The sequence below is a fragment of the Pedobacter sp. NJ-S-72 genome (assembly GCF_053890575.1).
In genome coordinates, this window is sequence record NZ_CM132681.1 from 5907309 (window position 1) to 6127681 (window position 220373).

267 protein-coding genes, 28 pseudogenes and 1 riboswitch (1 of these 296 only partly in view) are annotated in these 220373 nt (G+C 38.0%); of the genes and pseudogenes, 166 read left to right on the top strand and 129 right to left on the bottom strand.

Annotated features, from left to right (window positions below; genetic code table 11):
- The 9 genes from ACWYN3_RS38945 to ACWYN3_RS38985 all read right to left on the bottom strand — a co-directional run.
- Positions 1–869 carry the 5' portion of a sugar porter family MFS transporter gene (locus tag ACWYN3_RS38945; protein WP_456218985.1) on the bottom strand. It extends 241 nt beyond the left edge of the window, so only the first 869 of its 1110 coding nucleotides appear in the window; its start codon is at positions 867–869; its stop codon lies beyond the left edge, outside the window.
- 12 nt (positions 870–881) lie between these two features.
- Positions 882–2252: a glycoside hydrolase family 38 C-terminal domain-containing protein gene (locus tag ACWYN3_RS38950; protein ID WP_456218986.1), complete on the bottom strand. Its 1371-nt coding sequence runs from the start codon at positions 2250–2252 to the stop codon at positions 882–884.
- Positions 2245–2688, bottom strand: a complete 444-nt coding sequence (locus tag ACWYN3_RS38955; RefSeq protein ID WP_456218987.1) for a hypothetical protein — start codon at positions 2686–2688, stop codon at positions 2245–2247. Before ACWYN3_RS38955 ends, ACWYN3_RS38950 begins: the two co-directional genes overlap by 8 nt.
- 61 nt (positions 2689–2749) lie before the next feature.
- The gene (locus tag ACWYN3_RS38960; RefSeq protein ID WP_456218988.1) at positions 2750–3280 is read right to left on the bottom strand and encodes a glycoside hydrolase family 38 N-terminal domain-containing protein; all 531 of its coding nucleotides are present in this window, start codon (positions 3278–3280) and stop codon (positions 2750–2752) included.
- Positions 3193–3822, bottom strand: coding sequence for a hypothetical protein (locus tag ACWYN3_RS38965; RefSeq protein ID WP_456218989.1), 630 nt, complete (start codon positions 3820–3822; stop codon positions 3193–3195). The genes ACWYN3_RS38960 and ACWYN3_RS38965 overlap by 88 nt, the downstream gene beginning before the upstream one ends.
- 22 nt (positions 3823–3844) lie before the next feature.
- On the bottom strand, positions 3845–4300 hold the full coding sequence (locus ACWYN3_RS38970) for a hypothetical protein (protein WP_456218990.1): 456 nt from the start codon (positions 4298–4300) through the stop codon (positions 3845–3847).
- On the bottom strand, positions 4266–5651 hold the full coding sequence (locus ACWYN3_RS38975) for a class I mannose-6-phosphate isomerase (RefSeq protein WP_456218991.1): 1386 nt from the start codon (positions 5649–5651) through the stop codon (positions 4266–4268). Before ACWYN3_RS38975 ends, ACWYN3_RS38970 begins: the two co-directional genes overlap by 35 nt.
- 106 nt (positions 5652–5757) lie before the next feature.
- On the bottom strand, positions 5758–6189 hold the full coding sequence (locus ACWYN3_RS38980) for a GntR family transcriptional regulator (RefSeq protein ID WP_456218992.1): 432 nt from the start codon (positions 6187–6189) through the stop codon (positions 5758–5760).
- A gap of 53 nt (positions 6190–6242) precedes the next feature.
- Positions 6243–6470: a GntR family transcriptional regulator gene (locus ACWYN3_RS38985; RefSeq protein WP_456218993.1), complete on the bottom strand. Its 228-nt coding sequence runs from the start codon at positions 6468–6470 to the stop codon at positions 6243–6245.
- Positions 6471–6881: 411 nt separating this feature from the next.
- Here ACWYN3_RS38985 and ACWYN3_RS38990 point away from each other — a divergent pair, with 411 nt between their 5' ends.
- The 9 genes from ACWYN3_RS38990 to ACWYN3_RS39030 all read left to right on the top strand — a co-directional run bounded on the left by ACWYN3_RS38990 (position 6882) and on the right by ACWYN3_RS39030 (position 14584).
- Positions 6882–7289, top strand: a complete 408-nt coding sequence (locus ACWYN3_RS38990) for a hypothetical protein (RefSeq protein ID WP_456218994.1) — start codon at positions 6882–6884, stop codon at positions 7287–7289.
- Positions 7290–7302: 13 nt separating this feature from the next.
- Positions 7303–7827 (top strand): hypothetical protein, encoded by a 525-nt coding sequence (locus ACWYN3_RS38995; protein WP_456218995.1) that lies wholly within the window; start codon positions 7303–7305, stop codon positions 7825–7827.
- A complete protein-coding gene (locus ACWYN3_RS39000) occupies positions 7778–8182 on the top strand; it encodes a hypothetical protein (RefSeq protein ID WP_456218996.1) in 405 nt (134 codons plus the stop codon). The genes ACWYN3_RS38995 and ACWYN3_RS39000 overlap by 50 nt, the downstream gene beginning before the upstream one ends.
- 166 nt (positions 8183–8348) lie before the next feature.
- Positions 8349–8795 carry a carboxypeptidase-like regulatory domain-containing protein gene (locus tag ACWYN3_RS39005; RefSeq protein ID WP_456218997.1) on the top strand — a complete coding sequence of 149 codons (447 nt, stop codon included), beginning with the start codon at positions 8349–8351 and terminating at the stop codon, positions 8793–8795.
- Positions 8755–10809, top strand: coding sequence for a SusC/RagA family TonB-linked outer membrane protein (locus tag ACWYN3_RS39010; protein ID WP_456223310.1), 2055 nt, complete (start codon positions 8755–8757; stop codon positions 10807–10809). The genes ACWYN3_RS39005 and ACWYN3_RS39010 overlap by 41 nt, the downstream gene beginning before the upstream one ends.
- A 25-nt stretch (positions 10810–10834) precedes the next feature.
- A complete protein-coding gene (locus ACWYN3_RS39015; protein ID WP_456218998.1) occupies positions 10835–11425 on the top strand; it encodes a hypothetical protein in 591 nt (196 codons plus the stop codon).
- A gap of 10 nt (positions 11426–11435) precedes the next feature.
- Positions 11436–12950 (top strand): RagB/SusD family nutrient uptake outer membrane protein, encoded by a 1515-nt coding sequence (locus ACWYN3_RS39020; protein ID WP_456218999.1) that lies wholly within the window; start codon positions 11436–11438, stop codon positions 12948–12950.
- A 240-nt stretch (positions 12951–13190) separates the two neighbouring features.
- Entirely contained in the window at positions 13191–13793 is a 603-nt protein-coding gene (locus ACWYN3_RS39025) for a serine hydrolase (RefSeq protein WP_456219000.1), read from the top strand.
- Between the two features lie 8 nt (positions 13794–13801).
- Positions 13802–14584 carry a serine hydrolase domain-containing protein gene (locus ACWYN3_RS39030; RefSeq protein WP_456219001.1) on the top strand — a complete coding sequence of 261 codons (783 nt, stop codon included), beginning with the start codon at positions 13802–13804 and terminating at the stop codon, positions 14582–14584.
- Between the two features lie 138 nt (positions 14585–14722).
- On the opposite strand, the pseudogene ACWYN3_RS39035 reads toward ACWYN3_RS39030, so the two are convergent.
- Positions 14723–15445 (bottom strand): annotated as a pseudogene (locus ACWYN3_RS39035) (adenylosuccinate synthetase); the annotation flags it as partial.
- 150 nt (positions 15446–15595) lie between these two features.
- Complete coding sequence (locus tag ACWYN3_RS39040) at positions 15596–16159, bottom strand: Crp/Fnr family transcriptional regulator (protein ID WP_456219002.1); 564 nt, start codon at positions 16157–16159, stop codon at positions 15596–15598.
- Positions 16160–16355: 196 nt separating this feature from the next.
- On the opposite strand from ACWYN3_RS39040, the gene ACWYN3_RS39045 reads away from it, so the two are divergent.
- Positions 16356–16916 carry a hypothetical protein gene (locus tag ACWYN3_RS39045; protein ID WP_456219003.1) on the top strand — a complete coding sequence of 187 codons (561 nt, stop codon included), beginning with the start codon at positions 16356–16358 and terminating at the stop codon, positions 16914–16916.
- Positions 16917–17033: 117 nt separating this feature from the next.
- Here ACWYN3_RS39045 and ACWYN3_RS39050 read toward each other — a convergent pair whose 3' ends face one another.
- On the bottom strand, positions 17034–17417 hold the full coding sequence (locus tag ACWYN3_RS39050; RefSeq protein ID WP_456219004.1) for a GreA/GreB family elongation factor: 384 nt from the start codon (positions 17415–17417) through the stop codon (positions 17034–17036).
- 950 nt (positions 17418–18367) lie between these two features.
- Here ACWYN3_RS39050 and ACWYN3_RS39055 point away from each other — a divergent pair.
- From ACWYN3_RS39055 to ACWYN3_RS39120, 14 genes are all read left to right on the top strand, one after another.
- A complete protein-coding gene (locus ACWYN3_RS39055; RefSeq protein WP_456219005.1) occupies positions 18368–18754 on the top strand; it encodes a group III truncated hemoglobin in 387 nt (128 codons plus the stop codon).
- Positions 18755–19152: 398 nt separating this feature from the next.
- A complete protein-coding gene (locus ACWYN3_RS39060) occupies positions 19153–19767 on the top strand; it encodes an RNA polymerase sigma factor (protein ID WP_456219006.1) in 615 nt (204 codons plus the stop codon).
- A gap of 73 nt (positions 19768–19840) precedes the next feature.
- Positions 19841–21019, top strand: coding sequence for a FecR family protein (locus tag ACWYN3_RS39065; RefSeq protein ID WP_456219007.1), 1179 nt, complete (start codon positions 19841–19843; stop codon positions 21017–21019).
- A gap of 113 nt (positions 21020–21132) precedes the next feature.
- On the top strand, positions 21133–21819 hold the full coding sequence (locus ACWYN3_RS39070) for a carboxypeptidase-like regulatory domain-containing protein (RefSeq protein WP_456219008.1): 687 nt from the start codon (positions 21133–21135) through the stop codon (positions 21817–21819).
- A gap of 32 nt (positions 21820–21851) precedes the next feature.
- Complete coding sequence (locus ACWYN3_RS39075) at positions 21852–22853, top strand: TonB-dependent receptor plug domain-containing protein (protein ID WP_456223311.1); 1002 nt, start codon at positions 21852–21854, stop codon at positions 22851–22853.
- The gene (locus tag ACWYN3_RS39080; protein ID WP_456219009.1) at positions 22777–24597 is read left to right on the top strand and encodes a SusC/RagA family TonB-linked outer membrane protein; all 1821 of its coding nucleotides are present in this window, start codon (positions 22777–22779) and stop codon (positions 24595–24597) included. Before ACWYN3_RS39075 ends, ACWYN3_RS39080 begins: the two co-directional genes overlap by 77 nt.
- 17 nt (positions 24598–24614) lie before the next feature.
- Positions 24615–24923, top strand: coding sequence for a hypothetical protein (locus ACWYN3_RS39085; protein ID WP_456219010.1), 309 nt, complete (start codon positions 24615–24617; stop codon positions 24921–24923).
- A gap of 17 nt (positions 24924–24940) precedes the next feature.
- Complete coding sequence (locus ACWYN3_RS39090) at positions 24941–26287, top strand: RagB/SusD family nutrient uptake outer membrane protein (RefSeq protein WP_456223312.1); 1347 nt, start codon at positions 24941–24943, stop codon at positions 26285–26287.
- Positions 26288–26396: 109 nt separating this feature from the next.
- The gene (locus ACWYN3_RS39095; protein WP_456219011.1) at positions 26397–27803 is read left to right on the top strand and encodes an arylsulfatase; all 1407 of its coding nucleotides are present in this window, start codon (positions 26397–26399) and stop codon (positions 27801–27803) included.
- A 20-nt stretch (positions 27804–27823) separates the two neighbouring features.
- Positions 27824–28351, top strand: a complete 528-nt coding sequence (locus ACWYN3_RS39100) for a sugar-binding domain-containing protein (protein WP_456219012.1) — start codon at positions 27824–27826, stop codon at positions 28349–28351.
- Complete coding sequence (locus ACWYN3_RS39105; RefSeq protein ID WP_456219013.1) at positions 28311–29315, top strand: glycoside hydrolase family 2 protein; 1005 nt, start codon at positions 28311–28313, stop codon at positions 29313–29315. The genes ACWYN3_RS39100 and ACWYN3_RS39105 overlap by 41 nt, the downstream gene beginning before the upstream one ends.
- Positions 29306–29815, top strand: a complete 510-nt coding sequence (locus ACWYN3_RS39110) for a glycoside hydrolase family 2 TIM barrel-domain containing protein (RefSeq protein ID WP_456223313.1) — start codon at positions 29306–29308, stop codon at positions 29813–29815. Before ACWYN3_RS39105 ends, ACWYN3_RS39110 begins: the two co-directional genes overlap by 10 nt.
- Positions 29805–30356, top strand: coding sequence for a beta-galactosidase domain 4-containing protein (locus tag ACWYN3_RS39115; RefSeq protein WP_456219014.1), 552 nt, complete (start codon positions 29805–29807; stop codon positions 30354–30356). Before ACWYN3_RS39110 ends, ACWYN3_RS39115 begins: the two co-directional genes overlap by 11 nt.
- A complete protein-coding gene (locus ACWYN3_RS39120; protein WP_456219015.1) occupies positions 30353–31000 on the top strand; it encodes a beta-galactosidase small subunit in 648 nt (215 codons plus the stop codon). Before ACWYN3_RS39115 ends, ACWYN3_RS39120 begins: the two co-directional genes overlap by 4 nt.
- Before the next feature lie 82 nt (positions 31001–31082).
- Here ACWYN3_RS39120 and ACWYN3_RS39125 read toward each other — a convergent pair whose 3' ends face one another.
- The 13 genes from ACWYN3_RS39125 to ACWYN3_RS39185 all read right to left on the bottom strand — a co-directional run bounded on the left by ACWYN3_RS39125 (position 31083) and on the right by ACWYN3_RS39185 (position 41116).
- Complete coding sequence (locus ACWYN3_RS39125) at positions 31083–31724, bottom strand: GMC oxidoreductase (protein WP_456219016.1); 642 nt, start codon at positions 31722–31724, stop codon at positions 31083–31085.
- Between the two features lie 77 nt (positions 31725–31801).
- Positions 31802–32272 carry a hypothetical protein gene (locus tag ACWYN3_RS39130; RefSeq protein WP_456219017.1) on the bottom strand — a complete coding sequence of 157 codons (471 nt, stop codon included), beginning with the start codon at positions 32270–32272 and terminating at the stop codon, positions 31802–31804.
- 8 nt (positions 32273–32280) lie between these two features.
- Positions 32281–32646, bottom strand: coding sequence for a hypothetical protein (locus ACWYN3_RS39135; protein ID WP_456219018.1), 366 nt, complete (start codon positions 32644–32646; stop codon positions 32281–32283).
- 103 nt (positions 32647–32749) lie between these two features.
- Positions 32750–33277: a phosphotransferase enzyme family protein gene (locus ACWYN3_RS39140; protein WP_456219019.1), complete on the bottom strand. Its 528-nt coding sequence runs from the start codon at positions 33275–33277 to the stop codon at positions 32750–32752.
- An 11-nt stretch (positions 33278–33288) separates the two neighbouring features.
- Positions 33289–33807 carry a phosphotransferase gene (locus tag ACWYN3_RS39145; protein WP_456219020.1) on the bottom strand — a complete coding sequence of 173 codons (519 nt, stop codon included), beginning with the start codon at positions 33805–33807 and terminating at the stop codon, positions 33289–33291.
- Positions 33808–33891: 84 nt separating this feature from the next.
- The gene (locus tag ACWYN3_RS39150) at positions 33892–34263 is read right to left on the bottom strand and encodes a substrate-binding domain-containing protein (protein WP_456219021.1); all 372 of its coding nucleotides are present in this window, start codon (positions 34261–34263) and stop codon (positions 33892–33894) included.
- A gap of 32 nt (positions 34264–34295) precedes the next feature.
- Positions 34296–34922 (bottom strand): LacI family DNA-binding transcriptional regulator, encoded by a 627-nt coding sequence (locus tag ACWYN3_RS39155; protein WP_456223314.1) that lies wholly within the window; start codon positions 34920–34922, stop codon positions 34296–34298.
- Between the two features lie 140 nt (positions 34923–35062).
- Positions 35063–35251: a DUF3472 domain-containing protein gene (locus ACWYN3_RS39160; protein WP_456219022.1), complete on the bottom strand. Its 189-nt coding sequence runs from the start codon at positions 35249–35251 to the stop codon at positions 35063–35065.
- A 55-nt stretch (positions 35252–35306) separates the two neighbouring features.
- Positions 35307–36410 carry a DUF3472 domain-containing protein gene (locus ACWYN3_RS39165; RefSeq protein WP_456219023.1) on the bottom strand — a complete coding sequence of 368 codons (1104 nt, stop codon included), beginning with the start codon at positions 36408–36410 and terminating at the stop codon, positions 35307–35309.
- Positions 36411–36485: 75 nt separating this feature from the next.
- On the bottom strand, positions 36486–37550 hold the full coding sequence (locus tag ACWYN3_RS39170; RefSeq protein WP_456219024.1) for a RagB/SusD family nutrient uptake outer membrane protein: 1065 nt from the start codon (positions 37548–37550) through the stop codon (positions 36486–36488).
- 5 nt (positions 37551–37555) lie between these two features.
- Complete coding sequence (locus ACWYN3_RS39175) at positions 37556–37975, bottom strand: RagB/SusD family nutrient uptake outer membrane protein (protein WP_456219025.1); 420 nt, start codon at positions 37973–37975, stop codon at positions 37556–37558.
- A 25-nt stretch (positions 37976–38000) separates the two neighbouring features.
- Entirely contained in the window at positions 38001–40289 is a 2289-nt protein-coding gene (locus ACWYN3_RS39180; RefSeq protein ID WP_456219026.1) for a SusC/RagA family TonB-linked outer membrane protein, read from the bottom strand.
- A complete protein-coding gene (locus tag ACWYN3_RS39185) occupies positions 40289–41116 on the bottom strand; it encodes a carboxypeptidase-like regulatory domain-containing protein (protein WP_456219027.1) in 828 nt (275 codons plus the stop codon). The genes ACWYN3_RS39180 and ACWYN3_RS39185 overlap by 1 nt, the downstream gene beginning before the upstream one ends.
- A gap of 534 nt (positions 41117–41650) precedes the next feature.
- Between ACWYN3_RS39185 and ACWYN3_RS39190 the strand changes: the two genes are divergently transcribed.
- The 13 genes from ACWYN3_RS39190 (at position 41651) to ACWYN3_RS39250 (ending at position 49478) form a co-directional block, all read left to right on the top strand.
- Positions 41651–41857 carry a hypothetical protein gene (locus tag ACWYN3_RS39190; RefSeq protein WP_456219028.1) on the top strand — a complete coding sequence of 69 codons (207 nt, stop codon included), beginning with the start codon at positions 41651–41653 and terminating at the stop codon, positions 41855–41857.
- A gap of 41 nt (positions 41858–41898) precedes the next feature.
- The gene (locus ACWYN3_RS39195) at positions 41899–42261 is read left to right on the top strand and encodes a hypothetical protein (protein WP_456219029.1); all 363 of its coding nucleotides are present in this window, start codon (positions 41899–41901) and stop codon (positions 42259–42261) included.
- Between the two features lie 84 nt (positions 42262–42345).
- Complete coding sequence (locus ACWYN3_RS39200; RefSeq protein ID WP_456219030.1) at positions 42346–42822, top strand: Gfo/Idh/MocA family protein; 477 nt, start codon at positions 42346–42348, stop codon at positions 42820–42822.
- 2 nt (positions 42823–42824) lie between these two features.
- The gene (locus tag ACWYN3_RS39205) at positions 42825–43334 is read left to right on the top strand and encodes a hypothetical protein (RefSeq protein ID WP_456219031.1); all 510 of its coding nucleotides are present in this window, start codon (positions 42825–42827) and stop codon (positions 43332–43334) included.
- A gap of 108 nt (positions 43335–43442) precedes the next feature.
- Complete coding sequence (locus tag ACWYN3_RS39210) at positions 43443–43655, top strand: hypothetical protein (RefSeq protein WP_456219032.1); 213 nt, start codon at positions 43443–43445, stop codon at positions 43653–43655.
- A 192-nt stretch (positions 43656–43847) separates the two neighbouring features.
- A complete protein-coding gene (locus ACWYN3_RS39215) occupies positions 43848–44318 on the top strand; it encodes an alpha-L-fucosidase (protein ID WP_456219033.1) in 471 nt (156 codons plus the stop codon).
- Positions 44319–44326: 8 nt separating this feature from the next.
- Entirely contained in the window at positions 44327–45274 is a 948-nt protein-coding gene (locus tag ACWYN3_RS39220) for an alpha-L-fucosidase (RefSeq protein WP_456219034.1), read from the top strand.
- 82 nt (positions 45275–45356) lie between these two features.
- A riboswitch (Fluoride riboswitch) is annotated at positions 45357–45421 on the top strand.
- Positions 45422–45469: 48 nt separating this feature from the next.
- The gene (locus ACWYN3_RS39225) at positions 45470–46813 is read left to right on the top strand and encodes a voltage-gated chloride channel family protein (protein WP_456219035.1); all 1344 of its coding nucleotides are present in this window, start codon (positions 45470–45472) and stop codon (positions 46811–46813) included.
- Positions 46814–46957: 144 nt separating this feature from the next.
- On the top strand, positions 46958–47878 hold the full coding sequence (locus ACWYN3_RS39230) for a c-type cytochrome (RefSeq protein WP_456219036.1): 921 nt from the start codon (positions 46958–46960) through the stop codon (positions 47876–47878).
- Between the two features lie 59 nt (positions 47879–47937).
- Positions 47938–48060, top strand: a complete 123-nt coding sequence (locus ACWYN3_RS39235) for a hypothetical protein (RefSeq protein ID WP_456219037.1) — start codon at positions 47938–47940, stop codon at positions 48058–48060.
- A 22-nt stretch (positions 48061–48082) separates the two neighbouring features.
- Entirely contained in the window at positions 48083–48541 is a 459-nt protein-coding gene (locus tag ACWYN3_RS39240) for a DsrE family protein (protein ID WP_456219038.1), read from the top strand.
- Positions 48542–48550: 9 nt separating this feature from the next.
- Positions 48551–48940 carry a hypothetical protein gene (locus ACWYN3_RS39245; protein WP_456219039.1) on the top strand — a complete coding sequence of 130 codons (390 nt, stop codon included), beginning with the start codon at positions 48551–48553 and terminating at the stop codon, positions 48938–48940.
- Positions 48858–49478, top strand: coding sequence for a molybdate ABC transporter substrate-binding protein (locus ACWYN3_RS39250; RefSeq protein WP_456219040.1), 621 nt, complete (start codon positions 48858–48860; stop codon positions 49476–49478). The genes ACWYN3_RS39245 and ACWYN3_RS39250 overlap by 83 nt, the downstream gene beginning before the upstream one ends.
- Before the next feature lie 357 nt (positions 49479–49835).
- Here ACWYN3_RS39250 and ACWYN3_RS39255 read toward each other — a convergent pair.
- The 3 genes and pseudogenes from ACWYN3_RS39255 to ACWYN3_RS39265 form a co-directional block, all read right to left on the bottom strand.
- Positions 49836–49970: pseudogene (locus tag ACWYN3_RS39255) on the bottom strand (redoxin domain-containing protein); the annotation flags it as partial.
- Positions 49971–50179: 209 nt separating this feature from the next.
- Positions 50180–50569: a hypothetical protein gene (locus tag ACWYN3_RS39260; RefSeq protein ID WP_456219041.1), complete on the bottom strand. Its 390-nt coding sequence runs from the start codon at positions 50567–50569 to the stop codon at positions 50180–50182.
- 121 nt (positions 50570–50690) lie between these two features.
- Positions 50691–51515, bottom strand: coding sequence for a sigma-70 family RNA polymerase sigma factor (locus tag ACWYN3_RS39265; RefSeq protein ID WP_456219042.1), 825 nt, complete (start codon positions 51513–51515; stop codon positions 50691–50693).
- Between the two features lie 126 nt (positions 51516–51641).
- On the opposite strand from ACWYN3_RS39265, the gene ACWYN3_RS39270 reads away from it, so the two are divergent.
- The 4 genes from ACWYN3_RS39270 to ACWYN3_RS39285 are packed head-to-tail and all read left to right on the top strand — an operon-like array spanning position 51642 to position 53938.
- Complete coding sequence (locus ACWYN3_RS39270; RefSeq protein WP_456219043.1) at positions 51642–52385, top strand: DUF1223 domain-containing protein; 744 nt, start codon at positions 51642–51644, stop codon at positions 52383–52385.
- Positions 52382–53167 (top strand): cytochrome b/b6 domain-containing protein, encoded by a 786-nt coding sequence (locus ACWYN3_RS39275; RefSeq protein WP_456219044.1) that lies wholly within the window; start codon positions 52382–52384, stop codon positions 53165–53167. Before ACWYN3_RS39270 ends, ACWYN3_RS39275 begins: the two co-directional genes overlap by 4 nt.
- Positions 53148–53399 (top strand): hypothetical protein, encoded by a 252-nt coding sequence (locus ACWYN3_RS39280; RefSeq protein WP_456219045.1) that lies wholly within the window; start codon positions 53148–53150, stop codon positions 53397–53399. The genes ACWYN3_RS39275 and ACWYN3_RS39280 overlap by 20 nt, the downstream gene beginning before the upstream one ends.
- Positions 53396–53938 (top strand): molybdopterin-dependent oxidoreductase, encoded by a 543-nt coding sequence (locus tag ACWYN3_RS39285; protein ID WP_456219046.1) that lies wholly within the window; start codon positions 53396–53398, stop codon positions 53936–53938. The genes ACWYN3_RS39280 and ACWYN3_RS39285 overlap by 4 nt, the downstream gene beginning before the upstream one ends.
- On the opposite strand, the gene ACWYN3_RS39290 is transcribed toward ACWYN3_RS39285, so the two are convergent.
- A complete protein-coding gene (locus ACWYN3_RS39290) occupies positions 53939–54082 on the bottom strand; it encodes a hypothetical protein (RefSeq protein WP_456219047.1) in 144 nt (47 codons plus the stop codon). It lies immediately after the preceding gene.
- 103 nt (positions 54083–54185) lie between these two features.
- Between ACWYN3_RS39290 and ACWYN3_RS39295 the strand changes: the two genes are divergently transcribed.
- The 5 genes from ACWYN3_RS39295 to ACWYN3_RS39315 all read left to right on the top strand — a co-directional run bounded on the left by ACWYN3_RS39295 (position 54186) and on the right by ACWYN3_RS39315 (position 56301).
- Positions 54186–54785: an HPP family protein gene (locus ACWYN3_RS39295; protein WP_456219048.1), complete on the top strand. Its 600-nt coding sequence runs from the start codon at positions 54186–54188 to the stop codon at positions 54783–54785.
- 30 nt (positions 54786–54815) lie between these two features.
- The gene (locus ACWYN3_RS39300) at positions 54816–54944 is read left to right on the top strand and encodes a hypothetical protein (protein WP_456219049.1); all 129 of its coding nucleotides are present in this window, start codon (positions 54816–54818) and stop codon (positions 54942–54944) included.
- Between the two features lie 205 nt (positions 54945–55149).
- Positions 55150–55338 carry a hypothetical protein gene (locus ACWYN3_RS39305; RefSeq protein ID WP_456219050.1) on the top strand — a complete coding sequence of 63 codons (189 nt, stop codon included), beginning with the start codon at positions 55150–55152 and terminating at the stop codon, positions 55336–55338.
- A 201-nt stretch (positions 55339–55539) separates the two neighbouring features.
- The gene (locus ACWYN3_RS39310) at positions 55540–55731 is read left to right on the top strand and encodes a hypothetical protein (protein WP_456219051.1); all 192 of its coding nucleotides are present in this window, start codon (positions 55540–55542) and stop codon (positions 55729–55731) included.
- Between the two features lie 285 nt (positions 55732–56016).
- Positions 56017–56301, top strand: a complete 285-nt coding sequence (locus ACWYN3_RS39315; protein WP_456223315.1) for a carboxymuconolactone decarboxylase family protein — start codon at positions 56017–56019, stop codon at positions 56299–56301.
- 110 nt (positions 56302–56411) lie between these two features.
- On the opposite strand, the gene ACWYN3_RS39320 is transcribed toward ACWYN3_RS39315, so the two are convergent.
- Positions 56412–57287 carry an NAD(P)H-binding protein gene (locus tag ACWYN3_RS39320; protein ID WP_456219052.1) on the bottom strand — a complete coding sequence of 292 codons (876 nt, stop codon included), beginning with the start codon at positions 57285–57287 and terminating at the stop codon, positions 56412–56414.
- A 160-nt stretch (positions 57288–57447) separates the two neighbouring features.
- Between ACWYN3_RS39320 and ACWYN3_RS39325 the strand changes: the two genes are divergently transcribed.
- Both ACWYN3_RS39325 and ACWYN3_RS39330 read left to right on the top strand, forming a co-directional pair.
- A complete protein-coding gene (locus ACWYN3_RS39325) occupies positions 57448–57732 on the top strand; it encodes a winged helix-turn-helix transcriptional regulator (RefSeq protein ID WP_456219053.1) in 285 nt (94 codons plus the stop codon).
- A gap of 66 nt (positions 57733–57798) precedes the next feature.
- Complete coding sequence (locus ACWYN3_RS39330) at positions 57799–58419, top strand: DUF6624 domain-containing protein (protein WP_456219054.1); 621 nt, start codon at positions 57799–57801, stop codon at positions 58417–58419.
- 37 nt (positions 58420–58456) lie between these two features.
- Here ACWYN3_RS39330 and ACWYN3_RS39335 read toward each other — a convergent pair whose 3' ends face one another.
- The gene (locus tag ACWYN3_RS39335; RefSeq protein WP_456219055.1) at positions 58457–59209 is read right to left on the bottom strand and encodes an adenylate/guanylate cyclase domain-containing protein; all 753 of its coding nucleotides are present in this window, start codon (positions 59207–59209) and stop codon (positions 58457–58459) included.
- A 181-nt stretch (positions 59210–59390) separates the two neighbouring features.
- On the bottom strand, positions 59391–59924 hold the full coding sequence (locus ACWYN3_RS39340) for an NAD(P)H-dependent oxidoreductase (protein ID WP_456219056.1): 534 nt from the start codon (positions 59922–59924) through the stop codon (positions 59391–59393).
- 122 nt (positions 59925–60046) lie between these two features.
- Between ACWYN3_RS39340 and ACWYN3_RS39345 the strand changes: the two genes are divergently transcribed.
- The 3 genes from ACWYN3_RS39345 (at position 60047) to ACWYN3_RS39355 (ending at position 61994) form a co-directional block, all read left to right on the top strand.
- Positions 60047–60379 (top strand): hypothetical protein, encoded by a 333-nt coding sequence (locus ACWYN3_RS39345; protein WP_456219057.1) that lies wholly within the window; start codon positions 60047–60049, stop codon positions 60377–60379.
- Positions 60376–60903: a helix-turn-helix domain-containing protein gene (locus tag ACWYN3_RS39350; protein WP_456219058.1), complete on the top strand. Its 528-nt coding sequence runs from the start codon at positions 60376–60378 to the stop codon at positions 60901–60903. Before ACWYN3_RS39345 ends, ACWYN3_RS39350 begins: the two co-directional genes overlap by 4 nt.
- Before the next feature lie 80 nt (positions 60904–60983).
- Positions 60984–61994: a class I fructose-bisphosphate aldolase gene (locus ACWYN3_RS39355; RefSeq protein WP_456219059.1), complete on the top strand. Its 1011-nt coding sequence runs from the start codon at positions 60984–60986 to the stop codon at positions 61992–61994.
- A 148-nt stretch (positions 61995–62142) separates the two neighbouring features.
- On the opposite strand, the gene ACWYN3_RS39360 is transcribed toward ACWYN3_RS39355, so the two are convergent.
- The 11 genes from ACWYN3_RS39360 to ACWYN3_RS39410 all read right to left on the bottom strand — a co-directional run bounded on the left by ACWYN3_RS39360 (position 62143) and on the right by ACWYN3_RS39410 (position 67854).
- Positions 62143–62373: a hypothetical protein gene (locus ACWYN3_RS39360; RefSeq protein ID WP_456219060.1), complete on the bottom strand. Its 231-nt coding sequence runs from the start codon at positions 62371–62373 to the stop codon at positions 62143–62145.
- 209 nt (positions 62374–62582) lie between these two features.
- Positions 62583–62942, bottom strand: coding sequence for a response regulator (locus tag ACWYN3_RS39365; protein ID WP_456223316.1), 360 nt, complete (start codon positions 62940–62942; stop codon positions 62583–62585).
- A 57-nt stretch (positions 62943–62999) separates the two neighbouring features.
- Positions 63000–63338, bottom strand: a complete 339-nt coding sequence (locus ACWYN3_RS39370) for a sensor histidine kinase (protein ID WP_456219061.1) — start codon at positions 63336–63338, stop codon at positions 63000–63002.
- A 23-nt stretch (positions 63339–63361) separates the two neighbouring features.
- Positions 63362–63919: a histidine kinase dimerization/phospho-acceptor domain-containing protein gene (locus tag ACWYN3_RS39375; protein WP_456223317.1), complete on the bottom strand. Its 558-nt coding sequence runs from the start codon at positions 63917–63919 to the stop codon at positions 63362–63364.
- On the bottom strand, positions 63801–64079 hold the full coding sequence (locus tag ACWYN3_RS39380; protein ID WP_456219062.1) for a response regulator: 279 nt from the start codon (positions 64077–64079) through the stop codon (positions 63801–63803). The genes ACWYN3_RS39375 and ACWYN3_RS39380 overlap by 119 nt, the downstream gene beginning before the upstream one ends.
- Before the next feature lies 1 nt (position 64080).
- A complete protein-coding gene (locus tag ACWYN3_RS39385; RefSeq protein WP_456219063.1) occupies positions 64081–64365 on the bottom strand; it encodes a sensor histidine kinase in 285 nt (94 codons plus the stop codon).
- Complete coding sequence (locus tag ACWYN3_RS39390; protein ID WP_456219064.1) at positions 64343–65359, bottom strand: sensor histidine kinase; 1017 nt, start codon at positions 65357–65359, stop codon at positions 64343–64345. The genes ACWYN3_RS39385 and ACWYN3_RS39390 overlap by 23 nt, the downstream gene beginning before the upstream one ends.
- Positions 65360–65361: 2 nt before the next feature.
- On the bottom strand, positions 65362–66204 hold the full coding sequence (locus ACWYN3_RS39395; RefSeq protein ID WP_456219065.1) for a 7TMR-DISM family protein: 843 nt from the start codon (positions 66202–66204) through the stop codon (positions 65362–65364).
- Positions 66205–66368: 164 nt separating this feature from the next.
- On the bottom strand, positions 66369–66932 hold the full coding sequence (locus ACWYN3_RS39400) for a hypothetical protein (RefSeq protein WP_456219066.1): 564 nt from the start codon (positions 66930–66932) through the stop codon (positions 66369–66371).
- Positions 66919–67335 (bottom strand): hypothetical protein, encoded by a 417-nt coding sequence (locus ACWYN3_RS39405; protein ID WP_456219067.1) that lies wholly within the window; start codon positions 67333–67335, stop codon positions 66919–66921. The genes ACWYN3_RS39400 and ACWYN3_RS39405 overlap by 14 nt, the downstream gene beginning before the upstream one ends.
- Before the next feature lie 45 nt (positions 67336–67380).
- Positions 67381–67854, bottom strand: a complete 474-nt coding sequence (locus ACWYN3_RS39410; RefSeq protein ID WP_456219068.1) for a ThiF family adenylyltransferase — start codon at positions 67852–67854, stop codon at positions 67381–67383.
- Positions 67855–68222: 368 nt separating this feature from the next.
- On the opposite strand from ACWYN3_RS39410, the gene ACWYN3_RS39415 reads away from it, so the two are divergent.
- Positions 68223–68690 carry a response regulator gene (locus ACWYN3_RS39415; RefSeq protein ID WP_068401605.1) on the top strand — a complete coding sequence of 156 codons (468 nt, stop codon included), beginning with the start codon at positions 68223–68225 and terminating at the stop codon, positions 68688–68690.
- Positions 68691–68762: 72 nt separating this feature from the next.
- On the opposite strand, the pseudogene rpoN reads toward ACWYN3_RS39415, so the two are convergent.
- Positions 68763–70239 (bottom strand): annotated as a pseudogene (gene rpoN, locus ACWYN3_RS39420) (RNA polymerase factor sigma-54).
- Positions 70240–70415: 176 nt separating this feature from the next.
- On the opposite strand from rpoN, the gene mscL reads away from it, so the two are divergent.
- The gene (mscL, locus tag ACWYN3_RS39425; protein ID WP_456219069.1) at positions 70416–70562 is read left to right on the top strand and encodes a large conductance mechanosensitive channel protein MscL; all 147 of its coding nucleotides are present in this window, start codon (positions 70416–70418) and stop codon (positions 70560–70562) included.
- A gap of 101 nt (positions 70563–70663) precedes the next feature.
- The gene (locus ACWYN3_RS39430) at positions 70664–70867 is read left to right on the top strand and encodes an MscL family protein (protein WP_456219070.1); all 204 of its coding nucleotides are present in this window, start codon (positions 70664–70666) and stop codon (positions 70865–70867) included.
- A 127-nt stretch (positions 70868–70994) separates the two neighbouring features.
- On the opposite strand, the gene ACWYN3_RS39435 is transcribed toward ACWYN3_RS39430, so the two are convergent.
- Positions 70995–71858, bottom strand: a complete 864-nt coding sequence (locus ACWYN3_RS39435) for a ChaN family lipoprotein (RefSeq protein WP_456219071.1) — start codon at positions 71856–71858, stop codon at positions 70995–70997.
- 159 nt (positions 71859–72017) lie between these two features.
- On the opposite strand from ACWYN3_RS39435, the gene ACWYN3_RS39440 reads away from it, so the two are divergent.
- From ACWYN3_RS39440 to tsaB, 8 genes and pseudogenes are all read left to right on the top strand, one after another.
- Complete coding sequence (locus ACWYN3_RS39440) at positions 72018–72854, top strand: LiaF transmembrane domain-containing protein (protein ID WP_456219072.1); 837 nt, start codon at positions 72018–72020, stop codon at positions 72852–72854.
- A gap of 193 nt (positions 72855–73047) precedes the next feature.
- A complete protein-coding gene (locus tag ACWYN3_RS39445) occupies positions 73048–73410 on the top strand; it encodes a histidine kinase (RefSeq protein ID WP_456219073.1) in 363 nt (120 codons plus the stop codon).
- Positions 73411–73439: 29 nt separating this feature from the next.
- Positions 73440–73514 (top strand): annotated as a pseudogene (locus ACWYN3_RS39450) (hypothetical protein); the annotation flags it as partial.
- A 393-nt stretch (positions 73515–73907) separates the two neighbouring features.
- Positions 73908–74642 (top strand): LytR/AlgR family response regulator transcription factor, encoded by a 735-nt coding sequence (locus ACWYN3_RS39455; RefSeq protein ID WP_456223318.1) that lies wholly within the window; start codon positions 73908–73910, stop codon positions 74640–74642.
- A 113-nt stretch (positions 74643–74755) separates the two neighbouring features.
- Positions 74756–74914 carry a 50S ribosomal protein L34 gene (rpmH, locus tag ACWYN3_RS39460; protein WP_083251894.1) on the top strand — a complete coding sequence of 53 codons (159 nt, stop codon included), beginning with the start codon at positions 74756–74758 and terminating at the stop codon, positions 74912–74914.
- 59 nt (positions 74915–74973) lie between these two features.
- Positions 74974–75423: a ribonuclease P protein component gene (rnpA, locus tag ACWYN3_RS39465; protein ID WP_456219074.1), complete on the top strand. Its 450-nt coding sequence runs from the start codon at positions 74974–74976 to the stop codon at positions 75421–75423.
- Complete coding sequence (gene yidD, locus ACWYN3_RS39470) at positions 75410–75640, top strand: membrane protein insertion efficiency factor YidD (RefSeq protein WP_041884785.1); 231 nt, start codon at positions 75410–75412, stop codon at positions 75638–75640. The genes rnpA and yidD overlap by 14 nt, the downstream gene beginning before the upstream one ends.
- Positions 75641–75687: 47 nt before the next feature.
- A complete protein-coding gene (tsaB, locus tag ACWYN3_RS39475) occupies positions 75688–76374 on the top strand; it encodes a tRNA (adenosine(37)-N6)-threonylcarbamoyltransferase complex dimerization subunit type 1 TsaB (RefSeq protein ID WP_456219075.1) in 687 nt (228 codons plus the stop codon).
- Positions 76375–76405: 31 nt separating this feature from the next.
- Here the strand turns inward: tsaB and ACWYN3_RS39480 are convergent, their stop codons facing one another.
- The 6 genes from ACWYN3_RS39480 to ACWYN3_RS39505 all read right to left on the bottom strand — a co-directional run bounded on the left by ACWYN3_RS39480 (position 76406) and on the right by ACWYN3_RS39505 (position 79398).
- Positions 76406–76927 carry a hypothetical protein gene (locus ACWYN3_RS39480; RefSeq protein WP_456219076.1) on the bottom strand — a complete coding sequence of 174 codons (522 nt, stop codon included), beginning with the start codon at positions 76925–76927 and terminating at the stop codon, positions 76406–76408.
- Entirely contained in the window at positions 76893–77420 is a 528-nt protein-coding gene (locus ACWYN3_RS39485; protein ID WP_456219077.1) for a DUF5723 family protein, read from the bottom strand. The genes ACWYN3_RS39480 and ACWYN3_RS39485 overlap by 35 nt, the downstream gene beginning before the upstream one ends.
- Entirely contained in the window at positions 77374–77805 is a 432-nt protein-coding gene (locus ACWYN3_RS39490) for a hypothetical protein (protein WP_456219078.1), read from the bottom strand. Before ACWYN3_RS39490 ends, ACWYN3_RS39485 begins: the two co-directional genes overlap by 47 nt.
- 50 nt (positions 77806–77855) lie before the next feature.
- On the bottom strand, positions 77856–78371 hold the full coding sequence (locus tag ACWYN3_RS39495) for a DUF3352 domain-containing protein (RefSeq protein ID WP_456219079.1): 516 nt from the start codon (positions 78369–78371) through the stop codon (positions 77856–77858).
- The gene (locus ACWYN3_RS39500) at positions 78353–78565 is read right to left on the bottom strand and encodes a hypothetical protein (RefSeq protein ID WP_456219080.1); all 213 of its coding nucleotides are present in this window, start codon (positions 78563–78565) and stop codon (positions 78353–78355) included. Before ACWYN3_RS39500 ends, ACWYN3_RS39495 begins: the two co-directional genes overlap by 19 nt.
- Positions 78566–78639: 74 nt before the next feature.
- Positions 78640–79398 carry a hypothetical protein gene (locus ACWYN3_RS39505; protein ID WP_456219081.1) on the bottom strand — a complete coding sequence of 253 codons (759 nt, stop codon included), beginning with the start codon at positions 79396–79398 and terminating at the stop codon, positions 78640–78642.
- An 807-nt stretch (positions 79399–80205) separates the two neighbouring features.
- On the opposite strand from ACWYN3_RS39505, the gene ACWYN3_RS39510 reads away from it, so the two are divergent.
- The 4 genes and pseudogenes from ACWYN3_RS39510 to priA all read left to right on the top strand — a co-directional run bounded on the left by ACWYN3_RS39510 (position 80206) and on the right by priA (position 83085).
- A complete protein-coding gene (locus tag ACWYN3_RS39510) occupies positions 80206–80484 on the top strand; it encodes a DUF423 domain-containing protein (RefSeq protein ID WP_456219082.1) in 279 nt (92 codons plus the stop codon).
- Positions 80441–80560, top strand: a complete 120-nt coding sequence (locus ACWYN3_RS39515) for a hypothetical protein (protein WP_456223319.1) — start codon at positions 80441–80443, stop codon at positions 80558–80560. The genes ACWYN3_RS39510 and ACWYN3_RS39515 overlap by 44 nt, the downstream gene beginning before the upstream one ends.
- Before the next feature lie 149 nt (positions 80561–80709).
- Positions 80710–80889 (top strand): annotated as a pseudogene (locus ACWYN3_RS39520) (primosomal protein N' family DNA-binding protein); the annotation flags it as partial.
- Between the two features lie 3 nt (positions 80890–80892).
- Positions 80893–83085 (top strand): replication restart helicase PriA, encoded by a 2193-nt coding sequence (gene priA, locus ACWYN3_RS39525; RefSeq protein ID WP_456219083.1) that lies wholly within the window; start codon positions 80893–80895, stop codon positions 83083–83085.
- Here priA and ACWYN3_RS39530 read toward each other — a convergent pair.
- Positions 83082–83759 (bottom strand): hypothetical protein, encoded by a 678-nt coding sequence (locus ACWYN3_RS39530; protein WP_456219084.1) that lies wholly within the window; start codon positions 83757–83759, stop codon positions 83082–83084. The genes priA and ACWYN3_RS39530 overlap by 4 nt on opposite strands.
- A gap of 283 nt (positions 83760–84042) precedes the next feature.
- Between ACWYN3_RS39530 and ACWYN3_RS39535 the strand changes: the two genes are divergently transcribed.
- Entirely contained in the window at positions 84043–84699 is a 657-nt protein-coding gene (locus ACWYN3_RS39535) for a protein-L-isoaspartate(D-aspartate) O-methyltransferase (protein WP_456219085.1), read from the top strand.
- On the opposite strand, the gene smpB is transcribed toward ACWYN3_RS39535, so the two are convergent.
- From smpB to ACWYN3_RS39555, 4 genes and pseudogenes are all read right to left on the bottom strand, one after another.
- Entirely contained in the window at positions 84700–85149 is a 450-nt protein-coding gene (gene smpB / locus ACWYN3_RS39540; RefSeq protein WP_183878615.1) for an SsrA-binding protein SmpB, read from the bottom strand.
- A 92-nt stretch (positions 85150–85241) separates the two neighbouring features.
- Positions 85242–87109 (bottom strand): annotated as a pseudogene (locus ACWYN3_RS39545) (Nramp family divalent metal transporter).
- 49 nt (positions 87110–87158) lie between these two features.
- Positions 87159–87368, bottom strand: a complete 210-nt coding sequence (locus ACWYN3_RS39550) for a FeoA family protein (RefSeq protein WP_456219086.1) — start codon at positions 87366–87368, stop codon at positions 87159–87161.
- 58 nt (positions 87369–87426) lie between these two features.
- Positions 87427–87813 (bottom strand): metal-dependent transcriptional regulator, encoded by a 387-nt coding sequence (locus ACWYN3_RS39555; RefSeq protein WP_456219087.1) that lies wholly within the window; start codon positions 87811–87813, stop codon positions 87427–87429.
- A gap of 137 nt (positions 87814–87950) precedes the next feature.
- Between ACWYN3_RS39555 and ACWYN3_RS39560 the strand changes: the two genes are divergently transcribed.
- Positions 87951–88421, top strand: coding sequence for an Lrp/AsnC family transcriptional regulator (locus tag ACWYN3_RS39560; protein ID WP_041884810.1), 471 nt, complete (start codon positions 87951–87953; stop codon positions 88419–88421).
- Between the two features lie 134 nt (positions 88422–88555).
- Here ACWYN3_RS39560 and ung read toward each other — a convergent pair.
- Positions 88556–89231 (bottom strand): annotated as a pseudogene (gene ung / locus ACWYN3_RS39565) (uracil-DNA glycosylase).
- A 2-nt stretch (positions 89232–89233) separates the two neighbouring features.
- A complete protein-coding gene (locus ACWYN3_RS39570) occupies positions 89234–89647 on the bottom strand; it encodes a thioredoxin family protein (protein ID WP_456219088.1) in 414 nt (137 codons plus the stop codon).
- Positions 89648–89863: 216 nt separating this feature from the next.
- Between ACWYN3_RS39570 and ACWYN3_RS39575 the strand changes: the two are divergent.
- Positions 89864–90404 (top strand): annotated as a pseudogene (locus ACWYN3_RS39575) (DUF2892 domain-containing protein).
- Between the two features lie 57 nt (positions 90405–90461).
- Here ACWYN3_RS39575 and ACWYN3_RS39580 read toward each other — a convergent pair.
- From ACWYN3_RS39580 to ACWYN3_RS39590, 3 genes and pseudogenes are all read right to left on the bottom strand, one after another.
- On the bottom strand, positions 90462–90674 hold the full coding sequence (locus ACWYN3_RS39580) for a hypothetical protein (RefSeq protein WP_456219089.1): 213 nt from the start codon (positions 90672–90674) through the stop codon (positions 90462–90464).
- A gap of 86 nt (positions 90675–90760) precedes the next feature.
- Positions 90761–92480: pseudogene (gene lysS, locus ACWYN3_RS39585) on the bottom strand (lysine--tRNA ligase).
- 148 nt (positions 92481–92628) lie between these two features.
- A pseudogene (locus tag ACWYN3_RS39590) lies at positions 92629–94549 on the bottom strand (AMP-dependent synthetase/ligase).
- A gap of 157 nt (positions 94550–94706) precedes the next feature.
- Between ACWYN3_RS39590 and ACWYN3_RS39595 the strand changes: the two are divergent.
- Both ACWYN3_RS39595 and ACWYN3_RS39600 read left to right on the top strand, forming a co-directional pair.
- Positions 94707–94967, top strand: coding sequence for a hypothetical protein (locus ACWYN3_RS39595; protein ID WP_456219090.1), 261 nt, complete (start codon positions 94707–94709; stop codon positions 94965–94967).
- A gap of 11 nt (positions 94968–94978) precedes the next feature.
- Positions 94979–95248 carry a hypothetical protein gene (locus ACWYN3_RS39600; RefSeq protein ID WP_456219091.1) on the top strand — a complete coding sequence of 90 codons (270 nt, stop codon included), beginning with the start codon at positions 94979–94981 and terminating at the stop codon, positions 95246–95248.
- A 118-nt stretch (positions 95249–95366) separates the two neighbouring features.
- Here ACWYN3_RS39600 and ACWYN3_RS39605 read toward each other — a convergent pair whose 3' ends face one another.
- The 4 genes and pseudogenes from ACWYN3_RS39605 to ACWYN3_RS39620 all read right to left on the bottom strand — a co-directional run bounded on the left by ACWYN3_RS39605 (position 95367) and on the right by ACWYN3_RS39620 (position 97454).
- Complete coding sequence (locus ACWYN3_RS39605) at positions 95367–95693, bottom strand: HesB/IscA family protein (RefSeq protein WP_456219092.1); 327 nt, start codon at positions 95691–95693, stop codon at positions 95367–95369.
- Positions 95694–95729: 36 nt separating this feature from the next.
- Positions 95730–95960 (bottom strand): iron-sulfur cluster assembly scaffold protein, encoded by a 231-nt coding sequence (locus ACWYN3_RS39610; protein WP_456219093.1) that lies wholly within the window; start codon positions 95958–95960, stop codon positions 95730–95732.
- The gene (locus ACWYN3_RS39615; protein WP_456219094.1) at positions 95927–96145 is read right to left on the bottom strand and encodes an iron-sulfur cluster assembly scaffold protein; all 219 of its coding nucleotides are present in this window, start codon (positions 96143–96145) and stop codon (positions 95927–95929) included. The genes ACWYN3_RS39610 and ACWYN3_RS39615 overlap by 34 nt, the downstream gene beginning before the upstream one ends.
- Before the next feature lie 75 nt (positions 96146–96220).
- A pseudogene (locus ACWYN3_RS39620) lies at positions 96221–97454 on the bottom strand (IscS subfamily cysteine desulfurase).
- Between the two features lie 123 nt (positions 97455–97577).
- Between ACWYN3_RS39620 and mce the strand changes: the two are divergent.
- From mce to ACWYN3_RS39675, 11 genes and pseudogenes are all read left to right on the top strand, one after another.
- Complete coding sequence (gene mce, locus ACWYN3_RS39625) at positions 97578–97988, top strand: methylmalonyl-CoA epimerase (RefSeq protein ID WP_456219095.1); 411 nt, start codon at positions 97578–97580, stop codon at positions 97986–97988.
- Positions 97988–98275: a hypothetical protein gene (locus tag ACWYN3_RS39630; RefSeq protein WP_456219096.1), complete on the top strand. Its 288-nt coding sequence runs from the start codon at positions 97988–97990 to the stop codon at positions 98273–98275. The genes mce and ACWYN3_RS39630 overlap by 1 nt, the downstream gene beginning before the upstream one ends.
- Before the next feature lie 94 nt (positions 98276–98369).
- On the top strand, positions 98370–98618 hold the full coding sequence (locus tag ACWYN3_RS39635) for a type B 50S ribosomal protein L31 (RefSeq protein WP_041884831.1): 249 nt from the start codon (positions 98370–98372) through the stop codon (positions 98616–98618).
- A gap of 129 nt (positions 98619–98747) precedes the next feature.
- Positions 98748–99521 (top strand): putative sugar nucleotidyl transferase, encoded by a 774-nt coding sequence (locus ACWYN3_RS39640; protein WP_456219097.1) that lies wholly within the window; start codon positions 98748–98750, stop codon positions 99519–99521.
- Positions 99521–99925: a hypothetical protein gene (locus ACWYN3_RS39645; protein ID WP_456219098.1), complete on the top strand. Its 405-nt coding sequence runs from the start codon at positions 99521–99523 to the stop codon at positions 99923–99925. Before ACWYN3_RS39640 ends, ACWYN3_RS39645 begins: the two co-directional genes overlap by 1 nt.
- Before the next feature lie 128 nt (positions 99926–100053).
- Positions 100054–100822: pseudogene (gene tpiA, locus ACWYN3_RS39650) on the top strand (triose-phosphate isomerase).
- A complete protein-coding gene (gene prmA, locus ACWYN3_RS39655; RefSeq protein ID WP_456219099.1) occupies positions 100822–101535 on the top strand; it encodes a 50S ribosomal protein L11 methyltransferase in 714 nt (237 codons plus the stop codon). Before tpiA ends, prmA begins: the two are co-directional and overlap by 1 nt.
- Before the next feature lie 177 nt (positions 101536–101712).
- Positions 101713–102036 carry a Mur ligase domain-containing protein gene (locus tag ACWYN3_RS39660; protein ID WP_456219100.1) on the top strand — a complete coding sequence of 108 codons (324 nt, stop codon included), beginning with the start codon at positions 101713–101715 and terminating at the stop codon, positions 102034–102036.
- 38 nt (positions 102037–102074) lie between these two features.
- Positions 102075–102512, top strand: a complete 438-nt coding sequence (locus ACWYN3_RS39665) for a Mur ligase family protein (RefSeq protein ID WP_456219101.1) — start codon at positions 102075–102077, stop codon at positions 102510–102512.
- Between the two features lie 24 nt (positions 102513–102536).
- Positions 102537–103013 carry a hypothetical protein gene (locus ACWYN3_RS39670; RefSeq protein ID WP_456219102.1) on the top strand — a complete coding sequence of 159 codons (477 nt, stop codon included), beginning with the start codon at positions 102537–102539 and terminating at the stop codon, positions 103011–103013.
- 87 nt (positions 103014–103100) lie between these two features.
- Positions 103101–103432: pseudogene (locus ACWYN3_RS39675) on the top strand (helix-turn-helix domain-containing protein).
- Positions 103433–103476: 44 nt separating this feature from the next.
- Here ACWYN3_RS39675 and ACWYN3_RS39680 read toward each other — a convergent pair.
- From ACWYN3_RS39680 to ACWYN3_RS39705, 6 genes and pseudogenes are all read right to left on the bottom strand, one after another.
- Positions 103477–104599, bottom strand: a pseudogene (locus ACWYN3_RS39680) (GNAT family N-acetyltransferase).
- Between the two features lie 101 nt (positions 104600–104700).
- Positions 104701–104901, bottom strand: coding sequence for a hypothetical protein (locus ACWYN3_RS39685; RefSeq protein WP_456219103.1), 201 nt, complete (start codon positions 104899–104901; stop codon positions 104701–104703).
- 419 nt (positions 104902–105320) lie between these two features.
- Positions 105321–105521 (bottom strand): hypothetical protein, encoded by a 201-nt coding sequence (locus tag ACWYN3_RS39690; protein WP_456219104.1) that lies wholly within the window; start codon positions 105519–105521, stop codon positions 105321–105323.
- Positions 105522–105528: 7 nt separating this feature from the next.
- Positions 105529–105951, bottom strand: a complete 423-nt coding sequence (locus ACWYN3_RS39695; RefSeq protein ID WP_456219105.1) for a sensor histidine kinase — start codon at positions 105949–105951, stop codon at positions 105529–105531.
- Between the two features lie 19 nt (positions 105952–105970).
- Entirely contained in the window at positions 105971–108271 is a 2301-nt protein-coding gene (locus tag ACWYN3_RS39700) for a ligand-binding sensor domain-containing protein (RefSeq protein WP_456219106.1), read from the bottom strand.
- Positions 108261–109040 (bottom strand): LytR/AlgR family response regulator transcription factor, encoded by a 780-nt coding sequence (locus tag ACWYN3_RS39705; protein ID WP_456219107.1) that lies wholly within the window; start codon positions 109038–109040, stop codon positions 108261–108263. Before ACWYN3_RS39705 ends, ACWYN3_RS39700 begins: the two co-directional genes overlap by 11 nt.
- A 155-nt stretch (positions 109041–109195) precedes the next feature.
- Here ACWYN3_RS39705 and ACWYN3_RS39710 point away from each other — a divergent pair, with 155 nt between their 5' ends.
- Genes ACWYN3_RS39710 through ACWYN3_RS39720 form a run of 3 tightly spaced genes read left to right on the top strand, consistent with a single transcriptional unit; the run spans position 109196 to position 110757 of the window.
- Positions 109196–109543: a ferritin-like domain-containing protein gene (locus ACWYN3_RS39710; protein WP_456219108.1), complete on the top strand. Its 348-nt coding sequence runs from the start codon at positions 109196–109198 to the stop codon at positions 109541–109543.
- Between the two features lie 19 nt (positions 109544–109562).
- The gene (locus ACWYN3_RS39715) at positions 109563–109916 is read left to right on the top strand and encodes a ferritin-like domain-containing protein (RefSeq protein WP_456219109.1); all 354 of its coding nucleotides are present in this window, start codon (positions 109563–109565) and stop codon (positions 109914–109916) included.
- 10 nt (positions 109917–109926) lie between these two features.
- A complete protein-coding gene (locus ACWYN3_RS39720; protein ID WP_456219110.1) occupies positions 109927–110757 on the top strand; it encodes a ferritin-like domain-containing protein in 831 nt (276 codons plus the stop codon).
- Between the two features lie 84 nt (positions 110758–110841).
- On the opposite strand, the pseudogene mqnC reads toward ACWYN3_RS39720, so the two are convergent.
- A pseudogene (gene mqnC / locus ACWYN3_RS39725) lies at positions 110842–111967 on the bottom strand (cyclic dehypoxanthinyl futalosine synthase).
- A gap of 97 nt (positions 111968–112064) precedes the next feature.
- Here mqnC and ACWYN3_RS39730 point away from each other — a divergent pair.
- From ACWYN3_RS39730 to ACWYN3_RS39745, 4 genes and pseudogenes are all read left to right on the top strand, one after another.
- Positions 112065–113308, top strand: a pseudogene (locus ACWYN3_RS39730) (M16 family metallopeptidase).
- Positions 113301–113627, top strand: coding sequence for a hypothetical protein (locus tag ACWYN3_RS39735; protein WP_456219111.1), 327 nt, complete (start codon positions 113301–113303; stop codon positions 113625–113627). The pseudogene ACWYN3_RS39730 and the gene ACWYN3_RS39735 overlap by 8 nt, the downstream one beginning before the upstream one ends.
- A 41-nt stretch (positions 113628–113668) precedes the next feature.
- Positions 113669–114022 (top strand): insulinase family protein, encoded by a 354-nt coding sequence (locus ACWYN3_RS39740; RefSeq protein WP_456219112.1) that lies wholly within the window; start codon positions 113669–113671, stop codon positions 114020–114022.
- A 50-nt stretch (positions 114023–114072) separates the two neighbouring features.
- Positions 114073–114579, top strand: a complete 507-nt coding sequence (locus tag ACWYN3_RS39745) for a M16 family metallopeptidase (protein ID WP_456219113.1) — start codon at positions 114073–114075, stop codon at positions 114577–114579.
- A gap of 15 nt (positions 114580–114594) precedes the next feature.
- Here the strand turns inward: ACWYN3_RS39745 and ACWYN3_RS39750 are convergent, their stop codons facing one another.
- The 3 genes from ACWYN3_RS39750 to ACWYN3_RS39760 are packed head-to-tail and all read right to left on the bottom strand — an operon-like array spanning position 114595 to position 118517.
- Positions 114595–115011, bottom strand: a complete 417-nt coding sequence (locus ACWYN3_RS39750) for a hypothetical protein (protein ID WP_456219114.1) — start codon at positions 115009–115011, stop codon at positions 114595–114597.
- Positions 114996–116489, bottom strand: a complete 1494-nt coding sequence (locus ACWYN3_RS39755) for a DUF3857 domain-containing protein (protein WP_456219115.1) — start codon at positions 116487–116489, stop codon at positions 114996–114998. Before ACWYN3_RS39755 ends, ACWYN3_RS39750 begins: the two co-directional genes overlap by 16 nt.
- A 6-nt stretch (positions 116490–116495) precedes the next feature.
- A complete protein-coding gene (locus tag ACWYN3_RS39760; RefSeq protein ID WP_456219116.1) occupies positions 116496–118517 on the bottom strand; it encodes a transglutaminase domain-containing protein in 2022 nt (673 codons plus the stop codon).
- Positions 118518–118748: 231 nt separating this feature from the next.
- Here ACWYN3_RS39760 and ACWYN3_RS39765 point away from each other — a divergent pair, with 231 nt between their 5' ends.
- From ACWYN3_RS39765 to ACWYN3_RS39855, 19 genes and pseudogenes are all read left to right on the top strand, one after another.
- Positions 118749–119219 (top strand): GNAT family N-acetyltransferase, encoded by a 471-nt coding sequence (locus tag ACWYN3_RS39765; RefSeq protein WP_456219117.1) that lies wholly within the window; start codon positions 118749–118751, stop codon positions 119217–119219.
- A 108-nt stretch (positions 119220–119327) separates the two neighbouring features.
- Positions 119328–120798, top strand: a pseudogene (gene guaB, locus ACWYN3_RS39770) (IMP dehydrogenase).
- 218 nt (positions 120799–121016) lie between these two features.
- The gene (locus tag ACWYN3_RS39775; RefSeq protein WP_456219118.1) at positions 121017–121532 is read left to right on the top strand and encodes a hypothetical protein; all 516 of its coding nucleotides are present in this window, start codon (positions 121017–121019) and stop codon (positions 121530–121532) included.
- Positions 121533–121608: 76 nt separating this feature from the next.
- Entirely contained in the window at positions 121609–121965 is a 357-nt protein-coding gene (locus ACWYN3_RS39780) for an LOG family protein (protein WP_456219119.1), read from the top strand.
- Positions 121941–122195: an LOG family protein gene (locus ACWYN3_RS39785; RefSeq protein ID WP_456219120.1), complete on the top strand. Its 255-nt coding sequence runs from the start codon at positions 121941–121943 to the stop codon at positions 122193–122195. Before ACWYN3_RS39780 ends, ACWYN3_RS39785 begins: the two co-directional genes overlap by 25 nt.
- 103 nt (positions 122196–122298) lie before the next feature.
- Positions 122299–123930 (top strand): annotated as a pseudogene (locus ACWYN3_RS39790) (acyl-CoA carboxylase subunit beta).
- 19 nt (positions 123931–123949) lie between these two features.
- A complete protein-coding gene (locus ACWYN3_RS39795) occupies positions 123950–124576 on the top strand; it encodes a toxin-antitoxin system YwqK family antitoxin (protein WP_456219121.1) in 627 nt (208 codons plus the stop codon).
- A gap of 121 nt (positions 124577–124697) precedes the next feature.
- The gene (gene trxB / locus ACWYN3_RS39800) at positions 124698–125666 is read left to right on the top strand and encodes a thioredoxin-disulfide reductase (protein WP_456219122.1); all 969 of its coding nucleotides are present in this window, start codon (positions 124698–124700) and stop codon (positions 125664–125666) included.
- Positions 125667–126203: 537 nt separating this feature from the next.
- Entirely contained in the window at positions 126204–127049 is an 846-nt protein-coding gene (locus ACWYN3_RS39805) for a glycosyl hydrolase 2 galactose-binding domain-containing protein (protein ID WP_456219123.1), read from the top strand.
- A gap of 53 nt (positions 127050–127102) precedes the next feature.
- Positions 127103–127594: pseudogene (locus ACWYN3_RS39810) on the top strand (hypothetical protein); the annotation flags it as partial.
- Positions 127531–128544: a hypothetical protein gene (locus ACWYN3_RS39815; RefSeq protein WP_456219124.1), complete on the top strand. Its 1014-nt coding sequence runs from the start codon at positions 127531–127533 to the stop codon at positions 128542–128544. The pseudogene ACWYN3_RS39810 and the gene ACWYN3_RS39815, both read left to right, overlap by 64 nt.
- A 49-nt stretch (positions 128545–128593) precedes the next feature.
- Complete coding sequence (locus tag ACWYN3_RS39820; RefSeq protein ID WP_456219125.1) at positions 128594–128869, top strand: hypothetical protein; 276 nt, start codon at positions 128594–128596, stop codon at positions 128867–128869.
- 26 nt (positions 128870–128895) lie between these two features.
- Positions 128896–130813: pseudogene (nagB, locus tag ACWYN3_RS39825) on the top strand (glucosamine-6-phosphate deaminase).
- A 32-nt stretch (positions 130814–130845) separates the two neighbouring features.
- On the top strand, positions 130846–131043 hold the full coding sequence (locus ACWYN3_RS39830) for a hypothetical protein (RefSeq protein ID WP_456219126.1): 198 nt from the start codon (positions 130846–130848) through the stop codon (positions 131041–131043).
- A 1-nt stretch (position 131044) separates the two neighbouring features.
- A complete protein-coding gene (gluP, locus tag ACWYN3_RS39835; protein WP_456219127.1) occupies positions 131045–132106 on the top strand; it encodes a glucose/galactose MFS transporter in 1062 nt (353 codons plus the stop codon).
- A 47-nt stretch (positions 132107–132153) separates the two neighbouring features.
- On the top strand, positions 132154–133680 hold the full coding sequence (locus tag ACWYN3_RS39840) for a glycoside hydrolase family 125 protein (protein ID WP_456219128.1): 1527 nt from the start codon (positions 132154–132156) through the stop codon (positions 133678–133680).
- On the top strand, positions 133613–134059 hold the full coding sequence (locus ACWYN3_RS39845) for a glycoside hydrolase family 20 zincin-like fold domain-containing protein (RefSeq protein ID WP_456219129.1): 447 nt from the start codon (positions 133613–133615) through the stop codon (positions 134057–134059). Before ACWYN3_RS39840 ends, ACWYN3_RS39845 begins: the two co-directional genes overlap by 68 nt.
- Complete coding sequence (locus ACWYN3_RS39850) at positions 134056–135507, top strand: beta-N-acetylhexosaminidase (RefSeq protein ID WP_456219130.1); 1452 nt, start codon at positions 134056–134058, stop codon at positions 135505–135507. The genes ACWYN3_RS39845 and ACWYN3_RS39850 overlap by 4 nt, the downstream gene beginning before the upstream one ends.
- A 126-nt stretch (positions 135508–135633) precedes the next feature.
- Positions 135634–136257, top strand: coding sequence for a hypothetical protein (locus ACWYN3_RS39855; RefSeq protein WP_456219131.1), 624 nt, complete (start codon positions 135634–135636; stop codon positions 136255–136257).
- A gap of 54 nt (positions 136258–136311) precedes the next feature.
- Here the strand turns inward: ACWYN3_RS39855 and ACWYN3_RS39860 are convergent, their stop codons facing one another.
- Genes ACWYN3_RS39860 through ACWYN3_RS39870 form a run of 3 tightly spaced genes read right to left on the bottom strand, consistent with a single transcriptional unit; the run spans position 136312 to position 137399 of the window.
- Positions 136312–136485 (bottom strand): hypothetical protein, encoded by a 174-nt coding sequence (locus ACWYN3_RS39860; protein ID WP_456219132.1) that lies wholly within the window; start codon positions 136483–136485, stop codon positions 136312–136314.
- A 4-nt stretch (positions 136486–136489) separates the two neighbouring features.
- Positions 136490–136918, bottom strand: coding sequence for a hypothetical protein (locus ACWYN3_RS39865; protein WP_456219133.1), 429 nt, complete (start codon positions 136916–136918; stop codon positions 136490–136492).
- Positions 136905–137399 carry an RNA polymerase sigma factor gene (locus tag ACWYN3_RS39870; RefSeq protein WP_456223320.1) on the bottom strand — a complete coding sequence of 165 codons (495 nt, stop codon included), beginning with the start codon at positions 137397–137399 and terminating at the stop codon, positions 136905–136907. The genes ACWYN3_RS39865 and ACWYN3_RS39870 overlap by 14 nt, the downstream gene beginning before the upstream one ends.
- Before the next feature lie 194 nt (positions 137400–137593).
- Between ACWYN3_RS39870 and ACWYN3_RS39875 the strand changes: the two genes are divergently transcribed.
- The 4 genes from ACWYN3_RS39875 (at position 137594) to rpmA (ending at position 140355) form a co-directional block, all read left to right on the top strand.
- Positions 137594–138949 (top strand): dicarboxylate/amino acid:cation symporter, encoded by a 1356-nt coding sequence (locus ACWYN3_RS39875; protein WP_456223321.1) that lies wholly within the window; start codon positions 137594–137596, stop codon positions 138947–138949.
- Positions 138950–138993: 44 nt separating this feature from the next.
- The gene (locus ACWYN3_RS39880) at positions 138994–139509 is read left to right on the top strand and encodes a hypothetical protein (RefSeq protein WP_456219134.1); all 516 of its coding nucleotides are present in this window, start codon (positions 138994–138996) and stop codon (positions 139507–139509) included.
- A gap of 85 nt (positions 139510–139594) precedes the next feature.
- Positions 139595–139906 carry a 50S ribosomal protein L21 gene (gene rplU, locus ACWYN3_RS39885; RefSeq protein ID WP_111631821.1) on the top strand — a complete coding sequence of 104 codons (312 nt, stop codon included), beginning with the start codon at positions 139595–139597 and terminating at the stop codon, positions 139904–139906.
- A gap of 59 nt (positions 139907–139965) precedes the next feature.
- Positions 139966–140355, top strand: a complete 390-nt coding sequence (gene rpmA / locus ACWYN3_RS39890) for a 50S ribosomal protein L27 (RefSeq protein ID WP_456219135.1) — start codon at positions 139966–139968, stop codon at positions 140353–140355.
- A 74-nt stretch (positions 140356–140429) separates the two neighbouring features.
- On the opposite strand, the gene ACWYN3_RS39895 is transcribed toward rpmA, so the two are convergent.
- Positions 140430–140789: a helix-turn-helix domain-containing protein gene (locus tag ACWYN3_RS39895; protein WP_456219136.1), complete on the bottom strand. Its 360-nt coding sequence runs from the start codon at positions 140787–140789 to the stop codon at positions 140430–140432.
- Positions 140790–141125: 336 nt separating this feature from the next.
- Between ACWYN3_RS39895 and ACWYN3_RS39900 the strand changes: the two genes are divergently transcribed.
- Positions 141126–141944: a response regulator gene (locus ACWYN3_RS39900; protein ID WP_456219137.1), complete on the top strand. Its 819-nt coding sequence runs from the start codon at positions 141126–141128 to the stop codon at positions 141942–141944.
- Positions 141945–141959: 15 nt separating this feature from the next.
- Here the strand turns inward: ACWYN3_RS39900 and ACWYN3_RS39905 are convergent, their stop codons facing one another.
- The 4 genes and pseudogenes from ACWYN3_RS39905 to rnr all read right to left on the bottom strand — a co-directional run bounded on the left by ACWYN3_RS39905 (position 141960) and on the right by rnr (position 146246).
- Positions 141960–142568 (bottom strand): polyprenyl synthetase family protein, encoded by a 609-nt coding sequence (locus tag ACWYN3_RS39905; protein WP_456219138.1) that lies wholly within the window; start codon positions 142566–142568, stop codon positions 141960–141962.
- Positions 142549–142932, bottom strand: coding sequence for a polyprenyl synthetase family protein (locus ACWYN3_RS39910; protein WP_456219139.1), 384 nt, complete (start codon positions 142930–142932; stop codon positions 142549–142551). Before ACWYN3_RS39910 ends, ACWYN3_RS39905 begins: the two co-directional genes overlap by 20 nt.
- Positions 142933–143035: 103 nt before the next feature.
- Entirely contained in the window at positions 143036–144013 is a 978-nt protein-coding gene (locus tag ACWYN3_RS39915) for a carboxypeptidase-like regulatory domain-containing protein (protein WP_456219140.1), read from the bottom strand.
- Positions 144014–144105: 92 nt separating this feature from the next.
- Positions 144106–146246: pseudogene (gene rnr, locus ACWYN3_RS39920) on the bottom strand (ribonuclease R).
- A gap of 345 nt (positions 146247–146591) precedes the next feature.
- Here rnr and ACWYN3_RS39925 point away from each other — a divergent pair.
- Positions 146592–147335, top strand: coding sequence for a mechanosensitive ion channel family protein (locus ACWYN3_RS39925; protein ID WP_456219141.1), 744 nt, complete (start codon positions 146592–146594; stop codon positions 147333–147335).
- A 149-nt stretch (positions 147336–147484) separates the two neighbouring features.
- On the opposite strand, the gene ACWYN3_RS39930 is transcribed toward ACWYN3_RS39925, so the two are convergent.
- The gene (locus ACWYN3_RS39930) at positions 147485–148570 is read right to left on the bottom strand and encodes an ATP-binding cassette domain-containing protein (protein ID WP_456219142.1); all 1086 of its coding nucleotides are present in this window, start codon (positions 148568–148570) and stop codon (positions 147485–147487) included.
- Positions 148570–149058 carry an ATP-binding cassette domain-containing protein gene (locus tag ACWYN3_RS39935; RefSeq protein ID WP_456219143.1) on the bottom strand — a complete coding sequence of 163 codons (489 nt, stop codon included), beginning with the start codon at positions 149056–149058 and terminating at the stop codon, positions 148570–148572. The genes ACWYN3_RS39930 and ACWYN3_RS39935 overlap by 1 nt, the downstream gene beginning before the upstream one ends.
- Positions 149059–149119: 61 nt before the next feature.
- Between ACWYN3_RS39935 and ACWYN3_RS39940 the strand changes: the two are divergent.
- Positions 149120–150444: pseudogene (locus tag ACWYN3_RS39940) on the top strand (nicotinamide mononucleotide adenylyltransferase).
- Between the two features lie 69 nt (positions 150445–150513).
- On the opposite strand, the gene ACWYN3_RS39945 reads toward ACWYN3_RS39940, so the two are convergent.
- The 3 genes from ACWYN3_RS39945 to ACWYN3_RS39955 all read right to left on the bottom strand — a co-directional run bounded on the left by ACWYN3_RS39945 (position 150514) and on the right by ACWYN3_RS39955 (position 151894).
- Positions 150514–151032 carry an LLM class flavin-dependent oxidoreductase gene (locus tag ACWYN3_RS39945; protein WP_456223322.1) on the bottom strand — a complete coding sequence of 173 codons (519 nt, stop codon included), beginning with the start codon at positions 151030–151032 and terminating at the stop codon, positions 150514–150516.
- Positions 151033–151070: 38 nt separating this feature from the next.
- Positions 151071–151547 (bottom strand): LLM class flavin-dependent oxidoreductase, encoded by a 477-nt coding sequence (locus ACWYN3_RS39950; protein ID WP_456219144.1) that lies wholly within the window; start codon positions 151545–151547, stop codon positions 151071–151073.
- An 80-nt stretch (positions 151548–151627) separates the two neighbouring features.
- On the bottom strand, positions 151628–151894 hold the full coding sequence (locus ACWYN3_RS39955) for a hypothetical protein (RefSeq protein ID WP_456219145.1): 267 nt from the start codon (positions 151892–151894) through the stop codon (positions 151628–151630).
- A 335-nt stretch (positions 151895–152229) separates the two neighbouring features.
- On the opposite strand from ACWYN3_RS39955, the gene ACWYN3_RS39960 reads away from it, so the two are divergent.
- A complete protein-coding gene (locus tag ACWYN3_RS39960; RefSeq protein ID WP_456219146.1) occupies positions 152230–152493 on the top strand; it encodes a ferritin-like domain-containing protein in 264 nt (87 codons plus the stop codon).
- A 64-nt stretch (positions 152494–152557) separates the two neighbouring features.
- Here ACWYN3_RS39960 and ACWYN3_RS39965 read toward each other — a convergent pair whose 3' ends face one another.
- Complete coding sequence (locus ACWYN3_RS39965; protein ID WP_456219147.1) at positions 152558–152989, bottom strand: GNAT family N-acetyltransferase; 432 nt, start codon at positions 152987–152989, stop codon at positions 152558–152560.
- Positions 152990–153481: a YajQ family cyclic di-GMP-binding protein gene (locus ACWYN3_RS39970; RefSeq protein WP_183878731.1), complete on the bottom strand. Its 492-nt coding sequence runs from the start codon at positions 153479–153481 to the stop codon at positions 152990–152992.
- A gap of 74 nt (positions 153482–153555) precedes the next feature.
- Between ACWYN3_RS39970 and ACWYN3_RS39975 the strand changes: the two genes are divergently transcribed.
- The 3 genes and pseudogenes from ACWYN3_RS39975 to ACWYN3_RS39985 all read left to right on the top strand — a co-directional run bounded on the left by ACWYN3_RS39975 (position 153556) and on the right by ACWYN3_RS39985 (position 157350).
- The gene (locus tag ACWYN3_RS39975) at positions 153556–154281 is read left to right on the top strand and encodes a hypothetical protein (RefSeq protein ID WP_456219148.1); all 726 of its coding nucleotides are present in this window, start codon (positions 153556–153558) and stop codon (positions 154279–154281) included.
- 111 nt (positions 154282–154392) lie between these two features.
- Positions 154393–156485 (top strand): annotated as a pseudogene (gene ppk1 / locus ACWYN3_RS39980) (polyphosphate kinase 1).
- Complete coding sequence (locus ACWYN3_RS39985) at positions 156463–157350, top strand: Ppx/GppA phosphatase family protein (protein ID WP_456219149.1); 888 nt, start codon at positions 156463–156465, stop codon at positions 157348–157350. The pseudogene ppk1 and the gene ACWYN3_RS39985 overlap by 23 nt, the downstream one beginning before the upstream one ends.
- On the opposite strand, the gene ACWYN3_RS39990 is transcribed toward ACWYN3_RS39985, so the two are convergent.
- From ACWYN3_RS39990 to ACWYN3_RS40110, 25 genes are all read right to left on the bottom strand, one after another.
- Positions 157316–157882, bottom strand: a complete 567-nt coding sequence (locus tag ACWYN3_RS39990) for a 4'-phosphopantetheinyl transferase family protein (protein ID WP_456219150.1) — start codon at positions 157880–157882, stop codon at positions 157316–157318. The genes ACWYN3_RS39985 and ACWYN3_RS39990 overlap by 35 nt on opposite strands.
- The gene (locus ACWYN3_RS39995) at positions 157869–158114 is read right to left on the bottom strand and encodes an acyl carrier protein (RefSeq protein ID WP_456219151.1); all 246 of its coding nucleotides are present in this window, start codon (positions 158112–158114) and stop codon (positions 157869–157871) included. Before ACWYN3_RS39995 ends, ACWYN3_RS39990 begins: the two co-directional genes overlap by 14 nt.
- 11 nt (positions 158115–158125) lie before the next feature.
- Positions 158126–158572, bottom strand: coding sequence for a hypothetical protein (locus ACWYN3_RS40000; RefSeq protein ID WP_456219152.1), 447 nt, complete (start codon positions 158570–158572; stop codon positions 158126–158128).
- A complete protein-coding gene (locus ACWYN3_RS40005) occupies positions 158569–159405 on the bottom strand; it encodes a beta-ketoacyl-[acyl-carrier-protein] synthase family protein (RefSeq protein WP_456219153.1) in 837 nt (278 codons plus the stop codon). The genes ACWYN3_RS40000 and ACWYN3_RS40005 overlap by 4 nt, the downstream gene beginning before the upstream one ends.
- A complete protein-coding gene (locus tag ACWYN3_RS40010; RefSeq protein ID WP_456219154.1) occupies positions 159398–159847 on the bottom strand; it encodes a 3-hydroxyacyl-ACP dehydratase FabZ family protein in 450 nt (149 codons plus the stop codon). Before ACWYN3_RS40010 ends, ACWYN3_RS40005 begins: the two co-directional genes overlap by 8 nt.
- A 67-nt stretch (positions 159848–159914) precedes the next feature.
- Positions 159915–160082: a 3-oxoacyl-[acyl-carrier-protein] synthase III C-terminal domain-containing protein gene (locus tag ACWYN3_RS40015; protein ID WP_456223323.1), complete on the bottom strand. Its 168-nt coding sequence runs from the start codon at positions 160080–160082 to the stop codon at positions 159915–159917.
- Between the two features lie 30 nt (positions 160083–160112).
- Positions 160113–160967, bottom strand: coding sequence for a type III polyketide synthase (locus tag ACWYN3_RS40020; RefSeq protein WP_456219155.1), 855 nt, complete (start codon positions 160965–160967; stop codon positions 160113–160115).
- Positions 160968–160977: 10 nt separating this feature from the next.
- On the bottom strand, positions 160978–161610 hold the full coding sequence (locus ACWYN3_RS40025; RefSeq protein WP_456223324.1) for a methyltransferase domain-containing protein: 633 nt from the start codon (positions 161608–161610) through the stop codon (positions 160978–160980).
- A gap of 372 nt (positions 161611–161982) precedes the next feature.
- Positions 161983–162270, bottom strand: coding sequence for a hypothetical protein (locus tag ACWYN3_RS40030; RefSeq protein WP_456219156.1), 288 nt, complete (start codon positions 162268–162270; stop codon positions 161983–161985).
- Positions 162248–162823: an NAD(P)/FAD-dependent oxidoreductase gene (locus tag ACWYN3_RS40035; RefSeq protein ID WP_456219157.1), complete on the bottom strand. Its 576-nt coding sequence runs from the start codon at positions 162821–162823 to the stop codon at positions 162248–162250. The genes ACWYN3_RS40030 and ACWYN3_RS40035 overlap by 23 nt, the downstream gene beginning before the upstream one ends.
- Positions 162824–163046: 223 nt before the next feature.
- Complete coding sequence (locus ACWYN3_RS40040; RefSeq protein ID WP_456219158.1) at positions 163047–163490, bottom strand: 6-phosphogluconolactonase; 444 nt, start codon at positions 163488–163490, stop codon at positions 163047–163049.
- The gene (locus tag ACWYN3_RS40045; RefSeq protein WP_456219159.1) at positions 163441–163635 is read right to left on the bottom strand and encodes a 6-phosphogluconolactonase; all 195 of its coding nucleotides are present in this window, start codon (positions 163633–163635) and stop codon (positions 163441–163443) included. The genes ACWYN3_RS40040 and ACWYN3_RS40045 overlap by 50 nt, the downstream gene beginning before the upstream one ends.
- Positions 163604–163777 (bottom strand): 6-phosphogluconolactonase, encoded by a 174-nt coding sequence (locus tag ACWYN3_RS40050; RefSeq protein ID WP_456219160.1) that lies wholly within the window; start codon positions 163775–163777, stop codon positions 163604–163606. The genes ACWYN3_RS40045 and ACWYN3_RS40050 overlap by 32 nt, the downstream gene beginning before the upstream one ends.
- Position 163778: 1 nt before the next feature.
- Positions 163779–165293 carry a glucose-6-phosphate dehydrogenase gene (gene zwf / locus ACWYN3_RS40055; protein WP_456219161.1) on the bottom strand — a complete coding sequence of 505 codons (1515 nt, stop codon included), beginning with the start codon at positions 165291–165293 and terminating at the stop codon, positions 163779–163781.
- 89 nt (positions 165294–165382) lie between these two features.
- A complete protein-coding gene (gndA, locus tag ACWYN3_RS40060) occupies positions 165383–166798 on the bottom strand; it encodes an NADP-dependent phosphogluconate dehydrogenase (protein ID WP_456219162.1) in 1416 nt (471 codons plus the stop codon).
- Entirely contained in the window at positions 166788–166976 is a 189-nt protein-coding gene (locus tag ACWYN3_RS40065; RefSeq protein WP_456219163.1) for a hypothetical protein, read from the bottom strand. The genes gndA and ACWYN3_RS40065 overlap by 11 nt, the downstream gene beginning before the upstream one ends.
- 26 nt (positions 166977–167002) lie before the next feature.
- Positions 167003–167566, bottom strand: a complete 564-nt coding sequence (locus ACWYN3_RS40070; protein WP_456219164.1) for an ROK family protein — start codon at positions 167564–167566, stop codon at positions 167003–167005.
- A 209-nt stretch (positions 167567–167775) separates the two neighbouring features.
- Positions 167776–168411, bottom strand: a complete 636-nt coding sequence (locus tag ACWYN3_RS40075) for a YiiX/YebB-like N1pC/P60 family cysteine hydrolase (protein ID WP_456219165.1) — start codon at positions 168409–168411, stop codon at positions 167776–167778.
- A 9-nt stretch (positions 168412–168420) separates the two neighbouring features.
- Entirely contained in the window at positions 168421–169011 is a 591-nt protein-coding gene (locus ACWYN3_RS40080) for a hypothetical protein (RefSeq protein WP_456219166.1), read from the bottom strand.
- Positions 169012–169242: 231 nt separating this feature from the next.
- Positions 169243–169539 carry a hypothetical protein gene (locus tag ACWYN3_RS40085; protein ID WP_456219167.1) on the bottom strand — a complete coding sequence of 99 codons (297 nt, stop codon included), beginning with the start codon at positions 169537–169539 and terminating at the stop codon, positions 169243–169245.
- 2 nt (positions 169540–169541) lie between these two features.
- On the bottom strand, positions 169542–170111 hold the full coding sequence (locus ACWYN3_RS40090; protein WP_456223325.1) for a hypothetical protein: 570 nt from the start codon (positions 170109–170111) through the stop codon (positions 169542–169544).
- A 4-nt stretch (positions 170112–170115) separates the two neighbouring features.
- Positions 170116–170967: a hypothetical protein gene (locus ACWYN3_RS40095; protein ID WP_456219168.1), complete on the bottom strand. Its 852-nt coding sequence runs from the start codon at positions 170965–170967 to the stop codon at positions 170116–170118.
- Positions 170877–171116: a hypothetical protein gene (locus ACWYN3_RS40100; RefSeq protein WP_456219169.1), complete on the bottom strand. Its 240-nt coding sequence runs from the start codon at positions 171114–171116 to the stop codon at positions 170877–170879. Before ACWYN3_RS40100 ends, ACWYN3_RS40095 begins: the two co-directional genes overlap by 91 nt.
- Positions 171103–171393, bottom strand: coding sequence for a hypothetical protein (locus ACWYN3_RS40105; RefSeq protein ID WP_456219170.1), 291 nt, complete (start codon positions 171391–171393; stop codon positions 171103–171105). The genes ACWYN3_RS40100 and ACWYN3_RS40105 overlap by 14 nt, the downstream gene beginning before the upstream one ends.
- Positions 171341–171610 carry a hypothetical protein gene (locus ACWYN3_RS40110; RefSeq protein ID WP_456219171.1) on the bottom strand — a complete coding sequence of 90 codons (270 nt, stop codon included), beginning with the start codon at positions 171608–171610 and terminating at the stop codon, positions 171341–171343. Before ACWYN3_RS40110 ends, ACWYN3_RS40105 begins: the two co-directional genes overlap by 53 nt.
- 118 nt (positions 171611–171728) lie before the next feature.
- Between ACWYN3_RS40110 and ACWYN3_RS40115 the strand changes: the two genes are divergently transcribed.
- From ACWYN3_RS40115 to ACWYN3_RS40140, 6 genes and pseudogenes are all read left to right on the top strand, one after another.
- Positions 171729–172217 carry a DUF6702 family protein gene (locus tag ACWYN3_RS40115; protein WP_456219172.1) on the top strand — a complete coding sequence of 163 codons (489 nt, stop codon included), beginning with the start codon at positions 171729–171731 and terminating at the stop codon, positions 172215–172217.
- Positions 172218–172620: 403 nt separating this feature from the next.
- Positions 172621–173187: a TetR/AcrR family transcriptional regulator gene (locus ACWYN3_RS40120; protein ID WP_456219173.1), complete on the top strand. Its 567-nt coding sequence runs from the start codon at positions 172621–172623 to the stop codon at positions 173185–173187.
- Between the two features lie 195 nt (positions 173188–173382).
- On the top strand, positions 173383–174135 hold the full coding sequence (locus ACWYN3_RS40125) for an efflux RND transporter periplasmic adaptor subunit (RefSeq protein ID WP_456219174.1): 753 nt from the start codon (positions 173383–173385) through the stop codon (positions 174133–174135).
- A gap of 2 nt (positions 174136–174137) precedes the next feature.
- Complete coding sequence (locus ACWYN3_RS40130; protein WP_456219175.1) at positions 174138–174515, top strand: efflux RND transporter periplasmic adaptor subunit; 378 nt, start codon at positions 174138–174140, stop codon at positions 174513–174515.
- Positions 174516–174526: 11 nt separating this feature from the next.
- Positions 174527–177729, top strand: a pseudogene (locus ACWYN3_RS40135) (efflux RND transporter permease subunit).
- Positions 177716–179128 (top strand): TolC family protein, encoded by a 1413-nt coding sequence (locus ACWYN3_RS40140; protein ID WP_456219176.1) that lies wholly within the window; start codon positions 177716–177718, stop codon positions 179126–179128. The pseudogene ACWYN3_RS40135 and the gene ACWYN3_RS40140 overlap by 14 nt, the downstream one beginning before the upstream one ends.
- A gap of 208 nt (positions 179129–179336) precedes the next feature.
- Here the strand turns inward: ACWYN3_RS40140 and ACWYN3_RS40145 are convergent, their stop codons facing one another.
- The 3 genes from ACWYN3_RS40145 to ACWYN3_RS40155 all read right to left on the bottom strand — a co-directional run bounded on the left by ACWYN3_RS40145 (position 179337) and on the right by ACWYN3_RS40155 (position 181360).
- Entirely contained in the window at positions 179337–179660 is a 324-nt protein-coding gene (locus ACWYN3_RS40145; RefSeq protein ID WP_456219177.1) for a gliding motility-associated C-terminal domain-containing protein, read from the bottom strand.
- A gap of 56 nt (positions 179661–179716) precedes the next feature.
- Complete coding sequence (locus ACWYN3_RS40150) at positions 179717–180913, bottom strand: hypothetical protein (protein WP_456219178.1); 1197 nt, start codon at positions 180911–180913, stop codon at positions 179717–179719.
- A gap of 228 nt (positions 180914–181141) precedes the next feature.
- Positions 181142–181360, bottom strand: a complete 219-nt coding sequence (locus tag ACWYN3_RS40155; protein WP_456219179.1) for a hypothetical protein — start codon at positions 181358–181360, stop codon at positions 181142–181144.
- Positions 181361–181572: 212 nt separating this feature from the next.
- On the opposite strand from ACWYN3_RS40155, the gene ACWYN3_RS40160 reads away from it, so the two are divergent.
- The 8 genes from ACWYN3_RS40160 to ACWYN3_RS40195 all read left to right on the top strand — a co-directional run bounded on the left by ACWYN3_RS40160 (position 181573) and on the right by ACWYN3_RS40195 (position 188173).
- Positions 181573–182595 (top strand): PorP/SprF family type IX secretion system membrane protein, encoded by a 1023-nt coding sequence (locus ACWYN3_RS40160; protein ID WP_456219180.1) that lies wholly within the window; start codon positions 181573–181575, stop codon positions 182593–182595.
- 204 nt (positions 182596–182799) lie between these two features.
- On the top strand, positions 182800–183186 hold the full coding sequence (locus ACWYN3_RS40165; protein ID WP_456219181.1) for a hypothetical protein: 387 nt from the start codon (positions 182800–182802) through the stop codon (positions 183184–183186).
- Positions 183187–183301: 115 nt separating this feature from the next.
- Positions 183302–183658, top strand: coding sequence for an exonuclease subunit SbcD (sbcD, locus tag ACWYN3_RS40170; RefSeq protein ID WP_456219182.1), 357 nt, complete (start codon positions 183302–183304; stop codon positions 183656–183658).
- Positions 183606–184532, top strand: a complete 927-nt coding sequence (locus ACWYN3_RS40175) for an exonuclease SbcCD subunit D C-terminal domain-containing protein (protein ID WP_456219183.1) — start codon at positions 183606–183608, stop codon at positions 184530–184532. The genes sbcD and ACWYN3_RS40175 overlap by 53 nt, the downstream gene beginning before the upstream one ends.
- Complete coding sequence (locus ACWYN3_RS40180) at positions 184529–184651, top strand: hypothetical protein (protein ID WP_456219184.1); 123 nt, start codon at positions 184529–184531, stop codon at positions 184649–184651. Before ACWYN3_RS40175 ends, ACWYN3_RS40180 begins: the two co-directional genes overlap by 4 nt.
- Complete coding sequence (locus tag ACWYN3_RS40185; protein WP_456219185.1) at positions 184648–185607, top strand: AAA family ATPase; 960 nt, start codon at positions 184648–184650, stop codon at positions 185605–185607. The genes ACWYN3_RS40180 and ACWYN3_RS40185 overlap by 4 nt, the downstream gene beginning before the upstream one ends.
- Positions 185608–185622: 15 nt before the next feature.
- Positions 185623–187686, top strand: coding sequence for a hypothetical protein (locus tag ACWYN3_RS40190; protein WP_456219186.1), 2064 nt, complete (start codon positions 185623–185625; stop codon positions 187684–187686).
- Positions 187649–188173, top strand: coding sequence for an SbcC/MukB-like Walker B domain-containing protein (locus tag ACWYN3_RS40195; RefSeq protein WP_456219187.1), 525 nt, complete (start codon positions 187649–187651; stop codon positions 188171–188173). Before ACWYN3_RS40190 ends, ACWYN3_RS40195 begins: the two co-directional genes overlap by 38 nt.
- Before the next feature lie 30 nt (positions 188174–188203).
- Here the strand turns inward: ACWYN3_RS40195 and ACWYN3_RS40200 are convergent, their stop codons facing one another.
- Both ACWYN3_RS40200 and ACWYN3_RS40205 read right to left on the bottom strand, forming a co-directional pair.
- The gene (locus ACWYN3_RS40200) at positions 188204–188656 is read right to left on the bottom strand and encodes a phosphatase PAP2 family protein (RefSeq protein WP_456223326.1); all 453 of its coding nucleotides are present in this window, start codon (positions 188654–188656) and stop codon (positions 188204–188206) included.
- Between the two features lie 365 nt (positions 188657–189021).
- A pseudogene (locus ACWYN3_RS40205) lies at positions 189022–189504 on the bottom strand (murein L,D-transpeptidase catalytic domain family protein); the annotation flags it as partial.
- A 563-nt stretch (positions 189505–190067) separates the two neighbouring features.
- Here ACWYN3_RS40205 and ACWYN3_RS40210 point away from each other — a divergent pair.
- From ACWYN3_RS40210 to ACWYN3_RS40235, 6 genes are all read left to right on the top strand, one after another.
- A complete protein-coding gene (locus ACWYN3_RS40210) occupies positions 190068–190730 on the top strand; it encodes an START domain-containing protein (protein WP_456219188.1) in 663 nt (220 codons plus the stop codon).
- A 158-nt stretch (positions 190731–190888) separates the two neighbouring features.
- A complete protein-coding gene (locus ACWYN3_RS40215) occupies positions 190889–192076 on the top strand; it encodes an ankyrin repeat domain-containing protein (protein ID WP_456219189.1) in 1188 nt (395 codons plus the stop codon).
- A 7-nt stretch (positions 192077–192083) separates the two neighbouring features.
- Entirely contained in the window at positions 192084–193202 is a 1119-nt protein-coding gene (locus tag ACWYN3_RS40220; RefSeq protein ID WP_456219190.1) for an ankyrin repeat domain-containing protein, read from the top strand.
- Between the two features lie 88 nt (positions 193203–193290).
- Complete coding sequence (locus ACWYN3_RS40225) at positions 193291–193422, top strand: SHOCT domain-containing protein (RefSeq protein WP_456219191.1); 132 nt, start codon at positions 193291–193293, stop codon at positions 193420–193422.
- A 79-nt stretch (positions 193423–193501) separates the two neighbouring features.
- Positions 193502–193714, top strand: a complete 213-nt coding sequence (locus ACWYN3_RS40230) for a hypothetical protein (protein WP_456219192.1) — start codon at positions 193502–193504, stop codon at positions 193712–193714.
- A 144-nt stretch (positions 193715–193858) separates the two neighbouring features.
- Positions 193859–194089: a hypothetical protein gene (locus tag ACWYN3_RS40235; protein WP_456219193.1), complete on the top strand. Its 231-nt coding sequence runs from the start codon at positions 193859–193861 to the stop codon at positions 194087–194089.
- 43 nt (positions 194090–194132) lie between these two features.
- Here ACWYN3_RS40235 and ACWYN3_RS40240 read toward each other — a convergent pair whose 3' ends face one another.
- On the bottom strand, positions 194133–194501 hold the full coding sequence (locus ACWYN3_RS40240) for a winged helix-turn-helix transcriptional regulator (RefSeq protein WP_456219194.1): 369 nt from the start codon (positions 194499–194501) through the stop codon (positions 194133–194135).
- Between the two features lie 96 nt (positions 194502–194597).
- On the opposite strand from ACWYN3_RS40240, the gene ACWYN3_RS40245 reads away from it, so the two are divergent.
- From ACWYN3_RS40245 to ACWYN3_RS40275, 7 genes are all read left to right on the top strand, one after another.
- Positions 194598–194774, top strand: coding sequence for a hypothetical protein (locus ACWYN3_RS40245; protein ID WP_456219195.1), 177 nt, complete (start codon positions 194598–194600; stop codon positions 194772–194774).
- A complete protein-coding gene (locus ACWYN3_RS40250; protein ID WP_456219196.1) occupies positions 194734–195210 on the top strand; it encodes a serine hydrolase domain-containing protein in 477 nt (158 codons plus the stop codon). The genes ACWYN3_RS40245 and ACWYN3_RS40250 overlap by 41 nt, the downstream gene beginning before the upstream one ends.
- Positions 195131–195706, top strand: a complete 576-nt coding sequence (locus ACWYN3_RS40255; RefSeq protein ID WP_456219197.1) for a serine hydrolase domain-containing protein — start codon at positions 195131–195133, stop codon at positions 195704–195706. The genes ACWYN3_RS40250 and ACWYN3_RS40255 overlap by 80 nt, the downstream gene beginning before the upstream one ends.
- An 8-nt stretch (positions 195707–195714) precedes the next feature.
- Positions 195715–195969, top strand: coding sequence for a hypothetical protein (locus tag ACWYN3_RS40260; protein WP_456219198.1), 255 nt, complete (start codon positions 195715–195717; stop codon positions 195967–195969).
- A gap of 2 nt (positions 195970–195971) precedes the next feature.
- On the top strand, positions 195972–196346 hold the full coding sequence (locus ACWYN3_RS40265) for a hypothetical protein (RefSeq protein ID WP_456219199.1): 375 nt from the start codon (positions 195972–195974) through the stop codon (positions 196344–196346).
- Positions 196231–197148 carry an MFS transporter gene (locus tag ACWYN3_RS40270; protein ID WP_456223327.1) on the top strand — a complete coding sequence of 306 codons (918 nt, stop codon included), beginning with the start codon at positions 196231–196233 and terminating at the stop codon, positions 197146–197148. The genes ACWYN3_RS40265 and ACWYN3_RS40270 overlap by 116 nt, the downstream gene beginning before the upstream one ends.
- A 70-nt stretch (positions 197149–197218) precedes the next feature.
- Positions 197219–197821, top strand: coding sequence for a DUF1349 domain-containing protein (locus tag ACWYN3_RS40275; RefSeq protein WP_456219200.1), 603 nt, complete (start codon positions 197219–197221; stop codon positions 197819–197821).
- Between the two features lie 75 nt (positions 197822–197896).
- Here the strand turns inward: ACWYN3_RS40275 and ACWYN3_RS40280 are convergent, their stop codons facing one another.
- Positions 197897–198160, bottom strand: coding sequence for an NAD(P)H-binding protein (locus tag ACWYN3_RS40280; protein WP_456219201.1), 264 nt, complete (start codon positions 198158–198160; stop codon positions 197897–197899).
- Positions 198126–198548, bottom strand: coding sequence for an NAD(P)-dependent oxidoreductase (locus tag ACWYN3_RS40285; protein ID WP_456219202.1), 423 nt, complete (start codon positions 198546–198548; stop codon positions 198126–198128). Before ACWYN3_RS40285 ends, ACWYN3_RS40280 begins: the two co-directional genes overlap by 35 nt.
- Positions 198549–198705: 157 nt before the next feature.
- Here ACWYN3_RS40285 and ACWYN3_RS40290 point away from each other — a divergent pair, with 157 nt between their 5' ends.
- The 5 genes from ACWYN3_RS40290 to ACWYN3_RS40310 all read left to right on the top strand — a co-directional run bounded on the left by ACWYN3_RS40290 (position 198706) and on the right by ACWYN3_RS40310 (position 200956).
- Positions 198706–199263 (top strand): hypothetical protein, encoded by a 558-nt coding sequence (locus ACWYN3_RS40290; RefSeq protein ID WP_456219203.1) that lies wholly within the window; start codon positions 198706–198708, stop codon positions 199261–199263.
- Between the two features lie 29 nt (positions 199264–199292).
- On the top strand, positions 199293–199556 hold the full coding sequence (locus ACWYN3_RS40295) for a helix-turn-helix domain-containing protein (protein WP_456219204.1): 264 nt from the start codon (positions 199293–199295) through the stop codon (positions 199554–199556).
- A 102-nt stretch (positions 199557–199658) separates the two neighbouring features.
- Positions 199659–200195, top strand: a complete 537-nt coding sequence (locus ACWYN3_RS40300; RefSeq protein WP_456219205.1) for a carboxymuconolactone decarboxylase family protein — start codon at positions 199659–199661, stop codon at positions 200193–200195.
- Between the two features lie 85 nt (positions 200196–200280).
- Positions 200281–200679, top strand: a complete 399-nt coding sequence (locus ACWYN3_RS40305; RefSeq protein ID WP_456219206.1) for a hypothetical protein — start codon at positions 200281–200283, stop codon at positions 200677–200679.
- Between the two features lie 34 nt (positions 200680–200713).
- Positions 200714–200956 carry a hypothetical protein gene (locus tag ACWYN3_RS40310; protein ID WP_456219207.1) on the top strand — a complete coding sequence of 81 codons (243 nt, stop codon included), beginning with the start codon at positions 200714–200716 and terminating at the stop codon, positions 200954–200956.
- On the opposite strand, the gene ACWYN3_RS40315 is transcribed toward ACWYN3_RS40310, so the two are convergent.
- Positions 200928–202106, bottom strand: coding sequence for a MutS-related protein (locus tag ACWYN3_RS40315; protein ID WP_456219208.1), 1179 nt, complete (start codon positions 202104–202106; stop codon positions 200928–200930). The genes ACWYN3_RS40310 and ACWYN3_RS40315 overlap by 29 nt on opposite strands.
- A gap of 60 nt (positions 202107–202166) precedes the next feature.
- On the bottom strand, positions 202167–202610 hold the full coding sequence (locus ACWYN3_RS40320; protein ID WP_456219209.1) for a hypothetical protein: 444 nt from the start codon (positions 202608–202610) through the stop codon (positions 202167–202169).
- A 304-nt stretch (positions 202611–202914) separates the two neighbouring features.
- Here ACWYN3_RS40320 and ACWYN3_RS40325 point away from each other — a divergent pair, with 304 nt between their 5' ends.
- From ACWYN3_RS40325 to ACWYN3_RS40395, 15 genes and pseudogenes are all read left to right on the top strand, one after another.
- On the top strand, positions 202915–204081 hold the full coding sequence (locus ACWYN3_RS40325; protein WP_456219210.1) for an ABC transporter ATP-binding protein: 1167 nt from the start codon (positions 202915–202917) through the stop codon (positions 204079–204081).
- Between the two features lie 47 nt (positions 204082–204128).
- A complete protein-coding gene (locus ACWYN3_RS40330; protein WP_456219211.1) occupies positions 204129–204536 on the top strand; it encodes a hypothetical protein in 408 nt (135 codons plus the stop codon).
- Position 204537: 1 nt separating this feature from the next.
- Complete coding sequence (locus ACWYN3_RS40335) at positions 204538–204915, top strand: GntR family transcriptional regulator (RefSeq protein ID WP_456219212.1); 378 nt, start codon at positions 204538–204540, stop codon at positions 204913–204915.
- Complete coding sequence (locus ACWYN3_RS40340; protein ID WP_456219213.1) at positions 204912–205631, top strand: hypothetical protein; 720 nt, start codon at positions 204912–204914, stop codon at positions 205629–205631. Before ACWYN3_RS40335 ends, ACWYN3_RS40340 begins: the two co-directional genes overlap by 4 nt.
- 276 nt (positions 205632–205907) lie before the next feature.
- Positions 205908–208010 (top strand): nitrite reductase, encoded by a 2103-nt coding sequence (locus tag ACWYN3_RS40345; protein ID WP_456219214.1) that lies wholly within the window; start codon positions 205908–205910, stop codon positions 208008–208010.
- The gene (gene cobA, locus ACWYN3_RS40350) at positions 208000–208797 is read left to right on the top strand and encodes a uroporphyrinogen-III C-methyltransferase (protein ID WP_456219215.1); all 798 of its coding nucleotides are present in this window, start codon (positions 208000–208002) and stop codon (positions 208795–208797) included. The genes ACWYN3_RS40345 and cobA overlap by 11 nt, the downstream gene beginning before the upstream one ends.
- Positions 208798–208800: 3 nt before the next feature.
- Positions 208801–209307, top strand: coding sequence for a precorrin-2 dehydrogenase/sirohydrochlorin ferrochelatase family protein (locus ACWYN3_RS40355; protein ID WP_456219216.1), 507 nt, complete (start codon positions 208801–208803; stop codon positions 209305–209307).
- Positions 209256–210278: a sulfite exporter TauE/SafE family protein gene (locus tag ACWYN3_RS40360; protein WP_456219217.1), complete on the top strand. Its 1023-nt coding sequence runs from the start codon at positions 209256–209258 to the stop codon at positions 210276–210278. The genes ACWYN3_RS40355 and ACWYN3_RS40360 overlap by 52 nt, the downstream gene beginning before the upstream one ends.
- A 1-nt stretch (position 210279) precedes the next feature.
- Positions 210280–210984 carry a phosphoadenylyl-sulfate reductase gene (locus ACWYN3_RS40365; protein WP_456219218.1) on the top strand — a complete coding sequence of 235 codons (705 nt, stop codon included), beginning with the start codon at positions 210280–210282 and terminating at the stop codon, positions 210982–210984.
- Between the two features lie 10 nt (positions 210985–210994).
- Positions 210995–211897, top strand: a pseudogene (gene cysD, locus ACWYN3_RS40370) (sulfate adenylyltransferase subunit CysD).
- Positions 211897–213146 (top strand): annotated as a pseudogene (locus tag ACWYN3_RS40375) (sulfate adenylyltransferase subunit 1). The pseudogenes cysD and ACWYN3_RS40375 overlap by 1 nt, the downstream one beginning before the upstream one ends.
- 245 nt (positions 213147–213391) lie before the next feature.
- Positions 213392–215007, top strand: a pseudogene (locus tag ACWYN3_RS40380) (S41 family peptidase); the annotation flags it as partial.
- Positions 215008–215019: 12 nt separating this feature from the next.
- The gene (locus ACWYN3_RS40385) at positions 215020–215268 is read left to right on the top strand and encodes a carboxy terminal-processing peptidase (protein ID WP_456223328.1); all 249 of its coding nucleotides are present in this window, start codon (positions 215020–215022) and stop codon (positions 215266–215268) included.
- Complete coding sequence (locus tag ACWYN3_RS40390; RefSeq protein ID WP_456219219.1) at positions 215246–215434, top strand: hypothetical protein; 189 nt, start codon at positions 215246–215248, stop codon at positions 215432–215434. The genes ACWYN3_RS40385 and ACWYN3_RS40390 overlap by 23 nt, the downstream gene beginning before the upstream one ends.
- Positions 215435–215535: 101 nt before the next feature.
- Positions 215536–216834 (top strand): GntP family permease, encoded by a 1299-nt coding sequence (locus ACWYN3_RS40395; RefSeq protein ID WP_456219220.1) that lies wholly within the window; start codon positions 215536–215538, stop codon positions 216832–216834.
- Between the two features lie 50 nt (positions 216835–216884).
- Here the strand turns inward: ACWYN3_RS40395 and ACWYN3_RS40400 are convergent, their stop codons facing one another.
- The 4 genes from ACWYN3_RS40400 to ACWYN3_RS40415 form a co-directional block, all read right to left on the bottom strand.
- The gene (locus ACWYN3_RS40400; RefSeq protein WP_456219221.1) at positions 216885–217595 is read right to left on the bottom strand and encodes a DUF2490 domain-containing protein; all 711 of its coding nucleotides are present in this window, start codon (positions 217593–217595) and stop codon (positions 216885–216887) included.
- A 34-nt stretch (positions 217596–217629) separates the two neighbouring features.
- Positions 217630–218856, bottom strand: coding sequence for a M3 family metallopeptidase (locus ACWYN3_RS40405; protein WP_456219222.1), 1227 nt, complete (start codon positions 218854–218856; stop codon positions 217630–217632).
- The gene (locus ACWYN3_RS40410; protein WP_456219223.1) at positions 218856–219755 is read right to left on the bottom strand and encodes a hypothetical protein; all 900 of its coding nucleotides are present in this window, start codon (positions 219753–219755) and stop codon (positions 218856–218858) included. The genes ACWYN3_RS40405 and ACWYN3_RS40410 overlap by 1 nt, the downstream gene beginning before the upstream one ends.
- A gap of 70 nt (positions 219756–219825) precedes the next feature.
- Positions 219826–220170 (bottom strand): response regulator, encoded by a 345-nt coding sequence (locus ACWYN3_RS40415; protein WP_456219224.1) that lies wholly within the window; start codon positions 220168–220170, stop codon positions 219826–219828.
- Positions 220171–220373 lie beyond the last annotated feature (203 nt).

Here is a 220373-nt window from a genome sequence, read left to right on the forward strand (position 1 = left end):
ATTGCATTGATCCCGCTGAACTGAGAAAATAAGGGGAGTAACAAACCAATCAGCAACGGTCTTCTCATTTCCCTTGCAAACAGTTCTTTGTAAGAACCGGATTCTTGTTTGGGTGTCTTTTTGATCAGCTGTATGTCCTCATTTGCAATAGCAGAACCACTGATTCTGGTTAAAATGGTAAATCCTTCCTGCTCTTTGCCCTGTTGAATTAACCATCTTGGACTTTCTGGTACAAACCACAAACCGACTAAAAATAATAAGGATGGAACAACACCTAAACCAAGCATAGCCCTCCATACTTCTTTAATCACGATATAGTCTAAAAGACCACCCAATGATCTGTCGTGGTAAGTTAAAGACAGATTTAGCAAACCCGCATTCGTCAGGTAAGCAACCAGAATCCCTGCGGTAACAGCGAGCTGATAAAAGGTGACTAACCGCCCGCGAATATGAGCTGGTGCGATCTCAGAGATGTACAAGGGGGCGACTATGGATGCCACACCAACTCCCATGCCGCCCAGCATCCTTGCTAAAATTAATAAGGTATAATCTGAGGCAGCAGCGGTACCCATCGCAGAAAGCAAAAACAAAATAGCTGATAACATCAGCATCTTTTTTCTTCCAAACCGGTCGCTTAATTCGCCGGCAAAGGCAACTCCTATGATACAGCCTACCAGAGCCGAAGAAACAAACCAGCCTTCTGCTGCCGGTGATAAACTAAATTGTTGTTTGACAAAAGGTAATACACCTGAAATAACAGCCATATCAAAACCAAAAAGTAATCCACCCAGCGTGGCGACCATGGTAATGGCTATGAGAAAAATCTTTGATTTTTGAGGAGATACCGTGGATTCATTTTTTAGGTTCATTGTTGTTTATGGTTAGTTCTCAATACAAATTGTCATTATCCCTTTTGCAGAAAGGGTAAAGCGGTTCTCTAATGATTTTTTGCGTGTTTCGGAAATATCACTTTCCCAGATTTTTAGTGAGGAGTTGTTTTTCGGACTGATGTTTATTTGGCTATCCTGATCGCCACAGTTTACCAGCTGGACTATCAGACTTTTCCCATCGTCGGCCTTTTTCAAGGCTTCGATATAAACATTGTCCCCATGAATAGAAAATGGTAAGCCTTTTTCATCCGGTGCGGCCGGAGCGACAAGCAGCGGCTGATGGTTACTCAATCCAGACTGGTTTGCCTGGTAGCTATTGTACCCATTCTCGTGTGTCTGTAGTACATAATGAAAAGTAACAAGCCCTTGCTGATCGGCCTTGAAATTAGTATGCCATAAGTTATTCATTACCCACGAATAAATATTTGAAGATTGTGGTGTAAATGATAACCAAAGCGGGGCATGAGGTAATCCGCCAAGTAAATTGGCCGTAGTGATTTTTCCGATTTCAAACAATGGTGCATCCGGACTTGACCACGTGATCCCATAAGAACTATTTGAGATATCTACCCATCTCTGCATCGTATACCAGTTCCTGTTTGAATAAGGTAACTGATCCGTTTCTGCACTTATACTTCCCCATGGAATGCTGTAACGGACTTTAGCATCCGGAACATGAAATGGGAATGCGAAATGAACACTTTCCTTTTTTCTGATCGCTTTCTTATCAATTGTATTGATCAGCTCGATTTTATCAAGACCATTGACCAATCTTATTTCTCTGGTTAAACCGTTAGTACCAGGTGCAGAAGATGTAATTAACAAGCTGATTACCAACGGCCCTTTTTCTTTGATTGTAATGCTGGCATCTGTGCTGGTCTGTATTTTCTCAATTGAATCGCCTGGCATATATAAATATTGATTAAGGCCGGCAGAATCTGCTTTGACATAGTCCCTGTTTGCAGCTATTTTAATTAATTTCTTAATATTTCCTGTTTTTGGAGCAACCTCTATTTTATAAATCCCATTGCTCAGCGTGTTTCCTGAGATTTTAGCTGAACCTTTAACATAGGCTTTACCGGCATTTATACTGAAAGTACTTTTTCCCATTTGCGGGATTTGTTCCGCTACAAAAGCAAGTTCACCTGTGGTTAAACGCTGGGAAGGAACAGGTTTCCCTGAAATATCTTTAACCAGATCGCCTTTTTTGCTTAAAGACGCAGATACTAAAACTATATCTGTACGTGACCATGAAACCGTATTGTAAACATCTATTTGATTGTTTCCTGAAAAGCCGTTCTTTGACGGTTTGTCTTTTTGAAGATCACTTTGTAAAGCCTGTGAATGTAAAGTATCAATCATATCTTTTGCTTTCAATCAATACATAAGACTGCTTCACTGCCCATTCACTTTTTACTTTTTCATCATCAGGATGAGAAACACTGTTAAATGCACCCCAGGTATGTTCATTGAAAAGCAATAAATTTTTCCAGCTTTCATCAAAAGCTTTTGACGGATAAGCTGTTTGATTACGGATGGCCCAAACGGCATCAGTTTGTTTCAGCTGATCTGATAAATTGCGGCTTAAAGCTGTTTCTTTAGCTGCGGATGATACTCCATCTGTCCAGTACTCTGTATAATCTCCAGCGAAAGAAGGGATCTGATCTGCATATTTCTTCTCGAAATCTACAAAAAACTGTTTAGTCGAAGTGATGATCAGCTGAGGCGAAGCATACTTTTCATTCCATGTTTTAACTGCATCAGGCAGTTCCGGGTCAATGGGTGCATTGTCACTCATAGCCCAGGTTATTATAGACATATCATATGGAAAACATTTCTTTGCCAGTGCATCCAGATAGTCAAACAGATAAGGATTTAAGAGTTTTTTTAGAAGGGTGACCAGTATAAAATGGCTTTGGATCTTCCATCGTGAAGAAGTTAGGTATTTTGTCTCCTTTTAATTGATAACCGATCGAATAGGGCTGGCATTGCCAGAAAAGTAATTTTTGTTTGCCAGAAGGAGATAGCCAGTAAAATGGTTTGTCCTGCCATTTGGCCAGGTTTCCTATCCTGTCTGAAGCATTCGGGCCGGATAAGAAATATTTTATCCCTGTTTGTTCAACCTGTGCGGCTAAACCCCAGGAAGCGCCCGGTACATCACCCTGAAAAAGTGTATTGATTTCAATGCCCTGTGCTTTGGCCAGTTTTTGTGATTTAGAAAACATCTGCATTAACTGGCGCGAATCTGTCAAACTGGTATTTATGTTTCCATAAGCCCCATCCAGGTTGATCCACCCTTTTTTTACTGCATTCCAGAACCTGTTTTTTTTTTTTCTTTGCTGGCCAGTGTAAGATAATTGTCCACTACCCAGATAGCTTCTGTTGTCCATTTAAAACGGGCTGCTGCGGGATAATACTGTGTCTTCTCTGCAAGAGCGATCGATTCATCAATGTTATCCAGATGTAATTTGAGGACTTTAGCCTGTGTGTTCGTATAGCCAATATCAACATGAGAATGTGGCAGAACATAGATATTCCATGTTCTTGCTGGCTCAACGATACAGCGTGCAGTGTAAGTTTGTTTGTTGGCTGAAATAGAAATAGCCGCCTGTGTTGCCTTTTCCACCGGCATGCCAGGTAAAGGGATTTCGAAGGATTCAATACCATCCTTGTTTGCAGGGATGGTGATGTGTTCTTCCATACCATTGAAAGAAACCGAGATTTTTCCCTGCAGGTAATTCTTGCCATTTTTAAAAATCAGCCTGATCATCCTTCTGCTTTCTCCATGATACTTTAGATAAGCGATAGTAGGCTGAAGCTCCACGTCGCTGAAGACAGCTCTGGTCTTTTGAGCTAAAGAATTCAAACTGATCCCAATTAAGAAGATCATCAGAATACTCATTAATTTGTACTTGTCAGGCATTGGTTTCATCTGGGATGGAGGTTTATCTGAATTAACAACATTCTTCTTTCACAAAAGCGGCGATGACTTTTGCACGCCCTTTGCTTTTATTGATTAACTCATACCGGGTTGTATCTGCGGGCACGATAAAAGTTTCAGTGTAGTGAATTTCTTGCTCCAGGTTACCGGTTTTAACGATAATACTTTCACCTTCTACGAGGCTGAGGATATGGCATTGTCCATCTGTTAAGGCCTCAATGCCAGTGTCAAATTCGAAACGCCGGATCGCGTAAAAGTGATCTGAATGTGTAGCGAGGTTAATCACCTGCCAGTCATCGCCCTGCTCAATCACAGTCTGCTTAGCAATCAATGTCTCACTGACTGTTTCACCTTTCCTTTCAAAATCCAGGTTAGCAAAAGCACGGTCAATATTCAGTGGGCGGGGTTTGCCGTTTAAATCCGGGCGCAGCCAGTCACATTTTAAAAGTGAAGATATAAGGTGTTGCACTGATTTCCAGTACCAGGTTGTTTTTGCCGGAACTGTGAACCGTACCATTTGGAATCAGAAATAAATCATGTTTTTGAGATTCAAATGTTTGAACGTAATCTTCCACTGCAACAGGGGTATTGTGTTTAAAGCTATTTTCCAGCACCAGCTTAAACTCTTCTTTATTGATGTTTTCCTGAAAACCCAGGTACACTTTAGCATCCTTCTGATGATCAAGAATGTAGTAAGTTTCATCCTGAGTAAAGTCTTCACCAAAATGTTCTTTAGTATAAACTACAGATGGATGACATTGCAGCGATAGTTTATCACCTTCAATAGTATCAAGGAAATCGAAACGTATAGGGAAATGATAACCGAAGCGCTGAGCTGCTTTACCCAGAATGGCTTTGCTATTATGAAAAAGAAGCGTGTCAAAGGAAACCTCCAGCATTTTGCTGCTATTTTCTAATATAATCCCATTTCCCATTTTCAGGGCAATCAATTCAAACGACCAGGCATAGTTTACAACATCTTGATTTAAGCCATTGATGTTTTTCTTTATCCATTGCCCTCCCCATACACCAGGTTCAAACCATGGCCTGGCTCTAAAAGCGTGCATAGACATTTTGGTCAATGCAGCACGAAGATCCTGACCACTCATCCAGGATATTTCTGTAACCCTTTGTTCATCAGCAATGATGTCGATATGGGCTATCAACTGTTGTTTATGTTTGTTTAAAACAGGCCAGTCAATAAAATAGAAGCGTTTATATTGCGTTTTTGGATCAATAGCTTCTATCGCACCGAGATTATAGAGGTGCCCGGCTCTTGAGCGAAACTGAATCTCATTCTTTGGTACATCGATATAAATAAGCTTTGCATCCGGGTTAGCTAAAGCTGCCCCACAACCATAAATAATTGTGAATTCTTGCGTGTTCTGACTGATTAAATCAAGTTTTGTACTGTCAAAAAAGTCTTTCAGTTCTCCTTCGATTGTTTTACCAAACACGGGGTCATGTAATTGAAGATGATCTTCAATCAATTTGTCAATAACAGCGGGTGTCTTTAAAGCAGTATCAATACTAATCCAGTTTACCGTTTTGCCATGCTGGATTAACTGCTGATTGAGCTGTCCGATAAACTGATCCCAGTAAACACCAGAATAACCATCGATGACGATGTCTTTCTCCTGACTGATTATCCATCCGCAAAGACTATCGAAATCATTATGGATGAACCCTTCAATTTTAAAAGTAGGGTAGATGTCATATCCCTGATCAGTTGTTGCCTTTTTTTCTGGAATAACATACTGCGTCGTATTTCGCAGTGTATTGATATCGGTCTTTATCCCTTCTTTTTCGTAAGCAGTCATTATGTTTGGCTAGTTGTATGTTATAATGTCCAAACATATGACATTTCATTTAAATATTCAAAGACCTTTTTTTATTCTTTTAAAATCTAGCTGTTTCTTCGGCTCTCTACCGTGTAAATAAGCTCTCAGCCTTGTAATAGCCTAAATTATACTCCATTGCACGGTCTCCCTGGTCATACACAAATCTTTTTCTGAACAGGATAGGGCTTCCGGTTTCGACTTCTAACTTGCCAGCAGTAAATTTGCTGGCAGCTATGGCACTGATCTCTTCTTTAGACAAATTAGCTATAACAGAGTGTTCTGTTTCCAGCATTTCGTATAAGGGAAGTTTAAAATCTTCCTCTCCTGTCAGACCAATTCTGGGATGAAAATAAGAGATGAAATAAACGAAAGCACCGTCAGACCCACCACGCAAACGCTCTAGTTTTAAGATCTTTTTGTCAGTTTTGATGTCGAAAAAATTGGCAATCTGCTCATCCGGATAGACCCAGCTTAAGTGAAGCTCATAGTTTTTAACTGGTATTCCTCTAGTCTTCATTTCTTGAGAGAAACTTAGCCAATTCATTGATTTTGAGCTTATTTTGGAAGGAGCTACCTTTGTTCCATATCCTTTTTTTCTACCAGTAGTTCTTCATAAACCAGTTTGTTTAATGCCTGACGAAGTGTAGTTCTGGAAATGGCCAGTTTTTTTGCAAGGTCTACCTCATTAGGCAGTAATTTACCAGCCTGGTAAGCAGGATCTTTGATTAATTCTCTAAGCAGAAGTTCAGCCTGGATATGAAGTGGTACATGACTTTTATGGTCAATAGAAATATTCATAGTTGGATTTTATATGGTTCAATTTACCGGATACAAAACTAAGCTTTTATATGCATACATAAAAAATAGGAATGTAGGTATATAAGTTTTTGAGATTCGCGGCAATTAAAAAATTCACTGGCGGATTAAATTTAATATTAATGAACAAAAACGTTACACGAAAGAAAAAAAAGATGTTACCGGAATTGTTTTATTTGTTATTATTTGAATAATAGATAAATAGACGGAAATATAGAATAATCAATAAACGTTTTATCAGATAGAAAAAATATCATTTAAAATTTGGAAATAAGTATAATACTTCTATGTTTGTACATAACTATTGACCAGCCAAATATAAACAGCGACCATCTTCTGCCTTAAAAGCGGGAGTGTGGAAGCTTTTTATTTATCTTATTTAAATAAAACTAAATGAAAAGATCTTTACTCCTTTTTTCTGCTGTTTTTTGTTTTTTACATCTGGATTCTACCGCTCAGGTAGCAGATAAAGCAGCCCTAGCCCAATCAATCCGTTCTGATAGTCGTTTAGATACTATCCAGGCAAGAGCAATTAAATTACTTACTGGATTTTCTGCCGGAACATCTTATGATGAAGTATGGATCAGAGATTTTAATACTTTTATTAGGGGATCTTTGAAAATACAATCAAAAGAAAAAGTCAAGAGTATGCTCCTGATGTTTTTTAAAATTCAGGGTGATGACGGGAATATCGTAGATGGTGTAGTTGACAGTGCAAAAGCAAACGGTGGATATAAATATCGGTATTCGGCTTTATTGCCAGGATGGGCGGCACACAAAAACACTGTAGAAAGAAACTGATCAGGAATCTTCATTGGTACAGGCTGTTAAAAAATATATTGATGTTACTGGAGACGTATCTATCCTTTCTGAACGTGTAAATGCTAAAACCATTTTGCAAAGGATGGAAGATTCTTTTTCTTATATCCTAAAAGACAGGTGGTCTGAGAAATATGGGTTGGTAAAAGGGGCTACTACTGTCGACTGGGGGGATGTTCAACCAGAAAAAGGCTGGGGGGTAGCGATCAATGCACATACTAAATGGGCGATCGATATTTATGATAATGCCATGTTTGTAATTGCCATTAATGATTTTCTGGCGATGAAACCTAACACTTACAAAATGCAACAAGACTGGGGCAAATTGGCAGTTAACATAAAAGCTAATGTTCGTAAACATCTATGGATCACAGATAACCAAAAATACAGGCCGCATGTATATCTGAATGGCAGTCCTTTTTCAAAGACATTTGAGGAAGACAAAGTCTTGTATTCCGGTGGATCTGTGTGTGCAATACTCGCTGGTTTTAATACAAAAAAAAGAGATCGAAAATATTAATAATCAGATTGTAGCAGCAGCAGCGAAAGAGAAATATGCGACCATAGGTTATACTGTTGATCCGCCTTATCCCGGTACTGAATTTCCAAATATGCTGCCTTATACTTATCAAAATGGGGGGGACTGGACCTGGTTCGGTGGCCGGATGATTAATGGTCTGGTATCTCATGGTTTAATTAAACAGGCTTATGCAGAATTAATGCCTATGGTAGACCGTGCAATTGATCATAAAGGGTTTTATGAATGGTACAATGTACAAACTGGTGAGGCTAAAGGATCGGGCGATTTTAGAGGAGAGGCGGGTGTTTTATATGATGCAGTTGAATCATTGAGACAGTGGGCCGCTAAAAATTAGCGGGTAAAAAATTAACGCCTATTTCATGGATAATTAATAATGCTTTAAGGAGCAATTAGGAGAACCTTGTTTTTTTTGGACCATAATGTTTTTGTAATCCTTAATCATACAGACAGAATAGCTTGTAAACCAGAATATAACCACACCTAAATCTAAAAACCAAATTATGAAAAAATCATTTATTTACTCAATTCTGCTTTCGCTGCTCTCCCTGCATGCGATGGCACAAATTAAAATTACCGGGAAGGTCACCGGTTCTAAAGACAATCTGCCAATCCCTGGGGTTAGTATAAAAGTAAAGGGTACTACCGGAGGTGCAATGACAGATGCTGCTGGAAATTACCAGATACAATTACCAGATGATAAAGGTACACTAGTATTTTCTTCTACAGGATTTACAGCCACAGAGAGAACTGTAGCCGGTAGAAGTATTATCAATATCCAGTTAGATGAAAAAGCTGATAATTTAAACGAAGTAGTTGTAATTGGCTATGGTACAGTGAAGAAATCAGATCTGACAGGAGCTGTTACCACGATAAAAGGAGAACAGCTGATGGATAAACCTGTAGCGAATATATCTCAGGCACTGCAAGGTAAAATTTGCAGGTGTTGAGGTAAGTTTAAACAGTGCTGCTCCGGGTACTGCTGCGAAAGTACGCGTACGTGGAATTGGATCCATTAACTCCAATGTCGATCCTTTGTACGTGATAGATGGTGTTGCTGGTGTTGATCCTAACTCCATTAACCCAAATGATGTTGCTTCACTTGAGGTTTTGAAGGACGCTTCTTCAACAGCGATTTATGGTTCCCGTGGTGCAAATGGGGTAATTATGATTACAACCAAACGTGGCAGAAGAGATGGAACACAGATTAGTTATGAGGCTAATGCAAACGTAAGTGAATTATACAGACATGTACGTACGTTAAACTCAGAAGAATTTCTGAAAGTGTATAATGAATCTTATGCAAATGGTCAGAAATTTGATCCGGCAGGTGGAGTTTGGAGCCCGCCAAAAGAATTAAATTATGCAAACTTTCCATTATTATTTGATACCAATAATAAACCTCTTTATGATACAAACTGGGAAAAGGAAACCTATAAACCTGCATTTTCGCAAAACCACCAGTTAAATTTGCAAGGTGGCAGTGAAAAGACACTTTATAGTTTTTCACTAGGTTATCTGAACCAGAAAGGGCTTGCTCCAACATCAGGGTTTAAACGTTATTCAGTAAAGATGACTTTAGATAATGATGTAAAAAGCTGGTTGAAAATAGGTGGTAATGTGAACCTGATCCGCAGTATTCAGCGTTTGGTTACCGATGGTAACGGAAGTTTAAATGTGGCGAGAGCGGTAGCAGAGGAAGTACCAATTTTGCCGGTAAAATATCCAAATGGCCTTTATGCAGGTAATTTTGATATTGCCGGTTTAGAAGGTGCACCAAATCCAATTGATATTGCAAATAACAGGTATACTATTAATAATACATTGCAAATGCTGGGTAATGTGTATGGATTATTTCATATTACAGGAGACCTTGACTTTAAAACTGACTTTGGTTATAACCTGAGTTCTAATAAGAATAATTACTATTCTTCTCAAAATCTGCCCCATTTGTCACAGGATGAAGGTGGAGTAGCTAATATTATTGCTTATGATAATTATTACTGGCAAACAGAGAACTATTTAACCTGGAACAAAAAGATTAATGATCGTCAGAAACTGACTGCTTTATTGGGATTTTCTTTACAGCAAACAGGTTATGAAAAAGTTCGTGCTGAGACACAAGATTTTATAGATGATTTCTTTCAGTATCACAATTTGAAAGCAGGTGCTTTAAAAACGGCGAGTGAATCATATGATACCAAATCAGCTATGGCTTCCTTTTATGCGAGGATTAACTATAATATCGATGATAAATATTATTTTACTGCAACTGGCCGTTATGATGGTTCTTCCAAATTCGGAGCGAACAATAAGTACGCATTTTTTTTTCCGTCAGTAGGTGCAGCGTGGCGCGTCTCACAAGAAGATTTTCTGAAAGATAGCAAAACCGTTTCTAATTTAAAGATCCGTGCGAGTTATGGTACTTCAGGTAACCAGGAAATTGGTCAGGCTCGTTCACTGGCACAATATGAGGCAAGTTCTACGACAGTAGGCGGTTTGGCAAAATCTACATTATTACCGAGTTATATTGGTAACTCTGATTTGAAATGGGAAAGATCTATCCAGGCAGATGCAGGAATAGAGTTAGGTTTATTCAATGACAGGGTAAGTTTGAACCTGGATTATTACAATCGTGTAACCAAAGATCTGTTATTACAAGCGCCAATTCCCTGGTCAGCGGGTTTTACCAATGCGAACGTTTATAAAAATGTGGGTTCAGTTAGAAATTCAGGTGTAGAAATCAGTCTGAATACAGTCAATGTTAAAACAGACGATTTTACCTGGTCTACTAACTTTCTGTTCTCTGCAAATAAAAACAAGGTAATTAAGCTGAACGATGGAAATGCTGATATCTTTCCCGGCCCGAATTTTCTTGGACAGAACTATGTAATTCGTGTAGGAGAGCCTATAGGTTCTTTCTACGGAATGACGCGTTTAGGTAGGTACTTGGAGAGAATCTGAAGCCGCTGAAGCCGCGTCGCATGGTTTGAAACCCGGAGACAGGAAATATCTTTATAATGCAGATGGTACTGTAAATAATAGTATTATAGGTCAGGCTTATCCAAAATGGACAGGGACTTTTAGCAGTACCTTTAAGTACAAGAACTGGGATTTATCTTTTGATATCCGTTTTGTACAAGGTCTGAATACAGCGGCCAACTTTAAACACTCGGCAGAAGACAGACAAACAATTTCAAATAGTCTTGCAACAGTTTTAAATGCCTGGACCCCACAAAATCAAAATACCTCAGTTTCGCAGGTTCGTAATTATAAATTTGCGCAGGATTCACACTTTGACAGCTGGTGGGTTGAAGATGGTTCGTTCATTCGTGGTCAGAATTTTATTATTGGTTACAGTTTGCCAGCAGAAATACTTAAGAAGCTTAATGTTAATCGCTTACGTATTTATGCAAATGTTCAGAATCTGTTCATCATTACCAAGTACACAGGTTATGATCCAGAGGTAGACACATTTAATCAAACTTATGGTACAAATGCGGCATTTTCACAAAACATAGATTTCTTCTCTACGCCAAGACCTCGTATCTGGAATTTAGGCGTGCAACTTACCTTTTAAACTGAATCAAATGAAAACTACAAAAAATATAATATTTGCGGTACTGGTCTTATTGACATGTGCCTCCTGTAAAAAGTTCCTTGAAGAAAAACCAACTGATTTTATAACACCTGGATCAGATCTTTCCAGTGCCAAGGTAGCAAGAGCTTTTGCCAATTCAAGTTATCAGTATCTTCAGGGAATGCAGAAAGGACAACCTTCCTCTTATGGAGGGAATACCTGGAACCTAATGGAGTTTATGACAGGAAAAGCAAATAGTGACCTCGGGCAAACTGGGGCTACTAATTTTCAGAACCTTTCTTATGATCCTTCCTCATTTTATGTTGATACCTGGTGGCAGCAAATGTACCTGGGGATTGGTGCATGTAATCTGGCGATTGAAAAAATCCCCTTAATTAATGCACCCGGACTTAGTGAAGGAGATAAAACCAATATGCTGGCCGAAGCGCGTACCATGCGTGCATTATACTATTTTTACCTGGTAAGGATGTATGGTGCAGTTCCAAAGGTTACAGAAGTCCCAAAAAACCTTAATTTATTAGTTTCCAGGGCTCCGGCAAAGGAAATCTATGATGCTGTGATTATACCCGATTTACTATTAGCAGAGAACTCAACATTACCCTGGAAGGATAATACAGGAAAGGTATCTATGGGTGCTATAAAATCTATTCTGGCCGATGTATATTTAACTTATGCCGGAGCTGCAATAAATGGAGGGAAACAGTATTATGCTGAATCAGCTAAACGCGCTCTTGCAGTAGCTCAAACCGGTGGATATTCTTTGTTTTCCGAATATACAGATATGCTGAAGCCAGTAAATAAGAATACAGGTGAATTTATTTTTCAGGTTCAGTATGTATGCTGTGCTGTTCCAGCTCCAAATCCGCTTACTTCACTGACTATTCCAAATTACTCGGGGATCTCTAAATATTCAGATGAATATGGTGCGGTATATCCAACACCACAGTTCATAGCTTCTTTTGCTGCTGGAGATAAAAGGGTAGCTGAAAAACAATTCTTTTATACCAATTATAAAAATGCAAAAACTGGCGAGGTTGTTAATTTTAAAGGACCATATATCTATAAATGGTTTGATTCTGTGGCGGTAACAAATACAGTGAAATCGGATCTTAATTTTACTTTATATCGCTTAGCGGATGTAGAATTAATGTATGCTGAAGCTTCAAATCAAGCAGAAGGCGGACCAAATGGTACAGCGATTCAGTTTGTAAATGATATTAGAAGAAGGGCGAAACTGGCACCAATCGGAGCATTGTCATCTACTGCTTTTGAGCAGGAAGTATGGGCTCAGCGTAATTATGAACTATGTTTTGAGAATAAAATGTGGTTTGATATGATCCGTACCAGGAAAGTTCACAATGATGTTACAGGTAACTGGGACAATTTTGTAGGACATAGGACGGTTTTCGGAGCAACATTTTCGGAGAAACAATTGTTATTTCCATTACCTAAACAGGAAACTGATGTGAATCCAAGTTTATTGCCAAATAATACAGGATTTTAAGTGAAGATTCTTGTATAAAAGACAAATCGTACAATGCCCCCCAGATTAATACAAATCTGGGGGGCATTTTTATATGCAGATAATTCTGAAGAATATTGGACTCATTTCTGAATACTGATAATATTTAAAACGGAAATAGTAGGGGTATTGACTTTTTGTTCGTTTAAATTATATTGTTAACCGTAAACTATTAACTGTATAATTTAAATTATGAATCTTATAAATTTTAAGACTTTAGTTATGTTACTGATCCTTATGCCTTTAATGACACTGGCTCAAAGCGGTGGACATAGAAAAAGTGATTTAGTCGTTGTATTGATTAAAAAGTATATTGCTGAGAGGCCTGATATGATCTATTCTCTGGGAGGTAAAGAATATAAAGCAGGAATCAGTCAGGAGAAATTGGGCGATTTTGTTAAGAAGAACATTTATATTTTAGGGAAAATTAAAGAATCTTCTTTTATCAGTTCTACGAAAGGCCTGAGTAAATATAAACTGGTATTTGATGCTGAAAATATAGAGCTTTCTTTCTCTCTTGATCAAAAGAACAAATTAAAAAAGCTTTCTTTTTCATCATTTATTCCGATAGTTACCAAAAAAGCCGTAATGGTTCCCTCAAACAATCCTTTGAAATCGAAATTGGATAGAGAGGTTGATACCCTGGCAAGGCTTTATATTCAAAATTCGAATACTGTAGGTTTGAGTATTGGGGTCTTAAAAGACGGAAAGACATATACTTATGGATATGGTACTACTCAAAAGAAAAATGGAGAGCTCCCAGATGCCAATACTATTTTTGAAATAGGGTCTATTAGTAAAACATTTACTGCTCTCAGATCTTAGCGTACTATGTGAATGCAGGGAAAATCAGCTTAACAGATCCGATTACGAAATATCTGCCGGATTCAGTAGCTGCAAATCCTGAACTTCAAAAAATAAAAATTGTTAATTTAAGTAATCATACTTCCGGTCTTGATCGTTTGCCTGAAAATATCCTCAGTAAAAATATGGATGCCGTTAATCCTTATAAGAATTATACGGCACAATTACTTTTCAGCTATCTTAAAACCTCTAAACTGGCTTCTGTTCCAGGAAAGGTTTATAGCTATTCCAATATGGGGGCTGGACTTCTGGCTGTGATTCTAGAAAGAATCGGTGGTAAAAGTTATGAAGAGCTTATTAAAGAAATTATAGCTGATCCTTTAAAAATGAACAGTACGTTTCAGCATTTAACTCCTGAATTTGCAAAGCGTTTTACAAAAGTATATAATAATGAGGGTGTAGAAATCAAAGCATGGGATTTTGATGCACTTGCTGGTGCCGGAGGCCTTCGCTCTACTGTCAATGATGATTTGCTGATTTATGCAAAGAATAATATTGAAAGCAAAAATCCTGATTTATCAAAAGCATTTGAGCTTACACATCAGGTTACTTTTTCAAAAGAAGCTGTTGTTGGTTTAGGCTGGCATATTATTAAATCAGCAGAAGAGACTTATTATTGGCATAATGGTGCGACCGGGGGAAGCACAAGTTTTATGATGTTCGATATCAAGAAAAAGATTGCAGTGGTAGTTCTTTCCAATTCGGGGGTTGATACTGATAATATCGGGTCAGGGATCTTTGATAAACTATAGTTTTTTAAATACAGAAGCCGGTGTAGCAATACACCAGCTTTTTTTTTTTTTTTATTTTTTTATACTCAGGGTCTGTTTTCTATCCGGGCCAAAAGAGAGGAATTTTATGGGTACACCTAATTGTTTTTCTAAAAAATCTATATAAATCACTTCACCAATTTGGTTAGGAGCGATCCCCAATCCGGTACAGGCACCAGCAGTTGTGGTGTTTGAAGAGGTAACAAATGGATAGGAGCCAAAATCAAGATCCAGCATTGTACCCTGTGCCCCTTCTGCCAATACCTTTTTGCCTTGTTTTACATAGTCATTTACTATATGTTCCGAATCAACTAATTGAAATTGGCTGAGAAAATCAAGAGATTCAAAAAATGCTTGTTCCTGTTCACTGAAATCCATAATCTTACCGGATAAGGATTGCAATATAGATTTGTGTTTGCTAACCAGCTTTTGGTATCGTTCTTTAAAGTTGGGCAAAGTTAAATCTCCAATACGCAGACCATTACTGCCGGTTTTATCCATATAAGCAGGGCCAATACCTTTAAGTGTAGAACCAATTTTAGCATCGCCCATTCTTTTTAGCCAGCAGATCATAACCGGCATTTTTTAAATTATCCAGTTCCCTTTTTTAAGCAATCGGATCAATAACCACACCGTTTCCAATCAGGTTCATCGTGTTTTCGAAGAAGATGCCTGATGGAATTGTATTCAGTACAATTTTTTACCTTCAAACTCTAAGGTATGACCAGCATTGGGACCACCCTGAAAACGGGCAATCAAATCATAATCTGCGCTTAAAACATCAACAATTTTCCCTTTACCTTCGTCGCCCCATTGGAGGCCTAATAAAACATCAATAGCCATTATATCATTTATTTAATTGAATGCAGCTATTGGGTGCCGCTCCCTTTAAAAGCCAAAACATTTGACAGCTGCAAATGTGTCTTCTTGTTGAAGCGAAGTTGGAGATAACCTGAGAGCTATCAATTGTCAAATGGCAAAAAAACAAATAAGTTATTTTTTTCTGATACGGCTCAGTGAGGATGCTGTAATTCCAAGATAGGAAGCCAGCATCGAAAGTGGAACGCGGTTAGCTAAACCCGGATAGTGGTCGAGAAAGTGCAAATAACGGGTATGGGCATCCTGAACCAGCATATTACTGCTGGCTTTCATTTTATTTTCCATAACATATGAAGTGATCTTTGAAAAAATATCACTCCACCCGGTAATTGTATTTGCCAGATCTTCAAATCCTTCTTTAGAAAATATCAGCAGTATAAAATCAGTAACAGCTTCAATATATTCTGCGGATGGGACTCCGTCACGAAAGCTGTTGATATCAGCTACGAAACGATTTTCGTAAACAAAATAACGGGTGTAACCTTCACCAGTTTTATCATAATAACAGACCCTGAATACACCTTCTGTTATGTATCCTATTTTATCCGCTATTTTACCGGCTTGTGAAAAGTACTCTCCCTTTTTTATTGTTTTTGGCCTGGCTTTGGACTGAATCATTGCAATCTGCTCCTGACTGAGATGTCCAAACTGAAGGAGGTAATTAATCAATTCTTCCATAGCCAAAGTTAATCAGTATTGGCTAAACAAAATTTGCCATTTGGCAAGAATTAAGGGATATAGGGAAATGTGCTGAGAGGTGGGGAATTTCGGAGGTTTACGGCTTTCCGTAAGGAAAGCATTCCAGCACTGTATACTTTTGATTGTTGAACAATTAAATATTAAACAAACCAGATAATTTAACAACATAAAATTTATGCAAGGATTCTACAAAAGAAAAAACAAAACAATCCATTTAATACCTCAGCTCTTTTTCCTGTTAGCCATGCTTTGTTCTTCATGCAGCAAAAATAATCAGGAGCCAGAACCGGTTGTTAAACCGGAAACCGATACTTACACTTATGAAGTAACCTGTACTTCTTGTGAAATCCAATTTCTGGATGAAAACAAAAATACTAAGAAGATAACCAATAGTAGTGGAAAGTGGAGTTACCCTTTCAAAAAAGCTAGTGATGCTGAATTGAAAATCAATATCAAAACAACTAACAATGTTTATCAGGATATTAGTGCTTATATACTAAAGAATAGCGATGTAATCTATGGAGACTTAGGTTATAACAGTTTTGAGTTATTATATAATATTAAATCTGGACAAAAATCAATGAAATATGGTAGCTACGCTGCTGGTTCCGGTGGATCTGGCTCAAATGGAGGCAGCACAAAACCAAGCTCTTCAGTGTGCGGGGCAAGGACTAAGACCGGAGGATCTTGTAAGCGTATTGTTTCTGGTGGAGGCAGGTGCTGGCAACACAGCTAAAGATTACAGCGAAAAAGGCCATGTAATTATAATGCCCCCGGACCATACAGATCCGGGGGGCATTTTTTATAAATGTTAAAAATTTCAGCAAGACAAGATTTATAACCTTGGAACAGGCTATGCTCTTTTGTGGTTTACTTTTAAAATATCAAATGTTTTCATACCGTTTGGCATTTCCCATTGGACTTGTGACCCTACACGGTATCCTAATAAGGCTGTTCCTATAGGAGCAAAAACAGACATTTTATTTTCTTTCATATTGGCTTCTGCTGGCAGTACGATTTGAAAAGTATATTTCCTTTCACTTACTACTTCCTGAATTTCAACTTCAGACCCGATACACACAGCATCCTCTGGTAATTCATCTTCATTAACGATTTTTGCCGAGCCTAGTTCTGCAAGTAATTGATTTTTATTGTATTCTGAAAGATTAGAATCTTTAAGATGTTTTTTTAACAAATCCAGTTCTTTTTTAACGATCATTAATTGTTCCGTTTTCATATGCTTATTTTTTAAATGTTTTGTTTGAGTTATTAATTCGCAGAATGCGTTTTATAGAGATTCAGTAATTTACTGTGAGTTTTGAATTTCCGTTTTCTGGGCTTCAGTTTGTGATGCAGAAATAATTGTAATACAGATACCAGGACCGCCAGAATATTCAACCACAGGTGATCCAGTAATAATGCAGCGAGAACAAGTGTAACGTTTAAGCCAAAAATACATATCAAGCCTAAGCCAACCCGGGATATGGATTTAAATTTATTGATCATAAAAACTCATTAATTCAGTAAAAAAGAGATTGAAGCTATCAGATGAATTTCAAAAAGCCCTGTGATTTTCCTGAAGGCCCCAAACCAAAATGTGGTCGGGGCTTATTTATAAAGTCCTTGCTGGTAGTTTGGGAATAGAATCCGAAATGACAATGAATAGATACCATTTGGCAATACATAGCAAATGATGCACGCATCTCTGTTGTAAAAGAGATTTCAAGCATTGCATAAATAGAGCTGTGTGTATGGATTGTTTTCATTAACAAAATAAATTAAGATATAAAAAATAAAGCTTTATCATTGGCCCCAAACCTGATAGGGGCCGGGACTTACTGAATAAAGTCTTTGCTATTTTTTAGGAAGAAGTATCCGGAATTTGAATTGTAAGAAACGGGACGGCGCTGCACAACACGGACAGGCTGCAATTTTAATGCAACTATCATTTTTAGTGTGTGAAATATGTGCCTTAATAAACCCATTGAAACAAATCTCTACTTTTAAATCACAAAAACAAATATTTCTTTAGTTTATATTTACTTGTCCTGATTTTGTTACACAACTATGTTTTTTGTGCGAAATTTTTCATTGGAGAATAAAATTATAGAAATTTAGTAGCTAATACGAGCGTTATATTTATGATAATAAGTCCTCAATTCAATCTTCTTCCGTAAATTTGAGCTTATGAAGGCTGATATCAGAAATCTGGAAGATATTATTTTTTTTGTAGATAAATTTTACGAAAAAGTACAACAGGATGAATTGTTAGGCCCTATTTTCGCGGGAGCCATTCAAGACTGGGGCCCTCATCTTCAGCAAATGTATCAATTCTGGAATGCAGCATTATTTGGAGTTCCTGGTTTTCGTGGTAATCCGTTTGCCAAACATGCTCCTTTAGCTATTGATGACCTGCATTTCGAACAGTGGTTAATCTTATTCAATGAAACGATTGACGGCGATTTTGAAGGTGAAATGGCGTCAGATGCTAAAAACAGGGCTAAGTTGATGGCTAAAATGTTTCTGCAGCGTTTGAGTGGAATGACTGGTGGTTCTGCCAGGACAGTCGTATAATTTCCAGATTAATAGTATAATTTTCTGACTAGCTATACAGATATAGCCATAAAACGACAATCTAAGCTCAAAGCAAACGTTTGTGCTGAAATATAACAGCCAAATCTTCCATCTGCCTTTAAATCCTTAAAGGCACCTTAATTTACTTGATTTTGCATTTATTTTGTATCTCTTCAGGTAAAAACAATACTAATATTCTTCTCGATAAACCGGGTTGTGCAAGCGTTTGCGTAGTTCTCATCCTTTTTAATAGGTCTGCTTGCCAGTATATTAGTTCTTAACCTGATACCAGCAAAACCAGATTAAAATAAATCTATTAATCCTAACCAGATCCGCCTTCTCCAAACCTTTTGTTGGTTGATGATATGTGAACCTCTTGTGGTAGATGATATATGAAAATGAATAAAAGAGCTTTTTGTCTGCTGCCTTTACAGAAATCTTATGATGTCCTTTCAGATAATGAGCTTGCTACGCTGATTACCACAGATGACGAAGCTGCATTTAATGAAATCTATAAAAGATACTGGGAAAGACTATATGTTGCTGCACGTCACAGAATTTCTGATTCTTATGAAGCAGAAGAAATTGTGCAGGACATCTTTTGTAATCTTTGGAGAAAACGTAACAGTTTTGAACTAACAAAAGGGTTTCAATATTATTTCTCTGTAGCTGTAAAATTTGAAGCTATCAACCGGATGGCAAAAAAGAGCAGGGAGAACAGTGTGAAGAAAGAAGTCCTGGTATTGAGTTCAGTAATTGATGAATCTACTTCAGATCAGCTGGATTTCAACGAGCTGCAAAGTCAGCTGGCTTTAACAATAAAAGTATTGCCTGAAAAATGTCTGCTGGTTTTTAAACTTAAACATGAAGAAGGGTATTCTCAAAAACAGATTGCTGAAGAACTCAATATTGCAGAAAAGACAGTAGAAGCCCATCTTTCAAAAGCCAGGAAAACTATCCGGATCAGATTTGGCTATTTGGCAGAAATGGCTAAATCAGTACTTTTCTTTTAAAAAGCATTTAAAATTTATAATGGACTAAGGGATTTGCTGATTTGATTTGGCTATCTATTAAACAGCCATTATAATGAGTTCCAATCAGGACAAAGACAAACTATCTGACCTAGCTGAAAAGTGGCGTAAAGGTACGATTACAGAAGAAGAGAAAATTGCATTTAATACGTGGTATAACTCTTTTGATGATACTGAATTAACTGTTGAAGAAGACGGAATACCAGACGATCTTGGGGAATACTTGAATAAAGAAATCAACAGCAGGCTAGGGCTCAGCTTCCCAAAGCGAAGAAACGCTAAATTGAAATATTCCTTTTTAGCAGCAGCTGTATTGTTTTTGATATCAGGAACTGCCTTGTACCTGTCTTTTAGTAAATCACCAGCTAATAAGCTAAAAAAAGATAGTCAGATAGCTTCTGTAATTATACCAGGAGGGAATAAAGCGATCTTAACACTGGCAAATGGTAAAAAAATCAGCTTAACAGATACTACTAACGGTGAAATTGCTGAACAATCAGGGATTTGTGTCACCAAAACTACCGACGGGCAGTTAGTTTATACTGTTAAAAATTCGGCAGCTGCCAGCTCGGCAAAAAACAAAATGCAGTTTAATACGATTGAAACTCCGATTGGAGGGCAATATCAGATCAATCTGCCGGATGGAACGAAAGTCTGGCTCAATGCCGCTTCTTCCCTTAAATATCCAACCCAATTTGCTGTCAATCAGCGGAAGGTAGAACTTAAAGGAGAAGGATATTTTGAAGTGTCAAAAGATAAGAAAAGACCATTTATTGTAATTACTGATCAGCAGCAGGTACAGGTTTTGGGTACTCATTTTAATGTGAATGCTTATAAAGATGAAAATGCTATAAAGACCACGCTTTTAGAAGGAAGTGTTAAGGTCTCCAAAACTACTGAACCGCAAAATGAAAGCGATTCAAAGCTCTTAAGTCCCGGACAGCAGGCAACTTTAAAACAAGCCTCATTTAAAGTTGATCAGGTAGATATAAATAATGTTGTGGCCTGGAAGAATGGCTATTTCACCTTTGGTGATGAAGATCTTGAAGTATCTATGCGCAAATTAAGCAGATGGTACAATGTAGATATTACCTATGACGGGAAATTTGATAACATCTCTTTTGGCGGAACGATCTCCAGATCGAAAAGCCTGGCAGAGGTCATCAAAATTTTAGAATTAACCCGGAAAATGAAGTTTAAGATTGAAGGAAGGAGGATTATCGTTATGTCATAAACTCTACCTTCTTTAAATAGAATTCAAACCACCAAACAAACAAAATTATCAACTAAATCGGGGTAATGACGACACTCGTTGTCGGGATACCCGTTTAAAACACAACCAAATCAATGTATGAAAATCTAGCTTTTAATTCATACGGGAAGCCCTGTAGGAATAAGAAACTTCTTCGAGCTGCGAAGTTTACGCTTGTCATAATTCTAACAGCTGTTTTACAGCTGAATGCGATGGCTTTTGGACAAGCCCGCATTACTTTATCGCGCAAGAATGCACCACTCGAGAAAATTCTGAATGAAATAAAAACGCAAAGCGGGTATGATATATTTTTTATCAGAAAAGATTTAAAACTGGCAAAACCTGTAAGCATAGAAGTTAAAGAAGCAAGTCTGGAAGATGCACTTCAGCAGGTTTTCTCCAACCAATCCCTGGAATATACGATCGCAGCAAAAACGATAGTTGTACAGGAAAGGAAAGCATTAATCAATACACCTTCAGCTGTTAAAGCAAATATCAATATCACAGGTAAAGTTGTTGATGAAGCAGGATTGGGTATCCCTGGTGCTACTGTAAAAGTAAAAGGCACCGCGCAGGGAGGCATTACAGATAGTAACGGACAATTTAAGTTAGCCGGCGTTCAGGAAAATGCTATTTTGGTAGTTTCTTACTTAGGTTATATCACTCAGGAAGTAAGCGCTGGGGCAGGAGGTTCGTTAACCATTAAACTGGCTGTACAGGCAAGTAACCTTGAAGAAGTTGTGGTCGTTGCTTACGGTACGCAAAAAAGAAAAGCAGCTTAACAGGTGCTATCGCTACAGTTACTGCAAAACAGCTGAAAGACAGACCGGTTAGTTCATTGCAGAATGCTTTACAAGGTGTTTCACCTGGACTGACTATTCTACAGCGTCCTGGCGATGTGGGCCGTAAAACTGATGGTACGTCGAATGGAACAGGTACAATTACCATCAGAGGAAGAGGTAGTTTAAGTTCAGGAAGTGAGCCTATGTATGTCATTGATGGAATTCCGGCAACAGGAGCAGAGCTGAGTGCTATAAATTCTAATGATATCGCAAGTATCTCTGTTTTAAAGGATGCCTCATCAGCTTCATTATATGGTTCAAGAGCCGCAAACGGAGTAATTATGGTGACTACCAAACGTGGTGGAGGTGACAGAACTATAGTAGAGCTGAACGCTGATTATGGCAGACAGACTGCAACACGTTTGCCTAAATATGTTGGCTCACTGGATTATGCCAATTTATATAATGAGGCTTTAACAACCAATGCAGGAGCAAAACCGATTTTTACAGATGCACAGATTCAAGCTTACAAAGACGGCTCTCAGCCCGATTTATATCCTAATACAAACTGGTATAAAGAAGTTTTGCGTCAGAGTGCTCCGCAAAGTAATATCAGTCTGAATGTGAATTCACCGGGCAAAACAACCAGCAGTTATTTAGGAGTAAACTACCTCACTCAGGAGTCTTTAATCCCCGGAAAAAAACAAACCCGTGCTGGCGGTAAATTAAATACCGAAAGTATTATAGTTCCGAATATCCTTAAAATCGGAACGAATCTATCTTTTACCAGTCAGAATTTTGAGCGTCAGGGAGATATGAGCTGGACTGAGCTGAACCGTTCTTTGCCAACTTCAGTACTTCGTCAAAGTAACGGAGACTGGGGAACTATTGACAATGGAAGTATCAATGCGCAAACGGCAAAACGTAACCAGATGCGTTTGATCCAGGACGGTGGCAGTGCATGGGATAAAGATAATTACCCTGCAAACAGCAGCAAATGCAGTTTTGACCCCGTTGCCTGGTTTGACGATTAATGCAATGACCTCGTTCAAATTTACAGATGGTAATTCATGGGCTTTCACCAGTACAATGGATCCGATTAATAACTTTTTAACCGGAGTGCCAATTGCTTCTACAGCAGTTACAGTCAATGGTATGAAAGAATACTATCGTAAAAGAAGAGAAGTTCTGGTGCAGGGAACAGCAGACTACGAACGTACATTCGGTAAACATTTTGGTAAATTTACATTAGGTGCGAGTCAGGAAAGCAATACCTACAGAACGGCTTTTTTAGGCAGGAAAAACTTTCCTAATAATGACCTGACGACGGTAGGCAGCGGTTCATCTAAACCTGAAGATATCAATACAGATGATGACGGACAGGCCAATACCTCCGCTGAGGAACAATGGGCTATACGCTCGGTATTTGGTCGCTTTAACTATGTTTTTAACGATAAATATCTCCTGGAAGCAAATGCACGTATCGATTATTCTTCCCGTTTTGAAAGCAGTGTTCGCAGAGCAGTATTCCCATCATTCTCTGCCGGATGGATTATTTCGAAGGAAGATTTCATGAAAAATATTAGCTGGATTTCTAACCTGAAATTACGTGGTTCTTATGGTTCATTAGGTAATGAGAGGCCAGTGACAATCGGTAATTATAATAGTTTGTTACAGAATGGCTATGCTTATAGTTTTGAAGGAAGTGCACAGGATGGCGTTTGGAGAGCAAGGGCTCCTAATTTACTGACCTCATGGGAAAGTGTATACATGACTAATTTTGGTTTAGACATGACACTGTTTAAAGGGAAATTAGACATTACTGCAGATTATTATATTAAGGATACTAAAAATCTTTTATTAAGAGTTTCTACACTCGAGACTATAGGTTTAAATACAAGTGTTACAGACGCTAAAAACAGCGGATTACCACTGGTAAATTCAGCTTCGACACAAAACAGAGGGTTCGAATTCGGTGCGACGCATAACAATAAAATAGGAAATGATTTCACTTACAGCATAGGTGCTAATTTCTCTATTATTAAAAATAAGATCACTAATCTGGCAGACAGCAGAGATAATTATGACGGCAGATACATTCAAAGAGTAGGAGAGTCTATCGGATCATTTTTTGGTTATGAAGCTGATGGTCTTTTTACAGACGCGGCTGATGTAAAAAACCATGCTTTTCAATCTGCGGCAACTGGCCCTGGTGATATCAAATATAAAGACCTGAATGGTGACGGTAAGATTGATGCCGCTGACCGTAAAGTATTAGGTAATGATGTGCCATGGTTTAATTATGGTTTCAACATCAGCGCCAGTTATAAAGGCTTTGATTTTAGTGTACTTACTTATGGTGTTGCAAATGTGAAAACTTACCTTTCAGAGGAAGCAGCTTATCCGTTCTTCAACGGCGCCAGTGTAAAAGAACAGTGGAAGAACCGCTGGACTACGGAAAACCCTAATCCAAATGCAGACTTTCCACGCATTTTAACAACTGCTGCAGGTGGACAAAACTATACACCAACATCGTCTTTCTGGTTATTCAGCGGTGCCTATTTCAGAGTAAGAGGGATAACTCTGGGTTACACTATTCCTAAAGAAGTAAGTAAGAAATTTGGTATGTCAAGACTAAGATTCTATGCTACAAGCAGTAATCCATTTACGGTTATGGCTGATAAACGTCTGGCTGATTATGATCCTGAATCAGGTTCTGGTCGTGGTGGTTATCCTGGAACCAAAACATGGTCACTAGGTTTAAATGCAAGTTTCTAAAATTAAAATTAAAAGCAATGAAAAGATCATCAATATATATACTTACAGGTCTGTTAACTTTAGGTGTAATCACCTCCTGTAAAAAAGACTTTTTAGAAAGACCACCTCAGCAACTCGCAGAAAATACTTTCTGGAAAAATGAAAATGATGTTTATCAGGTAGTCATAGGTGTTTACAATAAACTACCAGGATCTGACGGTTCCTTTTTGGTCCGCTTTATAGCGATGGAGCATCCGACAATGCACACGCTCAATATCCGTGGGAAAGTTTTGCAACTGATGCTTCTTCGGGAGCAATCACATCGACTGTTGAAGTTGGGGCTGTAGGCTGGAATTTTGAAGGCATTCAAAGAGCAAATTATTTTTTAGATAATGCAGATAAGGTTACTGTGATCGATAAAGGATTATTAGACCGTTATAAAGCGGAAGTACGTTTCTTGAGGGCTTTCTCTTATTTCAATCTCTTAAGCAGATTTGGTGCTGTTCCTTTAATGACCCACGTGGTAGCTATAGGGGAAGAAAATATACCGCAAACTTCAAAAGCAGATGTATTGAAATTTGTTTTAGATGAACTGGATGCAGTATCAAAGATCCTTCCTCAATCTTATGGCGGTGGCAGACCAAATGAAAAAGGAAGAATTACTAAAGGTGCTGCTTTGGCTTTAAAAGCAAGGGCTTATTTATATGATGGTCAGTGGCAGCAGGCTGCCGATGCAGCGAGCCAGGTCATGGGACTTGGTTATAGCTTGTTTAAAGTGACCACTCAGGATCCGTATCAGGCTAAAGATCTTTACAGTAAATGGGTGAATTTTACAGATGCAGCAGATTCGAGTAGGTTCTGTTTAGGTTTAAGTAGCTATGAAGCACTTTTCTATCAGAAAAACAATGGTAATTCAGAAGTTATCCTTGATCGTCAGTACATCAAACAGATTGATGCGAATGCGTTAAATACACTATTGCCTCCGGGTTCTATTGGGGGCTGGAGTTCACTCGCGCCTACCCAGTCATTAGTAGACAGTTATGCAAGTTATAAAACGGGAGAAGCAGTAACCCCGACAGATCCTGCACAACGTGCAGCTTTGTATAACGCTAAAGATCCTGCTTTTGTGAATGAATACAAAAACCGTGACCCACGTTTCTATGCCAGTATCTTATTTGAAACTGCACCATGGAATGCCATAGAGGATAAATATAAATTTAAGTGGGTAGAAGGTGGTTCTAACATGTCTCAAACTGGTTATAATTTCCGTAAAATGGTAGATCCTGCGATCTTCCGTGAGCAGGTAGATAATTATGCAAACTTGATTTTGATCCGTTACGCTGAGGTTTTATTAACCTATGCTGAAGCTAAAAATGAAGTAAGCGGGCCTGATGGAACTGTTTATGATGCATTGGATGCCATTCGTACACGTTCAGGAATGCCGGTTGTAGACCGTTCAAAATATGCAGATCAGACTTCATTAAGAGCATTGATCCGCAATGAGCGCAGAGTAGAATTAGCACTGGAAGGTCAGCGTTATATGGATATTCGCCGCTGGAAAATTGCACCACAGGCCATGAAAACTATCAATAGTATTAAAAATAGCCAGGCGCAACAACGTGTGTGGACAGATAAATTATACCTGATGCCAATTCCTCAATCGCAGATTGACCTTGCAAAGGGCGTATTGAAACAAAATACGGGATACTAAAATCTGGTTATTTTTTTAAATTATTAGCTTCAAATACCATTAAAGAGGCTTTATCTTTAGACGAATCCTGCCTTTACGGGCGGGATTTGTCTATAAAACGGATTTAAATATGAAGAAACTGGCTGCGCTTATATTTTTAACGCTGACTGCCGCTAATACATTAATAGCACAGGATAAACCCAACGTGGTTTTTATTCTTGCAGATGATATGGGTTATGGTGATCCGGGCGCTTACGGACAAAAACTGATTCAGACACCAAACATTGATAAACTAGCTGAAAACGGTTTATTGTTTACCCAGTTTTATGCTGGTACTTCAGTCTGTGCACCTTCGCGCTCTTCTTTAATGACCGGGCAGCATACAGGACATACGCCAATCCGCGGCAATTATGAGATCAAACCAGAAGGCCAGCGGCCCTTACCAGATTCAACAATTACCATTGCTAAAATATTTAAAAAAGCAGGGTATGCCACTGGTGATTTCGGCAAATGGGGGTTAGGGTTCGTTGGTTCATCCGGCGATCCGCTAAACCAGGGCTTCGATCAGTTTTTTGGTTACAATTGTCAGCGTCAGTCTCATAATTATTTCCCAGAGCACTTATGGGACAATACCCAAAAGGTTGTCCTTGACAATGACTTGGTGAAACTGAAAGAATATGCCCCTGAGCTGATTCAAAAGCAAGCTTTAAATTTTATCGAAGCTAACAGGGCTAAACCATTTTTCCTGTATTTATCTTATACTTTACCACATGCGGGTTTACAATTACCTGCAGGAAATGAAGCATTTGAGCACTATAAAAAAGCATTTAATGAACAGCCACGGGCGATAAAAAAAGAGTGGGATGGGAACGGGTATCAGCCGCAGGCTTATCCGCACGCAGCTTACGCAGCTATGGTGACTATGCTGGATACTTATGTAGGGCAGGTAGTCGCGAAATTAAAGGCTCTTGGATTAGATAAAAATACGCTGATCATTTTTACAAGTGACAACGGGCCGCATCGTGAAGGAGGAAACGACCCGGAATTTTTTAACAGTGGCGGTGGTTTCAGAGGAATCAAAAGATCACTTTATGAAGGCGGCATCCGTGAACCCATGATTGCTTACTGGCCTGGGAAAGTTCAAAAAGGAAAACGCAGCGAACAAACCGGAGCATTCTGGGATTTCCTGCCTACTTTCGCTGAACTGGTGAAACAGCCAGTACCAGCTCATGTGGATGGTATCTCTATTTTACCAACGATGCTTGCTAAAGGCAAACAGAAACAACATGAATCTTTATACTGGGAATTCCATGAAGACGGGGGCCGGCAGGCCATTAGAAAAGGAAAATGGAAAGGTGTCAGGAATAAGGCTAATGATGAATCTTCCAAATGGGAACTTTATAACCTGGAAACAGATCCAAAAGAAAGTAATGATCTTGCCACTCAGCAGCCTGTTATTATTAAACAACTGGAAAAAATCGCAGGTCAGTCACATCGTCCATCAGATGTAACAGAATGGAACTTTAAAAGAAACTAACTAACGCTATAAACACACAAATGAAATCTTCACTCCAATCAAAGCTTCTGGGAATGATTGTCTTGCTTTCAGGTACTATAACTGTCAAAGCGCAACTAATTCCAACTGAACTGCAAACACCCGATATCGTATCCGTTAACAGGATGCCGATGCGGGCCGAGGCGTATGCTTATGAAAATAATGCGCTGGCTGCTAAACGACAAAAAGAAAACTCAGCTTATTTCATGTCTTTAAATGGGATGTGGAAATTTAACTGGGTGCAGGATCCTGCAAAAAGACCACTGGATTTTTATAAAACTGATTATAACGATGCAGGATGGAAAGACTTTAAAGTACCTGCTAACTGGGAAACCAATGGTTATGGTTTGCCAATCTATGTGAATCAGCCTTATGAATTTGCAGGTCAGACCAAAAGAGGCGGACGCTTAAATCCTCCTTTTGATATTCCTGTTGATAATAACCCTGTTGGTTCTTACCGTAAAACGGTTGAAGTTCCTGCAAACTGGGATGGCCGTCCGTCAAATATTTATCCATTTAGGAGCAGTTAAATCAGCTTTTTATATCTGGGTGAACGGGAAAAAAGTAGGTTACAGTGAAGATAGTAAACTGGCAGCCGAATTTGATGTTACTAAATATGTAAAACCAGGAAAAAATCTTATTGCCTTAGAAGTATACCGCTGGAGTGATGGTAGTTACCTGGAATGTCAGGATATGTGGCGTATTTCAGGTATAGAGCGTGATGTGTACTTGTATTCGACGCCAAAACTGGATATCCGTGATTTCAGGGTAAACGGTAACCTTAACAAGGAATATACAAACGGTATACTGGACGTACAGGTTAACGTAGACAATTACCGGATGGATCAGAGAACAAATCACAGCAGACCTGATACTTTCTCTGTCGCTCTGGAATTAAATGATGCGGCTGGAAAGTCGATCTGGAAAGAGGCTTCTGCTGCACAAACAGTACTGGGTAATTACCATAAACAACTGGATTTTAAGAAAGAGATTCCTTCAGTTAAACAATGGTCGGCAGAAATCCCTTATTTATATACCCTGAATATCATCCTTAAAAACAGCAAGGGAGCAGTTGTCGAAGTAATTCCACAACGTGTAGGTTTCCGCAGTGTCGAAATTAAAGGCAGCGATTTTCTGGTTAACGGTAAACGTGTTTTTATCAAAGGCGTAAACAGGCACGAACATAATGCTAAGCAAGGACATACGCTGACTCATGCCGATATGCGTAAAGATATGGAGATGATGAAAAAACTCAATATCAATGCTGTGCGTCACTCTCATTATCCTCCAGATCCTTATTGGATGGAACTTTGTGATGAGTATGGTTTATATGTGATCGATGAAGCAAATATTGAGTCACATGGCCGCGGTTATGATCTTGCAGTTACTTTTGCGAATGATAAAACCTGGCGTAATGCCCATTTTGAGCGTATCCGCAGGATGTATGAAAGAGATAAAAACTACCCTTCAGTTGTGACCTGGTCATTAGGGTAGAAGCCGGAAATGGAACGAATATGTACGAAGGTTATAACTGGCTTAAAAACACAGACACTACACGTCCGGTACAATACGAACGTGCGGAAGAAGATTTTAATACCGATATGATTGTACCGCAATATCCAGATCCGAACTGGCTGGTTGAGTATTCAAAAAGTAATGAAACACGTCCTTTAATTATGAGTGAATTTGCTCATATCATGGGAAATAGTTTAGGGAACTATGACGAATACTGGAATGCGATTGAAAACAACCCTAAGTTACAGGGAGGTTTTATCTGGGAGTGGATTGACCAGGGCTTAGATACGGTTAAAAAAGGTAAGCGTATTTTAGCTTATGGTGGTGATTTTCCTTTAGAAGGTCCTGTAAATGAAAATTTCAGCGATAATAACTTCTGCGTAAAAGGTGTGGTTACAGCTTACAGAGGATTGACCCCAATGGCTGTACAGGTTAAAAAAACGCATCAGTTTATCAAAACAACTTATCTTGGGAATTAACCAGATTAAGATTAATAACAGTTATTTCTTCAGAAATATTGACCATACCCAGTTAAACTGGGAGGTGATAGAGAATGGAAAAATCATAGATAAAGGAACGGTTGCAAATCTTGCTGTTGGACCGCGTGCAGAAATCACGGTTGCTTTGCCTGTTAAGTTTAAGCAGCAGGCTGGTAAAGAATATTTTCTGAATGTACATTATGTGCTTAAAGAAGCAGAACCGTTTTTAGAGAAAGGTTATGAAGTAGCTTATGAGCAGTTTGCATTGAATAAAATTGAACCAGCTGCTCAGTTAGCTACAGTTAAAGGAGCTTTACAAATCAATAAAACGGAAGATGTCTATACCGTTTCCGGTAAAGATTTTAAGGTAGAGTTCGATGTAAAAGCAGGTGTTTTGAAAAGCTATTTCCAGCATAATGAACAGTTGTTTGAAAAAGGGCCGGTACCAGCTTATTGGAGAGCACCGACCGATAATGATATCGGTGCTGGATTTAATAAAACCTGCGTAAATGGCGTAATGCGTATCAAAAGTCAAAATTGATTTCCTCAGATTTAAAGCAGAATGCTGATGGCAGTTATACAGCTAACTTTAAAAAGGAATTGTTAGATGGAGAGGCGGCACAGGAATCTTCAATCACTGTTTTTGCTGATGGTACTTTAAAAGTAGATAACCATTTAAAAGCTGTTAAAGGTAAATATCCATTGTTGTTAAGAGTAGGTACTGACCTGGAACTGAAAAAAGAATATGAAAATATTGAGTTTTATGGCAGAGGCCCATGGGAAAATTACTGGGACAGAAAGACGGCTTCTTTAGTTGGTTTATATAAGCAAAAAACGAAAGATCAGTATTTCGCTTATGCACGTCCACAGGAGAGTGGTAATAAAACAGATGTGCGCTGGGTGAATTTTACCAATCAGAAAGGAAAGGGCTTACAGTTTGTTTATGAAAATAACTTATTAAGTTTCTCCGCCTTGCCATATAGTCTGGATGATCTTGATCCTGAACAGGATAAAAAACAATATCATTCTGGTGAATTAACAGAGCGGAACAGCATTTATGTACATATGGATGCACAGCAATCTGGTGTGCAGGGAATTGATAGCTGGGGTTCAAGTCCATTGAAAGAATACCGTGTTCCTTTCGCGGATCAGAATTATAGTTACTGGATTAAGCCGATTAAATAGAAAGATCGGCTAATGTAGCGTATAAACCCCTCTGAATTATTTATTCAGAGGGGTTTTAATTTAAGTAGAAAATCTGCTGAATTTAAGTCTGGAAATCCTCCGAAATAATCTTCTCTATATTTCTTTCTGCAATCGCAGTAATTGTTACAAAAGGATTTACCCCGGTACTGCCCGGTAGTAAAGATCCATCACAGGTATACAATTTTTCATATCCTTTGAACCTGCCATATAAATCTGTCGCCCTGCCTATAACGCAGCCGCCTAAGGGATGATAACAAATCTCCCCGTTAATCCCGTTTTTAAATAATAAACGGGCGTATGTGCCTCCATTTTCTTTATTTAATTTATCCATCAGCTTTTTTACACCAGCCATTGCATCTGTACTGAAATTTTCAAGGACTTTTAAGTGCACTTGATTGGTCAGACTGTTATAACTGAATTTTCCGCGGTTAGGGTTTTTAGTAATCGCCAGATACAGAGAAGTCCAGGTCTCCATTTTCATAGGCATTGGTGAGATTTCTGCAAAAACCGGATGTTCTTTGTTGTCCCAGTCATCAATTGCCATGGTCGGAATACAGGATTGTTTACTGCCTGTACCTGGTTTGATGAAGTTTCGGCCAGCCATTACATTTCCATTGTTTCCCCATCCTTCTCCTACCTGGTGATTAAGACGGGGCAATGTACCTGTTGCTTTTGCTCTAACCATGAGCTGAGAAGTTCCCATGCTTCCGGCACAAACAAAAAGATAATCACAATTGAAATCCCGGGCAAACTCTGTATTCCCTTCAGTATTCAGTTTATCTACTTCCAGCTGTACCCTTTATCAGTTTGATGAATAGATCTTACACTGTGCAGAGGTCTGATTTCGACCTTATTTGTTTTTAATGCAGCAGCAAGATAAGTTTTGTCTAAACTCTGTTTGCCTGCATTATTTCCATAAACTACCTCACCATTTAAAGCAGACTGATAGACTTCTTTTCTGCTTTCTTTCTCCATATAGCCAAAATCATAGACGTTAGGTACAAAAACTGTTTTATAACCAGCTTTATGTGCCTGATCCCGTGCTGTACGAGCAAATTTATAATAGGGGGTAGACTCGAAAAACTCAGGTGAAATAGAATTGACTTTGAGCATTTGATTAGCCAGAGGGAAGTATTTATCATACATTTCACCAGCGTTGATTTCCGGAAGGATAGTTTCGAAATATGCCCTTTTTGGTACAACAGCCATTCCTCCGTTAACCAGCGATCCTCCGCCAACACCTCTGCCCACATAAACTTTCAGGTTATCATAGTCCAGTCTGTCCAGTACGCTGTATACTTTTTAAAGGTAAAGACATTGGCGAAAGGAAGGATACTATGAGATTTCAACCAGGTAGAACGTTTATCAGGGAAAATCAATTTGGAGAAGGTATTATGATCTTTACTGGCAGGCCAGTCCATGCCCATTTCAAGCATGAGCACCTGAATCCCTTTTTCGGCCATGCGTAAAGCCGCAACCGCAGCACCGTAACCGGTACCGATAACAATTACCCGATGGTGTTCAGTCTCTTTTTTTGAAGGCATAGGAAAGGCAGATCCTATTTTTGAGGTGGTCAGTCCGATGCCGAGTACGATATTGTTTTTGATAAACTGTTTACGATCCATCTGTTCTGTTAAATTGTTTGATGAAAAACTATTAAACAAAATTGATGCCTGTAAATCAGAATTGTGAAAACAGTTCTGACCTGAACTGTTTTCACACCTATAACTATTGAATAGCTATTTTTTCAATAATTTCTTCCAGTTGAGGTTCAAGCTCCAGATACCGTTCAAATAAAGTAACTTGATTTTTTGTTCTGGCCAGATTATGGCCTTCATATTTTTCGCCATAATAAATATCATTTTGAAGATAATCAGCCAGAAAGCGGATGGCTTGCATGTAAATCAGGAACTTACCTGCATAGATGAAATAGCTTTTCTCTGTAGGTGTTAACACATCACCCATTTCCTCCATATAGCCATCATATATGGCTTTAAAGAAATCCTTTCTGACATTTATTTTAGTCAGGTCTGTTTCTTCTTCATTAGCAGAAGATAAATAGGTTCTCATCATGTCACCGACATCACTGATAAAATAACCAGGCATTACAGTATCCAGATCTATTACACAGATCCCTTTATTCTGCTGGTCAAAAAGAACATTGTTGATTTTGGTGTCGTGGTGGATTACCCTTAGTGGAATCTCATTGCGTTCTACTATGTTTTTATAAGTAGTCACAATATCCACATGTGCCATGATGAAAATGATTAAATCTTTAGACTTCTCTTTCGCTCTGCGGATGCATTTTCTACAGCCGCAGCAAACTGATCGAACCTTAAAGTCAGGTTATGGAAATCAGGCAGAGTAATATGCAGTTGTTTAACATCAAAATCATTCAGCAATTTAGAAAATCTTCCAAACTGTTTAGCACCTTCATAAGCTTCTTCTTTTTTGTTTAATACATTCAAAGAATGTGAATTCTCCACAAAAGGAAATAACCTGAAATATCCTTCTGGCGTTTCAATCAATGAATCGCCTGATAGTCCAGGGAGTGGAGATACAAAAAGATATTCAGGATGTGCTTTACTCAGATAAGACTTGAGTTCTGCTAAATTCTGATCTATGTCAAGCGGCTTTTTAAAAACAGATTGGTTGACCTGTTGTAAAATATATCCGTTAGCTTTAGTGGTTACTTTCCAGGTACGATTGATGAGACCATCTCCAAATAATTGTACGTCACTTTCAACAGGTTGAATTCCGTACAATGGTAAAATCTTATCAAACATAGATTAGGCGCGAGTTTTTTTTTATCGTAAACTCAAACTTAATCAATTTCGCTATCAGATTGTTGTGCAAACGTTTGTGTAAATTTATTTCTCTTTGCCGATGATTAGTTCAGATTCTACAACTACGTTATAATAAGCTGTTTCTGCTTCAGAATCGCCTTTTGGTTTGTTAATCAGATCGAGTAAAATATCTGCTGCTTTCTTACCCTGCTTATATGGGAATTGTTCAACAGAAGCAATTGGCGTGAAGTCCATATAATTGATTAATGGAAGGTTCGCATAACTTACAAAATCAATATCCTTATTGATCTGTATGTTTAAAGAACGTGCATAACGGATCGCAAATAGTGCCACATAATCATTGAAAGTCACAATTGCTGTAGGCTTGCGTTTATGATTCAGGAAGTTGTCCATAGACTCAATGGTTCCTGCTTCTGTCAGATCGCAGTTCAGCATTAATGAAGGGTCAAATTTCAACCTGTGGGAGGTCATAGCCTTGATATAACCGTTTTTTTCCTTTCCGTACTGGCAACCAAGTTGGTTGGGCCATTGATCATGCCGATTGTCCGGTGACCTTTCTTTAATAAGAAGTTAACTGCTTCATAAGTACCCGATTCCAGGTTAGAAGCTACAAAATGTATGTTTTTAACAGGAGGGATGCGGTCGAAAAATACAATAGGAATATTTGACTTTTTAAAAGCTTCAAAATGCTCGTACGTATTCGTGGTTTTCGATACAGAAATTAACAACCCGTCTACGCGCTGCATCTTCATCTTTTCGATGAGTAATTTCTCTCTGTCAGCATCGTCATGTGATTGTGCAAGCAGTACTGTATAGTTTCTCTTATAAGCGATATCTTCAATTCCGCTGATAGCCGCTGAGAAAAAAGATTCAGCAAGTTCGGGCAAAATAACGCCTATAGTATGCGATTTACCCTGTAAAAATTGAATAGCTCTTTGATTAGGTTCATAGTTGAGTTCCTTGGCCATTTTTTTTACCCGCATTTTAGTGATTAAACCTATGCTGGAATGGTCATTCAAAGCTCTCGAAACGGTAGAAACTGATATATCGAGAAGTTTGGCTATTTCTTTTATAGTGGTTGGTTTATCTGACATTTGTTCCAAATGTTGCAATTATCTTTTAATATAAGTAATAAAAATGATTAAAAAAAAAGCCCCGGCTATTATTGCCAGGGCCAATTGTTATTATCAAATGATAAATACTTCCTAATCATGGAAGAAGAATCAAATTGGTTTTAAGGTAATTGACTGAAATCGATCACCGGATGTGCAGCTCCTGTTGACGGTCTGTTGAAATTTTGCTTTAAAGCGACAGCGTCACTAAAGAAACCACCGTTTCTTAAAAAGAACTGATTACCGTTTACACCCCCTCCAACATCTTTTCTATAACCTCTGTTAGCGATATCGTCACCGGTAAACTTCATACCTGTGATTTCTGTCCAGTTGCCATTGGTATCTATTGCCCATTGATTTCCATAATTAGCTTTTTCGCTCTATGTTGCCCATTTCTGAATTAAAGTTTTCCAGGAACGAATACATGCCTTTTAATCTTGTATTAGTGGCCGGACGTTCAAAACTTGCAATTAATGTCCAGCTTCCATCTGCAGGTTTAAAATAAGAAGTATAAACGGTTTTATTAGTCGTAGCGTCTGGTTGTGCACGCGTTAGAAAAGCATAGGTTTTACCCGCTACCCATGGATAGATCAGGTAACTTTGTCCTCCTGAACCTTCATTTCCAAATTCGCCACTGTGTACATCTGCGCCTTTTTTAATCAGCTTGATTTTTTTGTCATCAGGTATCGTTGCAGGATCATCAGTAGGGAATGGGCTCCATAGCGAAAACAATACTCTGCGTTCAGTAGCCGAATTTACCTGGATACCGAAATAACCTTCTCCAAAACCATTAGACATGAAATAAGAACCTATCGGATCAGAACCTACAGGAACATTGATCTCATTGTAAAACCATTCTACATTGTTTTTAATTGCATCAGGAATTACGTAGTTTACATGCACTGAAGGCCCTCTGCGGCCCCAGTAGAAACGTGAATCAATGTTGTCTTTTACATATGATACTGAATCTGTCACTGGTTTTCCAATGATAACCAAATCAGAAACATCACCAAAATAATTCCCGGTTTTACTTACACCCTGTATATCGAATTTGACATACCCCTTTGCAGTGATATTAAAATTTCCAACCGCTACAGTGTCAAAAGCTGTATTTGAGGTGGTTGCCGTAATAGATTGTGTACCGGTTGATACTTTAAAAGTACTGTTGCCGCCAGGAACTTTCATTCTTAGTTTAACCGTTACAATACCAGGAGCTTCAGTTCTGAAATAAACACTGGTTACTGCATTGGCATTAGTCCAGTTAGCCAGGCCACTGGTATTGATCACTTCACTTGCAGTTGTTTTTACCCAGGCGTTTCCACCTAAAGCGATTGCGATTTTTGGCCCTGTTGCTACAAAGTCGGTAATTTCTTTGCGTTTTGTGTTGTCACCTTCATTGACGATACTCTTTTTACAAGAGGTCGCAATCACAAGGGACAGCAGGGATAATGATAAGATAATTGTTTTCATAGGTTAGATGGTTTTAGTTGGAATATTAAAGTTTTTGCACCCTGATTGTTAATCAGGGTGCAAAAACAGTATGGTTTAAGGATTTTGAACCAAATTAGGGTTAAGCGTAATATCATTTTCAGGAATAAAGTAAATAACGCGTGGATCAGTATAAGGAACTTCCTGTGTGGTTTGTCCTGAAGCCAGATGTGTACCAGGGTAATCTCTGAACATGGTTCTCTTGTTTCTGAAAACATCGAATTTACGCTGAGACTCAAAAGCGAATTCCAGTCTTCGTTCATCAAGTATTACGTCCAGAACATTTGTATATCCCATCATATTACCTGAAGAAAATAAAGCATTCCCGCTTAACCCTGCGCGGCTTCTGATCACATTAACATCAGTCAATGCATCATCTGGTCTGCCCAGCTGGAAAGCAGATTCTGCTCTTGTTAAGTACATTTCAGCTAGCCTTACTACCACAGGAGAACTTAAAGTTTCATAACCTTCCTGGAATGAGTATTTATTGATGAAATATTTAGGATAACCATTTCTTTTTTGAAGAACAGGAATGCCTTGCGGATCTTTCTTTATGGTACCATCATCATTTTTTTCATATTGTGGAACCACAAACGAATTGCGTAAATCTTCGGGAAATTTATTTACTAAGTTTCTGTAAGTCTGTGAAGCATACATTTCGCCATAGCCAATTGCACCACCCCAGTACATTGAGCCAATCGCATCATCAAGACGGTCGTCTTTTAGTACATGCCTGATTGCAAAAATGGTCTCTGAATTTCCTTCAGGGACATTGGTGAAATATTTTGGATAACCTGCTGAGGGCATTAATGAATAGCGTCCGCTTTTGATTACCTGATCTGCATAATCAAAAGCATTTTTGTAATCTCCCATATACAGATAAACTCTGCTCAATAGGGCCATAGCTACTTCTTTAGACGCGAAGTTATTATTTTTAGTGCTGTTCATCAGTTTGATGGACTTTAACAAATCGCTGATTACTAAAGCATAGACTTCTTTTACTTTTGACCTGGCAGGCAATTCTGCAACAACAGTATTGGTTTTAAGCATTATTCCCAGAGACTCACCATTATCATCGGTATAAGGGCGTCCAAAGAATTTGACAAGATCAAAATTAACCATTGCTCTTAAAAAAAATAATTCTCTCCAAGCAGCTGATTTCTTACCGGGTCCTGGCTCTCTGCCACTTTCTCAATCACTACATTGGTACCAAAGACAGCCTGGTATGCTTTACGCCAGAAGTTTTCTACATTTCCCTGATTTTTTTGGTGCTGGTAATTATAAGCATAAAACAGTGGGTCTGTAGTCGTACCACTTAGTGAAACGTTATCACTCGCATATTCAGAAAAAATATGATAATTACGCACATAATACGGGTCTTTAATATAAATATAAGTACCAATAGTAGCTGATTGCAGACCTTCAATGGTACTTACAACCGTTTCATCAGTAATCCCTGCATATGGAGCCAGGGTCAGATCTTTTTTACAGGCAGTAAACGACACAATAAGTGCCATAGCCAATATTGTTTTATATCCTTTATTCATTTTGTGATTTTTAAAATTTTATAACTTAAAATCCGATATTAACTCCAAACAGAAATTTTTTGCTTATTGGATATTTGGTGCCGCTAACACCGCTGTTATTTGTGTTTGCTTCTAAATCGGAAACCTCTGGGTCCATACCAGAAAATTTGGTAAGAGTGACCAGGTTATCTGCACTTACATAAATTCTCAGGTTGGAAACCTTAAGTCTTTTAATTATAGCGTCAGAGAAATTATATCCCAGAGTAATATTCCTTAATCTCAGGTAAGAACCATCTTCCAGAAATCTTGAAGAAGGTTTGTTGGATAATTTATTTCCGTTAACTACTGCTTTAGGATGTGTGGCAATATCGCCTGGATTTTCCCATCTGTTCCATCCATCTTTTAAGACCATCGAGTTGTATTGCGGATATGCACCATCAGCATCAAATACTTCGCGGTTGGAATTGTAAATTTTATTCCCGTAAACAAAATTGAAAAACGTATTCAAACTGAAGTTTTTGTAAGTGAACTCATTGCCCATACCACCAGTGAATTTTGGCGATGAGGTACCCACGTATCTTCTGTCAGCAGAGTTATAACTGTTAGTTGTTGTAGTAGTACCATCAGCTTTAGTCATATACCATAGGGGGTCACCGTTTTTAGGGTCAACACCTGCCCATTCCCTGGTATACCAAGAATTCAGATCGTGGCCTACCGCAATACGCTGGTTGTAAAATTTGTCAATCGGCTCACCTTCATGAAGTTTAATAACCTTGTTCTTATTAAATCCAATATTAAAACTAGTGTTCCATTTGAATTCGCCGGTAAGGTTTTTAGTATTCAGTTCAATGTCAATTCCTCTATTTCTGATTGAACCAATGTTTTGCGTCAGTTTATAAAAGCCGGTTGCACTAGAAAGAGGAACATCAATGATCAGATCTTTATTGGTCCTCTGATAAAGATCAACATTTAATTCTATCCTGTTCCATAAACCGATGTTACCACCAAAATTGATTGTTGTAGGTGTTTCCCAAGTTAGGTTTGGATTGGCTAAGGAAGATGGGTAACCTCCTGGAATGTTTGCATATTGAACATTAAAGGTGTATAAGGGTAATGAGCCGTAATCTGAATTTGGTGTATTACCAGTAACTCCATAACTACCACGCAATTTCAGATTGGTAATCACTTTTGATTTAAAGAATTTTTCATTAGAAATGAGCCATCCGCCAGCAACTGAGTAAAACAAACCAAATTTATGGTTTCCACCGAACTTGGATGAACCATCATTACGTAAAGAAACTGTTCCAAAATAGCGGTTATCATAATTATAATCGGCCATAAAAAGTTCCGAGATAAAACGGCTCTTTGACTTACTCCCTAATAAAGATTTTGCAGTTGCAGTTGCATCCAGGATTTCAAGGCCTGGCTGTATGCCATAACCTGTCCCGTCGATGTTATCTACATAATTCTGCTGGTATTCAAAACCTCCAATACCGGAGAAGTTGTGTTTACCAATGCTATAAGAAGCATTAAATAAATTGGATGTAAGTACAGAATTAGAATAGTTATACAAGTTCCTCAGTTCTCCTGAATTTGCTTTTCCTGTAGGTGTACGTGCATCAGTCAGGATTTCCTGTCTGGAATTGCTAGTTGTGTACCTGTTTGAAGTGGTGAAATTTAGCCAATTATTGATTTTGTATTCTAGTTTTAAATCACCTGCTAAAGTCTGGGTCCTTGTATTATCGACATTATAATCGCTTAAAAATACAAAATTGCTTTTGTCGCGGCCATACCACTGACTTTCCTGATCTATATATCTGGGAGTCCCGTCAGCATTGTATGGATTATCCCAGGGTACGTTTGTATAAGCCTGGTAAAGGGCGCCACTCTGATCATTGGTTCTTTTACCAAAGCCAGCATTAATCCTGGTTGTGATTTTTAGACGGTCATTAATTTTGTGATCAAGATTAACCCTGAAGTTTATGTTGTTAATTCCGGTATTGATGAGTGTACCTTTTTCATCATAATAATCGGCACCGATATAAAAGTGAGTTTTTTCATCACCGCCCGAAATATTAATATTCTGACTATTTGTATAAGCCTGTCTGAATGCGAGATCTCTCCAGTTTGTATTATCAGGAGTTGTTGGAAGAAATCCAGATAAATAATCTGAAGTTTTTAATGGCAATTGCTTTTGTGTCAGATAGTCATCTATTTGCTGCTGTGTTGGGTTAGGGGTTAAAGCAGTAAGCTGTTTGATGAAATTAGCCCTTTTTGCATTATAATCATTAGTGTACAAATAAGTGCTGAAATCGAGTAACTGCTGACCGTTCATTAATTTGAAATTTCCCTGGGAAGAGTATTAACCCCGTAAGATCCGCTATAGTTAACTCTTGTCTTACCACTTTTCCCTTGTTTGGTTGTGATAACGATTACTCCGTTTGCTGCTCTGGAACCGTAAAGTCCAGTTGCGCCAGCATCCTTCAGTACCGTAATAGATTCAATATCTCTTGGATTAGCTGTACCGCCTATTACACCGTCAACTACGGTAAGTGGTTCTGCACCAGCACTGAATGTGCCTGTTCCCCTGATACGTATAGTTGGTGTTGCCCCAGGCTGGCCGGAAGCAGATGAAACAGCAACCCCCGCTGCTTTTCCCTGTAAAAGGTTAGCTGCATTATTACTGGTTACATCTAAAAGCTGTTTGGCTGATACTGTAGATACAGAACTTACAATCTGTGATTTGCTTTTTGAGGTATAACCTACCACAACAACCTCATCCATCAGTTTGGCATCAGGTTTAAGGCTTACATTGACTACGTTTTTACCTGATACGGCAACATCCTGCTGCGTATATCCGATATAACTGAATTCTAAGATTACATCAGTGGTAGTTTTCAAAGCAAATTTACCGCTGCCGTCGGTAATTGTACCGTTTGTTGTTTTCTTTACTTTAACAGATACTCCAGGCATCGGCAGACCCTGTTCGTCTGTAACTGTTCCTGTAACCGGAGTTTGAGCCAAGGCAATGCCTGAACAAAGTGTGAGTAGTAAGATTGTTATTGACTTGGTTAGTTGATTGTAGGAAAGCTGCTTAAGCTTGCCTAAACGTTGGAAAACCCGGTTTAGAACCAGATTAATCGGTGTGTAGAGTTTTGTCATGCAAGATGAAGGTTAAGACTTGGTTAGTAATCCTATGAAGAGGTTTTCCGATAGCTTTTCATTAGGAATGATTGAAGATATAAAGCAATGGGGATGCCTGCGGTATTTAAAAGGCTCTAAATCCACGCAAACGTTTGATATGTTTCATTCATGTAGTCTGATAGCCAAAAAAAAAAAAAACAGAGAAACTGACTGTATTTATCGTATTTATTCTAATGAGTTGTAAATCCCTGAAAAATTAACTGTTTTTAAACTTTAGTCTGATTTTTAGCTTTGTTTTTCAGGGAAACCTTGTTTTTTGGAGACGTTTATCTATACACAAACCTCTTGATTTAGTATAAGCAAACGTTTGCGTGATAATTAAGGACTCTCACTTCATAGCTTGGAAGGAAAATTTATACCTTGTAATCATAAAGAAACTGTTTAAAGCTGAACTAATAAAATTGTTTACAGCTTATAACAATAGGTATAACTAACCAAAAACCTTAAGCGTCAGTTCGATCATATTTGAATGCGCTCTTACTAAAACAATAAATGGACAGGAGAGAAATCTTTAATATTCTTTTTAAAGGAAGTTCAGTATACGAGCCAATTGTTCCGGAACCAGATCCGGTTTTGGCAACTCCTGCACATTTAAAAACCAATCAGACAATTCCGGTTTTTAAAGAATGGACAGCTAGACCAGCCGGGGGTAGTTTAATCTCGGTCTTTCTACTGAATATGCCTTTACTGTTACAATAGATTTAAATTATCCTGCGAAAGCAGATAGTTCTCAGCAGGCAATGACCCCAATACATCTTATTATGGGTATCAAAAACGGTGAAAAGATCCCTATAAAGATAGGTCTCAATGAACAAGGCTATCTTTTTATAGATCAAGTGATTGATTTGAGAGCCATTGCAAAAGATAAACTGCTTACAGGCGTTCAGCTGGTTTTAACGATGAATCCCCTCGGGATGGGAATGAGCTTCGCAAAACTGAAAATCATGGACAGGGCCGGGCTGACACTTTCTACTTTGAAATCGATGCAGTATACTACTGCAGACTGGGCAGGGGAAATGACTTTAACGGATTCGGATTTTAATTTTTTACGGATTGAAGGCCTGCGTACAGAAATTACAGAAGATAACACACAATTGAAATAATAATATAGCTAACCAATTATCTGAACTAAAAAATTATGAACAGACGAGAATTTTGTAACATCAACTACGCTTACTGCAGCTGCATTGACGATTCTGCCAGAGAAAACACTTTTTGCCAATTATGCAGGAGAGAAAGTTAAAATTGCAATGATTGGCGTTGGTCTGCGCGGGCAAAATCACCTTGCTTTACTTTTAAAAAGGGATGACGTTGAATTAGTCGCTATGTGTGATGTGGATTCAAGAATGCTTGATATGGCTAAAGCTATGGTGACCAAAAGCGGAAAACCAATGCCTAAGATCTTCACAGGCGACAATAATGCATGGAAGAAAATGCTTCAGCTAAAAGATCTGAAGTCTGTTTTAATCGCTACCCCGTGGGAATGGCATAAAGCAATGATTATCGGATCTATTGAAGCAGGTGTAAAATATGTAGCTACTGAAGTGATGCTGGGTATTACCCTTCAGGATCATTGGGATGTGGTTCATGCTGCCGAGAAACATGACGCTCAGGTAATGATGCTTGAAAATGTTTGTTACAGAAGAGATGTTCTGCTGTTTTAAATATGGTAAGACAGGGCATCTTTGGAGAAATTCTTCACTTACAGGGCGGTTATCAGCATGACCTGAGAGAAGTGAAATTTAACGATGGTATCAAACCTTATGGTGGCGGTGTAGAATTCAACGAAAAAGGGTTTTCAGAAGCCAGATGGAGAACAAATCATTCTGTACACCGTAATGGTGAGTTATATCCAACACATGGTATCGGGCCTGTAGCTCAGTGTATCAATATTAACAGAGGAAACAAGTTCCTTAAATTGAATTCATTTGCTACAAAATCCAGAGGTCTGCATAAATATGTAGTAGATAAAGGTGGTGAGAGCCATCCAAATGCAAAGGTTAATTTCAGACTGGGTGATATTGTAACTACGACAATTGACTGTGCAAATGGTGAAACGATTATTCTTCAGCACGACACAAATTCTCCAAGACCATATTCTTTAGGTTTCCGCGTTCAGGGAACGAATGGCTTATGGATGGATATCAATGATAGCGTATATATAGTAGAAGCGTAAGTAAGTAAGCCACACAGATGGGACAGCGCAAAAGAATGGTTAGAGAAATATGATCACCCGCTATGGAAAAAGTATAGCAGTGATGCAGAAGGTGCTGGCCATGGTGGAATGGACTTCTTTGTTTTACATGCCTTTATTGAATCCGTCAAACGTGGAACGCCTACACCATTAGATGTTTATGATGCAGCAGCATGGAGTGCAATTACTCCTTTAAGTGAGCAATCTATAGAATTGGGTAATGAAACTATTGATTTCCCTGATTTTACCAGTGGACAATGGATGACAAGAAAACCTGTTTTCGCGCTGAACGACGATTACTAAGAAAAGAATACACACAACCTTAATAAATAATAAGCCGGTCACCCTTAATTGACCGGCTTTGTCTTAGCTTCAAAATATTCACCTTCAATCCATGGCAAAAAATCAATCTAAATACGGCTTATTGTTACTGGCTTTAAGTCTTAGTACAATGACTTATATGCACAGAGGAAGCAGAATTATATAACGATCAGTGTGTCTGATTCTGAGCAGGACATTGTTCGGAAAGCGGCAAATCTGACTCCTTCGGACAGGCAGTTGCGCTGGCAGGAACTGGAACTTACAGGCTTTTTGCATTTTGGAATGAACACTTTCACGGACAGGGAATGGGGAGATGGAAAAGAAGATCCTAAATTATTTAATCCAACAAGCCTGGATGCGGCGCAATGGGTGCGTACCTGTAAAGAAGCTGGGATTAAACAGGTGATTATAACCGCTAAACATCACGATGGTTTTTGTCTGTGGCCAAGTAAATACACTGAACATTCTGTAAAAAACAGCCCATGGAAAAATGGTAAGGGGGATGTAGTCAAAGAGGTCGCAGACGCTTGTCGTAAGCAGGGAATAGGTTTTGGTGTTTATCTTTCTCCATGGGACAGAAATAATGCTGATTATGGAGATACTGAAAAATATAATACTTACTTCCTAAATCAGCTGATCTGCTGACTGAATTATTGAGTAATTACGGTCAGGTAGATGAGGTTTGGTTTGATGGAGCTAATGGAGAAGGCCCGAACGGCAAAAAACCAGTATATCAGTTTGATGCCTGGTACAGTTTGATCCGTAAGTTACAACCAAAAGCTGTAATTGCAGTAATGGGCCCGGATGTACGCTGGGTAGGTACCGAAAGTGGTTATGGCCGTTTAACTGAATGGAGTACAGTTCCAATGAATGGATTGCCAAATGAAAGTATTGCAGAAAATTCACAGCAGGACATGACTTTTGAGCCAAAGGGCGATATGACCGGTGATGATCTTGGAGGCCGTGCCATCATCAGTAAGGCGAAAACATTAGTCTGGTATCCGAGTGAAACTGATGTTTCTATACGTCCGGGATGGTTTTACCATAAACCTGAAGACCTGAAAGTTAAAACGCCCGAAAAATTAACAGATATTTATTACAGCTCAGTTGGCCGGAATTCAGTTTTACTGCTGAACATTCCGCCTGATCAAAGAGGGTTAATCGATGAGCATGATCAGAAAAATCTAAGGGAATGGAAAAGTATTATAGACCGGACTTTTAAAGATAATCTGGCAAAAGGGGCAAAGATAATTGCTGTGAACGGAGTCAATAATGGAGCCTTGCTCAATGGGAACTATAAAAATTACTGGACAACTCAGGGTAAGGATACGACTGCGGTGATCGAATTGACATTGCTTAAACCACAAACTTTTGATGTGTTGCTTTTGAAAGAAAACATTACTGTTGGTCAGCGGATTGAAAAATTTGAACTGGAATATTTCAACGGGAAAAGCTGGTCGGATTTGACAGCAGGAACGACAGTCGGAGCAAAAAGACTGATCCGTTTTAAACCTGTTACCGCACAAAAGATAAGATTGAAAATCTCCTCATCGAGGTTAAATCCAACTTTAACTGCCTTAGGATTATATAAACAGCCTTAATTAAAAGCGCTTTATGAATAACGCTGCGCTTTTTGTCTATCAATACCAATTAATTTGTAATTGCTCAGGACATTCTTATATTTGTGTGCACGGAAATGGTGTCTTCCGACTGAACCGCCTTAAAAAGCTGATGGCGCCTACAAAATTAACCTGATGGGCAATTCCGTTCATTGGAATAAATTGTTGTAGGTATATATGAAAACATTTAACCATCTGATCCGCTGGACACTTTTAATTCTCCCTATTGCGATTACCATAGGAACTGCGGTTGCCTTTTTTCTTTGGTTGCTCACTGCTGCAATTCATTTGCGTTTTCAGTATAAATGGCTGCTCTTTTTATTGCCTTTTGCAGGCGTGCTGATCCATGTGATTTATCAGTCTGTCGGGAAATCTTCTGAAAAAGGAAATAACCTGATCATGGACGAAATCCATGAAACAGGTGGTGGTGTACCGTGGCGTATGGCTCCGGTGATTTTAATCACTACAATTATTACACATCTTTTTGGAGGCTCAGCAGGCAGGGAGGGTACAGCTGTACAAATTGGGGGAAGTATCGCCTCTATGTTCGGGAAATGGTTTAACCTGAATGAACAGGATACTAAAATGGTATTGACTGCTGGTATTGCTGCAGGGTTCGGAGCTGTTTTTGGTACTCCGGTTACCGGAGCTATTTTTGCGATGGAAGTATTAACGCTTGGCAGAATTAAGTACGATGCTTTGTTTCCTGCACTGGTTGCCAGTATAATCGGTGATTTAACGGTTTCTGCCTGGCAAATTCACCATACCGCTTATCATATTGCTGTTTTACCTAAATCGCCATACTTTTTATCGGCGTATCTGCCGGTTGATCTTTTTCTTTTGAGCAAGGTTATTGCCGCATCAGTAGCATTTGGATTAGCCAGTTACTTGTTCTCTATTACTGTACATCAAGTTAAAAAAGTTTTCTCGAAGCTGTTTAAAGTGAGCTGGATGATTCCGTTGGCAGGCGGACTTATTATTATCGCATTAACCTATATGATTGGTAAACCTGACTATTTGAGTTTAGGTGTTGATGCAGAATATCCGGGTACAATTACTATTCCTTCTGCATTTGTTCAGGGAGGGGCTGATACCTGGAGCTGGCTCTGGAAAACAATTTATACGACTTTAACTTTAGGGACCGGGTTTAAAGGGGGAGAAGTTACTCCTTTGTTTTATATAGGTGCGACATTAGGTAATACACTTTCCGGATTGCTGGATGCCCCGGTAAGTTTATTTGCAGCTTTAGGGTTCATTGCAGTTTTTGCGGGGGCAACCAATACCCCTTTAGCTTGTACCATGATGGGCATTGAATTATTTGGCAGCGAGTATACTTTGTTTTTTGCTGTTGCTTGTTTTACTGCCTATTTCTTTAGTGGTCATTCAGGTATTTATAGTGCACAAAGAACTGCTGTACCAAAGTTATTTGATGATCCTTTAAATATGGCTGCTAATGAGCAAAAACCGGGTTTTCTAAAACGAAAATTGTCGCGCTATAAAATTCATTTCAGACACAGGTAACAAAATCATTATAAACATTTCTTTTTTCGATTTAGCAATGTATTATGCGGATATTACTTCAAGTTATCCGTGATTACTTTTTGTGTTTATGAACCCCGATTTGTTAACCTCATCTTTGATATAGAAAGAAATATTTTTAATGTTATGTCAAAGGATAATCTAAACGAAACAGACCAGATATTGGTTCATACCGCTCGCTCTATTCTACTCATAAGCATGCTTATTATGGTTTGCAGTGCGATTCTGCTCAGTGTTTTTCTATGGAATGGTCAGGAGGAAAAGAATAAGGATTTACTGGGTGACCGGCATTTATTAACTGATCAGCAAGCTCCGCAAAATAAGCGAACTCATATAGCTGTTTCAATAGGTGATAACACTACTGATCAGGAGTGGAATGCTCCTGACGAAAATACGATCCCCGATGGTAAAGCTGGTGAAATGATCAGGTATGGAAAAGACCTCATTGTAAATACAGCGAAATATTTTGGGCCCAATGGGTCTATTGCATCCATCACCAATGGGATGAATTGCCAGAACTGCCATTTACAGGCTGGGACAAAGATTTTTGCCAATAATTATGCAGTATTTTTTGCCAGTTATCCTAAGAAAAGTAATAGATCCGGACAGATAGTTCCTGCTTCAAACCGGATTGCAGAATGTTTTGAACGCAGTCTGGCAGGGAAAGTTCCAGATCCATCCGGCAAAGAAGTACAGGCGATGCTTGCGTATTTAAGATGGGTAGGATCAGGAGTGAAAAAAGGGGAACATGTTTTTGGAACTGCCTTTGAAAGACTGAAATATATGGACCGGCCTGCTGATCCGCAACGGGGAAAGGTTTTATATGCGTCAAAATGTGTTTCTTGTCATGGAGCGCATGGTGAAGGCATACCTTCAGCCAATCGGGGGACTTACACTTATCCTCCATTATGGGGAGAACATAGTTATAACGATGCTGCCGGAATGTACAGACTCAGTAATTTTGCAGGTTTCGTGAAAAATAATATGCCTTTTGGAGCAAATTTTTTAAAGAACCGCAGCTCAGCGATGAAGAATCGTGGGATTTAGCAGCTTTTGTAAATTCACAGCCTCGAAAACATAAAGATCAGCATAAGGATTATCCCGATTTGGCTAAAAAACCAATAGATGCACCATTTGGACCTTATGGTGATCAGTTTACGACAGAACAACACAAATTTGGTCCTTATAAACCAATAGCCGATTATTATAAATCTTACAAGAAACAATAGAAATACACAAAAAAAACAATATATGAAAAGAACAATCCTTATTTGCAGCTTGCTTTTGTTGATGGCTGGTGCAAATACAAGTTTTGCCCAGGCAAAACCACAAGAGTTTACTGGTGCAAAAGCTACCCTGAAAAGTTATAAAGCACTTTACGTTTTGAATAGCGGAGATGAGAAGAAAATGACCAGTACACTTCGGAATATGAAAAATGCTTTAGAAGACCCCCGTTTGAAAGGAAAACTGGAACTGGAGCTGATCGTTTTTGGAGATGGCGTAGTAGCTGTATATAATAAAAATGGGACATTTGAAAAAACATTAAAAGACTTGCAGGCCAGGGGTGTTTTATTAGCTCAATGTGAAAATACAATCAAAGAAAGACATATTGAAAAAAGTGCACTGTTTGATTTTATCAGTTATGTACCAAGTGGTAATGGAGAGATTATAATCCGGGAATATCAGGGCTGGGCAGTTGTTCATCCTTAAAATATACAAATGATGAAGAAGTTTAATAGTATATTTTTAGCTGTGGCAGCCATGGTTTTTGTTTCCAATACAGTTGTTGCCCAGGAGTATCGTTTTGATCCACCCTGGAATACACCACCTGAAAGTGAGGTGCAGTTTACTGTTCCGGGAGTAGATAATGTCCCGGATTTATTCGGTGACATTAATGATCCCCAGCTTGTTGTGTTTTTTGCAGGTAATCAATTTATGGTTATCGATGAACTGATTAGTGCATTCAAGAAAAAGCATCCTCAATATCAGCGTGCGTGTATTTGCAGAAACACTTCCTCCGGGAATTTTGGCAAAACAGATTGCTACAGGAAGTATTGTGATTGGAAACCTGCGGATTACGTTAAAACCGGATGTTTATACAGCTGGTAAAAACAGGATAGATCAAACTCCGGAATGGTTTAGTAAAACAGCATTATATGCCAGGAATAAATTGGCTATTCTGGTGCAGAAAGGTAATCCCAAAAAGGTTAATGGTCTTAAAGATTTAGGCAATAATGATTTAAGAATAAGTATGCCTAATCCAGACTTTGAGGGTATCGGTAAACGTATAGAAGAAGCTTATATCAAAGCAGGAGGGGAACAGTTGAAAAAGACTGTGATGGAAACGAAATTGAAGGATAAGACTACTTTTTTGACGCAGATTCACCACCGTCAGTCTCCAATGCGTATCTTATATGATCAGAGTGACGCTGCACCAGTCTGGTACAGTGAAGCTCATTATCAGAAAATGATTGGTCATCCTGTAGAAATGATTGAAATACCTGAAAAGGAAAATATTCATGCCCAATATTTTGCAGGTCAGTTAAAGAATGCACCGCATCCGGAGGCAGCCAAAGACTTTATGGACTTTTTGGTTAGTGCCCAGGCCAATGCAATTTATAAGAAATTTGGGTTCGATTTGCCTTAAATAAATTCTGGTGACTGAATTAAAGGCGGGTAATTCAGGCCTAAAGATTAACGCTGCTTTTTTTATGAAAAAGCAGCGTTAAATTAATTACAATTGCTTTAGCAAGGAAGAAACAGAAGCTCTTTTCTTATAATCTTTATCAAAGTGTACGTAAGTGATCTTACCCGTACTATTGATAATATAAGTTGCCGGAACAGGCAGTACATGATCTGAATTTCCATTGTTTTTTTATTCAAGTCTATTCCATATCCTTTGTACTTGGTTACCAGGCCTTCGTCCATCACGAACTTTACATCGTAGGCATCCATAATTTTGTAATCTTTGTCTTGTATCATAGAAAAAGAAGCGTGCGTTTTCTCAATAGTTTTTATTGATATTTTCTCCGGTTTCGGGAGTTACACCAATTACATAAGCTCCTTTTGCTGTTAATTGCTGAAGTGAATCCTGCAACTGTTTGATATGTAAATTGCAGTAAGGGCACCATTGGCCACGGTAAAAAAAAAAACAAAACTACTGCTTTATGTGATTTCAAAAGCTGGCCAAGGTTGATAGTTTTTCCAGCATTATCTTTTGCCGTGAAAGTCGGTGCTTTCATTCCTTCTTTAAGTCCATTTTGGGCAGCAACGGTCAACGTAAAGAGCAATCCAATTCCTATAAGTATTAATTTCTTCATTTTTTTTCATATTTAAAGCGCGGGCTTTTTATTGAAAATACCCACGCTTTTTGTTGTTTTTAAATTTTTTGCTGTTGGTGTCTTTTGACATTTTAGAAGGAGCCATCTTGTTCGTTTTCTTTGTGCTCATTTTACTGTCTGACATTTTAGAAGGGGCCATCTTGTCCATCTTCTTTGTGCTCATTTTGCTATCCGACATTTTAGAAGGGGCCATCTTATCCATCTTCTTTGTACTCATTTTACTCCCTGACATCTTAGAATGATCCATTTTACTCATTTTATGACCTGCCATTTTTGAAGTGTCATTTTGCAATGGTGACTCAGCTGCTTTAGCTGAAGTGCTTAATACAAAGCTGAATACAATTATAGCAGCCAGGACACTTTTAGTGAAATTTGATTTGAAATTTTGAGTTTTCATATATTTAAGATTTGTTTTGTTTCTTCTTTAGTCGTAAAGCAGATATGAACCTTACAATAAATTCTAATTTTTATCTAATTGCTCTTCAATACGCTCCTGAAGCTTCTTTTTTTTATAGTCATCATCCAGCTTGATCTCGCGATCTGCTGCTGAATGAAAGAGCTCCTTTACCATTAGGTTTATTCCAATACTTTGTTTTTGAAACAACCTGCAAAAAGAGCAGCCAGTCAGATGAATGCGTAATTCTACTTTTTCTCTTAAGGTCAATACAGTCAGCTTTTTTTTTCTCAATGAGAAAAGTGGCCTTCCTGCAGTTGTATATAATATTCTTTAGCTCGTTCATATCTTTATATCCAGTTTTTTTTTGGAGACAAGCTCTCAGGTTAAGTTTAGCGCGGTGAATGATCACCCAGAAATTTGCAGAAGTAACTTTAAGTTCAGCACAAATGACATCTGTAGACTCATCATCCAGATGTTTCATCGTGAAAACAGATAACCATAATGCCGGAAGTTTTTGCATACACTTTTGTAAAATGGAATTAAGCTCTTTATTCATTAAGGGGTCGTGGTCTTCTATACCAAATGCTTCTGGTCTGTGTGAAGTTTTCCAATGGCCATCATCGGCATCGAAAAAATCCTGATCCTGTGGTTCTGCGTTTAAACTCGTTGTATTTTTCCCTAACCCCGATGACTTTTTACGATAAACATCAATCACCTTATTTTTCAAAATAGAAGTAAGCCAGGTTCTTTCGGAACTTCTGCCTTCAAATTTATCCAGACGTTCCAGTGCTGCCAGAAAAGTTTCCTGAACGAGGTCTCTCGCTTGCTCTTCTTCATTAATCCGGGTGATCGCATAGTTAAAAAGGTAATCGGCATGGTTTTCTACCCAATGATGCGCATCAATGACAGGAGGTTCTTTAAATGATATTTCTTCGCTTTTATACATTGATATTCGATAGGATAAAATAGAATAGTCGTGCTGATCATTTATTCCTTACAAATTATTTAAATTTATTGTAAGGAATTTCTTTCTGAATCGACAAATAAGGAAACTGTACATAAAAATAATAAAATGAAAGCAATTAAAATGTTTTTTCTTTTAGGGTACCTGACCCTGGGAGCGGCGATAATTGCTGCGGCACCCGTTCCTCCAAAAGGATTTGTCTTAATTGAGCTTTTTACTTCTGAGGGATGTTCAAGCTGTCCGCCTGCAGACGAACTTGTGGCCAGGATAAATCGGGAAAGCACAGGTCAGCCTGTTTATATTTTAGCATTTCATGTGGATTACTGGAACCGTTTGGGCTGGAAAGACGTATATAGTAATGCAGATTATTCAAGGAGACAAAATCAATATGCTGAGTGGCTAAATCTAAGGTCGGTTTATACCCCTCAGATTGTTATTAACGGACAGAAAGAGTTTGTTGGCTCTGACGAAACTGCACTGCGCAGTGCAATTAAAAATGGTTTGCAGCAATCATCAATAGCAAAACTGGAGTTAAATGAGGTAAAAACAGATCAAGGGCATATAAACCTGCATTACAAGACAGAGGGAGCAAATCACAATTCTTCCTTGTTTCTGGCAATCGTACAGCGTAAAGCCCAGACTAAAGTTAAAAGTGGAGAAAATAGTGGACATACTTTATCACATGTTCAAGTGGTACGTCAGTTAAAACGAATTCCCTTAAAAGGTGAAAATACTGGAATAACCAGTATTGAATTGCCAAAGGATCTGGATCCTGCTCAAACGGAACTGGTAGCCTTTTTACAAAATGATGCTGACGGTAAAAAAATTATAGCTGTAACTCAATACAAATGAAAGTTATTCAAGAAAAACATCCTTTAGCGATACGCTGGACACATTGGGTCAATTTCCCGATACTGATGATTATGATCTGGAGCGGTTTATTAATTTATTGGGCCAATGATGTTTATACGGTAACACTGTTTGGTTATACTTTTATACATTTCTTTCCGGAATGGTTTTATCAATGGCTTCATGTGCCGCAGCGCTTAGCCGAAGGAATGGCCTTTCACTTCCTGTTCATGTGGTTTTTTGCCCTAAATGGGATTTTCTATGTACTGTATACATTGATTTCCGGGGAATGGAGATTGTTATTACCTAACCGGAATTCTTTTAAAGAAGCATGGCAAGTGCTTTTGCATGATCTTCATATCAGAAAAATGATTCCTCCTCAAAAGAAGTACAATGCCGCTCAGAGAATTGCCTATACATCCATTATCGTTATGGGCTTTGGTTCTGTGGTTACTGGTCTTGCAATCTATAAACCAGTTCAGGTTTATTGGTTAACCTGGTTATGCGGAGGTTATCATTTAGCAAGGATATTTCATTTCGCACTAACTATCGGTTATGTATTATTCTTTATGATTCATATTATCCAGGTTATACTAGCCGGATGGAATAACTTCAGATCTGTTATATCTGGTTTTGAGGTTAAAGAAATACAACCTGTCATCGAAAGTGCGGAAATAATTTCTACTGTGACCGAAATAGTATTACCTCCGGTCCCTAAAACTAAAATAGCTAAAGCATCAATCACTGTAAAAAGGAAAAAAGCAGATGGAAAAAAAAATAAATAGTCCCAAGCTTCAGGAGCTGGCTATTGAAAAGAAGATCAAACGACGTAATTTTATATCATTTACTACTTTTTTTATTGGTGCAGGGGCTGCTTTTGGAGGATGGAAGTGGCTTTATAATGCACCTCAGGAAACAGCTGGTATTACAGCAGGTGCGCGTCAGCCATTGAGAAAGGCTCTCAATAAAACTAAGAATTGTTTTTCAGGAGGATTTTTAGCAATGACCACTTGGTGAAAACTTATCCAAAAGAGCACGCTGCAAAAATTGTCAGAGTGAACAGCGATATCGGCCTGAATCAGGAAAACTTCAATGCAGACAACTGGCAATTGTCAGTAATCAGTAATAGCGGGCACCTATTGAAGATTGGTATAGAAGAGATCAGATCTTTACCCAAAACAGAAATTGTGTATGACTTTAAATGTGTAGAAGGCTGGGATCAGATACAACATTGGGCTGGTGTAAGGTTTATAGATTTTATGATGCACTACGGGCTGCAGGAGCAGACGAAGATGGAATATGTAGGTATGGAAACGCCTGATGGAGAATATTATGTTGGCCTTGATATGGAAAGTGCATTACATCCGCAAACCTTGCTGGCATACGAAATGAATGACAAGCCTATAGCAGAAGTACATGGTGCGCCGCTCAGACTGATCATTCCTGTTAAATATGGTATTAAGAACCTGAAAAGAATAGGAACTATCAAGTTCAGTAATCAGCGGCCACGTGATTACTGGGCAGAACAGGGGTATGATTATTACTCAGGCCTTTGATCAGGTCTTCTCATTCTCGAAATTGAGATTTTGGAGAGTGTCATTTATTCTCATAATGACTTCGTCAGGTTCAATTGCAGATTTTTCCAGCATGCTTAGCAATTTAGCATGGGCAGATGATGTTTCTGGGTCAGCATTCAGCAAATCATTTTCATTAACACCGTTGTAAAAGAAGATAAGAACAGTTTAAACAGACAAAATTTAAACTGTTCTTATCAAACAAAGACTTATTTTTTTGTCGCAGAATATGATGAGACATAAAATAAGAAGGCACGTTAGGAAGGCGAAATATATCTTTTATAAAGAAACACTAGTAGATTTCAGAGAACACATATGGACCTTTATCGGTGCATTTTTAGGAATTGGAATCATCGGTTTTATAAACAGCAAATACTTCACCGCTTACGAGAACCTTTTTATGATTGGTTCTTTTGGTGCTTCTTCTGTATTGATCTATGGGATCATTAATAGTCCTCTGGCACAACCCCGAAACTTAATTGGGGGACATGTCCTTTGTGCGATAGTAGGCGTGACTATGCATAAGTTAATCCCCGGTGAAGTCTGGTTAAGTTCAGCTCTTGCTGTTTCACTTTCCATTGTAGTCATGCAGATTACGAAAACACTTCATCCTCCGGGTGGGGCGACAGCACTAATTGCAACTACAGGTACAGCAAAAATCAATGCGCTAGGATATTTCTATGTGCTTAGCCCTATATTTACCGGTGTAATGATCTTATTTATTGTTGCTATTATTTGTAATAATGCGACTCCGCACCGCAGGTACCCTGCAAACAAAAACTGGTATAAATTCTGGAGAGGGAAACACAGAAACCCAAAAGCATTGTAATCATGTCCTAAGAAATTACTCAAGCTGGGTGTGGTTAAAAAAACTGGTATCGGTGTTATGGCAATGGATTTTGCACAGCCTGATCCAACCGGGAAAATCATTGCCAGTAATCTTCGTGGAGAAGATTTAGCTGAAAAAATAGCGAAGCTGATTAAGTAGCGTAATTCAGTGGTTTCTTTGACTATAACTGAGTGATCACCGCTAAAATTCTTGCACCCGCTATAAATGAAGCCGAGACTTAGTAAAAAGATTAAGATTTTTGTTTTGAAAGAGTTTGTGTTCATATAATATGTTGCAGTAAAAATGAATTAATATTCACACTGGTTATTAGCCTGTATTAATGGTTAATCACTATTATTGTATCATGATGTATCAGGAGCTCTTAGATCATATTAAAAGGTATGTGCAATTACAACCTTATGAAGAACAACTCTTCTGTGAAAAACTTGAGCTTAAAAAACTTAAAAAGAAAGAGTTTTTGCTTGAGCCTGGTCAATTATGCAAGGGAAACTACTTTGTGATCAAAGGTTGTACGCGTCAATTCTTTATTTAAAAAACTCAAAAACTCACAGAACAAATTATTCAGTTTGGCATTGAGAATTGGTGGGTAGCTGATCAGGACAGCCTATTAAACAATCAGCCTTCTACCTGTTATATTCAGGCCGTAGAAGAAACTGAACTGATCCTTTTAAAGGAAAAAGACTGCATTATTCTTTTTAAGGAAATCCCACTTCTGGAAACTTATTTCAGGAAGATGATGCAGAAATCATTTGTTGCTTCTCAGCGCAGAATAGGCTACATCTTTAACATGACCGAAGAAGAACGTTACAGACATTTTGCAAAACTTTTTCCGGGTTTTGTGCAGCGTGTCCCTCAGTATATGCTCGCTTCTTATTTAGGTTTTACACCGCAATTTCTAAGTCGCCTGAGGGCTAAAAAAGATTAATATGTTTATTGATAAGTTGAAATCCTGTTCAGGCTGAATTTCTTAACCACAGTTCATTTTTTAGAGCCCTTTAATTGCTGAGATTTTTGTTATCACAAGATAAACAGGATCTTATAACAAACAAAAATATGAGCAACAGAAGAAAAAAATTAATGAAGCAAAGCCGGCAGCATATAACGCGATGTTAGCCCTTGAAAAATATATTGAAAGTACAAGTTTAACTAAAAAACACACAAAGAACTGATCAAAATCAGGGCTTCCCAGATTAATGGATGTGCTCACTGTATCAACATGCATACTATAGATGCCCGAAATGCAGGTGAAACAGAGCAAAGGATCTATGCACTTTCAGCATGGCGTGATACTCCGTTTTTTGATGAACAGGAGCGTGCTTTATTAGCCTTGACTGAAGAAGTTACTTTAATCAGCAATCATGTATCTGATGAAACTTATAATAATGCGGCAAGTGTTTTTGATCAGGCTTATCTGGCTGAAATTATTTTGGCAATTATTACCATTAATGGATGGAACAGAGTTGCGATCACTACTGGATTGCAGCCAGCTTTATAGGTTGACCTGAGAATAGTGTCTGTTTTTTATATAGCGAAGGTTTATTTTGCCTTCGCTATTTTTATAAGTTCAAGAGATTAGCTTTTGAAAAACAAAGCTTTATAACAACATTAAAAATTAGCAGCAAATTCTTTAGCGAAGTCTTCCAGTTTTATTGCTGAAAAAGCAGGTTTGTTTTTATTGAAATCTTCCCATAGAATACCACTTCTGATAGCCGTACCCATTTCTACATAGTTTTTAGCTATTTCCTGGGGCAGACCAGCGTCAATCATCCCACTTAAAGCTTGTTCATCAGTAAATTCAATCCATTTTAACTCAGGTTTGCCTACTGCCGTACCTAATGCGGTAGCCACTTCTGCGGTAGTACGCACGTCACTGGTTACATAACGGATACTTTTTCCCGTAAAGGGTTGCTGGATCTCTTCTGCAATAGCTAATGCAATATCCTTAGGATGAACCATTACCAATGTAGCAGAGTCACCGTAATTTGCTCCTATGATACCTGCATGTTTAATCATATCGGTATTACCAAAAAGATTGATGTAGAAATACGCCGGACGCATATGTTTCACCGAGACACCTTCAAGGTTATTAAATAACTGTTCTACATCATGTAAACCTTTAATTGGGCCTGTTCCATCTGATAAATGGGCGCCGATACTGCTCAGATTTACGACTCTTTTAACTCCGGATGCCTTGATAGCTGCGGCATAATTATGCCCGATTCCAGCAATATAAGCTCTGTAATCCTGCGTACTGTAACTTGGAGGACACATCACGTAAATAGCATCTGCACCAGTAAAAGCCTTTGTTAAAAAGTCAATGTCATCAACTGAACCAATGGCAGCTGTTGCACCAGGACCTTCAATTTCTTTTACCTTATCAGCGCTACTGCTAATAATGGTTACCTGGTGACCAGCACTAATCAATGTTTGTGCTAATGGTTTACTTATATTTCCTAACGAACCTGTTAATGTAATCTTCATAATTTAATTTCTAATTATTAATAGGACAAAGGTATATTTGTACTTACTTTTTTACAAGTACTTACCCCAGAGTATGTATCATGACTAAAAAAGAAAAGAAAATTCAACGATTAATCAAAATAAAGAATTCGCAGCGCTTAAATGCCCGGTTACTTATGTAATGAATAAAATTGGAGGTCATTGGAAATCTATTATTATTTATCAGATGATAAACGGTCCAATGCGTTACAGTGAATTGAAACGTGCTATTCCGGTGATTACCGAAAAGATGCTGATCCAGAGTTTAAAGCAATTGGAAGCAGATAACCTGGTTATCCGGAAAGCTGAGCCTGTAGTTCCGCCTTTTGTGACTTATTTTTTGAGTTCTTCAGGCAAAGAGCTAATTCCATTGATGCATGCTATGGCAGAATGGGCGGTTCATGATAGTAACAGACGAGAAAGCTAAACTAATTCTTATCTTGATAAGAAATTAATCAAATGCGCTTATTAATAATGCCCCTGCTTTTCTCTGTTGTATTCATTACGACAGTTTCCTGCGGACAGAAAAAGACTGAGAAACAATCAGCAGCCGGATCAGCTAATCATATATGCTAATGTAAATGCGCTTAAAGCAGATACTTCCCTGAAAAATACTTTAACCAGGCAATTACTGGGGATTTATGAAGATGATCAAAAATACAGGCAGCAACTGGAGGGGACTTTTATCAAATACGGCATGCAGTCTAAGGAAGTACATGAACTTGCTGATCAAATGAACCGGATGGATACGCTTAACCTCGTTAAGGTAACAGCAATATTAGATCAATATGGCTGGGTGGGCAAAGATCTTGTCGGTCAGGACGGCAATTCAGCTTTATATCTTGTTATTCAGCATGCTGATGCTAAAACAAGAGCTAAATATCTGCCTATGATACGTGATGCTGTCAAAAAGAATAATGCTTTAGCTTCCGACCTGGCAACCTTAGAAGACAGAGTATTACTGGAACAGCATAAAAAACAGATTTATGGAACTCAAATTAGTTTAGACACTAAAACAGGTAAATATACTTTAGACCCATTGGAAGATCCTGAACATGTGAATGAAAAAAGAGCAAGGGGTCGGATTAGGGACAATTCAAAACAACTTAGCTAAATTTGGTATCATTAAATAATCATTGTTTTATCCTTGATCAACCTGATATCCCGAGGTAATAGTTAAGATCAATATCGTTGATCTGGTTTTGAACATGAAATGGATTACCCATTAACATCACGTTCATAGGAGCTGTAATTCCTTTTAGATTTACAGATTTGATTGCTGCCTCTTTAGGATCAGTGAGTAAATAATAAGCGCTTTCAGAAACTATCAGGTTGTTATTTAGTTCTTTAGTTTCTCCTTGCAGACGTGAAGCAATATTTACAGGTAGCCCCATCACAGTCATTTGCTCTTTGTTTGCGAGATCATACTGCCCTACAACAACATTTCCCTGATGTACCCCAATACCAATTTCATAGCTCAGGTTAAAGTATGGTTGTGCATAGGTAGAATTAAAGATTTCAACATCATGTAATAAAGCATAGGCTGCATCCAGAGAAGATTGAACAGCCTCATGTAAGCCTGTTTCCAATCCGAAAACTGCATATATACTATCTCCGTTGGTTTCGATAATTCTTCCTCCTGCTTCAGTTATAGAATGATTAAATAAAACAAACAGTTTTCTAATCATATAAATGACTTCGTAAGAAGATCTCAACTCCATTGCAGCAGTGAAATTGCGAATATCCAGGAATAAAAGAGCCAGTTTGCGCTCTTCACCTATAGAAGCATAAATCTCTTGCATCTTAGCAAGAGATTTACAGGCGATTGTTAGGTTTGTAAAGGGTTTATTAGATATTTGGTCAATTGGTTGTGCTGATTGAAGATAATTGTTCTGAGTTTTCATAAGGTAATCTTAAATGGTGGGTTTACATTTATTTCTGATTGTAAATTTAAGCAGATCTGCTTCGCAGCACATGCGAGAATCAAACCGATAATTGCAAAATTCAAACCTTTTTAAGAGAGGTAGCCGAAAATATTGATTCAGTCCTTTTGCGGGTAAGATTTTACTTTTTGCAGGAAAGATTTTACACTGGTAAAGCTTCTGGAAACAAGTCTTTCAGAGAACTTAAATATTCTTCCCTTTTAGACTCACTGGCGGTAATTACCGAAGAGAAAAAGCGGTGTTCCTGAATTTGTAAGCCTGTAAATCCAAAGGTATTTTGTGCAACAGTGCGCATGGCATCAAAAATTCCTTTATCCAAATAATTCTGTTCTTCAGACCCTACCGTATTCACGATATACATCTTTTTACCTGTAAGCATTTGCTCTAATCCGTCTTGACCATAACGATAGGCAAACCCATAACTCAGTACCCTGTCGAAATAACCTTTTAATATTCCGGGCATACCAGTCCACCAGATAGGATGAACGAGTGTAATGATGTCGGCCCATTTGATCTGTTCCTGTTCTGTAAGAATATCTTCAGGGGTATTTCCTGCTTTAAAACTGATAACATCGTCGCTGGTCAATACAGGATTGAAGTTTAGTGCATAGACATCACGGATGCGCGTTATAACCTGCATGAAATGACCGTTTTTGTAAAGTGTCCATAATTGCATGATTAAGACTCTCTGGATTTGGATGACAATAAATGATTAAGTTGTTCATAATTTCTTTAAATTTGTTAGGACAAACTTAGAGAGATGAGCATCCTCAGGATTGTAAGAAAACGAAGACGGATATGATAGATTTAGATCTTAACGGGCAGTTTTATGAAGTTCAGCATTCTTTAAATGATGTTGTAAGCCATTTTTATCATCTTCATACTGCTGCGGATTCTGATCTGGTTTTAAAACATTTGTCACCCAATTTTGATATGCTGTTACTTTTCAATTTTGGTTCTCCTATTCGTTTTTCATTTAATGATGAACCATTAAGAGATGCGGTGGTCAAACACACCTCTGTAATCGGCCCGCTCAGAAAAATGCTGAATTATGAATTACAGCCCGGAGCAGATGCAATCGTAGTCAACTTCACGCTGAATGGTTTTTACCGGTTATTTAAAATCCAATGAATGAGTTATCATCTGATGTGGTAACAGACCCGGATATATTAATTGATAAAACCTGTTTTGCTGAGCTCTGGGAGCAGTTAATGGCATTAAATGATACTAAGCTAAGGATTCAGCTGATCGAAAGCTATGCGGCTTCTTTTATAGCCGTTAATGAACCCTCTGCTATACCCTTACTCTCCGGGTCTTCTTATTTCCAGAATCCTGCAATACAACCAGTAAAAGCTATTGCTGCAAATACAGCATTAACCGAAAGAACAATACAGCAGCGTTTTCAAAAGTATGTAGGATATTCTCCCAAAGAAATACTCCGTTTTATGCGTTTCAAAAAAGTAGTTTATCAAATTCTAAATCAGCAAGAGAAAGAAGTAGATTTATTTGAACTGATTGAAACAAATGGCTACCATGATCAAAGCCATTTGATCAAGGACTTTAATCATTTCTTAGGTACAACCCCCCGGAAATTTATCAAAAACATAGCTGGTAAGGGATTTTGCGTAAGCAGCAGACGTGGTAAACATTATTAATACTCAGGGCAAACATTATCATTTGTCAAAATGTTCTTTGAGTGAGCCTGATCAGATCAGGACCAGTTAGCTATTACAATATGGAAAATACAAAACAACTGATCAGCACTGCAAAAGCTATGGTAGCCGATTATAAAGGCCTTGTAGCTATAGATGAAAGTGTTTCTACCTTAAACAAACGTTTTGAACTTGCCGGTATACCTCAAACAGAAGAATATAGAAGAGCATACCGCGAAGTCTTAATCACTACTCCGGGAATCGGAGCTTATATCAACGGGGCAATATTATTTGATGAAACTGTTTATCAGCATACGCTGGCAGGCGTCCCGTTTTTGGATGAACTGAAAAAAGCAGGAGTGATACCCGGAATAAAACTAGATGAAGGAACTGAAGATCTTGCTGGTTTTCCTAAAGAAAAAGTAACTAAAGGACTGGATGATCTTGCAGAAAGACTGACAGGTTATGCGAACCTTGGTTTAAAGTTTGCCAAATGGAGAGGAGTGATTTTAATTGATGGTGAATTACCCTCAGAAGCTTGTGTGGTGAGTAATACCCATGTACTTGCACGTTATGCCGCTGCCTGTCAGCGTGCCGGTATTGTACCCATTGTTGAGCCGGAAGTTATTATGGATGGCAATCATACCATAGAACGCTGTGCTGAAGTTACAGAAAAGGTGTTACGTTCTTTATTTGAGCAGTTATACCTGCTTAAAGTAGAGTTAGGAGGATTAATTTTAAAACCTAACATGATTCTTCCCGGTAAAGATGCAGCTCAAAAAGCTGATCCGGAACTGGTGGCAAAACTAACAGTGAACTGTCTGCGGAATGCTGTACCAGCCAATGTTGCAGGGGTTGCTTTCCTTTCTGGTGGTCAGGACCCCATTGCGGCTTCTCAGAATTTAAATGCAATTAATCGTATTTATAAGGATAAATTGCCTTGGCCTGTTACTTACTCATTTTCCAGAGCATTACATCAGCCAGCTTTAGAAATCTGGAAAGGCAAAACTGAAAATGTAAAGGCCGCACAGGATTCATTTCTTCAATTAGCAAAAGCGAATAAAACAGCAAGAGAAGGTGAATATGGGAGCTAACTAATTGGGTATTAGTTTGTCATGTGTTGTGGATAATATTCCACAATATTCTACGCATTCGTGAAAAATTTAAGGGATTCATGAAATCAAAGCCCCCGGAAATTACCTTACCGGGGGCTTTGATTTGAAAATATCCGTGTGGCTGGTTCTATTGGATTTTAATTTTAAAACTATCAGTTTTTGGAGCTCCCGGGTCAATAGAGGTCAGTTGATTGGAAACTGTTCTACCGTAAGAATCTATTACCAACAGTCTGATTGTTTGCTGCTTTGTGGAGTTAATCGTTGTTTTTAGCTCAAAATCGGACACATAGCTGAATTTAACATCTTCGCTATTCTTAATATCTACAGCATAATTGTCATGAAGAACTGTATAGTTCATTCATATATGCAATCTGCACATTCTACCCTAATTACACCGTCCTTTGTAAATAGAACATTGGATAATGGATCAAGACCAGAATCTTTCTTACAACTTGTAAAAAGAAGAGAGAAACAAAAGATTACCGTAGTGATTCTTAACCTGTTCATAACATACAGAAGACATTAATAATGCCATTCTATATTGATGTTTATCGGGGCAGGCGGATGTTATTCTGCAATCAGGAAATTTGCTTTGAATAACTCTTCCAGATGCTCAGGGTACAGTGGCTTTTTCAGTAGTTTAATCACATAGGGATTGGCCTCAGCTTTGCGTATATCACCAAAATCAAGTGTAGATGAAAGCATTGCAACCACGCAATTTTCTTTTAATTCAGGAGGGAAACGTTTGTAGTTTTCCAGGAATTCAAAACCATCCATTTCTGGCATCTGGATATCTAAAAGTATAAGATTCGGTAATTTATCAAGCTGGTTTGAATGCGTATTAAAATAGCTCAGGGCCTCCTCTCCTGATTGGCACTGAATGATTTCGTCGAATAATTTAGAGATAAAAATGATTTTAGAATTGATTTTTTAAGATCGATGATATTATCATCGATAAGCATCACTTTTATAGGTCTCTCCAGTTTATTTGGCATTGGGAATAGTGATTTTAAACGTAGTACCATGATTCAGGGAAGAACTGACAGCTATTGTTCCGTCAATTTTGTTTAAAGCCTCTTTCACTATAAACAATCCTAATCCACTTCCTTTGTTATTTTTAGCTTTAAAGAACTGAGTGAATATTTTTTCCAGATGTTCGTTAAGAATGCCCAGCCCGTTGTCCGTAATTGATATTTCGGCTGATAAAAGATTGGCCTCTATTGATATGTCCACGACCTTATGATGGCCGCTTTCTTTTTGATATTTTATGGCATTAGAAATCAGGTTACCCAATATGACCTCAATTCTGAAAGAATCCCCCATAAATGGATGAGTTTGGTTTATATTCAGATTAAATTGAGTATCCGGTCACTATAAGCATACAGATCGATCATTTCATCCACTAATGTTTTGAAATTGATATCTGAATTTTCTGATATGTTCTTATTGTTTTTATAATACTGAAGGGTCTTCTGGATATAATAATCCAGCTTATTTGAACATGATTCTATCAGTTCCCAATATTCCCCGCTTGAATTATATAATCCCTCCATTTTTACCAGGTTGACAATACCGATCACTGAAACCAGGGGAGCTCTTAATTCATGGGAAATGCTGTAAATAAACCTGTTCAGCTCATCATTAGTCTTTTCCAGTTCTTTAACTTTATTCCTGAGATCAATTTTTGAGCGGTAAGCATCATGTGCATTTTTGATGGAATTATGCAACTCCAGATCATTCCATGGTTTAGTGATATATCTGTAAATATCACCATGGTTAATCGCATCAGCCAATGCTGCAATATCTGTATAACCTGTTAAAAGTATACGGATGGGGTCTGGGTAGGTAGTTGCAATACTCTTGAAAAAATTCCACACCAGTGGTTTCAGGCATCTTCTGATCAGCAATGATTACTTCTACAGGCAGGTTTTCCAGTACCTTTAAACCTTCTGCAGCAGATATTGCTGTGTAAATTTCATATTGTCTCCTAAAACTTGCTTTGAATGCGAGGAGGTTGTTCTCTTCATCATCAATATATAAAACTTTAACAGGCGAGCGAGTCATATTATTGTATGTTTAGAGGCAAGGTAATAATAAATTCTGTACCTAGATTCACTTTTGTAACAACATCGATATGGCCTTTATGTTTTTCTATGATGCTGAAAACAATGGAGAGGCCTAATCCGGTTCCTTCTCCAACCTGTTTTGTCGTGAAGAAAGGCTCAAATTTTTTCTGTTTAACTTCTTCTGTCATTCCTGTACCAGTATCCTTAATACTTATTTTTACATGGTCTCCTTCGGACGATGTCGAAATATAAATATACTCTTCAGGTAGTGGATTTTCCTTCACTTTTAACGCATGTATTGCGGTTGGTAATCAGGTTCATGAAAACCTGGTTTATTTTACCTGGCAAACACTCTACCAGAGGGATCGCCTGTAAATCTTTCACGATGCTGATGAAAGGAGGGAGTGTACTTCTCAATAAAACCAGTGTGGATTCCAGTCCCTCATTAAGGTCTACTGGTTTAGTATCGCTCTCATCCAGCCTGCTGAAATTTTTCAGACTTCTGATAATTTCTGCAGTTCTTTTTGCACCCTCACCAATTCCTGAAAGCAATGAATTAATTTCTGTTTTGATAAAATCAATATCAATTTGTTTTTTGAACTTGTCTATCGCAGCAATCTGTTCCCTGATATCCTGAGCGGGGTCCAGTTCTTCATATTTCTGGATTACATCATATAAATCATTAATATCTAATCCTAAAGGTTTGATATTAGAAGTCACAAAATTGATGGGATTATTTATTTCATGGGCGATACCAGCAGTTAACTGACCTAGTCCGGCCATTTTTTCTGCATCAACAAGCTGTGACTGGGCTTCTTTTAATTCTTTAAGCGTAAGATTTAAAGTGACATTTGAATTTTGTAATTCTTCAGTACGTTTATTGACCTGGATTTCCAGTTCGATATTCTGTTCACGAATCAGTCTTTCATTTTCTTTTGAAATTTGAAGTGCTTGCTCCTGTGACTGTTCCTTGTCCCTTCTGTAAATGTTTATTTTATCGGCCAAAGCAAAAGAAAGCAAGGTAATCTGGATGACTGAACCAATTTCTAAAATATAAGAAGTAAAGAGATTGTACTCAATTAAGTTGAAATTTCTTAAGACAAAGATGACTACGCATAATAGAAATATGGTATAAGCGACCAGGAAAAACAGGGCTGGACGGGAGCCTTTTCTTCTGATTACATTGGCAACATAAAGGAAATACAGCGAACCTAATAAAGCCAGGGTCTGCAAACATTTAATACTGTTGATATGTTGTCCTGAAAACCATAATCCCATGGCTACAAAATAGAAGAAGAAAAAATGTCTATTCCTATATGCAGTTTTGGGGTCTGTATCTTTGTCTGTAGAAACCTCTTTAAAAATAGGGCAGTGGTAATTCCTGAGAAAAAAGGAACCAGAAATGAGCTGTTTATTGCTAACCAGGAACTGTCTGGCCAGAGGAATTTAAAGGCATAACCTTGAAAAGTAGCCTGAGTCAGCCCGACAAAGAAGATGTAAAAGATATAGTAGATATAACTCGGGTCTTTGATGGTAAATGATATAAACAGGTTGTACAAAATCATAATGATGATTATACCTGCATAAATCCCGAATAGGATATTCTTATTATTATCATTAACCAATACAACTTTTGGAGTTCCCAGGGAGATTGGAAGCTGGATCTGATCAGTAGAACTTATGCTGATATAAAAAGTTTCCCTTCCATTTTTAGCGATCTTTACCGGGAAGATGTAATTAGGGTTGTTAACCAGTCTTTCATGGAAAGCCTTGAATTTCCCTAGCTTTGAAGAAGCATAAAGTTTACGCTGCTCGAGTCTGTATAATGTGATGCTATCAATTGCAGGTTGTGCAACAACGAGCATTAGATTTTCGATCTGACTTTGATTTTCTATGGTGAATTTAACCCATATTTTATCAGAAGTTATACCCAGATTAGGGACCTTTTGATTGAGATATTCGAATTTTCGATTAATAACCTCACTGATGGTCAATGATTTCGAAGGATCTCTGAAAATTGAAATGCCACTTTCAATCCTAAGGATTTTGTTTTCATTTTTAAAAACCAGCGTACTATCCTGAGTCGCTGAATAGGTCAGTACAGTACTGAGTACCAACACCATTAATAAAAAAAAGAGCTTTTTAAACAGGGTCATGGAGGTTTGGAATGTCTAAATTATATTCTAACTGGTACATACCTTTTGGACCTCTTTCTTCAAAAAGCTGATGGGGGTTATCACGAAGAGAAAGAATCTTTTCACGTTCAGAATCATCTGCATTACTCAGATCAAAAGGATTTCTTTAATCTCATCGCCGTAGCCACAAGATCGTCTTTCGGGTAATAAAAAAGGCCGTTGTTGCCCAGGGATGTTTCTATAACACACCCAACCCTTTTTCCCATCCTGACAGTAACGGGTGCACAGAGTACGAATAAACTTACAATTGGTAGTTTTGCTGCAAGTACTGAACCCACTCTTGCCAGTACATGGCTGCCGATACCCATACCAGCAACTTCTCTTGAATTCCATAAACCACATAATTCACAAGTTCCACCGCGCTCGTCATCGGCGCCAATCATGTCATATATTTTAGGATCATATTTACCTATAGCTGTTGCAATAGGCAATTCATATTGGTCTGTCTTAATCTGAATTCTCGCACCGCCGTAGACAAATTTTGTTTCTTTGTCTTCCACCAGGATCACCATAGTTTTTGGATCTTCTACCCAATCCTGTTTATTTGATGTGATCTGTGTGATTCCATAAAGCTCAAGTAACCTTTTGTGGCCGACAATAAATTTTGAGCAGGCTTCCGGATCATCCGGAGCTCTGAATGTTCTAATGTGTATCATTGTCTCCGTTTATGTTAGTAATCGTATTGAATTCATCTTTGAATAAATTATCGAAATCTACAAAGTATCTTCCTGATGAATTAAATTGTTTAAGCAATATTCTGCGGCTGATGTCTGTGATCATCGCCCCGCCTAAGGTTACAGCCGATGCAAGTTGTGGCCAGCCTACAATTGTTTTGTTCATCTCACCCACAGATTTCATCATTGCTTCTGATAAATTCCCGAAACCTATAATTTTACCCAGATAGCCTATTTTTTCCGGTATAGTCAAATTATTCAGTGTCTCAGTTAGCTTATCAGCACTTAATGCTTCCAGTTCAGCTACTTTTCCATGGAAAATAGGTCTTTCTGGTTCCAGATCAAAACGCTCTACATCAAGCATGCCTTTGTCATTGGTATCCATTACTACCGGAATACCCAGTGCTTTGGCTTTAATGCGGGCAAGGATTTAATTAATATCAATACCATCACATTCTTCTACCAGGATATCGAGTTTTCCATTACCAGTAAAGAACTCATCAATAGTATCCAGGTTGATGCCGTCTGTAAAACAGGTTACATTAATAAAAGGATCAAGTTCAGCAATTTGTCTTGCCGCGACAATTGCTTTATTCAATCCAAGGTCCTGTACATTAACCTTGATCCTGTTCATATTGCTGAGTTCAATCTCATCAAAATCAGCCAGGCGAAGCTCACCGCAGGTACGCTCCATTGCCAAAGTTAAAGCAATACTCTGGCCAACAGATAAGCCAATAATTCCTATCTTTTTTTGCTTTAGGATAGCTATTTCTTCCGGGGTAACTTTATATACATTTCTGCTGGTTCTTACCTGTGCAAATTCCTGTTCATCTAAAGTGTGAACAAGCTTGTTTGACCATGGAAAATATACCCATACACCATATTTATCGGCTTCGGTATTCATATGCAATGCGATTAGCGCTGCAGATTCTTCTAGTCAGTTTTTTTTTTTGAGGGTTATTGAGTTTTATCAGTTCTGCAAGCTGACTTAAAATAGTATCGTAAATGATCAGCGTGGAGTTATGAGCGATTAAAGCTTTTAGGCTTTCTCCTTCCTCCGGATTGATTAATCTGAAATAAACGGGACGGTATATCGTAGAATGGTCGGGAGCATTAACACTAGAATTAATCTTATCCATTTTTGCTTTATTGTGTGAGCTTTTGTGTAAAATTGATCAATTATTATTTAGAAATAATTTTTATCCGAAATTAGTTTTTTAGAATTTATAAAAGCAATATATTTAACAAAAAAAAAAAATCCAATAAATAACAATGAATTCCGACACCCCAATTAATGTGCTTTATGTGGATGATGAAGTTCATAATCTTAATTCTTTTAAAGCCGGTTTTAGAAGAAAATTCAACATTTTTACGGCAGAATCTGCAGTAGAGGGACGGAAAGTATTAGAAACTGAACTTATTCATGTAATCATCACAGATCAACGCATGCCGGTTACAACTGGTATAGAATTTCTGGAGTCAATAATTCCTGATTTTCCTGATCCGATCCGAATATTACTGACTGGCTACGCAGATATTAATGCTGTGATTGATGCCATTAATAAAGGTCAGGTTTATAAATATATTCAAAAACCGTGGATGGATGAAGACTTGAGGATCAACATCGAAAAAGCGTATGAAATTTATGCGTTGAGAAAAGAGAATAAAGAATTGACAGAAGCATTGCTGGTAGCAAACAAACAGCTGGAGTTTCTATTGAGACAAAATCTGCTTTCTTAGATACAAAATGTAAATGGAACCTATAAGGTTCCATTTTTTTTTTAACAAATATCTGATCAGGATTAAAATCCACTATAGCTCTTTTCTTAGCCTTGCAACAGGAATATTCATCTGTTCTCTATATTTAGCAACAGTTCTGCGGGCAATATTATATCCCTGTTCCTTTAAGATCTCTGTCAGTTTCTCATCTGCCAGTGGTTTACGTTTTATCTTCGTTACCGATGCAATCTTCCAGTATCTTTTTCACTTCTTTATTAGATACTTCCTCACCGCTTTCTGTTTGAATAGCTTCTGAGAAGAAAGATTTTAATAAGAAAGTTCCAAATTCAGTTTGTACATATTTAGAGTTTGCTACCCTTGAAACAGTAGAGATATCCATGTCAATTTTATCAGCAATATCTTTCAGTATCATAGGACGCATTTTGCGTTCATCGCCTGTCAGTAAATATTCATATTGATACTGCATAATTGCATTCATTGTTTTTAGCAGGGTCTGCTGACGTTGTTTAATTGCATCAATAAACCATTTTGCCGAATCCAGTTTTTGTTTTACGAATTGTACAGCCTCTTTTAATTTTTTATCTTTCTGTGCAGCCTTATCATAGTGCTGGAACATATCGATATAGGAGCGGCTCACTCTTAACTCCGGTGCATTTTTTGAGTTTAAAGTCAAAATCAAAACAGAGTCGTTGTTTGAAAATATGAAATCCGGTATAACCTGTAATTGTTTGGTTGTTACCTGGTTTGAATCTCCTGGTTTAGGATTCAGACGAAGGATCTCAGCAATGATTTCCTTTAAATCTTCACTGTTTAAGCCTAATGATTTTTCAAGTTTGTCGTAATGTTTTCTAGTAAATTCATCCAGATAGTTTTCTACGATCATGATCGCTTTCAGAATAATCGGATTCTGAGAATCTTTTCTGCGCAATTGTAAAGTCAGGCATTCCTGAAGATCTCTGGCAGCAATTCCCGGAGGGTCGAAACTCTGAATAACTTTCAGCATTTCCAGAACGTCTTCCTCTTCAACCATTGCATTTTGTGAAAAGGCAAGGTCATCAATCATCGAAGTAATAGGTCTGCGCAAATAACCGTCATCATCCAGACTTCCAATAATCTGTTTACCAATTATAAAATCCTGGTCAGATAGCGGAACAAGGTCAAGCTGTTCTTGCAGGCTTTCAAAAAAAGTACTCTCAATAGCTATTTTGAGTTTTTCTTTCTTTTCTTCATCATCATCGTTATTATTATAGGATGTACTGTAGTCATTACCACCGTCATCCTGTAAATAATCATCTACATTAAATTCATCAGTACTTTCTTCCTTTGAACCACCATCAAAATCATCAGGTGAATCATTCAGATCATCATATTCACTTTTAGGTTCTTCCGCGATCATTAAACTTGGGTCTTCGAGCGCTGGATTTTCTTCTAACTCTTCTTTTATTCTGGTATCAAGGGAAACAGTTGGTACCTGCAACAGTTTTATAAACTGAATCTGCTGAGGCGATAACTTTTGAAGTAACTTTTGTTGTAAATGTTGTTTAAGCATATTGTTGTAGAAAAGGTATTATGACCCGTTTCAAAAATAAGCATTTGGTTTATATATCCTCTCATTTGTGGAACGAATATTGCGTTTGAATGAGTTTTTCCAATAAAAAAAGCTTTGTTATCCTAATAAAGTTTATATTTTTATTGGTAGTTGAACACCATGAAAAAATTAAAATTATGAGTTTTGTAAAAGAATTTAAGGAATTTGCCTTAAAAGGAAATGTAGTCGACCTGGCAGTCGGTGTGATTATTGGAGGTGCTTTCGGTAAGATTGTGACCTCAATGGTTAATGATTTAATTATGCCTCCTGTTAGTTTTTACTGATTGGAGATAAGGGTTTTATCAATAACTATATCCCATTAAGTGATAAGGTTAGAGCATTTGTTGCAGCTAACCCTGTTGCCTCTCTGGAAGATGCAAGAAAAGTGGGGCCCGTGTTTGCATGGGGTAATTTTGCTACAGAGGTGATTAACTTTGTTATTCTTGCGTTTATTATTTTTCTAATGGTGAAAGCTATTAACAAATTGAAACGTAAACAAGAAGAAGTTGCTGTTGCTGAGCCAGTTCCAACAAAAGAAGAAGTTCTTTTAGGCGAGATCAGAGATTTATTGAAAACGAAAAATCTTTAAAAATATAGAGTAAGCTGTTTATTCAGACCCCAAATAAAAGAGGCTATCCCTGTAAATTTTACGGGCCAGCCTCTTTTTTGCTTTTAGCGGAAAGACGGTCGTCAGTTTGTGTGGAATTTACAGGTATTTATTTCGTTACAGAATTCGTAATGATGATATAATTCCCCAATTCTGCTTGTTTTGCCCAGTCGGGCTGTACATCATTCTTGCCTGCAAAGCACGAGATATTTACCAGATTAAGTTTCGGCGCATATTTTTTGAGTTGCGCAAAAGTCCCCAGATGCTCATCACTGTGGAACCTCCCATTAACCTGGAATATCTTTTTCTTCGGATTTAGTTTTGCATATTTAGCAATAGACCAGGCCATCGAAGCGTCCCATAAATTCTGTGTCTGGAAAATTTTCATTCCTCCCATGTCATGCCCTCCAAGGGTTTCAATAAATTTATCATGATATCTTCCAGTTGCAGTATCGATAGGCAGTGGGGGAAGAAATGCTTTTGAAGCCGCGGGGAAGTCATTCAGTTTTTCAAGTCCTGAAAAGGTGACTGCATTGCTATATCTGGTCGCAGCATTGGCACCTATAACTTCGGCTTTATTTTGTTTTGCAAATTCAATTAATGGTTTGTAATCCTTGTAATTGTTCCATGCACGTGCTTCTTTGATAAAATTCTTTTCTGAAATCATAGCAGCAACATATTCATTGATAACAGGCTGGACATCGGTTGCAAACATCTCTAATGATAAAGCTGTACCGGGATAAGCCAGGACCATCTTGCTGAAAATATCTGTTTCGAGTAAATGCCCGATAGAATCATTATGTTCTTCACCAAAGAAAAGCACGTCAACATTTTTCATGTTTTTCACCAGCTCTTCTACGGTAATACTCTTCTTCGTTTTAGTTTCAAATATTTTATATGATTGATCAGTGTTTTGAGCAAATAAGGCTGCAGGGATCAAGACCCACGCAAGGAATAGGAGTTTCTTTTTCATTAGTATTACATGTTGTTTATTATTTCTCAAAGTAACGCATATTGTTCACGGCGAAAAAATGATGTTCACCGGGATTTTGCTCCTACACAGATGATCTCTGTTTAGCAATCCTGATTTAAGCTTTAGTTTTGGGGTATAATAAATGAATGAATAAAGATCATGGAAACTAATAAATATAAAAATCACTCTAACAGAGTATGGAGTGGATTAATACTCTTAATCATAGGAGCTGTCTTCTTATTGAGGAACTTTGGGTTCGATATCCCTTACTGGGTATTTAACTGGCCTACATTATTAATCTTAATAGGTTTGGTTATTGGGTTTAAGCGTAGATTTAACGGAGGTGGGTGGCTGGTCATGGTTTTGGTTGGAGGATATTTTACCCTGCAGAATATAACTGACTTTAATCTGACGCAATACTATATCGGTGCCGGGTTTGTTGTATTGGGTTTATATATAATCTTTAAACCAGCAAGGCCAGACAAAGAAAGGTGGCAAAAAAAGTTTAAGAATTACAACTGGAATGATTATAAGGATTGCAATTATAGTGACTATGCGAATGCGCCGGCTGACCCATTAAATAACCCGGAAGGCCCGCAGGCTGAGCCATTGCATAACCAAGCTTCTGATCGTTATACGAGGGACTGTGCCGATAGAAACGATTACATAGATGCTGTAAATATTTTTGCTGGCAGCAAACGGCAGGTTTATTCTAAGAATCTTAAAGGCGGTGATGTTGTTTCTGTTTTTGGAGGATGTGACCTTGATCTTACCCAGGCTGATTTTCAAGGTAATGTATCAATTGATATTGTAGCCATATTTGGAGGTGTCAAATTGATTATTCCCCCGACATGGGTTGTGAGATCAGAAGTTTCACCAATATTTGGGGGTTTGGAAGATAAACGTGCTGTTATGCCAGCTACAGAAGAACCACTTAAAATAATTACGATAAAAGGAGTAGCTTTATTTGGCGGGGTAACCATAAGTAATTATTAAAAAAAAGAAGCTGTGACTGATAATCCTCTTTTGACTAAAAAACAAAAAAACAGCAGTTATACTCTTTCTGTCATGGACAATTGCGTTTATACTGCTGTTTTTTTACACGCTGAATTTTAATTGGTATGAGTCTGTTGCAGATAGTTTAATTACAAATACACTTTTAGCCCTTGCATGCATTGTTATTAGTATTGTGCTTAGATTTTATCAGCCAAAAGATGAAATTGTATTATTCGTGATTGTGCTGACTATCGCATTATCGGTTTTAATCGCTTTTATTTGCAGATTTTTATTGAGTCACATCTTCGCACAGGACCATACTTATGTGAATTTTTTATATTTCTCATTGATATTCAGGTTGATCGTAATCTTTGTTTTCCTGGCCTGGTGTGCTTTTGTCAATGTATTGTGGTACAGGTTAGAGGAACAGTCCGAAACTCAGGAGCGTTTGTTTACCGCGCAGAACCTGGCTAAAGAAGCTGAGCTTAACAAACTGAGGCATCAGTTACAGCCCCACTTTTTATTCAATAGTTTAAACTCTGTATATACGCACTGACGATTGTTAATCCGAAAGAAGCAGGGACAATGATTACAAAACTGGCCTCTTTTTTAAGAGGTACACTGAAAAGAGATGATGAGGTTTGGGTAAGTGTTGCAGAAGAAATGGAGTATATCCAGTTATATCTGGATATTGAAAAAGTAAGGTTCAGCCATCGTCTGAATCTTGATATTCATATTGATGAAGATACACTGGGTCTTTCTTTACCCGGAACATTATTGCAGCCTATCGTTGAAAATGCAATCAAATTTGGTCTTTATAATACTTCGTCGGCAATATTGATCTCTATGTCAGTGAAGATTGAAAATAACGTATTGAAAGTCAGTGTGCAGAATCCTTATGATCCTGAAACGAAGGCTACAGAAGGAACGGGGTTCGGACTGACTGCAATTCGCAGAAGATTATACCTGCTTTTTGCAGATAATACACTTTTACAGACGGCATCTACGAAGGATAATATTTATATTACTACGCTTAAAATATACACAGAAATTATGATACGCACTATCCTTATTGATGATGAGCCTTTGGCCCGGGATGTTGTAAAACACTACTTGAAGAGTTTTCCTGAGATTGAAATTGTTGCAGAATGTAATGACGGTTTTGAGGGACTCAAGGCAATTGCTTCTTTTCGTCCTGATTTTGTTTTTCTGGATATACAAATGCCTAAAATCAATGGTTTTGAAATGCTCGAGCTGGTAGAAAATCCACCAGCAGTGATATTTACCACTGCTTTTGATGAATTTGCAATTAAGGCTTTCGAGGTCAATGCGGTAGATTATTTATTGAAACCGATAGAACAGGAAAGATTTGAGCAGGCGATGCAAAGACTCCCTTCAAAACTAAAACAGCCTGAGCTTACCCACGATTTACTGGAGACAGCCGCACTGAGCCCGGCACAGCATCACAGGGTAGTGGTTAAAAGTAATGGGGTAATCAAGATTATTGCAGTTGTTGATATTCATTACCTGGAGGCCGATGATGATGTTGTTAAGCTGAGTACTACGGAAGGGATTTTCTATAAAAATAAGACGATGAGTTTTTTCGAAAAGACGCTGGATAGTGAGCAATTTATAAGAATTCATCGGTCATATTTAATTAATCTGGCTCAGGTGACTAAAATTGAATTGAAAGAAAAAGATAGTTATATCGTACTTTTGAAGTCGGGTATCTGGCTGCCTGTCAGCAAATCAGGGTATATTAAACTCAAGGCTGCGCTTGGTTTATAGCATCTGTTTAAATAAAAATGCAAACACATGCTGCATGTATTTGCATTTAAGAAAAAATCGCATTATATTTGCACCTCTCAATTAAAAAATAATAGTTAAGATATCATACAGTTATGAAAAGAACATTCCAACCTTCGCAAAGAAAGAGAAGAAACAAACACGGCTTCCGCGAAAGAATGGCTACAGCAAACGGTAGAAGAGTATTAGCTTCTCGTCGTGCAAAAGGAAGAAGAAAATTATCAGTTTCTGACGAACGTCGTCACAAAGCATAATTTTGATCAGCATTTATTGCTGGCAGGTCATTTAGTCTGCAAAATCTGCGATCAAAAACATGAAAAATTTTACCAAAGAAGAACGGTTATGCAGCAGGAAATTATTAGACCTGCTATTTAAGAACGGTTCTTCTTTTTTAGTATATCCCTTTCGGGTTTCCTATCTGTTTATACCGGAAAAAAATGCTTTTCCTGTTCAGGTAGTGGTTAATGTATCTAAAAAAAGATTCAAGCGTGCGCATGACAGAAACCTGATCAAGCGCAGAATACGTGAAGCTTATAGACTGCATAAATCTTCAGCTTTATATCCCTTACTGAATCATCCAGATCAATTATTATTGCTTTCTCTCCAATTTGTTGGAAAGGAACATTATGATTTTGCATTTTTCGAAAAGAAATTGGGTAATGCGCTTAAAAAGCTGATTCTGGCTGTTCAACCTTCTGTGGCTTTACCAGCGGTAAAGTCAGAAAACCTTATTCCTCCTGTTCAAAAAGATGAAACTAATTAAGCAAATTATTGGCTGGTTCTTTTTGGCACTGATCAGGTTCTATCAGTTGTTCTTATCACCGCTTCTTGGTGCGAGTTGTCGTTTTACGCCTACCTGTTCTCAATATGGGGTAGAGGCGATAAAAAAGCACGGTCCTTTTAAAGGAGGCTGGCTGACATTAAAACGCATTGGACGCTGTCATCCCTGGGGTAAACATGGGCATGATCCTGTTCCATAGCGGATACAAGGCTTTCCATAAATTTTAAATCTACTATATTTGCCTTAATGGTTACAATACTTCAATTAGAAACAGCTACACAGGTATGCTCTGCTGCATTATCTGTCAACGGAGAGACAATTGCTTTAAAAGAACTTGCAGCTCAGAATATTCATGCAGGCAGCCTGACCTTGTTTATTCAGGAAGTAATGGCGCAGGCAGGACTTTCTTTTGCTGATCTTGATGCGGTTGCTGTGAGTAAAGGGCCGGGTTCTTACACAGGATTAAGAATAGGCGTATCTACAGCGAAAGGACTTTGCTTTGCACTTGATAAACCTTTAATCGGGGTTGATACCCTGAAAATGATGGCTCATGGGTATTTGCAGACGCAGGTGGATTATACAGGCTTAGTTTGTGCGATGATTGATGCACGCAGGATGGAAGTATTTACCGGATTATATGATCAGAATCTGGCTGAAGCACTGGCTATTGAAGCTAAAATTATTGATGAGACTTCATATCAGGAGCAGTTAAATAATCGGTTGATTACCTTTATTGGTGATGGGGCAATGAAATGTAGTGAGACTATTTTGTCTCCAAATGCTGCATTCTCTGACCTTAATTTTAATTCTGCGTCGAATATGAGCAGGTTGGCTTATGAAGCTTTTATAGCTAATAATTTTGAGGACCTTGCTTATTTTGAACCTTATTATCTGAAGGACTTTGTAATTACGCAAGCGAAAAAGAAAGTCTGATCAGGAGCATGTCTAAATTTAAGCTGGTAAACTATTTCTTTTTAAATACCCCGAATAGCTTAGTAAAGAACCCCTTTTTATCAAGATCATCACCAACCCCAGGCATGTAGCTGCTGTTTTGAGGGTGTTCTACTGTATATCCGAATTTAATACCAACTCCCATATAGACTGAAGCACCTGCATAACCGCTGTTAGATGCGGTTGCTTTCGTATTGTATGCTGCAGATTTTAACACATTATCACTACCCAGGAAAAATTCAAAATTGGGTGTCTGGTATTTTGCCTGAGTCCCTAACATCATAAATCCGTTTAAGTTATAGATTGGAGACAGACTCACCGAAAATTCATTGTATGCGAAGTTGTTTACAAGCGCGATGTCCCCGCCTTTATTCCAAATATTTTTAGACAGGATAAAGCTTGGGGTATAAAATTCAAATTTTTTAGAGACCAGCAAATCAAGTTTAGCATTAGTGGCTGTATAAAAGCCTTTTCGCTGATCGTGACTAGTGAAAAGATCTTCAAGTTTTTTGTAAGGTGTTTTTATCTTCGCCATCCTGTACTTGTATTTCTCCTTCGTTTTCTGGAATAACAATGGAATGAGAATTTTTACTCCATTTGATAAATCCCAAATCTTTAATACTTCCCATCAGAAAGAAGCCGGTTTTTGAAGTGTAAGTGGTACCGAAACCCACAGATAATCCCGGATTCTTGAAATTGGGAATCAAAGTTTTGGTATCCAATTCGTTAGAATAGAGAAAGTTTGATTTATAAGTTCCCGCAACATTGACTGTGAGCTGTTGGGCTACGGGATTGAATAATATATCAGAATTGGTAATGTCAATTTTATTATAGGTTATACCGCTTAATAAACTCATTTTAACACCGAAAGCCAATTGTTTAGTGACGTTTTCTCTATAGTTCATACTGAACTGATGATACGACTGGCCATATCCATTGCCGTTAAAAGGAGCATCCATATTGTCCTTAAACCTATTAAAGTCATCTAAAGCAATCAGGGTAGTAATTGGTGTAATCTGTAAATGCATCCGATCTGACCTGCCAAGAAAACCCCAATTCCTGATGATCTTTATAAGATTTAAAGATTCTGAAACTAAACAGGTAGATATTGGAGCTTTGATAAAGCTGGTTTCTATTATTATTTACCGGAATGCCGGAAGTACGGTAAACACCATCATTAATCAAGGATCTCAGGCTGAAGTTCGCGTCTCCTTTATTAGCACCATTTAACCCGAAATAAGGAAGCAGAAAGTTGGAAGCATACTTACGGGACGAATCAAGTACGAATGCTTTTTGAGCCGGATTTTCAAAAGCATCAAATAAAGTTTTAGTGTTAAATAGCCCATATTGTTGCGCCTTGATTTGGGTAGATAGAATTAAAAAAAGACTCAGTATAAGATATTTTTTTGCCATAAGTTGAAAGCTCTGATAAATATGGGAATTAAAATGATAGATATCGACTATTAATTTGTTAAATTTTGAAGTGTATCCGGAACGGTTTCAGGCATCGTGTGTTTTATCAAAAGATTAGTTTGAAAGCCTCCTTTGTCACCACTAAGCTGATAAACTAAAGAGGTAAATTGTTCCAGTCCCTGTTTTTTGATAAAATGATTATAATAGGGGGTATAGATAGTTTTTCTGACCAGGTACTCTGAGTTTTTACGATTAACATAATAGGTGATGTTTGCCGTTTTTGAAATCTGGCTATATACATTGATATAATCGGGAGTATTAATCAGTAATTTATTATTATGGTAATCATTTAAGAAAGATTGCAATGCACCCGGCTGATTTGAAAAGACCATGTAATTATCAATTATCGTATAATATGGTCTGCTCAGCGATTTGAAGGGTTCACCGAAATAACAATATAACAGACCTGATTTTTTGAATCTTTTGATGTCCTGGCTATAGTCATCACTCATATCCAGTAATAGCTGCTTAACTTTGTCACCATTGGTCAGATTAATAGCTGCCATGTTTTCAGCTGATTTGAGCTGAAAAGAAATGATCTCTGGTTCTGAAAATAAACAGGAAAGATCTTTTCCGCGTCTAAATAATATTCTTTATTAAAGCTTTTGATCGTGTTTTTGATTTTCTGATCTTCTTTATTTAATACAAACCAATTGTTCAGTTCTTTTCTCCAGCTGGCATAACTTGTCAGTGAATACAATTGAAAATTTGCTGTATGCTCAGGTAAAAGGTTATCAATATTGCTTTTTTGCGGGGTCAGTGAAGCAAACAGAGTCAGATAATTTTTTTTTTTATCATTAAGCTGCGAACCACCATTAAAAAAAAAAACAGTCTTTCTTTACTAAAGTTATAATTAAGTGTAGAAAATGAATTCTGATGATTAAATACCGACAGACCTCCGTTTAAATGACCAGGTAACATTGATTTTAACAATGCAGGTATTTTATTGAAATCGATATACAGATTTCCAAGGCTATTCTTACGGAATTTATTACTTGATTTGATATAGGCAACAAACAGGTTATTTTCTTCATTTGATGCGGCCGCCATTGCGGTTTTTACCGGAGCAGGACTGTTAGACAGCAGAATCAGGTTCTTTTCAATATTCAGATAAAAAGCAGCACTATCATTTAATACCAATTTCATTAGACCATTTTCCTGGTGAATGTTTATTCCATTCAATTTCAGTGCATTAATGAGCTTTGGTTTCTCGATTTCGTTATTTAGCTGGGTACTGATGAGGTAATCTATTTCTTTATTTTTGCCACCTGAGAAACTGATAAAAACACTCCTGTTACCAATCAGGTTATTTACAGCCGGGTTAGCTATGACTTTGTTTTTTAATAAGCTGAGCTGATTGAATTTTTCTTGTCCCAGTAGTTTTTGAAAAAAATCCTGTCCTTTCAGTATATCGAATATGCTTTTATCATTCTGTACACAGAAGACCAGGCCAGAATTCGCTGTTGCAGCGTATAAACTGGTTTCTTTAGAGGTGGTTTCCTGGTTCAATTTTGAAAAATACAGGTATGCCATACCCACAATTGCTGCGAATAGAATAAAGAGAGTGAGGTATATCTTTTTCATTTGTGTCGGGCATCTGTTTAAAAACAATTAAACAGGCTCTATGCAAATTTAAGCTAATTGTTGGTCATTAGTTGATATTTTTCTTTGGAAACAGGTATAACGTTAATGAAGGTTTGTCTGGTAGGCTTAATGATGGTCTGCGGGGGATTGCTAATGTGGCATTGGACAGACGAAAGAAGGTTAGAAGAAGGGAAGAAAACTGTGTTGAAAGGCTCTTGAAGGGACATTGGAAGGGGGTTGGAAGGACCAGGGTCATTGCAAGGTCCTCTCAAGGTCCTTCCAACGTCCTTCCAACCCCCTTCCAACAGGCTTTCAGGGCGCTTTTTGAGGGCTTTTTGAACCCCTTTTTTCAGGCGAAGGGCATGTTTTGACGGAGTCTGGGTTTATAGTCATTTTATTTCATGATCAGCTGTTTTTTTAGGGCAGTAAAACCTCGTTTTTTTTAGGTAAGAGCTGTTGTTCTAGAGAATATCCACCAGACAAGACGTTTTCATTTTGGAAGGGTACAGCGCAGAAATAAATAATTTACAAATAGAGTTAACTAAAATGCATTTAGGTTGCGTAATTTTGTAATGCTGGAATTAAGAGCCTGTTTAAAATTCATCTGATAATTTGTTTATGCTTCTTTTTAGCTGCAACTTCGTCCTATTCATTTCAGGTAGGAAGGCTACCAGAAATAAATAGGACTTGTCTCGCTTAAAATTAAGCTATAAACAATTTTATCATCTAAATTTAAATAAGCTCTAAGACGAAACGATGAATAGACGAATAATTTTAACAGCTTCTTTTTTTGGAGCTTTGGCGGTAATATTAGGTGCATTTGGTGCGCACGGGTTGAAAGACGTTCTTTCTGCTGATCAATTGACAATCTGGACTAAAGGGGTTGAGTATCAGTTTTATCATACCTTTGCACTGTTATTTCTATCTACATTCGCAAGGTTTAGAAATAAACTGGTTGATATTGCTTGCTTATTACTGTTTTACTATTGGGATCTTATTTTTCTCAGGGTCACTTTATCTGCTGGCCACCCGTGAGGTGTTACAGTTAAGCTGGGTAAATATTGTGGGCCCGATTACTCCATTAGGCGGGTTATTATTAGTTACAGGCTGATTTTTTTTTCTATTTTTCGCCGCATTAAAGAACAGATAAATGCAGGAATTTAATGATCTGGATTTTACCGAGAGAGATACGCTGTTTATAGAGGTTATTTTACCGCTGTCTCTTTCAAAAAAAACTATATCTATCGTGTACCGTTTGACCTGAATGAGCATACTGCGGTAGGTAAGCGGGTAATCGTACAGTTTGGTAAAAATAAGATCTATACCGCGCTGATTAAGAGTATCAGTCAAACCGCACCGGCTTTATATCAGGCGAAATATATCATCGATGTAATTGATGAACACCCTGTTGTCAATAGCCGGCAGCTACAGTTCTGGGACTGGATGACGGAATATTATCTATGTAATGAAGGAGGAGAGGTGATGTCTGCCGCACTGCCTGCGGGATTAAAGCTGGCGAGTGAGACTATTATTATCATTCGTGAAGAAATCTCTTTAGACGATCTTGAAATCACAGATAAGGAGCGGATACTGGTTACAGCGCTTGAAAAACAAAAAAGACTGACTGTAGATCAGATTTCAAAGTTATTAGGACAAAAGACTGTTTTTCCACTGATCAGATCTCTTTTAGATAAAGAAGTTATTTATATCGCAGAAGAAGTTGTAGAAAAATATAAACCTTTATTAAAATCATATATTACACTGAACCCGTTCTATTCGGAAGAAGGGAATTTTAAGCATCTTTTTGAGGTGCTGGAACGTGCGCCAAAACAACTGGATGCCCTGCTGATGTATATCAAGCTTTCCAAATCCGGAATTGAAATATCGAGACAGCAGCTACTGGAAGACAGCAGTTGTGGTCAGGCAGCGTTGAAGTCATTATTAGATAAGGAGATTTTTATTCTTAAAAAAAAAGTGGTAAGCCGTTTAAATGATGAGTCAGATGATATGATTCTCAATTTTAAACTGAGTGCTGCTCAAAGTGTCGCCTTACAAAGAATTGAGACTGAATTTCAAACTAAAGACGTTGTTTTATTACATGGGATAACTGCTTCAGGTAAAACTCAGGTTTATATTAAACTGATAGAACAGGCTATTGAAAAGGGTGGTCAGGTTTTATTTCTTTTGCCGGAAATCGCATTGACCACACAGATCGTTGAAAGAATAAAACGTTATTTTGGAGACGCTATAGGGGTATATCACTCGAAATTTAATGACAATGAACGGGTAGAAATCTGGAACAGTGTGATGAACGGTAAATATAAGATCGTTTTGGGCGCACGTTCTGCTGTGTTTTTGCCCTTTAAAGATTTAAAGCTGATTGTGGTTGATGAAGAGCATGAGTCATCCTATAAACAAAACGAACCGGCTCCAAGATATCAGGCGAGGGATGCTGCTGTTTATCTGGCGCATCTGCATCAATCGAAAATTATACTGGGATCGGCCACGCCATCTATAGAAAGTTATTATAATGCACTAAATAATAAATATGGTTTAGTAACCCTTAACGAGCGTTTTGGTGGGGTAGAGCTTCCGATTCAGGAAGTTGTTGGAATTGCTGAAGAAACCAAGAAAAAGAAAATGGTTTCTTATTTCTCCAGCGTGTTAATTGATGATATTACAGCCACGCTGGAAAGAAAGGAACAAGTAATCCTTTTCCAGAACCGACGGGGTTATGCGACGATTCTGATTTGTAAAACCTGTGGTTTTGCACCTAAATGTGTGAACTGTGATGTGAGTCTGACCTTTCATAAAAGCAGCGGTAAATTACATTGTCACTATTGCGGATATCATGAAAGCAGTATGAATATTTGTCCGGCCTGTGGTTCAGTCCATATTGAACAAAAGGGTTTTGGAACTGAAAGAATAGAAGAGGAGTTAAATCTTATCTTTCCGGATGTTAAAATTGCCAGACTGGACGTAGACAGTACGAGGACAAAAAATAGTCTCCAGAAAATTATTGGCGACTTCCAGGAGAAAAAAACGGATATCCTTATAGGAACACAAATGGTTGCTAAAGGACTCGATTTCGATAATGTTACACTAATCGGTGTGATCAACGCAGATACTTTATTGAATTACCCCGATTTCAGGGCTTTTGAGCGTAGTTTTCAGTTGCTGGCACAGGTAGCCGGCCGCGCGGGCAGAAGAGATAAACAAGGGAAGGTATGTATCCAGGCTTATGATGCTGATCACAGGATTATTAAACAGGTAGTAGATAATAATTACCTGGAAATGTACAATGATGAAATTGCTGAGCGTAAACAGTTTCATTATCCGCCTTTCACCAGGTTGATCTTTATCAATATAAAACATAAAGACTCCAATTTACTGAATGCGGCCTCGGCACGTTTTGCTTCTATGCTGAGAGTACAGCTTGGAAGCAGGGTACTGGGACCAGAGCAGCCTTTGGTTTCGCGGATCAGGAATTACTATATCAAACAGCTGATTATTAAATCAGATAAAGCGACAGCGATTCATAAAGTTAAGGCTGTGCTCAAACAGACTATTGCAGACTTTAATGCAGAAAATACTTTTAAAGGTGTCATTATTCAGATTGATGTAGATCCCTATTAAAATTTATTACCTAAATGAATTTGCACACCTACGGTTATAGGGGTAAAGAGGAATTCTTTTTTATGTTCAGAATTTTGTGTCATTGAAGCAGAAATGTCTTGAGTAATAAGCTGGGTACGTAAATTGGAATAGTAGAATTCAATGCTCCCTTCTGCGAAAATAGAAATGAAATCTACTGGAGTAATCCTTAATCCTAATGAAGGGGATAAGGTAAGACCATTTTTGACAGTTTCTATCTGGGATACTGTTGCTATGGTCCTTTGCAGATTGATGTAATTCTGTACACCATTAAAACGATTGTACCGATATCCGATATCAAATGAGATATATGGTTGAATACGTGAATAATTCAGGCTTTTTTCAAACCCAAGCTTAACGCTGTAATCGGTGACTTTTCCTTTGTCCAGTTCACAATTTGTACAGTCATCCTGAAATTCTATCGATTGATTAACGAAGTTCCCGATTAAACGATAGCTGATCTGCCGGTCGTTGACTTTAAACATCCCGCCATTGAAATTGGAAGTTATATATTTCAGCGGATCCTGATTAGATATTCTTGGCAGTTGCATGATACTGAACGCGTTAATCCCCAGACTATAGATGCTGTTCACTTGTGAGAATGCGTGGGCTGCCAGAATAAAAATAAGTAACAGAGAGAGCATTGTCTGTTTCATAAATTTTTAATTATCATTTGGTTACATAAAAATATACAATATTATTTGGCATAAACAAGAAGAGCCCCAAAATTTATTTAATTGTATTAATTGGAAATTTTCAATTTATTATTGAAATAAGATTCGTATTTCATCTTTAAGAGCTCAAAAAATATTTTTTCTTTTTCTTAAGAGCAGTATATATATTGTTTAAGATTTGATTTGTTGAGCTTTACGGGCATCAGGTTAAATTCCTCCAATTAAAACCTGAGAAATCGGTTTCAAAGAAGTATTTTTGAATTCAATGGCATATAAGTTTGTAGATAATTACCGGGAAAGAGGAGCGAGGAAGAAATTGGTTGAGCATCTTAAATCAAGAGGCATAGCAGATGACCGCGTTTTGAATGCAATCGGAAAAGTGCCGAGGCATTTTTTCTTCGATGAAACATTCTGGAATCAGGCTTATAAAGATATCGCATTTCCGATTGGCGATGGACAAACCATTTCTCAGCCTTATACGGTAGCTTATCAAAGCGAATTACTGCATATCGGTAAAGGTGATAAAGTATTGGAGATAGGAACGGGTTCAGGTTATCAGACTTGTATACTGATGGAGCTTGGTGCTGAGGTATTCACTATTGAAAGACAGGAAAGTATTTACAAGCATACCCTTAAGGTGTTACCTGGAATGGGATATAATGCACATTTCTTTTATGGTGATGGTTCAATGGGAATTGCTGAACATGCACCCTATCATAAAATTATTGTAACAGCCGGCGCACCATTTGTCCCTGAAATTTTGTTGAAACAGCTTAAAATAGGTGGAATCCTGGTTATTCCGGTAGGAGATGAGCATTCACAGGTAATGGTTACGGTGATTCGTGTCAGTGAAACTGAATATGAAAAGTTTGAACTGGACACTTTCAGATTTGTACCGCTTGTAGGAGACCAGGCCTGGTAATTAGCCCTTCATCGCCCGGTCCATTTCACGTTTAGATTCACGGTCTTTGATGCTATCTCTTTTATCAAAGTCTTTCTTTCCTTGTGCTAACGCAATTTCTATTTTTGCAAAACCTCTTTCATTCGTGAAAATACGAAGTGGAACAATAGTATATCCTTTTTCTTCACTTCTGAATTTCAGCTTTTTAAGTTCCTTTTTTTGCAGTAGTAATACACGGTCACGTTTAATGTCGTGATGGTGAAATGAGCTGTGGCTGTATTCTGAGATATGAAGATTTCTAACGTATAAAATATTACCAATGAACATGCAGAAGGCATCGGTCATATTGGCTTTTCCTTGTCTGATTGCTTTTATTTCTGTTCCCAGCAAAGCCAGGCCAGCATTGTATTTATCAACAACATGGTAATCGAAGTATGCTCTTTTATTTTTTATTTGAATATCGTTCGTCATAGAATCAGCTAATATCAGAAAGAATTGCCGATTTACTGCAATTCTTTCTGAATTTTACACTGAATATAGGATTATCTGAAATGTATTCCGGATTATCTGACTACCAGAACCGGAATAGTGATTTTATGTCTTACCGCATCAACGGTCGTTCCGAATATTAAATCTTTTAATCCTTTATGACCATGGGCTCCCATAACCAGTAATTGTAAATCATTGGTTTTAGTAATTTCAGCAATCGAACCTGATGCGCCTCCGAAACCTATATGCGGGATGCCATGATAATAACCCAGATTAGCCAGGTTCTGACAATACTTTTTAAGGTTTTCTGCATCACTCAGGGTTTCGTGATCGAGCGCTGCTTCTCCGTGATAGCGTGCTCCCGCAGTTTCAACAATATGTATTAAATGATAATCTGCTTTTTTGCCCCCCTGAATCAATGCATGTCTGATTGTACTTAAATCATTTTTAGAGAAATCAACAGTGATACCAATCCTGGTGTAGTGAATCTGGTCAATTGTATCTATATCCAGTGCATTTCCATGGGGGATGTTTTTTTCTAACTTCGTTTTAGATCCAAACATAGGATAAAAAAAAACATATAACAGCAGCAGGCCAATCAAAATAGCCACTGGTATAATCAGGGTATAGATATACCATCCGTTTGAGGTGCTTGCCCATCCTGAAATCTCTTCAATAACCAGTTTAATATTCAGGGCTACAATTACTGCTGCACTGATCCATGCTAATATTTTGACCCATAGTTTGATGGCAAAACCTTTCATTTCTTTTTTGTCTGAAGTGAAATGAATCAGCGGGATTACCGCAAAGCCTAGTTGTAAACTCAATACTACCTGACTTAAAATCAGTAATCCGCTCAGTGCATCATTACCGAAATACAAGATCGTGAAAAATGCAGGAATAATGGCTAGTAAACGGGTAATTAAACGTCTTAACCAAGGCTGGATTCTGAGGTTCAGGTGTCCTTCCATTACAATTTGCCCTGCAAGTGTACCTGTAATTGTTGAGCTTTGGCCGGCAGCAATCAACGCTATTGCAAAAAGAGTGGGCGCAACGCCGCCAAAAATATGACCAAGCAATTTATAGGCATCCTGTATTTCTGCAACTTCATGCATCCCATTTTTATAAAAGGCGGCAGCGGCAAGAATAAGTATGGCTGCATTGACAAAAAAGGCAAGGTTAAGTGCAACTGCTGTATCAATAAAATTGAATTTTATAGCTTCTTTAATACCTTTGTCATCTCTTTCGAACTTCCTGGTTTGAACCAGTGTGAAGAGTGTAAATAGAGATTATGGGGCATTACCGTTGCACCGATAATTCCGATCGCAATATAAAGTGCCTGTCCCGATAATACAGAGGGCTCTAACCCTTTGACAATTTCTTTTATTGAGGGTTCAACGATAAACATCTCTACTAAAAAGGAGATGCCGACGATAAAAACCATAGAAACAATGAATACTTCCATTTTGCGCATCCCTTTATTCATCAGGAAAAGGAGGAGTACGGTGTCAAAAATAGTAATACTAATACCCCAGATCAGTGGCAGGCCGAAAAGCAGGTTTAAACCTATGGCCATTCCAATAATTTCGGCAAGATCGCAGGCTACAATTGCAGTTTGTGCTAAACCAAATAATGGAATATTCACCCATTTGGGATAAGCATTTCTGGAAGCCTGTGCCAGATCCAGACCTCTTACTATTCCTAATCTTGCACTTAAAGATTGTAATAACAAGGCGATTAAATTTGACATCAGTAATACCCAGATTAATTGATAACCGAATTTACTACCTCCGGCAAGATCGGTAGCCCAGTTTCCCGGATCCATATAACCAACACTAACCAGGTAGGCAGGGCCGATAAATGATAATATCCTTCTCCACCCGGTACGCTTACTTGTATCTACACTTTGATGTACTTCACTTAATGATTCTGTATTCTTCATTAGCTAAAAATTTTTTTATTCTGCTGGTTCTATAATTTAGTTGGTTCTTTTATAATTTAAGGAGGATGTGCTGAGCTACTTTTCTGCTTACGTTAATCCTTTGGTTATTCACCATGAGTTCTACTGAGCCATCGTAATCTGTAATTTCTACGATGGTCACGGGTACACCTATAGTTAAGCCCAGTTTTTCCAGGTGAATTAAAAACGGAGATGAATGTTCGCTTACGCCAATGATGATCCCGCTTTTTCCACTGGTCATGTTGTGAAGATGTACATTTTCTGAGGGTTCAAAGTTTCCGTCTTTATCAGGAATAGGGTCACATGAGGGTCTCTCTTTTCGGAAAACCAAGAAAATCATCTAAACGCTCTACTAATATTGGAGAATTGATGTGTTCGAGCTCTTCGGCAATATCATGGACTTCATCCCACCTGAATTTGAGTTTTTCCACTAAAAAGACTTCCCACAGACGGTGTTTCCGGATAACTTTGATTGCGGCAGCTTTTCCTTTTTCAGTTAAAGTTACGCCCTGGTATTTAATATAGTCAATCAACTTTTTGTCTGCCAGCTTTTTAAGCATATCTGTAACTGATGCTGCTTTGGTATTCATTCCATTCGCAATGGCGTTGGTTTGTACCGTACCAGTGTCTGCCTGGGATAAATGATAAATGACTTTGAGGTAGTTTTCTTCGGTAAATGAATGCATTATATTTGCCTAATAATAGTTTTAGATAAATCTAAAAATTTTTAGATAAAATAAAGCATAATTTTTATGTTTATTTTTAGAATTAAATTTGGTAAATAAGGTGTTCTTATTCTACCTTTGGGTACAAGAACGGAAAAATGGCAGCAGAATTAGATAAGATAGATTTTAAAATACTTAAACTTTTACAGGAAAATGGCAGAATTACCAATTTGCTGTTATCGCAGGAAATTGGTTTATCACCAGCACCTACTCTGGAAAGAGTAAGAAAACTGGAGATGTCTGGTTTCATTAAAAGTTACCACGCGTTGGTAGATGAAGAGAAATTAGGTTTGGGAATCAAAACCTTTATCCAGGTACAACTGGATTTTCATAAGAATAATACGATTCAAATATTTTTGGACGAGGTCAATCAGATTAAAGAAATTACTGAATGTCACCATGTAACGGGACAGGCTGATTTTCTTTTGAAAGTATATGTAAGTGATATTAAAGCTTACGAACGATTAATTATGGACAAAATCAGTAAAATCAGCGTTGTGAAAACTTTTCAAACGATGATGATTATGTCGACTACTAAGAAAGAGCCCATAGTTCCTCTGGAATATTAATTGTTTATGCTCTTTTTAGCTAGAACTTCGTCAAATTTATTTCTGGTAGGAAAACTACCAGAAATAAATTATGACTCGTTTCGCTTAAAAATAAGCTATAAACAGGTTTATCTTACCTGAGATATGCTTTAAGATCAGCTGATCTGCCAGTTAATTGGTTTTTTGCCCTGGGCAATTAGGATCTCATTTGTTTTGGAGAAGTGCTTAGAACCGAAAAATCCGGTGTAGGCAGAGAATGGAGAAGGGTGTGCCGATTTTAAAACGGTATGTTTTTTCTCATCGATCAGTATCGCTTTTTGCTGCGCAAATTTGCCCCACAATAGAAATACAAGCCCTGTTTTCTTAGCAGATAGCTGACTGATAGCCTGATCTGTAAATGCTTCCCAGCCTTTACCCTGGTGTGAACCCGGTTCATGTGCCCTAACGGTAAGTGATGCATTCAGTAATAGGACGCCTTCATCTGCCCATTGCGTAAGATTACCGTGATTTGGGGTTTTAAAGCCTTCAATATGTTTCCAATTCCTTGTAGATGTTTTTTAAGGATGGAGGAGTTGCTATTCCCTTCTGTACAGAGAAGGAAAGACCGTGTGCCTGACCATCTCCGTGGTACGGGTCCTGACCTAAGATTACCACCTCGACTTTATCAAATGGAGTATGATTAAAGGCATTGAATATATCTGCGCCTTTTGGATATACAGACTTTCCTGTTTCTTTTTCCTGTAACAGAAAAGCTTTCAGGTTTTTCATGTATTCCTTTTCAAATTCAGGTTCGAGGACATTTAACCAGCCTGGTTCTAATGCTGCTGACATCTTTAATTATTTTTGTTAATGAGTTCAACCATATCGTTTTCCAGGGTAACCAGTGGCCACTCTGTAATCCGACCTATTTCTGTTTCATTGGAGGTAATGATGAATGTTGGTACACGATCGATATTCAGATTGTCTGTTAAACCATCTGCTGCTGCTTTTGTTTCATCAACAAAGATCAGGGTGATATCTTTTTCGGCTACGCCTGATTCATCAAGAACTTTGTAAAAGTGAGGTACTTGTAATCTGCTGTCTCCACACCATGTGCCCATTACAATAATTATTTTTTTGTTAATGAGTAATGATCTTAGCTTCTGTATTGCTGCAGTATCAGGTTGATAACCGGGATATTCTAAATCGTATTTCTCTTTCATTTCCGGAGATTCCATTAGTTTTCTGCGGGCAGATTCATTTGGCATTATTTTATTTCTCCTTTAGTTTTAAATGGGTTCTTAATTCTGTCAGAAGCATTATTCGTTTCCGGGGCTATCTGGAACAGGTTCTGGCAAAGATAAGCATCAGAATGAGATAAACATTTTTAGAATCGGTTTAAATTTAGATGATAAAATTGTTTACAGCTTATCTGATTTTTGGTATATAAACACGATATTTGCACAAAATAATTAAAAATAGATATGCCAAACATAGTAAGACTTATCGCAGCTTTTGTGATACTGGGGGGTGCGGTAGCACTTATGATTTTCGGTTTTTGGGGGTTGGGGAGTTTTAGCTGTATTGATTAGTATACTGATCGTTGCTACTTTTTTCTACAACGAAAACATGCTTCTTGCACAATGGTTTTTACGTAAAGATGATATGCCTAAAGCTGAACGCTTTTTAAATAGAATAAAAAATTATGAAACTGAATTGATCAGACCTCAGCATGGTTATTATCAATTGTTAATCGGTTTGATCGAATCGAGAAAAGCACCAATGCAGTCTGAAAAGTATTTCAAGAAAGCTTTAGCCTTAGGAATGCAGATGGATCATAATATCGCCCTTGCGAAATTAAGCTTAGCTGGTATTTCAATGGGTAAACGTAATAAAAGAGAAGCTCAGATGTATCTGACAGAAGCTAAGAAAGCGGATAAAAACAAATTACTTGCTGACCAGATCAAACAAATGAAAGATCAATTGGCAATGCTGGATAAGCAACAACAAGTAAGATACAGGTAGTTAATAAAGAATTAATATAGCATAATAAAAGAAAGAAGCCACCTCGCGTGGCTTTTTTTATTTATCGCTCAGATTGTCGAAACTATCAACCGTTCCGAGTGCTCCACGGCTGATGATATCATCTTCCATGTATTCTTTTTTTCTACTGAAAAACAATTGTTCAGATTGAATTCTTTTGATAAGCTGACGGATCAGGGACAGATCAAAGGCATCTTTGCTCAATTTTATGCAGTATTCGTTTTCAGTTATCTCAAGACTTGAATTATTCATAACATTCAATTTTATTGTTTGTTAAAAATAGAAAAGGGTTGCTAGAAATTATCATAGCAACCCTTTAAGTTTTTGTTATTATTATGTTAAGAGAACCAGGCGGTTACCTCTTCTTTAGAAGGCATAGGCAATTCAATTTTTAACTTTTTACGCATGCCGCCCAAATCGTTAAATACTTTGTTTGCATTAGCCCCTGCTAAATCTTCTATCGTATTAAAGCCCATCTTTCTGATTACCTGAACCCAGTCAGCAGGAATACCTTGCATTCACGAAGTCTTCGTCAGTAGTTACTTTTGCTTTTTTCTCCGGTCTCATCTGAGGAAAGAAAAGAACTTCCTGTATCGTAGACTGGTTAGTCATCAGCATGACCAAACGGTCAATACCAATACCTAAACCTGAGGTAGGGGGCATACCGTACTCTAACGCACGGATAAAGTCATCATCCATCACCATAGCTTCATCATCACCTCTTGCAGCCAGTTTCAACTGATCTTCAAAACGTTCTTTCTGATCAATAGGATCATTCAGCTCTGTATAAGCATTACCGATTTCTTTACCCATTACAAAAAGCTCAAACCGCTCTACCAGACCTGCTGAAGTACGGTGCTTTTTAGCCAGTGGAGTCATCTCAATCGGATAATCAGTAATGTAAGTAGGCTGGATTAAATTAGCTTCTACTTTTTCACTGAATATTTCATCAACCAGTTTTCCACGGCCCATTGAAGGGTCAGTCTCTATATTCAGGCTTTTACAAGTCTCTAAGCTGATCTTCGGTCATTGCCGAAACATCGATTCCTGTATATTTCTGAATAGATTCATACATCGTCAGTTTCTCGTATGGTCCTGCAAAGTTAATCTCATGCTCACCAACTTTAACTAAAGGTGAACCATGTGTAGCTACAGCCACTTTCTCCAGACAGGCTTCAACCATACCCATCATCCAGATATAATCTTTGTAAGCTACATAGATTTCCATCGAGGTGAACTCAGGGTTATGCGTACGGTCCATGCCTTCATTTCTGAACATTTTTCCGAACTCATATACGCCGTCAAAACCGGCAACGATCAGTCTTTTTAAATACAGCTCATTGGCAATTCTCAGATATAAAGGCATATCTAATGTATTGTGATGTGTATTAAACGGACGCGCTGCTGCTCCTCCATGGATAGCTTGCAGGATAGGTGTTTCCACCTCCATCCAGCCTTGCTGATCAAAGTAAGCTCTCATGGTATTGATAACCTTAGAGCGGGTAATAAAGATCTGTTTAAAGTCAGGATTTACGGTAAGATCTACATAACGTTGTCTGTATCTTAATTCAGGATCTGTAAAACCGTCAAAAATGTTTCCGTCTTCGTCACGTTTTACGATAGGAAGCGGTTTTAATGATTTTGAAAGTAATTTGAATTCAGTAACATGTACTGAGATTTCGCCTGTCTGTGTAGTAAATACATACCCCTTGATCCCGATGAAATCACCAAGATCAAGTAATTTCTTGAAAACAGTATTGTAAAGTGTTTTATCCTCATCCGGACAAAGCTCGTCTCTCTTTAAATAAACCTGGATACGGCCGGAAGCATCTTGTATCTCTACAAAAGCCGCACTTCCCATAATACGGCGGGTCATGATTCTGCCTGCAAAACTTACCTTTTGATAAGCATCCTTATTATTTTCGTAATTAGCCAGTATATCGGCTGCATTTGTATTGATTTCATATCCTTCAGGCGGATACGGATCAATTCCCAGTTCACGTAACTGGGTAGCGCATTTCTGCGCAGTATTTCTAATTCTGATAATCCTGTACTCATATATGTTATTATATTCGGCTCTCGCCGGATAAGCTCTAATTTGCCTGCATTGAACGCTATGTTCAAATACTTTGCAAAAAAATAGTAAATTAGAGCCTGTTTTTTAGAAAAATATAAGGGCGGGCCTAAGCCTGCTGGTTAAATGCAATTATTCAGTATCAACTGATTCTGCATAGAGCTCATTGATCGCCTCAGCATAGATCTTTTCAACCACTTTACGCTTGATTTTCATGGTAGGAGTGATCTCGCCATCTTCGATACTGAATGGGTTCCTTTTAATTCTGAAACTCTTGATCCGCTCAAATTTAGATAACTCATTGGATAGCTTTTTGATATCCTGTCCTATCCAGTCAATAATTTCCGGTTCACTGATAAAGATGTCCGGCTGTAAAAAGAAAGCATCAGGTAAATTGAATTTCTCCTGCAAACTTTCTCTGTTAGGAATGATAATTGCCGTTTAGATATTCTCTTTTATCGCCAATTAAAAACAAGGAATCTATTTTAAGACTTTTCAGATAAATGTTCTCTACAGGTGTAGGATAAACATTTTTTCCATAAGCATTCACGATCATGTTTTTCAACCGATCTGTGATCTGAAGGTTACCTTTATAGAAACGGCCGATATCTCCGGTGTGGAACCAGTTGTTTTTATCTATGGCTTCGGCAGTTTCTGCCGGTTTATTAAAATATCCCTGCATTACGCAATGGCCACGCACTATGATTTCACCTTCTGCACACTCAAAGGTTTCATTAAAAGATTCATGAGTTTGAATGCTGATCATTTCTTTAGTCTCAATATCCTGGATAGCGACCTCTATACCTGGAATAATCCGGCCTACGGTTCCATAAACCTGTCTGTCATATTCCGTAACGGACATTACTGGAGATGTTTCTGTTAAGCCAAATCCTTCAAGGATTTTAATGCCCAGGTTACCGAAAAATTCACCTACGTTTTTAGGAAAGGGCAGCCCCGCCTGAAATCATAAACTTTAATCTTCCACCAGTTTTTTTTTCTTTGATTTTGCTGAATACCAGTTTCTCTGCAATTCTTTTTTCTACGCCAAGAACGATACCCGGGTTTTTCCCTGCTTCGATTTTATGACGGTAGTTCTGGCCAGTTTCCAGTGCCCATAAGAATATTTTAGCTTTTAACCCGCCTTCGGCAGTACCGCTTTTAATGGCTTTGTCGTGGATACGTTCTAATAAACGGGGCACACAGCTCATTACAGTTGGTCTGATTTCGGCCATATTTTTTGCCAGTAGCTCAAGACTTTGTGCATAAGCAATTTTACAGCCCTGAGCACAGCATACATGATAAGTAGCTGTTCTTTCAAAAACATGGGATAATGGCAGAAATGATAAGAATATATCAGTTTCGTCAATTATCGGGATTTGCTGCAAGCATACTTTTACGTTTTCTACGAAATTACTGTGAGAAAGCATCACACCTTTAGGTGTGCGGTAGTAGTACCTGAGGTATAGATTAAAGAAGAGGTGTCCGAAGGACGTAATAGTGATCTGGCTTCTTTGATTTTAACCTGGTAAGTTGAAACCAGTTCTTTCCCTTGTTTTAAAAGGTCTTCGAAACTGATAATGGTTTTATTCAGGTCTTCAGGAACAGTTGTTTTAGCGTATTCTGCAAAAGCAGGAATGATATATTGTAACTGCCGGCAGTTATCCGCGATTTTAAGGATCTTTTTATAAAGGAAGGGATTGCCAACAAGTAATGACTTTATGCCTGAGTCATTGATAATGTATTCTACTTCCTGTTCAGAGAGGGTAGGGTAAATAGATACGTTAATTGCACCAATTTGCTGAATACCCTGATCGTAGTATACGTAATCTGGCCCATTTTCAATCATCAACCCCATTCTATCACCTTTAGCTACTCCTTTTGATAAAAAAAAGGCAGCTACAGCATCGGCTTTGTCGAGCGTTTGCTTAAATGAGATATTCTCCCACTCATTGTTTTTTTTGTGGACTAAGAAAGTTTCTTCGGGTTTGTGAATGTTTTCTACTACGTTTCTTAATAAGCTGGGAACAGTAGAAGATTCGTTAAATGAGACCATATTTATTTTTTTTTGCGAGGGCAATAATAAAGTTTTTTACATTAATAACAGAATACGTGTGGTATAAACAATTGGAAGATAGCAAATGTTTCGGGTGTGTCAGAGATTAAATATACCTTTAAACCCATTGAAATAATACAATTGCTAAAACCAGGATATGTACAATAAAATAAAAGTTATAACTGCTTTTCTAACACTTGTCGGTTTTAACTTATCAGCTCAAACTGGAAGTCTGGTAAATGGGAAGTATACGAATAAGATAATTGGATGGAGCATAAATGTGCCCAAAGGCTGGCATGCAGAGACTGCGAATCATAAATCTAATAATTCTCTGACAACGGAATTGATAAGCTTTAGTAAAGGTGATCATAGCAGCCCAATGTTTTTAGCAGCACAATTGAAGATAGTGTTTCATTAGCCAGTAATGGGGTGAAGACACTTGATGATTTCAGTAATGGCGTTTTAATGGTATTGAGAAAAGTAGACCCAATGGGAACAATGGATGTAAAAGTATCTGATTTGAAGGTGGGTTCACAAGATTTCAAATCAATAGCTTATACTGAAGCTGGCGGTGCTGGTGTAAGCAGGACAATAGGAGCTTACAGGAAAGGTTATCTATTTACGATGACCTGGTTTTTTGATAAAGATGATGATAAAGCAGCAATTGAAAAAGCTGTTTTAAGGTCAACTTTCAAATAATCGGGCCCCTCAATTATAATGGACAAAAAAAAAAAGCAGTAGTTAATTATAACTACTGCTTTTTAAAACAAACCTGAACAAGAATGTTCAAGACCTGTTGTATAAATATTATATCAGCTTAAACGGAGAAACTTTCTCCGCAACCGCAGGTACGACTCGCATTCGGGTTATTGAAGTTGAATCCTTTTCCGTTTATTCCGTCTGTGAAATCAAGTTCTGTACCGGCCATATATAAAAATGATTTCATATCCAGTGCGATCCGGATGCCACGGTCTTCAAAAAACTGATCTCCTGTTTTCTCCTCATTATCAAAATCTAAATTGTAGGATAAACCTGAACAACCACCACCTTTTACTGAAACACGTAAAAAGTAAGTAGTATCCATTTGAGATTCCTGCATTAAGTTATCAATTTTGCTCTTCGCTTTATCTGTTATGGTGATCATATGCTTAAGTATTTAATATAAGCCCAGGTATTATTTTTAGTGGTGTGATTTAGGCAATGCAATTGGCTCCATACCGTTTTTAACACGGTAATCGTTGATTGCTGATTTAATCGCATCCTCTGCTAATACTGAACAGTGAATTTTTACTGGTGGTAAAGCTAATTCTTCAACGATATCCATGTTGTCAATCGTCATAGCTTCATCAACAGTTTTACCTTTTAACCATTCTGTTGCTAATGAAGAAGAAGCAATTGCAGAACCACACAACCGAAAGTTTTAAATTTCGCATCAGTGATTACATTGTTTTCATCCACTTCAATCTGAAGACGCATGACGTCGCCGCATTCTGGTGCGCCTACTAATCCTGTACCAACTGATTTACTGTTTTTATCTAATGTACCAACATTACGGGGGTTGGTATAGTGTTCCATTACTTTTTCTGAGTATGCCATTTTATTTTCCTCCAGACCTCTTATTAAAGAAGCTTATTTCTAAATATCTTAATTTATATATGAATTTGGTTGAGACTAGTGCTCAGCCCATTCAATTTTGCTTAAATCAATTCCTTCTTTAAACATTTCCCAAAGTGGAGAAAGGTCTCTTAAGTGATTCACTGCTTTTTTAGTGTTCTCAATTGCGTAATCAATTTCTTCTTCAGTTGTGAAACGGCCTAAACCGAAACGGATAGAAGAGTGTGCAAGATCATCGGAAAGACCTAAACTTTTCAATACATAAGAAGGTTCTAATGAAGCCGAAGTTCTAATGAAGCCGAAGTTACATGCAGAACCAGAAGAAACAGCCAGATCTTTCATCGCCATCATCAATCCTTCACCTTCAACATATTTGAAAGAGATATTCGCTACATGTGGTAAACGGTGTTGTGTATTACCATTCACATAACTTTCTTCCATTACGGTCAGTGCGCTTTCCAGTTTATCTCTCAATGCTGAAAGACGTGTTGCTTCTGCGTCCATTTCTAAACGGCATAACTCACATGCTTTACCTAAACCAACAATACCCGGTACGTTTAATGTTCCTGAACGCATACCACGTTCGTGACCACCACCGTCCATTTGTGCTGTTACTTTAACCCTTGGGTTTTTACGGCGTACATATAATACACCAACACCTTTAGGGCCGTACATTTTATGCGCGCTGAATGCTAATAAGTCAATTCCATCAGCATTCACGTCTACAGGTATTTTACCTACAGCCTGAGTTGCATCTGTCATAAACAAAGCACCAAACTTATGTGCAATTGCAGAAATTTCTTTGATTGGCTGGCTGAACAACACCGATTTCATTGTTACCGTACATAATAGTAACCAGGATAGTTTGTTCAGTCATTGCTGCTTCTAATTCAGCAAGATCAATTAAACCATCCTCTTTTACTTGTAAGTAAGTGATTTTTGCACCTAATTTCTCCAGGTGTTTACAAGTGTCAAGAACAGCCTTGTGTTCAGTAGTTGCAGTAATAATATGATTACCTTTATCCTGATACATTTCGAAAACACCTTTAATACCAAGGTTGTCTGCTTCTGTAGCTCCTGAAGTGAAAATGATTTCTTTTTCAGTACAGCCAATTAGTTTTGCAGCCTGCTCACGTGCATAGTCAACACCTTCTTCAGCAACCCAGCCAAAGGCATGGTTACGGCTTGCAGCATTACCAAATTTGGTGGTGAAGTAAGGCAACATTGCTTCAAGCACTCTTGGGTCAAGGGGGGTTGTCGCGTTATTATCTAGATAAATAGGAAGTTCCATTGTATGTAATTTATTCTTTAATATACAAATGTACTAAAAAAGATTGCCAAAGAATGTAATTAATGGCTATGAAGGTAGCTGTAAAACATGCATTTTTACATTCGTTTAACGTTAACATGGAAGATGAATAAAATTGAACATATTGGTATAGCTGTAAAAGATCTTGATGCATCTTGTAATTTGTATGAGAAATTGTTGGGTACGGCCGCCTATAAGCGGGAATCTGTAGCTTCGGAGGGGGTAGATACTGCCTTTTTTAAAACAGGGGAGAATAAAATTGAACTACTGGCAGCCTCTTCGGAGCTGAGTCCGATTGCTTCTTTTCTGGGAAAAAGAGGAGAGGGGATTCACCATATCGCCTTTGATATAGATGATATTCACGTAGAAATGAAAAGATTAAAAAGTGAAGGCTTTGTACTCTTAAATGAAGAACCTAAATTTGGGGCTGATAATAAACTGATCTGCTTTGTGCACCCTAAAGGTACAAATGGAGTACTGATTGAATTGTGTCAGGAAATAAAAAAAATGATTTAATGGATGATCTGAAAGCACTCAGCCGAATTATAGGAAATGATTTCGAACTGGAAAATGAACTGTCTGCAGAACAGCTGAGGGAGAAAATGGTACATGCTTTCTCCTGGTTACTGGATAATGATATCTCTAAAATGATGAATATATTATATCGCACGGATGTGGACGAAGAAAGATTAAAATCTTTATTGATCAGCAAGTCTCAACTGCCTTCGGCAGAAGTGATTGCAGATGAATATATTAGCAGACAGATGCAGAAAATTGAAACCAGAAAAAAGTATAGTACATAATTTTTTAATAATGCTTGTAAATAAAAAATATAATTAGGATATTTGCAACCTTCAAAATAAGCGACAAATAAGTACAAATAAGTATATATTCATTATGAAAAAAGATCTTCACCCTTCAAACTATAGATTCGTAGTATTTAAAGATATGTCTAACGAATACTCTTTTTTAACTAAATCTTGTGTTGAGACTAAAGAATCTGTGACTTGGGAAGATGGTAACGAGTACCCTCTTTATAAATTAGAGATCTCACATACATCTCACCCTTTCTATACTGGTAAAATGAAACTGGTAGATACAGCTGGTCGTATCGATAAATTTAAAACTCGTTACGCTAAGAAATAATTCTACAGTTATAAGAAATTATTTTAAAGTCCCGATGCTAAGCTTCGGGACTTTTTTTTTTATTTTTGCGTATATTATATATCAGGTACCTGTTTAAACAGGCAAGCGAAAAACATAACAATAACAAAAATGAACATTAATTTATTTGATGATCACACTGCACTATCTTTAAGGCCGCTTACTTTTACCCGGCCTGTGGCCGACCTGCGGATCGGAATATTAACCATTGCTGAAAAATGGGAAAAATATTCATCTGCCCCTGTTGGTTTTTGTACCTCTGCCTATCTTGCTTTTAAATATAAAACCCGTCATGATGCTGATACCTATATCAACGGTTCTGTGTGTCCTGATGAAAATCTTTTTGCTGCTATTGCTGCATTGCAAAGTGGTGAGGTGCTTTCCCAGGGAGCAATTATTTTAGCCTATAAAGTTAATGCGGGCGAAGTACTCAGTTTAGCGGAGGGCATTTTATTGCGCCCTGTTCAATACAGCAGTGCCTTTACGCGTATTGTCTTTCCTGAAGATATTTTTAGAAATAACGATGTACAACTGCGTGCTGATTTCAGCCTTTTAACAAAAGGTAGGGTATCAGCAAAATTAAGTGCAACCAATACCGTTCTTGGAGACCAGATTTTTCTGGAAGAAGGTGTTGAGGCAGAATGTGCTACTTTTAATACTTTAACGGGGCCTGTTTACCTGGGGAAAAATACTCAGGTTTGGGAAGGCAGTCATATCAGAGGGTCTTTTTCTTTGGGTGAAGGCTCAAGAGTGAAGATGGGAACCAAGATCTACGGGCAGACTACAATCGGCCCGTTTAGTACGGTAGGAGGAGAGATTAATAATGCTGTCATCTGGGGCTATATTCTTCTAAAGGTCATGAAGGGTATCTGGGTAACTCTGTGATGGGACAATGGTGTAATATCGGAGCTGATACCAATAATTCTAACCTGAAAAATAACTACGCAGAGGTTAAACTCTGGGATTATGAACAACAGTTTTTTAGAAAGACAGGTCTCCAGTTTTGCGGCTTAATCATGGCTGATCATGTGAAATGTGGTATCAATACCATGTTTAATACGGGAACTGTGGTTGGTGTAAGTGCAAATGTGTTTGGTTCGGGGTATCCAAAGAACTTTATTCCTGATTTTGCATGGGGAGGACCACAGGGATTTGATATTTATAGCATTGAGAAAATGATTGAGACCACAAAAAAAGTCTTTGAACGTAAAAATGTTGAATTTAATCAGATAGAAAAAGATATATTGTCATCGATTTTTGATTTAACTTCAATTTATAGATCTTTTTAAGAGAGTTTGTGTATTTTTATCACTTATATGTGTAGTGGTAACATGGAGTTGAGTATTTTTTTGAAATCAAAATGACACCTTAAATAGTAGAAAATAGGATTACAATTAAAATAATATTAGATTTAATTATGAGAAAGAAAATAGTAGCAGGAAATTGGAAAATGAATACGGACTATGCGGAAGGTATTTCATTATTTTCAGAAATCGTTAACATCGTAAGAGATGAGAAAAAAGGCGATCAGATTGCTATCATATGTGCTCCGTTTATTCATTTAAACAGCTTATCAAAATTAGGCGGAGATATCGTTAAAATTGGTGCTCAGAACTGTCACCAGAAAGAAAGCGGTGCTTTTACGGGAGAGATTTCTGCTAAAATGATCAAATCAGTTGGTTGTGAATATGTAATTATCGGACATTCAGAACGCCGTCAGTACTTTGCTGAAAGTGATGCTTTACTTGCTGATAAAACTAATATTGCTTTGGCTAATAACTTATTACCTATTTTCTGTATTGGTGAAACATTAGATGAAAGAAATAATGGTAATTTCTTTGAAATCCTTAATCCTTAAAGGACAATTAGAAAATGGTCTTTTCCATTTAAGTCCTGAAGATTTTTCAAAAGTAGTTATTGCTTATGAACCGGTTTGGGCTATTGGTACAGGATTAACTGCTACTGCTGCACAAGCACAGGAAGTACATGAATTTATACGTGCAGAAGTTGCTGGTAAATATGGCGAGGCTGCAGCAGAAGAAACTTCTATCTTATATGGAGGGAGCTGTACACCTAAAAATGCACCTGAATTATTTGCGCAGAAAGACATTGACGGTGGATTAATAGGAGGAGCTTCTCTTAAATCACGTGATTTCGCTGACATCATTAAAACGTTTAATTCTTAATGCAGTATATTCAAGTCACATTTAGCTTCACGCTTATCCAGGAATATCAACAGGATTTATTAATCAGTGAACTTGCCGAAATTGGATTCAATACATTTGAGGATACAAAAAATGGGTTCTCTGCTTTCATTGACCTTGATAGCTATAATAAAGAGAATTTAACCGAAGCTCTTGTTCAGTTTGAAGGAGAATTCGAATATAATTATACAGTAACAGAAATTGCAGCAGAAAATTGGAATGAAGAGTGGGAGAAGAATTTCGAGCCTCTGATTATCGATGAAACTTGCTATGTAAGAGCTACTTTTCATCCGGCGCAGCCTAAATATAAATATGAGATCGTTATCGATCCTAAAATGGCTTTTGGAACCGGTCATCATCAGACTACAACGATGATGATGCAATATATCCTTGAAACAGATGTTGCTGGAAAGCATATGCTGGATATGGGTTGCGGCACTGGAATATTAGCTATTCTGGCTGCTAAAAAAGGTGCTGGAGAATTAGTTGCAATTGATAATGATGATGTTTGTTATCTGAGCGCTATAGAAAACTCTGCACTGAATGACATCCATAATATCACTGCTTTATGTGGTGGAAAAGAAATTATTCCTGCTCATGCCTATGATATTATCCTGGCTAATATAAACCGTAATATTTTACTGGATCAGATTCCAGATTCCTGTTTATGCGGATGTATTAAAAAGTGGGGGTGAAATCTTCTTTAGCGGGTTCTATGAATCTCCGGATTTGGAGATGATTAAGGATGCTTGTGCGAAATTAGGGATGAATTATCTGAATCATAAGAAAATAGGAGACTGGGTAGCCGCCAGATTTATAAAGGCATAATAAAAAAAGTATATTAATTACTTTATTTTTTTTAATATTTGAGAATGCGAATACATTTTATAGCTATCGGGGGAAGTGCAATGCACAATCTTGCAATAGCTTTGCATAAGAAAGGATTTATAGTAAGTGGTTCTGATGACTTGATTTTTGAGCCATCAGCAAGCAGGCTTTCCAGATTTGGGATTTTTCCTGAAGAACTGGGCTGGCACGAAGAATCAATTACCCCTGATCTGGATGCTGTTATTTTAGGAATGCATGCCCTTACTGATAATCCTGAATTACTCAGGGCACAGGAACTTGGTATTAAGGTCTATTCGTATCGTATCCGGAATATATTTATGAACAAACTAAAGATAAGCTTAGAGTAGTTATTGGTGGAAGTCATGGGAAGACTACCATTACTTCTATGATTTTGCATGTACTCAACTATTACGAAAAAGATTTTGATTACCTGGTAGGTGCCCAGCTGGAAGGATTCGATACGATGGTAAAGGTGACTGATTCAGCACCGTTAATTATTATCGAGGGAGATGAATATTTAGCTTCGCCGATTGACAGAAGACCAAAATTCCATTTATATAAGGCAAATATCGCTGTGATTAGTGGTGTAGCCTGGGATCATGTGAATGTATTCCCTACTTTTGAAAATTATCTTCATCAGTTTGAGCTTTTTATTGATACAATTGAGCCGGGGGGTAAATTATTCTATTGTGAGAACGACAAAGAATTACACACCCTTGTGGGAAATTCTCGTAAAGAAATTGTTAAGACTGGATACGAAATTCCTGCACACCGCGTTAACAATGGTATTACTTATTTAATGCCTGAAAATATCTGTCTCTGAAATTTTTTTGGTGACCATAACCTAATGAATTTAAGTGCAGCGAAACTGGTTTGTAAAGAAATAGGTATTAGTGAAGATAATTTTAACGAGGCAATTACTTCATTTAAAGGGGCTGCAAAACGCCTTGAGTTATTAAATGCAGAAAATAATACTAATGTTTATAAAGATTTCGCACATTCACCTTCAAAATTGAAAGCTACCATTGAGGCGGTAAAGTCGCAATTTGAGGAAAGAAAGTTAGTTGCCTGTATAGAATTACACACATTTAGTAGTTTAAATAAAAATTTTTTACTGCAATATGCAGATACAATGATCCGGGCAGACAATCCTATCGTATATATAGATATAAAAACATTTCAACAAAAAAAAATTAAACCTTTCACAGAAATAGATGTTCAAACAGCATTTAATAACGATAAGCTTACTTTTTTTGACAATGCCTCTACTCTTGAGCAATACTTGAGAGGATTGAATTTTGACCACGCAAAATTTTGCTCATGAGCTCAGGTAATTTTGGAGGGATGGATTTAGTCAAACTGGCACGTGAGTTGAATACTTAAAGAACAAAACACACCTAAATTTATAACAATGAACATCATCGGTAAGAACATCAGACAGCTCCGTCAAAAAAATGGATGGAGTCAGGGCGAAGTAGCTAAAAGACTTAACATCTCAATTCCTGCATTTTCAAAAATTGAAACAGGTATTACAGATATTAATATCTCAAGGCTGGCTCAGATCGCTAATCTTTTTGAAGTCTCAACAATGGACATTATCTCTAAAGAGGGAGAGAATCCTCAATCAGTTAATTTCGAAGAGATCAATAATCTGAAAGCGAAAAACTATCACTGAGAGAAGAAGAGATCATCAAACTTCAAAAGAAGGTTATTGATCTTTACGAAGAAATCAGAGAAAAATAGAGAAATTTTAAAAGCCTGTTTAAATTTTAAACAGGCTTTTAAATTTAAGAAAAGATCTTTCTCATCGTCAGTGACGCTTTCCAAAGACCGCGCCGGTTGCTTCATGGATAGAAAGCATTTTATCATTGAAATCGCCTACCCAGGATAACTCAAGTTCATCATACTGGTTCAAAGGCAAAAAACATATTCTTTTAATTTAATAAACAAGGCGGATTCTAGTCCGTGTTTCTGATAAGCAGTTTTTGTACCCATGACTATGGCTCTCATTCTGTTTACCCCCTTCCATCTTCTATATACAAATCTCAGTTTTTCTATCAAACCCAACTTTCCTTTGAAATCTTTAATCATTTGATTAGCATCAGGTATGATAACGACGAAAGAAGCTGGTTCTCCGTTGAGGTACGCGAACCAAATCAGTTTCTCGTCCATTATAGCCTCCATCTGTTTGAAGCTCTCCTGAAGCGTCTCTTTTTTGATCGGAACAAAGTTTTCGAAATCTTTCCAGCCATCGTTATAAATTTCCATCAGATCCTTTACGTACTTGTCTGAATTCTTTTTAGAGAAATGCTCAAAAAGTATAACCTGGTTTATTAGCTACCCAGGTTGCAATTTTAGTAAAGCGTTCTGGAAATGGATTCCTGACTGCCAGATGATTGGTGATTTGCTGATAAGAGGTTACAAATCCATAGTTCTCAAAAAATGCCTGGTAATAGGACGGATTGTAATTCATGCCATAGGATGGAGGAGTGAAGCCTTCCACCAGTAAACCCCAGAAAGTGTCGTTTTCACCAAAGTTAATCGGGCCGTCCATTGCCTGCATCCCTTTTTCTTTTAACCATCGTTGTGCGGCATCAAATAACATAAATGCTGCATCCTGGTTATCAATACACTCAAAGAAGCCTATTCCGCCTGTCGGCTGTTCATAGTTAAATGCTTTTTTGGTATTGATAAAAGCTGCAATTCTTCCAATTGTTTTTTCCTGCCCATCTTTCAGTACCCACCGGGTACACTCACCATGTTTAAAGAATATATTCTTTTCAGGATCAAATGTTTTTTCGACATCATTATCTAAGGGAAAATCCAGTTCTGATCGTTCTGATAGATGTAATGAGGTACCTTTAAGAACTCTTTTTTTGTCTGTGAACCGGAAACGGGAATTAGCTGCATTTATTTCGATTGAGTTTAAAGGGCTGTCCATATTCAGACAACCGCTAATAAAAAAAAAGCATCTTTTTTGTAAGATGCTCTATATGGATTAACAGGAATACTTAGTAAGTATCATCGTCATCTTCTGAATCGAAGTCGTCGAAGGTGTCCAGATCATCTAAAGGAAGATCAAAGTCATCATCATCATCGTCGAAAGTTTTCTTTTTCTCGATTGAGTCATAAGAATTCTCATCATTCATCTCTTTATCCTGTGCCTGATCATCTAATGAACTTTTCTTAACAGATTTTTTTGGAGTTGTCATTTGTCTTAAATAAAATTACCAGAGGTTGTTGATACGTTAAATTTACAAAAAAATCTTTTTAAATAGCACCAAAGGTGTTTTTTAATGATTTTTTGCTCTACCAAATTTAACATAAAAAGCTTTTCAAAAAAAGAACTTTTTTCAAATTTCGGCGGAAGTTTTTCAAGAGGTTGCTGATCAGATCAATAAACAAGGCAAAAAAAAAGTGGTAAAGTTTTGACTTTACCACTTTTAACACACAAATGAAACCTGAATTGAGATAAGTTTTAGGTTAGGTTAAAAATATCTTTTGCCAATTCTATAAGAACGCGTTTTACAAACTTTGTTTGTTTTAATATCTATAACAAGTTTAATGCTATTTTCATTTTAAACGAATAATACTTAGTAAGTGGTAGGTATCATTGAGTAAACGGTAAATTCTACCTGTTCGGGACTAAAATAGAGATAGTTGTACCCGATTCACCGTTTTGTTTAATACTGATTTGTATAGGATTTGCCTCAATCTGGTTGATGAGATTGATTCTCTCCTGGGTAAGGCTCATACCTTTACTTTGATGTTTATCTTTTTTGACCCGCAGCGAGTTGTCTATACCGACACCGTTATCAATGATTTGTATCAATAAGTTATCATCTCCTTGGGTTTTTAATCACAATAGAAATCTTACCTCCGTCTTCTTTAGGCATCAGGCCATGCCAGATCGCATTTTCTATATAGGGTTGTAAAATCATGGAAGGGATCATCGTTTCATCCTGATCAATTTCTTCTGAAACATGAATAGTATAATTGAATTTTTCTCCAAATCTTTTCTTCTCCAGTGTGAGGTAAAGGGACAAATATTCAATTTCTTCTTCTATAGAAATAAAGCTTTTGGTACAGATATCCAGGTTTTTTCTAATCAGCCTTGCGAAACCTGTCAATATTTTATTGGCTGATGAAGTGTCTTTGGTATTGATATAGTGCTGTATAGAATTCATGACATTAAAGACGAAATGTGGGTTCATCATCGCTTGCAGTGCCTGTTGTTCCAGCATTAGTATTTTATTCTTCAAGAGTAACCTTTGCTGTTCTTTATCTTTTTGTTGTTTGGTGACAATGACAGCAATTATAAAAGCTAAAACTTGCAATTAAAACAATGAGCAGTATAAACCACCAGGTTTGCCAGAAATGGGCTTTTAAAGTGAAACTTACCTCAACTGGTTTGCTCCACTGGCTATTATTTGTTCTTGCACTAAGTTCAAATTTATAAATACCCGGTTCCAGAGAAGAGAATTCCAGTCTTCTGTTCCTGGTTTCTGTCCATGGGTTAGTTTCTTTTAGCCTGTACCGGTATAAAATGTAATTGTTCTGGAAGTCAAGGGCGCTGTAATAAAAGGTAATATTGTTGTCAGCTGGTGCTAAGTTAAAGGAGGAAGAATTAATACTCAATGGTTTCCTGTTATTGATAATAGCAGAAATTAAGACTTTAGGAACTTCTTTATTCCTGTCAAATGGGGTATTGGCAAAGAAAACCAAACCATGGTTGGTGGCAAAGTAGGCTGTATCCCGGTCTATATATAATTCATTGATATCGTTGTCAAGGAGATTATTTGTGTATTCAAATGATTCAACTGGATTTTTTCCGTTTAAAAAGATCCGGTTTATGCCACCATTGGTAATTACCCAGACATGATCTTTTTGTATAAATAGTTTTTTGCAGATATTATTGGCCAGTCCGTCTTCGCGTGTGATTTGCCTGATGAGCAGGTTGTTTTTGAAAAAAAGGAGTCCGTATCCGTCTGTCGCTAATACAATAGTTCCGTCTGGTAACTGAGCAATATCATTAATCCTTTTGGTTAAGAGCGGATGCCTTTGATAGTGCCTGATTAGTTTTCCTGCTGATAATTCTGCCAGCCCATTGATATTTGAAAACCACAGGTTATCGTCTCTGTCGTAATAGACCCGGTAGGCTCTGTTGCTAAAGAAGTTTTCTCCTTCTTTATAGTTTGATGAAGTAAATGATAACTTATGGAAAGGGTCATTTAGCATCACCACCCCTGATGATAGTGCCAGTGAAAGCTGGTTTTTACTGTTAATACTAAAGCTTTTAAGTACAAAACCTGAGTTGTGGGTTTCCTGCAGGTATTTAATACCCTTTTCCTGACTATCTTTATTATTGTAAAGCATTCCCAGACCATAATCGGAACTGAAAAAGACAACTTTTCCACTCGCGTCAGTACTGATTTGTTTGATGCTGCTGAATTTTTTCTTATCGGGTATATCAATTGTTAAGACCTGGTAGGCTGATTTGCTCAGCATATTAATCTTTCCATTATTAAGTCCTAACCACAATTTTCCGGAATGGTCTTTCAAAACACTTTTTACAATATTGTTGCTCAGGCCATGATGGTTGTCTATAATATAGACCCTTTTGGATTTTTTAGGTAACATATAAATGCCATTGCTTGTTGCAAACCACATATTTTCCCTATTGTCTTTGATCACCTGGTTGGTGGTCAGATTATTCAGATAACGTGTTTTTGTCCCGTCTGCTTCCAGATGATAAACTCCTGAACTGGTGGTTAGCCACAGTTCTTTTTGACTCTCGGCGTAAAAATAGCCTGGATTATCTGCCAGCAAAGAGCTATCAATTTTCATGGTCAGCATTTGCTGTGCCCCATTTTTGAAATTCAGTCCTTTTTTATCAAGGAAATACATGGTTCTGTCCGGAAGGTTTTTCGCTGTTCTGTAGGACAGGGGACTAATCTGATTAACCGTTTTATCGAAAGTCTCTCCGTTGAAAATGCGCAGACAGTGTGCACTTGATGCCCATATTTTTCCGGATTGATCTTCGTAAATAAAGGTATTGATAAACTGACTGGCAGGATCGGTTGAGGTATATCTTTTCAATGATTTACCGTCCCATCTGGCCAGCAGGTTTTTGTTAGTCCCGAACCATATATTGCCTTTGCTATCCTCAAAAAATGAAGTAACAACACCATTGAATTTTAAAAGTTTAAGTAGTTTATCATTGCTTTCGTTGTAGATGAGCCCATTGTGAAAATAGCTGAGCTGACCATTTAATGAAGAAAACCAGATTCTGCCTGAACGGTCTTCATTCAACCTGATAATCTGGTTATCCGGTAGCCCGTCATCGATCGAGAAGGTTTCAAAAACTTTTCCGTCAAACCGGCTTACGCCTGCGTCCGAGGCTACCCAGATATAACCTTTTTTATCCTGGAGAATAAAATAGCAGCTATTGCTTGGCAGTCCGTCTTTGGTACTGTAATGTTTTATAAAAGTGGTTTGGCCATAGCAATGGACGCTTGAAACAAGAAAAAAGATGATCAGGATCATCCTTTGTATACCGAAAGCTTTTGCTTTATTTATCACTGGTGAAATTGGTATATTGTTTAACTTTTTCTGCAAAAATACTTGCCCTGCGTCTGGATACAGCAATTTTCTCTCCGTTTTTTAATAATACTTCGAGACCATTTTTGGAATTGTATTCTTTTAGATAATTTAAGTTGACAATACTTGATTTATGAATGCGGATAAACTGATTTTCAGGTAGAATCTCTTCGTAATCTTTGAGGACTTTGGATACTGTAATTTTTTCTCTGTTATCCAGATGAAAGATAGAATAATTACTATCTGCCTCAATATGAATAATTTCATTGAGGTCAATTAGTGTATATCCTTGTCCATTCGGTAAGCTTAATTTTCTGATTTCTGTCCGGTCTGCTAAATTAATTGCTAAATTTTTTAAGCGTTCATTTCTGTCCGATTCCTGGTCAGTCAAACGTATTAGCCTGGCGGCTTTTTCTACTGTTTCTTTGAGCTCATCGATGTCAATCGGCTTCAATAAATAATCCAGTGCATTGGCTTTAATCGCCTTGAGTGCATACTGGTCATAAGCAGTTGTAAAAACAACTTGTGTATTGTTCTGTTTTGCGTCTGGTATGAGTTCAAAGCCGTTTTTTCCGGGCATAGCAATGTCCAGGAAGATCAAGTCTACCTCATGCAGAGAGAGTAATTCACGGGCCTCATCTACTGATTTTGCAATCCCGGAAATGTGCACATTTTCACAGTTTTCCTGTAAAAGAAAATAAAGTGAAGAGCGCGCAAATTCTTCATCATCTACTATAATCACATTGAACACAGGCCGATATTTTTATAAGGTGAAATTATCAAAAAAATAGGGGAGATAAGAATTTTTCTCTTAAACTCAAAAACCAAAGGGTTTTATCCTCCGTATGTCACGGTATAATCATGGGGGCCCTCACATTGTTGAACCATATTATAAAAATATTTCTTATGAAAAGTTTACAAGAACAAGAGACAGAATTACTGCACAAAGAAAGCGGTATTCTGACTGCCAAACTGCAACGCAGATCGTTTCTGCAATATGCAGGAGCAGGAGTGGCAGGTGTAGCTTTAATTGCTGCCGGCTGTAAAAAAGATCATAATACGATGAACCCCGGGCTTGATACTGGTGTAGATTTAGGTACCGGTGATATTGGTATATTGAACTATGCCTATGCACTGGAACAATTAGAGGGCGCATTTTATGATGCGGTGGTAAAAACCCCATATGCGAGTATTTCCCCCTCAGAACTGGCTTTACTGACTGACCGATATCAGGGACCACGAACTTGCACATAGAGAATTTTTTAAAAAAGCGTTGGGAGCAAAGGCGATAGTAGGATTAGAGGTGAATTTCTCTTCTATAAATTTTGCTGACAGAACTAGTGTGCTGGCGACAGCTAAAGCATTCGAAGATTTAGGCGTTTCAGCTTATAATGGTGCTGGTAAACTCTTGACAACGGCGAAATATTTGGAGGTAGCAGGGAAAATTGTTTCAGTTGAAGCGCGTCACGCTGCATTAATCCGTGATTTGATTTCGAATGGAACATTTGCCGATTCAACTGCTGTTGATGCTAATGGACTTGATGGTGCAAGAACACCTATACAAGTGTTAACGATAGCTAAAACCTATATTAAAACTTCAATTAACGCATCTAATTTACCTTCTTAATCAGGAAATCATGAATATTGTCAGCATATTAGAAGAAATTGAAAAAGTGGATGCAGAAGTGTATGAACGCTTAAATCCACGAAGAGAAGCAATGAAGTCATTTTATGGCTTTGGGTCGAAAGTTGCATTAGCTGCACTTCCTATGGCTTTAGGTTCCATGTTCAAAAAAGCTTATGGACAAACTAGCTCTAACGTAATCGCAGTCTTGAATTTTGCTTTAACTTTGGAATATATAGAATATAATTTTTATCAGACTGCGATCAATACGCCTGGATTAATTCCTGCCGGAACGCCTGCTGTAGGTGCGATTAATACAATCCGAGACCATGAATTAGCGCATGTTAATTTATTAAAAGGTGCTATTAGTGGTTCAGGAGGTACTCCGGTAGTTTATACTGCGGCATCTTTTGACTTTACTGCAAAAGGTAATTTTCCTACTGTATTTTCAGATTATCCGACTTTCCTTGCGGTTGCACAGGTATTTGAAGATACGGGTGTTAGAGCTTATAAAGGTCAGGCTGGTGCTTTAATGGGTAGCCCAAGTATATTGCAAACAGCTTTACAAATTCACTCAGTTGAAGCGCGTCACGCTTCACACATCCGTCAGATGCGTAAGGCACCTGCTGGAGGTGGTGTTACGGCTTTAAAACCATGGATTACCGGAGCAAATGATAGTGGTGTTGCAGCAGCAGCAGCGAGTTATGCAGGTGAAGATAATGTAACACAATTAGATATCAATATCCCAGGTCTTGGCTTCTCAGTGAGTGCTTCAACAGAAGCTTTTGATGAGCCATTAACAATGCCTCAGGTACTTGCGATTGCAAGTCTGTTTATCAAATAATATTTTTTGAATGGGAATATAATGTGAAGGAAGAGAGTGTGAACTCCCTTCCTTTTTTATTTTACTATATATTATAAGGTATGATTAGTAATTAATCACCTGCTCCTCTAAATGCTCAGGAAGATCACGGTAATTATATTGCTGACCTCTTAACTGAGGCTCAAAACCAGCTTCTCTGATGGCGTCCTGTATCCCTTTTGCTGTAAAACGGTGTGGGGCACCGGCAGCAGAAACAACATTCTCTTCAATCATAAATAGAACCAAAATCATTAGCTCCTGCATGTAAACATAGTTGTGCTACGTTTTTACCTACAGTCAACCATGAAGCCTGTATGTTTTTAACATTTGGAAGCATAATTCTGCTCAACGCAAGCATTCTTACATATTCATCTCCCGAAACATCATTTGTAATTCCTCTTAAACGTTTCAATAAAGTACCGTCATCCTGAAATGGCCATGGAATAAAGGCTAAAAACCCTTTTGCATGTTCTGGTTTTTCGCTTTGTACTTCTCTGATCCATACTAAATGCTCAAAACGTTCATCTATGGTTTCAACATGACCAAACATCATCGTCGCAGAAGTAGTTATGTCCAGCTGATGTGCTGCACGCATGACATCCAGCCATTCCTGGCCACCGCATTTTCCTTTAGAAATCAATCTGCGAACCCTGTCATTCAATATTTCTGCACCTGCACCCGGTAAGGAATCCATACCAGCATCTTTCAAGGCACTTAGAACTTCTGTATGGGTGAGCTTGTCCAATTTTGCAACGTGTGCAATTTCAGGCGGGCCTAGAGCGTGTAATTTAAGATCAGGATAAAGGGCTTTTAATTTTCTGAAAAGGTCAGCATAAAATTCAAGTCCAAGATCAGGGTGGTGCCCTCCCTGTAAGAGTAACTGATCACCTCCTAAACGGAAAGTTTCTTCAATTTTAACTTTATATGTTTCTATATCTGTGATATAACTTTCATCATGTCCTGGTCTTCTGAAGAAATTGCAAAACTTGCAGTTGGCAATACAAACATTGGTTGTATTCACATTTCTATCAATTTGCCAGGTAACCTTTCCGCTGGGTACTTGTTTTTTTCTCAGCTCATTTGCAACAAAAGCCAGATCGGCTGTAGCAGCATTGTGGTACAAAAACACGCCCTCTTCTTTAGTTAAAAAGTCGAATTGCAGAGCCCTTTGTAATAATTCAGCAGTATTCATACAGCAAATATACCATTTGTTCTGCTGTTTTTATTTCACGAAATTATCACATTTAGCCTAAATCATTATTCCTATATTTGGCGGTATATATATATTTATGGTAGATTTTAATCGTTTTACACTTTCTAATGGCCTACGTGTTCTGGTACACGAAGATGATACAACTCCTATGGCTGTATTGAATATCTTATATGATGTAGGCGCAAGGGATGAAGAAGAGGGTAAAACCGGTTTTGCACACCTTTTTGAGCACCTCATGTTTGGAGGGTCAGTTAATATACCTAGCTATGATGAACCCCTGCAAAGAGTAGGAGGGGAAAATAATGCTTTTACCAGTAATGATATTACAAATTATTATATCACTTTACCGGCTACTAATATTGAAACCGCTTTCTGGTTGGAAAGTGATCGTATGCTGAGTCTTGCTTTTTCTGAAAAAAGTCTGGAAACACAACGTAATGTAGTTTGTGAAGAGTTTAAGCAAAGATATTTAAATCAGCCTTATGGCGATGTATGGTTGAAATTAAGACCGCTTGCTTAAAAAAGCATGCCTATCGCTGGGCAACAATAGGTCAGGACCTTGCTCAGATCGAGAACGCTTCGATTGAGGATGTGAAGGCTTTCTTTAAAAAACATTATACGCCACAGAATGCCATTATGGTAGTGGGTGGAAATGTGAAAACTGAGGATATTAAATTACTGGCCGAGAAATGGTTTAGTCCTATTCCGGCTGGTGATAAGTATGAAAGAAATTTACCTCAGGAACCTGCTCAGACCGATGCACGCAAGGAAACTGTTCATGCGAATGTACCTTTGAATGCATTTTATCTGGCCTTTAAAATGCCTGCGCGCAGGGATGCTGATTACCAGGTTTTTGATCTTTTATCTGATGTGCTTTCTCAAGGACAGTCTTCAAGATTATATAACAGTTTACTGAAAGATCAGCAGTTGTTTAGTGATATTCATGCTTATATTACCAGTAGTCTGGATGCAGGTTTGTTTGTTATAGAAGGAAAATTAAGTGAGGGTGTTGACATGGAAACGGCCGAAAAAGCTGTTTGGGCTGAGTTAGACAAAATTGCAACTGAAGAGGTTAGCGAGATTGAATTAACGAAAGTAAAAAACAAATCGGAGTCTATCATGGTCTTTGCTGAAATGAGCCTGCTTGATAAAGCAATGAACCTTGCTTATTATGAATTATTAGGTGATGCTGAAGGGCTGAATACTGAAATTCAGAAATATCTTGCCGTTGATGCTGCGAGAATTCTTCAGGCTGCCAAAAAGACTTTCATTAGAGAGCAATGTTCAACTTTATACTATTTAACTTCCGAAAATGCTTAACCGAACCCTTATACCTGAATCAAGACAGGTAAATGATATCAATTTTATTGCCCCGCAAAAACAAGAATTAGCTAACGGAATTAAGGTATTTACGGTTAATGCCGGAAAACAGGAACTTGTTCGTATTGAATTTGTGTTTGAAAATGTAAACTGGGATGAATCTAAGCCGTTACAGGCAATAGCTGTAAACCATTTGATTAATAATGGTACAAATAAACTTACTGCAAGAGAAATTGCTGACCAGGTAGATTATTACGGTGCATTTCTGCAAACTGATTATGGTGCTGATCAATCGAGTATCAAAAAATATATACACTGAATAAACATCTTGGATCAGTACTGCCTATTTTATGGTCTGTATTGAACGAGAGTATTTTTCCTCAGCAGGAACTGGATATTTTTAAGCAAAATCAACAGCAGTCTCTTAAAGTGAGCTTGCAGAAAAATGATTTTATTGCAAGAAAAAACTTTGCTCATGCTATTTTTGGAACTTCAACTTATGGTTCCGATATCAATGAGGAAGATTACCAGAAAATAGAAAGAGCTGATTTAATAGCTTATTTCAGTGCTGCTTATAAGCCTGAAAACTGTACCATATTTGTTGCTGGAAAATTTGAACAAGCTGAATTTGATTTGCTGAATGCCAACTTTGGTAAGGGATGGAACAATCAGGCAGTCTCTACAGTTAATCAATTCGCTTTGACGGGACTGTAAAAGGTGAAATTTTTATTGAGCGCGCTGATGCAATTCAGTCTGCGATTAGAATGGGAACTTTAAGCATTAACAGATCACATCCTGATTTTGCAGGTTTTCAGGTGATGAACTGTCTTTTAGGAGGTTATTTCGGTTCAAGACTAATGGCTAATATCCGCGAAGATAAAGGCTATACTTATGGTATTGGGTCTGCTATTGTTTCTTTGAAGGATGCGGGATATTTTTTCATTGCAACTGAAGTGGGTGCAGATGTTTGCACCAGTGCATTAAATGAAATAGAGAAAGAGATTGATTTACTGAAGTCAGAAACGGTTTCTGAGGAGGAGCTGAGTCTGGTACGTAACTATATGTTAGGTTCAATGCTGGGGAGTCTGGAAAATGCGTTCTCTCATGCAGACAAATTTAAAAACATCTATTTCTCAGGTTTGGGCTATGATTATTATGATAATTATATTCAAACCGTAAAAACGATTACAGCTGAAGAGATTCAGGCGCTGTCAAATAAATATCTGAACACAGCAGATTTTACTAAAGTTGTGGTAGGGAAAAAAAAATAAGAAAGATAGTACTGGCTAATTTTTGGCCAGTACTGCTTTTTGCTTGTCAGCCAGATAGATTTTCTTGTAGAAATCTACAAGGTCTTTGTATTTCTCAGGTGCATACTTTTTGCTGTTCATCCTTTGATTGCGGGTATAGATAATTAAATTATCTTTCAGCGTTACTTTAGCAGTATACTTTCCGAATTCCGATTCGAGTGTGATGTCCTGAGGGATGAACTCTACTTTATAGCCTTGTGGTAAAGTAAATGTAGTGATATCCGTATCTTTGAATCCGTATGGAACTGAGAAAGATGTTCTTCTGTTTTCTACTTTAGCTGGTACACTTTCCCTTCTATTCAATAGGTTCAGCATCACAAATAATTTGTCTCCTCCCTGATTGAGCATCTGAGAGCTTTTTAATATGATATCTTCTTCTATTCTTGGTGCCATTTATCTGGTTGTAGAAAGCTGGCTGATGTGATCTCCATGTTTGGGATACCAAGGTTCCTCATGATTCTTTTTCGCTGTTCAATAGGTTCCATTAACATCATTCCTAACTGGTCTTCATACTGGGAACTGCCATAGGAAGTTTTAATATGCACATCAGCAGATCTGTCTGCAGCTAATGTTACTGTAGTTACACGGTTTTGGAAATTGTCTTCTGGTTTGTAAATAGGGGTGTTGACCAGCTTTCCACCTTCTGCTGTTACTAATACTACGGTTCTGGCAGAATTATCATTACCAATATAGCCCATGGGTTTATATTGACTGGTACATTCCAGCCAGGTTGTATCTTTTGCTGTCGGGACGCATAAAATCATGTGGTTGGTTTGCCCGAAACTAGCGTAGTTAGTATTTAGGCTAGGCATGCCAGAACCCAATATAACCAGTGTTGACTGTATTCCTGCTTCAGATAAGAGAGTCTTCATGTAATTTGATAGGGCTTTGCAATCTCCCATTTTTACTGCAGCAACTTTCTCTGCGGATATGGGTTTAAAGCCGCCAATTCCCAATTGTACACTGACATATCTGGTATTTGATTGTAAATACTGATACAGGATAGTAATCTTTTCTTTATCAGTTTTAGCAGAAGCAAGCAGTTGCTGAACTTTAGTCCTGATGTTGTCTGGCAAAGTTTGTGGGGTATTGGATAACCGGTAATTCCACTCACCCAGATTTTTCCAGTTTTCTACATTACCTTTAGAATTATCATATTCAAAATCATTGGGAGCGACCATTACCCAAGGGGTAATATCTCTAAGGCCTGCAGACATGGGCTCGTATTCAAATGACGGAAGATTCTGGCAATTCCACTCGTAGATGATTTTTTCATTATTTTGTATAGAATCAGTTTTAAGGGACTGACTTTTCAAATATCTGAAAGCAATTGTTTTCGGAACCTGTAAGGTGTATGTGGACTTTTCTATTGCACTATCATAACTATTCACAGGGCTCCAGTCAGGAAAACTAATGTAGCCATTATAATTTTTTTCATAACTATATTCGATTGTATAAGGATAAGTCGTGTTTAGAAATGTTAATTTTTTTATCCTGAATGAATCAAACATGCTGCCTTCGGATGTTATGCTTTCATCTTTGAAATCGGCACTTTTATAAGTTCTGATTTTTATTCCTTTGGCATCATACATTATTGCTTTAAGATTTGAAACGGAAGAAAAATTATCATAATATTCTGCCATCGTTGCAATATCTTCTCCGCTTTTACTAAGAATTGTAATCGCTTTTTTATAAATTAATGTGGCATTTGTTCTATTTTTAATGATCAGGCTATGCTCTTCATTACGAACAACAGAAGTAGATTTATTTAGTAGTGTAGCAGGAATACGGGCAACATCATACATTTCTTGCGCGCGAGCCACAGGTGCGCAGCAAAATAAGAAGGCAATTAGATATAACCTTATTTTCATATTTTTTTAATTATTACTATTTGTTCGGATTGATTTTTTACGGACAATATTCTTGAATAATTCTTTCAGCGTATAATATTCATCAGGACTATAAGCAGATTTAAGTAATGAAATCTTACTCACCATATTTAATCTGTTTTCATCCATAGAATACATGATTGTAAATGACCCTCCATCTTCTGGCAATTTAAATTTCTCGTTTTTTGGCAGCTGATCAAGTTTGTAACCAGCTGGGAATTCAAGTGAGAGATGATAGTTTTCTTCTTTAGGATAAGCAAAATCTACCGGATAATTCCGTTCTTCCAGACTGAATGGGTTTTCCTTCGTCCGCTCATATAATAAAGGCATGAAATAAGAGAGGTTACCTGCACTTTCTATATTATCTTCAATAATAACACTCATGTTTTCTATTAATGGTTTGTCAGTCTCATTAAGGTTCTCAATAGTGTAATTACTGATTTCCAAACCGGGTTTATTACTCTTGTAGTTTTTAAGGAATTCTTCCTGGTTTGTTGCTCTCTGATAAGAATTTCTGTTTCTGTTTACGCCATCATAATTACTGTTTGAAATAGAAAGTGTACCCTTAAGTTTATTCTCGGAATCTAAAGTAAGGTTGTAAGAAATACTGTTTCTGCTGGGTGGATTAATATCAGTAGTGATCCATTCTCCTTCATTAGTTGTACGGTTGATTTTTAACCCGCGGTGATTTAAGTTCTCATAACTTAAAAGATCGGGGTTATTGTTCTTATCTACTGCATCCAATAAATGTTTTTTATCTCCAATTACAGTCATTATAATAACACTGTTAAACTTGCTTGCCATTGGATAGCCGGGATGTGTGCCGTTTTCTCTTGTACTGATGATCACAGGGTAGCTTTCAAGCCCCGCGGCATCCAGTAAATTAAGCAGGAGCAAATTGATTTCGGAAGAACTGCCTGATTTTTTTTCTATGACAGCTTTTGGGTTACTTGCTTCTGTATAAACGCGGTATTTATTATCCCATTTAATATTATTTTTCACATAGTTGAATACAAGATTCATTTTCCCTTCCGGTGTTGTTTCATCCTTGACAATCTCTTTGATTAACTCCTTTCCCGGATTTTTTTTCTGAATAAAACTGCCAAAATTCTCACTATCCATCATTTCTTTGATAATCTTTGGCCAGGTAGAAGTGTATGGTTTATAACCGCTTTGAGGGTAATTAGTGGCATCGAGTTCAAAGCCTATTTTACTGATATAATCATCCAGTGTAGTAATGTAGCTTTCAGTCTTAATCGCTGGAATATTCTCAAGATAATATTGCGTTTTTATGGTCTTAATTGAAATTATTTCCGTTCTGTTTGCATCATTGGTAATATTCATATTCTGGGTATTTTCAATAGATTTGGGCCTAATGATCTCATAATAACCCCCGGCTATCATTTTGTAGATATAGTATTCTGGAACGGTCAAACTGAAATGGGAGAAAATAGTCGGATATCTATCTTGAAAATACCAGTCATCCAGTTTAAAAGTGAAATCGGATTTCGTTTTATAGCGATATTCTATAATTGAACCTTCTTTAACGTTTGGAAGCGTGTATTTCTTGATAATATGTTTGTTATCCAGCCGGTTAGTGAATTTTGCATCACCAGTCATCTTACTAACCTCAATCTGGCCATTGTTCAGGTTATAGGTAGCTCCATTGATATATTCCATTTTTTCTTCACTGCCTTTACCATCTCGGTATAATCTTACTTCCTGATCAGCTAAATCATAGCCCTTTTTATTAATGATCTTATATCTGACATGGTGTTCAAAAACATAGATGAACCCCCCACCTTTACCGATCTCGAAATACCCATTTCCGGCATCGAAGAGTTTAATGGCTGCTGCAGCTGAATCTGCCCCGCCTGGTTTAATATCAAATTCATTAAGCCCCACCTTTCCGTATTTAAAGATCGGGAGCTGTTTCTGTGTTGTTTGTGCGGAAACCTCTGATTGTAGAAATAGCAGGGCTATTAAAATCAGATTTATTTTTTTAATCACGAGCGTTAGTTTAGTTGCGCAATTTAATCTTTAAATTTTCTAACAGGAAAAAATACTGAAATTTTAATATTGAAAAATTTCGCGGCCAGTATTCTTCTTTGTGAAAATAAACCTGGTACTGTAAAAAAATAATTCTTTTCTTTTCTGCCATTTTATTAGCTGAAATATTTGCTCATATTTGCGCCCGATAAAGACCATTCTCTAGAATTGGAATGGTTATAAAATAAATTTATGACGCTAAAAAAAATCGATATTAATAATTTCGTTTACAAAATAAACCCTGATTTATCTACGGTTGACTGGACTTACGTTTGTGGGCTTTTTTCAAAAATTGACTGGAGAACGAGGGTAGAAGATGAAATCGAATCCGCATTCAGAAAAAGTACATGGACTTTATTTGTTTACCATGAGGATCAGATCATCGCTTTTGGAAGAGTCGTAGGAGATGGACGTTATTATGCTGTAATGGCTGATATCGTAGTAGATCCTGATTTTCAGGGAAATGGTTTAGGAAAAAAAATCATCAATACACTAAATGGTCAGCTGGATAATTATCACTTTGTGAATCTGACTGCTGCGCCGGGAAAAGGTGATTTTTATCAGAAAATGGGCTGGAAAAAACAAACGACCTCTTACATCTGGCCACAAGGACCAAAACAATTGAGACAGCACTGCGAGCCTGAAGAAGGAGCAGAGATTTAATCTGATTGTCAATTTCTCTCTAATTTCATCTTATTAGAGAGAATCATTTCGCATTTCAAATAATTTATGTAGATTTGCCCGGCAAGTAATAACTCCTAATTATTTGCTATGCAACTCGATCCCCAAAAATTTATTGCCGAAGGACTAACATACGATGACGTATTATTAGTTCCAGCCTACTCAGAAGTCCTTCCCCGTGATGTAAACACCGGAAGTTATTTAACAAAAAATATACGTATAAATGTCCCTGTAGTTTCTGCTGCAATGGATACCGTTACTGAATCCGGACTTGCAATTGCAATTGCCCAGGCTGGTGGTATTGGTATGCTGCACAAAAACATGAGCATCGAACGCCAGGCTGAAGAAGTTAGCAAGGTTAAACGTTCTGAAAGCGGTATGATACAAGATCCGGTAACTTTGCGTGCTGATGCAATCGTTGCAGACGCTTTCCAGATCATGACTAAATATAAAATAGGTGGTATACCTATTATTGACAATGATAATAAACTGGTTGGTATTATCACTAATCGTGACCTTCGTTTCCAAAAAGATATGCAGCGTCCGATTTCTGAAGTAATGACCAAAGAAAATCTGATCACTGTTCCTGAAGGTACTACGCTGACCCAGGCAGAAGTGATTCTTCAGGATTATAAAATCGAAAAATTACCAGTAATTAATAAAGAAGGACATCTTGCAGGTTTAATCACCTTTAAAGATATTCAGAAATATAAAAATTATCCTAAAGCTTGTAAAGATGAACGTGGCCGCCTTAGAGTTGGTGCTGCTGTTGGTGTTGCTGCTGATAATATTGACCGCGTTGCTGCTTTAGTTAAAGCTGGAGTAGATGTTGTTACTGTTGATACAGCTCACGGACATTCAAAAGGAGTAATTGATATGGTTAAGGCGATTAAAGCACGTTTTCCTGATTTACAGGTTATCGCGGGTAATATCGCTACTGCAGAAGCTGCTTTAGCACTTGCTGAGGCTGGTGCTGATGCTGTTAAAGTTGGTATCGGACCAGGTTCAATCTGTACAACAAGAATTATTGCAGGTGTGGGAGTACCTCAGTTATATGCAGTTTACGAATGTGCACAAGCATTAAAAGGTACAGGAATTCCTGTTATCGCTGATGGTGGTATCAAACAAACAGGAGATATCGTTAAAGCTCTTGCAGCTGGTGCCAGTTCAATTATGGCAGGTTCATTGTTCGCAGGTGTTGAGGAGTCACCGGGTGAGACCATCATATATGAAGGACGTAAGTTCAAGTCTTACCGTGGTATGGGTTCTGTGGAAGCGATGCACACATGGTTCTAAAGACCGTTATTTCCAGGATGATGAAGATGTAGTTACTAAACTTGTTCCTGAGGGGATTGTTGGAAGAGTTCCTTATAAAGGGACCTTAGCAGAGGTTATTTATCAATACGTTGGTGGCTTGAGAGCTGGAATGCACTATTGCGGTGCTGCAACTATTGAAGAACTGCAGGAAGCTAAGTTTGTAAGGATAACTGCTGCTGGTATGAGAGAAAGTCATCCACATGATATCTCGATCACTAAAGAAGCTCCAAATTATTCACGTTAAAATTTTTATTCTTTTTTAACTGTTTAAATTCAACAGATTGTATCAGCCGGATGCTGAACAGTTTTTTAAATCAATCAAGGCTTTTTATTAAAGAATTGATTGATTTTTTTTATTATATACATTAAAAGGAATTAGGAGACCATCATGATTTATTCAAACCATTATGGGATAAATAAATCTGATAGCTTTATCACAAATAAAAAACAAACTATAAACGGATGAAAATAGCAATCGAAATACCTGTTTCAGGTGTTTATATAAAAGACTTTGACAAAATCGCGGTTCCTGCTTTTTGTGAAGAGACAGAAGATGGTGTTAAATTATCTTTCCTTGGTATTGAAGCCCTTAAAGAATATCAATCAGAATTATTGATTAGTGATGAGGAAGAAGGATTTGAGCAACGGAGTGAAACAAGGGCTAAAATCAAGAAAGAATTAAAAAAAGCAATCTCTGAGCACCTGGCAATAATGGATTCAATCAGAGCATATGCTGAAGCTTTATTTACTTTCATTTATGATAGAGAAGGGCATAGAGAAGATAAAAAACAAATTCTGAATAGTCTGATTGAAAATATCACTTTCACTGAGAATGGTATGGAGCTGGAGGAGTCTGTTAAAGAATCGACTTATGAATTAGGCCCTTTGGTTTTAAGTTACAAGTTAACTTTTAAAAATTATTCTTTTAATAACCTGGAGTTTGATTTTGAGGCGATTAAAAAGCATTGTGGTGGCTGATCTGGAGAATTTAAAACAGGAGTTTACATCGAACAACAAGAAAGTTTAAAACCCTATTTATTAAATAATTTTTTGAATGAAATCGATTTGTGTTTATTGTGGTGCCAATTTTAATGGTGATCCTGTTTTAAGAGCAGCTGTAGAGAACCTGGCGCAGACATTTGTAGATCATAACATCCGTTTGATTTATGGTGGCGGCAGTGTTGGGGTAATGGGTATTATCTCAGAAGAAGTCTTGAAGCGTAATGGATTAGTGACGGGAGTTATTCCGCAATTTCTGCTAGATAAAGAAGTTGGAAACCTGGAGGTTACAGAGCTGATTGTGACAGAAAATATGCATCAGCGTAAACAAAAGATGGCTGATCTTTCGGATGGTTTTTTATTATTCTGCCTGGTGGATTCGGGACTTTGGAAGAGTTTTTTGAAGTGCTGACCTGGTTACAGCTTGGTTTGCATAATAAGGCTATAGGTGTACTGAATGTGGGTGGGTTTTATGATCATTTGTTTGCACAGCTGGATGTTATGGTTGAACATAGACTACTGAAACCTAATAACAGGGATTTAGTAATTAATGCAGCTGAACCGCTTGAATTATTGCAAAAGATGATGGCCTTTGAGGCTAAGCCTGATTCAGTTTGGTTTGAGGATAGGAACTTGAGTTAATTGCCCAATATATAGTGTGTCTGATTGACAATAAGATTGATTTTATCTTGTAAAATTTGTATTTCTCTTTCTATTATTTGGTAGAATGATTTATCTTGCCCGAATGAACATCGAATTCAACAAAAACGAAGATATCAATAAGCAGCTGGTGTACGATCTTAAAACAAAGCTGAAGAAAATATTTGCTGGCGGAGGGGAGAAGAGTGCTGCCAAACAAAAAGAAAAAGGTAAAATGCTGGCCAGAGAAAGAATTGCTTACCTGGTTGATAAAGAGACTGAATTTTTAGAGGTCGGGGCCTTTGCCGCTGATGGTATGTATGCTGAACAAGGCGGCTGTCCTGTCCATCGGGGGTGTGGTTTGCGGTATTGGTTATGTTTCTGGCCGTCAGTGTATGATTGTCGCAAATGATGCGACTGTTAAAGCAGGTGCATGGTTTCCGATGACTGCGAAGAAAAATCTTCGTGCACAGGAAATTGCTATGGAAAACAGATTGCCTGTTATTTATTTGGTGGATAGTGCTGGTGTTTATCTGCCGATGCAGGATGAAATATTTCCTGATAAGGAGCATTTCGGAAGGATGTTCAGAAATAATGCGATGATGTCCGCGGATGGAATTGTACAGATTTCTGCCATTATGGGGTCTTGTGTAGCCGGCGGTGCTTATCTGCCGATTATGAGTGATGAAGCCATGATTGTTGAAGGTACTGGTTCGGTCTTTCTGGCGGGTTCTTACCTGGTTAAATCTGCGATTGGTGAGGATGTAGATAATGAAACTCTGGGTGGGGCTACCACACATTGCGAAATATCTGGTGTGACGGATTATAAACAACTAATGATCAGGCTGCGCTGGATAGTATCCGTAATATTATGAGCATGCTGGGCGAGCCGCAATCGGCTGGTTTTAGTCGGGTGAAACCTCAGGAACCAAAACTAAATCCTGATGATATATTTGGGATTTTACCTGAAAACAGAGAGAAGCAGTATGATATGCATGAAATTATTTACCGCCTGGTAGATAACTCGGAATTTGAAGAGTATAAAAAGGAATACGGACAAAGTATTATCTGTGGTTTAGGAAGGGTTGATGGCTGGGCTGTTGGCATTGTAGCTAATCAGCGTAAAGTTGTGAAGTCGAAAAAAGGAGAAATGCAGTTCGGTGGTGTGATCTATTCTGACAGTGCAGATAAAGCAGCACGTTTTATTATGAACTGTAACCAGAAGAAAATTCCTCTTGTTTTTCTGCAGGATGTAACTGGTTTTATGGTCGGAAGCAGATCGGAGCAAGGTGGGATTATTAAGGATGGTGCTAAAATGGTAAATGCGGTAGCTATTTCGGTTGTACCAAAAATTACGATTGTGATTGGTAACTCTTATGGTGCCGGTAACTATGCAATGTGTGGTAAAGCTTATGATCCACGGTTAATTTATGCCTGGCCAACAGCTAAAATCGCAGTGATGGGTGGTTCTCAGGCGGCAAAAACACTGTTACAGATTCAGGCGGCCTCACTAAAGGCTAAAGGTGAAACAATCACTCCTGAAAAAGAAGCTGAATTGCTGAAAGAAATTACAGATAGATACGATAGTCAGACTACTCCATTTTATGCAGCATCGAGATTATGGGTAGATGGAATTATTAATCCTCTGGAGACCCGTAAGGTTATTTCTATGGGAATTGAAGCAGCGAATCAGTCTCCAATAAAAAGACAATTCAATGTTGGAATTATTCAGACCTAGTTCCTAACTTTGATCTATAATGAAACGGATACTTCTTTGTTTTTTCTTTCTGTTCGCCGGTGTAAGTACTTATGCGCAAATTAAAACGGTTTTTCTGGATGCTAAAGACCAGTTAACTCCAGACTCAACTCTGGCGGCGACTTATGGTGTATTAGGAAAAGTTAGCGGAGATAGTCTTTACACCTTCAAGAAATTTGATTTTGAAGGTATATTACTTGCTTCTGGCTCATTCAGGGATGACCATATGGAAATACCTGTAGGTAAATTCGTTTATTATGGCTGGATTACTCCGGAAAATAATAACAGGAACGATAGCTTTGAAATCAATGGAAGGGAAAGATTTGTTGAACTGGTTGGCTCTTATGAGGATGGCAGGCGCAACGGCCGGTGGATCACTTTTTATCCAGACGGAAAGATGAAACAGATTATTACTTTTTCCCAGGGAATAATCCATGGTCCGTACCTGGCTTTTGATATTGATGGTAAACAACAGGTGTCCGGTTTGTACCAGTCAGGAAAAAAAGAAGGAACCTGGACGTTAAATGATGGTAAACAGGAGAATGAGTACGTTAATGATCAGTTGGTGTCAACCCTGAGAGGTAAAAAACTCCGTGAAAAACAGGCGGAACGCAAAAAAATAAATTAACCGCTTTTAACTTTTTGCGCATCCCGCTTTAAAGCTTAATTTTGTACATCAAAAAAATATAAGACCACCTGTAGATTTTATAGGCGTATAGGTATAAAAGAAAATAATAATAAATAAATAGATGAATACTTCTCAAGAAATAGAACACGTTCAGTGTCTGATCATCGGTTCGGGTCCTGCAGGTTATACTGCTGCGATTTATGCTGCCAGAGCAGATTTAAAACCTGTATTGTATACAGGAATGGAAGCTGGTGGGCAATTGACACAGACTACTGATGTAGACAATTTCCCAGGTTATCCTAATGGAATTATGGGACCTGAAATGATGGAAGATTTCCGTAAACAGGCAGAACGTTTTGGAGCAGATATCCGTTTTGGTTATGTAAGTTCAGTAGATTTCTCTTCTACACCTCATAAAGTTGTGGTTGATGAAATTAAAACTATTACTGCTGATACAGTGATCATCTCTACTGGTGCTACCGCAAAATGGTTAGGTTTACCAAGTGAGCAGCATTACAATGGTTTTGGTGTTTCGGCATGTGCTGTATGTGATGGTTTCTTTTTCAAGAATCAGGATGTGGCGATAGTTGGTGCGGGTGATACTGCAGCAGAGGAAGCTACTTACCTGGCTAAATTGTGTAAAAAAGTATATATGTTAGTACGCCGTGACGAATTCAGAGCTTCTAAGGCTATGGTTCACCGCGTATTAAATACACCTAATATTGAAGTTATCTATAATTCTGAAGCTAAAGAGGTTTTAGGAAATGGTAAAAATGTAACAGGTTTAAGAATCCTGAACAACCAGACTGGTGAAGAGAAAGATCTTGAAGTAGAAGGTTTCTTTGTAGCTATTGGTCATAAGCCCAATACGGATATCTTTAAAGGCTGGTTAGAAATGGATGATACTGGTTACCTTAAAACTATTCCAGGTACAACAAAAACTAATATAGAAGGTGTTTTTGCTGCTGGTGATGTACAGGATCATTATTACCGTCAGGCAGTGACAGCTGCGGGTTCTGGCTGTATGGCAGCATTGGATGCAGAACGCTATCTTGCTGCTAAAGAGCATGAAGTGAAAGCTGTTTCTTAAATAAAATATAAAAATATCCTGAAAGGGGTTGATTCAAAAGCTGCAATATGCACTTTTTGAATCAACCCCTTTTGTTTTATCTGTAATATTTCGATTAAACAAGGTTTTTTTCTGTTTTGTATTCTGCATTTTTTATTATAATTTCATCAATTTAATATGTTAAAGCGATTTAACATTGTTAATGCTAATAGATTTTCAAATAATTTTAGGGTATTACAGCACTTAATTTACTGTTAATATAAATCATTATAAAAATATAATTCTTTTAAAGACCAGCTTCTTCATTCTTCGAATGATTTTAAGCCCGGTTACGTTCTTTATGCTATTCGGAATCTAAGTTCAATAGCAAATGCTTCATCCTGTCAGCCCGAGATGATTAAAATGATTATTTTTAATCATCAAAGGCTCCATCTTACAAAAAAAAGACAATAAATAACTAAGATGAAATAAATTGAACATATTTATACCATTATATTAAAAACCAAATAAATACACAAATTCGTAATGTTAAAAACCACCAAATTCCGATTGTTCAAAATGCTGTTTTTTATACTGGTCATGCTCGCAACATTCAATCAGTCATCAGCTCAAGATCAATATGAACTTAATTCGGGCTGGCTCTGCATGCCCTCTGTTAAAGTTAAAGTAAAAGGTACCGAAATCTCCAATTCTTCTTTTTCATTGTCTGGCTGGAAAAAAGCCGTAGTTCCCGGAACAGTATTGACCACAATGCTGGAAAATAAAGAAGTCCCTGATCCTTTTTTTGGAATGAATAATAAACTAATTCCTGATATCTATGATACAGGAAGAGATTATTATACTTACTGGTTCACTAAAGAATTTAAGGAAGCTATTCCTGGAGCGATGGATGGTCAGGTCTGGTTGAAGTTCAGAGGGATTAATTACAGTTGTGATATCTTCCTGAATGGTAAAAAAGTAAATGACAAGCCTTTCAAGGGAATGTACCTGAGAAAAACATTTAACATTACGGCATTGCTTTCAAAAAGTGGTACGAACAGGTTAGCTGTAATTGTTTATCCTCCAGACGAAGTAGGTAATCCTAACGGTGGTCAGGGTGGTGATGGAACTATTGCTAAAGGTGTAGCGCATCAATATACAGCGGGCTGGGACTGGATCCGTCCGATCAGAGACAGAAATACAGGAATCTGGGATAAAGTATATATCGAAAGAACAGGCGGTGTAAGTCTGGATAATCCACATGTGGTTACCCTGGTACCTGGAAAACGTGAGGCTTCAGGACAACAGCAACCTGCAATCATTAAGGTTTCTGCTGAACTGAAAAATACAACGGCTAAACCGGTAACGGGAAATCTGGTTTATACAATTGGTGGACAAAAAGTGATTAAAAACAAGTTACTTTAAAGGCCAACAGCACTAATGAGTTTGACTTTCCTGAATTAAGTCTTGCAAATCCTAAGTTATGGTGGCCGGCTGGTTATGGTAAACAGGATTTATATGCGATGAAAATCAGCTTTTTAGAGAAAGGTACAAAACTTTGTGATAGTCAGACTGTAAATGTAGGGATCAGAGAGATTCAGACAGAATGGAATGTGACGACCAAAAGTAAAGAGGTTTTAGTTAATGGGCAGAAGATCTTTATTAAAGGGGGTAACTGGATCATTTCTGATGCAATGCTTCGTTTTACCAATGCAAGATACGATACGGAAATCAGGTATCACCGTGATATGAACCTGAATCTGATCAGAATCTGGGGTGGTGCACTGATTGAGCGTCCTGAGTTTTATGAGGCTTGTGATAAATACGGAATGCTGGTTCTGCAGGATTTCTGGATGTCGGGTGATTGTAACGGAAGATGGGAAGATCCGATGAAACTGGAAGATCAGTGGAAAAACGCAGAAAATATCCTGATGATCATCATTTATTCCTGGAATCGGCTACAGATATGATCAAAATGGTAAGAAACCATGCTTCGTTAGCTATCTGGTGCGGTGGAAATGAAATTACTCCTCCGGATGATATCTTAATCCCATTACGTGATTCAATTTTACCTAAGCTGGATGGTACACGCTGGTTTATAGATTATTCAAATTCAGACAGTATGTCGCTGAATACGATTGGTGGAAATGGTGACGGACCATATACGATTCAAAATGTAAGTACCTTCTGGAAAGACAGAACTTTCCCTTTCAATTCTGAGGTGGGTTCTGTAGGTGTTGGAGATATGGAATCTCTGGAAAGATTTATTCCAAAAGCTAATTTAATTGCTCCTGTATATATTGCTCCCGAAAAACGTGAAGCTAAAGGACCTTCTGAGAAAGTGGATTCTGTATGGGATTATCACAATTATTTAGGGGTGGGTTATGAACAGCATATTTTACCTTATGGAAAACCTGCTGCTGATGTAGCTGATTTTGCTAAGAAAGCACAATTGGTGAATTATGATCAGTACAGAGGATTAATGGAAGGTTTTAGTGCACATATGTGGGAATGGTACACTGGTGTGATCATCTGGAAAACACAAAATCCATGGACTTCGATGCGTGGACAGATGTATGATTATTACCTGGATCCGAATGCTTGTTTATTTGGCCTGCGTTCTGGAAGTGAGCCTCTGCATGCGATGTATAATCCGGTAGATGGTATGCTGATGGTCGTTAATAATGGCTTTAAAGGTAAACAGAACATTATGCTGGATGCCAGAGTATTTGATATGGATGGAAAAGAGACGTCATTAACGAAGGTATTCTGTTTTCTCGATCCTGCAAGTACTAAAAAAGTGATGTCAGTTAAAAAGATTGTAGATGAGCTTTCGGCTAAAAAAGGAGCATTCCTTTCGCTGCAATTGTTAGATGAAAATAAAAACTTATTAAGTAATAACTTGTACTGGTTAAGATGATAAAGGCACTTATTCTGGCTTGAATTCATTGAAAGGGTCAGCACTTAAAGTGAACGCGAAACTATTAAAAACCGGACAGGTAGAAGTTTCGCTTACTAATCCGGCTAATGGCCCTGTAAGTTTCTTCAACCGGGTTTCACTGGTAGATTCGAAAACTAAAAAAAGAGTTTTACCAGTATTTTATGATGATAATTATTTCTCTATCCTTCCTGGAGCAGACAAAAAGATTCTCATCGATTATTATCCTGAAAAAAGTGCTGCACTGCCAGTAATAACTTTAACCAATTATGTTGGACAGGAACAAACAATTCAGATAAATCCTTAGAACCCAAAACCTCATATCATATAGACATGTCAAGATTAAATTTATTAGAAGAGACGAGATACGAAAAATTGCCGGTAAGTGTTTACGCCGATGAACAAACTGCAAGTATTGAAGTCGCAAAAAGAATTTCTTCTCTTATCATTTCAAAACAGGAAAAAGGAGAACACATGTTTTAGGTCTTGCTACCGGAGCCACTCCTGTTAAAGTGTATAAAGAATTGATTCGTTTGCATAAAGAAGAAGGATTGAGCTTCAGCAATGTAGTGACCTTCAATCTGGATGAATATTACCCAATGAAACCAGAAGCGAACCAAAGTTATGTTCGTTTTATGAATGAAAACCTTTTTGATCATATTGATATCAACCGTGCTCATATTAATATTCCGGATGGTGAATTAAAAAGAGAAGATATTGAAGACTTCTGTTTAAAATATGAGCAAAAGATCAGCGGTTTTGGCGGTATTGATTTACAATTACTGGGTATAGGTAGAACTGGTCACATTGGATTTAATGAGCCGGGATCTGCACCTAACTCGGGTACGAGATTGGTTACACTGGACGAATTAACCAGAAGAGATGCTTCCCGTGATTTTGGAGGGGTAGCTAATGTACCTACCAAAGCTATTACAATGGGAATCGGTACTATTTTCAAGGCTAAGGAAATTATCTGATGGCCTGGAACGAAAAGAAAGCATCAATCGTAAAGAAAGCGGTAGAAGGTGAAATGTCTGCTGATGTACCAGCAACTTATTTACAGTTGTCACCTAATGTGGAATTTATTCTGGATCAGGATGCTGCATCGTCATTGACACGTTTTGATACACCATGGTTGGTTAAGGATTGTGCATGGACTGATCAGCAGGTAACTAAAGCCGTAATCTGGTTGGCAAAAACGCTGAATAAGCCTATTCTTAAATTAACTGAGGATAATTATAACAACAACGGTATGGCGCAGCTGGCTACGCAGCGCGGGCCTGTTTACCAGATCAATATTCAGATCTTTAATAAGTTACAGCATACGATTACAGGCTGGCCGGGTGGTAAACCTAATGCGGATGATAGTCAGCGTCCTGAACGTGCAGAACCTGCATTAAAACGTGTTATACTTTTCTCTCCGCACCCGGATGATGATGTGATTTCTATGGGCGGTACTTTTATCCGTCTGGCAGATCAGGGGCATCAGGTACATGTAGCTTACCAAACTTCGGGTAATACTGCTGTTTGGGATGATGATGTATTGCGTTTTATGGAGTTCAATATAGATTTTGTGGAAGCAAGAGGTGAAGATGCTAAAGCCTTAAAGGATACCTATGACGGTATGCGTAGTTTTATCGGTAAGAAATTACCTAATCAGACAGATCCGGAAGAAATCCGCACGGTAAAAAAACTGATCCGTAAAGGTGAGGCTATTGCCGGGGCAAGATTTGCTGGTGTGATTGATGAGCGTATCCATTTTATGGATCTTCCTTTTTATGACAGAAGCAAGTTTCAGAAAGATGTGAGCTTTGAAGATGATATTGTGCAGACGATGGAATTATTACAGGAAGTAAAACCTCACCAGGTTTTTGCTGCTGGTGATTTTGCAGATCCGCATGGCACGCATAAAGTATGTTTCAATATTTTAGTGGAAGCAATGACTCGTTTGAGAAAGACCGAAAGCTGGACAAAAGATTGCTGGTTATGGTTGTACAGAGGGGCATGGCATGAGTTTGAAACTCATGAAATTGAGATGGCAGTACCACTTTCACCTCAGGAAGTTGAAAGAAAGAGATTAGCGATATTTAAACATCAGTCGCAAAAGGATCTCCCTGTTTTTCCGGGTGAGGATTCAAGAGAATTCTGGGTAAGGGCAGAAGCACGTACGCAGGAAACTGCAAGGGCTTATGACCAGCTTGGACTAGCTGAGTATGAAGCTATGGAAGCATTTGTGAAGTGGAAGTTCTAATCTAAATTGATACACCTCTAATTTTATATTAAATGACAACAACAGCTAAAAAGGGAATGCCGCCCATTATTATCATTGGTGCATTGTTCTTTATTTTCGGATTTGTAACCTGGTTAAATTCGGTACTGATCCCTTATTTAAAACTGGCTTGTGAACTCAATAACTTTGAGTCTTATTTAGTCGCTTTTGCATTTTATATCAGTTACCTCGTGATGGCTATCATCGGCTAGTGTGCTGAAAGTTACCGGTTATAAAAAAGGGATGGCCCTGGGTTTAGTTGTGATGGGAGTTGGTGCCCTGGTTTTTATTCCGGCTGCATTGACACGGACCTACGGACTGTTTTTACTGGGGTTATTTATCCAGGGAACAGGGCTGGCTTTATTACAAACGGCTTCTAATCCTTATATTACTATTCTGGGGCCTGCTGAAAGTGCGGCTAAAAGGATCAGTATCATGGGGATTTGTAATAAAGTGGCAGGGGCTATTGCACCAATCGTTTTGGGCGCAATTGCCTTGAAGGATGCAGATGGTTTCCATGACAGGTTGCTATTGATGAATCCAGCCGAAAAGATTGCTGAACTGAATGCACTAGCATCAAGAGTGATTTTACCTTATGTGATTATCATTATTGTGCTGATAATTTTAGCGGTATTGATCTACTTTTCGACTTTACCTGAAATTGATACAGATAAAGAAGATGAAAGTGTTTCTCTGGCTACGGCCGGAAAAACCAGTATCCTGCAATTCCCTCACTTATTATTAGGTGTATTAACTGTATTTTTATACGTAGGGGTAGAGGTAATGGCTGGAGATACAATTATCAGTTATGCGCATTATCAGGGGATCCCGCTTTCTACAGCTAAATTCTTTACTACTTTTACTTTGCTGGGAATGATTCTGGGTTATCTGATTGGTATTATCTGTATTCCTAAATATATCAGCCAGGAAAACGCAATGAAATGGTTTGCAGTACTGGGTATCATACTGACTTTAATTGCAATCTTTACAACGGGTTATACCTCGGTTTTATTTATCGCTTTGCTTGGACTGGCCAATTCACTGGTCTGGCCAGCAATCTGGCCCCTGGCACTTTCAGGTCTGGGCAGGTTTACTAAAATAGCCTCTTCTTTATTAATCATGGGTATCGCGGGGGGAGCAATTATCCCACTTTGCTATGGTGCACTGGTAGATAAACTAAACGCGCAGCAAGCTTACTGGATTATGGTTCCTTGTTATGCATTTATCTTTTATTATGCTGCGGCAGGATATAAAGTAAAGAGCAAAACATATTAAATTCTAATAAGCGCCTGCTCCGGCGGGCGTAATAACACCAAATATAGATGAACAGAAAAGATTTCATTACCAGCACAAGCTTACTTACTGCTGGTTTGTTTTTGAGTAAAGATTTAAGTGCATTTGAGTTAGCTTATCCTAATGTAAGAGTACCGTTGAACAAAAGAAAATTCAGCAGCCCGGCGGTAGAAAAAGCAATCCTTAAATTCCAGCAGAAGGTTTCTGATAAAGAATTGGGATGGTTATTTAATAATTGTCTGCCGAATACGCTGGATACAACCGTTTCATTTGCTACAAAAGATGGAAAACCTGATACCTATGTAATTACAGGAGATATTGATGCCATGTGGCTTAGAGATAGTTCTGCACAGGTTTGGCCGTACTTAGCTTTTATGAAAGAGGATAAAAAGCTGCAACAGTTAGTAGCTGGTATTATCCACCGTCAGGCACATTATGTGATTAAAGATCCTTATGCAAATGCATTTTATAAGGATGGAGAACAGAAAAGTGAATGGGCAGGTGACCACACTGATATGCAGCCAGGTGTCCATGAACGTAAATGGGAAATAGATTCACTTTGTTATCCTATGCGTCTGGCTTACAACTACTGGAAAATGACAGGGGATGCAACTCCTTTTGATGAAGAATGGAAAACATCTATCCATACTATTCTGAAAACGTTTAAAGAACAACAGCGTAAAACAGGATTGGGGCCTTATCATTTTCAGCGTGATACTGCTAAACCGACAGACAGTTTACCAATGGCTGGTTATGGGTTTCCGGTAAAACCAGTTGGGTTGATCTGTTCTATGTTCAGACCGAGTGATGACGCGACGATCTTTCCTTTCTTAATTCCGTCTAACTTTTTTGCGGTAGTAAGTTTAAAACAGATGTCAGAGATGTTTATCTCAATCTTTAAAGACCTGACATTTGCCGCAGAACTGAGTGCTTTGGCGACAGAAGTAGAAGAAGCGATTCTGAAATATGCAATTGTTGAACATCCTGTTTACGGAAAAATCTATGCTTTTGAAGTGGATGGTTTTGGAAATGTAAACCTGATGGATGATTCTAATGTACCAAGTTTGCTTTCACTTCCTTATCTGAATGCGGTGCCGGTAACAGACCCTATTTATCAGAATACCCGTAGATTTGCACTGTCAGAACATAATCCATATTTTTATAAAGGTACAGATATAGAGGGGATTGGTGGTCCGCATGTGGAACAGCAGGATATGATCTGGCCATTGAGTATCATTTGCAGAGGACTGACCAGTACGGACGACGAAGAGATTAAACAGTGTATTGCCGCGCTGAAAAAAAAAAAACACATGCTGGTACAGGTTTTATGCATGAATCCTTTAAAAAGGATCATCCTGAAATTTTTACCAGACCATGGTTCGCATGGACAAATACGATCTTCGGCGAGTTTTTATGGAAGTGTTTCTGGCACGCCCGCATTTATTGAGTTAAACAACAATGAACCAAATATAAACCTTAATCAAAATCATGAAGAAAATCATTTCAGGGCTTATTCTGGCCTGTGTAACTTTAAGTGTAAAGGCGCAGACAGATGAAAACTTAGGTATTATACCTGCTCCGGTGTCTGTAGAAAAAAAATCTGGTGTTTTTAAACTGGATAAAACTGTGGTACTGATTTCAAATGAGACACCAAATGCAGCAACTGCTGATATTCTTAATTCTTATATAGCCAGCCAGGGTGGTTTCGCATTGAGGACATCTAAAGCAGCAGCAACGAACGAGCGTGCAATTGTACTAAGTTCTGAGGGAGCTGAGAAATTACCTGCTGAAGGTTATCAGCTACAGGTTACTGCCCGGAATATTACTGTTACCGGAAAAGGTGCTGGTTTATTTTACGGTGTACAGTCCCTGATGCAAATGATGCCTGATAAAAAAATAAAAAAGGTCAGGAAATTGACATACCTGCCAGTGTGATCAAAGATTACCCAAGATTTCAATACAGAGGGATGCACCTTGATGTAGGAAGACATACTTTCCCTGTTTCTTTTGTTAAGAAATACATTGATTTAATGGCGGCTTACAAACTGAATAATTTCCACTGGCATTTAACTGAAGATCAGGGCTGGAGAATAGAGATCAAAAAGTATCCTAAGCTAACTACTGTCGGATCAGAAAGAAATGGTTCGGTTGTAGGTCACCATCCTGGTGTTACGAGTGATAATACGCCTTATAAAGGTTTTTATACTCAGGATGAAGTGAAAGAAGTAGTTGCGTATGCGACAAGAAAATTTGTGACTGTAATTCCTGAGATTGAATTACCAGGACACAGTTCTGCTGCAATTGCTGCTTATCCTCAGTTGAGCTGTTTCCCGGAAAGAGATACTTTTATTGATCCTAAAACACCTTGGGCCGGTTCAAGAAAAGGCAAACAGGTACAACAGCAATGGGGTGTTTTTGACGACGTATTTGCACCAACTGAATACACTTTTAAGTTCTTAGAAGATGTTTTGGATGAGGTGATGGTTTTATTCCCTTCAAAATACATTCATATCGGTGGTGATGAAAGTCCAAAAGAATACTGGAAACAATCACCTTTCTGCCAGCAGCTGATTAAAGAGAAAGGCTTGAAAGATGAGCATGAACTGCAAAGTTATTTCATTCAGCGTATAGAGAAATACATCAATTCTAAAGGAAGATCTATCATTGGATGGGATGAGATTTTAGAAGGTGGATTAGCTCCGAATGCGACGGTAATGTCATGGCGTGGGGTAGAAGGCGGTATCGCGGCTGCGAAACTAAACCATGATGTGATTATGACTCCTGGGAACCAAGGTTTATACTTTGACCATGCACAATCTAAATCAAGTGGTGAGCCTGTTAATATAGGTGGAAATTCTCCTTATTCAGTAGCTTATGCTTATGATCCGGTTCCTGAAGTTTTATCAGCAGATCAAAAAAAATATATCAAAGGGGTACAGGCCAATCTTTGGACAGAATATATTGAAAGCCCTGAAAAAGCAGAATATATGATTTTACCAAGAATGTTCGCTTTGGCTGAAATTGCATGGACCCCACTGGACAGAAAGAACTTTAAAAACTTCTCTGAAGATAGAATTCCATTGCATTTAGCACGTCTGGACAAAACCAATACAAATTACTGGGTTCCGGTTCCTGTTGGTCAGTCTGATAAACAAATTGATGGAGAAAACATTACTATTGATTTGAAAGAACCAGTTAAAGGCTCTAAAATCTATTATACTTTAGATAACACAACTCCTTCTGATGTTTCCAATCAATACCGTTCTCCATTAAAAGTTAACGTACCTAAAGGCACTAAAATTTTGTTGAAGACTATTGTGATTACTCCGAAAGGAAAACGTAGTGTGATTTCAGAAACTCCTTTAAATAACGGAGCGAAGTAGTATTTTATTATCAGTATAATTTAAAGCCTGTTTGTTTATAATTCATAATAATTTGAATTTTAAACAGGCTTTAAATTTGGTTCAAACGCTTTTTTAGCATAAATTGCTGGAATAAAAATGAACCGGATGAAACGAAACCTATATATTTTAAGGCAATCTGCGCTAGGCTTGGGATTGCTGTTTTTGTTTGCCTGTAACCGTGACAAGCCGGTTAAAATTTCTCCGTCAGCCGACGATAAAGCTGTAGTTAAAAACACAGCAGGGACTTTTCCTTTTCATAAAGATATTGTGATCAAACCGGGGCTTCATTTTGAAGTATTGAGCTGGGGGAGAGGTGTGGATAGTATTGGGGGCTACCTGATTCTGATGTCTGATTCAGCAAAAAACAATTATAAATCTTTTTCTGTAGAACGCAGCGGTGTGATTACTGATGCCTGGAATATGGATATGGACAATGACGGAAATCCGGAATTATATATAGAATTACAGAGCAAAAAGAACGTAAAAGATCTTAATGTTTATGAATATAACGGCAGCTTTAATAAAATCAGTTTCCCGCCTTTAAGCGCTAAGTTGAAAAAGATTTATGGTGGGAATGACAAGTTTATCCAGAAAAACGGAGACTTGTTCAGATCATTTCCTATTATTAATTCTTCTGATACCACCCAAAAGAACGGGGCAACGAAGATGCTGCATTACAGTTTGAGAGGAAATAGCTTTTCTGTAGATGAAGTAAAAGAACAGGAATGATAACTCCTGTTCTTTTAGAGCCTGTTTAAACATTTTAAACAGGTTCTAAAATGTTTAAACGGATTCTTTAAACTGTGCACTGATTCTTTCAAATTTTTCAATCAGAAGGTCAATGCGCTCTTTTTCTTTATTCATATAAGACTTACGCAGGATAGTTGCGCAGAAAGCCATCCAGATTACAGTGAAAAGTACGATCGCTATCTGTACCCAGGTATTCAGATGATTCAATGTTTCAAAGAAAAAAAGGATGAAACCAACTGATACTGCTGCGGCATAAAACCAGTAAAAGTTTATTGTATAAATTGAAATTGAAACGGCTCAGCTGATATTCATGAAGCTTTGTCAGAAATGCACCCGGATGCTCTGTGAAGTCATTACGTGAAATCAACCGGTGTTCTCTGTATAACAGAATAGTGTAAATCGCTACTGCCAGTACAATGATACCTATTCCTAAGAAAGTAGCCCACGAGCTGAAGTCAAAGTAGAACAGTAAGGAGCTGATCGCGAGGAAAGAAATGATCATTCCACCAATATTAAACAACGATTTGGTACGAATGGAATTCACCTCTTTTTTTGCCTGATTCAGCATCTCGTCTGAGGTGATTTTTACCTCCACAGAGTGTGATTGCCAAAGAGACTGTATATTTTCAAATTCTTGCATGATGATTGTATAATTCGGTGAGTTTTTGTTTAATCCGGTGAATCTTAACCCTAAGATTTCCTTCACTGATTCCTGAAATTTCTGCTATCTCGTGATAGGGAAGTTCATCAAGAACCATGGTAATAATTAAACGGTCGTTTTCTAACTTGGATATTGATTTATATAACAGAGCCACCTGCTCGTTTTTCTCAGAGAATTCTTCCACTCTGTTCTCAATAATATTTTCCGTCAATTCGTCTTTAGCCTGTCTTTTCTCTGAACGCAGATAAGTCAGACAGGTGTTTACAGCGATACGATAGATCCAGGTAGAAATCTGTGATTTCTGTCTGAATTTATCCAGGTTTTGCCAAACCTTAAGGAAAGTCTCCTGTAATAAATCATTGGCAGACTCGGCATCACCCGTATAGCCATAGCACAAATGGAATATTTTCTTGGAGTTAGTATCGAAGATTTGCTTAAATAAGATGTCTTTCTGATCCAATTGCGTCGTTCTTTTTTTGTTTGACAAGGTTAATACTGAATTGTTACAGCGTAAAGTTGTATTTCATATTTCCACAATACTACAAAAACGGGTTAGTCAATTCTGAAAATAAGTTTATTATTGTAGTTTTACGCTCGGAAAAAACAGATAACCAAATATAATGTCAAAAAAAACAGAACAGATTAACATTCTTTATATTTTTAGCACTGATACTAGGCGTTGTCTTGGGTTATGTATTAAATATAAACTCATTTGAGGGATATAACAACAAGATTACCAACGCAGATGCTCAGATTAAGACTTTAGATATCAAGATGGGTGGAAGGACCGATACGACTTCCGTACAGTACCTGCAGCTGAAAACACAAAAAGCAGAAAACGTTAAAATCAGAAGAGATAATGAAACTGAAAGAGAGAAGAAGCTGGAACCGCTTACTTTATTAAGTGATATTTTCCTGAGATTAATCAAAATGATTGTTGCTCCTTTAGTTTTTACCACATTAGTAGTTGGGGTAGCTAAAGTAGGAGATATTAAAGCCGTAGGAAGAATTGGTGGTAAAACTATGCTCTGGTTTATGAGTGCTTCTTTACTATCGTTATTCCTTGGGATGATTATGGTGAATATATTCAGACCAGGTGAGGCAATGAATTTACCGCTTCCAAGCAGTCATGCGGATACGGGTATTCATAAGGTTGCTTTATCTATGAAGGATTTTATTGCGCATATCATACCAAAAAGTATGACTGAAGCAATGGCAACTAACGAAATCCTTCAGATCGTAGCATTCTCCCTGTTTTTTGGGGTCGCTACTGCTGCTATTGGTGAAAAAGGTAAAATCATTATCGAATTTTTCGATTCGGTTGCACACGTAATTTTAAAAGTGACTGGCTATGTCATGAACTTTGCCCCTTTTGCGGTATTTGGTGCTATGGCGGCCATTATTGCTAAACAGGGATTAAGTGTATTATCTACTTATGCCTTATTTATTGGTGAATTCTATTCCACGATGCTGCTGTTGTGGCTGCTGTTGATTCTGATTGGCTATATGATTCTGAAAGGAAGAGTATTCAATCTGATGAACAGGATGAAAGAACCAGTAATTGTTGCTTTCAGTACAGCAAGCAGTGAAGCAGCCTATCCAAAAACGATGTTACAGTTAGAACGTTTTGGCTGTAAAGATAAAATTGTGAGTTTCGTATTACCATTGGGTTACTCTTTTAACTTGGATGGTTCAATGTTATACATGACCTTTGCATCATTATTTATTGCACAGTCTTACGGTATCCATCTGTCGTTTCAACAGCAAATTACTATGCTGCTTATCCTGATGTTAACCAGTAAAGGTATTGCAGGTGTTCCAAGAGCTTCGTTAGTAGTGATTGCGGGGACTATTGCTACTTTTAATATTCCTGAGGCTGGGTTAGCATTATTAATAGGTATCGATCCACTACTTGATATGGGCAGATCAGCGACTAACGTAATCGGTAATAGTCTGGCTACTGCTGTTGTTAGTAAGTGGGAAGGGGAGCTTACAGAGCCCCTGGATTAGATTCTTACCTGACCCGATACAATACCAATTTATATACATTAAAAATGATGAGTACCAACGCGAAAAAAATATTTTTACTACTCACTATAGTAGTCCCTTTTCTGGCCTACTGTGTGTTTTATTATATGCCTATTATTAAAAATGCACCTTTCAGATCTGATGAGTTTGTCTCTTTCCAGTTCAAATGGGGTGCGGGTAACGATTTAGTAAATTCTTATGATTCTGCTACAGGAGATTATCAGTATCTGAATGCGAAAGATTCTCTGATCAAAACCAATGTTAAGCTAAGAGAGAATGATATCATTTATCTGCATAACAAAGCCAGTGAGCTTGGCTTCTGGAATTTCCCGGATGTAATCTCGAATGCAGGTACGGATTTAAACAAATCTAAGGTACTGCGTTATGTCATGCAGTTTAATTACAAGCGTAAAACTAAAAAGGTGATTTTTGTTACTGATTATAACGATATCGCTAAATTAAGAGACGTTGCCAAGCAAATGAAGACCCTTTTAGAGCAAAGCATAAACGATGCTCAAGAAAGATATGGTAAGAAAGATTAATTCATTATGAATTAATAAATATATATTCTATATTTGCACCTCGATAAAAAAAAAATAAACAATTTAAAATACTAATTATTTAACAATGTACGCAATAGTAAATATAGCAGGACAGCAATTCAAAGTTGCAAAAGACCAGCACCTTTTTGTACACCGTTTGCAAGGAGATGAAGGCGCTAGTATTGAATTTGACAATGTATTGTTGGTTGAAGACGGAGGTAAGATCTCTGTTGGTGCCCCTTTATTATCAGGAGCTATCGTTTCAGCTAAAATCGTGTCTCATTTAAAAGGCGATAAAGTAATCGTTTTCAAAAAGAAACGTAGAAAAGGTTACAAAAAGAAAAATGGCCACCGCCAGTATTTCACAAAAATCCAGATCTCTGGTATCAGTTTATAATTAGTTGTTAAAAAAAATTATCAGTTTTATAACTGTTAGTTGATAAAATATAAAACAAAATGGCACATAAAAAAGGAGCCGGTAGTTCGAGAAACGGACGTGAGTCTCATAGTAAACGCTTAGGTATCAAAATTTTTGGTGGTCAGGAAGCAATTGCAGGAAACATCTTAGTACGTCAACGCGGAACTAAACACCATCCTGATAAAGGCGTAGGTATTGGAAAAGACCATACTTTATTCGCTCTTGTTGCTGGTACTGTAGTTTTCAGAAAGAAACAAGATAACAAATCTTATGTTTCTATCTTACCTGCAAGTGTAATTAGCGAAGTTGTTGAAAAAGCTGTTCCTACTAAAAAAGTAGCAAAAGCTGAAGCTCCTGTAGCTGAAGCACCAGTGAAAAAAGCACCGGCTAAAAAAGCTGCTAAAGCTGACGCTGCTCCGGCAGAATAATCTTTAAATATATTCTAATAAAAAAGCCGCAACGTTTTCGTTGTGGCTTTTTTATTAGCCTTTTTTTTGGTTTTCTATGAAACGGCTATTCTTGTTTTTATATTTTGAAGTTCATTTTCCAATTTTTCTAAACACAAAGAGAAATTCTTAAGACTTGTTTCCAGTTCACTCATCAGAGCTGCTACAGGAAGAACGGATTGTTGTTCGGCGCTGTCATCCTGCCCGTGTAATAGCCACTCATAGCTCTTCTTATAATGCCTTGAAAGGGCACAAAGTGTATGAAATGTTGGATATTGGTTACCAAGTTCAATCTGAGAATAATTACTCCTTGACAAATTCAATAAATTAGCTACATCAACCTGAGCATAAGCTCTTTCTAGTCTAAGTGACTTAATTCTCTTCCCTAATATTTTCTTTGATAGAATTTCTTGCATAAATAATATTTTTTTTGTTGGTTTGTGACTTTATTCTATTGGTGTAAAAAAGACAATTATCGAACCATTACATCGGCGGATATAAATTGGTTATCTTTATAGGACGATCTGGAGATTTAATTAGGTAGTTAAATGTTAAAAAAAAAATAAATGAGTGCTTGTATTTGTGTCATACTAAAGGAAATCAACTATGAAGCTTAGTGCTTACTGTGATTGTTATGCCGATAACTCTTATTTCCTTTTTAATAAAAAAAGTCACATTACTTTTTTCACATCCATTCCATAGAAAAAATAGGGTATTTTTTAATCAAAAATCCCACTATTGGGGAATCTTTTGTGGAAATCATTTCACAAAAGTATGAAAGAGCTTTTTCAAAACTTGTTGCTGAATGCTTTGAAGGGAAATCTTTTAGCATAGAAAAACGGCTGAAAGTAAAAGATATGGATGATGTGTTGCTGCAGATCGTTCTGACTCCGGTTCTTACTGATCCTGAAAATCCTCAGGTTGCCTGTACAATTATAGACAGCAACAGGAAATCAAACCAGATGAAACTATTGGATGAATATTCACACCTGGCTTCACATGATCTTCGTGCGCCGATCACCAATATATTAAGTCTGTCCAGTCTGATGAATTTTCCAGATATGGAATCATTTGATACAGGTAGAATAAAGGACTTATTAAGAGATATCAATTACCAGGCAGAAAAACTGGATGATATTATTAAGATGTTAAATAGCTTAATCAACAAGGAGCAAAGCGCTGATGATTTTATAGCAGAATCAACAAAGACAGATTCAAAGCATATTATGCTGATTGATGATGATTCATTAACCAACAGGCTGCACCATATGATTATTACAAAATATAATAAGAACAGGCGGGTAGTTCAGTTTGGCAGTTCAACACATGCACTTGATTATCTGAAAGAAAATAAGCCGGATCTGATTCTGCTTGACCTGAATATGCCGGAAATCGACGGATGGACTTTTTTAAAGCTTCTGGAGGAGCAAAAGCCAGATGTTGATGTAGTTATCATCTCATCTACAATTGATCCGGCAGAACGCACCAGAGCGCAGTCGTACAGGTCAGTTAAGGATTTTCTGACGAAACCCTTAACCTATGATAAAATTAAACACCTGGTAGACAATTAATAACCTGATTTAAGGTTACTGTTCTCTATCAAGCAGGGACTCCGCAAGCTGAATGAGTTCATTCTTTTTAACTGCCTCAATACTTACTTTTTCTAATGCTGTAAAAGCGATATCAAGGCTGCGTTTCATTTCAGTAACAGCAAGCTCTCTTATTTTATACTTGTTATAGAGCAGGGTAATTGCCGCAATTTTAGCAGGATAATCAGTATTCGGGTATTGTGACTCCAATAAGTTCAGATCGTCTTTCTGAGCAAGTTCTTTTAGTTTAAGCAATAAGAAGGTCTGTTTATTAGAGATAATGTCACCACCGACCTGTTTACCAAATTTAACAGGATCACCATAGACATCAAGAATGTCATCCTGCAGCTGGAAAGCAATTCCGAAGTTTTCACCAAAATCATAAAGATGATTGGCGTCTTCATCACTGGCACCTCCTACAATTGCACCCAGTTTCATCGCGCCACCTACCAGTACAGCAGTCTTTAAACGGATCATGTTGATATATTCCGGGATGCTGACATCAGTCCTCTGTTCAAATTCCATATCAAGCTGCTGTCCTTCGCAAACTCCCTGAGCGGTGGAGTTAAAACAATGCAGGGCATTTTTAAGGATAGGATACCGCATCCAGGTTTGTTAAGTGTTTATTGGCTTCCACCATCATCACATCACCACTTAAAATCGCATTATTTACGCCCCATTTAATATGAACAGTATCCTGTCCTCTGCGTAAAGGTGCATTGTCCATAATGTCGTCATGGATCAGCGTGAAATTGTGGAAGGTCTCAATCGCCATTGCTGCCTCTATTGCTTTGTTAGCATCAGTGTTAAACAATTCGCTGGAAAGCAAAAGCAATACTGGTCTGATCCGTTTACCACCAAGACGCATAATATAGCTGATCGGCTCGTATAATTTTGAAGGAATCTCTGGATATTCGACCTCCCTGATCGCTTTTTCAATTAATTGTTGTAACTCAAAAATGGTATGCATTATTTTCTTAATGTGGTGTTTTTTTCTAAAATTTCTATTGCAGCCTGTTCTTTTTCTGTTCTTTTGATCCCTGGGTTTTTCTTCCAGAAATCTTGATTGTAGGTCATTGCTTTGACCAGGTTACTGTACTGTCATTGATTGTTATACTTACTTCTTCCAGGCTGTTTGGGTTGATCGTTTCATCGACCATGTATAGTGTTGAATAAAGGTCTGTATCCTGGACACCCAGACCTAACATCTTCAATCTGTTTGTGGTATTAAAAACAGAGTAATCCAGAACATTATCGCCTTCTTGATTCAATCTGTATTGCGCTATAAATACTGTTTCCTTGTTTTTTATACTTACCGGCCCGCTGCTTTTAAAAAACATGCCCTTAATTACCCCTTCAATTTTGAGTACATTATTAGTTACGGTGTTCACATAATAAGCACCTTCAAATCTTTTTTCTTTCAGTACCCGTTTAGGTGTACAGATGATTTTTGCAATTTCTTCTCCATCCAGCAGATAAGTACCTGCAAGTTTAAAAGTATACAAAGAATCTACCTTTCTTAAGAGCGGTTTTTTATGGAAAGAATTTGCGAGATAGCCAGAAAAAATAAAAGAAAAGAAGCTTGTATTTGTATACGATATACCTCTACCCTGGAGGTGACGTGCTTCGGTAGGATGCCAGCCAATCAGGCCATATGGTTTCCACTCGGCATCAAGCCAGATTTCATTCAGATATACCGGCTGGTCAGCTTCATAAGCAATCTGTCTTAAGAAAGCTTTACCGAAATTCGATTTATTGTATGTTTTTAAAGCCTTGTCAGTCGCATCCTGCATGATGGCAGTTGCCGGGTTTCCTACAGTGACCTCCTTTAAAGTCATGACTTGTGGATCAAGCGTTATTTTCAGTTTCTCTTCTGTGGTTTTAACCTCAAAATTACCTCCCGCATAATTCAAATGGGTAACAAGCAGATTAACCGGTAATGCAGTAACGGTTAATTCAAACTCACCATTTGCATTGGTTAAAGTACTTTTCTGGTCTTTCACCTGTACTGTAGCAAAAACAACGGGGTTGCCTGTTTTTTTTTCTACCACAATACCTGAAATCCTTTGCTGCGCCAAAACACATGCTGAAGAAAAAAACAAAAAAAAGCAGAAAAATAGCGCCTGATTTATACATGTTATCCTTAATCCTGTACCAGTGCAAAGTCAATCTGGCGTTTAGACAGATCTACTCTTTTGACTTTCACTTTTACTTCATCACCTAACTGATATTTTTTTTCTTGCGCTGACCTACAATACAGTAATTCTTTTCGTCCAATACATAGAAGTCATCAGCTATATCTTTCAGTCTGATCATTCCTTCACATTTGTTCTCTATCAGTTCCACATACATTCCCCATTCAGTTACACCAGAAATGATTCCCATGTATAACTTGCCTACATTGTCTTCCAGATATTCTACCTGTTTGTATTTAATAGAAGCACGTTCCGCATCAGCAGCACGTTTTTCCATAGCAGAGGAATGAGATGCAGCAGTTTCATATTCATCCTCATTAGCAGAGCGTTCTCCGTTAAGATAGCCAGCCAGCAGGCGATGAACCATCACATCAGGGTAACGGCGGATAGGGGAGGTGAGGTGAAGTGTGTATGTGATCAAAGGCTAATCCATAATGGCTGGTCTTTTTAGTGGTGTAAACCGCTTTAGCCATAGAACGAATAGCTAACTGGGTCAGTACATTTTGTTCTTTTTTGCCTTCCACGTCTTCCATCAGGAAATTCAGGGATTTCGCAATATCCTTATCAGATTTCATGTTGATCTTATAACCAAAACGAGCAGCAAATAAAGCGAAGTTACCAAGGTTTTCCAGGTTTGGAGAATCGTGAGAACGGTATACGAAAGTATACTTTGCCTTTCCCTTTCCCTTTTTGGCAATAAATTCGGCTACCTTTTTATTGGCCAGCAACATAAAGTCTTCAATCAGTTTATGTGCGTCTTTACGTTCTTTCACATAAACACCAACCGGTTTTCCTTTTTCATCAAGTTTGAATTTTACCTCAGTACTTTCAAAACTTATGGCTCCATTTTTAAACTTTTGAGCTCTTAAAATATAAGCAAGCTCATTTAATTTAAGGATTTCTTCAGCGTAGTCGCCTTCCTTGTTTTCTATAACTTCCTGAGCTTCTTCGTAACTGAAACGTCTGTCAGAGTGGATCACAGTTCTTCCGAACCATTCCTCTACTATATTAGCCGCGTCATCTAATTCAAAAACAGCTGCAAAGCAGAGTTTATCCTCATTTGGACGAAGCGAACAAACGCCATTGCTTAGTCTTTCCGGAAGCATAGGGATAACCCGGTCTACCAGGTAAACAGAAGTAGCTCTTGAATAAGCTTCTTTGTCCAAATAGGTTTTAGGCTGCACATAATGAGAAACATCTGCAATGTGTACACCGATTTCATAATTACCGTTTGGCAGTTTTTTGAAGGATATTGCATCATCAAAATCTTTTGCATCTGCCGGGTCAATCGTGAAAGTTGCTGTTTCGCGGAAATCCCGGCGGTTTTTCAATTCCTCTTCAGTGATCTGCTCAGGAATATCATTCGCTTCTTTCTCTACTTCTGGAGGGAAAGACAAAGGAAAACCATACTGAGCAAGGATCGCATTCATTTCTGTATTATTCTCTCCTTGTGTACCCAGGATATTGATGATTTTTCCAATAGGTTTTTTTTTTGCACCTTCTGGCCAGTCGGTGATAGCTACCTGTACTTTTTGTCCATTTTTAGCACCCTCAAGATCGCTTAACGGAACAAAAAAATATCATGCAGCATTTTCTTATCATCGACTGTCACGAATGCGAAACGGTCAGATATTTTGATTACGCCTATAAAATCAGTTTTTAAGCGTTGTATAATTTCAACTACTTCGCCCTCATTCTTTCTACCCCTTTTTTTAGCGTAGATATAAACTTTTACTTTGTCTCCGTTAAGTGCATTATGCAGCTTACGGGCCGAGACGAACACGTCTTTTTCAAACTCATCATCAGGAACGATAAAAGCTGCACCATCGGCAGTCATATCTACTTTTCCAGTGATAAAGGTTTTTAAATCTTTAAGCTTGAATTTTCCTTTTTGAGGTTCCGCAAAAACACCTTTATGTGCTTGTTCTTTCAGGATCTCCAAAATGGTTTCCCTTGCTTCATCATCTTTTATGTTCAGTTTGGCTGAAACCTGTTTGTAATTCAAGGCTTCATTGTTGCTATTCTCTAAAACATCACTAATTAACTGAGTTAAGACGAGTTTTATTTGAGAAGATTTCTTTTTTGCCATAGTATATTTGTCAATATTCCGAAGGTAACACTTTGAAATGATTTATAAAGCCTTAAGGGCTATAAATCCAATATTAAAGGCCCTCAGAAGCATTTGAGATTTGTATAATTGTAATTTAAACCGGAGATTTAGGGGCGGTTGGGATTTTTGTTAATTATTTAAGGAGAGGCTAAAAAGGGATTAAAGCAACCCGCAAAACAGGAGAAATTTTAAAATGATAGAAGAAAAACAGCGGAGTACAAGAAGAGAATTTCTGATGATAATTATCAAGACTATCATTTTCTTTGTTCTGGTATATTTTGAAGCTTATCAGCCGGTATTATTTAAAACTATCCGTTTGTCGCATTGACTGCACACGCTTTTACTGTATTCCTTGGCCCTAGTGTTGCTGTTTCATTCCTTCGTCTGATTGTTATTTACTGGTATATCAAGAAACATCGTTTTAAGTCTACAATTAAGGATAACTTCATTTTAGGAATTAACAGGATCGTTTCCATTCTCAATACGGTATTCGGAGTCATTGCAATTATGATCTGGATGGGGATTAAGCCCCTGGAATTTCTGACGAGTATTACGATCGTTGCGGCAGCAATCGCTGTAACGTTTAAGGATTACATTACCAATATGATTAACGGTCTGATCATTATGTTTTCAGATCGCTTATCCTTAGGGGATCATATCCGTGTAAATGATAATGAAGGCAAGATATTGGATATCACACTGATTAATATGATTCTTCAAAATGAAGATAATGATATGGTGATTATTCCGAACTCGGTGGTTTTTAGCTCAGTTATTATCAATCAGTCAAAGCAGAATATCAAAAAGCTGAGTGTGGAATTTGAGATGGCACTTCATTTTGGTTATACACCCGATTTTCTGGAAAAACACCTTTATGAAGTTCTGGATGGTTTTAAAGCTAATATTGTAGCTAGCGGACTAACCATAAAAACGCTGGCGATCAATAAGGATATTGCCAGGTTTAAAGCCCAGGTATTGTTGAATAACTATGATAAACTCAAAGAAAGGGAAATCAGAAGGGTATTGAATACGGCAATTATTAAATTGGCTGTACCTGATCAGGTATAAATAATTACCCGATAAGACCTGGTTTTCCAGGAATTGCCGCAATGAGCTTCTGCGTATAGGCAGTTTGGGGATGCTCGTAAATAATTTCAGGAAAATCTTCTTCTTCAATCTTTCCTTTGTTCATGACAATCATCCTGTCTGATAAGTGTTTAACCACAGCAAGATCGTGAGAAATGAATATATAAGTTAAACCTAGTTCCTGTTGCAATCTTCTCAATAAATTTAAAACCTGAGCCTACTGAAACATCGAGTGCGGATACTGATTCATCACAAATAATAAGTTTAGGCTGCAGTGCCAGGGCACGGGCAATCACTATCCGTTGCCGCTGACCTCCTGAAAATTCATGCGGATAACGGTCAAAATGCTCCGGTTTCAGATCTACCAGTTCCAGCAGATGCAATACATGAGCTTTGCGCTGTGCATTATTGTCAAATACCCCGTGTACCTGCAAAGGTTCCATCAGCGCATTACCTACCGTAAGCTGTGAATTCAACGAAGAATAAGGATCTTGAAAAATGAGTTGTATATCTTTTCTTAATTTTCTAAGGCTCCCATTTTTTAAATGTGTGATATCCTGACCTTCAAAAAAAACAGATCCGGAAGTTGGCTCAACCAGCCGAAGGATACTTCTGCCCAATGTAGTTTTTCCACAGCCTGATTCACCAACCAAACCTAAGGTTTCGCCTGGATATAATTTGAAACTGATATTGTCAACAGCTTTAATGATATCTTTAGCACCACCGAATAATCCCTGTCTGACCGGAAACCAGGTACAAAGATTTTTTATTTCAAGCAATGGCGCTGTTTCATACAAAATTTCTCTTCTGCTGTCAATTTCCTGTTGTGTGTAACTATTTATTGCCAGTAAATGAGCAACCGGCTGATCTGTTCCCTGTTTAAGAAAATCTGCCACTACCGGCAATTTCTTTAAACGGTATAAGGGTGAAGGCCTGCAAGCCAGTAAACCTTTAGTATAAGGATGTTGAGGGTGTTTGAATAACTGAAGAAGAGAACCTTGTTCAACGATCGTCCCTTTGTACATCACTGCAATCTCATCGGCAATTTCGCTGATTACAGCCAGATCGTGGGAAATGAAAATCATCCCCATATTCCGTTCTTCTTTTATTTTAAGCAGTAATTGCAGAATCGTTTGCTGCACAGTTACATCCAGCGCTGTTGTTGGTTCATCGGCAATCAGAAATTCGGGGTTACAGCTTAAAGCCATTGCAATCATTACCCTTTTTTTTTCTGCCCGCCGGAAAGCTGATGGGGATAAGTATCGAAAACAGTTTCGGGGCGGGGGAGCTGTACTTCTTTAAAAAGTTCAATTGTTTTCTCTTTTGCTGCCTGTTTGCTTAATTGCTGATGGAGCATAATTGCTTCCTGAACCTGATTGCCACAGGTAAATACGGGGTTTAGGGAAGTCATTGGTTCCTGAAAGATCATCGCAATCTTATTGCCCCGATAGGTATTCATTTCTGCATCAGACAAAGAAAGCAGGCTAACTCCGTTGAAGATAATATCCCCGGTAACTCTGGTATATTCAGGATCATGTAAGCGCATGATAGAAAATGAGGTTACTGATTTGCCGGAGCCTGATTCACCAACAATACCTAAAACACGTCCTTTTTCAGCTTTGAAGCTGATCTTGTTAACTGCGGTTTGCCAGGAACGGTCTTCCTGATTGAAAAATTGGATATTTAGATCAATTACGTTTAGCATCAGAGCTACAATATAGATAAAATTATCCCCCGTATTTCGCTTTTTGTGCTATTTTTGCAGAATGGAAAGAGAAATTCTTGATACCAAGCGTAAAGCCCTGAATATTAATCTAAACTCTGATATTTACGGGACTTTTGCTGAGATCGGGGCAGGACAGGAAGTAGCGCGTAATTTTTTTACTGCTGGTGCGGCTTCAGGAACAGTAGCTAAAACTATGTCTGCCTATGATATGACTTTTAGTGATGCTATCTATGGGGTAGAAGAAACCGGAAGATATGTTAGTCAGTCAAGGTTAACAAAAATGCTGAACCATGAATTTGGTTTGCTCACTGAGCGGCTGCATGGTGAGAAATACGATACCAGGAGTTTTTTTGCTTTTGCTGATACAGTTACTACCCTGAACTATAATAAATCCAATGATCCGCATGGATGGATTGGTATCAAATTCCAGACAGAACCGGGCGGCGAGCCTAATGAGATATTTTTCCATGTACGTTTGCTGGATACCGATACCGATGCGGCACTTCTTCAACAGAATGTACTGGGTATAATCGGGGTTAACCTTGTTTATGCGGCTTTTTATTATCATACAGATCCGAAGAGAATGGTTGAATCACTTGCTGATAACCTGACAGTAGGTTCTGTAGAGATAGATTTGATTTCTGTAAGTGGCCCGGCTTTTAAAAATATTAATAATATCCTGCTGAATCTGTACCTGATTGTGAAAGACTTCTCAGATGCGGCTATTTTTGATTCGCTTGGAAACCCTTGTCTGCCTAAAGATCTTTTGTACAAAAAGGACATTATGATTTTGCGGACAAAATATGCACAGAAATCTTTACCAAACTTTAGTATGTTCAATAAAGCTGTAGATCAGTTTAAAAGAACAGAAGATGTAAAACAAGATAATCTTAGTGTTTTAATTGAAGTCTTATTATCGAATGTGCTTACAGCAGATGAAGAGATTCCAGAAAATATTGACCTGGAAGCAGTAGCATTAAGAGCTGAAGAATTATGTAAAACTGGTAACCTGGTTATCGTTTCCAATTTTGCAAGACACAATAAATTAGCAAAATACCTGGACAGGTGTAAACCAAAAAGTGTAGGGATTTCAACGAATATCAATAACCTGAAATTTTTGTATTTAACTCTTATAATTTTGGAGAGAACTACTCCAGTATGCTATTGAGTTATGTAAGTGATATGTTTACTAAAAATGTGAAACTATTTGCTTACCCTTTCCTTGACAAAAAATCAAATAAGGTTATTACAACTGTAAATATGCCGGTTACACCAGAAGCAAAGCCATTATTCGATTTCCTGATCCTGAATGGATATATTACTGATATTAAAGAATACAGTGAAACTGATGTGAAGACTGTATAAAATAATCAAATCATAAAAAAACGGGCTGGTCAATTTGAATTGACCGGTTTTTTTTTTTTTATGATTTGATTATTTTTTTAATGCCGCTCTTACTTTGGGAGCTATTTTAGTTCCAAAGATTTCGATCGATTTCATCATATCTTTATGTGAAGGTGCGCCAATGTCCATATGTGCTGCAAAACGGGTTAAACCAAACATTTCCTGTACATATAAGATTTTATCAATCGCCTGTTCAGCATCCCCAACAAATAAAGCTCCCTCTTTCTGTCTTCCATAATCAAACTGATGTTTAGTATAGGGAGACCATCCACGGGATTTTCCGATTCTATCCATTTGTGAGGCATATAAAGGATAATATTCAGCAGCTAGCTCATTACCGTCGTCACCAAAAAATGCATGCGCATGGATGCCTACCTGAAGCTTAGCTAAATCATGTCCCGCTTTTTTATATTCTGCACGATACAGGTCAAATAACGGTTTAAACTGGCTTGGGCTTCCCCCGATAATCGCAATCATTAAAGGCAGTCCTAATACACCCGCTCTGATTACAGATTCGGGAGTACCACCTACAGCAATCCAGATTGGCAGATTATTATCTACAGCTCTTGGTAATACCTGCTGATTGCTTAAAGGCGTCCTGAATCACCTTTCCATGTAATGGTTTCTTCCTTATTGATTTTTAATAATAATTCTAATTTCTCCGTGAATAATTCATTATAATCATTCAGGTTATAACCGAATAAAGGAAATGATTCAATAAAACTGCCACGACCAGCCATTAATTCTGCACGGCCATTAGACAGTAAATCGACCATAGCAAAATTTTGATATAATTTTACCGGGTCAGCAGAGCTTAGTACGCTAACTGCACTACCCAGTTTAATGTTTTTAGTAACAACCGCGGCAGCAGCCAGTAATATTTCAGGACTTGAGACTGCAAAATCCGGACGGTGATGTTCACCAATACCGAAATAATCCAGGCCTAACTCATCCATTAATTTAATCTCTTCAATAATCTCACCCAGTCGTTGCTGTGCAGGTTGAAATTTATTTGTTATTGGATCAAGACGTAAATCCCCGAACATACTAATACCTAATTCCATAATTACCTTGTTTTAAATCTTACACAAAGTTAACCAGCACTAAAACTCTATGTTAACCTATGATAAGTAATGATTTTTGATCAATTTTTAATACAAGCTTTATCTAAATCCGATAAAAGATTTTTATTGAAGGTTATGGGGACCAAAGAGTCCAGTGCTGTGTTATACTCGAATAACTGTTTTTTGACAGGATCGAAAGTATATCTTGCAATTACAGGAGCATGATCAGGGTAACTTTCATGGACACTATAGTCATAGGTTTTAGAGTAGTTCATTGCACTGTCGATTTTTGGAGTGGGGCTGCCTTCGCACATGAATCCAAAGGACGTACCGCCATTTTTGATCACTCGTTCCTCTAATCCATCAGTTAAACTCTTATAGCTCTCAGAAGTAGTCAGAATTTCATATACAATCTGGCTGCATGGGTTTTGGAAAACAGGTCTTACTGTGTCCGTTTTTACAGGTTTATTTGTAGAAACAGTGGTTTTAACCAGCGTATCTGTTTTAACAATTTCTTTTTTTGTTTCTCGTTTCTGCTGTGTGTACAGGATGCAGTCAGTATAAGGCCTGCGAATATTAAACTAAGGAATTTCATAATTATAGTTGTGTGCTGATTTAGTTTGGCTGTCCTTATTCTAATCTTTTAATTACGTTATCAGGATTATCTACAACAAGGACAAATATGATTTTGTTTTTTGGGAATAAGCCCTGTAGTTCATTTCTCCAGTTAGCCGGAGAATGGATTAAAGCTTCATTTGAAGAAAATGATTTTGTAACTCATAATTTCCTGCAATGGTTTGTTACCGAGCAGGTTGAAGAAGAGGCTGCTGTTTCTCAGATTATCAGTAAGCTGAAAATGATCGGGGACAATTCTTCGGCATTGTATCTTCTCAATTCAGAACTGACCCAAAGGACATTCAATGCGGCTACTGGTGGTGCAGCTTAAGAAGCTGGTTCCTTAAAGAAAAATTCAGAAAGATAAAAAGCAAGAGGATTAATCTTCTTGCTTTTTATAAATGTCTTTGATCGTAACAGCCAAATATATTTTCTGGCGCGTCCAATGGTTGAAAACCATATTGGCTATACAGGCTGTGTGCGTCCCGGGTAGCCAGCATGTATCTTCTTAAACCTTGCAGATCAGGATGGAATAGCATGAGCGACATTAGTTTTTTCGAAAGTCCCATACCACGAAACTCTTCTTCCACATATACATCTGCCAGATAAGCGAAAGTAGAACGGTCCGTAATCCATCTCGCAAAGCCTGTTTGCTGGTTATCTTTATAGATACCAAAACAAAGAGAGTTCTCAATTGATTTCGTTACCGTTTCTAATGGGATTCCTTCAGCCCAGTAAGATTTATTACTCAGGAAAAGATGAACGGCAGCAACGTCAATTTTGCTTTTGTCATCCGAAAAAATAAATCCGTTATCTGCAATTTCCATTTAATTACGCATGTTAATGTATTGAAGAGGCTGTCCGAAATCTTCGCTTTTGCAAAGTGAGATTACCTTTTGAAGATCATCAATGTTTTTGCTTTGTACACGTAATTGATCGTCCATTACAGAAGCCTGAACTTTAAGTCCGCTGGCTTTGATTTTAGCAACGATCTTTTTAGCGACATCTTTATCAATTCCTTCCTTAATAGAGACTTCTTTTCTGATCATATTACCAGAAGCATATTGCTCCTTTCCAAAATCGAGACTTTTAGGGTCCAGGTTTTGTTTCACCATACGGGAGATAATTGAATCCTCAATTGCTTTCAGACGCATGTCATCTTCCGTAACAATGGTGATTACATTCGTCTTTTTGTCGTGATCAATTGTACTCTGAGAGGTAGAGAAATCATAACGGTTAAGGATCTCTTTTTTTGCGTTGTTCATTGCATTGTCCAATGTCTGCGCGTCAACTTTACTTACGATATCGAAAGTGGGCATGATTATAGCTTTAGTATAAAAAATATATTAGATTTAGATATTAATTATTTAACGTTCTGGCTAAAAAAATTATTATGAAAACCAATAAATCAAAAGTGCAAAAAAATAATGCTAAAAAAGCAGTTAAAAAAGAATTGGAGCAGAGTCTGACGCAAAAATTTTTTGAAGCAGTTTCTCATTTGGGTCATGATGCCGAAAAAATTGGTGAAGAACTGGCACATGCAGCGAAATCTGTTGCAGGCAAATTAGCGAAGAGATTCAAAGATGCAAGAGCAGAAGCTGCCAAGACAGTGAAACCAACGAAGAAGGAAATAGCAAAGACAGTAAAAGAAGTTAAAAAAGCTACCGCTAAAGGTGCTAAAAAAGTTAAAAAGGAAGTTAAAAAAGCAGTTGCCAGTGTTAGAGCATCTGGAAATAGCATAAAAGTTCCTGTAATTGCAAGTGAAGAAAAAGCAGCTGATATTATTGCTAAACCTGTAAAGAAAGCTGCTGTAACAGTGAAAAAAGCTGCTCCTGCGGTTAAAAAATCAGTTTCTGCGGCGAAAAAAACTGTAGCTGCTGTTCAGAATGCGGCTAAATCTGCTCCGGTAAAAAGAGTAAGTAAAGCAGCAGTTGCTTCAGCCACTGGTGCAGCTAAAAAAGTAGTCAATACTGCAGCTGCAAAAACTGTTAAAGCTACCCCAGTAAAGAAACCAGCTGCTAAACCTGCTGCAACAGCGAATGCTAAACCAGCTGTTACCGCTGTTAAGCCTGCTGTAACTACAGAAAAAGCTGCTGAAAAGCCTACTGAGGAAAGTTAATTTAAAAACAGCTTTCCGAAGATTAATGCTCAAATAATTAACATTGAATTAACAATAGAATTCGCAGTTTTGAGCATCCGTTCCCAACAGGGATATTTTTGATAAAACCACATGACAAAGAAGAAGGTCCCATTTTTAAATAGAGAACTCAGCTGGTTATATTTCAATGAACGGGTTTTGCAGGAGGCAACAGATGAAACTGTGCCGCTGATTGAAAGAATTAAGTTTCTGTCTATTTTCTCTTCTAACCTGGAAGAATTTTACCGGGTGCGTGTAGCTACAATGACCAGACTGTCTAATTTAAACGACAAAGGCCAAAGAGTTACTAGGATTTAATCCTAAGAAAGTACTGAACGAGATTAAAAATATCGTCGTTAAACAGGAACGTAAATTTGAACAGCTTTTTCAGGCTACGCTGATCAATGAACTAGCACAAAACAGGATTTTTATCCTGAATGATACACAGCTCAATGTGGCCCGTGGAGAATTCGTAAAAGAGCACTTCCGGGACAAGATCCTTTCTAACCTGGTACCGATTATGATTGATATGGAAAAACCTTTTCCAGAGCTTAAAGATCGGTACCTGTACTTTTTTGTAAGGCTTAAAAAGAAGACAGGTAAAAAAGAAGAAAGGTATGCATTGATAGAATTACCTCCTGATCTGCCCAGGTTTTTAGTCCTGCCGGAAACAAACGGATTGAAATTCATCATTCTCGCTGAGGATATTATAAAATACTGTCTGGATGACATCTTTTACGTATTTAAATACGATGAAATGGATGCTTATTCCATCCAGTTAACCAGAGATGCAGAACTGGACATTGATAAAAATGTAAGTGACAAATTTATCGAGGAATTAAAGACCAGTCTGGACAAACGTAAAAAAGGTAAACCAATGCGTTTACTTTATGATACAGAAATGCCATTTGATATGCTGGGTGTTCTGGTTGCTAAAATGAAAATTGAAGCGGAAAGCCTGATCCCCGGAAACCGTTATCATAAATTTGGTGATTTCATCCGTTTCCCGAATGTCGGGGACAAAAGTCTTGAATACCCTGTCAATGTTCCTTTAAAGGTTTTCGGTTTACACCGGACACAAAGCATCTTTAATAAGCTTGCAGAAAGAGATTACCTGGTTAACCTGCCTTATCAGTCATACGATTATATCATCTTATTTCTGCGTGAAGCAGCAATTGATCCAAGAGTTACTGCAATCAACATTACACTTTATCGTCTTGCCGAAAATTCAAGAGTAATCAATGCTTTAATTAACGCAGCAAAAAATGGTAAAAAGGTAAACTGCCTGGTAGAAACTTAAAGCCCGTTTTGATGAACGTGCAAATATATTCTGGACCAACAGGCTGGAAGAAGAGGGAGTACATGTAAATTACGGTTTGACGGACTATAAAGTCCATTCTAAAATCTGTCTGGTTACCCGGATAGAGAAAGGCCGCCCCGTATATTATGCGAATCTGGCAACAGGTAATTTCAATGAGAAAACGGCCAAACTTTATTGCGATCATAGTATTTTTACTTCTAAAAAGGAGATCACTCACGATCTGATCAAACTTTTTGCAGCTTTAAATAAGCGCACGGTAGCAACAGGATTTAAACACCTGATTGTTTCTCCGCTAGAATCAAGATCAAAGTTTTATACTTTGATAGACCGGGAAATTAAAATCGCCAGAGCTGGCAAACCTGCCTATTTGATTTTTAAGGTAAACAGTCTTGCTGATGAAGGGATCGTAGAGAAATTATATGATGCCAGTAATGCAGGAGTGAAGATTAAACTGATTGTAAGAGGGATCTGCTGTCTGATCCCGGGAGTTAAAGGTTTCAGTGAAAATATCACCGTAATCAGTATTATCGACAAATTCTTAGAACATGCACGTGTTTTCATTTTTGGAAATAACGGTAAAGAAGAAATGTTTCTCTCTTCGGCCGATCTGATGAGCCGAAATTTTGAACATCGTGTAGAGGTAGGTTTTCCAGTACTTGATGAAGATGTAAAGCAGGAAATCAGGGATATTATAGACTTTCAGTTACAAGACAATGTAAAAGCAAGGGATATTACCAGGCTGAATAATAATAAATACCATAAAAACCGTATCAGCACCAAGGTGAGGGCACAGGTTCAGACATATAATTACTTAAAAAAAAAACAAACACCAGTAGAAGATTATGCTCAGATATGCAGCAATTGACGTTGGCTCTAATGCCGTAAGACTGCTTATTGCAGATATAACATACAGTGAAAATGGGTTTGGTTTTAAAAAGAATACACTTGTAAGGGTTCCTTTAAGATTAGGTGATGATGCTTTTCTGGATCATAAAATATCAGCACGTAAAATCGAAGACCTGATTAAAACTATGCAGGCTTTTAAAAACCTGATGGATGTCTATCAGGTAACTAAATATCTTGCCTGTGCAACATCCTCTATGAGAGAAGCGCAAAACGGTCTTGATATTATTAAGCTGATCAGTGAAAAAGCAAATGTAGATCTGGAGATTATCGAAGGCCAGAGAGAAGCTAATATCATTTATGCCAATCATATTGAAGATGATCTGGATATCAAGAAAAATTATCTTTATATAGATGTTGGCGGTGGTAGTACAGAACTATCAGTTTTCGTAAATAAAGTTCCTGTAGCTTCTAAATCATTTGATATTGGAACTATCAGGATCCTGGATAACCAGGATAAAGAAGAAACCTGGGAAGAAATGAAACTCTGGGTAAAAGATCAAACCAAATATCATAAAAACCTGGCTGGAATAGGTACAGGTGGAAACATCAATAAGCTTTACAAGATGGCGAATGATGAAAAGGAGGGGACGCCTTTAACTTTTCTAAAGTTAAAATCTATTTATAATCAATTGAATAGCCACTCTTTAAAGGAGCGGATTCAGCTTTTTAACCTAAACCCTGATCGTGCGGATGTTATTATTCCTGCCTGTGAGATATTTATTACCCTGATGAAATGGACGGGGATCAAACAGATCCATGTACCAAGAGTAGGAATGGCAGATGGGATTATTAATCTGCTAATAGAAGAGAATCTGAATAAATAACAGCCAGATAGTCACCATGGTGGCTTACTGAAACAGCATGCTTTTGGCCGGTTATCTGATGGGTTAACTCTGGAAGACCTGATGGAGTACTGGCCAACAGATAAAGCTTTGATAAGCTATTGAATTCTTCTCTGTATGTTGCTGTATGACTGAGATATTGTAAATGAAGCTGTTCAAAATCCTTATGGTCTGAAACAGCTATGGAATGGATTAATGAACCTTTTATTTCGCTCCTGATCTCGAAAATTTCCCGATGATAATTAATCTTTCCGGATATCTGTAGGCTACTGGTCTGCAGTTCCTCACAGCTAAAGCTTAAAGGAACATAACTTCTGATGCCGGTATTACGCTGAATGATCTTACAGGCGGCTTCTTTCATTGTCCAGATGAGCCATAACATCACAGCGGGCTGCTGCGCCTCTAAGATCATTTCTTGTTCTTTAAGTGTATATATTTTGGCGAGGTAGCCTTTTCGCTGCCAGTTGCTGTCCAGATGAGCCTGCTGCAAGTCAACTATGTCATTTCCGATCATTCTCCGCGAGTTTTGCCTCAATGATTTCGACAGTAGATTTTACGTTCAGCATTTTTGCCATGGAATCATTATCAATTTCTATCCCGAATTTTTCTTCCAGATCCAATACAATATCGACAAGGTTCGCTGAATTTATTTTCAAATCTTTAATAAAATCGGTGTCTTCGCTGATATTATCCAGTGCTGTTTTATCCCCGGTATAAGGGGTTGCAACTTTGATAGATAGCGGCAATTAATATTTCTCTATCCATGATCATATCTTTTTAATATCAAACAGGCATTTACATCACCAAACCCGAAGCTTGCTTTAGCCAGGATGTTTATTTTTTTGTGCAGACAAGCACGGGGTATACGCTCAGAGTCTATCAGTAACCCAATTTCAGGATGCAGATCTTCACAGTTTATATTTGGGAAAATAAATCCTTCGTCCAGTTGTAAAACTGAAGCCACACATTCAATACTGCCGGCAGCACTGATACAATGACCAATCATTCCTTTAATTGAATTGATGTAAGGAAAATCCTCTCCCGAACGGCCTAATGCTGTAACCCAGTTTTGTATTTCAAGTGTATCTTTTGATGTGGCTGTTAAATGACCATTGATAACCTCTACTTCACCGGGTTTTATCCCTGAAGATTTTAAGGCCATAGTGATACAACGTTGTACTGCTAATGGGTTAGGTGCTGTCATTGTACCTGCTCCACGCTGTCCGCCCGATCATTCAGATGTCCGCCCAGTATTTCTGCATAAATTTTAGCACCTCTGGATAAAGCACTGTCCAGACTCTCTAAAACTAATGCACCAGCACCGCTGCCGGGCACAAAGCCGCTTGCAGTTTCGCTCATCGGACGGCTGCCTTTTTCAGGAGTATCATTGTATTTATAGGTGCAGACTTTCATCGCGTCAAAACCGCCCCATATATAGGGGCCACTGTCGCTGGTACTGCCAGCCAGCATAATTGTCGCTTGCCCTGATTTAATACGCTCATAAGCCATTAAAATGCTCTCCGTTCCAGTTGCACAGGCAGAGGAGTTAGTTGTTACCTGATTGCCTAAGCCTAGCTTTCCTGCTAAAAAAGCACTTACACCGCTAGCCATGGTTTGAGCGACGACAGTACTGCCCAGTTTACGGATTTGCAGGTTATCCAGTTTGTAAATAGCATCTCTGAATTTATCAATACCAGATGTACCTGTCCCGAAAACAGTACCACTTTCCCAATCTGGTGTTTCAGCTGCTGCAGTTTCCAGTCCTGCATCTTTCCATGCATCTGAACCTGCTATTACCCCATAAACAATCCCGGTACTTTCCAGGTTCCGGATTTCAAGTTCTGTGAAATACTGCCGGATACGTGATTCATCTATCACCGGTTTCCCTGCTATCTGACAGGAGAAAAGAAGTTGTTCCAGCTGCGGATCATGCTTAATACCAGACAGACCATTTTTGATCGCATGCCTGAACTGCGCAATGTCCGCACCATTTGGTGAAACAACTCCTAGACCAGTGACAACAACGCGTTTAGTCATTCATTTTTGTGGTTACCATTCCTGAGATATTTCCTTTACAAACTGTTTCTCCAGCTTCGTTTTTCATTACTACATTACAATTCAGTTTTTTAAACCTGAAATATACTTTTTCGGCAGTTACTGTAACTTTTTCACCCGGAAATACTGGTTTCATAAAATCAATTGCTGTAGAAGTCAGCATCACATGTGCTTTCATCTCTGTATTTGTATTGTCTGAAAGATAGATTCCCAGGCAAACCAAACCGATTTGTGCCATAGTTTCTGTCAATATTACTCCTGGAGTAACCGGAGCATCTTTAAAGTGGCCTTTATAGAAATCAAGCTCTTTATCAAAAGTATAAGTTCCTGTTGATCCGTTCTCATCAATTTGTAATAACTCGTCTACAAATAAAAAAGGTTTGCTGTAAGGTAATTTTGCTAGTATTTCTTGTGCGTTCATCATTATATTAAATTATCATTTCAAAGGTGTAAAGTAAATACAAAAATCGTTTAGAAGTCTTAAATATTTCTTACCATCGCAATAAAATCCGTTGTGCGGAAAATCCTGGGCCAAAACTGAGCATCAATCCAGTTTCACCTTTTGCGGGCTGTTTATCCATAATCCGCTCAAGCACATAGAGTACCGTGGCGCTTGACATATTTCCATAACATCTTAATACCTCTTTGGTATCGTCAATATTTTTGCCAAGAGCCCCGAATAATTTCCTCTATTTTTCTATGATCTTTTTTCCGCCAGGATGGAAAATAAGGTGGTCTATAGCTTGGATCTCCAATCCGCTTTTAGCCAAAAACGGATGGATTATAGCAGGGAAATGATCCGCAATAGTTTCGGGAACAGTGACGTCCAGCACCATCTGTAAACCTGTATTGGTCAATTTAAAACCCATCATTTCTTCAGCATCGTAAAAGTGATACATTTCGTCAGCCAGTATTTCCGGTCCATGATCATCAGGATGTGAAGACAGAAGAACACAGGCCGCACCATCCCCAAAAATAGCTGCACTCACAATATTGACCATAGAGAAGTCCCCTTGCTGGAAAGTTGCCGTCGGAGATTCTACAGCTACCACAGCTGCCCTTTTACCCGGATTAGCCTTTAGGAAATTCTTTGCATAGATTATCCCTGATACACCAGCTGCACAGCCCATTTCTGTTACCGGAAGACGTACAATATCCTGGCGTAATTTTAACGCATTGATCAGGTAAGCATCTAAAGAAGGGATCATAATCCCGGTACAGCTTACTGTAATGATATAATCAATATCCTGATTTTCCCAACCTGCCTTTGCTATCGCATCAACAAGACATTTTTTACCCAGCTTTATCCCTTCGCTGATATAAATGTTATTCCGCTCTTCAAAACTCAGGTCGCTGAATACCTGTTCTGGTGACATGAATGAATAACGCTTATCTACTGCTGCATTTTCAAATATCTTTTTAACCTTACGGACAAATCTTTCTTCCTGCCCAAACAGCCAGCCGTCCAGAAAAGGAATGATTTCGGCCGTGGTTCTTGAATATTCAGGTAATGCTTTGCTGACGCTTTTTATGGTTACACTCATTATATTTTAATTATCCATTGATAACGGAAGGCCCATTTCCAGTTGATAAAGTAGTTTTTAAGCCCCAGTGTTTTTGAAAATAACAAAAGATCAGTTTTTTTAAATCCGCGAAGAATAGAGACCAGCCCATCTTCACGTGTGACATTTCATTCAGGCGGAATACAAAGCATAAGCCCAGAAACAGGTAGTATGCTATTGCACTCCGTTGTAAATCATTAATCACAAAACCAAGTTTTGCGGTACTTTGAAAACTTTGCAGCAGGGCGATGATCTCCTTATCTTTAAAATGATGTAATGTTAGGGTACAGAGTATAATATCAGCAGGTTCATGCTTATCCAGGTTATCAAATATATCCTGACACTGAAAATTTATATTTGCATATCCCGAAGATAAACTGCGGGCATGTTCAATCGTAAAATTGTTTGCGTCGATTCCTGTAAGCACAAAGTTTAAATGATTGATCCTCGCATAATCTGCTAACGTCCTTAACATATCTCCATTTCCGCACCCTATATCTGTAATACGTATAATAGTGGATTTTGGTTGTGCTTTGAGTAAGAATTTAATTCCTTCAAGGGTAACTTTATTCCCCCCAAGTAAGCGGTTAATACTGGCAATTTTATCGAGTGCATCTCTGAGTATTTCTCCTCTCCTTCCATATTGAAATTGTCCATAATCTCTGGAGCGGTACTTCTGTAAGTGGTGTCTACAAACATCATTCTTGAACTTTTAAAATATGGCCATGTGTTTTTCTGATGAGCAGGGGCAATATAAATGGTACGCTTATCATACCGCTTATTAGTTTATCTGCTAAGTATTCCTTTCCGAGAATAGCAGATAAAGTTCTACCCATCCGCAATCTGGATTTAAAATGCTGATTCCAGGATATAATATAGTGTTTTTCGAGCGTAGTTCTGCTTGAAATAGCTCCATTAAGAAATTGAATCAATAATTCTGCGCAAATTTTTGCGCTATGTATGGCCATAGCCATACCATTTCCGCATAATGGATGTATTAACGCTGCTGTATCCCCCCAATCATCAGGATGTGATCGGTTACAGGCTCTCTGGCACCAAATGATAATTGACTGATAGTTAATGGTGCTTCAAACAGGAGGGTGCAACGCTCAAAAATATCTTTTAAGTGCTTATTATTCTGATAAAGTACCTTTTCCTGATAAATTCTTATGTTTTTATGTGTTTTGAAGGTCTTGTAGTCTGCCAGGTAACAAATGTTTATCTTTTGATCTTCAATTTTAGAAACACCGCAATATCCTCCTTTAAAAATTATGCAGTGCGACAAGATCATGATCAAACTCTCCTGAATAGTGTGCCTTTACAGCTAAAAATGGGGATTTTTGCTGGATAAACTGTCTATCCAATTTGAGATCAAGAGAAGAACGCTTACCATAAGCACCAATTACCTGCCGGGCTGTGAACTGTTTCTCAGTTTGTGTGAAAACTGAGAATTCGTTTTTTTCGAAGACTACGTTACTGACAGTATCCTGTATAACGCAGCCACCTTTATCCACAAAATTTTCATAGAGAAAATTATCCAGTTTATACCTGCTGATTCCAAAACCACCAAGAGGTAACCGGGTGTAAATACTATTGCCCTGAATGGTACTGAACTGTAGTCTGGATATTATTGAAGGATGAAGTATTGCCGGGTCAGCCCCTAACCATTGCAGATATGGGAGGATCTCATTAGAGATATATTCACCACAGACCTTATGATGGGGGTAGGTATCCTTTTCAATCAGGATGACTGCTATTCCTGCCTTTTGAAGATGCAATGCTGTAGTTAGCCCGGCTAACCCGCCACCTATAATTAGAATATCTGTTTGAATAGGCATAAATTAGGATTCAGTATAGCGTGATCATATAACAAAGTCAGGCTGGATTTGTTCAGGCTGGAGAAGATAGATTAATTAAATTTGAAAGAATTTAATTGTCTCAATAAGGTATTATGTGACGTATGATAGAAGAAGTGGTAATTGTTAATCTCTGAAAAAACTCATAAAAAAAGCCCTGTTCCAAATGAATGAAACAGGGCTCCTGTAAAAAAAAAAATGTCTGTTAGTTATCCAGCAATTTTGCTGCGTCACTATCCAGGAACCATGTAAGACTTCCATCAATCGGATTAATCAATTCTGACGGATACAATTGAGTATTCTTAGGATCATCTTCAATGACATGCTTCAGTGCTTCAGCTTTAGCCTCTCCAAATACGAGGAAAGCTACGTTTTTAGCCTTATTGATCAATGGAGCCGTGAAACTGATTCTGTAAGTGGCTAGTTTTTCAACGAATACACTTTCTACAGTTACCTCGTTACTACCCAGAATATCAGTTCCAGGGAATAATGAAGCCGTATGTCCATCATCACCCATGCCTAATAAGATCAGGTCGAATGCAAGGTCAGCACCATCAAAATGTGCTGTAATAGCTTTTGCATACTCAATAGCAGCTTTCTCAGGAGCAAGAGTTGTATCTACAAAAAAAAATATGATCAGCAGCAACATTTAAAGGGGCCAGAATTGATTTCTTAGCCATTAAGCCATTATAGCTTTCATGTCCGGGTGGAACATTACGTTCATCCCCGATAAAGAAAAATACTTTTGACCAGTCTAACTTTTCACGGTATGTTGTTGACAGACAGCATCTCATATAATTCTTTAGGAGAATTACCGCCCGTAAGCACAAAATTAAAACAATTTTTTTCTGCAATGGCTTTTTCTGCAATCGCAATGATGTAATCTGCTAAATCTTTCAGCAGTTCACCTTTTGTTTTATAAATGAGTAAGTTCATCCTAGTCTTTATTTTTTAAAGGTAATGTGAACCAATGGAAACCATCCCTTGCAATCAGGGCTTCAGCATCTTCAGGCCCCCATGAGTCTGCAGGGTAATTAGGGAAACTCAATGAAGTTTTACTTTCCCATGCATTGATTACCGGCATTAATAATTCCCAGGCACTTTCTACCTGATCTGCACGCATAAATTGAGTTTGATCAGCGATCATTACATCCAATAATAAAGTTTCATAAGCTTCAGGAGCTTCTGCACTATATGTTCCTTTGTAATCGAAAACCATGTCAACAGGATTCAGTACCATATCCAGACCAGGTCTTTTTGCCTGTACCTGTAAACGGATACTCATTTCGGGCTGGATACTAATGATCAGCCTGTTTTGCTGCCAGTGTTCAGTTACACCTGCAGGGAAAACCTGGTGAGGAACATCCTTAAACTGTATTGTAATCAGAGAAGAAGTCTGAAAAAGACGTTTACCTGTACGTACATAGAAAGGAATTCCCTGCCAGCGCCAGTTATCTACAAAGAATTTGGCTGCGGCAAAAGTTTCAGTATTAGAATGTGCATCCACATCTTTTTCAGTTCTGTAACCAGGAACTTCTTTTCCTTCTACCCATCCTTTAGAATACTGTCCGCGGACAGTGCTCAAACGGATATCGTCGGGTCCGAAAGGACGCATGGCTTTTAATACATCAACTTTTTTGTTCCTGATCTCATCAGCATCAAAATTGATAGGAGTTTCCATACCAATTAAACAAAGAAGCTGTAAAATATGATTCTGGATCATATCTCTTAAAGCACCAGCTCCGTCATAGTAACCACCACGGTCTCCAACACCTAATTGTTCAGTTACAGAAATCTGTACGTGATCAATATAAGTACGGTTCCAAAGTGGTTCAAGGAAAGAATTGGCAAAACGGAAAGCCATAATATTCTGAACGGTTTCCTTGCCCAGGTAATGGTCAATTCTATAAATCTGTTTCTCTGTGAATATACCTGTCAGCAGTTTATTTAACGCTCTGGCAGTTTCTAAATCACGGCCAAAAGGTTTCTCTATAACTATACGGCAATTATCTTCATTTCCTGCAAGATCATATTTAGCAATACATTCTGCAATCAGAGGGAACAGGTTTGGTGCTACCGCCAGGTAATAAATTACCTGTGTTTTAGGACCAAATTTCTTCTTAAGTTTTTCAATACTTGTTTTCAGATCCTGGAAAGTTTCAGGAGCAGATACGTCTACAGGGTTGTAGTACACGTTTTCTGCAAAAGCATCCCATTTCTCTTTTTTAACTTTTCCGGCACGGGAAAACTGGTTTACCCCGCCCATAATAGTTTCACGGAATTGTACATCAGTGAGTTTGCTTCTCGCTGTTCCAATGATTGCATAATCTTTAGGCATATAGCCGTCAGAATACAAGTTATAAAGTGCTGGCGCAAGTTTGCGCATATTTAAATCCCCAGTGCCACCAAAGATGACGAAAACGGTTGGGTTAAGGCATTGACTTGTTTTCATTAGTGCATATTTTTTTTATCGGTGATGAAGCTTGAATGAGCTTTGTATAGCTTTTAGGGCTTTTGTAAGCTCATTCAGGTTTCATTATATTATGATTTTACTGGATTCCAGATTGCATGAAATGTTCCTTCTGCATCTGTACGTTCAAATTGGTGTGCACCAAAGAAGTCTCTTTGTGCTTGTATTAAGTTAGAAGGCATTCTTTCCGTTTTTAACGAATCGAAATAGGTCAGGGCAGAAGCAAATGCAGGAACAGCCAGTCCGGTTAATACGGTATGACTAACTACAGATCTCATTCCTGGTAAGATTTCTTCTAATTTTTTCGCTACACCTGCATCAGCATAAAGATGTTCCAGGTCTGGTTGTTTTTTATAAGCCTGGTAAATATCTTCTAAGAATTCCGCTCTGATGATACATCCGCCACGCCAGATTTGCGCGATTTCATGTAAGTTCAGTTCATACTCATAAGTGATAGATGCCTGCCATAATAAGTGAAGACCTTGTGCATACGAAGTAATCACTGCAAAATATAAAGCCTGCTCAAGCTCAACGATAAATTTGTCTTTGTCTCCAACAGTATATTTACCTTGCGTATAAGTTTTAGATAAAGCCGTACGTAAGCTTTTGAATTTTGATAAATCCCTGGTACTTACTGCTTCATTGATTGTAGGAATAGGTAATTGCAAGTCCATTGACACCTGTGATGTCCATTTTCCAGTACCTTTAGATTTAGCTTCGTCTTTAATATAATCAACCAGGTAACCACCAGTTTTCTCATCTTTAAAGGCAAATATATCTTTCGTTACTTCCAATAGAAAAGATTGTAAACGACCGTTATTCCATTGCTCAAATACATCATGAATCTGCTCATTTGAATATTCAAGCGCATTTTTCATAATGTCATAAGCTTCTGCTAATAATTGCATCATGGCATATTCTATACCATTGTGTACCATTTTAACAAAGTGACCTGAAGCTCCGGGGCCAATATAAGCCACACATGGATCACCGTTTACTTTTGCAGAAACGGCTTCAAGAATTTCTTTCATTTCACCATAAGCAGTTTTATCACCACCTGGCATAATACTAGGACCGAAACGTGCACCTTCTTCACCACCTGAAATTCCCATTCCGAAGAAGTGGATTCCCTTACCTGATAAGTCAGCTGCTCTTTTGCTGGTATCAGTAAAATGTGAGTTTCCGCTATCAATGATAATATCACCTTTATCCAATAAAGGTAAAAGTTCCTGAATGACACTGTCAACAATTGGTCCTGCTGGTACAAGAAGCATAATTCTTCTCGGTAATTGCAGGCTCCCAATAAAATCTTCCAGTGAGCTGTAAGCAGTAAGATTGTGTTTTGCACCATCTTCTTTAAGTTTCTGGATCATTTTAGGATCCTTATCATAACCTGTAACTGCAAAGCCTTTATCGGCCATGTTCAGCAATAAATTGCGGCCCATTGTACCAAGGCCTATCATTCCTAATGTGAATTTACTTTCCATTTGTTGTATTTGATTTTGGATAGGTAGTGAAAACGTGATATTTTTCTTCAGCGGCCCATAATTTTGCGCCGCCTTTAATTCCGTCCCTGTTATTCACAAGGTGGATATTATGATCCAGCTCAAAATTGATGTATTTGGAATTTCCTCCTCCGAGATAGAGTACATCGTAGTTAAACACTGTTTTATAAATTTCTATAATTCGTTTTAGTCTTTCGTTCCATTTCTTTTCCCCTTCCTTTTGGAAAGCTTTCTCGCCGATGTAATCATCATAATCCTTGTTTTTTGAGATTGGAAGATGAGAAAGTTCAAGATGTGGAAGCAGTTCTCTCCGTCAAAAGTTAAAGCTGTACCGAAACCTGTACCTAAGGTGAGTACAATTTCAAATCCTTTACCTGTTATAATACCCAATGCCTGCTGGTCAGCATCATTAATTAACCTGACCGGTTTTCCTAATACATCACTGATGTGTTGTGCAAGCGGATAACCTGCCCATTTGTTTTTTGCAAGATTTGGAGCTGTTTCCACGATACCGCATTTTACGTAGCCAGGAAAACCAATTGCAATTTTCCCATAAGGTGCTAAAGGGGTAACCAGTTCATGGATAACTTTAATTACATTTTCGGGAGTAGAGTCCTTTGGTGTAGGGAGCTTTGTATACTCAGAGAATAGTTCTCCGTTTTCTGTTAAGATACAGGCCTTGATACCGGTGCCACCAATATCAATTGATAAAATATGGGTACTTTCTTTTTCTTTCTCTTTGTTGGCCATAATTCTTTTTTTATGAATATTGCTTTTTGGTGTCTGGGTACCAATATTTGACGATTCAAATTAACAAATTTCTAGCCATATAAAGCCAGAAACGATCGTAAGAATTCCAATTATCAGGCATAATTGATAAAAAACTTAATAAAGGCCCTTTAAACGAGAATTTAGCGGTTAATTTGATTTCTATATGACTTTTTGAGGGATTTGAATTGTTATTTATATTGCCCTAAAATATCAATTTTATCAGATAAAGAGATCCCGCCGGGGTTACATCCGGGTTTACCTTCCGGAACGGGCATGTTTAAGTGTTCAAAGTACACTTTCCATACCGGGAAAAAGGCACCGGATCCGGGTTCTTTATAGGTCATCGGGAACAATTTAAAGAATGGTTTGTTTTTGTTAGCGGCTTTAAATGCATCGTATATCAGTTCGGAACAATAGTATTTTCCATTGTTGTACAAATATTGATCATCATACAGAACACCCATCTGCTGCATTGAAAATGCGATTGCAGTAGGGACTATTTTTTGATAAGCTGGTTTTAATCTTCCCACATAATGAGGATGGCTCGATTTAGACAAAAAATCTTTGAGTAGTGTAAGATGAACATTCTTACCTGAAGCTTCAATAATCAGTACGCTATCATTTCTGAGAAGGACCATGCCCATATGACTGAATTTATTACCCTGATAACCTTGAGTGACCGCATTGATCGCATCACATAAAGGGCCGCAATCTAAATTCTGAAAGATCAGATCTCCTGTTTTTAATTGAATATTTTCCTGTGCCCCAGCTGTAGTTATACTTAAAAACACAGCCGATAAAACACAAATCAGTAGTTTACGCATTGGGTAATTTTAATAAGACATTTCTTCGTTAATGGTATAATCTGCAGGGGGGATAAAAAAGCTTTCTGCCAGAGTCACCTTTTCAATCAGGTTAGCTTTAATACCTATATTTACCCCTCTGGATAATGTTCCGATGGCTAATGCACAGCCTGGTATACTTTTTAAATAGCTGTATTGCTGCCAGTACAAACGAGGGAGCTCTGGGGCATACCATACAGTAATTATATTTTCAGGAGAACCAGGGTTAATAAATACTGCTCTCTTACAGGAATGTCCTGCAATCATCATTGTTCCCGTTTTAAGCTCCATAACAAAGTCGGCAGAACTAATCACCATCATGGAGTCTCCTGCCATGGCTGTTTGTATATTAGGCATAGCTGCGGGATATTTGGTAGCTGTTTTTCCAATGGTGTCCAGTAAATAGCTTACAGTATCTCTTTTGTCCGCCAGCGTTATTCCTCCGCCCAATCCTTTTTGTTCAACCCTGATATATTCCGGGCTTACATAACAAATAAGAGGAGGGGAGTCATCAGCTGATCCTGATAGAGATTTAGCCAGCTCCATCATGGCTGTCTTTCCCTGGTCTTCTTTAGAAGACATGTTTTTTTTTGCGGTTGCGCTCCGAAATCCAGTACATAACTTATTTTCCACGCAGCAACGCTTTTTCCTTTTTTTAACTGCTGTCCATTAGCGAAAAAAGCCAATAGTGTAAGAGCAGTAACAGGTAGCTCTTTTTGTAGTTCAAAATGTGGTGTATTTATTATACAATGGTACAAAAAAAACCTGCTCCAATGATTAACATTGAGCAGGTTCCTGTCATAATTTAAAATTTTATTGAACTCCTTTTGCGCTTTGCATAGGATTAATCCCTACTGATTGTCCGCGGGCAGCATTAGATTTTTGTTTAAACACCTTGAATTTTGAAGTCTCGGCCTTACCACCCCAGGTGTTATTACTTTCGTCAATATCTGCTGTTTCACGCATAGGATCTAGTTTTATAGCAGTTACTTCTTTATCCTGAACATAAAATTTAGAAGCTTTTAACTCATTATGTCTCCAGATCTGAGCAGGAATTTTATCGATTTTTTTAGTGCCATCAGCGAAAGTGAACTCAACGATAATTGGCATAATCAGACCTCCTTTATTACTAAAAGACAGTTCATAGAAGAATTTACCAGCATATTTTGCCTGATCTTCTGAAGATAGCTCTTCTTTAGCTCAGGAAGCTGCTGTTTATGTTCTTTACTATCGTATTTCTCGATTCCACGATCATACTTCCAGTAGAAATCCTGTGTCGATTTGTCCTGATCAGTATAAAATTTAATGCTTTTATCTTCTCTGTTTCTGACTTTAGAAATATCATCAAAGGCATTCACCATGGGAGCTGTCAGTTTAACCATAGTTACTTTTGAAACCGGAACTTTAGAATTTACATCCGCCTTTGCGAATTTTACGGCATCCAATGAAATATCACAAGGATCAGTGGTATAAAACCATCCTCTCCAGAACCAGTCAAGGTCTTCACCACTGGCATCCTCCATTGTTCTGAATAAATCAGCTGGGGTAGGGTGTTTAAAAGCCCATCTTTTGGCATATTCTTTAAAAGCATAGTCAAATAACTCTCTGCCCATAATTGTTTCTCTCAGGATATTAAGGGCCGTAGAAGGTTTAGAATAAGCATTAGGACCAAAACGCTCTATGTTCTCAGAGTTGGGTCATAATAGGCTCAAGCTGATCCTTGGGTAATTTCATATAATCAATGATTGTATAAGCCGGGCCCTTTTTAACAGGAAATTTATTGTCCCAAAGTTCTTCAGTCAGATATTCAAGGAAAGAGTTCAATCCTTCGTCCATCCAGGTCCATTGACGCTCATCGCTGTTCACGATCATCGGGAAAAAATTATGACCTACTTCATGGATAATTACACCCAGCATACCATTTTTAGAACTTTCACTATAAGTCCCGTCTTTTTCGGTACGTCCGTAATTGAAACAAATCATGGGATATTCCATACCATTTGCAGCTTCTACACTCTGTGCCACAGGATATGGATAAGGGAAAGTGAAATGTGAATATGTTTTTACCGTATGGGCAACTGCTTTTGTAGAATAGGGTCTGTATAAATTATAAGCTTCTTTCCCATAAAAACTCATGCACATCACTGATTTGTCTTCTACTTTCTGGGCCATTGCATCCCAAACGAATTTTCTTGAAGATGTCCAGGCAAAGTCACGTACATTATTAGCCTGGAATACCCAGGTTTTAGTGGCATTACTTTTGGAAACTTCAGCTTTTTTGGCTTCATCTAATGTGACGATTTCTATTGGTTCGGTTGCTGTTTTGGCTTTATTATATCTTGCAAGCTCCGCTGGAGAAAGGACAGCACTATAATTGATACATTCTCCGGTTCCGCCGATTACATGATCTGCAGGAACAGTCATTTGTACTTTGAAATTCCCAAAGGTTAATGCAAATTCTCCTCTGCCAGTAAACTGGTGATTCTGCCAGCCCTGAAAATCGCTGTACACGCATAAACGGGGATACCACTGTGCCATTGTAAAAAGGTAATTACCATCTTCGGGAAGAATTCATAACCGCCACGGCCTCCGCCTGAAATTCTATCTGTAATTTTATATTTCCAGGTCACGTTAAAGACGAACTGCTGACCTGATTTTAAAGGAGCAGGTATTTCAACACGCATCATTGTTTTGATGATGTATATATTTTAATTCTTTTCCTAAAGCATCGGTGATTTTCTGAATAACAACCCCGTTTCCATTATCCGGCTGGTCGAAGGCTGACTTATCCAGTTCTCTGGTTGTTGTTGTGTCAGGGATTTTTGTACTGGTCTGATAACCTGCATTCCTGATATTGTTATGTTCATTTTCATCTAACTGTAACCATATATAAGTAAGTACATCAGGCGAGTTATTGAAATAAGTTACTTTTTCTGCACCTGTCAGCTCCAGTTTTTTTTTCATCCAGCGTACACTTAATATCATAGTCTGCACGCTGCTGCCAGTATTTTACGCCAGGTGCGCCACTTGCTGTTCGCTGCTCATTTGGGGTGGAAAGCATAGTGCCCAGCTGTTCAAATTTATTTCCATGATTGCTCCCTGGATTGTATTGAATGTTTTGGGCATAAGAGAACTGTATGCCGGAGCAGAGCAGTAAAGTTGCGGTTAAAAGTTTAGTCATTTGGTTTTTATAGTAGGAAGTCTAAATTTAAACCGTTTTTTTGTAAAGCAAAAATTATACGCGTACTATGTTGTCTTTCTTTCATCAACCCCTATTAATTTGTTACGTAGTTATCGGGATGTTTCTTAATTCTAATGCATCGGCTGATGCCGGTAATATGCTGAAGCACCCTTTACATCTTAGCTCTACAGAGTTAAACTATAATCTCAAGGAGAGCACAATGGAAGTGAGCTGCCGGATATTTACGGATGACTTTGAAGATGTTCTGAGTAAGAAATATAAGGTTAAGGCAGATCTTTCTGCTGATGCAAAACATAAAGAGATGGATCAGTTTGTTCATAAATATCTCTTAACTCATTTACAACTGGCTGCCAATGGAAAATTATTGCCACTTACTTATATCGGTTTTGAAAAGGACAATGAAGCGGTTGTGGTATACCTTGAATCCGCAAAAATTAAGAGTATTGTTAAACTGGAAACGACCAGTACTGTTTTATATGATCTTTTCGACGATCAGACTAATATCTTTCATCTTACGCTTAAAGGGAACAGGCATAGTTTTAAGCTGACCTATCCTGATAAAAAATCTGTGTCTAATCTTGAGTAAGACAGTATAACCAAATTACAATTAATTTCAAATCTGTATAGCTAATATAGGACGTGACAGATAGGGCTGGTTGTGATCTGTAAGGGATTTATGTTGGAAGGGGGTTGGAAGGGCGATTCGCCCTTCCAACCCCCTTCCAACATAAATCCCTTAGACTTCTTAACCCATTTCTCCTCTTAACTTGGCGGATTCTTCAAAGGATCAGTTATGTCGTCCAAAAAATCGCCGTTTAAACACTGATTTTGGCCTTTTTCACAGTTGTGACAATATTTTGATATAGATTTTTAAAACTAGTTATACATTTGCTTAACACTGTTAGATTATTTACACAGTACAAAGATTACCATGGGTAGTAAAGAAAGAATTCAAAGAGTTAAGGAAGAGACAAGAGCTAATATTCTTGATGCTGCCTTTAGAGATCGTCAAAGAAGACGGTTGGCAGGCTCTGAGTATGCGCAAAATCGCAGACAAAATTGAGTACACTGCACCAATTATTTATGAATATTTCGCGAATAAAGAAGGCATTCTGCTGGAACTGACGCGAAAAGGAAACTTATTCCTATTAATAGATTTGAGAAATGCGAAAGCTAAACATGATACTCCGGAAAAACAACTGGCTGCCATGTGGATCGCTTACTGGGATTTTGCATTTGAACATACACATTTGTATCAGGTTATGTTCGGTGTTGATATGATCTGTTGTGAACAGCAGCAAACCTTACCAGAAGTAGAAGCTTCCCGTAAACTGATCACCGATACAATTATAGAAATAATGAAAGTTGACGGACTCTGTCAGGATAGAGTTTGTAGAAAGTATTATACTTTCTGGTCTGTTATACATGGATTGATTTCTATTAACCTCCTTAGAAGAGGTACTAACGACGAAATGAATCAGCATATTTTAAAAGATGCTATTTCACGGAATTATACAAACAATAAACGATTAAAAATTTTTTTATGGAATACTTAACACTGTTAGATTATTTATTCGTAATTAGCTCACCGCTAAGAAGGAAATCTGTCCGGACTATTTCGTTTTTTTTTTTTGCCTCACAACTTAACAGTGTTAAATAACTTATTTACATTAAAAAAGCATTACCCCAATATTAAATAAATGATACATTTTGCCTATATCCCTCAACAAGTTAAACAACAGATTAACGTTATGAAAATTTCAATTTTACTTCTCGCCGCATTATTTATTGGCTGTTCCAGCGATAAAGTTCAGGTAGCTGCTCCTGTAATACAATCCCTTCCGGTTATTGCCTTACACAATAGTTCAGAAACCACCTTTACCGAATATCCAGCTTCCATCCAGGGAGCCGTTGATTTGGAAATCCGCCCTCAAATTTCTGGTTCATTGGATAAGATCTATGTGAACGAAGGCGCCCTTGTCCAAAAAGGACAACCACTTTTTAAAATTAATGAACTTCCATTTAAGGAAGCGGTGAACAACGCTAAAGCTTTATTGCATGCGGCGCAGGCAGCAGTATTGAATGCACAGCTTGAAGTAGATAAACTTACACCACTGGTGAAAAATAAAGTAGTATCTGATTTTCAGCTTAAAAGTGCAAAAGCTACTTTACAATCTGCACAAGCCAGTGTTGAACAGGCAAAGGCAGGAGTCGCAACAGCAAATATTAACCTGGGTTATACTTTGATAAAAGCACCAGTAACAGGTTATGTAGGCAGATTACCGAGAAAACAAGGAAGTTTAGTAGGTACAGCAGATGTAACTCCGCTTACTCAGCTCTCAGATGCACACGAAGTTCATGTTTACTTCTCTTTAGGAGAGGATGATTTCATTAATTTCAACGCTACTTATCCTGGTAAAACAGTTGCAGAAAGACTGAAAAAACTGCCAGGTGTTGCTTTAGTTCTTGCAGATCGTACAGTTTACGCACAAGAAGGTAAATAGACATGGTTGATGGACAGTTTGATAAACAAACAGGTTCAATTGCTTTAAGAGCTACTTTTCCTAATGGTCAGGGTCTGTTAAGATCTGGTAATACAGGTAAACTAAGACTGAGCCTTAATCACCCGGATGCTATCCTTGTTCCGCAATCATCTACTATAGAAGTTCAGGATAAAATGTTCGTCTACACAGTTGATGCCGGAAATAAAGTAAGCAAAACTCCGATTACTGTTCTTGCAACTTCAGGTACGAATTACCTGGTTAAAGAAGGTGTGAAATCAGGAGATAAAATTGTCTTTGATGGTATTGATAAACTGAAAGAAGGTGAAGTTATCAAACCTGAAAAACTAAAAGAAGAACCTATTAAAACTGCATTAAGATAATTTAACATATCATGTTTAAGAAATTTATAGACAGACCTGTCTTAGCCACTGTTATTTCCATTCTATTGGTGATATTGGGGGTATTGGGACTTACTAAATTGCCCTTACAGCAATTCCAGATATTGCGCCTCCTGCTGTACAGGTAACTGCGCTTTATCCCGGTGCAAATGCCGAAACTGTATTACGTTCTGTGGCTCCTTCCCTTGAAGAATCAATCAACGGGGTAGAAAATATGAGTTACATGAGCTCAACAGCCAGTAATGATGGTTCGTTAGTGATCTCAGTTTATTTCAAACTGGGTACTGATCCCGATCAGGCGGCTGTAAACGTACAAAATCGTGTGGCACAAGCTACAAGTCAGTTGCCAGCTGAAGTTATTCAGGCTGGGGTAACGACTGCAAAACAACAAAACAGCTTAATCATGGTGTTAGATTTGCACACCAACAATGAGAAAAGCTATGATCAAACCTTTTTAGCCAATTATGCACAGATCAACCTGATTCCTGAATTGAAAAGGATTCAAGGTGTTGGTCAGGCAAACATATTTGGTGGTAGCAGAGATTATTCGATGCGTGTATGGTTAAATCCTGCACAAATGGCAACTTATAATTTAAGCCAAACGAAGTAATGGCGGTTATTAAAGATAAAAACTTAGAAGCTGCTCCGGGTAAATTCGGAGAGAGCAGTAAGAATGCTTTTGAGTATGTACTGAAATATAAAGGTAAATTAACTAAGCCTGAAGAGTATCAGAATATCATTATCCGTTCTAATCCTGATGGTTCATTTTTACGTCTTAAAGATGTTGCAAGGGTAGAATTAGGGTCATATACTTATTCAAACTTAACCCGTGTAGACAGTAAGGCAGGTCTTAACATTGCGGTACAGCAACTGAGTGGATCTAATGCGAATGAGATCCAGATTGCGATCACGAAATTTATGAAAAAAGCCGAAAAGGAATTTCCTAAAGGCGTAGCTTATGATGTCGTGTATAGTACCAAGACTTCTCTGGATCAGTCTATTGATCAGGTAATTCATACTTTGATCGAAGCATTTATCCTGGTGTTTATTGTTGTATTCATCTTCTTACAGGATTTCCGTTCAACACTGATCCCGGCAATTGCTGTTCCGGTAGCGATTTTAGGAACGTTTTTCTTTATGAAGCTTTTTGGCTTCTCGATTAACTTGCTAACCTTATTTGCACTGGTACTGGCCATCGGTATTGTGGTCGATGATGCGATTGTGGTCGTCGAGGCGGTCCATGCGAAGATGGAGCATAAGAAAATGGGGCCAAAACCAGCAACAGCAGCGGCGATGCATGAGATTACAGGTGCGATTATTTCGATCACGCTAGTCATGAGTGCGGTGTTCTTACCTGTTGGTTTTATGGAAGGTTCTACAGGGGTTTTCTATAGACAGTTTGCTTTTACACTGGCTATTGCGATTGTAATTTCGGCTGTAAATGCGTTAACATTAAGTCCGGCATTATGTGCGCTTTTCTTAAAAGAAACGCATACAGCGGAGCATGGTACTGAAGCTCCAACTAGCTTTAAACAACGTTTCTTTAAAGGTTTTAACACTAGTTTTGAATCTTTAACCAACAGATATGTAGGTAGTCTGAAATTCCTGATCCTGATCCGTACTAAATGGGTAGGTCTTGCAGGACTGTTAATCGTTATCCTTGCAACTGTATGGATGGTGAAAAAAACTCCTACAGGATTTATTCCTTCAGAAGATCAGGGCTTCATTGCTATTTCAATGTCAATGCCAGCTGGTGCTTCATTGGAAAGAAGTACGCAGGTATTGAAAGAAACTGAGGTTTTATTAAGACCATTAGCTTTCACAAAACTGTTTAACGTATTGTCAGGTTTTAACTTGCTAACGCAATCTAACAGTCCATCCGCTGGTGCGATGTTTGTGTTATTGAAACCTACTGAAGAACGAGGAGAGGTTAAAGATATCAATGCGATTATGAACGTGATCAGAGGTAAACTGGCAGGTGTTAAAGGAGCGAATTTCTTCGTATTCACTTTCCCTACAGTTCCTGGTTTCAGTAATGTGGATGGTCTGGACATGGTGCTGCAGGATAAAACAGGTGGTAAAATTGGTAAGTTCAGTGGCGTTGCCTATAACTTTATCGGTGAGCTGATGAAACGTCCTGAAATTGCTGTTGCCTTTACTTCTTTCAGAGCGGATTATCCTCAGCTGGAACTTCAATTGGATGAAGCTAAAGCTGAACAGTTAGGTGTATCTGTAAGAGATGTTTTAACAACTATGCAGGCTTACTTTGGTAGTGCACAGGCTTCTGATTTTAACAGGTTTGGTAAGTACTACAGGGTAATGGTTCAGGCAGATGTTGCTGACCGTGCTGATCCATCTTCGATGGATAATGTCTATGTGAAAAACAGATCCGGCGAAAATGTGCCAATCAATACTTTGGTGAAATTACAAAGGGTTTATGGCCCGGAAACAGTATCCCGTTATAACCTGTTTAATTCAATTGGTATTAACGCGATGGCTAAACCTGGTTATAGTTCTGGTGACGCGATCAGGGCTGTAGAAGAAGTTGCTGCACAGCAATTACCTTCTGGATTCTCTTATGAGTTCACTGGTTTGACTGACTAAAGAAGAGATTACTTCTGGTGGTCAGTCTGTAGTCATCTTTGGTTTGTGTCTTGTCTTTGTATACTTCCTGTTAGCAGCGCAGTATGAAAGTTATATCCTGCCTTTAGCTGTTATTTTATCTATTCCTACTGGTGTATTTGGTGTTTTTGCAGCCATTGGTTTAACTGGAATTGAAAATAACATTTATGTACAGGTTGCACTGGTCATGCTGATCGGACTACTCGCCAAGAATGCGATTCTGATTGTAGAGTTTGCTGTTCAGCGAAGAAGAGCAGGCAATACCCTGGTTTCTTCGGCACTGGAAGCAGCAAAATTAAGACTTCGTCCGATTATAATGACTTCCCTTGCTTTTGTGGTAGGTCTGATCCCGATGATGCGTGCTACAGGTCCTTCTGCTTTAGGTAACCACTCGATTAGTATTGGTGCTGCGGGTGGGATGATTACAGGGGTAATCCTTGGATTGTTCATCATTCCTGTGTTATTCGTAATCTTCCAGTTTTTACACAGAAAAAAAGTTACTGGTAAACCTGAAGAAATTAATGTACAAGAACACGAAGAACCTATTAATATCAATGAATATGAAACCGTATAAAAGTATATATACTGCTCTTTTACTTGTACTCGTTCTGGGTGCTTGTAAAGTATCTAAAGATATTCCTTTACCGAAGAACGCTGCTCCTGAGAAATTCAGGGGCAATGTTTCAACCGATACTGCGAGTATTGCTGCGCTGCCTTATAAAGATTTTTTTAAGGAGCAAACTATCAGGAGTTTGATCGATACCGCAATTATCAATAATTACGATATGCAGATCGCCCTGAAAAATATGGAAGCTGCTGCTTTGTTATTTAAACAATCAAAACTGGGTAATTTACCAGAATTGAACCTTAAAGTAACCGGAAGTACAAGCCGCCCTTCGGACAATAGTCTGACTGGATTACAAATGGAGCAGTTTTCAACTGTTAAACATATTGAAGACTATAGTGTATCTGGCGGATTGAGCTGGGAAGCTGATATCTGGCGCAAAATTGCTAACCAGAGAAATGCAGCGGGTGCAGCTTTTATGCAATCTGCTGAGGTGAAAAAGGCTGTTCAAACGAGATTAGTATCAAATATTGCACAGAGTTTTTATAGATTGATCATGCTGGATACACAGCTGGAAATCGCTAAGAAAAATTTGTCTTTGAATGATAGTACATTGACGATTATCAGATTACAGTTTGATGCTGGTCAGGTGACTTCGTTAGCAATTCAACAGGCTGAAGCACAGCAATTAGTTGCTGCTGGTTTAGTACCACAATTAGAACAAAGAATCGCGCTTGAAGAAAATGCATTGAGTATTTTAACCGGTGCTTTCCCTAAAACTATTGCGAGAATCGGAACTTTAAATACAATTAACGTTCAGGATCAGGTGAGTGCTGGTATTCCTTCGAATATGTTAAGCTTAAGACCGGACGTTAAAAGTGCGGAACTTGAACTGGTTAAAGCGAATGCGAAAGTTGGGATTGCAAAAGCAAGTTTATATCCTTCGCTTTTGATTACTGCAAATGGTGGTTTGAATTCGTTTAAAGCGAGCAACTGGTTTAATATTCCAGGGTCATTATTTGGAATGGTAGCTGGGGGGATTACTCAACCGATATTTCAACGCAGACAGTTGAAAACTCAGTATGAAGTGGCTTTGGTTGATCGTGAGAAGTCAGTGATTCAGTTCAGGTCTTCGGTACTGACTGCGGTTGGTGAGGTATCTGATGAACTGGTTAAGATTGAGAAATTGAAACAACAGTATACAATCGCTGATAAAAGAGTTAAGACCGTACAAAGTGGATTAAGCAATGCGAATATGTTGTTTAAAAGCGGTATGGCTAATTACTTAGAGGTAATTAATGCACAAAGTAATGCATTGCAAAGTGAACTTGATTTAGCAACTGTGAAAACTGCACAATTGAATGCGGTTGTTGAGCTATACCGTGCTCTGGGTGGTGGCTGGAAGTAAGCGTCCATTTTTGATTACAGGCTTTCCTGATTAGATGGTCCTGGTAGGTGGTTAGTTTAGAATTTAAAAGGGATATGCTATTTGGTTAGTATATCCCTTTTTTGTTATTGGCAGTTAGCATAGTTATATTTAAACATGGATTAGTGATTTGACAAAAGCTATTCAATCGGGCAGATTAGGCTGAGTTGGACGATTTTCTGATATAGTATTATTTGATTAAAGTGATAGAACCCTTGTATTTAAATTCTTTATTAAGAATGTCAAAACCATTAATATAATAAAAATAGGCCCCTGGAGGAACAATCGCTCCATTGTAGGTCCCGTTCCAGCTGTTGGAAATTGTATTACTAGTGAATATTTTTGCTCCATATCTATTAAATATGGAGATACTGAAGTTTCTGAGATTTGAAATATAAACTTTAAATTCATCATTTATATTATCTCCATTTGGAGAAAAGGAATTAGGAATTAGCACGATACTTTTCTCCGAAATAATCAGATTGTTGATCATTGCTGAGTTTATTACAACCATTTTTAGTATATGCAGTTAGTTTAACAGTATAATTTCCTAGTTCTGTATAAACATGCTCAGGATTGGTTTCTTGAGTTTTTTTTTCCATCGCCAAATTCCCATAAATAAGTACTTGCTTCAGCAGACTGATTAAAGAACCGGAAATTGGCAGGTTTTGAATAGGTTGCAGGAATAGCTGGGTCTGCTGAAAACGAGGCCTTTGGTAATGCATCAACCGAAATGGTAATGACACTCATATCACTCACGCAATCAAATAACCTGGTGACCACATGATAGTCGCCAGATTGGTTAATATTAGTCAGTGGAATAGAAATTTCACGAAGATCGGAACTGAAGTTATTTGGACCTGTCCAATGATAAGTAGCATCCTTAATGGCATCAACTTGAAGTATCAAAGTCTCCATAAGACAGAAATCCTGCTTATTAAAAGAGATTACTGGTGTTGCTGGTTTTAAGCCTACGGAAAAAGTTTTCACATCCAGCGTACAGCCATGAGTCCCTGTAACCTCCAATGTAACTGCTTTTCTCCCGGGAGTACTGTATCTAACCGTATAGGTCCCATCCAGCACTGCATGATCAAGATCGGCACCCTCACCAAAATTCCATTTTAAACCAGTATAGTTCTTTACATCACTTGTAAAGGTATAGCTTTGCTCCGTGGTACATGGATTATTCTGGTTAAAGATAATCTTCGATTGGGGTCCCTCAAATTCTCCGGTACCCCCAAATTCAATTGTAAAGCCATTCAGGTTGCTTGAGAAATTATTTACAATCAGCGCATAGATATGGCCTTCAGCCATATCAATATATTTTACAAAACCATCCTCGCCACTCACACAACCTGCTTGTTCAGATTGATCAATGGACGTCATATCTATACCTGTTTTATAATAACGGGGAGAACAGGTTACCCCGCTCCCGGCGGCGCACCGCAAAAGGTTTACTGGTAGTATCTTATCACAATCTCCGTTGATTCCCAAATCATATAATGCCCAGTCAATATCATCATTAATGGAAGTCGGAGTAATCGTAAAAGTTAATGTCCCTGCACGCGAAGCTGTCCATTTGTACCAGGTGGTATTAGATTCTACGTCAAGACAAGAACCTACGGCTTCGCGATTTTTTAACCCTGCGCCACTTACATTGAGTTCAGTGAATGTCTCTTTATTGCAAAGTATAGATGCAGTAGCACAATCCTGGCCGGCCTTAGTTGGCGGGTTATAATTATTTACACAAAGCTTAAATGTACCCATGCTATTGTTTTCTGCACTTACACGGATATAATAAATCTGGCCAATTGTTAATCCTCCTTTATAAGTAGTTGTTAGATTATTGATGACAGATAGCGGGCTTGAGACTTCACTAATTGTAGTACTCTCTAAGGTATAAAGGGCAACAAGTGGAGATTCCAGTGTATTGGGATTTCCACTTGGGCTTCCCCCGGTAATGCCGATACTTACATCAGTTCTTAATGCTGTAAATTAAACCAGACAGACATCTTTGCCTTCTGTACGCCAGGTCAATGGTATGCGGACTCCAGATGGGGTTGCATTTACATTATTAAAATACCCGTCAACAGAACAATATCCATTCAGATTTTCCAATAATCTGGCATTTTGAATGTCGTCATTATCAGGAACAGCAGCAAAACAGAATACACTGGTAAATACCAGGAAAAGAGACGTTAAAAGGGCATTCATAACTAAAGGTAGAATTTGATAACTAATATAGTTAAAATAAGACTGGTAAAAGATAATTATACTCAATATGGTTTCTTTTTTTAATATAACGGTGTGTATATTAACTGTGGTTAAAATGTAGTATCCCTTTAAAGCTAATTATAATGGGAATATTCGCTGCCTTTAAAGACTTTTTTGTAGATTACACCTTGATCATGTAAATGAATTTGTTAATGCGCTCTCTGAAAAAATACTTTGGTTTACTTTTAATATTATTTCTAAACATTACGTTTTGTTCTGGCCAGCAAAGGCCTCAATACACTCAATATATTTTTAATAATTTTCTATTAAATCCGGCTCTAAGCGGTATGGAAAATTATATAGATATAAAAATGGGCCACCGTAATCAATGGGCCGGATTAGAGGGAGCACCTAAAACCGGATTTGTAACCGCCAATTGGGCATTGGGAGATCAATATCTTTGGGCGAATGCGTTATCTTTTGAAGAAAACGGAAACAATCCCATGAGCCGTAGTTATACACAAAATTATACAGCCTCCCCATCTCATCACGGAGTTGGCTTCACTGCTGTGATGGACAAAGCGGCTCAGATTTCTACCTTTGCTTTTAATCTCACTTATGCCTATCATCTTAGATTATCCAATAGATTGAATTTATCTGTTGGAGCTGCGGCAGGGATTACAAATATTGGACTGGATGTAAATGCATTACAATTTGAGACTCCACAGGACCCTGCATTAAGAAACACGATTTCCAATCAAACGAAACCTGACTTTTCTATGGGTCTGTGGATATATGGAGCTCGTTTCTTTTCTGGCATTTCTATTCAGCAAATCATTCCCCAAAAATTAAATTTCACTAGTTCTGAGGGATACAATACTGGAAAACAAGTACCCCATCTTTTCGTAACGGGAGGTTATAAATTAGATGCGACTGAAGATATCAGCGTTACACCTTCCTTAATGCTTAAATATGTGCAGGATCTACCCGCCTCAGTTGATATAAATGTTAAAGCAGCATTTAAAGATAAATTTTGGATCGGTGCAAGCGGGAGAAAAGATGATTCTTATACTGCTATGGTTGGATTTAATGTGGGGCATCTGATCAATTTGACATACGCTTACGATTTCACAACCTCACAGCTCAATCAGGTCAGTAATGGTAGCCATGAAATCGTTCTTGGCGTCCTTCTTAACAATGTATATAAGGTTCTTTGTCCTCAAAAAATGTGGTAAACAATTCTCGATTTTAAATTCTATTTAGTTTTCCTGATTTTTAGGACATCTGCTAATGAATTTACTAATCAGTAGAATTTCATAAATGGTTGAAAACGATAGATATGGCTATATTTTGTAGTGTTTGATTGATTCTGAATGAGTTGAATGCCTTTATTCTGATTCTGGAACAGTTGTTGATTGCCGACAAGGAAAACGTCTTCTATGGAAAATACAAATTCGGGATCTAGTGTCCCTCAAAAAAAGTCTAAAGGGAAATTCTGGACGATATTAATCTTGCTGATAGTTTTATTTGTAGCTGGGTTTGGCTATTACAGATACTTTTTTGTTTTCGGTGAAGGGGTGAAGGCTGGTCAGCTGAATTACTTTGTGAAAAAAGGATACATGTTCAAAACAAACGAAGGCCGTTTAATACAGACAGGAATTCGTTCTCAGGCTCCTGGAAATATTGCTTCCAATGAATTTATGTTTTCGGTAACGGATGAGAAAGTTGCTGAACAACTGAATAAAAGTGCAGGTTCCAATATTGAAGTGCACTATAAGGAATATATCAGCCCGCTTCCATGGAGAGGGGTAACTGTTTTTTTGTAGTAGATAGTTTGATTTCTACTGCACCAGGAAACGGAATAAATACGCAAAACTAATTGAATATGCCATGTCTGAGTTAAGCAATTGTCTATGCAATTGCTTAATTTAGCAGGCAACGATGAGAATTCTTCATACAGCCGACTGGCACCTGGGAAAAAGACTGGAACAAAGTGAGCGTACGGACGAGCATCAGGCTTTTCTGAACTGGCTGATACTAACCTTACAGACCGAAAAAATTGATGTTTTAATTGTTGCAGGTGATATTTTTGATACTGGAAGTCCATCCAATGCGGCCTTTGAGCAGTATTACGGATTTTTAAGACTAGTAAAGGATACGAATTGCAGAGAGGTCATCATTATTGGGGGCAATCACGATTCTATCAGTACTTTAAATGCCCCTTCTTCACTGCTGAAGTACTTTAATGTACATATTATTGGTGGTGTTCCCGAAGAATTTACAGATCAGATTATTTGAAATAAAGAACCCTTCGGGCGAGCTGGAACTGGTAGTTTGTGCTGTTCCGTTTTTGCGTGACCGCGATATCAGGCTTTCTGTATCCGGGGAAACCGCTGAGGAGAGGGAAAGCAGGATTAAACAAGGAATTTGTGATCATTATCATCGGTTTAAAGAATATATAGGGGAGTATAAAGCCAATCATATCCCGGTAATTGCTACGGGACATCTTTTCGCTGCGGGATCAAGTACTTCGGATAGTGAAAAGGAGATTCATGTAGGTAATCTGGGGCAGGTTGCGGGAGATCAGTTTCCGGAAGAATTCGATTATGTTGCGCTAGGTCATATTCATCGTCCGCAGGTAATTAATAAAATGGATCATATCCGTTATTCAGGTTCGCCTATTCCTTTGAGCTTTTCTGAAACTGACGATCGGAAACAGGTTATTGTGCTGGAGTTTGAAGCGGGAAAAATGATTAGCCTGAATGAAATTGAAGTACCTGGTTATCGTAAGCTAATAATCAGGATTAAAGGAGATTTTGAAAAGGTGAAAACCAAATTGGTTTTACTGGAAGATCCCGGAACACTGTACCCTGCATGGGTAGAGGTTCAGGTAGAAACTGAAACCTTTATTTTTGATCTGGAAGAACAGCTGAATACGCTGATTGTCAATAAGCCTTTTATAGACAGGATTTTCCCCCGACAGCTCAGAACGAGAGCTGTACAAAATCTGGATGAACAAACTGAGGAAGCTTTGGCATTGACAGATCTTGATCCTAAAACAGTGTTTTTAAAACGTTGTGAAGCAGAGTTTCCGGATGAGGATCATGCAGAACTACTGCAAACTTTTAATGAGGTAATGGAATATATGGGGCAAAAAGAGGATAAGGCATGAAAATTATAAGTATCAAATTTTTAAACCTGAACTCCCTGAAAGGTCAGCATGAGATTCGTTTTGACCGGCCTCCTTTTACTGAAAGTGGAATCTTCGCTATTACAGGGCCAACTGTGTGAGGAAAAAAAAAACAACTATACTCGATGCGATTACGGTAGCCTTATATGGAAGGGTGCACCGTCACACTAAAGATGTATTTGAGATTATGACCCGTCATACGGGAGAATCTTTTGCAGAAGTAGAATTCGAGGTTAAAGATAAATTATACCGGGCTAAATGGTCTATCAGGCGCAGCCGCGGGAAAGCAGAAGGTCAATTGCAAACGCAAAGGATGGAACTGGCCGAGGCTGTTAGTGGTACAATTATTATCGAGCATCCTTTACAGGAAGTGAGAGACGAAATTGTCAGGTTATGCGGTCTGGATTATAACCAGTTTTTACGTTCTGTGATTTTATCGCAGGGCGATTTTACCCGTTTTTTGAAAGCGGATGAAAATGAAAGAAGTGAACTGCTGGAAAGGATCACTGATACAGGTATTTACTCGCAGATTTCTATTGATGCTTATGAAAAAGCAAAAGAAGAACGGGCAAAATTGGATCAGTTACGTAATCAGCTTGATCATGTGGTTTTGCTGGCTGCCGAAGAACGTTTAGCCTTTCAGACTGAATTAGCTGATCTTTCTGCTCAGGAAAGCCAGATGAAGGTAGAGGAGGCTTTATTACGGGCCAAAATTGACTGGCTTACTAACCTGGGGAAACTGGAAGCCAGAAAATTGGAACTGCAGCGGAACCTTTCTGCTGATGAACTTTTTTACGCTTCGCATGAACCCCGGTTTTTAAAACTTCAAAAACATCTGGCCGCTTTGGTTCATCGCCCCGCGCTGGCAGAGTTAAATCTGATAGAAAACCAACAGCATAAATTCGAGACTGATTTACAGGAAGCAGAGCTAAAACATCCTGTATTGGTTAATGAAGAAGCTATTGTGAAAATTGCTTTGAAAGAAGCTGAAGAGAAATCTGTGCAAACGGAGAAGACTTTAATGGAATCGGAGCCGTTTTTTTTGAGGTGGTTGTAAAGAAGGATATCAGAATTGAACAGGTTAAGTCTGATCTGGAAAAAACGAGTAATCTTTTTGGAGACAGCAAACCTGAGCCTCCAAAGTATAATGACTGCCCGTCTGGTCATGACAGCGCAGTTGAAGGCTTTACAGCAGCGTATTGATAACCTATCGGAATGGCTAAAAGTTCATGCTAAAGATAATGAACTGGATAAGGAAGTTATTGTGTTTAGCCAATTGGTACAGCAGCTTAAAAGCTTAGAACAAAAGTCTGGTGAACAACAGAAAAGTCTTTTGGACTATACCGGACAGGTAGAAAAAGCAAGGCTGACGGTTGTTGAAACCAAGAAGAATATTAGTTTATTTGAACAGAAATTACTTGAATATCATACTGCAATAGCACAGTTTAACCAGGGTTTACAGACAATTTTAGCAGGGAAATCTGTTGAGGAGTTAGAAGCTGATCTGAGAGATTTGCCTTTGCTTATCCAAACTTCAGAGCAGCAGTTACGGCTGTCTGGTCAATATCATAAACTACTGAGTGAGCAGGCTTTACTTACTGATACTTTAGCCCATTACCGTCGGCGGACAATTATGGCTGAGCAGTCTCTAAAAATGCTTGAGCTGGAAAATAAAGATGGGGTAACTCAGCTGGATTATTTACAGCAAATTTATGAGCTGGAAGTAAAGGTGCAAAAATATGATGCAGACCGTTTACAATTGGAACCAGAACAGCCTTGTCCGCTTTGCGGTTCTGTACATCATCCATTTGTAGAAGGAAAATATACCAGTAAACTGACTGAGTCTGCTGAAAGGCGCAATCAACAGTTGGAGCAGGTAAATTTACTCAAGACAAAACTCAATCAGCAACTGATTGAACTGAATACGCTTAATCATCAGGTTCAGACCAGTGAGAAGTCTCTTGTGGTTTTACAGGAGTCTCTTGCGCAAAGCCTTTTAGAATTTAACGCGAACAATGAAAAATTGCCCAAACTTTTAGATCTGAATAAACCTGAAATTATTGGAGCGGTAATCAACAGGAAGAGATTACAGCAGCAGGCCTTACAGGTTCAATGGAGAGCTGTGAAAGATACTCAGCTGCAAATTAATGCAAGTGAAACTCAGATTACGCTGCAAAAAGAAGCTTTAGCATTAGAACTGAATAAGGTTGAACAAGCAGGTTTAACAATTAGTTTTGCCGAAAAACAACGCGCTAATGCAAGTCAGGAACTGGTAGCGGCCGATGAAGAAATTAAAGTGCTTACAGTTAATGCTGCGCAACTAACTGAGCCATTCGGAATTCTTTTCGAAGCAGAAAAAGCGGAAGCAATTGTGCTGGAAATGAAAGAAAGACATGGCCGCTATCGGATTTCAGAAAAGGAACTGAATCAATTACAGCCGGATCTTCGTCAAAAAGAAACAGAACTCAACAATAGTCTCACTGTGCTTAATGAAAAGAATGATACTATTGAACAGCTTAATGTACAGTTAAAAGAAGAGCAGAAGGTTCTGCAGGAAATGCAGGAAGACCGTATTGAGCTTTTTGGTTCGAAGGATCCTGTACAGGAAAGATTGCAATTGGTTAATGCTTTAAAGAAATATAGAACAGAAGCGGAGAATTTTCAACGTTCCTTACAGGAGAAACAAGAGCGTGTTCGTATTGCCGAAGATAGAAAGACAACGCTGCATGTCTCTTATTTGGCTAGTAAGGAATTGTTTAGTGCTCATTTAGAGAAGTTAATGGGTAAAATAGCTTCACAGGGGCTTAAGAGTGTAGCTGAACTCGAGCAGCTATATCTTGATGAACAGGAAGCTAAAACTGCTGAAGAACTGCAAAAAGAGGCTGCGCAAAAAATCGCCTCTGGCAAAAGTCTTTTGCTATCGTTACAAAAAGACCTGGAAACAGAACTTGAGAAAGCATTGACAACAGAAACGAGCGATGTGATCACTCCTCAGCTAGAAGCGCATGACCAGCAATTAAGATCATTATTGGAAAGTATGGTGAAGTTACGTCATCTGCTTTTTGAAGATGATCAGTTGAAATTAAAACATAGTGAAGTTGCACTGCAAAATAGAAAATCAGCAAAAAGATGCTGATCGTTTCCAAAAGCTTTCAGCATTAATTGGATCTGCTGATGGTAAAAAATTCAGTCGTTTTGCACAAGGGCTTACTTTGGCAAGATTAACAGAGTTGGCTAACAGGCATTTGCTGCGGTTAAGCGATAGGTATAGTATCCTGAAAAGCCCTGAAAAGGATCTGGATTTGCAGATAATTGATGGTTACCAGGCAGATGTAGTCAGGCCGATGTCCACACTTTCGGGTGGGGAGAGCTTCCTGGTCAGCCTTTCACTGGCTTTAGGTTTATCAGATCTGGCCAGTCGTAAAGTACAGATTAACTCCTTATTTATTGATGAGGGGTTTGGAACATTGGATGCAGAGACACTTGATGTAGCAATTACAGCATTAGAGAACTTACAGGCCAATGGGAAAAGTATTGGGATCATTTCACATGTGGAGACACTGAAAGAACGGATTGGAACACAGATTCAACTCAGCAGGCAACCTGGCGATCAAGTAAAATAGCTTTGTTTAGCTACGGTGAACTCATAGAGGTTAATGTGTAGTTTGTATATAATCTGGTTCTGCCTGTATATATACTGTTTGTTTTTTTCGGTAAAGATTAGCTAATTTAAAGGGTTTGGCTCGTTGAATGAAATAGAAGCTCAATAAGCCAAAAATAGATCCTGTTATTGCACCAGCTATTACATCTTGTAAAAAGTGCTGGGCAAGGTAAATTCTGGAGTAACCAACTAAAATTGCTGCAACTAAACACAGTAAACTGATCACCCTGTTTTTAAAGCAAAGGACAAACACAGTAGCCATGGCAAATGCCGATGCGGTGTGACCCGAAGGAAAGGAACCTGAATGATGTGTGACTATTCCATTTACAAAATGCTTATAATGAAAGGAAATCTGTTCAAAATAAAGACTGGGCCTGGGTTGGAAAATGGCTCTTTTTAAGAGTTGAACAACTATTCCGGAAGTTAGATAAGCCGTTAATAAGATTTATGCAATTTTTTTCTTTTTGTAAAAGTATAACAACACAATGGCCACTGCAGTGATTATTCCATCGCCCATCAAGGTGTAATAAGAAAAGAAATGATCAAGCCAGATGGGGTGATAAGGGTTTAGCAGGATGAAACTGGCTAATTTTGAAGTATATAAACAAAAGCTAATTCCTGTTAGCAGTACTAAGGATAGAAAGGTGAAAAATAAGAGTACAGGGCAACGCTTTATAGTTTTCATTATCATGCAATATAGATCAAATATACAAAGTTACAATGACAATGTAATGACAGTATTAAGGCGTAATGATTAAAATTTATTTAATCATTACGCCTTATGCAATGATTAGTTATTTAGAGCTATTTTTATATACGTGCTATTAAACTGCTGTCCTGCATTGGAACAATCATATTTGCTGCAAGATGGGTATCCAGATACTTGGAAAAGTAGGTCTGGTGTGAACCGTTAATGAAAATAACAGTCTTTCCTTCTATTGTATTGATCACACGATCAGATAGATCAGATAGTTCGGCTGGTACTGCCGGACAGCCCTGACTGCGCCCTAATCTTCCTAATTCGTTAATTGTACCCTGACTAACGTAAGGAGCACCATGAACAACTATAGAGCGGCTTCTTGCATTTGAATTATAGCCTTCGTCCATTCCATCCAGACGGAGTGAACGGCCGTGCCTGCCTTTGTAAACTTCGCCTGTTACATAAAATCCGAGGCTGCTTTCATTAGAATCCCTGGCATCCGAAAAACGGGTTGCCAAATCATCACCGCTACGCTGACCATGTGCTACCCAGGTATTCAGTAAAAGAGAATCTATAGATAAGTCAATAATCCAGAGCCGTTTTTTTTAGTACTGTTCTGATCAAAGTCCGCAATGGTTAGAATAGATTTTTCACTAGAAATCTTACCAACGTTTTTAAGGTTATAAAATCCTGTTAGTGCTTTTTCAAAAACCTCAGGTCTGAGGCCCGACTGTTCAAGATGCGCAGCATGATAGATTTTGCTGACTGACGTGCAGGTTGTACAATGAATCTTGGGTGACAGCTTTTTCCGGTAAACTCCGGTTTGAACAAGGTATCCAGCTAATTATAATGGTCAGGGCAAGTATGATAAATGTTATTCCTGCACCGCCTAAAAGGTATTTTCTCATAGAATTGGGTTTAAGTGCTATGTTTTGATACGATTAATTAGGTATTTTTTTTCTTCAGATTATGCTTGTTTTGAGGAGGTTTTTTAGAGTTTATATAAACAAATGTACTGAATTCTAAACGGTTAGAACAAAATTATGGTATAATTACTTGATGATGACTTATATAAAGGCTTAAAAATAGTCAGGCAAATTCGATTTATGTATTTTTGAAGCCCGGTTAAATTATCCTTTAATATGGTGATTTTTTTATGCAAAAGTCAATTTATTCTTACACTATTTTTCTAGCGTTTATTTTATTTTTTACTGATCTTAATCCTGCATGTGCGCAAGATAACTGGTCTTTATCGGTAAATCGTGAAGGTATACAGGTTTATACCCGTCCGATAGAAAACTCTAAAATTAAGGCTATTAAAGTAGTTACCAATTTGCAAGCTACCTCTTCACAATTAGTTGCTGCAATTATGGATATACAAACCTGTAATGAATGGGTTTATCATAGTGCAGAAAATGTGTTAATTAAACAGATTTCACCTTTAGAACTGATCTATTATTCAAGGGTAGACGTTCCCTGGCCGGTTGAAGATCGTGATTATGTAGTACATATAGAGGTTGAACAGCATCCCCAAACTAAAGTGATCACTGTGAACTCTCCATGTATACCTGGTTATGTGGCGGAAAAGAAAAATATAGTAAGAATCAGTCATACGGTAGGGAAGTGGACAATTACACCGATAGGGAAAAATCAGGTTCGGGCAGAATATATGCTGGAAGTAGATCCTATGGGAAATATACCAGCCTGGCTGACTAATCTTTTTGCAACAAAAGGCCCGCTGGAAACTTTCAGAAACCTGAAAGCACATGTGCAAAAAGAAGTCTATAAAAAGGCTCACTATAAGCTGATCAGTGATTAAAAATTACTAAAATATTTTATCGGTTCTATAAAACATTAAATCGTATTTAGAGTTATACTTGTAAATAAATAATTATAGGTATGTTCAAGCCATGGAGCGTTCAGGGGAAAATAATTCTTTTGATCATGTACTCATGGCGATCTAATTAACGTAAAATAATGAGAATCGAAAGTGAAATTGTAAATGCAATCCAATCCAGAGACTTTGAAAAGGCGAAAACATTGCTCAGGGCCGGTGAGAAAATCTCTAAAGAGGTAACCAGCCAACCTAATTTTAGTCTTCCTTTCAGCCAGGTGATCAGAGCCAGAGAGTTTGAAATTATTGATCTTTGGATCGCTGATAAAACTATTGAAACTGATGTTTACGAGTATGATTCTTTTCGAAGTACAATTTTTGATACTATAATCCGTGAATTCCCTGTAGATGACGAATCAATTGCCTGGTTAGCTGGTTTTATAGGGAAATTGGATAATATCAATGATGAAATCGGTGACGTAACTTTATTGGGTTATGCACTTGAAAACGGAGCAGATATTGCGGTTGTTAAATGCCTGATCGATGCTGGTTGCGACGTGAACTATACTAATAATGCAGAGCAAAGTTTTCTGTATGAGGTTGTGAATAAAAGAATGATGGCTCCTGAAAAAGCAATTGCATATATGGAGGTCTTAATTGGCGAAGGTTTAGATGTCAATAAAGGTAATGTTGTGAGTGAAACACCATTAATGGTTGCTGTAAGTAATAATAAGGTTAACTATCTGGATTTGCTTTTAGAAAATGGAGCCGACCCTAACGAGCAGGATCAAAAAGGTAATTCTGCCTTTTACCGTGCGATAGTAGACCAGTCAAGCGAGGCTTTATATGATAAATTGGCAGCTTACGCTTCTCCGGATTTTGATCAGGTTGATCAGACAGGAAATACCCTGTTATCATCTTATTTAAGCCGTCTGAGCAGTAACTCTTATATTGGTATTTTACCAAAATTACTGGATGCTGGTGCTGATATCTATCAGAAAGCGCCATATTATGAAAAGCAGAAATCTGGTATCGACTGGCTTGCTGAGAAATCATTTGAAACCTTGGAATTAGCAATGGGAACGGGTAAAATAGATGTCAATGAGCAGGATGATCTGGGCGAAACTATTTTACATAAAGTATGTGCTTATAATATTGTCTTAGATGAACGTATCGCTAAGGATATCTATAAAAAAGTAAAACTACTGATAGAATCCGGGGCCGATGTTAACCTGGTGAGCAGTAAGGAAGAAACGCCTTTGATGCTGGCATCCAACAACAATATCAAAATAAAAACAGTACAATTATTAATGTCCAACTCAGCAAAATAATATGTCAATGTCATTCCTGGTTGCCTGCGAAAACGGCAATAGAAAAATAGCAGAATTACTGCTTTCTGCAGATGAAACAGATGTTAAATATACAGACGAAAAAGGCCGCCGTACTGCATTACATTATGCAGCACACCGGGGATACCTGGATATTACGAAAATATTAGCCGATAAAGGAGCAGATGTCGATTATGAAGATCATAACGGAGAAACACCACTTTATTTTGCCATGGTCAATAAACAGAAGCAGACAGCTCTTTTTCTGATTGAACAGGATGCTAAGTTTGGTTTAAAAGATAATCGGGGCAATAACTTTTTACATATTGCAGCTGGAACTGCACAAATTGAGGTACTCAAAAAGCTGATAGAATTGGGATTAGAAGTGGATTTAGAAAATAATGATGCTGAAACTCCATTGCTTAATGCTGCGTCATGTGGTAACAGAGAGATTGTGAAAACTCTTTTAGCGCATGGGGCGGCTATTCATAAAACCAACAACCTTGGAGATCATGCATTATTATTAGCTGCAAAAGCTAAAAATAGTCAGATGGCAGAGTTATTATTAGATAGTGGCGCTGATGTGAACCATATCAACGATACAGGAGAAAGCGCATTATTGGTTGCTTGTTATGAAAATAACCAGATGCTTGTTAAACTGCTGGTCAAAAGAGGAGCTGATATTTTTATCTCTTCAAAAAGCGGTATGTCACCAATCTGGTATGCTGTTTCACATAATCAGAAAGATACTGTCAACTCGTTTATAGAAAATGGATTGGATGTAAATTATGCGAGACCATTTAACAAATCAGACGGAGCGATGGATTCTTATCTTGACTGGGTAGAGAGTGCGATAGATATGTCTCTGGGTAGTGCTTTTAGTTTAGGTGGTGATGTTTGCAGTGGAGAAAGTTTGTTGCATGTAGCTGTTAAAGCTGGATACCTTAGTATGGTCAGGTTATTAATAGAAAAAGATGCGAAGGTGAATTATCAGGATGAGTCCGGGAATACAGCCTTACATTATGCAGCAGCCAACGGTAAGAAAGATATTGTGAAATTCTTATTGGAAAACAAAGCTGATGTTACTATTGTCAATGTAAAAGAACAAAAAAGCGATAGACTATTCTAATATTAAGGGATATAATGAAATTACAGAACTGATCCTGAAATTCAGTGATCCGGGAACTGTAGTAAAACCTTTAGCGCAGGCTAATGTTGTGAGTGCAGCACCAGTAAATGATATGGTGGCCAAAAAACAGGCATTGATGGACTTGAAAGAGTTGCTTGATGCTGGTATTCTTACCCAGGAAGAGTTCGATTTGGAAAAGAGTAAAATTTTAAAAGGATAATATCAAAAGGGCTGATTTCATTTATGTAAATCGGCCCTTTTGATTTGAAATAACTATTTGCAGCAGGTTAACCCTGTTAATGAATTTAGATATAATGGACGAGTTTAGTATAAGATTTTTACACCACACAGTTACCGTCACTTCGACAAATAATAGCCAGTATATTGTTTCTTATGATGAAACAGTAAATGGAGTTGTAATTCCATTGGTTCTTGGAGTTATCTATCCAAAAGAGGATGCTGATTTAGGGATTAAATGGATCACAGAGATGATGATTTATCTGAAGAATTAGTACAATTATTGGGGGAAATGATCAGGGAAAGGGGAATGTGATTTTCCACTACTTACATTTTTGTATGTATCATACAAAAAAGTGTATTGCGTGCAAAATTGAGTACCACCTTTTAATTTAGCAGCTCAATTTAGAATAATCGAGATGACTGAATATCCATTAAGCTATAAGGAAATTACTGAGCTGATTTTGAAATTTAAGGAACAAGGAACCGCCGAATTGAAACCAGTAGCACAGGTCAATGAAACCAATAGTATGTCTGTTAATGATATTAGCATAAAAAAGCAGGTATTAATAGATTTGAAAGAACTACTGGATGGGGGTATACTTACCCAAAGGGAATTTGATCTGGAAAAGAGTAAGATTTTAAAATAATATAAAAAGAGCTGATTCTATTTATAGAACCGGCTCTTTTTCTTTAGCTATAGCTGACAATTTCCGGTGTTTTGATCCCCATTGACTGACTAAGCTGGTTCCAAATAGGAACTAATTCTATTCCTATCTCTGTCAATTCGTATTCTACCCTTGGCGGAACTTCTGCATAAACGGTACGTTTAATAATCCCATCACTTTCCAATTCTCTCAGATGCAGGGTTAGCATGCGCTCTGTAATGTTGCATATAGCGTTTCTCAGCTCGCTGAACCGCAGTTTTCCATGTTCTAGCTTACATAAGATCAGTAGTTTCCATCTGCCCCCAACCATGCATATTGAATAGGTTAAATTACAATCACTCGTGATGTACTTCCTATTCATATTATTCGTCGAATTCTCTTTGATTTTTGCCATTACTTACTTTTTTGTATGTACCATACAACAGGGTGTACAGCCTGTAAAAGTAAGGGTTACCTTTTAATTTAGCCAACTCAATTTAAAAAAATAGAAATGACAAAATATCCACTCATGTTAACTATGGCTTTATCCGGACTGAATTTACAAGCGCAAACCTCAATTATTACGACTGAAACCATCATGTGCAGCAGCAGCACCCCAACCGAAATGAATAAGAACCGTGCAGCACATGATAGCTTCATCACCAAAAAAAAAAAATATATATACTGATGAAAAATTACATCGTATTGATAGTTTAGCAGAACAACTGACCAAAACACAGCAAATCGCTGGGGTCAGTATATTACTTTTTAAAGACGGACATACAATTTACAATAAAGCATTCGGCTATGCGGATCTGGAAACAAAGAAGGTTATGCAACCAAATAGTATTTTCAGGATTGCTTCGCAAACAAAAGCAATTACCAGTATCGCAGCAATGATGCTTTGGGAAGAAGGGAAGTTTTTACTGGATGAACCCGTATCTAAATACATCCCTGAATTTAAATATATACAAGTACTTAAGCAATTTAATCCTGCTGACAGTAGCTATACGACTCAGCCTGTGATCAGGGAAGTTACTGTTCGTGATTTATTACGCCATACTTCGGGGCTTAGTTACCCTGTGTTTTCTGTGGACGAACGGGATCAATGCAATCTATGCTAAAGCTGGTATTTCTACTGGTCTTGGGAGTAAGGGAGTCTTGAAGGAAAGAATAGAGTTATTAGCCAGACAACCACTCTTACATCAGCCAGGAGAAGCTTTCACTTATGGGTTGAATACTGATGTGCTTGGAAGGTTAGTTGAAGTGTGGAGCGGGCTAAGTCTGAATGACTTCTTAAAAACCAGAATTTTTGATCCGCTGGAGATGGAAGATACTTATTTCCATTTACCTAAAGAAAAAAGTAACCGGTTGGTAGCCATCCATCACAAGGTTGATGGTAAGCTTAATAACCAAAAAGAGCTGATCTATGAAGGAAATGAAGTTGGGTATCCATTATTGAATGATGTTTATTTATCAGGCGGAGCGGGGTTAAGCTCAACAACGGCTGATTATGTGAAGTTCCTTCAAATGGTACTCAATAAAGGGGTTTACAAAGGGAAAAGACTGATCGGCCAGAAGACAATTGAACTGATGCTGAAGAATCAGCTGACCAGCTGACCAAAAGCATGAAAATAAATGGGGAAGGAGAAGACTTTCAGTTTGGTTTGGGCTGGGGTTTGGTTAATGATCGAAACAGTTACCTTCATCCTTTAAGCACAGGCTCTTTGTTCTGGGGCGGTGCTTTTAATACACATTACTGGGTAGATCCGAAAGAACACCTGATCGGTCTTGTTTTTACACAGGAATATATGCCTGAATCGTATTGGGATCTGGGCTATCTGTTCAAAAACGTATTTTATTCTCTGATAGAAAACAAGTAATCATGATGATCAGTAAGAAAATAGCCTATATCGGGTGCTTAGGCATGATAGGTATCATCAGTACAGAATTTGGTGTAATTGGCGTATTGCCTCAGATTGCTGCGCATTATCAGATTACGATTGATAAAGCAGGTGTTTTATTGAGTGCTTTTGCTTTGGTTATCGCTTTAACGGGGCCATTTATGACTTTATTGGCATCTGGCTTTGACCGCAAAAAGGTAATGTTAGTTGCTTGCTATTTCGATCTTTTTAATTACTGGTATTGTCTCTTCTTTTGCCCCGCCTTTCTGGTTATTACTGACTGTACGCATATTACCGGCGTTCTTACAACCCGTTTATATTTCTACAGCTATTGCAGCAGCGGTTGCCTCGGGTGATAAAAAACATGAGCATCAATTGATGGGAATTGTCTTAGGTGGAATTGCTATTGCTATGGTGACGACTGTTCCGCTGGCTACTTATTTAGCGGGTATATTTACGTGGAAAGCTTCATTTATGGTGCAAACAGGAGTAAGCGCGCTTGCAGTTTTTGGGATTATGAAAGCACTGCCACCAATGCCTGTGATTGCCAGAAAATCATATGGAAGCCGGTTGCAAATTCTCAAGAAGCCTACTTTCCTGATTAGTACAGCAATGAACTTTTTTATGATCGCTGCCTGGTTCTCTACTTACAGCTATTTTGCCGATTACCTGGGGAAGGTCAAACATATGGACGAAAAGATGATTAGCTATATGCTTTTCCTGTTTGGGATTACCGGGATTGTTGCAAACTGGATCTCTGGCAAAATGCTAAGTAAAAGTATCCCTAAAACAACTGCTGTTTTTCTTTCCGGGACAATTCTGATCCCTTTTGCTTTGCAGTATTCGGGAGGAAATACGCTGATCACTATATTAGTTGTTGCAGTTTGGGGCTTCTTATACGCACCTTGTTTTCTCAACGCCTCTGCCTATATGATTTCTGCTGCCCCAAATGCATTGGAGTTTGCCAATAGCCTGGCCACCTCTTTTGGAAACCTTGGGGTTTCTGTTGGAACGATTGTGAGCGGTTGGGTGATTGCGACAAGTGGAGTAGCTATGTCACCCTGGGTAGGAATGAGTTTTGGAATACTGGCTTTATCGATGATTGGGCTGAGGAGTGTTTTTGAATCTAAAACAATTTTATCGTCTGAATTTAAATAGGTTCTTACTATCTTACAGCTTTTAAATCAATATGAACCCGGAACGAAATTTAATTTACAAAAAACTCAAAATGAGTATTATACTTTGCTTATTAGCAAGCACTAGTGTTTTGGCTCAAAATCAAACATCAGCTATGAAATGGTTCAATCAGCCCGGCACATGGAAAGGAAATGCTGCCAGTTTAACTTTTACTGTGGATCCGAATACGGATTACTGGCAAGTCACTCATTATGGTTTTAAACGTGATAACGGGCCTTTCTATTATCAGGAAATCGAAGGGGATTTTGAAGCAAGTGTGAAAATAACCGGTAAATATAAAGAACTTTTTCATCAGGCAGGACTGATGATCAGGATAGATGAAAAGAACTGGATCAAAACAGGGATTGAATATGTGGATGGTGTTCAGAATATAAGTGCAGTAGTAACCAGGGACGTTTCAGACTGGTCTGTGGTACCAAGACACAATAGTCCTGAATCTGTTTGGTTAAAATTGCTCCGTAAAGGGGATTATGTAGAAATCAAGTATTCTTTTGATCAAAAAAAATATGACATGCTGCGTTTAGCTTATTTCCCTCCCGGAGTAAAAGTACAGATAGGTATGGTTGCTGCGGCTCCTGGTAAACTGAGTTTCCCGGTGACTTTTGAGGATTTCAAGGTTGAGGCAGTAAAGTAAGGTTGTGTTTTTTCTGATTACATACAGAATATAAAGAAGGGAGCCAATACCGGCTCCCTTCTTATTTTAAGATTATTACTTATTAACTTGTTTACTTGCCACAAAAGGGGCTTTTTTTACATAAGTAGTATCCGTAATCTGGTCAATCAGAAAGTCAGCAAGATCAGTGGTACTGATCAGATCTTCCAGGCAATCCTGCAGATTAACAATCAGACCGCGTCTTTCGTCAGTTTGTTCTATCCATGGTAACCTGACAACCGTCCAATCTATGTTGCTGAGGGTGAGTATCTCATAGGCTTTTTGTTTATCCGCCACAAAAACAGGAAACATTGTCTTCATCCATGCCGTTCCTTCTAAGTTTCTGGCACTTTTCTGATCTCCTGGGAACTTCAAGATTTGAGCCTGTAAGCAGGATGTATCTTGTGATATTAAACTCTTCCATGGCTTGAATGATGTTAAGGGTAGCCAGACTGGAAATCAGTACATCGTCTTTATTTTGTCCGATTGCACTGATGATGACATCACAATCTCTTATTAATTGACGCGCTGTATCTAAATCTTTGATGTCACCTTCCACGATTTCCATTAAAGGATGGGAGATTGTATAAGTTTTTGGGCTTCTGATCAGCGATTTTACATGATATCCTTTTGCCAGTAATTCTTGAAGCAGATATTTACCGGCTTTTCCTGTTGCACCTAATAAGGCAACTTTTATAGATTGTTTCATTGTTTTCTTTATAAAATAATTGAAAATATTGTGCTTTCACCATCGGTCGGATGACCAGATGAGGTATACGGATTTTGGTTAACCCGCTTTAAATAAGCGATATTTTATAAAGACAGTAGAATGATTTAAATTTACAATATTTATCAACAACCTGTACATGAAGTTTCATTATCAAGAGCCTGTTACTAAAGGAGAATTCCATTTAACTATTAATGAAGCAGATTTTTACCGCTTATTCTTTCAGCATAATCATTCAGAAAAATTCCTGACTATTGCATGGAACAAGGGTACTCAGCAGCAGATTACCATAGATGGTGTGAAATATGATTTTCCTGAGCAGAGTATTTTGCCTCTGATGGTGAATCAATCGTTTCAGTTTGAAAAACCGGAACAAATAGTCGCATGGCAATATAACAGAAGTTTTTATTGTATTGTTGACCACGATAAAGAGGTGAGTTGTGTTGGTTTTTTATTTTATGGTTCTGCAGGAAATATGTTTATTAAGCTGGATGAAAAGGAGCAAAAAAAGATTACCCTACTCTTTGAGATCTTTATAGAAGAGTTTAATACAGTCGATAATATTCAGCGGGAAATGCTGCAAATGCTTCTGAAAAGGCTGATCATTATTACAACAAGGTTGGCCAGGGGCAATATGTGGCAGATAAAAACCTTACAGATGATAAGCTTGATATCATTCGCAGATATAATTTATTAGTCGAGAAGCATTATCGCCTGCAGCATCAGGTGCAGTTTTATGCGGAGCTGTTAAATCGCTCACCAAAGACATTATCCAACTTGTTTGCTATTTATAATCATAAATCACCATTGGCCGTTATACAGGAAAGAATTGTATTGGAGGCTAAGCGATTACTGATTTATACGGATAAATCTGCTAAAGAAATTGCTTATGACCTGGGCTTTGATGATGCAGCATATTTTAGCAATTTTTTTAAAAAACATAATGCCTTTTCACCTTCTGATTTCAGAAGTGCTAAAAGAAGTAGTTGAGGCATTTATTACAAACCTTCGGGAAGTCTCTCTATTTGCCATAAGCAGATGAAGCTGGATATTTGTAGTGTTCATTATAAAAGAACATTAAATTATAAGCGCATGAAAACTTTCGCAATTCCTACAAGAGAACAAGTAACACCAGCTAACCAGGCTATCTTTGATAATTTAAAAAACATGATTGGTTTTGTACCTAATCTATATGCAACTTTTGCACATTCAGACCAGGCACTGGGAAATTACCTGGCTCTCCAAAACTCAAAAACCTCTATTAATGCTAAAGAACGTGAAGTTCTTAATTTAGTAGTGAGCGAGGTTAATGATTGTCTGTATTGTTTAAGTGCCCATACTCTTTTTGCGAAAAAGAATGGTTTCACTGATGAGCAAATTATTGAGATCCGTAAAGCTGATATCACTTTTGATGTGAAGCTTTCGGCTCTGGCCAAAGTAGCTAAAAGTATAACTGAGAACAAAGGCCATGCTGATGCTCAGCTTCTGACAGAATTTTATGAAGTGGGATATAATGAAGGGAACCTTGTTGATGTTGTCATGATTATTGGCGATAAGGTTATTACCAATTATCTTCATGCTGTAACAGCTATTCCAGTAGACTGGCCTTTGGCACCAACTTTATTGTAATTGCCAGAACTATTATGAAATAAAGGCTTTAGCATTGGTAATATTGAAATATTAATCTATTTTTATGTACAATAAAAGATTAATTATGAAGATAATATCAATGCTTTTTTATTTTTTTGCCCATCATGGTGCGTGGTCTTTTTTTGTATTGCTGCTTGTTGGTTCTGCTATTTCTTTTTTGCGTAACAGTGTCTTTTATGTAATTATCTTATTTATTCTGGCTTTGGCTAATGTTTTTACTGGTCAGTTTTTAAATGCAGTATTCCTTGCCCATTATGGAGAGACAGGATCTGCAGTTATCACACTTGAAGAAGAAACAAGTTCCACCATAAATGATTCTGCAATCTGGGATTATGATGCTGTAGTGAAGACTGCTGATGGAAAAGATGTGTTGACCGATTTTTTTCTACAACTACTGCTTCCATATATCCTATTCGTAATGCAATTATTATTCCGCCTAGAGGAGAGCGTTTTTTGTAGTTAAATATATACCAGGTTTCGAAAAGAATATGTGTGATATGATGAGTGATGAATCACCTTATGGGATTAAACGGAAAATTGCCGAAAATTTAAGGCCTTTACAGAAAGCACAAGGTCAGTATAATGCAAATACTAATAATGAGTCTTTCCGTAAAGAGTACGTACAAGCACTTAAAGAATATACAGAGAATCCTGAAAATGCGAGTGATAGTTTGAATATTAAAGCTTTTAAAGTAATAATCCTGAATTTAACTAATCCTTCATCATTAAATCAACAGTAGCATTTGCATCAGCAATAACGGATGCCGGATAATTGTTGATTTCCAGAATCCTGATTGCATTTCTGGTTTTTAAAGGCCCCTTTTTGATCGTATGGTCGAAAACCAGTTCTTCTTCTGCAATAGTTTCAGAGAAGTGATAATGATCGTACTCTGCTTTTAGCAATTCATTCAATTCAGTATCGTGCGTTGAAACGAACACAAAATTATTGCTTTTTGCAAGATAGGAGAGGATTGCCTTTCCGGCAGAAACCCTTTCAATGGTATTGGTGCCTTTAAAGATTTCATCCAGGATAAAAAAGCAAGGTTCTTCACTAACAGATTCTTCGATGAAGTTTTTAATAATCCTCATCTCTTCGAAATAATAACTTTTATCTTCCAGCAAACTATCTGCAATGGTGATCGAAGAGAATATTTTAGAATATGGCATACTGAATTTTTTTGCCATGCAGGTAAAAAGCGTTTGCCCTAAAACCATATTGACACCTACTGACCTGATGAAGGTCGTTTTTCCAGACATGTTAGAGCCGGTCAGCAATAGATTTTTATGCTGTAAATCAAGATCATTCGGAACACAGTTAACAATTAAGGGGTGCTTTACGCCTGTGATATCCATGCAGTTTTCCTGATTGAAAGCAGGTTTGCAATATTCGCCATTCCAGGAATGTCTTAATGATGCAATTGAAATGGCAGTATCTACTGTTCCAATGAATTTGAATAGTTTTTTAAGGGCTTCTTTTTGTGATCTTAGTGAATCTATAATGGAATAGAAAAGTATAATTTCTACGTTAAATGCAATTTTAAGCAGTTCGAACAGCATATAACCAATCATCACTGTATCCGCCTCTGCCATATTATCCAGCTTCACGCCAAGCATCTTTCTTTTCAGCGGGGTAAGTTCTTTAATCAATGCTGTAGTTTCCGGGAAAGCGGTATTGATCTTAGCATCTGCATCTAATTTTTTAGCAGTTTCAAACGCTTTAAGAAATTCTCCCAGAGAAGAGGTATGGACACTCACTTTGTTTTTGTTCCAGTAATGAATACCGGAATTGATGATGAATATCCCGAAAAAGACCAGTAGAAAGCCAGGGTGGAAGATTGCGGCTACCAGGCTGAGTACGTTTAGCAAAGAAAGAATATAGACAACCGGCATAAAATCCGGAGCGTCTATTTTTTTTTTTTTGCATAGACCAGGTCCTGAAAGTAATAGGAATCATTTTTCTCCAGTATCTGGAGTGTCATTTGTGTATCGAGCCTTATCGAGCCTTAGTTTTTCGTCTGCGGTAATGGTATCTGCAAATTTATCCAGAAAGATCAGATCAGTTTTGTTTTTATCAATTGTTCTCAGTCTTGCATACAAAAATTGCTGGCCTATTCTTGATGTTGTTCTGTCAATCAGTTTAAAAAAAACATCATTAAGATATAAATCATCAGCTATTTTGTCTGAAATCAGCTGTAATTTCTCCGAAGATTCTGTAATCGTATTTAAGAAGTAGTTCTCTATTAAGTCAATATCAATATATCTGCTGTTTTTTGGGCTGCCCCAGTCACGCTTAAACTCTTCCCGCTGAGTTTGAACGGAGAAGTTCTTTTTGTAAAGGTAAATAAGCAGGTAAAGTGCAATTAATGCAAGAATGATATAGGCTAGAATCAGCATTTGTGTTATGATAATATGAAAAGATGCGAAATTTAGATAAAAAATAAGCAGTATGAATACGATCTGCAGATTAAATTTTATTTTAACATTGACTTTATATAGGGACTGTATGTTTGTGCCAGTAAAATATTTGGTTAGTATTTTCTAGTTAAGGTTTAGTTGATAAAAAATACCCGGGTGGATGTCCGGGTTTTTTTTGTTCTTTTTTTTGGTAGAATTATTTTTTTTAAAGAAAAGTTGTAATAGTTAAATTCTTTAATACATTTGCAGTGTGTTAGGTAACTAATACACTAAATAAAAAACTATGATAGAGATAAAAAACCTAACCTTTGGCTATAGTAAAAACTCATTATTGTTCAAGAACCTGAATCTAACATTAGAAGCGGGCCATATTTATGGTCTGCTGGGTAAAAACGGAGCAGGAAAATCTACCTTACTGAAAAATATAGCCGGACTCGTTTACCCTTTAGGCGGGAATTGTACCCTGAACCAATACAATGCCGCAGATCGTTTACCCGCTTTTTTACAGGATCTATTTTTTATTCCTGAAGAGCTTTATATGCCAGCCCTTACTGCGATGCAGTTCATGGAGAGTACGGCACATTTTTATCCAAATTTTGATGCGGGGCAGTTCAATAAAATGTTAAAGCAGTTTGATGTGCCTGATAATATGCAGTTGCATAAATTATCGTTTGGGCAGCAGAAAAAAGTAATGATCTGTTTTGGTCTGGCGACTAATACACCCTTATTAATTATGGATGAGCCAACCAATGGCCTGGATATTCCTTCTAAAATACAGTTCAGGAAAATTATTGCCTCGGCTTTAACTGAAGAAAGGTGTGTGATTATTTCTACGCATCAGGTAAGGGATCTGGATAGCCTGATTGATACTTTAGTGATTCTCCATGAAAAAGAAATTGTATTAAATAATTCTCTTGATAACATTGCTGAACGTTTGCAATTTACGACAGCTGCTCAGGCAAATGCTGCAGAGATATTATATGTAGAGGAAAATGCAATTGGTATAAATACAATTAGTGTGAATACAGCACAGAAGTTTGGCAGGGTGGATATGGAAATGCTTTTTAATGCCATTATCTCAGGTCATCAATCAATTATATCACAGCTTAAAATAAACCATATGAACAACATATTTAGTTTCCAGCGCTTTTTTAAGCTGCTTAGTAAACATACAAGAGAGCAGTATAAAACCTATCTGATATCAACTGCTGTTTTGATTGGTATTTTATCCTTAATGCTGGGCTTTACAGCTTATCTCAGCGGTGGAGAATTAGGAGTAAGAGCACAGATTGCTTATTTCTACATTTTTCTGTTTTTATCGGGGACGATTTTCACAAGTATGGTATTTACTGATCTCAGCGATAAAAAGAAATCTATCCCGGCATTGACCTTACCAGTATCGAATTTTGAGCGTTTTTTTTTTTTGTTGGGTGGGTTTATTCCTATTTAATTTTTCAAGTGGTTTTTGTCATTTGTTATTTTATAGTCGACTCTATTGTGATCCAGGTAGGCAATATTAACCCTAATATTAAAAATGAATTATTTAGTGTGATTGATGACAAGAATAAATTTCTGATTGCATTTCTAATTTTTGGCCTGTTACATGCGGTAGCTTTTCTTGGAGCTATATTTTTTGAGAAGTTGCATTTCATCAAAACAGCCTTTACTATTTTTATTCTATTGGGTGCCCTTCAATTAATTAATGTTCCATTAATTAGCTTTTTCTTTAAAACAAATGCGCGTATGCAGCCAATTTTTGCAGGCGTATCACTACAGGAAAAGGATAATTATTATTTTATAAATCCTGTAGATCAATCTTATGCAATATTGATTACGATGTTCCTTGCAGTCTCCATTGTATTATGGGCGGCGGCATTTTTTAAACTAAAAGAAAAACAAGTATAAGATGGAATTTAGAGAAAACGAAGCCATTTATCTGCAGATAGCAGGATTTGTGGGAGATAATATACTAGTAGAGAAATGGGTTGAAAAGATTCCTTCTGTACGGGAACTGGCGGTAGATCTCCAGGTGAACCCGAATACAGTAATGCGCGCCTATGAATTTCTTCAGGTCAAAGAAGTAATTGTCAATAAGCGGGGAATTGGCCTTTTTGTAACCCCTGAAGCAAAAGAAAAACTGAAAGATTATAGGAAAGAAAGATTCCTGGGACAGGAACTTCCTGAGTTTTTTAGAAATATATCTCTGCTGGAGATCAGTATAGAAGAGATTAAACAACGATATGAAACCTTTATCCAAACCAATAATAAACCTGAACAACCATGAAAACAAGTACAATGTTAATCATCACTGCTATCCTGATCATACTGGGATCTTTAGTAGCTTTTAACTACACACTTAAAGCAGTTTATCTGACCGGAGAGTATAAAAGTCGTTTTAATGGAATGGATTTCACACCTATCAATGGGATAGAAAAACTGAATATACAAACTGAAAGGTTATCGAGTGTTCAGGTTGAGTATGGGGAGAAAGAGGGTATATGGGTTGGGCGTGACATTAAAGAAAAAGTCAAATTTGAAGCCCATCAGCAGACACTTAACTTAGGCGAATCTGATGCAAGTAAGCAAGAGAAATCCTCCTGGATCAATGGTGGTATTATCATCATTACCAAAAATCTGAATGCTATTGTAACGGTCTCAGGTTACACGCCTAAACAGGGCGAACGATATTCATATGGTTCAAGCGAAATCAGCTTGAAAGGATACCACTTAGGTCAGCTGGATTTACAGATTACATCCTATGCTAGTGTCTATCTGCACCATATGGAAGTACAGACCTTAAATGCGACTGTAGGTACCAAAACAAGTGAAGGGTCTGAACTTACACTCTCCTCAGATACAAAAATTAACAATGCCATTTTTAATGTTCCTGGAAACAGTAAGCTTACCCTGATAAACCCTAAAATTGTAAAAACCAATTACATGTTGTCAGATAGTGCAACTGTTTCTCTGAATGGGAAGGTTGTGCAAATGATTAAATAGTATTGTTTCCATGTGCTAAAAACAAGCTGATGTCTTTACAAAGAGATATCGGCTTGTTTTTTTTTATGCTCCCTGATTTTTATTCTCCATTTCTGCAATAGCTGAGAGAGAATATTCATCTAAAAATCAAAATATTCGTTTAAGATGTTTTAAGCCAATGTTTTATTATTATTTTACATTTAATACTACTAAATCTATCTAGAATATATATCTTTGAAATTATAGACCCTGAAAGAGTCTGTAAAACAAAACAATCCTTAACCAAGATTTATTGACATGCAAAGTTTTAGAACGGAGCTGGAGAACCCGGTAGTAGAAAAAGATATCATAGATCTTGAACAAAAGATCCGTGCCTTCCGTGAAGGAAAAATACACGACGAAAAATTTCGCAGTCTGCGACTGGCACGTGGTGTTTATGGTCAGCGGCAGCCGGGCGTACAAATGGTGCGTATTAAACTGCCATTCGGAAAAGTCACCTTTAAACAATTATTGCGTATTGCCGATGTTTCCGATGAATACGGCAGTGGAAATCTGCATTTAACCACCAGACAGGATATTCAGATTCACTATGTGAGTCTTGATCGTACACCAGAATTGTGGGCAGAGCTTGAACGTGATGATATTACTTTACGTGAAGCTTGTGGTAATACGGTTAGAAATGTGACTTCTTCGCCAGATGCAGGGATTAACCCGGATGAACTATTTGACGTTTCCCCTTATGCGCAGGCAGTATTTAAATATTTTCTAAGGAACCCAATCTGTCAGGAAATGGGCAGGAAAATAAAGATCTCTTTTTCATCTACTGAGAAAGACACGGCTTTCAGTTATATCCATGATTTAGGATTTATCCCTAAATTAAATGAAAAAGGGGAGCGTGGATTCAAAGTGATGTTTGCAGGTGGATTAGGTGCACAACCTTTTCTGGCTAGCGTGGTACATGATTTTCTGCCTGAAGATCAGTTAATTCCTTATTCAGAATCTGTGCTGAGGGTTTTTGACCGTCATGGAGAAAGAACGAACAGAAACAAAGCAAGGTTAAAATACCTGGTACAAAAACTAGGATTAGAAGAAGTAACCCGCTTAATTGCTGAAGAAGTAATTGCCAATAAATCAAAAACTTTTGAAGTTGATCTGGGTACTGTACCACTTCCTCAGTTACCAGAAGCAATTAGTGCATCTGATGTGCGTCCTGCGGATGAAACTCACTACAAAAGATGGTTGGATACCAATGTATTCCCTCAAAAACAAAGTGGTTTTTACGGGGTCTATATCAAAGTACCTGTAGGTGATATTAAAACTGATAAAGCGAGGTTATTTGTAGCGGCTATACGCCCTTACGTAGCTGATGAAATCAGGATTACGCAGAACCAGGGATTATTATTGAAATTTGTCAGAGCAGAAGCTTTGATCCCTTTATATACTGTATTAAATGAACTGGACTTTGCTGTTCCGGGATTTGATAGTGTAGGTGATATCACGACATGCCCGGGAACTGATACCTGTAATTTAGGTATTGCCAATAGCATGTCTCTTGCAGCAGTTCTGGAAGGCGTGATTCATGAGGAATATCCTGATCTGATTTACGATAAAGACATTAAGATAAAAATAAGCGGCTGTATGAATTCATGTGGTCAGCATGGCTTAGCACATATTGGATTTCATGGAAGTTCAGTAAAAGCAGCAGGAAAAGTTGTTCCTGCGGTTCAGGTCATGATTGGCGGTGGAACAGTAGGTGATGGCGAAGGCAGAGTAGCTGAACGTGTAATTAAAGCACCAACTAAACGTGCTCCAGCCATTTTGCGTACAGTTCTGGATGACTACAGTAATAATTCTGGAGAGAATGAGAGTTTCCACCAGTATTATGATGCGAAAGGTAAAGACCATTTCTATCAGTTGCTGAAACCCCTTGCAGATCTGACAGCTTTAAAAGATGAAGAGTTTGTAGACTGGGGACATGAAGAAACTTTTGTTACCGCGATTGGTGTAGGTGAATGTGCTGGTGTGGTTATCGATCTTGTCGCTACACTTTTACTGGAAGGAGAAGAGAAGTTATTATGGGCAGGTGCTGCTTTTGAAGGCAAAGCCTGGTCTGATGCGATTTATCATTCTTATTCTTATAGTGTATTTGTAAATACAGCGAAAGCTTTATTATTAGATAAAAGTGTTAGTAGCAGTACCCAAACTGGTGTAATCAGAGAATTTGATACACATTTTGTTGAAACAGGGGAGGTGATTTTACCTTCAACTTTTAACGAACTGGTATTACAAATTAATAAAAACGAACCAACTGAAGAGTTTGCGACAGCTTATCTGGAGCAGGCTACACAGTTTTATGCAGCAATGAGAGCGAAAAGGGAGGCGCAGGTAAATGGAAATTAATTCAGCAGCAAAAAGAAAAATCAGAGAGCCAAGAATTACGCTCGTAGGTGCAGGTCCGGGAGATCCGGAACTAATCACGATGAAAGGTGCAAATGCATTAAAAGATGCAGATGTAATTTTATATGATGCACTGGTCAATGAAAAAGTACTGGATTATGCTTCGGCTGATTCTATCAAAGTATATGTAGGAAAACGCTCAGGTGAACATTCTTATTCACAGGAAGCGATCAATAAACTGATGGTTGATTACGCGCTCAATTATGGTCACGTAGTCCGTTTAAAAGGTGGTGATCCATTTGTATTTGGCCGTGGTTATGAAGAATTGAATTTTGCAGCAGGATATAATATCCCTGCGCAAATGATCCCGGGATTGTCAAGTTCCATTTCAGTACCAGGTTTACAGCAGATCCCGGTTACACACCGTGGATTAAGCGAAAGCTTTTGGGTAGTTACCGGATCGACAGCTTCGGGGGCAATATCAAATGACCTTTATGAAGCTGTACGTACAAAAGCAACAGTAGTTGTATTGATGGGCTTAAATAAACTGAAAGAGATTGTAAAGCTTTATAAACAAGAAGGGAAACATAATTTACCAGTTGCAGTGATCCAAAGTGGTTCAACCGAAGAAGAGAAGCTTGCTATTGGTATTGTGGATACCATTGAAGAAGTAGTTCTGGAAAAAGGAATAGGGGCACCAGCCATTTTAGTATTTGGTGAAGTTGTTTCCCTTCACCCTCAATTTCAGCCAATCAAAGATTTTTTTGCAGCAATTAAAGAAGAGTTATAGTCTGTGGAAGAATTAAAAGGTAATCAACTATTTCCTGTGTTTTTAAAGCTCAACCAGCTGCATACCGTCATTATCGGAGCGGGCCCTGTTGGTCTTGAAAAACTAAATGCGGTGCTGGCTCAGAGTGAGCTGGCAGGAATTACAGTGATTGCTAAAGAGATTTCTGAAGAAGTTTATGAACTGGCGAAACGTTTGCCACAAGTGAAGGTTTTGAAAAAGAATTATACAGCGGCCGATCTTGAGCAGGCTGATCTGGTCATAGCGGCAACAAATGATAATCTACTAAATGAAGAAATAATACGTGATGCCCATGCTTTGAAATTGCTGGTTAATGTGGCTGATAAGCCAGATTTATGTGATTTTTATTTGGGTTCTATCGTGAAAAAAGGAGACCTGAAAATTGCAATCTCGACCAATGGAAAATCACCTACCATTGCCAAAAGATTAAAAAAATTGAATTGTTTAATGATAACCTACCGGGCGAACTGGATATTACTTTACAGCAAATGAGTTCATTACGTAATACTTTACAAGGAGATTTCAGTTCGAAAGTAAAGAAACTGAATGAGGTTAGTGCTGTTCTCGTAGAACCGGCTGCTCAGAAAGCTTCATTTCCTAAATTCAGGTGGTTGATCTGGTTAACAATTGTATTGTCAATTGCCGTTTTGATTGCTGTCTTCTGGCAAAGAGAACCAGAGTTTCAGACTTTTGTATCGGAGGTTAACCCGTTGTTTTACTGGTTTTTAGCCGGAGGTTTTGTTTTTGCAATGGTTGATGGGGCAATTGGAATGTCTTATGGAGTTACTTCTACAGCATTTTCTTTGTCAATGGGTATTCCACCAGCTTCGGCCAGTATGGGTGTCCATCTTTCTGAAGTACTCAGTAATGGAATAGCCGGATGGATGCACTACCGAATGGGGAATATCAACTGGAAGCTGTTTAAACTACTGATTATTCCGGGTATCCTGGGGGCAGTTTCGGGTGCTTATCTGTTATCCTCATTAGAGCATTATGGAACATATATTAAACCATTTATCTCTCTATATACATTGATACTTGGTGGTGTTATCCTTTCCAAAGCGTTTAATGTCTCTAAGAAAAGAGTTGGTGGAAAAATTAAGAAGATCACTTTATTAGGTCTTTTTGGTGGTTTTATTGACGCTGTAGGTGGTGGTGGATGGGGGTCTATCGTTTTATCCAGTCTGATTGCGGGTGGCAGAAATGCAAGGTTCTCTTTGGGAACAGTAAAACTGACACGTTTTTTCATCGCACTGATGAGTTCACTGACTTTTATCACCATGTTGAAATCTGCACATTGGGAAGCGGTAGCCGGACTGGTTATTGGCAGTGCGCTGGCAGCACCAATAGCGGCAAAGGTTTCTAACCGTATTTCGGTTAAGAGTATTATGGTCGCTGTAGGAATTATTGTAATCGCGGTGAGTTTAAGGAGTATTATTATGTTTATTATAAAAGTTATATAAAATGAAAGCGTACCTGGAAGAAATAGCTGTGCAAATTAAGGATCTTGGCCCTGTTGAAGCCCTGACTTTCCTTTCGCAGAAATTTGCGGGACAAATTACCTTTTCTACTAGTTTTGGTTGGGAGGACCAGGTAATTACTGATCTGATATTTGCCAATGACTTACCTATAAAGGTATTTACGTTGGAGACAGGGAGGTTATTTCCTGAAACTTATTATGTATGGAACAGGACTTTGGAAAATTATCAAAAACCTATTCATACTTATCATCCGGATGCAGCAGCATTGGAGGATATGGTTTCTAAAAAGGGGCCGAATAGTTTTTATGAATCTGTAGAGAACAGAAAAGAGTGTTGTTTTATCCGAAAGATAGTTCCCCTAAAAAGGGCTCTGAAAGGTAATAAATGTTGGGTTACCGGTATCAGGGCTGAGCAATCACTAAACAGGACAGACATGTCAAACCTGGAATGGGACGAGGAAAATCAATTGATTAAATTTCATCCTATCTTTTACTGGAGCCTGGATGAAGTAAAAGCATATATCAGGGAAAATAATATTGTATACAATACACTTCATGACAAAGGATTTCCCAGCATCGGCTGTGCTCCCTGTACCAGGGCAGTTCAGGAAGGTGAAGATTTCAGAGCAGGAAGATGGTGGTGGGAAGATCAGTCTAAGAAGGAATGTGGTTTGCACACCACAAAATAAAGAGAAACACATGAGTAAATATAATTTAGATTATTTAGACGAATTAGAAGCAGAAGCGATTCATATTCTGCGTGAGGTAGCGGGGCAGTTTGAAAAACCAGCATTGCTTTTCTCTGGTGGAAAAGACTCTATTACCTTGGTCAGGCTAGCTGAAAAAGCTTTCCGTCCGGGTAAGTTTCCTTTTCCGCTGGTACACATTGATACTGGTCATAATTTTGAAGAAACGATTACCTACCGGGATGAAATGGTAGAGCGTTTAGGAAAAAAAACTGATCGTAGGTTATGTGCAGGAATCAATCGATAATGGTAAAGTGATTGAGCAAAAAGGTAAAAATGCGAGCAGAAACTCTTTGCAAACGGTTACTTTATTGGATACAATCGCTAAACATGGTTTTGATGCTTGTATCGGCGGTGCCAGAAGAGATGAGGAAAAAGCCAGAGCTAAAGAAAGAATTTTCTCGGTAAGGGATGAATTTGGTCAATGGGATCCTAAACGTCAGCGTCCTGAACTATGGAATATCTATAATGGTAAAATCCATAAAGGAGAAAACGTAAGGGTATTTCCAATCAGTAACTGGACAGAACTCGATGTCTGGAATTATATCCGCAGAGAAAAAATGAGTCTGCCATCTATCTATTTTGCGCATCAAAGGGATTGTATTACCAGAAACGGCCAGTTAATGGCGGCATCACCTTTCCTGAATATGGATGAGGCAGATGTAGTGACCCATCGTAAAGTGAGATTCCGTACGGGGGATAGAGCTGTACTGCAGCAGTAGAGTCTGAGGCTGATCAGATTGACGATATTATAAATGAAATCAGCGCATCAAAAATAAGTGAACGTGGAGCCCGTCTGGATGATAAAGTATCTGAAGCAGCAATGGAAGACCGCAAAAAAGGAGGATACTTTTAATGAATATACTTAAGTTTTTTACAGCAGGAAGTGTTGATGATGGGAAAAGTACCCTGATTGGCAGATTATTATATGATACGGGTTCTATTTTAGCAGATCAGCTGGAAGCATTGCAGCAGTCGAACCGCAAAAATGATGATGGCACAATTGATCTGGCTATTTTAACAGATGGGCTGCGGGCAGAAAGAGAACAGGGGATCACAATTGATGTGGCTTATAAGTACTTTCAGACCGAAAAACGGAAGTTTATCATCGCAGATACACCCGGGCATATCCAGTATACGCGAAATATGGTTACAGGAGCGTCTACAGCTAACTTAGCAATCATTTTGGTGGATGCGAGAAACGGTGTGGTTGAGCAGACGATCAGACACTCTTACCTGGTTTCTTTATTGGGGGTAAGCCATGTAGTTATTTGTATCAATAAAATGGATATGGAAGGATACAGTGAAGAAGTATTCAATACGATCACTGATAACTATAAAAAAATGGCCGCAAAGCTAAATTTGCAGGATATTACTTTTATTCCGGTAAGTGCTTTAAAAGGGGATAATATTGTTCATACTTCTGAGCATATGCCCTGGTATAAGGGAACTAGTCTGCTTGATTTTCTGGAAACGGTTGAAGTTACAGCTAACCAGGATCTGCATTATGCAAGAATGCCTGTACAATGGGTTATCCGTCCGCAAACTGATGCGCTGCATGATTACAGAGGTTATGCCGGCAGAATCCTGAGTGGTGCTTTTAAAGTGAATGATAAGGTAACTGTTTTACCTTCTGGCAGCAGTTCGGTAATTGATAGGATTGAGATATTTGATCAGACTCCTGAGGAAGTTACAGCGGGATGTCAGTTACTTTACACCTGAAAGATAATATTGATATCAGCAGAGGGGATGTCCTGGTCAATTCAAATTATTTGCCACAGCGCTCTCAATTGATAGAAGCAGATTTGTGCTGGATGGATAATAAGCCAATGGATGATTCTATTACTTATTTCCTGCAACATAACAGCAAGCTCACCAAATGTAAAATCAGGGAAATCCTGCATAAAGTAAATATCAATACGCTGGAAAAAGAGGAGACCCATGAGTTTAAATTAAACGATATAGGCCGTGTAGTGATTAAAACGGCTGATGAACTGGCCTTTGATTTATATACTGAAAATAAAGCCAATGGCTCGGCAATCTTAATTGATGGACGTACAAATTTAACCGTAGGTGCATTGATGTTCAGAGCTGTAGTTGAATAACAGAGATTTTATTTACCTATGAAATCCGGGGGCAAACTGTATAGTTTGTCCCTTTTTTGATAGATTAGGGTTTTATAGGTTATTTATAGAGAACTGGCATTATATTAGTCGCCGTTATAAAAATGGATTTTAAATTATTTAAAAAGATGCTGAAAAGAATATTACTGGTAACCTTCACCGCGGCTGTAATGGCATGTCAGGCTACACCGAAACCACAACAGCGGGTTGAAGGTATCCCTAATATTATGCCTGATGAGAAACAAAGCTTAGTATGCAGGCAGATTGTTGCGCTGGTAGAAAACTATAGTTATAAGAAACTGGCAATCAATGATTCTATTTCTTCTCTTGTGCTTGATAAATATATTAAAGCACTGGATCCATACCGGAATTATTTCCTGGCTTCAGATATCAAAGAATTTGAACAGTTCAGGACTACGCTGGATGATGCTTTCAGGGCTGGTGATCTGAGTGCCCCTTTTTATATTTTTAATGTTTATTCTAAAAGGTATAATGAAACGATGAATTATGCGATGGCTCATATTAAAGATAAATATGATTTTAATCAGCATGATACTTATGTTTTTGACAGAGCGACATGCCGTGGGTTACCACTGTTGCTGAACTGAATAACATCTGGAAAAAGAAAGTCAAATATGAACTGGTTAATTTAAGGCTTGCAGGGACTACTGAGTCTAAAAATGCTGTGTCTTTAACTAAGAGATATCAGAACCTTAAATCACAGTCTTCTAAATTGAATAATCAGGATGTATTCCAGGTGATTATGGATGCTTTTACGGGTACAATTGATCCGCATACTAATTATTTCAACCCGGCTAATGCAAGTGAGTTTAATGAACAAATGTCACGTTCTATAGAGGGAATTGGTGCGTATCTGCAATCTGTAAATGATATATTGAAAATTGCAGAAGTTACACCCGGCGGACCAGCTTTTAAAAGTAAGTTATTGCATGCAGGAGACCGGATTATTGCTGTTGCGCAGGAAACAGGAGATTTTGAAGATATTACTGGCTGGAGACTGGATAATGCTGTCGCTAAAATTAAGGGCCCGAAGGGAACTAAAGTAAGATTGAAGATTATTATTCCTGCAGGCCATGATATGTCTTCAAAACCAGTGATCGTTGAGATTACCAGGGAGAAGATTGTAATGGCAGATCAGTCTGCTAAAAAAGAAGTGAAAACTATCAAATCTAATGGTAAACCTTATAAAATAGGTATCATCAGTGTTCCGGCATTTTATGTTGACGCCAAAGCTGCGATTGCTGGAGAGACTGATTATAAAAGTACAACCCGCGACGTAAAACTATTAATTGATACACTGAAAGATAAAGATAAGGTTGATGCTATTGTAATGGATCTTCGTGCTAATGGCGGTGGATCTTTACTGGAAGCAATTAACCTGACAGGATTATTTATCGATAAGGGGCCGGTTGTTCAGGTTAAGGATGTGAAAGGGGATGTCGAAGTTGATAATGATGAAAATTCAGGTGTTGCCTGGAAGGGTCCTTTTGGTGTTCTGGTAGACCGTGCAACTGCTTCTGCTTCTGAAATCTTTGCAGGTGCCATACAGGATTATGGAAGAGGGATAATCATAGGAACACAGACTTATGGTAAAGGGACAGTGCAACAGCCAATTGATTTAAACAAGCTGGTCAATCCTTCCGTTCTGCAACGTTTAGCTGGTCTTGCACAGAAAAGTATTCCTGGATCAGGTAAAAAGGCTGTCAAAGGTGTAAATGAGATTCCACAGTTAGGGCAAATCAATTTAACAATGGGTAAGTTCTATCGTGTAAATGGCAGCAGTACACAACATAAGGGGGTAGTGCCTGATATTACTTTACCATCTTTTTATCCAATGGATAAAGTAGGGGAGGATACTGAAGCCTCAGCATTACCATGGGATGAGGTTCAAAAATCTGATTTTATCGCTGTGGCTAATCTTACTGATGTAAGAGCTGAACTGGTTAAACTTCATGACACAAGAATGGAAAAATCCTTAGATTATAAAATTCTGGTGCAGGATATTGCGGATATGAAAAAACGTAATCTGGAAACATCGGTTACGCTGAATGAAAATGAAAATGAAATCATCAGAGAGAGATAGTCTTGAAGTAAAATCTTTAGAAAATATCAACAAGCTAAGAGCTACAAGAGGCCTTGCGCCGGTTAAAAAAGGTGATAAAATCAAGAAGGAAGAAAACTTTGACTTCTTAGAGGATGAAACTTTAAAAGTTATGGCAGATTATATTCTTCTGAAACCTGTAGTTTAGTCATAAAATGCTATCTTAAGAAGCCGTTTAGAACTATAGTGCTAAACGGCTTCTTACATTTTAACATAGGCTAAAAACAAGAATTACCAAATCATTTTTCTATGGACTTATTACTGGTACTATTTGGGATAATTATCCTGCTGATCCTGATCATTAAAAAAGTAAGCCCAATGCTTGCCCTGCTTATTGTAGCAGTAGTTACAGGCCTTATGCTGGGCTTACCCGTGGAAAAGATCATGACATCGGTCAGCAAAGGTATTGGCAGTACAATGGGGGATGTTGTCATGGTACTGGCACTCGGTGCAATGGCAATGGTTGGTAAATTAGCAGAGGACAGTGGTGCTGCAAAAAAAATAGTCTTTGTGCTGGTCAGGATTTTTGGGATTAAAAATATACAATGGGCTGTATTGCTGACTGGTATAATGGTGGGAATTCCTTTATTTTATGATGCTGGTTTTGTGGTGCTGATCCCATTGGTACTTACGATTGCCTCGGCAGCCAAACTCCCTAAACTATATGTCGGTATTCCAATGGCTGCCACACTATCTATTACGCATGGTTTCCTGCCACCTCATCCCGGGCCGGTTGCTTTAGCGAGTATTTTTCATGCAAATATTGGCCATATCCTGATCTATGGCTTAATTATCAGTATCCCTGTGGCTATTATCGCTGGTATCTTTTTACCAAGAGCAATTATTAAATTACCAAAAGGAGACAGGGAACATCAAAAAATTGATCTGCAGGGAGAAGAAAACCTGCCGTCTGCATTAAAAAGTTTCATCATTGCACTTTCTCCTATATTTTTTATAGTAGTGGGTACTGTTGGTATTTTAATCACGAATAATCCAGCGGTACAGCATATCCTTACTTTTATCTCAAATCCTACAGTAGCTTTAACAATGGCTATTGTCATCACGATATTTATACAACAGATCCCGATGCAAAAAGCGATGGAGTCCTGTGTACAAGGCGCGAAAAGTGTGGCGATGATTATCCTGATTATTGCTGCAGGAGGTGCTTTTAAACAAATCCTTATAGAGAGCGGGATAGGTGATCAGGTGAAAAACCTGACTGCTAATCTGCATATTTCTCCTTTGATACTGGGCTGGCTGATCGCTGCATCACTGCGTGTTACCTTAGGTTCTGCTACGGTAGCAGCCTTAACAGCTTCAGGAATGGTAATCCCATTTATTACTGCCGGAGCTTCACCAGAATTAATGGTATTGGCAGTAGGAGCGGGCAGTTTAATGCTTTCTCATGTCAATGATACTGGTTTCTGGATGTTTAAAGAATATTTTAACCTGACTTTGAAAGAGACTTTCAAAACATGGACAATAATGGAGAGCCTGGTTTCAGTGTTAGGGCTGATCGGAGTATTGATACTGAATCAGTTTGTATAAGTGAATGCTTAGTTTAGCCTCATATGAGGCTAAACCAAGCATTCGAAAAGTTAAAACCGGGTATATACCGCCAGTTGAATTACGTTATTAATGGAATTGTTATTTCCTCCTTTTACAGCCTGGTTTAAATAACCAGCCTCCAGATCGAATTTCTTACTGAACCGGTATCCCAATGCTCCATAGGCTCTGTTCTGATCAAAGAAATGACCATTCAGTTTATCTTTATTTTGAATATTAAAGAAAAGTTCATTTTGCAGGGCTGCAAAAAATCCTTCTTCAAAATTCTTAACTTCTTTTTTCAGTGGTATGATTAAACGGACAAAGTATCTTAATCGCTGTGCAAATACTTCTTCATTACGTATTTTTTCTACGAATCTTTGTTCCAGTCTGAACCTGTGGCTCACGTTAATGGTACTGATCTTATGTTTATGGATATATTGCTGCCAGACTCTGTGTTCTGTAAGTTTGTGCTCACCCAGGTCATCTGCCTGGTTATGTGTCTCACTTAACAGATAACCGAGTGTAATATCATTTTTGTCGTTGATGAAATAAGTTATCCCCGGTCTGAAAAGAAAGTTTTTTACATTACTCCAATTATCTGAAGTCCTGAGCTGGACATCAAGGTGAGTACCCCATTTTTTATTGATTTTAGTACTGTTGAGTAAGAATAGCCAGCCACTGTTCTGGGAACTGGTTTGGGCATTGATTGTTGTGCCGGTAAAACACAGGACAATCAGCAAAAAAAAGAAATTACGCTTCATCTTATTTTATTTGTATGTCCTGCTAAAATAAGAACTATTTCGTAGTCAGACCGCGGCTTTTTTCCATTGGGCCTATTTTCGGATCATGTCCTCTGAATTCACGGAACATTTTTCCATAATCCTCAGTATTCCCCTTAGATAAGATCATATCGCGGAAACGCTGACCATTCACTCTGTTTAAGCCGCCGTTTTCTTCAAACCATGAATAAGCATCATCATCAAGCATTTCTGTCCACAGATAAGCGTAATAACCAGCACCATATCCACCACCCCAGATATGAGAGAAGTAAGAAGTACGGTAACGTGATGGAACTTCCGGGAGGTCCAGATTCAGTTTATGTAGTGAAGCCTGCTCAAATTTATCTGTATTTTGCAGTGGATCACTAGCCGAAAGTTTATGCCATGCCATATCTAAAGAGGCAGCGGACAAGACCTCTGTCAAGTTGTATCCCTGGTTAAAAGCAGCAGCTTTTTTAATTTTATCAACCAATATCTGTGGCATCAGCTGGCCAGTTTTATTATGAACAGCATAGTTTTTGAATACCTGTGGGTTTAAGGCCCAATGTTCATTAAACTGGGAAGGGAACTCTACAAAGTCACGTGCTACATTTGCACCAGACAAACTCGGGTATTTTTGATTTGCAAATAAGCCATGTAAACCACCATGTCCGAATTCATGGAACATCGTAGTTACATCACTAAAGCTAATTAAGGCAGGTTGTCCTTCCGCTGGTTTTGTGAAATTACATACATTGTAAATTACTGGTTTAGTGCCCATTAATTTAGATTGACCTACAAGGTTGGACATCCATGCCCCGCCCGATTTATTATCGCGTTTAAAATAATCGCAATAGAACAAGCCAATAGTCGATTTATCTTTATCAAAAACTTCAAATACTCTTACATCTTTTTGATAAACCGGAAGATCATGACGTTCAGTAAATGTGATTCCATAAAGCAGGTTAGCGGCATAAAAAACACCATTCTCTAATACTTTATTCAATTCGAAATATGGTTTTACCTCGTTTTCATCCAGATCATATTTTTGTTTTCTGACCTTCTCTGCATAATAATCCCAATCCCAGGGCTGGATTTTAAATCCTCCTTTTTCCAGGTCTGCCTGTGCTTGTATGTCAGTAGCTTCGATTTTAGCTTTTGCAGTAGCCGCAGGAACCAGTTTAGCGAAAAAAGCATCGACAGCAGCTGGTGTTTTAGCCATCTGGTCTTGCAGTTTCCATGTTGCATAATCAGGAAAACCCATTAATTTAGCTTTGTCTGCACGGATTTTTTTGCGATACGTACTATTGTACTGCGCGTATCATTTGCGTCTTGTTTCTCTGTACGGTTCCACGAAGCCTTAAATAATTTTTCGCGTGTTGTACGGTTAGTCAAGGATTGTAAAGAAGGTTGTTGAGTCGTATTCTGTAAGGGAATCAACCATTTGCCTTCCTGATTATTTGCTTTTGCATTTTGGGCAGCAGCAGCAAGTTCACCCTGGGAAAGTCCTGCTAATTCTGCCTTATCAGAGACGATCAGTGCGCCAGCTTTATTAGCCGCCATCAGCTGGTTGGAAAATTTTGCGCTTAAAGAGGCTTCTTCCTCATTCAGTTTTTTAAGTTTGTCTTTCTCATTATCTGACAGTTTAGCCCCTGCTAATTCAAACTGCTGCTGCTCATAATATTCAACAAGGCGTTTAGATTCAGGATCAAGTTTTAACTGTTCACGGTTAGTATAAACTGTCTGTATACGTTTAAATAGTTTTGAATTCAGGTAAATAGCATCGTGGTGAGCCGCTAGTTTTGGTGCAATGTCTTCCTGTAGCTTTTGCAGTTTAGGATTAGTGTTTGCACCTGTTAATGCATCAAATACGTTATTTGTACGTGTTAATAGCTGCCCGCTTTTTTCCATAGCGACCAAGGTGTTTTCAAAGGTTGGAGCCTCCGTATTATCAGCTATTTTTTGCATTTCTTCCAACTGAAGTTTCATTCCTTCCTCTAATGCGGGTTGGAAATCATCATCTTTGATCTGATCAAATGCAGGTGTCTGATAGGCAAGTTTACTGGTGTCATTAAAAGGATTAGCAGAAGATAAGCTGGTTTTTCCGCTGCCGGATTTATCATTGTTGTTAACGCAGGATGCTGTAACAACAATGATGGCCACAAAGTGGCATGATAAATATCTTATTCATTTGTTATAATAAATGGTTTAGCCGAATTTACATAAAACCTTTTTAATATTTTTCCAGTACAGCTAACAAATGGTCAATGTCAAATGGTTTAGCAATGTAATCATCAAAGCCAGCCAGAGCATATTCTTTTTGGATATTATGATTACAGCTTAATGCTAGAATTGGAAGAGCAGGAAACTCTTTTTTTATAGAGGCGCATAAGCAGGTACATTCAATACCGGAAAGTCTGAAGTCAAGTAAGATCAGGTGAGGATTAAAGGTGCTGATTTGTGAGGCTACGTCTTTATAGTGGAGAATAGGGAGTACCTCAAAACTTGCATCCTCTAAAAGGAAAGTCAGTGTTTCGAGCAAGTCAAAGTCAGTATCCTGTACGATTACTTTTTTCATCAGGCCTCATTTTCTTGTAAAATCAAAAAATGAGTTTGAGAGCATTTGATGACTAACTAAAGATAATCGTTTTTTTATTGATTAAAAATAATATATCAAACTCTTTTCAGGAATATTGACGTTTAATTAAGCAGACATGATTTGATGTGTTTTTAGAAAAAATCATGTATATTTTAGCCTATTTTAAAATTAAATGATACAAT

Excerpts from the sequence above, each read along its gene's own strand:
- ACWYN3_RS39065 (WP_456219007.1), top strand. The coding sequence starts at position 19,841 with ATGAGTTCCAATCAGGACAAAGACAAACTATCTGACCTAGCTGAAAAG.
- rnpA (WP_456219074.1), top strand. The coding sequence starts at position 74,974 with ATGAAAAATTTTACCAAAGAAGAACGGTTATGCAGCAGGAAATTATTA.
- ACWYN3_RS39305 (WP_456219050.1), top strand. The coding sequence starts at position 55,150 with ATGATGTATCAGGAGCTCTTAGATCATATTAAAAGGTATGTGCAATTA.
- ACWYN3_RS39905 (WP_456219138.1), bottom strand. The coding sequence starts at position 142,568 with ATGCGGTATCCTATCCTTAAAAATGCCCTGCATTGTTTTAACTCCACC.
- rpmH (WP_083251894.1), top strand. The coding sequence starts at position 74,756 with ATGAAAAGAACATTCCAACCTTCGCAAAGAAAGAGAAGAAACAAACAC.
- ACWYN3_RS40145 (WP_456219177.1), bottom strand. The coding sequence starts at position 179,660 with ATGGTTGTAATAAACTCAGCAATGATCAACAATCTGATTATTTCGGAG.
- ACWYN3_RS40095 (WP_456219168.1), bottom strand. The coding sequence starts at position 170,967 with ATGGCACAGTGGTATCCCCGTTTATGCGTGTACAGCGATTTTCAGGGC.
- ACWYN3_RS39530 (WP_456219084.1), bottom strand. The coding sequence starts at position 83,759 with ATGAAACAGACAATGCTCTCTCTGTTACTTATTTTTATTCTGGCAGCC.
- ACWYN3_RS39630 (WP_456219096.1), top strand. The coding sequence starts at position 97,988 with ATGGATGATCTGAAAGCACTCAGCCGAATTATAGGAAATGATTTCGAA.
- ACWYN3_RS40345 (WP_456219214.1), top strand. The coding sequence starts at position 205,908 with ATGCAAAGTTTTAGAACGGAGCTGGAGAACCCGGTAGTAGAAAAAGAT.
- ACWYN3_RS39775 (WP_456219118.1), top strand. The coding sequence starts at position 121,017 with ATGAAAATAGCAATCGAAATACCTGTTTCAGGTGTTTATATAAAAGAC.
- ACWYN3_RS39085 (WP_456219010.1), top strand. The coding sequence starts at position 24,615 with ATGAAAAGATCATCAATATATATACTTACAGGTCTGTTAACTTTAGGT.
- ACWYN3_RS40340 (WP_456219213.1), top strand. The coding sequence starts at position 204,912 with ATGAAAACAAGTACAATGTTAATCATCACTGCTATCCTGATCATACTG.
- ACWYN3_RS38975 (WP_456218991.1), bottom strand. The coding sequence starts at position 5,651 with ATGACTGCTTACGAAAAAGAAGGGATAAAGACCGATATCAATACACTG.
- ACWYN3_RS39180 (WP_456219026.1), bottom strand. The coding sequence starts at position 40,289 with ATGAACGGTCAGCAGTTACTCGATTTCAGCACTTATTTGTACACTAAT.
- ACWYN3_RS40415 (WP_456219224.1), bottom strand. The coding sequence starts at position 220,170 with ATGAAAAAAGTAATCGTACAGGATACTGACTTTGACTTGCTCGAAACA.
- gndA (WP_456219162.1), bottom strand. The coding sequence starts at position 166,798 with ATGGAAAGTAAATTCACATTAGGAATGATAGGCCTTGGTACAATGGGC.
- ACWYN3_RS39830 (WP_456219126.1), top strand. The coding sequence starts at position 130,846 with ATGACAACAACAGCTAAAAAGGGAATGCCGCCCATTATTATCATTGGT.
- ACWYN3_RS40180 (WP_456219184.1), top strand. The coding sequence starts at position 184,529 with ATGAAAATTATAAGTATCAAATTTTTAAACCTGAACTCCCTGAAAGGT.
- ACWYN3_RS39360 (WP_456219060.1), bottom strand. The coding sequence starts at position 62,373 with ATGAACTATACAGTTCTTCATGACAATTATGCTGTAGATATTAAGAAT.
- ACWYN3_RS39595 (WP_456219090.1), top strand. The coding sequence starts at position 94,707 with ATGTACAATAAAATAAAAGTTATAACTGCTTTTCTAACACTTGTCGGT.
- ACWYN3_RS39440 (WP_456219072.1), top strand. The coding sequence starts at position 72,018 with ATGGAAACTAATAAATATAAAAATCACTCTAACAGAGTATGGAGTGGA.
- ACWYN3_RS39240 (WP_456219038.1), top strand. The coding sequence starts at position 48,083 with ATGAAAAGAACAATCCTTATTTGCAGCTTGCTTTTGTTGATGGCTGGT.
- ACWYN3_RS39395 (WP_456219065.1), bottom strand. The coding sequence starts at position 66,204 with ATGGTGTTGGTACTCAGTACTGTACTGACCTATTCAGCGACTCAGGAT.
- ACWYN3_RS39510 (WP_456219082.1), top strand. The coding sequence starts at position 80,206 with ATGAATAGACGAATAATTTTAACAGCTTCTTTTTTTGGAGCTTTGGCG.
- ACWYN3_RS39990 (WP_456219150.1), bottom strand. The coding sequence starts at position 157,882 with ATGATCGGAAATGACATAGTTGACTTGCAGCAGGCTCATCTGGACAGC.
- ACWYN3_RS39055 (WP_456219005.1), top strand. The coding sequence starts at position 18,368 with ATGAAGGCTGATATCAGAAATCTGGAAGATATTATTTTTTTTGTAGAT.
- ACWYN3_RS39125 (WP_456219016.1), bottom strand. The coding sequence starts at position 31,724 with ATGGGAACTTCTCAGCTCATGGTTAGAGCAAAAGCAACAGGTACATTG.
- smpB (WP_183878615.1), bottom strand. The coding sequence starts at position 85,149 with ATGACGAACGATATTCAAATAAAAAATAAAAGAGCATACTTCGATTAC.
- ACWYN3_RS39950 (WP_456219144.1), bottom strand. The coding sequence starts at position 151,547 with ATGGAATTAGGTATTAGTATGTTCGGGGATTTACGTCTTGATCCAATA.
- ACWYN3_RS40005 (WP_456219153.1), bottom strand. The coding sequence starts at position 159,405 with ATGACTAAACGCGTTGTTGTCACTGGTCTAGGAGTTGTTTCACCAAAT.
- ACWYN3_RS40165 (WP_456219181.1), top strand. The coding sequence starts at position 182,800 with ATGGAAAATACAAATTCGGGATCTAGTGTCCCTCAAAAAAAGTCTAAA.
- ACWYN3_RS39930 (WP_456219142.1), bottom strand. The coding sequence starts at position 148,570 with ATGATTGCAATGGCTTTAAGCTGTAACCCCGAATTTCTGATTGCCGAT.
- ACWYN3_RS39355 (WP_456219059.1), top strand. The coding sequence starts at position 60,984 with ATGGAAAATACAAAACAACTGATCAGCACTGCAAAAGCTATGGTAGCC.
- ACWYN3_RS39965 (WP_456219147.1), bottom strand. The coding sequence starts at position 152,989 with ATGGAAATTGCAGATAACGGATTTATTTTTTCGGATGACAAAAGCAAA.
- ACWYN3_RS40035 (WP_456219157.1), bottom strand. The coding sequence starts at position 162,823 with ATGCCTATTCAAACAGATATTCTAATTATAGGTGGCGGGTTAGCCGGG.
- ACWYN3_RS39380 (WP_456219062.1), bottom strand. The coding sequence starts at position 64,079 with ATGACTCGCTCGCCTGTTAAAGTTTTATATATTGATGATGAAGAGAAC.
- ACWYN3_RS39335 (WP_456219055.1), bottom strand. The coding sequence starts at position 59,209 with ATGAAAACTCAGAACAATTATCTTCAATCAGCACAACCAATTGACCAA.
- mscL (WP_456219069.1), top strand. The coding sequence starts at position 70,416 with ATGAGTTTTGTAAAAGAATTTAAGGAATTTGCCTTAAAAGGAAATGTA.
- ACWYN3_RS38980 (WP_456218992.1), bottom strand. The coding sequence starts at position 6,189 with ATGAAGACTAGAGGAATACCAGTTAAAAACTATGAGCTTCACTTAAGC.
- prmA (WP_456219099.1), top strand. The coding sequence starts at position 100,822 with ATGCAGTATATTCAAGTCACATTTAGCTTCACGCTTATCCAGGAATAT.
- ACWYN3_RS40290 (WP_456219203.1), top strand. The coding sequence starts at position 198,706 with ATGAAGTTTCATTATCAAGAGCCTGTTACTAAAGGAGAATTCCATTTA.
- priA (WP_456219083.1), top strand. The coding sequence starts at position 80,893 with ATGACGGAATATTATCTATGTAATGAAGGAGGAGAGGTGATGTCTGCC.
- ACWYN3_RS39985 (WP_456219149.1), top strand. The coding sequence starts at position 156,463 with ATGCTCAGATATGCAGCAATTGACGTTGGCTCTAATGCCGTAAGACTG.
- ACWYN3_RS39195 (WP_456219029.1), top strand. The coding sequence starts at position 41,899 with ATGACCCCAATACATCTTATTATGGGTATCAAAAACGGTGAAAAGATC.
- ACWYN3_RS39145 (WP_456219020.1), bottom strand. The coding sequence starts at position 33,807 with ATGTTTGATAAGATTTTACCATTGTACGGAATTCAACCTGTTGAAAGT.
- ACWYN3_RS38950 (WP_456218986.1), bottom strand. The coding sequence starts at position 2,252 with ATGATTGATACTTTACATTCACAGGCTTTACAAAGTGATCTTCAAAAA.
- zwf (WP_456219161.1), bottom strand. The coding sequence starts at position 165,293 with ATGAAAACAAGTCAATGCCTTAACCCAACCGTTTTCGTCATCTTTGGT.
- ACWYN3_RS39490 (WP_456219078.1), bottom strand. The coding sequence starts at position 77,805 with ATGGCAAAAAAATATCTTATACTGAGTCTTTTTTTAATTCTATCTACC.
- ACWYN3_RS39495 (WP_456219079.1), bottom strand. The coding sequence starts at position 78,371 with ATGGCAGCTATTAATCTGACCAATGGTGACAAAGTTAAGCAGCTATTA.
- ACWYN3_RS40175 (WP_456219183.1), top strand. The coding sequence starts at position 183,606 with ATGTACATATTATTGGTGGTGTTCCCGAAGAATTTACAGATCAGATTA.
- ACWYN3_RS39555 (WP_456219087.1), bottom strand. The coding sequence starts at position 87,813 with ATGCATTCATTTACCGAAGAAAACTACCTCAAAGTCATTTATCATTTA.
- ACWYN3_RS39640 (WP_456219097.1), top strand. The coding sequence starts at position 98,748 with ATGAACATTAATTTATTTGATGATCACACTGCACTATCTTTAAGGCCG.
- ACWYN3_RS38985 (WP_456218993.1), bottom strand. The coding sequence starts at position 6,470 with ATGAATATTTCTATTGACCATAAAAGTCATGTACCACTTCATATCCAG.
- ACWYN3_RS39795 (WP_456219121.1), top strand. The coding sequence starts at position 123,950 with ATGAAACGGATACTTCTTTGTTTTTTCTTTCTGTTCGCCGGTGTAAGT.
- ACWYN3_RS40120 (WP_456219173.1), top strand. The coding sequence starts at position 172,621 with ATGCTGCCTTTAGAGATCGTCAAAGAAGACGGTTGGCAGGCTCTGAGT.
- ACWYN3_RS39190 (WP_456219028.1), top strand. The coding sequence starts at position 41,651 with ATGGACAGGAGAGAAATCTTTAATATTCTTTTTAAAGGAAGTTCAGTA.
- ACWYN3_RS39040 (WP_456219002.1), bottom strand. The coding sequence starts at position 16,159 with ATGGAAGAATTGATTAATTACCTCCTTCAGTTTGGACATCTCAGTCAG.
- ACWYN3_RS40140 (WP_456219176.1), top strand. The coding sequence starts at position 177,716 with ATGAAACCGTATAAAAGTATATATACTGCTCTTTTACTTGTACTCGTT.
- ACWYN3_RS40100 (WP_456219169.1), bottom strand. The coding sequence starts at position 171,116 with ATGATGCGTGTTGAAATACCTGCTCCTTTAAAATCAGGTCAGCAGTTC.
- ACWYN3_RS39310 (WP_456219051.1), top strand. The coding sequence starts at position 55,540 with ATGATGCAGAAATCATTTGTTGCTTCTCAGCGCAGAATAGGCTACATC.
- ACWYN3_RS39570 (WP_456219088.1), bottom strand. The coding sequence starts at position 89,647 with ATGCCAAATGAATCTGCCCGCAGAAAACTAATGGAATCTCCGGAAATG.
- ACWYN3_RS40390 (WP_456219219.1), top strand. The coding sequence starts at position 215,246 with ATGAAATCATCAGAGAGAGATAGTCTTGAAGTAAAATCTTTAGAAAAT.
- rplU (WP_111631821.1), top strand. The coding sequence starts at position 139,595 with ATGTACGCAATAGTAAATATAGCAGGACAGCAATTCAAAGTTGCAAAA.
- ACWYN3_RS39230 (WP_456219036.1), top strand. The coding sequence starts at position 46,958 with ATGTCAAAGGATAATCTAAACGAAACAGACCAGATATTGGTTCATACC.
- ACWYN3_RS40325 (WP_456219210.1), top strand. The coding sequence starts at position 202,915 with ATGATAGAGATAAAAAACCTAACCTTTGGCTATAGTAAAAACTCATTA.
- ACWYN3_RS40230 (WP_456219192.1), top strand. The coding sequence starts at position 193,502 with ATGAATTTAGATATAATGGACGAGTTTAGTATAAGATTTTTACACCAC.
- ACWYN3_RS39535 (WP_456219085.1), top strand. The coding sequence starts at position 84,043 with ATGGCATATAAGTTTGTAGATAATTACCGGGAAAGAGGAGCGAGGAAG.
- ACWYN3_RS40220 (WP_456219190.1), top strand. The coding sequence starts at position 192,084 with ATGTCATTCCTGGTTGCCTGCGAAAACGGCAATAGAAAAATAGCAGAA.
- ACWYN3_RS39350 (WP_456219058.1), top strand. The coding sequence starts at position 60,376 with ATGAATGAGTTATCATCTGATGTGGTAACAGACCCGGATATATTAATT.
- ACWYN3_RS40070 (WP_456219164.1), bottom strand. The coding sequence starts at position 167,566 with ATGGCCAACAAAGAGAAAGAAAAAGAAAGTACCCATATTTTATCAATT.
- ACWYN3_RS40250 (WP_456219196.1), top strand. The coding sequence starts at position 194,734 with ATGATAGCTTCATCACCAAAAAAAAAAAATATATATACTGATGAAAAA.
- ACWYN3_RS40210 (WP_456219188.1), top strand. The coding sequence starts at position 190,068 with ATGCAAAAGTCAATTTATTCTTACACTATTTTTCTAGCGTTTATTTTA.
- ACWYN3_RS40405 (WP_456219222.1), bottom strand. The coding sequence starts at position 218,856 with ATGGGTTTTCCTGATTATGCAACATGGAAACTGCAAGACCAGATGGCT.
- ACWYN3_RS39340 (WP_456219056.1), bottom strand. The coding sequence starts at position 59,924 with ATGCAATTATGGACACTTTACAAAAACGGTCATTTCATGCAGGTTATA.
- ACWYN3_RS39755 (WP_456219115.1), bottom strand. The coding sequence starts at position 116,489 with ATGAAAATAAGGTTATATCTAATTGCCTTCTTATTTTGCTGCGCACCT.
- ACWYN3_RS39865 (WP_456219133.1), bottom strand. The coding sequence starts at position 136,918 with ATGCAAGAATTTGAAAATATACAGTCTCTTTGGCAATCACACTCTGTG.
- ACWYN3_RS39060 (WP_456219006.1), top strand. The coding sequence starts at position 19,153 with ATGAATAAAAGAGCTTTTTGTCTGCTGCCTTTACAGAAATCTTATGAT.
- ACWYN3_RS39005 (WP_456218997.1), top strand. The coding sequence starts at position 8,349 with ATGAAAAAATCATTTATTTACTCAATTCTGCTTTCGCTGCTCTCCCTG.
- ACWYN3_RS40215 (WP_456219189.1), top strand. The coding sequence starts at position 190,889 with ATGAGAATCGAAAGTGAAATTGTAAATGCAATCCAATCCAGAGACTTT.
- ACWYN3_RS40085 (WP_456219167.1), bottom strand. The coding sequence starts at position 169,539 with ATGCCAATTATCGTTGAGTTCACTTTCGCTGATGGCACTAAAAAAATC.
- ACWYN3_RS39765 (WP_456219117.1), top strand. The coding sequence starts at position 118,749 with ATGACGCTAAAAAAAATCGATATTAATAATTTCGTTTACAAAATAAAC.
- ACWYN3_RS39205 (WP_456219031.1), top strand. The coding sequence starts at position 42,825 with ATGGTAAGACAGGGCATCTTTGGAGAAATTCTTCACTTACAGGGCGGT.
- ACWYN3_RS39045 (WP_456219003.1), top strand. The coding sequence starts at position 16,356 with ATGCAAGGATTCTACAAAAGAAAAAACAAAACAATCCATTTAATACCT.
- ACWYN3_RS40400 (WP_456219221.1), bottom strand. The coding sequence starts at position 217,595 with ATGAAGCGTAATTTCTTTTTTTTGCTGATTGTCCTGTGTTTTACCGGC.
- ACWYN3_RS39150 (WP_456219021.1), bottom strand. The coding sequence starts at position 34,263 with ATGCTGAACTGCGATCTGACAGAAGCAGGAACCATTGAGTCTATGGAC.
- trxB (WP_456219122.1), top strand. The coding sequence starts at position 124,698 with ATGAATACTTCTCAAGAAATAGAACACGTTCAGTGTCTGATCATCGGT.
- ACWYN3_RS39970 (WP_183878731.1), bottom strand. The coding sequence starts at position 153,481 with ATGCCCACTTTCGATATCGTAAGTAAAGTTGACGCGCAGACATTGGAC.
- ACWYN3_RS39840 (WP_456219128.1), top strand. The coding sequence starts at position 132,154 with ATGAACAGAAAAGATTTCATTACCAGCACAAGCTTACTTACTGCTGGT.
- ACWYN3_RS39960 (WP_456219146.1), top strand. The coding sequence starts at position 152,230 with ATGATTTTGTTTTTTGGGAATAAGCCCTGTAGTTCATTTCTCCAGTTA.
- ACWYN3_RS39100 (WP_456219012.1), top strand. The coding sequence starts at position 27,824 with ATGAAATCTTCACTCCAATCAAAGCTTCTGGGAATGATTGTCTTGCTT.
- ACWYN3_RS40245 (WP_456219195.1), top strand. The coding sequence starts at position 194,598 with ATGACAAAATATCCACTCATGTTAACTATGGCTTTATCCGGACTGAAT.
- ACWYN3_RS39275 (WP_456219044.1), top strand. The coding sequence starts at position 52,382 with ATGAAAGTTATTCAAGAAAAACATCCTTTAGCGATACGCTGGACACAT.
- ACWYN3_RS39665 (WP_456219101.1), top strand. The coding sequence starts at position 102,075 with ATGATTTTGCATGTACTCAACTATTACGAAAAAGATTTTGATTACCTG.
- ACWYN3_RS39405 (WP_456219067.1), bottom strand. The coding sequence starts at position 67,335 with ATGGATACCAATGACAAAGGCATGCTTGATGTAGAGCGTTTTGATCTG.
- ACWYN3_RS39025 (WP_456219000.1), top strand. The coding sequence starts at position 13,191 with ATGTTACTGATCCTTATGCCTTTAATGACACTGGCTCAAAGCGGTGGA.
- tsaB (WP_456219075.1), top strand. The coding sequence starts at position 75,688 with ATGGTTACAATACTTCAATTAGAAACAGCTACACAGGTATGCTCTGCT.
- ACWYN3_RS39935 (WP_456219143.1), bottom strand. The coding sequence starts at position 149,058 with ATGCTAAACGTAATTGATCTAAATATCCAATTTTTCAATCAGGAAGAC.
- ACWYN3_RS40075 (WP_456219165.1), bottom strand. The coding sequence starts at position 168,411 with ATGCGTAAACTACTGATTTGTGTTTTATCGGCTGTGTTTTTAAGTATA.
- ACWYN3_RS40010 (WP_456219154.1), bottom strand. The coding sequence starts at position 159,847 with ATGATGAACGCACAAGAAATACTAGCAAAATTACCTTACAGCAAACCT.
- ACWYN3_RS39710 (WP_456219108.1), top strand. The coding sequence starts at position 109,196 with ATGAAAAGTTTACAAGAACAAGAGACAGAATTACTGCACAAAGAAAGC.
- mce (WP_456219095.1), top strand. The coding sequence starts at position 97,578 with ATGAATAAAATTGAACATATTGGTATAGCTGTAAAAGATCTTGATGCA.
- ACWYN3_RS40155 (WP_456219179.1), bottom strand. The coding sequence starts at position 181,360 with ATGAATGCCCTTTTAACGTCTCTTTTCCTGGTATTTACCAGTGTATTC.
- ACWYN3_RS39880 (WP_456219134.1), top strand. The coding sequence starts at position 138,994 with ATGATGAGTACCAACGCGAAAAAAATATTTTTACTACTCACTATAGTA.
- ACWYN3_RS40300 (WP_456219205.1), top strand. The coding sequence starts at position 199,659 with ATGAAAACTTTCGCAATTCCTACAAGAGAACAAGTAACACCAGCTAAC.
- ACWYN3_RS39660 (WP_456219100.1), top strand. The coding sequence starts at position 101,713 with ATGCGAATACATTTTATAGCTATCGGGGGAAGTGCAATGCACAATCTT.
- yidD (WP_041884785.1), top strand. The coding sequence starts at position 75,410 with ATGAAACTAATTAAGCAAATTATTGGCTGGTTCTTTTTGGCACTGATC.
- ACWYN3_RS39735 (WP_456219111.1), top strand. The coding sequence starts at position 113,301 with ATGCTTAACCGAACCCTTATACCTGAATCAAGACAGGTAAATGATATC.
- ACWYN3_RS40305 (WP_456219206.1), top strand. The coding sequence starts at position 200,281 with ATGAAGATAATATCAATGCTTTTTTATTTTTTTGCCCATCATGGTGCG.
- ACWYN3_RS39550 (WP_456219086.1), bottom strand. The coding sequence starts at position 87,368 with ATGACCAGTGGAAAAAGCGGGATCATCATTGGCGTAAGCGAACATTCA.
- ACWYN3_RS39295 (WP_456219048.1), top strand. The coding sequence starts at position 54,186 with ATGATGAGACATAAAATAAGAAGGCACGTTAGGAAGGCGAAATATATC.
- ACWYN3_RS39895 (WP_456219136.1), bottom strand. The coding sequence starts at position 140,789 with ATGCAAGAAATTCTATCAAAGAAAATATTAGGGAAGAGAATTAAGTCA.
- ACWYN3_RS39635 (WP_041884831.1), top strand. The coding sequence starts at position 98,370 with ATGAAAAAAGATCTTCACCCTTCAAACTATAGATTCGTAGTATTTAAA.
- ACWYN3_RS40310 (WP_456219207.1), top strand. The coding sequence starts at position 200,714 with ATGATGAGTGATGAATCACCTTATGGGATTAAACGGAAAATTGCCGAA.
- ACWYN3_RS39225 (WP_456219035.1), top strand. The coding sequence starts at position 45,470 with ATGAAAACATTTAACCATCTGATCCGCTGGACACTTTTAATTCTCCCT.
- ACWYN3_RS39105 (WP_456219013.1), top strand. The coding sequence starts at position 28,311 with ATGGCCGTCCGTCAAATATTTATCCATTTAGGAGCAGTTAAATCAGCT.
- ACWYN3_RS40260 (WP_456219198.1), top strand. The coding sequence starts at position 195,715 with ATGAAAATAAATGGGGAAGGAGAAGACTTTCAGTTTGGTTTGGGCTGG.
- ACWYN3_RS40105 (WP_456219170.1), bottom strand. The coding sequence starts at position 171,393 with ATGAAAAAAAAACTGGAGCTGACAGGTGCAGAAAAAGTAACTTATTTC.
- ACWYN3_RS39160 (WP_456219022.1), bottom strand. The coding sequence starts at position 35,251 with ATGAAGTTTACCGGTGACGATATCGCTAACAGAGGTTATAGAAAAGAT.
- ACWYN3_RS39410 (WP_456219068.1), bottom strand. The coding sequence starts at position 67,854 with ATGAATACCGAAGCCGATAAATATGGTGTATGGGTATATTTTCCATGG.
- ACWYN3_RS40315 (WP_456219208.1), bottom strand. The coding sequence starts at position 202,106 with ATGCCGGTTGTCTATATTCTTTCTTTGCTAAACGTACTCAGCCTGGTA.
- ACWYN3_RS39070 (WP_456219008.1), top strand. The coding sequence starts at position 21,133 with ATGTATGAAAATCTAGCTTTTAATTCATACGGGAAGCCCTGTAGGAAT.
- ACWYN3_RS39095 (WP_456219011.1), top strand. The coding sequence starts at position 26,397 with ATGAAGAAACTGGCTGCGCTTATATTTTTAACGCTGACTGCCGCTAAT.
- ACWYN3_RS39185 (WP_456219027.1), bottom strand. The coding sequence starts at position 41,116 with ATGACAAAACTCTACACACCGATTAATCTGGTTCTAAACCGGGTTTTC.
- ACWYN3_RS39175 (WP_456219025.1), bottom strand. The coding sequence starts at position 37,975 with ATGAATAAAGGATATAAAACAATATTGGCTATGGCACTTATTGTGTCG.
- ACWYN3_RS40280 (WP_456219201.1), bottom strand. The coding sequence starts at position 198,160 with ATGAAGACAATGTTTCCTGTTTTTGTGGCGGATAAACAAAAAGCCTAT.
- ACWYN3_RS39415 (WP_068401605.1), top strand. The coding sequence starts at position 68,223 with ATGAATTCCGACACCCCAATTAATGTGCTTTATGTGGATGATGAAGTT.
- ACWYN3_RS40020 (WP_456219155.1), bottom strand. The coding sequence starts at position 160,967 with ATGAGTGTAACCATAAAAAGCGTCAGCAAAGCATTACCTGAATATTCA.
- ACWYN3_RS39270 (WP_456219043.1), top strand. The coding sequence starts at position 51,642 with ATGAAAGCAATTAAAATGTTTTTTCTTTTAGGGTACCTGACCCTGGGA.
- rpmA (WP_456219135.1), top strand. The coding sequence starts at position 139,966 with ATGGCACATAAAAAAGGAGCCGGTAGTTCGAGAAACGGACGTGAGTCT.
- ACWYN3_RS40395 (WP_456219220.1), top strand. The coding sequence starts at position 215,536 with ATGGACTTATTACTGGTACTATTTGGGATAATTATCCTGCTGATCCTG.
- ACWYN3_RS40240 (WP_456219194.1), bottom strand. The coding sequence starts at position 194,501 with ATGGCAAAAATCAAAGAGAATTCGACGAATAATATGAATAGGAAGTAC.
- ACWYN3_RS40365 (WP_456219218.1), top strand. The coding sequence starts at position 210,280 with ATGAAAGCGTACCTGGAAGAAATAGCTGTGCAAATTAAGGATCTTGGC.
- ACWYN3_RS40000 (WP_456219152.1), bottom strand. The coding sequence starts at position 158,572 with ATGACAGCACCTAACCCATTAGCAGTACAACGTTGTATCACTATGGCC.
- ACWYN3_RS39455 (WP_456223318.1), top strand. The coding sequence starts at position 73,908 with ATGATACGCACTATCCTTATTGATGATGAGCCTTTGGCCCGGGATGTT.
- cobA (WP_456219215.1), top strand. The coding sequence starts at position 208,000 with ATGGAAATTAATTCAGCAGCAAAAAGAAAAATCAGAGAGCCAAGAATT.
- ACWYN3_RS38955 (WP_456218987.1), bottom strand. The coding sequence starts at position 2,688 with ATGAGTGACAATGCACCCATTGACCCGGAACTGCCTGATGCAGTTAAA.
- ACWYN3_RS39050 (WP_456219004.1), bottom strand. The coding sequence starts at position 17,417 with ATGAAAACGGAACAATTAATGATCGTTAAAAAAGAACTGGATTTGTTA.
- ACWYN3_RS39645 (WP_456219098.1), top strand. The coding sequence starts at position 99,521 with ATGGGACAATGGTGTAATATCGGAGCTGATACCAATAATTCTAACCTG.
- ACWYN3_RS39165 (WP_456219023.1), bottom strand. The coding sequence starts at position 36,410 with ATGAAAACAATTATCTTATCATTATCCCTGCTGTCCCTTGTGATTGCG.
- ACWYN3_RS39020 (WP_456218999.1), top strand. The coding sequence starts at position 11,436 with ATGAAAACTACAAAAAATATAATATTTGCGGTACTGGTCTTATTGACA.
- ACWYN3_RS40130 (WP_456219175.1), top strand. The coding sequence starts at position 174,138 with ATGGTTGATGGACAGTTTGATAAACAAACAGGTTCAATTGCTTTAAGA.
- ACWYN3_RS39505 (WP_456219081.1), bottom strand. The coding sequence starts at position 79,398 with ATGGCATACCTGTATTTTTCAAAATTGAACCAGGAAACCACCTCTAAA.
- ACWYN3_RS39280 (WP_456219045.1), top strand. The coding sequence starts at position 53,148 with ATGGAAAAAAAAATAAATAGTCCCAAGCTTCAGGAGCTGGCTATTGAA.
- ACWYN3_RS40235 (WP_456219193.1), top strand. The coding sequence starts at position 193,859 with ATGACTGAATATCCATTAAGCTATAAGGAAATTACTGAGCTGATTTTG.
- ACWYN3_RS39845 (WP_456219129.1), top strand. The coding sequence starts at position 133,613 with ATGAAGAAAATCATTTCAGGGCTTATTCTGGCCTGTGTAACTTTAAGT.
- ACWYN3_RS40265 (WP_456219199.1), top strand. The coding sequence starts at position 195,972 with ATGATGATCAGTAAGAAAATAGCCTATATCGGGTGCTTAGGCATGATA.
- ACWYN3_RS39580 (WP_456219089.1), bottom strand. The coding sequence starts at position 90,674 with ATGAATAATTCAAGTCTTGAGATAACTGAAAACGAATACTGCATAAAA.
- ACWYN3_RS39260 (WP_456219041.1), bottom strand. The coding sequence starts at position 50,569 with ATGAAAACTCAAAATTTCAAATCAAATTTCACTAAAAGTGTCCTGGCT.
- ACWYN3_RS40115 (WP_456219172.1), top strand. The coding sequence starts at position 171,729 with ATGTTTCTTAATTCTAATGCATCGGCTGATGCCGGTAATATGCTGAAG.
- ACWYN3_RS39265 (WP_456219042.1), bottom strand. The coding sequence starts at position 51,515 with ATGTATAAAAGCGAAGAAATATCATTTAAAGAACCTCCTGTCATTGAT.
- ACWYN3_RS39975 (WP_456219148.1), top strand. The coding sequence starts at position 153,556 with ATGAAAACCAATAAATCAAAAGTGCAAAAAAATAATGCTAAAAAAGCA.
- ACWYN3_RS40160 (WP_456219180.1), top strand. The coding sequence starts at position 181,573 with ATGCGCTCTCTGAAAAAATACTTTGGTTTACTTTTAATATTATTTCTA.
- ACWYN3_RS39485 (WP_456219077.1), bottom strand. The coding sequence starts at position 77,420 with ATGCATTTACAGATTACACCAATTACTACCCTGATTGCTTTAGATGAC.
- ACWYN3_RS39170 (WP_456219024.1), bottom strand. The coding sequence starts at position 37,550 with ATGGTTAATTTTGATCTTGTCAAATTCTTTGGACGCCCTTATACCGAT.
- ACWYN3_RS39720 (WP_456219110.1), top strand. The coding sequence starts at position 109,927 with ATGAATATTGTCAGCATATTAGAAGAAATTGAAAAAGTGGATGCAGAA.
- ACWYN3_RS40040 (WP_456219158.1), bottom strand. The coding sequence starts at position 163,490 with ATGTTGCTGCTGATCATATTTTTTTTTGTAGATACAACTCTTGCTCCT.
- sbcD (WP_456219182.1), top strand. The coding sequence starts at position 183,302 with ATGAGAATTCTTCATACAGCCGACTGGCACCTGGGAAAAAGACTGGAA.
- ACWYN3_RS40285 (WP_456219202.1), bottom strand. The coding sequence starts at position 198,548 with ATGAAACAATCTATAAAAGTTGCCTTATTAGGTGCAACAGGAAAAGCC.
- ACWYN3_RS38960 (WP_456218988.1), bottom strand. The coding sequence starts at position 3,280 with ATGGACAACAGAAGCTATCTGGGTAGTGGACAATTATCTTACACTGGC.
- ACWYN3_RS39135 (WP_456219018.1), bottom strand. The coding sequence starts at position 32,646 with ATGGATCGTAAACAGTTTATCAAAAACAATATCGTACTCGGCATCGGA.
- ACWYN3_RS38965 (WP_456218989.1), bottom strand. The coding sequence starts at position 3,822 with ATGAAACCAATGCCTGACAAGTACAAATTAATGAGTATTCTGATGATC.
- ACWYN3_RS40275 (WP_456219200.1), top strand. The coding sequence starts at position 197,219 with ATGAGTATTATACTTTGCTTATTAGCAAGCACTAGTGTTTTGGCTCAA.
- ACWYN3_RS39910 (WP_456219139.1), bottom strand. The coding sequence starts at position 142,932 with ATGCATACCATTTTTGAGTTACAACAATTAATTGAAAAAGCGATCAGG.
- ACWYN3_RS40335 (WP_456219212.1), top strand. The coding sequence starts at position 204,538 with ATGGAATTTAGAGAAAACGAAGCCATTTATCTGCAGATAGCAGGATTT.
- ACWYN3_RS39615 (WP_456219094.1), bottom strand. The coding sequence starts at position 96,145 with ATGGCATACTCAGAAAAAGTAATGGAACACTATACCAACCCCCGTAAT.
- ACWYN3_RS38990 (WP_456218994.1), top strand. The coding sequence starts at position 6,882 with ATGAAAAGATCTTTACTCCTTTTTTCTGCTGTTTTTTGTTTTTTACAT.
- ACWYN3_RS39750 (WP_456219114.1), bottom strand. The coding sequence starts at position 115,011 with ATGGCACCAAGAATAGAAGAAGATATCATATTAAAAAGCTCTCAGATG.
- ACWYN3_RS39685 (WP_456219103.1), bottom strand. The coding sequence starts at position 104,901 with ATGACAACTCCAAAAAAATCTGTTAAGAAAAGTTCATTAGATGATCAG.
- ACWYN3_RS40125 (WP_456219174.1), top strand. The coding sequence starts at position 173,383 with ATGAAAATTTCAATTTTACTTCTCGCCGCATTATTTATTGGCTGTTCC.
- ACWYN3_RS40385 (WP_456223328.1), top strand. The coding sequence starts at position 215,020 with ATGGATAAAGTAGGGGAGGATACTGAAGCCTCAGCATTACCATGGGAT.
- ACWYN3_RS39345 (WP_456219057.1), top strand. The coding sequence starts at position 60,047 with ATGATAGATTTAGATCTTAACGGGCAGTTTTATGAAGTTCAGCATTCT.
- ACWYN3_RS39605 (WP_456219092.1), bottom strand. The coding sequence starts at position 95,693 with ATGATCACCATAACAGATAAAGCGAAGAGCAAAATTGATAACTTAATG.
- ACWYN3_RS39435 (WP_456219071.1), bottom strand. The coding sequence starts at position 71,858 with ATGAAAAAGAAACTCCTATTCCTTGCGTGGGTCTTGATCCCTGCAGCC.
- ACWYN3_RS39245 (WP_456219039.1), top strand. The coding sequence starts at position 48,551 with ATGATGAAGAAGTTTAATAGTATATTTTTAGCTGTGGCAGCCATGGTT.
- ACWYN3_RS39670 (WP_456219102.1), top strand. The coding sequence starts at position 102,537 with ATGAATTTAAGTGCAGCGAAACTGGTTTGTAAAGAAATAGGTATTAGT.
- ACWYN3_RS39400 (WP_456219066.1), bottom strand. The coding sequence starts at position 66,932 with ATGATACACATTAGAACATTCAGAGCTCCGGATGATCCGGAAGCCTGC.
- ACWYN3_RS39780 (WP_456219119.1), top strand. The coding sequence starts at position 121,609 with ATGAAATCGATTTGTGTTTATTGTGGTGCCAATTTTAATGGTGATCCT.
- ACWYN3_RS39855 (WP_456219131.1), top strand. The coding sequence starts at position 135,634 with ATGAAACGAAACCTATATATTTTAAGGCAATCTGCGCTAGGCTTGGGA.
- ACWYN3_RS40150 (WP_456219178.1), bottom strand. The coding sequence starts at position 180,913 with ATGGGTACATTTAAGCTTTGTGTAAATAATTATAACCCGCCAACTAAG.
- ACWYN3_RS39210 (WP_456219032.1), top strand. The coding sequence starts at position 43,443 with ATGGACTTCTTTGTTTTACATGCCTTTATTGAATCCGTCAAACGTGGA.
- ACWYN3_RS39480 (WP_456219076.1), bottom strand. The coding sequence starts at position 76,927 with ATGGCGAAGATAAAAACACCTTACAAAAAACTTGAAGATCTTTTCACT.
- ACWYN3_RS39370 (WP_456219061.1), bottom strand. The coding sequence starts at position 63,338 with ATGGGGGATTCTTTCAGAATTGAGGTCATATTGGGTAACCTGATTTCT.
- ACWYN3_RS40320 (WP_456219209.1), bottom strand. The coding sequence starts at position 202,610 with ATGCTGATTCTAGCCTATATCATTCTTGCATTAATTGCACTTTACCTG.
- ACWYN3_RS40045 (WP_456219159.1), bottom strand. The coding sequence starts at position 163,635 with ATGAGATGCTGTCTGTCAACAACATACCGTGAAAAGTTAGACTGGTCA.
- ACWYN3_RS39560 (WP_041884810.1), top strand. The coding sequence starts at position 87,951 with ATGGCAGCAGAATTAGATAAGATAGATTTTAAAATACTTAAACTTTTA.
- ACWYN3_RS40110 (WP_456219171.1), bottom strand. The coding sequence starts at position 171,610 with ATGACTAAACTTTTAACCGCAACTTTACTGCTCTGCTCCGGCATACAG.
- ACWYN3_RS39320 (WP_456219052.1), bottom strand. The coding sequence starts at position 57,287 with ATGAAGATTACATTAACAGGTTCGTTAGGAAATATAAGTAAACCATTA.
- ACWYN3_RS40080 (WP_456219166.1), bottom strand. The coding sequence starts at position 169,011 with ATGTCTTCTAAAGAAGACCAGGGAAAGACAGCCATGATGGAGCTGGCT.
- ACWYN3_RS39745 (WP_456219113.1), top strand. The coding sequence starts at position 114,073 with ATGGGAACTTTAAGCATTAACAGATCACATCCTGATTTTGCAGGTTTT.
- ACWYN3_RS39325 (WP_456219053.1), top strand. The coding sequence starts at position 57,448 with ATGAATAAAATTGGAGGTCATTGGAAATCTATTATTATTTATCAGATG.
- ACWYN3_RS39155 (WP_456223314.1), bottom strand. The coding sequence starts at position 34,922 with ATGTCAGATAAACCAACCACTATAAAAGAAATAGCCAAACTTCTCGAT.
- ACWYN3_RS39805 (WP_456219123.1), top strand. The coding sequence starts at position 126,204 with ATGCTGTTTTTTATACTGGTCATGCTCGCAACATTCAATCAGTCATCA.
- ACWYN3_RS40050 (WP_456219160.1), bottom strand. The coding sequence starts at position 163,777 with ATGAACTTACTCATTTATAAAACAAAAGGTGAACTGCTGAAAGATTTA.
- ACWYN3_RS39390 (WP_456219064.1), bottom strand. The coding sequence starts at position 65,359 with ATGGGATTATGGTTTTCAGGACAACATATCAACAGTATTAAATGTTTG.
- ACWYN3_RS39140 (WP_456219019.1), bottom strand. The coding sequence starts at position 33,277 with ATGGCACATGTGGATATTGTGACTACTTATAAAAACATAGTAGAACGC.